Genomic DNA, 226,396 nt, shown 5'->3' on the forward strand with positions numbered 1-226,396 from the left:
GACGGTGATCGACAGCTCGGCCGGGTCCCGGCCGATCCGGGCACACTCGGCGTCGAGAGCGGCCCGGAACTCGGCGACCTGGGCCGGTGTCACACCGGTGGCGAGCCAGCCGTCGGCCCACGCGGCGATCCGGCGCGCGGCCACCGGCGTGGGCTGTGCTCCGACGATCACCGGGGGATGCGGCCGCTGCACCGGGCGGGGGTCGCAGATCATCTCCGGAAACCCGTCGTACGTCGTGCCGGTCCAGAGCGCCTTCATCGCCCCGACCGCCTCGATCGTGTAGCCCCAGGGTTTGGCCGCCGCGGCCGGGTTGTGCAGCTCGGTGACCTCACGGAGCCAGCCGGTGCCGACGCCGAACAGGAAGCGCCCGCCGCTGAACGCGTCCAGGGTCGAGACGGCCTTGGCGAGGGTGAGGGGCGGGTGCTCCGGCACCAGACAGACCCCGGTGGCGACCCGGAGGTCGCGGGTGACCGCGGCCATCATGCCGAGGACGACGAACGGGTCGGCCATCTGGTGGTAGACGTCGGGGATCGGGCCTCCGGTCATCGGGAACGCGATGCCGGGGTGCGCGGGCACGACCGTGTGCTCGGGGGCCCAGTACGACTCGAACCGCCGTGCCTCGAGCTCCCGGGCCAGGGTGACCGCGTCGATCGTGTACGTCGTGACCGCCAGCTGCGCGCCGATCTTCATCTGGACGACTCTCGGGCGCGGCCCGTTCGTCGGCCAGCGCACTGTTCAGCGGGCCGGAACGAAGTCGTGGGGCCCTCGCACCGCCCGGTGTTTGACTCCGGACGCCGCCCCTCTCGACGACCCTGGAGGACAGACCCGTGAAGGTCGGAGTTCACTTCAACTTTCAGAACTACCTCGATTGGGACCGCTTCCTCGCGAAGGCGCCCGGCCCTCCGAAGGTCTCCGACCAGCAGATCTACGACGAGGAGATCGCGCTGGCCGAACTCGTCGAACCGCTGGGCTTCGACTCGTACTGGGCGATCGACCACCATTTCACGCCGTACGTCATGACCGGCGGGGCCCTGCAGCACCTGACGTTCATGGCAGGGCGGACCAGCAGCATCGACTTCGGCACGATGATCGTCGTGCTGCCCTGGTACGACCCGCTGGTGGTCGCCGACCAGATCTCCGCGCTCGACAACCTGCTCCAGGGACGGCAGCTCACGCTGGGCATGGGCCGGGGCGCGGCGATCCGGGAGTTCGACGCGTTCCGGGTGCCGATGGCGGAGGCGCGCAGCCGGTTCAACGAGACCCTGGAGATCCTCCGCAAGGCGATGTCGCAGGAGTGGTTCTCGCACGAGGGCGAACACTTCACGATCCCGGAGACCACGATCCGGCCGTCCTACCGCAACCCGCAGCGGCTCATGGACCGGATGAGGATCGCCTGGACCAGCCCCGAGACGCTCCCGATCGCCGCCAACGCCGGGCTCGGGATGCTGATGACGAACCAGAAGAGCTGGGACGACTACGCGTCGGACGTCGCCGCGTTCAACAGCATCCGGGCCGGCAACGGGCTCGACCCCACTCAGCCGACCGTCGTCGTCCGCATGGTCTGTGCCTCGACCGAGGAAGAGGCGTGGGAAGCCATGAAGGTGCACTCGCTGGAAGCGGGTGAGAGCAGCAGGTTGCACTACCAGTTCGACGACCCGGAGCGGTTCCGCAACACCAAGGGTTACGAGCAGTACGCCCGGCTCAGCACGACGATCACCGACCAGGAGACGCTCGCCGACAAGAGCGCGCGCCCGCAGGCCTGGGGCACCCCGGACCAGGTTTTCGAGAAGCTCAAGGACATCCGGGCCAAGACTAGCGCGGACGAGTTCGTCCTCAACGTGCGGTTCGGGGCCATGCCGATCGAGCAGGCCGAGCGCTCCCTCCGGCTGTTCGCCAAGGAGGTGCTCCCGCGCCTGCACGAGCTGGAGGCGCCGCTGGCGGACTCGATGCGCGGAGCGGCCGAGGGCGCCGGTCACGTCGCGTTCGGCAGTTCCGAAGAGCCGACCCGGCTGGGGCTGTAGCCCATGGCCAGCGACTACTTCACGAGGCAGTACGAGCGCGCGGTGGCGGCCGGGGACAGCCTCGACGTGCTGTTCGACGAGCAGCGGATGCCGTTCGACTCGATCGAGAAGCGGGTGACCGACCTCCTCGACCTGAGCGGCCGGCGAGTGGTCATCACCGGCGGTGGCGGCGCGGGCCTCGGACAGGCCTGCGCGAACCGGTTCGCCGGCCTCGGCGCCGACGTCGCCCTGGTGGACATCAAGGTCGACGCCCCGGGCGCCACCGGCAGCCTGCCCCAGTACGCGGGACCGGATCCGCACGGCGTGGCCGAACGCGTCTCCGCGAAGTGGGGCACCCGCGCGTTCGGGATCCACGGCGACGCCTCCGACTGGGACGACATCCAGCGGTGGATGGCCGAATGCCACGACAAGCTCGGCGGCATCGACGTCCTCGTCAACAGCGCGGTCGACGTGGCCGTGGTCGACTTCTACACGTCGTCGCGCGACGACATCGACCGATCGCTGCGCGGCACCATGGCCGGACCGATGTACGCCAGCCGGGCCGTGCTCGACTACATGGTTCCCCAGGGCAGCGGGCACATCATCAACATCGGCAGCGCCTCGGCGAACACCCCGACCGCCCCGAGGAATCTGTTGTACGGCACCGGGAAGAGCTGGCTGGCGTCGTTCACGAAGTTCCTGGCCGCCGAGGTGATCTCCCAGGGCATCCGGGTCAACGGCGTCAACCCGGCGTCGATGGTTCGCACCAAGCAGAAGATCCCGGCGTTCAACGACATGTGGTTCTACGCGTTGATGCGCAACCAGCTCGGCCGCTACCTCCTCCACGAGGAGACCGCCAACGTCGTCGCTTTTCTGGCGTCGGACGCCGCCAGCGCGATGGTGGGCGAGGTCGTCGGGACGGACGGCGGTGCGTCGCTCTGAGCAGCGGGCGGGTCCCGGTCACGGTGACGTGACCGGGACCCGCCCGTTTCAGGAGTTCGTCCGGGGTAGCAGGTGCGTGCGGAGGTGCTCGTTGGTGAGGCGCTCGGTCTCGGGACCGTTCTCCGGGAGCGCCGCGCCGTGGGTCTGCGGCAGCCGGCGCATCGTCACCGTGACGCCGTCGTCGATCAGGCGACCGCCGTACGCGATGCCTTCGTCCCGCAGAACGTCGTAGTCGCCGAGGACGATCAGAGCCGGGGGCAGGCCGCGCAGATGGGACGCGTGCATCGGAGAGGCGTAGGGCTCGTACGCGTCGGCCGGTGCCGCCAGGTACATGTCCCACGTCTCCAGCGCGTTCTGGCGGGTCATCGTGTACCCCTCGGCGAAGAGGCGCATCGAACCGGTGTTGCAGCCACTGCTGGTGACCGGGATGTTGAGGACCTGCGCCGACAGGGCCGGGCCACCCCGGTCGCGGCACATCAGCGCCACCGCGGTGGCCAGGTTGCCGCCCGCGCTGCCGCCACCGACGGCGAGCCGGCCGGGGTCAGCCCCGAGCTGCTCGGCGTTGGCCGCGACCCAGGTCAGCGCCGCGAAGCAGTCCTCGACGGGGAGCGGAAACTTGTGCTCCGGCGCCATCCGGTAGTCGACGTCGACGACGACGACACCGAGTGTGCGAGCGCGGGCACCGTGCACGGCGGCGCCGGCCCGGAGGACGTCGAGCCCGCCACCGATCCAGAACCCGCCGCCGTGGAAGTTGAGGTAGGCGGGTGCGTTCTCGACGCCGTCCGGCCGGTAGACGATCGCGTTGATCGAACCGTCCGCGCAGTCGGCGCAGCCGGACCATCCACAGCTCCCGGTCACCGGGATCCGGACTTCGGTGACCGTGACTCCATCGAGGGCGGGCGGGGTGAACCCGGCGACCATCCGCGCCTGCTGTTCGGCGCGCAGCGACGTGACGTCGGCGAACCACTTGTCGCGCGCGGACTGCTCGGCCGGTGGCTGCCTCACCGTGGGGCACGGATTGCTCTCCACGTGCGGCCTGATCAGCTCGATGATCTCTCGGAGCTGCGGCTCCACCACTAATTCCATGACCAGGTCCGTCCAATCTTCTCGGAGTTCAGGACCACGCCGTGCCGAAGTGTCCGCGGTACATCGTGGGGACCACCGGATTGCGGGTGAGGGGTCCGTAGTGCCCGACGGGGTAGCCCATCGGGATCGTCGCGCCGATCTCGAACGTGGCCGGGATGCCGAAGTACGCCCGGACCGCCGGCTCGTTCTCGAGGTGGTTCGTCGTCATGGCGGCCCCGATACCGAGGCCCCGCGCGGCCAGGAGCAGGTTTTGGGTCGCGGCGTACACCGAGGACCAGCCGAACCGGACGTCGGGCTTCTCGGCGTTCGGGAAGACGTTCTCGATGAGCGGCAGCACGATGACGGGCGCCCGGTCGAACTCGAAGATGAACTCCCGATAGCGACGCTGCCCGTGCGCGGCCGGTGACGTGTCGGTCGCGGGCGGCTCCGGGAAGCGGTGGCCGACGGCCTCGACCAGCATGTCCCGGAACCACCGCCGGTCATGCGGCGCGGTGACCACGAGGAACTTCCACAGCTGCCGGTTGCCCGCGCTCGGGGCGCGCGTCGCGTAGTGGATCAGCCGCTCGAGCAGTTCGTCGGGAAGGGGATCGGGCCGGATGCGGCGGATCGATCGGCACGTCTCCATCGCCTCGAAAAGGTCGATCGTCTCGCTCATACGAAGTACGATATCTCATGTACCGTACGTTGCCCAGGCCCTGCTCAGCTGGGTGGCCGGGGGAGGCGCTCGGCCACCCAAGCGGCCACCTGGGCGCGGCTGCCGAACGCGAGTTTCTCCAGGATGTGGGTCACGTGGGCGTCGACGGTGCGGGGCGAGATCGCGAGCCGGCCCGCGATCTGCCGGTTCCCGAGACCGAGGGCGATCTGCTGCGCGACCTGCCACTCCCGTCCGGTCAGAGGGCGGAAGACATCGGCGGGCTGCTGGTCGGTGTGCCCCTGTTCGTGCTCACGGAGCGCGTAGGCCAGGGCCTGCCGCGGCGACAGCTCGGCGCCCGACGTCAGCAGCGCGGCGAGCACGCGGTCGGGGAGGCCGGTGCGCAACCGTTCGAGGGACGCGTCCCGGAGCTCGCGCATAGCGCTCACGGTCTCGATCGAGCCGCCGCTGCGCCGCCACGCGGTTTCGGCGCACCCGGCCAGGGTCGCGCTGCGCCGGGGGTCGTCGGCACCGCTGAACCAGGCCAGCGCGTCCAAGCACATCGCCTGGCCGACTTCCTCGTCGTCCTGCGCCTTGAGCTGGAACGCCTCGAGGACCATGGCCTCGGCGGCGGCGGAGTCGCCCGCGCCCCAGAGCACCATGCCCAGATGCATGAGTGCGCTGGAGTGCAGCGTTCTCTCGGCCCGCCGGCCGGTGACGACCAGGCATTCCTCGAGCAGCTCCTGGGCCGACGCGAGCTCGCCGCACAACCACTGGGCGACGCCGTAGCCGAGCAGGACATGCGCGCGTCCGACGACCTCGCCGCACGCGTCGAACAGCCGAAGGGCCTCGGCGAGCGGGGCCTGGGCCCCGTGCGGGTCGCTCTCCGCGAGTTGCGCCATGCCTTCGACGAATCGCAGGTAGCCCAGGTCGGCCGGCTCCGGTTCGGGCCCGAGCTCGGTCAGCGCGTCCGCGATGAGTCTCGGGACCACAGCGACATCGCGCAAGAAGAAGGAGAAGTTCGCGAGCCAGCACTGAGCGATGGCTCGGCCCGGGGTGCCCGGCTCGGACTCGTCGACCCCGCGCCGGAGCCAGTGGTGCCCCTCCGAGGTCAGGCCGGCCGTCGTCCAGTAGGAACTCAGTTCGCAGGCGATGCGCATCGCCCGGGCCGGCTCACGGTCGTCGAGCGCGAACTGCAGGGCCGACGCGATGTTCTGGTGTTCCAGGCGCAGCCGGCGAGCCCACTCCTGCTGTCCGGGCCCGAACCAGGCCTCGCGATAGTTGCCGGCCAACGTCGTGCACCACTCGACGAACCGCCGCCGAACCGCGCCGAGCCGGCCCGACTCGATGAGTCGCTCGGACCCGAACTCCCGGATGGCGCCGAGCATCCGGAAGCGCGCTTCGGGGCCCGGATCCTCCTCGCGGGTCAGGATCGATTTCTCGACGAGCTCGGTCAGCAGGTCGACGACGTCGTCGGCGGCCAGGTCGACGTCGGTGCAGACCGACTCCACCGCCGAGACGACAAAGCTGCTCGGGAAGACCGACAGGCGCGCCCACAGGAGCTGCTCCGGCCTCGAGCAGAGGTCGTAACTCCAGGTGATCGAGGCGAGGAGCGTTTGGTGGCGGCCCGGAGCGCTGCGGTCGCCCGTCGTCAGGAGCCGTAGCCGGGAGGTGAGCCGGGCGCTGATCTGTTCGACGGGCAGCGCCCGCACCCGGTCGGCCGCGAGCTCGATCGCCAGGGGGATCCCGTCGAGGCGCTGACAGATCTGGGCGACGTGGCGCGCGTTCGTGTCGGTCAGCACGAACCCCGGTACGCGCGCTCGGGCTCGGTCGAGGAACAGCTGGACGCCGTCGTACTGGGCCAGGTCGGTCGCCCGTGCGTCCCCGGTCGGGACCGGCAGCGGCCGGACGTCGTAGGTGTGCTCCCCACCGATCTTCATCGGTTCCCGGCTCGTCGTCAGAACGTGCACCTCCGGGGCACGGAGCAGGATCCGCCGCACCACCAGGGCGCAGGTGACGATCACCTGCTCGCAGTTGTCCAGAACGAGCAACAGGTGCTTGTCCGCCAGCCTCGCCGCGAGGGTCTCGGCGGTCCAGCCACTCGATTCGTTCCGGAATCCGAGCGCCTGCGCGATCGCGTGCGGCACCAGCTCGGCACTTCTGACCTCGTCCAGTTCGACGAGCACGACGCCGTCCGCGAACGCGCGCCGGGTGTGCCGGGCCAGTCGTAGTGCGAGCCGGGTCTTGCCCACTCCGCCGGGGCCGGTGAGGGTGACCAGCCGCGACAACGAGAGGAGTTCCTTCGCCTGTCCCAACTCATGCCTTCGGCCCACGAAGGTTGTGACCTCGGCGGGCAACGAATCACCGTCGGCGCGGTGGGCAGACCGACTCATCGAGCGGATCCTAGCGGGAAACCGCAGGTGGATCCGGTTCAGCGGTCGAGGCGGGCCCATGCCTCGAAGGTGAGGGGCTCGACCCCGAAGGACCGGAGTTGCGCCGGGGTCGCCGGTTGGCCGACGTCACGAATCCACTCGTTCGCCTGGACGATCGGCGCGGGCATGCCTTCGGCCAGCGCTTGCTCGGGTGTCATCGGCATCTCGGGCGGCAGAATCTGCTCGCCCCACGCGCGGGACAGCGCGTCGGCGATCCCCGCGAACGTGAGAACGTCGCCGGCCAGCTGCAGCTCGACCTGGTTGAACCGGTCGGGGTCCATGATCGCGGCAGCCGCAGCACGTCCGATATCTTCGACCGCAATGAGTGCGTAGGTCGTTTCCGGGTTGACGACCGCCACGAGGCGGTTGCCCGTTCGGTTCTCGAAGTACACCGTCGGGCGCCGGAACGTTTCCATGAACGTCGACGGATAGATGATGGTCCACGCAGGGAAGCCGGCCCCGCGGACCAGATCGTTTACCTCTTCCTTGCTGAGCCAGTAGTCACTGATCGGCGGCGCCTGGTCGCTGTACGAGCGGTGCCAGCGTCCCTCGTCCCACCCGGGCGCGTCCAGGTGCCGGCCGGCGCCGGACACCGAGGTCTGGACGAAATGGTGCACTCCGGCGGCGGCGGCCGCGGCGACCAGGTTGCGCGCGTGGACGCGCTCGGCGTCGGCCTCCGGGTTGGCGAAGTCCGGGCGCAGGACAGAGAAGACCGCGCGGACCCCGGTGCACGGCAGCACCAACGATTCCGCGTCGTAGAGGTCGCCCGGCACGAGGGTCGCGCCGAGATCGGTGAGTGCCTTCGCGCGCTCGGAACCAGGGTCACGCACGAGAGCGCGCACCGGCACCCCGGCGGCCAGCAGGGCTCGGGCGGTAGCGCCCCCTTGCTGGCCGGTTGCCCCGATCACCAGGACGGGCTCGTTGTCTCGTTGCTCGGTCAAGCGGATCTCCAGATTCGGGCGTTCGTCGCGGGCCGGATCGACCTTCGCGGCCTCCGTCCGCCTCGTCGAGGAACGCGTTCAGCGGACCGGACCAGCTTGATCAACCCGACGGCGCCGCCAGCGGTGCAGCACGACGTCGACGTAGCCCGACGGCAGCGTCGCGCCGGAGAACACCAGCTCGTGAACCGCGCGGAACGCCGCCTCGGTGAGATCCTCCGTACGCTGGGCCTGCAGGCAGGCTTCGACGTGTTCCCCGGTGACGACGCCGTGCAGGAGCCAGTTGGCGACGTACTGGGTCGAGATGCGACACGTCGCCCGGTCCTCCAACAGGTTGGTGCCGGTGATCGCCGGGACCTTCGCGCACCCGACCCCCGCATCCACCCACCGCGCCACGTACCCGAGGGCGCTCCGGAGGTTGTTCTCCACCTCGCGATCGATGTCCTCGGCGGTGAGTGACCCGGGGTCGTCGAGCGTGGGGATCGTCAGCAGGTCGCTGAGTTCGCCCGGCACTCGTAACCGCGGATCGGCGTGCCGGGCCCACACGTCGACCTGGTGGTAGTGCGTCGCGTGGAGGGTGGCGGCGGCCGGGGAGTGAACCCCGGCGCAGGTGGCGCCGTCCTCGAGTTCCCCGACCTTGTCGGCCAGCATCCACGCCATCCGGTCCGGCCTGTTCCACATCCCCTTCCCGATCTGCGCGCGGCCGGAGAATCCGCAGGCCAGGGCGATCGCGACGGCGTTCCGCTCGTACGCGCGGAACCACGGCTGCGCCCGCATCTGGTTCTTCCGAACCACCGGGCCCGCGTGCATCGACGTGTGGATCTCGTCGCCCGTGCGATCGGGGAATCCGGTGGTGACGAATGCAATCCGGTCGGCGGCGGCGAGAATGCAGGCCTTGAGATTGACGGAGGTACGACGCTCCTCGTCCAGCAGACCCAGCTTGATGGTGGCCGGCGCGAGGCCGACGAGACGTTCGACGTCCGCGAACTGGCGGCAGGTGAGCGCGACCTCGGCGGGTCCGTGCAGCTTGGGCTTCACGGCGTAGACCGAGCCCGTGCGCGAGTTGCCGAGACGGCTGTTCCGGCGCAGGTCGTGCAGGCTGCCGAGGGTTGTTACCAGTGCGTCGAGGAGCCCCTCCGGCACCGGGTCGCCATCCCGGTCGAGCACGGCGTCGGTCTGCCGGTGATGGCCGACGTGCCGGATGAACAGGAGCGCGCGCCCCGGAAGGACGACCGGGTCGTCGGCCGCATCCAGGTAGCGACGATCGGGGGCCAGCGACCGGGTGAACACCCGGCCGTCTTTCGTGACCTCGGCGGAGAGCCGCCCCTGCATGAGGAGCAGCCAGTTGCGATACGCGCGGACCTTGTCCTCGGCGTCCACCGTCACGACGGTGTCCTCGAGATCCATGATCGTCGTGACCGCTGATTCGAGGACGACGTCGCTGAGGCCGGCGCGGCCCGCGGTCGTGCGGTCGATCACCAACTCGATGTGCAGCCCGTGGTGCCGGAGAAGGTAGCGCCGCCGAGCCGGATCATCGGCCCGGCCGACGTATTGGGCCTCGTCGGCCAGCCTCGTCTCCCCGCCTGCGTACCGGGCGACCAGGCCCCGCCGGTCGGCGAGATACTCGTCCACCTCGCCGTGGGAGCACCCGGCCAGGGGTACGTGCGTGTCGAGAAACTCGCGGGCCCGGACGACGACCGCGGCCCGACGGTCGGTGCCTTCGACGGCGTCACTGCCGTAGAGGGCGTCGTAGAGCGACCCCCACCGCGCGTTGGCCGCGTTCGTCGCGAACCGCGCATCGAGGAGGGGCGCGGCGAGCTGGGGTCCCGCGACGAGGGAGACCTCCGGGTCGACGGCGCCGGTCGTGATCTCGAAGTCGTCGGGCACGTCGGCCAGGTAGCCGATGCGCCGCAGGAAGTCCTCGTACGGCTCGGTCGATCCGCTCCGGTGGTGGTCGTCGATCGCCGCCTGGAGCTCGTCGCGGCGGGCGAGCAGCGCGCGGGTCAGCGGCTTGTACGTCGCGAACAGCCGGGCGGCCCCGGGCCAGAAGATCTGCGGATCCACCCCCGAGCCGGGAAGGGCCTCCTCCTCGACGAAGCGGTACAGCTCGTCGGCGATCCGGAGGCCGCTCGGGTCGTTCCGGTAGGTGGAAACGGGCGTCGTCATGGCTCAGCGTACCTGATGTACGGTATCTCAGATCTCAATATCGGGACGTGGGGTGTGCGGGGTGGAAGACGTCGACCGGCGCGCCGGAATCATGGAGCGACTGACGCAACCGGACGGGCCGTTCCCGGTGGAGCGGGCCCGGATCCGCGGAGTTGATCTCCGCGTCTACGCGGAGACCCCCGGCAGCATCCGGGACGTGCTCGTCACCGGCCGGCAATGGGGCGAGCGACCCGCGCTGACCTTCGAGGACGAGCACTACACGTGGTCGGAGTACCTGCGACTGGTCGGTCGTTTCGCGAGCACCCTCGTCGAGGGCTACGGCATCCGGCCGGGCGACCGGGTCGCGATCGCGGCGCGCAACTATCCGGAATGGGCCGTCGCGTTCAGCGCCACGGTCAGCGTCGGCGCGGTGTGTGTTCCGCTCAACGCGTGGTGGACGGCGCCCGAGCTCGCCAACGCTCTGGCCGACTGCGCCGCCGCCGCCGTGGTCGCGGACGCCGAGCGCAGCGCATCCATCCAGCGCGAACGGCACCGCCTGCCCGCGCTGCGCCGTGTCGTCGAGGTCCGGCCGGCGCCCGAGCCGAGCGGCGACGACACCTGGGACGCGGTCCTGGACGCGCATCGCGAGGAGTTCGACCTGGCGGCGATCCCCATCGCGGCCGAGGACGACGCCACGATCATGTACACCTCGGGTACCACCGGTAAGCCGAAGGGCGCGGTCGCGAGCCACCGCGCGCACCTCACCACGATGATGAACATGCGGGTGCACGCCCGCGTCGAGTCCGAGCTCGCTCAGCTCCGTGGTGAACCCGTCCGGGTGCCGCCGGTCGTCCCCACCGCGCTCATCGTCGGACCGCTGTTCCACGTTGCGACGCTGCCCCGGATCATCTCGGCCGCGGCCTCCGGGGCCCACCTCGTGCTGATGTACAAGTGGGACGCCCGCCGTGCGGTGGAGTTGATCCGGCGCGAAGGGGTCGACCTGGTGCCCGGAGGCGTTCCGCCCGTCCTCTCCGCGCTCCTCACCGAGGTGGAGCGGACCGGCGCGGACCTGCCCTCGTTACGCAGCATCACGTCCGGCGGGGCACCGGCGACGTCCGTGCTCGTTGCTCGTATCGTCGAGACGTTCGATCACCGGGTGACGGTCGGGACGGGCTACGGCCTGACCGAGACCAGCGGCCCGATGGTCATGATCGGATCACACGACTTCGTCCAGCGGCCACTGTCGGTCGGGCGCGCCTTCCCGACGACCGACCTCCGCATCGTCGACGCCGACGGGAACGACGTCGAGACCGGGCAGGTGGGCGAGGCCTGGCTGCGCGGGCCGAATGCCGCCTACCGCTACTGGAACCACGAGACCGAAGCGCTCGACGCCGCCGGGTGGTTCCGCTCCGGGGATCTCGCCCGGGTCGACGAGCAGGGGTTCGTCTACCTGGTCGATCGCATCAAGGACGTCGTGCTCCGGTCCGGCGAGAACGTGTACTGCACCGAGGTCGAGGACGTGCTCAGCGTGCACCCCGACGTCGAGGACAGCGCGGTCTTCGGCCGTCCGCACGACGTCCTCGGAGAGGAGGTCGTCGCGGTCGTCCGCACCCGGCCGGGGTCGATCACGACGGCGGCGGACCTGCGGCGGCACGTCGGCCGGCAACTGGCCGCGTACAAGGTTCCGGCCGAGCTCTACCTGCAGACCGACGACTTCCCGCGCAACGCGGTCGGCAAGGTTCTCAAGCGGGAACTTCGCGCGCGACTCGCGCGCCGGGGGGAGGAGACGACATGGACTTCGCGCTGAGCCCCCGCGCACGGGAGCTGCACGGTCGGCTGCAGACGTTCATGGAGGAACGGGTCTACCCGGCCGAACGCCGCTACGAGGAGGAACTGGCCGCCGCCGGTCCGCACGCGCAGCCGCCGGTCATGGAGGAGCTCAAGCGAGCGGCGCGCGCGGCCGGGCTGTGGAACCTCTTCTTGCCGGAGGCAGGCCGGGTGGGCGGCCCGCCGCACGCGACCGAGTGGGGCGGGGGCTTGAGCAACCTCGACTACGCGCCGCTCGCAGAGCTGAGCGGCCGAAGCATGATCGGGCCCGAGGCCCTGAACTGCTCGCCCCCGGACACCGGGAACATGGAGCTGCTGGCCATGTTCGGCACCGAGGAACAACAGCATCGGTGGCTCGCCCCCATGCTGGAGGGCACCATCAGGTCGGCGTTTCTCATGACCGAGCCCGACGTCGCCGGCTCCGATGCGACCACCATTCGCTGCAGCATCGTGCGGGACGGCGACGACTACGTCATCAACGGCCGGAAATGGTGGATCTCCGGAGCCGCCGATCCGCGGTGCCGCATCGGCATCGTGATGGGCAAGACCGATCCCGAGGCGCCCGCATTCCGCCGGCAGAGCATGATCCTGGTGCCGTTCGACAGCCCGGGCCTCACCGTAGTGCGGGATCTGCTGGTGCTCGGCTACAACCACAAGGCCGGGCACTGCGAGGTCACGCTCGACGATGTCCGGGTGCCCGCGTCCAACCTGCTCGGAAGCGAAGGTAGCGGCTTCGAGATCGCTCAGGCGCGGCTCGGTCCGGGACGGATCCACCACTGCATGCGCTCGATCGGAGCCGCGGAACGGGCTCTCGAGCTGATGTGCCGCCGGGCCGTGAGCCGCATCGCGTTCGGCCGTCCGCTGGCCGACCAGGGCCTGGTGCAGAAGTACATCGCCGACAGCCGGATCGAGCTCGACCAGGCCCGGCTGCTGACGTATCACGCGGCCTGGCTCATGGACAAAGCCGGGAGCAAGGTCGCCCGGTCGGCCATCTCCGCCATCAAGGTGGCGGTCCCGGCCATGGCTAGCCGGGTCCTGGACCGGTCGATCCAGGTGCACGGGGGCGCGGGGCTGTCGCAGGACTTCCCGATGGCCGAGGCCTTCGCCCGGCAGCGGGCACTGCGCCTGCTGGACGGGCCGGACGAGGTGCACCTGCGCACGGTCGCCCGCAGCGAGCTGGCCCGGTACGCGAATGCGTGACGCCGAGCTGCTCCGGGCAACCCAGTGGCTCTCGGCGCAGGGAGTGCCCTTCCAGGGTCCGGCTCAGGCGACCCTGGTAGCGGGCGGCCGATCGAACCTGACCTATCGGATCGTCGATTCGGCCGGCCGGGCGTACGTGCTGCGCCGGCCGCCGGGCGGATCCGCGCTGCCCGAGGCGCACGACGTGGAACGTGAGTTCTCCGTTCTCTCCGGCCTGCAGGGCAGCCAGGTCCCGGTGCCGGAGCTGTGGGGGCTGTGCACCGATCGCTCGGTCATCGGCGTGCCCTTCGTCGTGATGTCGTTCGTCGAGGGTGTCGTGCTCACCACGGACGACGACGGTGCGGCCTACCCGGTCACCGCGCGGGCAGCCGCCGCCGAGAACCTCGTCGACTCGCTGGCCGCCATTCACGAGCTCGACGTCGACGCCATCGGCCTGGGCGGGCTCGGGCGGCGTGCGGACTACCTGCCCCGCCAGCTCGCCCGGTGGCACCGGCAGTTCCACTCGGTCAGCGACCGGTCGTTGCCGATCATCGACGAGGTCTGGGCCCGGCTGGGCGCGACCACCCCGCCGCAGCGCTACACGGGGCTCGTCCACGGCGACTACCGGTTCGGCAACCTCCTGATCGGGCCGGACGGCCGGACGCGCGCCGTGCTGGACTGGGAGCTGTGTGCCCTCGGCGACACTCTGGCCGACCTCGGATGGCTGACCGCGCTCTGGCGCGAAGCCGGGGAGCCCGAGGTCTCGCCGTCGCCGACCGGGCACCCGGGCTATCCGACTCGGGACGCGGTGATCGCCCGCTACCAGGCGCGCACCGGCCGGGACGTCTCGGATATCGGGTGGTACCAGGCGTTCGCTCTGTGGCGACTGGCCTGCATCGGCGAGGGGATCTACGTCCGCTACCGCGACGGAGCCATGGGCGACGCCGAGTTCGACGTGGCGGCGCAGCGGGAACACGTGGCCGAGCTCGCCGAGGCGGCCGCGCACGCGCTGCCGTGACCGTCGCCTACGCGTGACCGTCGCCTACGGCAGCGCGACCGCCGATGCGATCCGGAGCAGATCGGCGGCGTCCACCGCGCTCCGCGCCCGCACGGCGCCCACGATCGCCTCGTTGAGCGCGCCGAAGGCGGCGCCGGCCCTCAGCCGGCTCGCCGTTTTGCCGTTCCGGGGGTCGGCGAGTTCGACGACGTGCGCCAACTCGTCGACGTAGCCACGATGCCGTTTGCGTCGTTCGGACCGGTAGCGCTCGGACAGCGCATACGGCTCGATGTTCTGCACGACGACGAGTTCCGGGAAGTCGACGGCGAGCGACACATAGCCGGCGAGCATCTCCCGGGCGGCCTCATCCGCCGACGCCGACCGCCGCAGCGCGAGCGCGATCCCGGCGGAGATCTGCTCGCTGCCGCGCAGCAAGGCGGTGGCCAGCAGATCCTCTTTGCTGCCGAACTGCCGCGCGACGGCGGAGCCGGTGACGCCCAGCGGTGTCCCGATGTCGGCCAGCGATACAGCCGCGTAGCCCCGCTCGCAGAACAGCGGGATCGCCACGGCGAGGATGGCCTCCCGGCGATTGACGTGACGCAGCGGCGACTGTCCCTCCGGCTGGGCTCGTGCTGGCTGGAGGCGGATGGAGAGCAGGTCGTCGATGCACTGGCGGGCCACGGTGGCACGCTGGGCCCGCGAGCCCGAACGCGCCAGCGCCAGGTGGGTCAGCAGTCCGGCGATCGCCTGTCTCCGCAACTGATCGGTGCTTCCCTCGTCGAACGGCAGGAGGAGCGAATCCCAGGCGGACTCAAACCGCGCACGACGCTCGCGCACCTGGACGAGGGGATCACCCGCCAGCACCCCGGGATATCTCGCCATGACGTACATAGCGTCCGGTTCTTCCACAGCGGCAGCTACCAGCGCGGGAACCGGCTCGGCGTCGACCCGCGAATCGATCCGGTCGAGGTGGCCGATGATGATCTCGGCCAGCAGCGTCTGCTTGCTGTCGAAGTAGCGGTAGAGAGCGGGACCGCTCAGGCCGACCTCGGCGCCGATGTCGTCGATGCCGACCTGCGCGAAGCCGCGCCGGCGGAACAACCGCGCCGCGGCGGCCAGGATCTCCGTGCGGCGCTGCTGCGGTTCCGACGCCACCGTCCCACCTCCGATGAGTTAACGATCATTGCGTCTTGAACTGAGGCCGGGTTAGCATCGCTGTTACCCGCCATGCGTAGCCGGTTGGCTCTTGAGAAGCCTACACCGTTGCCTTTTGAGCATGGCTTCCCGTGTGAAACGACCAGCGGAGCTAACGCATGTCAACTTTTTTGGGACGCACAGTAATCGTCACCGGTGGCGGTCGCGGGCTCGGCCGCGAGCACGCGCTGCTGCTGGCCCGGTTGGGCGCGAACGTCGTGGTCAACGACAACGGATCGGGCTCGGACGGGTCCGCGGCGGAGCAGACTCCGGCTCACGACGTGGTCGCCGAGATCGAGGCGATCGGCGGCCGGGCCGTGGCGCACACCGGAAGCGTGTCCGATTGGGACAGCGCGGCGGCGATGGTCGATCTCGCCGTCCGGACGTTCGGCGGGCTCGACGTCCTGGTCAACAACGCCGGCATCCTGCGCGACCGGTTCACCGTGAACATGTCCGAGGCCGAGTGGGATTCGGTCATGGACGTGCACCTCAAGGGCCATTTCTGCCCGCTGCGGCACGCGTCGGCGTACTGGCGCGAGCAGGCGAAGCTCGGGAAACCGGTCAACGCCGCGGTGGTGAACACGTCGTCGCCGTCGGGCCTGCGGGGCAACCCGGGACAGCTGAACTACGCGGCGGCCAAGGCCGGGATCGCGGCCATGACCCAGGTCGCTTCCCGGGAACTCGAGCGATTCGGCGTGCGGGTGAACGCGATCGCGCCGGTGGCGCGCACCCGGCTGACGCTCGCGTCGCCCGAGTTCGCGAAGAACCTGGACGTCGCCGGCGACGCGTTCGACGAGTGGGACCCGGCCAACGTCTCGCCGCTGGTGGCGTGGCTGGCCGCGCCGGACTGCCGGCTGTCCGGCCAGGTGTTTGTCGTGGTCGGCGGCCACATCGGCTGGCAGCAGGGCTGGAGCGAGGCCCGGACGTTCGACAAGGCCGGCCGCTGGACGGTGGACGAACTCCGCGAGGCTCTCGGCGAGTTGCCCGCGGGCGCACCGGAGTTCGTCTCCTCGCTGCAGGCCAAGCAACGCCGGGACGAGGCGGCCCGATGACCCTGCGGGAGGCGCTCCTGGCCACCGAACTCACGCCGTTCTCGGTGGTCGTCGAACGCGGTCAGCTCCAATTCTTCGCCGAAGCGATCGGTGAGCGGGCCGCCGTCTACGTGGACATCGACGGCGCGCGCGCCGCGAACTACCCCGATCTGCTGGTGCCGCCGACGTTCTTCTTCAGCCTCGAACTGCAGCGCCCCGATCCGCACGCGGCGCTACGGGTGGCCGGCGCGCAGCAGTCGCAACTCCTGCACGCCGGGCAGAGCTTCGAGTACCACCGGCTGGCCTTCGCCGGCGACGAGCTGCAGTTCACCCCCCGAATCACCGACTACTACGAGAAGAAGGGCGGCGCATTGGCCTTCCTCACCCGGACCACTAGCGTGTCCCGCCAGGGCGAGCCGGTGGCCGAACTGGTCAACCAGGTGGCGATCCGGCGGCCGGCCGGATGAGTACCGAACCGACGGTCGGCGCGCGGATCGGTCCTCTGACGCTGCCGCCGATCAGCCGGACGACGCTGGCGCTGTTCGCCGGTGCGTCGCACGACCACAACCCGATCCACATCGACGTCGACGCGGCCCGGCTCGCGGGCTTCGACGACGTGATCGCCCACGGCATGCTCTCGATGGCGTACCTGGGCCGGGTGCTCACCGGCTGGCGCTCGCAGGCGCAGTTGCTGAGCTGGCGCGTGCGCTTCACCGCGATGACCCCGGTGCTGTCCGTGCCGATCTGCCAGGGGGTGATGACCGCGGTGTCCGGCGGGGTCGCCGAGCTCGACCTCGTCGTCCGGCTGGACGACGGAACCGTCACGCTGTCCGGCTCGGCGCGAGTGAGGGTCGAATGAAGCTCGGTCTGGGATTGGGGTACTGGGGTGCCGCGCAACCGCCCGGTCAGGCCCACCTCGTCGAGCTCGCCGAGGACCGGGGATACGACTCCCTGTGGACGGGGGAGGCCTGGGGCTCGGACGCGCTGACCCCGCTGGCGTGGCTCGGCAGCCGGACGCGACGACTGCGGCTGGGTACGGCGATCCTGCAGATGGCAGCGCGGACGCCGACGGCGACCGCGATGGCGGCGATGACACTCGACCATCTGAGTGACGGCCGATTCGTCCTCGGCCTGGGCGCCTCCGGCCCGGCGGTCGTGGAGGGCTGGTACGGCCGGCCCTACCAGCGCCCGCTCGAACGCACCCGGGAGTACGTCGCGATCGTCCGGCAGGCGCTGCGCCGCGAGGTCGTCCGGTTCACCGGACGGCATTACGAGCTGCCGACGGGGGCGGGGAAGTCGCTGCGGTCCACGATCCATCCCCGCCGGCCCGAGCTGCCGATCCTGCTGGCCGCGGAGGGGCCGAAGAACGTCGCGCTCGCCGCCGAGATCGCCGACGGCTGGCTCCCGCTGTTCTACTCGCCGTACGACGACGCCCAGCACCGGGCGAGCCTGGCCGCCGGGTTCGCCCGCCCGGACGCTCGGGCCACCGCCGAGACGTTCGAGGTCGTCTGCCCGGTCGACGTCGTCGTCGACGAGGACGTCGGCCGCGCGGCCGACGCCGTCCGGCCCCGGCTCGCGCTCTACATCGGTGGCATGGGCCCGAAGGAGCAGAACTTCCACTACGACGTCTTCGTGCGGCTCGGCTTCGAGGCCGACTGCGAGCGCATCCAAAATCTGTATCTGGACGGCCGGAAAGCCGAGGCCACGGCCGCCGTGCCCCTCGCGCTGGTCGAACGGGTCGCGCTGGTGGGCCCACCGGCGAAGATCCGCGAAGAGTCCGAGGCGTGGCGCGAGTCCCTCGTCACGACCCTGGTGGTGCGGGGCGACGAGACGGCTGTCACAGTCGCCGCCGATGTCTTCAACGAGCGTTAACAGAATGCCGTCCTTCTAGGCGGAACACGGCCGTTGGTGTCGGAATTCAGTTGACCTACGTTAACGAAAAGACGTTACCCAGGAGGTTCCATGGCCGACTCGATCGGCGTATCCGACTACGGCGTCTACATCCCGTACTGGCGGCTCGAGCACGCCGCCATCGGCGCCGCTACCGGCACCCGCGCGGGGAAGGGGACGCGTGCCGTGGCCGGCTACGACGAGGACACCACCACGCTCGCGGTCGAGGCGAGCCGGCGGGCGCTGCCGGGCACGACCCCGCTGACCGGCGTCGTGCTCGCGACGTCCACGCCGGTCTACGCCGACAAGACCAACGCAAGCGCGGTGCACGCGGCGCTCGGGCTCGATCAGGCCGTGCGCGTCGCCGACTCCTGCGGCGGCGTCCGGTCCGGAGTCGCCGCCCTGCTGGCGGCGATGTACCAGCCGGGCGCGACGCTCGTCGCGCTGTCCGATCTCCGCACCGGGCCGTCCGGAAGCGTCGACGAGGCCACCGGCGGCGACGCCGCGGCGGCCTTCGTTCTCGGTGGCCCGGACGTGCCGCTGGTGGCCGAACTGCTCGGAGCCGGATCCGCGAGCCGCGAGTTCCTCGATCGGTGGCGGGAGCCCGGCGCACCCTGGAGCTCGACCTGGGAAGAGCGTTTCGGTGAGGAGATCTATCTGGAGCTCGGGGCCGCGGCGTTCGGCGACGCGCTGAAGCAGGCCGGTGTCGCCGTCGGCGAGATCGCCCACAGCGCCGTCACCGGGCTGTCCGCGCGCGCCGCGAGCAAGCTGCCCGCCCGGCTCGGGATACCCGCCGACCGCCGGCACGACGACCTGGTGTCCACGATCGGCAACGCGGGTACCGCGCACTGCGGCGTCCTGCTCGCCGCGCTCTTCGACGACGCGAAGCCCGGTGACGTCGTCGTGCTCACCGTGCTGGCCGACGGAGCCGACACCCTGGTCTTCCGGATGACCGAGGCGCACCGTCCGTCCGTCGCGGTGGCCACCGAGATCGCCCGCGGCACCGGGCGGGTGGGCTACGTCGACTTCCTCAGCCGGCGCGGGCTGATCGAACGTCAGCAGCCACGCCGCCCCGACCCCGACCGCGCTGTGCCACCGGCGACGAACCGTCAGCTCGAATGGAAGTTCTCGTTCAGCGGCAGCGAGTGCGACGCCTGCTGCACCCGGCACCTGCCACCACAGCGGGTCTGCCTGCGATGCGCGACGCAGGACCGCATGACCCGGCGATCGCTGGCCGGCACGCGGGCCACGATCGCGACCTTCACCGTCGACCATCTCGCGTTCTCGCCCGCGCCGCCGCTCATCGCCGCCGCACTCGACTTCGACGGTGGAGGCCGGTACCTCTGCGAGCTCACCGACATCGAGGCGTCGACCGTCGCGGTCGGACGGCGGGTCGAGATGACGTTCCGCCGGATGTCGACCACCGCGGGGATCCACAACTACTTCTGGAAAGCCCGCCCCAGCTCGGAAGGAGCCGCCTCATGACCTCACACGGCATCAAGGATCGGGTCGCGATCGTCGGAATGGGCTGCACACGATTCGGCGAGCGGTGGGAATCGTCGACGGCCGACCTCGTGGTCGACGCGGCCACGGAGGCGTTCGAGACGTCCGGCGTGCACAAGGACGCCGTCGACGCGTACTGGCTCGGCACCATGAACGGCGGCTTCTCCGGCATGGTCCTGTCGAGCGCGTTGAAGACCGACTACAAGCCGGTCACCCGGGTCGAGAACTTCTGCGCGACCGGATCGGAGGCGTTCCGCAACGCGTGTTACGCGGTGGCGTCCGGTGCCTACGACGTCGTGATGGCGCTCGGCGTGGAGAAGCTGAAGGACTCGGGCTACTCCGGCCTCACCCGCGCGAACCCGCCGTCGGACGGCACGAGTACGACGGTGACCGCGCCGGCCCGCTTCTCGCTCCTGGCGCCCGCGTACTCGGCGAAGTACGGGGTCAGCCGCGACGACTTCAAGGCCGCGATGACGCACGTCGCGTGGAAGAACCACCGGAACGGCGCCCGGAACCCGCGGGCGCAGTTCCGGTCCGAGGTGCCGGAGTCGAAGATCGCGTCGGCTCCGCCGGTGGCCGGGGACCTCGGTGTCTTCGACTGTTCCGGCGTCAGCGACGGCGCTGCCGCCGCGCTGATCGTGCGGGCCGAGGACGCGCTGAACTACACCGACCAGCCCCTCTACGTGAAGGCGTTGTCGTTCGTCGCCGGTCCGGGGACCGGGCCGATCGACCCCGGCTACGACTACACGAGCTTCGAGGAGGTCGTGCGCTCGGCGGCCGAGGCGTATTCGCAAGCCGGCGTGACCGACCCGGCGGCCGAGCTGATGATGGCGGAGGTGCACGACTGTTTCACCCCCACGGAACTGGTTCTCATGGAGGATCTCGGGTTCTCGGGGCGGGGCGAGTCGTGGAAGGACGCGATGGCCGACCGGTTCGCGCTGGAGGGCGAGCTCCCCGTCAACCCGGACGGCGGCTTGAAGAGTTTCGGCCACCCGATCGGCGCCTCCGGGCTGCGCATGCTCTTCGAGTGCTGGCTCCAGCTGCGCGGGCAGGCTCCGTCCGACCGGCAGATCAAGCCCAAGGGCCGCCGCTACGGCCTCACCCACAACCTCGGCGGCGCGCCCGGTGACTGCGTGTCGTTCGTGGCGATCGTCGGAAGCGAGCTGGGCTGACGTGCGCCGGTTGATCTACGACGACGACCACGAGCAGTTCCGGCTGGTCGTCCGCCGCTTCATCGAGAACGAGGTCGTCCCTCAGTACGCCGACTGGGAGGCTGCCGGCGCACCACCACGATCGTTCTATCGGCGCCTGGGCGAGCTGGGCATCCTCGGTATGCGGGTTCCGGAGGCCTACGGCGGCGCGGGCGTGGAGGACCTCCGGTACAGCGCGGTCATCTCCGAGGAAGCCGGCCGGTTCGGCGTCACGCTGGGGGCGCTGCGCATCCACACCGATCTGGTGCTGCCGTACCTGCTGCAACTGGCGACCGACGAGCAGAAGGAGCGCTGGCTCCCGCGCTACACGACCGGCGAATGCATGGCCGCGATCGCCATCACCGAGCCCGGCGCCGGCTCGGACGTCGCTGCTCTCCGCACCACCGCACGGCTCGAGGGCGACCACTACGTCCTGAACGGCGCGAAGACCTTCATCACCGGCGGCTTCAACGCGGGCCTCGTGCTCGTCGTCTGCCGCACGTCCCCGGCGACCGGAGGTGACCGGCGCCGAGGCCTCTCGATCCTGCTCGTCGACGCTTCGTCGCCGGGGTTCGGCGTCGGACGCAGGATCGAGAAGATCGGTCTGCACGCGCAGGACACCGTCGAACTGAGTTTCACCGACGTCCGGGTGCCCCGCGCGGAGCTCCTCGGCGAGGAGGGCCTGGCGTGGGAGTATCTGACCCGCAACCTGGCCAAAGAGCGACTCTCGATCGCGCTGGGGAGTTATGCGGCCGCGGCGGGCGCGGTCGAGATGACCAAGGCGTACGTCGGCGAACGGGAGGTGTTCGGCCGGCAGTTGAGCAGCTTCCAGAACACGAAGTTCGTCCTGGCCGAGTGCTGGACGCAGGTGCTCGCCGCGCAAGCGCTGATCGACGCGTGTCTCGCCCTCGACGAGACGGACGAGCTGACGCCCGCGGACGCCGCGGCGGCCAAGCTGTTCTGCTCGGAGGTCCAGGGAACGGTCATCGACAAGTGCCTGCAACTGCACGGGGGATACGGGTACACGAGGGAGTACCCGATCTCCCGGCTGTACGCCGACGCTCGTGTCACCCGGATCTACGGCGGCACCAGCGAGGTCATGAAGTCGGTGATCAGCAAGGCGATGTGACCCACCCGTGGTCTCGTGGGAGGGACAGGACAGCGAACCGCGTCTCGCCGTCCGACGAGCTCTTGTGGCCCTGGCCCTCGTAGTCCTCGACCAGGCACAGGTCGCCCGCCCGCAGGGTCCGGCGCCCGCCCCTCCCGCCGACCTCCACCTCGAACCCGCCGGCCAGGACAACGAGCAGGCTCGTGCTGGCCTCGGTGTGCCAGTCGGAGGTCATCGACGGTGACAGGCAGACGAAACTCAGCGCGGTGACGTCCTGCGCCGGTGCGGGCGCGAACAGCTCGTCGAACGTCGCCAGATGGGCGACCTCGCCGTCGGAGAACATCCGGAGTAGTTGGGGCGCGGCCGCCGCCGACCGTCGGCCTTCCTCGAGCGCGGGAGGCACCGTGCCGACTGGTAGCCAGCCCGGATCGACCTCGACCTCGAGGTAGGAGCACGGCGTGGCCGCGCGGATCTCCGCCGGTGCGTCGAGGAACAGCACGTCTCCCGGGCCCAGCCGGGCATGCATGTGCGGGACGGTCACGTCCAGGACGCCCGCGATCACGAGAAACAGCCGGCGTTCACCGGCCGGTTCGGTCCGGCCCGCCGGGAGCGTCACCGCGCGCGCCTGGCGCACCGCGGTCGCCGTGCCCGGGTCGGGGGAGGCCTCGCGGTCCGCGGTGGTGGCGGTGGGCCCCGCCGAGGCGAACGGCAGGGACAGCGACTCGAGCCGGGGGTTTCCCGCCCCATCGGGCGCGACCCGGAGTGTCTTCATGGGTCCTCCACTCAGATCTAGTGCGGCGTACGATATCTCATGTACCGTACGGTGCCCAGTGCTGGTGAATCGAAAGGTGACACCGTGAGAACAAAGAGGTTCGCGGCGGGGATCGCCCTCGCGGGTCTGCTCGCTGTCAGCGCCGCGTGCGGAGGCGACTCCGCCGGCACGCCGACCGCGAGCACGGATCTGCCGTCCGGTACCGCCGCGGACAGCTCGAAGACCCCCGTCACGGTCGGGTTCCACAATCTCGAAGGCGGCTCGATCTCGCTCGCCGACGTCCGGCTCGGCTTCGAGGCGGGCGTGAAGTACGTCAACGAACGGCTGGGTGGCATCGACGGTCACCTGCTCAAGGCGATCTCCTGCAAGACCGACGGCACCCCCGAGGCGTCCGTGAACTGCGCCAACCAGTTCGTCGAGCAGAAGGCCGTGCTGGCCGTCCAGGGCGCCGATTTCGGCGCCGACGCCATGCTCCCGGTGCTCAAGTCGGCCGGCCTCGCCGAGTTCGGCAGCTTCCCGCTGACCCCGGGCGTGGACGCCGCCGTGGGCGACGCGTTCTTCATGCAGGGATCGGCGGAAGAGGGGTACGCCGCCAACCTCGTCCAGCTGAAGAACCTCAAGGCCTCGAAGGTCGCCGTCGTGATGGTGGACGCACCGGCGAGCCACGAGACCTACGACAAGCTCATCCAGCCGGCCGGGGTCAAGCTGGGGCTGCAGACCAAGGTGTTCTACGTGCCGGCGCAGGCCGACTGGACGGTCCAGTCCGCGACGATTCTCGCCTGGAAGCCGGACGCGATCAGCACGTTCGTCGCCGCCGACGCCCTGGCCGCGGTGCCGGCGTTCCGGTCGGCGGGATTCACCGGCTACGTGACCGCGGGGTCCAACACGGAGATCATTCCGCAGCTCGACCCGAGCGTGCTCGACAAGGTGCTGTTCATCTCGCCGTACTACCTGTCGGAGTTCTCCGACATTCCGGCCGCCGTCCGGCCGGACATCGATGCGTTCACCGCCTACACGGCCGACCTGCCGAAGGGCGGCAGCGTCAGCCAGCGCCAGACCGGCTTCTACACCGCCGTGATCGCCGCCGAGGTACTCCGCGACATCGGCGCCAAGACCGACCCGCTGACGGCCGCCGCCGTGCACACCGGCTTGGCCACGTCGAAGGGCGACCGGCAGCCGTTCCGGACCAACGGGTGGGACTGCACGAAGCCCTCCTGGCCCGGCACGACCGCGTGCGGCACCGGGAACATCTACGCCACCCCTGGCGCCGACCGCAAGCTCGCGCCGCTGCCCGACCAGCCGGTCGACATCGCCGCGGTCCTGCCGTGACCCAGTTCCTGCTCTTCCTCGTGCTCGGCCTGGGAGTCGGGGCGGTCTACGCCGCCCTGACCCTCGGGGTCGTCCTGACGTACCAGGGCACCGGCATGATCAACTTCGCCGCCGCGGCGATGGCCGCGGTGCCGATGTACGTCTACGAGGAACTGCGGCACGAACGTCTGACGCTGCCGATCCCGTGGCTTCCCTCGTTCGACGTCGGTGAGGTGCCCACCGCGCTGGCCGTCGCGATCGCGGTAGCCGTCGCCGGCCTCCTCGGGGCCCTGACGGAAGTCGCGATCTCCCGGCCGCTGCGCAAGGCGCCGCCGCTGGCCAAGGTCGTCGCGGCGGTCGGCATCCTGCTCACGCTCCAGGCCGTCGTCGGGCTCAAGTACGGCACGATCCCGCTGCTCCGGTCGGTGACGCTCCCGCAGGGCGTCGTCCGGCTCAGCGGCGTCAACGTCGCGAAGGACCGGCTCTGGCTGATCGCCATCACCGTGGTGCTGTCGGTCGCGCTCGCGGTGTGGTTCAAGAAGTCCCGGATGGGGCTCGCCATCCAGGCCTCCGCGGAGAACGAGCGCGCGGCCGGGTTCGCCCGCCTCTCACCCACGATGACCGGCCTGGTCACGTGGACGGTCGCGTCCATGTTCACCGCGCTGATCCTGGTGCTGGCCGGCCCGGCCACCGGCACGCTGTCGCCGTCGACCATGCCGCTGCTGGTGGTCCCCGCCCTCGCCGGCGCGCTCCTGGCCCGGTTGAGCTCGCTCGGCGTCGGCCTGATCGGCGCCCTGACGCTCGGCGTGGTCCAGTCCGAGCTGCAGTACCTGTCCCAGACCAAGGACTGGTGGCCGGACTGGGCGAAGCAGGGGCTGACCAACGTCGTGCCGTTCGTGGTGATCGTCGTGGCGCTCTTCGTGCTGGGGCGGGCGATCCCCACCCGGGGCGACGACGTGCGGTCCTCGCTCCCGGCCGTGCTGGTCCCGCGGAACCGCCCCCGGACGATCGTGCTCTGGTCGGTCCTCGGCCTCGCCGCTCTCGTCCTGACGTCGGGCACCTACCGGTTCGGCGTCATCACCAGCCTGGCCATCTCGCTGATCGCGCTGTCGCTGGTGCTGCTGACCGGGTTGCTCGGCCAGATCTCGCTGGCCCAGGCGGCGTTCGCGGGTGTCGCCGGCCTCGTGCTGTCCAAGCTCGGGAACGCGGTGCCGTTCCCGTTGTCGCTGCTCATCGCGGCGGCGCTGGCCGCGGTGGCGGGCGTCCTCGTCGGGATCCCGGCCCTGCGGATCCGGGGTGCCCAGCTCGCCGTCGTGACGCTGGCGGCCGCGCTCACGCTCCAGGACTTCGTGTTCGCAAACCCCAAGCTCGTTTCGGCCGCCGCGAACCTGATCCCCGACCCGTCGCTGTTCGGCCTGAATCTGTCCGTCCGCGGTGGTCAGGACATCGCGCGGCTGCCCTTCGGTGTGACCGTGCTCGTCATCGTCGTCGTGGCGTTCGTCTGTGTGGGAAACCTGATGCGGGCCGGCACCGGACGCACGATGCTGGCGATCCGCTCGAACGAGCGGGCGGCCGCGGCGATCGGCATCAACGTGCCGCGGGTGAAGCTCGCCGCGTTCGCGGCCTCCTCGTTCCTGGCCGGCCTCGGCGGCGGCCTCATCGGCTACAGCCGCGGCCAGCTGTCGGCGGAGTCGTTCGGGGTGTTCATCGGTCTGTCGTTCCTCGCCGTGTCCTACCTGTCCGGCATCACCAGCGTCAGCGGCGCGCTATTGGCCGGGCTGTCGGCGAGCCTCGGCGTCGTCTACGTGTTCATGGATCGCAACCTCCACCTGGGCAGCTACTACACGCTGCTCACCGGCCTCTCGCTGATCCTCACGGTCCTGTTCAACCCGATCGGGATCGCGGGCAAGACGCGGTCGGACTACGAGAAGCTCCGCGCGCGGTACGCGCCCCGGAAGATCCCGGCCCCCGCCGTCGCGCCCTCCGCCGCCGAGATCCCGGCCGCGAAGCCCATCGGTGACGTGCTGCTCTCTACCCGGGGCATCACGGTCCGGTACGGCGGTGTCGTAGCCGTGTCGAACGTCGGCCTCGAGGTGCGTGCGGGCGAGATCGTCGGGCTCATCGGTCCGAACGGGGCAGGCAAGACGAGCCTGGTGGACGCACTCACCGGGTTCACCCCCAGCTCCGGAGAGGTGGACCTGGCCGGTGACCGCCTCGACCGGCGGCCCGCACACGAGCGCGCACGACGAGGTCTGGTCCGGACCTGGCAGGCCGGCGAGCTCTTCGAGGACCTGACCGTGACCGACAACGTCCGGGTGGCCAGCGAGACCGGCAACGAAGCGACCGGGATGCTCCGGGACGTCGTGCGGCCCAGCACCCCGCCGTCGGCCGCGGTCGAACGGGCGCTGACGATCATGTCGCTGACCGACGTCGCCGGGCGCAAACCGTCGGAGCTGCCGCTCGGACGGCAGAAGGCGGTCGGCATGGCCCGCGCGCTGGCCATGGAGCCGCAGGTGCTGCTGCTGGACGAACCGGCCGCCGGGCTCGACAGCGGCGAGAGCCTCGCGTTCGGTGACCAGCTGCGCCGGATCGCCGGGACCGGCGTCGGCTGTCTGCTCATCGACCACGACATGCACCTGGTGATGAGCGTCTGCGACCGGGTCTACGTCATCGAGTTCGGCAAGCAGATCGCCGAGGGGACTCCCGAGGCGGTCCGCACCGACCCGCGCGTCCTCGAGTCCTACCTGGGCCGGCAGACGTTGGAAGGGGTGGAATCGTGACCGTCCTGATCGAGGCCAAGGGCCTCACCTGCGGCTACGGGAAACTCCCGGTTGTCCGCGACCTCGATCTGACCGTCTCGGCGGGCGAGGTGGTCTGCCTGCTCGGCGCCAACGGAGCCGGCAAGACCACCACGCTGCTGACGATCGCCGGCGCCCTGCCGCGGCTGGGTGGTTCGGTGCTCGTCGGCGGCAAACCGGCTCCGGCGGCCGCGCACGTGGTGGCCCGGCGCGGGCTCGCGCTCGTGCCCGAGGGACGCGGGCTCTTTTACCGGCTGACCGTCGCCGAGAACCTCCGGCTGCGACGGCACCGCCGTTCGCGTGTGTCGGTCGACGACGTCCTCGCGCACTTCCCGGTGCTCACCGGCCTGAGGGGACGGCGGGCCGGCCTCCTCTCCGGCGGCGAACAGCAGATGCTGGCCCTCGCCGGTGCGCTGGTGGCCGACCCGGACGTGATCCTGCTCGACGAGATGAGCCTCGGCCTGGCGCCGATCATCGTCGAACGGCTGCTGCCGATCGTCCGGACCATCGCCGACGAGCGGGGGATGGGCGTGCTCCTGGTCGAGCAGCACATCCTGGCCGCGCTCACAGTCGCCGATCGCGGCTACGTGATGGCCCACGGCTCGGTGGTCGCCGAGGGCACCGCGGCCGACCTCCGGCGCGACGCGGAGCTGCTCGAGGCGAGCTACCTGGGAGACAAAACCGCCGTTGCCGAGGGGCTGGTGTGAGGAAAACCCGGTACGTCAACGACACCCATCCGACGCCGGACGTGCTGCGCCGGACGTTCAGCACGTTCCCGTCCGGCGTCGTCGCGGTGTGCGGCACGACCCCGGACGGGGAGACGGTCGGGATGACGGTCAGCGCGTTCGTCCCGGTGTCGCTCGACCCGCCGCTGATCGGGGTGGCGATCCAGAGGAGCTCACGCACGTGGGCGGTGCTCCGCGAGCTCCCGTCGCTCGGCGTCAGCGTGCTCGCCGCCGACCAGCATCTCGAGGCCCGTCAGCTGGCCGCGCGGGAGGGGAACCGGTTCACCGGCATCGACCTCGGCAACCTCACCGAGGGCGGCGCGGTCTTCCTGACCAACTCGGTGTCGCGGTTCGACTGCGTCCCCGAGAGCGAGACACCGGCCGGAGACCACACGATGGTCTTGCTCCGGATCCGCGCGCTCAGCGTGTCGGCCGACGTCACGCCGCTGGTCTTCCACGACAGCGCGTTCGCCACCCTGAGCCCGCTCGGCGAGGCGGACATCACGTGAGCCCCGACGCAGCCAGGGAAGAAATTCTCTACGACGTGGCCGATCGGATCGCCACGATCACGCTGAACCGGCCGGAGCGGCGCAACGCGCTCACGTTCCGGATGCGCCGCGAGATCGTCGACGCGCTCCGGAGCGCCGAGAGCGACGACGACGTCACCGTCGTCCTGATCCGGGCCAACGGCCCGTCGTTCTCCGGGGGCTACGCCCTGTCCGGCCGAGGGTCGAAGTCCTATTGGGACGACGGGACCCGTCCGGATCGATGGGTCGATGCCGAGGAGTTCGACGGCTGGACCGACCAGTGGGCGCGTAGCTGCCTGCGGGACTGGATGAACGTCTGGGAGCTGCTGAAACCCGTGGTCGCGATGGTGCACGGCCACTGCCTGGCCGGTGGCTCCGAGCTGATGTCGCTGTGCGACATCGCGTTCGTCGCCGACGACGCCCAGATCGGCTACCCACCGATGCGCGGCATGACCTCGCCCGACATCCCGTACTTCCCCTGGAAGATGACGATGGCCCAGGCGAAGTACCTCCAGCTCACCGGCAACAGCGTGACCGGCGCCGAGGCGGCCGCGATGGGCTGGGTCGCGAAGTCGTTCCCGGCTGGCGAGCTCGAGGAGCAGACGATGCGCGAGCTGCGGGCGATGAGCCACATCGCGCCGTCACTGCTCGCCGCCAACAAGGAATCGGTCAACCAGGCCTACGAGATCATGGGGATGCGGACGCACTTCAACCAGGCCTGGGCCATGCACTCGCTCAGCGGAGCGCTGCGGCCAGGGGCCCGGGACTTCGCGCGGAAGCTCCGGGAGGGCGGGCTCAAGACCGCGCTGGAGTGGCGAGACGGTCCGGCGCGCGAAGAGGGGTTCCGCTGACCGGTCCGGTGTCCTGAGCGAAGGCCTGGAGCAACTGCTCCATGATCCGCAGGATGTGCCCGGAGAGCCGGTCGGCGGCGGCTGCCCCGTCGCCGGACTTGAGCGCTCGTGCGACGCTGACGTGCTCCTTGCCGTCCGGGCCGAAATCGCGCTCGACGTGGATGTCTCGCTGGCGGAGGACCTGGGTGAGCACGACCGCGTCCTCGACCGCCCGGTGCAGCATGACGTTGTCGGCGGCGGCCGCGATGGCCAGGTGGAACGCGGTGTCGGCCTCGCGGAACGCCTCGAAGTCGCCGGCCGCGGTGACCGACGCCTGCGCGAGTTCCAGCAGCTCGGCGGTCTGCTCACGGGTGGCGCGTTCGGCCGCGTAGCGCGCGGCCGCGGCCTCGAGCCCGGCGCGCATCTCGAACGCGTCCCGGATGATCCGCGCGGTCGGCACGACGACGCGGAGGCCGCGCCCGGTCGACTCCACCAGCCCGATCTGACGCAGTTGCAGCAGCGCCTCACGGACCGGGGTCTTGCTGACCTGCAGGTCCTTGGAGAGCATCGCTTCACTGACCGAGCTGCCCGGCGGCAGGCTCGCCTCGACGAGACGTCGGCGGATCGCCGCGAAGACGAGCTCGGTCAGGTTGTCCGGCCGCTCGATCATCGAACGCCTACCTCCCGCTGAATCCCCTTGTCTGATACAGCATATGTCAGATTCGTGGACGACGTTCCGTCGCCCGGGCCGCTACCTGAGCCCGGCTGCCGAACGCGAGCTTCTCCGGATGTGGGCCATGCGGGCGTCGGCGGTCCGAGCCGGCTCCCGGCGCCACGAGGTGCTCGCAGTTGTCCAGGATCAGCACAGCACGTCGGACCGGCCCCTCGTCGAGATGCTGGCCCGGCGCACCTAGGTAGGTGTGTAGGTAGATCGGCGAATGCCGCAGCGGTCCGGCCGGGTGAGGCTGACGAGAGCCGGGGGTGACGCCCGCCACGAAGTCAGGAGGCTGCTGCCATGACCGAGATCAGCGAGGAACGGCGGACCTCGGCGGAGCGCCGTTACGTACGGTTCGCCGTGATCGGTGACCGGGCGGGCGGTTGGCCGCGGACCCTCGCCGGCGTGCTGGCCGCGGCGCACGACGTCTCCTGGTACGACGCGTCGGCGGCCGGCGCCACGGCGTACGACGTGCGGCGGGTGCAATTGCGGGAGGCGGTCGCGCACCGGCCGCACCTGGTGGCGTTGAAAGCCGGCGTCTCCGGCCGGGACTGGGACGTGTCCGAGGTCCGCTCCCACCTGACCCACTGCGCGCGGGTGCTCACCCAGCGCGGCGCCGTTCTGCTGACGACGGGCGTCGGCCGCCAGGTGCGGTGGCACCGGCGCCGGGCCTCGGAACTCGACGGGATCTACGACGAACTGGCCCAGCGGTTCGGCTCGCTCCACCTCGACCACGCGTCGAGCGCCGCCGCGGTGGCGAACGGGTTCGCGGGCGCCCTCCACTTATAGGCCGAGCGCGACGGCCAGGCGCTCGGTGTGGTGCGCGGGCGAACCGAGCAGGATGCGGTCGGTCGTCGCCCGTTTGAAGTACAGGTGGGCGCTGTGCTCCCAGGTGAAGCCGATCCCTCCGTGCAGCTGGATCGCGGCCGCTGCCACGTCGTAGTAGGCCTCGGAGCACACGACCTTGGCCGCGCTCACCGCCGTGGCCAGATCCGGGGCGTCCTCCTCGACCGCCCGGACGGCGTCCTCCAGCGCCGCCCGGGCGAGCTCGGTGCGGATCAACATGTCGGCGAGCGTGTGCTTCACCGCCTGGAAGGAACCGATCGGGCGGCCGAACTGGTAACGGGTCAGCGCGTACTCCGTCGTGACCTCGAGCATTCGCCGCGCGCCGCCCACCTGATCGGCCGCCAGCCCGACCGAGGCGACCTCGGTGGCCCCGGCGATCAGCTCGGGCCCTGCCCCGGGCCGGCCGACCGGCGTGGCCGCGGTCGCCTCCAGGCCGACCCGGGCGAACCGTCTCGTCCGGTCCATCGCGGGAAGCGGCTCCGACCAGGCGGCCCGCGCGTCGACCAGGAAGATCGAGACCAGGCCGTCGTGGCGGGCCGGCACCAGGAGCAAGTCGGCGGCCTGGCCGTCGAGGACCTGGGGGACCGTCCCGGTCAACCGCCAGGCCTCACCGTCCGCCGCCGCGACCACTGTCGTCTCCGCCGGGGACCCGTGCCCAGGGAGAGCGACAGTGCACACCAGCGTCCCGCCGGCGATGCCCGGCAGAACCGCCCCCATCGCGCTCCGGTCCGCGGACCTGGCCAGGAGCGTGGCGCTCAGGAGGACGCTCGACAGGAACGGCCCCGGGAACAGGGTGCGGCCGAGCTCCTCACCCGCCACCACCAGCTCGCGCAGCCCGCCGCCGGCCCCGCCGTACTCCTCGGCGACGGCCAGCCCCTGGACGCCGATCTCGGTGGCCAGCCGCTGCCAGGCCGCGCGGTCGAATCCGTCGGTGGAATCCAGGTGCCGGCGCACGACCGGCTCGGGGGCCGTGCGCGTCAGCATCCGCCGCAGGGCCTCCCGGAAATCGCGGAGCTCGTCGGCGTCAGCCACGGCGGAGCGACGAGTAGGGAAGGTCCGTGTCGACCCGCGGCTCGGCCGGCAGCCCGAGCACGCGCTCGGCCAGGATGTTGCGCATGATCTCGGTCGTCCCGCCTTCGATGGAGTTCGCCCGGGAGCGGAGGAAGAGGCGGCGGGGATCCCGGGGCGCCGGGTCGTAGAGCAGCGCTTCGTCGCCGAGGAGATCGAGGCAGAGCTCGTAGCCGGCCTGGTTTAGCTCGGCGAAGCCGATCTTGCTCGCCGGCCCGGACGCTCCCTCGGTCCGCCCGGCGTAGAGGCGGAGGACGTGGCCACGCAACCAGAGCCGGACCAGGCGGGAGCGCAGTGCCGGATCGCGGCCGTCCCGCTCGCCGTAGAGGGCGAGCGCCAGCTCGACGGGGCCGCTCTCGGTCGCCTTCGTGCCGAACATGTCGCGCTCGCTGCTCAGCGTCGACATCGCGACCTTCCAGCCCGCGCCGACCGGGCCGAGCCGGTCGGCGTCGGGGATCCGGACGTCGGTGAGGTACACCTCGCTGAATTCGGCCTCGCCGGTGATCTGGCGCAGCGGCCGGATCTCGACGCCCGGGGTCGCCAGGTCGAGCACGAAGTAGGTGAGCCCGCGGTGCTTGGGCTGGTCCGGATCGGTGCGCGCCAGCAACATGCCCTTCCGGGACGAGGTGGCCATCGACGTCCACACTTTCTGGCCGGTCACCCGCCAGCCGTCCTCCTCGCGGACGGCCCGGGTGTCGATCGCGGCGAGGTCGGAGCCCGCCCCGGGCTCGGAGAACAGCTGGCACCAGCGTTCGCCGGTGGCGATCGCCCGGAGATAGCGATCCTGCTGCTCCGCCGTGCCCCACGCGAGCACGCTCGACGCGCCCATCGAGTACGCCGGCCGGCTCTCGACCTGGAGGTTCGGCGCCCCGGCCGCGGTGAGCAGCTCGAACACCGCGCGCTGGGCGTCCCGCTCGGCACCGATCCCGCCGCGGCCGACGGGGTGGTGCACCCAGGTCAGCCCGGCGTCGTACTGCGCGGCCAGGAACGCGGCCCGGCCGACGGACGCCGGGGGATGCTCCCGGAGGAGGCGCTGGGTCAGGGCCTCGGGGCTCATCGACTGACCCAGGCCTCGAGACTCGTCGGCAGCGCTCGTGCCGCGGCTCCGCCCTGCTTGCCGGTGGCCCCGATCACCAGGGCTTCGTTCATCTGCGTCTCCAGTCAGGACGTCGTGTAGCCGCCGTCGACGACCAACGTGTCGCCGGTGTGATAAGCCGAGGCGTCGGACGCGAGATAGACCGCGGGGCCGGCGAAGTCCTCGCCCGTACCCCAGCGCCGCAGCGGCACGCGCCGGAGGATCGCCTCCTGCACCTCCGGGCGGTCGAAGCTGCCCTCGGTCAGCCCGGTGCGGATCCAGCCGGGAATGATCGTGTTCGCCCGGATGCCGTGCCGCCCGAACTCGGCCGCGAGCCCCTTCGTGACCGAGACGAGTGCGCCCTTCGCGGCGGCGTACGACTGCAGGGTGGGTGCACCCCGGACCGCGGAGACGCTCGACGTGGTCACCAGCGAGCCTCCGGGATCGCCGGCCTCGGCCCGCGCGACCATGTGCCTCGCGGCCTCGCGCAGGGTCCACAGCGCGCCCTCGAGGTCGATCGCCAGCACCCGGCGCAGCTCGGCCGGGCCGAGGTCCAGGAACCGGGTCCGGCCTCCCACACCCGCGTTCGCGAACACCGCGTCGATCCGGCCGAGAGATCCGGCCGCGGCCTCGACGGCCGACGCCACCGCGTCGGGGTCGCTCACGTCGACCACGGCCGCCTGCACCCGGCCGCCGCACTCCGCCAGCCGGCCGGCGGCGCGGTCGAGCTTCTCGGCGTCCCGGCCCCAGATGACGACGGCGGCCCCGGCCCGCGCCAGACCCTCGGCCATGCCGAGACCGATCCCGCCGCTGCCGCCCGTGACCAGCGCGACCTTACCGGTCAGATCGAACGGGCCGGTCAGACCGAACGGGCCGCGCGTCGCTGTCATGGTGCCGAGGCTCGCCGGTTCCCCGGGCCCGGTCGAGCACGGCGTTCAGCAGAGCGGACCGACGCTCGTCGCGAGTCGCCCCGGCCGTGGCGCTCGGATCAGCCGGAGCCACCGAACACGTCAGGACGCCGCGTCGGCGGGCTCCTCGTGGACGGCGTTGAGCGTCGGCAGGCCGGTATCGGCGGCCGCGTGGACGTGATCGGAGCAACGGCGGGCGGCGAGCTCGGCGTCCCGCATCCGGATCGCGCGGGCCAGCGCCTTCAGCTCCTCGGCCGACTGCACCGGACGGCCGGGCTGGGAGAGCGACCGGGCCCGGAGCACCCTGACCCGCCCCTGCAGCCCGCTGAGCAGCTGCCACAGTGCCGGGCTGGCCGCGCCCCGGCCGAGCACGCCGTAGAAGACGTCCTTGGCCGTCAGCATTTCCGGCACCTCGTGGTCGTCGTCCGCGATCTCGGCGTAGGCGTCGACCGCGGCGACCAGCTCGTCGACGGTCTCGTCGTCGGCCCGCTCGACGAAGTGGCGGACGACCAGCGCCTCGATGGCCACCCGCGCGGCGTACAGGTCGGCCGCGTCGGCGGGAGTGATCGACGCGACCACCGCTCCACGCTGCGGGATCACCTCGACGAGCCCCTCGCTCTCGAGCTCGCGGAGTGCCTCCCGCACCGTGGTCCGGGAGACGCCCAGCCGCTCGATCAGCTCGCGCTCGACCAGCCGCTCGCCTTCGGGCAGAGCCAGGGAGAGGATCGCGTTCCGAAGGGCCTCCGCCGCTTGCGCCCGCAGAGGCGCGGCCGTGCGCTCGGCAACGGTCGGTACCGACCAGGTTGAGTTGTTCTTGCTCCGAGCCACCGGCCGATCATACCGTCCGTCAGGATTCGCCCCGGATGCTCGGCGGGGAGCCCCGCCTCGCCGGCGCTCCCCGCCCGGGCCCGGTTCACCCGAGGTAGGCATCGATCAACGCCCGTCCCTCGCCGCCCACCGACGCGGCCACGTCCTCCTCGACGATCCGCCCGCCGGACAGGACGTAGATCCGATCGCAGACCTGCAGCGCCAGGTCGACGCGTTGCTCGACGAGCAGGATCGAGCGGCCCGCCTCGCGCAGCGCGGCCAGCCCCGCCGCCATCGCGTCGATCGCCAGCGGCGCCAGTCCCAGCGACGGCTCGTCCAGCAGCATCACCGCCGGATCGCTCATCATCATCCGTCCGATCGCCACCATCTGCTGCTCGCCGCCGGACAGCGCCGACGCCGGCCGGGACCGGTACCGCTCGACCACCGGGAACAGCGCGAAAACCTCGTGCATCAGCGCGTCGACGCGACGCCGGTCGCGGCGCAGATGCAGCCCGCCCAGGCGGAGGTTGTCCTCCACGGTCTGGTCGAGGAAGAGTCGCCGTCCTTCCGGAACCAGCCCGATCAGGCCGCGCGCGATCCGGTGGGTGGGGTAGGAGGTGATGTCGGTTCCGTTCACCTCCACCGTTCCGCGCCGGTGCGAGACCAGGTTGAGCAGCGCGCGGAGCGCCGTCGTCTTCCCGGCGCCGTTCGGGCCCAGCAGGGCGACCGCCTCCCCGGGCTGCACCTCCAGGTCGATCCCGTGCAGGACGTCGAAGCGCCCGTACCCCCCGCTGAGGCCGGTGGTTCGCAGAGCCGGAGTGTTCATTGGCCTAGGTACACCTCTCGCACTCGGCTGTCGTTGCGGACCTCGGCGGCGCTGCCGGTCGTGATCAGCTGGCCGGCGGCCAGCACCGTCACTTCGTCGCACAGCCGGAAGATGAACTTGGTCTGGTGCTCGACGACGATCACCGTGACACCGGCGTCGCGGAGCCGGTCGAGGATCCCGGCCACGTGCTCGACCTCACCGGCCGAGAGACCGGCGAGCGGCTCGTCGAGCAGCAGGACGGAGGGCCGGGCGACGGTGGCCGCCGCGAACTGCGTCAGCATCTCGATGCCGTGCGGTGCGTCGGCGACCCGCGCCACCCCCCAGCGCGGGGCCAGCCCCAGCTCGCCGAGGGCCTGGTCGGCCTGCTCGTGGATCCGCCGATCGGTCCGGCGGGAGCCCGGCAGCACCGGCCAGAGCGGTGCCCGGCCGAGCAGCCGCGGGGTCGTGCTGTACGTCCCGATGCCGACGTTCTGCCGGGCGGCCAGCTCGCGCACCAGCACCGGGGTCTGGAACGTCCGGGACAGGCCGCGGCCGGCGCGGGCCGCGGCCGGACGGTCGTCGATCCGTTCGCCGACCGCGGAGATCGTGCCCGCGTCCGGTCGCAGCTGTCCGCTGATCAGGTTGACCAGCGTGCTCTTCCCCGACCCGTTCGGACCGATCAGGCCGTGGATGGTTCCCCGCCGTACGGTCATGTCGACGTCGTCCAGCGCCCGGACGCCCTTGGTGTAGCTGAACGTCACACCCCGGACGGCCAGCGCCGGCTCGTCGGACGCCGGGATCTCGCGTGGCCCCAGCACGGCCGGCGTGACGTCCGGCACCGCGACCGGCGGGCGGAAACGGCGGGCCAGCTGGCCCGACAATCCGACCACACCCTGCGGCAGGAACACGATGACCAGCAGGAAGACCAGGCCGAACAAGGCTTCCTGCTGGAACGGGTCGATCGCGACGACGACCGGGAACGCGCTGACGAAAACCGCTCCGAGAAGCGGGCCGATCCGCGTGTTGATCCCGCCCAGGATCACCATGACCAGAATGTTCACCGAGACGTTCCAGGTGAACTGGCCCGGCGAGACGAATCCGAGGAACGAGAACACCCAGCCCGCGACCCCGGCCAGCGCCGACGAGAGGCCGAACACCAGCACCTTGACCACTGACGTCCGCACTCCGGCGGCGGCCGCGAACGGTTCGGCGTCACGGATCGCGAGCAGCACCGGATACATCGGCGAGCTGCGGATGCTCCAGACGATCGCCACGGTGGCCAGCAGCGCGAGCCCGGCGGCCCAGGCCACGGACGAACCGAGGCCGGACAGCGACAGCGGGAAGTCCGGGAACGTCGGCCCGGGGAGGCCCTGCAGACCGCCGGTGAAGTCCAGGTCGCTCAGCAGGACGCCCACGACCAGCGTGAAGATGAACGTGGTGATCGCGAAGTAGAGGCCGCTGACGCGCAGCGAGAGCGAGCCGAGCAAGATACCGACCAGCCCGACCCCGACGATCACCAGCGGCAGCAGCAGGAAGACGTTCGTGCCGAAGTGGCTGTTCAGCAGCGTCGTCGTGTACGCACCGAGGGCGAACAGGCCGGCGTGGCCGAGCGAGTACAACCCGGTGACGCCGGCCGCGAGGTCGAGGCTGACCGCGAGGATGCAGAACACCGCGGCGGTGAGCGCCACGTTCTGCCAGTAGTAGGAGCCGCGCGCGACGCCGAGGATCGCGACCAGCGCCAGCACGAGCAGCACGGGTGACCGGAACCTCATGCCACCACCCGCTTCCCGGCCAGAGTCACGGTGAAGAGCCCGTTGGGCGCCACCAGCAGCACGAGGATCACGACGACGAACGGGAACCAGTCCGACGCCTGCGAGTTGATGTACGTGTTCGCCCCGACCGAGAGGACGCCCAGCAGCAGCCCGCCGCCCAGCGCCGCCGACGGCCGCTGGATCCCGCCCAGCATCAGCGCGACGAACCCGAAGATGCCGTACGTGCCGCCGAGATACGGGTTGGCGTAGGTGATCGGGCCGACCAGCACCCCGGCCACCCCGGCCAGCAGGCCGCCGAGCGCGAACGCCCCGACCGCGTACCCGGTCACCCGGGCACCGATCGCCCGGGCGGTGTCCGGGTCGCTGGAGATCGCCATCGCGACCTTGCCCAGGAGCGTGCGCCGCCGGACCAGTTCGAAACCGGCCACGGCGAGCACGGCGCAGCCGATCGCGATCAACTCCTGGCCGGAGATCGAGGCCCCCAGCAGGTGGACGACGTGGTGGTGCAGCAGCACCGGGAAACTGCGTGACGTCGGCCCCCAGATCATCGCGGCCACCGACTCCAGCACGATCGCCACGCCCAGCGTGCTCACCAGCCAGGCGAAACTGAACCGGTCGAAGCGCAGCACCGGCCGCACCGCCCCGAAGTACACGAGCACGCCCAGCCCGGTCGACGCCACGAGCCCGACGACGATCGCCAGCACCGACGGGAGCCCGGCCGAGGCCAGCGCCCCGGTCACCATGACCGCGGCCATGAGCAGCTGGCCGGTGGCGAAGTTGATCACCCGCGTCACCGAGAACACGAGCGCGAACCCCATCGCCACCAGGCCGTAGATCGCTCCGATGGCCAGGCCGCTGAAGAGGACCTGAATCATGCCGCCGGCACCCAGGCCTTCGACTTCGCGTCGAACTTCACCACGGTCAGCTGGTCGGCGTTGATCGTCGTGTGCTGCTTCTCGGTGAACGTCAGCTTGCCGGTCAGCCCGTCGAAGTCGGTGATCTTGTTCAGCTGGTCCCGGATCGCCTGCGGCTTGGTCGACTTCCCGGCCTCGATCGCCTGCTTCAGGATGTAGACCGCGTCGTAGCTGAGCTCGGCGAACGGCGTCGACGCGACCCCGTACTTCGCCTTGTAGTCGGCCTGGAACTTCGCGAGGCGGGGGCTCGGCGTGACGTCGGTGGTCAGCAGCGCGGAGACCATGCCGTCGCCCTGGGTCTTGGCCAGGTCGCCGAACGTCGCGTCGGCCGAGGTCTCGTCGTTGCCGAGCACGGTGAACTTGGCGCCGAGCGCGTTGGCCTCCTGCATGAACGAGGCCTGGTCCTGCGGGGTCAGCCAGACGTCGACGCAGTCGATGCCGGCCGAGCGGATCTTCTCGATCTCGGATTTCAGGCCGACGGTGGCGCCGGTGGACCAGTTCTCGGTCACGGCCGAGATCAGGTCGATCTTCTTGCCCTGCTTCTCGTACTCCTGCTCGAAGCCGGCCCGGCCGCCCTTCCCGTAGTCGCTCGGGTCGTGGACGATCGCCAGTTTCTGGCAGTTCTTGATCGCGTAGTCGGCCAGCGCGCCGCCCCAGGCGAACGTGTTGAGGCTGGTGCTGAACGCCCAGGCGTGCGGGTCCTTGTCGGGCCCGTCGGGGTAGATGGTGAGGCCGCCGTCGTCCACGGCGCCGAGCACCGGGATCTTCTTCTGGTCGGCCAGGCTCGCGGTGGTCGGGCCGGTGTCGGGCGAGCCGACGATCGCCACCGCGCCCTTGCTGAGCAACTTGTTGAAGAGCTGGCTGGACGTGGTCGCGCTGGCGCCGTCGTCGTACCCCTCGAAGACGACCTTCTTGCCGTCGATGCCGCCCTTGGCGTTGATCTCGGCGACCGCCATCTTGGTCGCGTTGAAGACCGCCTGGCCGGTGCTGCCGTAGGCGCCGGTCGTCCCGGCGATCGCTCCGAGCAGGATCGAATCCGAGCTCGAGCCGCTGCCGGAGCCGCAACCCGCCGCCGCCAGCACGGAACACAGGGCGGCTGCTAACACAGTGCGTTTCATGGAGGCACCCGTCCGGTGGAGGACGCCTTCGTCGCATCCACCTGTCAGTTCGTAAGACCGTATGACAATCTGGCCGGGACTATCGCCTCGATGTGAACAAGTTGTCAAGAGCCCCAGGTGAATCGCTGCGCCCTCTTGTTCACTTTGTATGACGGTCATATAGTCCAGCGACATTAGGCAGGTTCGGGCGCAAGGAGGCAACGGTGTCGAGCGTCAAATCGGTGTGGTCGGTCAAGTACGGCGGCCGGATCGTCCGCAAAGCGGACGTCTTCCACGACTACGCGCAGTACGGGCTGCCCGACGGCGACCTGGACATGCACTACAACTTCTGGGTGATCCGTACTAATGATGGCAAAATAATTCTGCAAGACACCGGTTACGACATTCCGAAGAAGGACTGGCTGGGCGAGATCAGCGAGACGCCGACGCCGGAGGGCCTGGCGCTGATCGGCGTCGACCCGGCCGAGGTCGCGATGGTGCTGTGCAGCCACTTCCACTACGACCACATCGGCTACCTGGGCCTGTTCACGAACGCTCAGGTCGTCGCCGGTCAGCGCGAGTGGGACTACTGGATCGGCAAGCTCGAGGCGAACCAGCTCGAGGGCGAGTTCTCCACCGCCGACGACCTGGCCGCGGTGATCGCGGCCAAAGAGGACGGCCGGCTCCGGCTCGTCGCCGAGGAGACCGAGGTCGCCCCGGGCATCACCGTCTACCCGATCGGTGGCCACTGCCCGGGTGAGCTGCTGACCCGCATCGAGACCGCATCGGGCGGGCTGATCCTCGCGATCGACGCGGCACACTTCTACGAGCAGGTCGAGCACGAGTGGCCGTTCTTCGCGTTCACCGACCTGCACGAGATGCAGGACGGCCTCGCGTTCATCAACCGGCTGGCCCGGGAGACCGGGGCCACGGTGATTCCCGGTCACGACGCCCGGACCCGGGACCGTTACCCGGCCGTCGAGGGCCCGGCCGGCGCGATCGCCACCGTCCTGGCGTGAGCGACGCGCTCTGGCAGGTGACGATCGCCAAGTACGGCCGGCGCGCCACGGTCCGCAGCGACGTCTACCTGAACCACCACCTGTACGGCGAGCCCGACGGTCCGATCGGCATGGACTACTTCGTCTGGGTGATCCGCAACGCGCGGCGGACGATCCTGGTCGACACCGGCTTCTCCGCGCACGGTGGTGCGGTCCGCGGGCGGGACACCGTGCAGACCCCGGACGAACTGTTCGAGCGTCTGGACGTGGGTGAGCAGCCCACCGTGCTGATCACCCACGCGCACTACGACCACATCGGAAACCTCGACCGGTTCCCCGGCGCGCCGGTGGTGCTGGCCCGCCGGGAGTTCGAGTTCTGGACGGGGCCGCTGCGGCGCAAACCGCTCTTCCACCACTCGGTGGAGGAGACCGAGCTCGATCACCTGGCCCGGGTGGTGGCCGACGGCCGGGCGACGCTGTTCGACGGCGCGTACCAGGTCGCGCCGGGCGTCGAACTGCTCGAAGTCGGCGGGCACACCCCGGGCCAGAGCGTGGTCACGGTCGCCACGAGCGCCGGGCCGGTGCTGCTGGCCAGCGACGCGGTGCACTACTACGAGGAATACGAGCGGGAGATGCCGTTCACGTCGGTGGCCGACCTGGTTGGCATGTACACCGCCTTCGGCCGGATCCGGTCGCTGGTGGACGCCGGGGAAGTGGAGCACGTCGTCGCCGGGCACGACCCGTCGACGCTCGCCCGCTTCGGCGCCGGGCCGGACGCGCTGACGGCGACGATCGGGGAGCTGCCATGAGGAAGGACGAACAGTGAAGATCGGTTTCATCGGCCTCGGGAACATGGGCGGCCGGATGACCGCCTGCCTGGTCCGGGCCGGCCGGGAGGTGGTCGGTTTCGACGTGCGCGACGGGCTGGCGCAGAGCGTCGGCGCGACTCCGGCCGCGTCGCCCGCCGGCGTGATGGACGGCGCCGACGTGGTGCTGCTGTCGCTGCCCGACAGCACGGTCGTCGAGAGCGTGGTGCTGGGGGAGTCCGGAATCCTGGCCCGGGCCCGGAAAGGCCAGGTCGTGGTCGACCTGAGCACGGCCGAACCCTCGTCGACCGAGCGCCTGGAGGAACTTTTCCGCGCGCAGGGCGTCGCCTATCTGGACGCCGGGATCTCGGGCGGTGCCGCAGCCGCGGACCAGGGCCGGCTGACGCTGATGGTGGGCGGGAGCGCGGAGGCGCTCGAGACCGTCCGCCCGGTGCTGGACGACTTCTCGGCCAAGGTCTTCCACATCGGATCCAGCGGCGCCGGGCACGCGACCAAGCTGCTGAACAACTTCCTCAACGCGGTTGCGCTCGCCGCCACCGCGGAAGTGATGGTGGCCGCGCGGAAGGCCGGCCTGGACCTGGAGACCGTGCTGGAGGTCTTCAACGCGAGCTCGGGCGTCAATTTCGCGACGCTCAACCGGTTCCCGAAGATCATCCACGGCGACTACCTCAAGGGCGGCCTGACCAACACGCTGATGATGAAGGACGTCACTCTCTACGCCGACTACGTCAGCCGGCTCGGCGTCGCCAGCCTGAACGTCGCCGGACCGCTGGCCAGCTTCGGCCTGGCCCGCCAGCTGGGGTACGCCGACGAGATCAGCAACACGGTCGTCGACGCGATCGGCGACATCTCCGGCGGCGTGCGGCTCTCCGATCCCGAGGGAACACAGTGATCATCGTTCCGCCGGCCGAACAGGCCGGCACCGCAGGCAAGCGCGGTTCGCAGTTCTCCGGCGACGCTTTTCCGTACCTGACGATGTCCGCGGACGGCGTCACGATCAACACGGTCAGCTTCACCCCGGGAGCCCGGACGTTCTGGCACTCGCACGAGTCCGGTCAGATCCTGCAGGTGCTGGCCGGACGAGGTCTGATCCAGGCCGACGGCGAGCCGATCCAGGTGATCAGGACCGGCGATGTGATCTGGACGCCGCCCGGCGAGACGCACTGGCACGGGGCCGCGCCGAACTCGTTCCTGACCCACGTGGCGATCTCGCTGGGCACGACCGCCTGGGCCGCCGCAGTTCCCGACGCGGAGTACCGCGACCCGACCGAGCAATAGGAGCACGTTGATGACCGAGACCCCGTTGAACAGCGAGACCTACGAGAAGGGGCTGGGCATCCGTCGTGCCGTGCTCGGCACCGAGCACGTGAACCGCTCGCTGGAGCAGGCGAGCGACTTCACCCGTCCGGTGCAGGACCTGGTGACCGAGTACTGCTGGGGCGCGGTCTGGGGCCGGCCGGGGCTGGAACGCAAGACACGCAGCCTGCTCAACCTGGCCATGCTCACCGCGCTCAACCGCAACCACGAACTGGCCGTGCACGTCCGGGGTGCGATCGGCAACGGCGCGACCGTCGAGGAGATCCAGGAGGTGTTGCTCCAGGCCGCGGTGTACGTCGGGGTACCGGCCGCGCTGGAGTCGTTCCGGGTCGCCGAGCGGGTGCTCGCCGAGATGGACGCGGCCGATGAGTGAGATCCGGACGGTCGGCTTCGTCGGGCTGGGGAACATGGGCCTGCCGATGGTGACCCGGCTGGTCTCGGCCGGCTTCGCCGTCCGGGCCTACGACCGCTCGGGGTCGGCGGTGGCCAGGGCCGAGGAAGCCGGTGCGACCGGGGTGGAGAGCGCCGCGGCGGCCGCCGACGGTGCGGAGGCCGTCGTGCTGATGCTCCCGGATTCAGCCGTCGTCTCCGCCGTCGTGCGGCTTCTGGCCGACGCTCTGCAGCCGGGCGCCCTCGTCGTCGATTGCAGTTCCAGCGAGCCGCTCGTGACCCGGGCGCTGGCGGAGGAATTGGCCAGCCACGGCGTCCGGATGATCGACGCCCCGGTGTCCGGCGGGGTCAAGGGCGCCGAGAAGGGCTCGCTCACCGTGATGGTCGGTGGCGCCGACGAGGACGTCGCCGCGGCCACCCCGGTGCTGACGGTCTTCGGCCGGGTCGTGCACGCGGGTCCGGTCGGTTCGGGTGACGCGGTCAAGGCGCTGAACAACCTGCTCTCGGCCACCCACCTGCTCGTCACCAGCGAAGCGATCCTGGCCGGGCAGCGGTTCGGGCTGAAGCCCGAGGTCATGCTGTCGGTGTTCAACGGTTCCAGCGGGCGCAGCGGATCCACCGAGAACAAGTGGCCGAACTTCATCCTCCCGGGCACCTACGACTCGGGCTTCGGCCTGCGGTTGATGCTCAAGGACATGCGGATCGCGGTGGGCCTGGCCGAGCAGACCGGCCGCCCGGCGCGGCTCGGCGCGGACGCGGTCGCGCTCTGGGCCGAAGCGGCCGACGCGTTGGAGGCGAGCGCGGACCACACCGAGATCGCCCGCTGGCTCGGGGAGGACTCGTGACGACCGGCCCGGAGTGGGACCGCGTCCGTCGTCTGGACCCGGAGTTCCACGACGCCTGCGTGCGGTTCGCCGACGTGCCGCGCAAGGGTGGGCATCTCGACCCCAAAGTGCGCGCGTTCGTCCACATCGTCGTCGATGCAGCGGTCACGCACCTGCACGAGCCGGGCGTGCGGCAGCACGTCGCTGCCGCGCTGGCCGCCGGAGCCTCGAAAGCCGAGGTCATGGAGGTGCTCGAATGCACCGCGACGCTCAGCATCCACGCGATGAACGTCGGCATCCCGGTCTTGCTGGAGGTACTCGAAGAGCGCGGTGAGCGGACCGGACCGGCGCCACTGGACGCACGGCAGGAGGCGCTCAAGGCCGACTTCACCGCCCGCCGCGGCTACTGGAACCCCACCTGGGACGAGATGCTCGAGGTGGCGCCGGACCTCTTCGAGGCGTACACCGACTTCTCGTCGGTGCCCTGGAACCACGGTCACCTCTCGCCGATGGTCAAGGAGCTGCTCTACATCGCGTTCGACACCTCGGCGACGCATCTCTATCGGGTCGGGCTGAAGCTGCACATCGAGAACGCGCTCGGCTACGGCGCCACCCCGCAGCAGATCATCGAGGTGATGGAGATCGCCACGCTGATCGGCATGCAGTCGGTGACGCTCGGAGCCGCCTTCCTGGACAGTTAGTTCCCGGGCCTGGAGGTCAGGTGCGCTTCGCCAGTTCCTCGGCGAGGACGGGTGCCGCGACGGCGACCGATTTGATGCCGATCAGGCTCGAGAGCTCCATGACCTCCAGGATCTCCCCGACGCTCGCGCCGTGGTTCAGCGCGTTCCGGATGTGCAGCTTGGTGCCCGGGACGTAGAGGTGCGTGGCGGCGATGTCGTAGGAGATGTAGATCAGTTCCTTCTCCGCAGGCGTGAGCGGACCGGTCTTCCACGGCGTGGTGGAGAACCGGGTGTAGGCCTCGAACATCTCCGGGTCGAGCTCGAGCATCTCGTTCCAGAAGTCGTGCCAGTACCCGCGCTCGCGGGTGAACCAGGCCTTGAGCTCCTCCTGGTGCTCGGTCAGCGGCGCCGGGCCGGTACGCCCCCGCTCCTCGAGCACCTCGACCAGCAGCGGGACGCCGATGTTCATCGCGTGGATCCCGACCGTGGCGGTCAGCTCCAGCACCTCGAGGACCTCGGCCGGAGTGGCCCCGAGGTCCAGGGCGCGGCGGACGTGCCCGGCCACGCCGCCGGCATCCAGATGGGTGGCGGCCGAGTCGACGGCGAGCCGGACGAGAGCCCGGAACTTCTCCGTGAGCAGGCCTTTGCGCACCGGAACCTCGGCCATGGCGGTGTAGGCGGCCACGAAGTCCGGATCGATCGCGAGCACGGTTTCCCAGTACTCCGGCCACTCCCCGTGCACAGCGGTGAACTGCGCTTTGATCTCGTCCTCGGTGGCCACGGCGCCGCCCTCCCGCTCACAGGGTTATTGTCATACCGTAATCCAAGAACCCGTTGAATGGTGGCCCGGCCCGGCGCGAGAGTTACCCTCCTGCTCGATGGACGTTCCCGAGGGCTTCAGCCCCACCTTCATCCTGGTCCTCAACCTGCTGGGGACGTTCGTGTTCGGCCTCAGCGGTGGGCTGGCGGCCGTGCGAGCGCGCCTCGACCTCGTCGGCGTGGTAGTGCTCGCGGCGGTCGTCGGGCTGGCCGGAGGCATCGCCAGGGACGTCCTGATCGGTGCGCCGCCGGCCACGTTCCGGGACTGGCGCTACCTCGCGGCCGCCGCGGCCGCCGGCGCGGTCTGCTTCTTCGCCGGACGGGTCCTCGAGCGCGTCGAACGCAGCGTGATGTTCTTCGACGCCCTGGGCCTCGGCCTGTTCGCGGTGACCGGCGCGACCAAGGCGCTGCGTTTCGGGCTGGGGCCGGTGCAGGCCATCCTGCTCGGCGCGATCACCGGGGTGGGCGGGGGAGTGCTCCGCGACGTCATGCTGCGGGAGGTCCCGACCGTGCTGCGCGAGGGCCTGTACGCGGTACCCGCGCTGATCGGGGCCACCGTCCTCGTCGTCACGCAGCGGGCCGGTGGCACGAGCCCGGTCTTCCCGGTGCTGGGTGCGCTGCTGTGCATCGCGGTGCGACTCGTGGGCGTGAAGTACCGGATCAACGCACCCCGGCCCCGCGACCCCACCGACCGGCCCGGGCCGGGCTGACCTCAGAGATTCAGGAACGAGTCGACGCCGATCGTCTTGAGCACCTCGGCCCGGGTCTCGGGGCACTCGGCCTTGGTGCCCGCCTCCATCGCGTCGCGGTCCGGGATTCCCGACTTCGAGTTCTTGTCGTACCAGTCGGCGATGTCGCTCGTCGCCTGGGCCAGTGCGCCGACTTCCGATCCGACGGCCTTCCACCCCGGTAGCGCGCCCTTCAGATACGCGCACAGCGCGGCCGGGTCGACGTCGCCGCCACTCCCGGAGGTGGCGGTGGCGGAGGCGGTGGTTCCGGTGGTGGTCGGGGCCACCGAGGGGGCCGGGTCGTCGGTGCTCCCGGTACTGCATCCGGCCAGCACCAACGCGGCCGCGACGGGTAGTAACAGGATTCTGATGCGCATGGCCGTCATCTGAACACGAATTACACGTCAGAAGGGTGGGGGTCGGCCGTACTCGGGGCGGATCAGGCCGCTCTCGTAGGCGGCGATCACCAACTGGGCCCGGTCGCGGGCCTCGAGTTTCGTGAGCAGGCGACTGACGTGCGTCTTGGCGGTCAGCGGGCTGATCGTCAGCGCCTCGGCGATCTCCTGATTGGTCAGCCCGCCGCCGACCAGCGTCAGTACCTCCTGCTCGCGGGCGGTGAGTCCGGCCAGGTCCTGGGGGCGGGCCACGCTCTCCGGCCGGGTCAGGAACCGCCGGACCAGCAGCGTCGTGGCGGACGGCGAGAGCAGCGACTCACCCGCCGCCACCGTCCGGATCCCGTCCAGCAGCACCGCCGGCTTGGTGTTCTTGGCGAGGAAGCCACTGGCTCCGGCGCGGAGCGCGGCGACCACGTTCTCGTCGTGCCCGAACGTGGTCAGCACCAGCACGCGGACGCCGGTCAGCTCCGGATCGGCCACGATGGCTCTGGTGGCCTCGATCCCGTCCTGGTCCGGCATCCGGATGTCCATCACGACGACGTCCGGCCGCTCGCGCCGGGCCAGCGCGACCGCCTCCCGGCCGGTGCCCGCCTCGCCGGCCACGGTCATGTCGGCGGCGGTGCCCACCAGCAGCGCGAACGCCCCGCGGACCAGGTCCTGGTCGTCGGCGAGCAGCACCCGGATCATGCGGGCACCGGCAGTACCGCTTCCACGGTGAACCCGTCCGGCCCGGCCGACGCCCGCAGCGTCCCGCCCACCGAATGCGCCCGTTCGGTCATCCCGACGATCCCGTGACCGGACCCGCCCGCGGTACCTCCGGAACCGTCGTCGCTGACCCGTACCCGCACCGCGTCCGGCGCGTACTCCACCACCACCCGCACCTGCCGGGCCCCGGCGTGACGCACCACGTTCGTCAGCGATTCCTGGACGATCCGGTACGCCGCGACCTCGTGCGCCGGCGGGAGCGCCACCGGCTCGCCGACGATCTCCAGCGTCGCCTCCGGCCCGGGCCCGCGTACCGCCTCGACCAGCGCCGAGATCCGGCTCACGGCGGGCACCCCGTCCACGAGCGCGGGATCGTCGCCGCGCAGCACGTCCAGGATCCCGGCCACCTCCGCCATCCCGGCCCCACCGGCCTCCGCGATGCCGTCCAGCGACGTCCGCACCGCCGCCAGCGTCGCCGCGTCCGGCTCCGGCGCGGCCGCGAGCAGATGCGCGGCCACGCCGGACTGGACGGTGATCTGGGCCAGGCTGTGCGCGAGGACGTCGTGCAGGTCGCGGGCGATCCGGACCCGTTCCTCGGCGGCTCGCCGCAGCATCGCCTGCTCCCGGGCGTACGCGGCCCGGGCGTCCCGCTCGGCGACCTCGGCCCGGTAGGCCCGGTGCACCCGCACCGCCTCGCCGAGCGTGAACGCCACCGCCACCCAGACCAGCGCGTCGACCAGCGCCGGGATCGGGCCCTCCGGCTCGGTGCCCACCACCACGAGCACGATCAGCACCCCGAGCCCGACGCCGGTCAGGACGCTGCGCCGGCGACTGCCGGTCACGGCGACCGAGTAGACCGCGACGAGGACGCCCAGCACCGGCGGCTGAACCGGGTAGTCGCGCAGCTGGAACGTGACGATTCCGACCACGTTGACCGCCAGCGCTGCCAGCGGCCACGGCCGCCGGATCAGCACCGCCGCGCTGGTCAGCACCACGATCGTGATCGCGACCGGGTCCGGGGACCAGTGCGACTTCTCGCTGAAGTACGCGGCCAGCGTCAGCCCGCACACCGCGAGCGCGAGCGCCACGTCCCGGACCATCCGCACCATCGGATTATCGTCGATCGTCCACGAGCGGAGCGGCGACGGCGACCCGCGCGGGCCACCAGATCCGCGGGCCCGCGAGCAACACCACCGCCGGCACCAGGACCGACCGCACCAGGAACGTGTCGAGCAGGACGCCGAACGCGACCAGCACGCCCAGCTCGACCATGAACACCAGCGGTAGCGTTCCGAGCACCGCGAACGTGGCCGCGAGCACCAGACCGGCCGACGTGATCACGCCTCCGGTGCCCGCCAGCGCGTGCTGGATGCCCAGCGGAGTTCCCCGCACCGCCGATTCCTCGCGGGCCCGCGTCATCAGGAAGATCGTGTAGTCGACGCCGAGCGCCACCAGGAACAGGAAACCGAGCAGCGGCACCGTCGCCTCGCGTCCGCCGAAGTGGAAGAAGTGAGCGAACGCGAACGAGGCCCCGCCCAGCGCGGCGGCGTACGACAGGACGACGCTCGCGACGAGCACCACCGGCGCGACCACCGCCCGCAGCAGCAGGCCGAGGATGACCAGCACCACCGCGAGCACGAGCGGGATCACCACCCGTTCGTCGCGGGCCGCGGCGTCGTCGGTGTCGCGGTCCTCGGCCGCGGCACCGCCGACGGCGGCGTGCGGATCCTGCCGGTGCACGACCGCGCGGACCCGCCCGACCGCGGCCGACTCGCCGTCCGACCCGGCCGCCGCGGACGGGAACGCCAGCACCTCGGCGCGCCCGCCCCCGGTCGCGCCGGGCACCACGCGGACGATCCCCGGTGTCGTCCGGAGCGCGGCGATGACCTCGGCGGCGGCGTCCGGCGTGGTCAGGACGGACAGCGGACGCCCGGCCCGGTCCGGGAAGTGCGCCGCGAGGAGCGCGTACCCGGACACCGACTCGGGCCGCTGCGTGAACCGGTCGGCCTCGGTCAGCGGACCGAGGCTCGTCACCAGTCCGGCCGCGAGCACGCCGAGCAGCACGGTCGAACCGACGGCGGCCGGCACCGGGCGGCGGGCCAGCCCGCGGCCGAGCGCGGTCCAGCGCCGCGCCTGCGGCACCGGCGTGCCGGGCGCCGGGATCCGCGGCCAGAACACCCGGCGGCCGAGCAGCACGAGCAGGGCGGGGAACAGCGTGGACATCGCCAGCAGCGCGCTCAGCACCCCGGCCACGCCGACCGGCCCCAGGCCCCGGGTGTTGTTGAGGTCGGCGGCCAGCAGGCAGAGCAGCCCGGCGGACACCGTGGCGGCCGACGCGATCACCGCAGGCAGCGTGCGCCGCAGCGCCGCGCCCATCGCCGCGGACACCCGCTCGTGCCGCCCGAGTTCCTCGCGGTACCGGGCGACCAGCAGCAACGCGTAGTCGGTGGCCACCCCGAACACCAGCACGGTGAGGATTCCCGCGCTCTGCTGGTTCACGGTCACGCCCGCGGTGCGCGCCAGCACGTCCACCACCGCACGGGAGAGCAGCGCCGCCGCGCCGACCGACACCAGCGGGACCAGCCAGAGCACCGGGCTGCGGTAGGTCAGGATCAGCAGGGCCGCCACCACCAGGCCGGTGATCAGCAGCAACGTCCCGTCGATCCCGTCGAACACCGCGTCCAGGTCGGCACCGAGCGCGGCCGGTCCGGTGACCGCCACGGTCAGGCCGGCCGGACGGTCGTCCACCGCGGCGCGGGCCGCCGCCACGACGCCGTCACCCTTCCGGTCGATCGGCACGGACAGCGCCATCGCGGTTCCGTCCTTCGAGATCTGGACGGTCGGGGGCGAGCCGGCCGCGCTCGAGAACTGGGCGGTGAGCGTCGCGAGGTGCCGCCCGGCGGCCGCCCGGTCGGCGGCGGTGACGCCACCGGACCGGTGGTAGACGACCTGGAGGTCCTCGTCCGGCGGATCCGGCAGGCTGTCCTTCCAGGCGGCGACCTCGGTCGACTCGGCGCTCGACGGCAGGTAGTCGGTCGCGCGGTCGACGGTCACCGTGCCGAGGTGCGACGCGAGCGGCCACACCGCGGCCAGCAGCGCGATCCAGAGCACCACGACGGCCCAGGGCCGGTAGCGGTCGGCGATTTTCACGGGTTCTCCCGGTCGGAACGGAAACGCGGACGCACCGAAGCGTCGCGTCCGGACCGGGGCCGGGTCGTCGGCGTGCAGTGGGCAGTCGGGCGTACTCCCGCCGGAGTACGCCCGACCGGCGTCAGCCCGGGAGACCACCCACCGCGGCGTGGGCGGGGAGGCGCGTGGTGACCGTCGTACCGGTCGGGGCCGACCGCACCTCGCACTCGCCGCCCAGCTCCGCGGCCCGCTCGGTCATCGAGGTCAGGCCGATCCCGGACCCGGTGCGGCGCGGATCGATGCCGGTGCCGTTGTCGGCGACGGTCAGGATCAGCTCGTCGACGTCGACGGTCAGCCTCAGCACCGCCCTGGTCGCGGCCGCGTGCCGGACGGTGTTGGCCAGTGCCTCGGCCGCGATCCGATAGATCGCCAGCTCCGCGAGCGGCGACAGCGGCCCCGATTCGTCCGGCAAATCGGCACGGACCCGCAGCGACGGGGTGGTGTACCGGTCCGCGAGGTCCGCGAGGGCCGCGCGCAGGCCGAGCCGGTCGAGAGCCGGCGGCCGCAGGTCGTCGGTGATCCGGCGCATCTCGGTCAGCACGTCGCGCAAGTCGTCCGAGGCACCGGCCAGCAGCGGCCGGACCGGGACCTCCGGGGGGAGCAACGCGACGGCGGCCTCGATCCGCAGCCGGACCGCGGCCAGCGCCGAGCCGATCCCGTCGTGCACGTCCCGGCGCAACCGGCTGCGCTCCTCCTCGCGCACGGTGACGAGCCGGGCCCGGCTGCTCGCGAGCTCCTCCTCCAGCAGCACCGCGGCCACCGCCGTGGCGGCCAGATCGGCCAGCGGCCGCAGCGCCGCGTGGTCGAGTTCGTCCAGGGTGGCCTGCCCGGAGCGGGGCATCACCAGCAGCACGCCGACCAGCCGTCCGTCGTGGCGCAGGTCGAGCGCCTCGGCCCGGCCGGGCGTGAGGTCGCCGACGGCGGCCAGCTCCCGGACGCCGTTCGCGACCGTGACGCGCAGCGCGGCACCGGGCAGCCGCAGGGCGTTCACGACGACCTGGCAGACGGCGTTCGGCACCTGGTTCGCGCTGGTGCCGTCGCGGACCCGCGCGGCCAGTTCCCGGGCGAGCTGGTAGGGCTCGGCCCGGTCGCCGTAGAGCATCCGGTCGACCCGGCGCAGCACCTGCCCGCTGACCGAGCGCAGCACCAGGCCGAGGGGTGCCGAGAGCACGGCCAGAGCGGCGAGCATCCGGGCACTGCGGCCGGGCAGCACCAGCGACATCGCGGCGGCGGCTCCGACGTAGAAGACGGCCAGCAACATCACCGGCACCGCGACGGCCAGCGTCCGCCGGGCGGCCCGGTCGAGGTCGTAGAGGCGGGTCTGCAGGACCGTGTAGCCCAGGGCCACCGGCCAGAGCGCCGCGGTCGCGACCTTCCCGGCCGCGATCCAGACCGACCAGTGGTCGTGCTGGCGAATCCCTTCCTCGAGCATCAGCAGGACGAAGGGCGGCAGGATCAGGACGATCCGGCGGCGCTGGAGACGGGTGGCGGTGCGCCACTGGGTCAGCGGGTACACGCAGATCACGGCGATCAGTCCCCAGCCGGTCACCAGCAGGAACGGCTGGATCGCCCGATCGATCGGTACCCAGCCCGGTGCGAACAGCGCGTTGCCGACCGTCGTCGTACCGGGGTGCCACGCAGGCAGGGCCAGCAGCCGGCTGATCTCCGTGGGCAGGATCACGACGGCCAGCCCGGCGGCGAGCAGCCGCGCCGGGCGACCGGCCAACCGGCCGGTGGCGAGGAACAGCGGCAGCAGCGGATAACCCCAGCGTGGCAGCTCCCACAGTGCGTACTCGGCGTAGAGCGCCACTTCGACGCCCGGCGTGACCGTGGTGACGAACCGCAGCCAGGTGTCGAGGCACGCGGCGGCGGCCAGCAGGGTCGCCGAGCACAGCAGCAACCAGCCCAGGCCCGGAGCCGTCCGGCGGGCGACGAGCAGGTAGCCGACCACGGCGACCGGTGCGCCGCCGGCCACCCACTGGACGAGCTCGATGGCGGCCACCGGGTTGCCGGGCCAGTGACCGAGGTAGACCGCGATCTCGGTCACGGTGCCCAGAACGCCGAGGGTCGCGAGGACGGACGCGATCCAGAGCCCGGGCCAGCGATTGCTCACAGTGGACACCGTAGTCAGGCGACAGAGCGTCGAATGTCGGGTTTGCGTCGGTCGGCGAGTGGGGTCGCCTGGTATGAAGGGCCCGTGCTGGAACTACGGCTGTTGGGTCCGATGGAGGCGCGCTGGCAGGGCGAACCGGTCGATCTCGGTTCGCGTAAGGCCCGTTTCGTGCTCGCGGTACTGGCGCTGGAGCCCAACCGGCAGGTCAGCGTCGATCGGCTGGTCGGTCTGTTGTGGCCGGTCCGGCCGCCGCGGACGGCCGAGCACGCGGTGCAGGTCGCGGTCTCGGCGGCCCGCGCCGCGCTGGGCCGGATCCCCAGCGGGGTGACGCTGACCCGGCAGGGCGCCGGCTACCTGCTGCGCTGCGATCCGCAGTGCGTCGACGTCCACCGGTTCCGGACGCTGCTGGCCGAAGCCCACGAGCAGAGCGACGGTCGGCGGCAGGTCGACCTGCTCGACGTGGCGCTGAGCCTGTGGCGCGGCGATCCGCTCGGCGACTGCGCGCCGGCGGAGATCCGCGGCACGCTGCTCGCGGGACTGGACGAATCCCGTCTCGCGGCGATCGAAGACCGCCTGGACGCCCGCTTGCGGCTCGGGCAGCACCGGGCGGTGCTCGACGAGCTGACCGCGCTGGTCACCCGGCACCCGCTGCGGGAACGGCTGGTCGGCCAGCTGATGCTGGCCCTCTACCGGGACGGCCGGGCCGGGCACGCGCTGGCCGCGTACCGGGAGGCCCGCGAGCGGTGGGCCGAGGAACTGGGCCTGGATCCCGGTGCGGAGCTGGCCGGCCTGCAGGCGGCGATCCTGCGTTCCGACCCGTCACTCGCCCTACCGGCCGTCGCGGCCCCACCGGCCGTGCCCCGGGTGCGGGTCCTCCTGGTCGACGACCATCCGGCCTTCCGGCTCGGCCTGCGCGCGGTCCTGGAGACCGATCCCGGCTTCGTCGTGGCCGGTGAGGCCGGCGATGTCGGCGAGGCGCTCGACCTGGCCGCCACGGCTGCGCCGGACGTCGTGGTGATGGACCTGCACCTGCCGGACCGCTCGGGTGCGGAGGCCACACGGTTGTTGCTCGCCGCGTATCCGAACCTCGCGGTCATCGTGCTGACCCTCTCCGGCTCGGACGCCGACATCGTCGCCGCGCTGCGCGCAGGCGCCCACGGTTACCTGCTCAAATCCGCCGGACGGGACGAGATCCTCAACGCGCTCCGGGGCGCCCTGCGCGGCACCGCGGTGTTCAGTGCCGAGGTCGCGGCGCGCCTCCGCGGCCTGGTCACACTCTGATCGGGTCACGCTCTGATCCGGACGCTCAGCACGGCGGCGCAGAACGCTCCGAAGCCCAGCACCGCGCACCCGACGCCGACCGGCGGCAGCAGCTCGCTGCGGTGCAGCACCGCGGCGGCCATCCAGACGCCGAGCCCGGCCACCGCGCCGAGCGCACCCGCGCCCACCGCGGCGACGACCATCGACTCGCCCCGCCGCACGCCGGCGGCGAGCGACTGCAGGTAGGCGAGAGCGAACAGGATCACCAGCACCGAGCCGCCGCCCATCAGGCTGGCGATCGGTGGCTGCACCGGCAGCAGCAGCACGTCGGTGCTGGCCGCCGGCTCGGTCCCGCCCGTCCGCACCAGGCTCAGCCGGCCGGTCAGCACGCCACCGGCGGCCCACCGCACCCACGACTCGAGCAGGACGCTGGTGTTCCACTCGCCCCGTCCGGTGGCCCGGTGCGGGTCGCTGGCCGCCCGGCCCAGGTGCCGGCCGAGCACGGAGACGTCGAGCTCGACGTGGTAGGTGCCGGGACCGGCGTCGTCCACGCGGATCGGGATCGGCTCGGAGAGGTCGACCCAGGCCGGGACGACCACGGTCGCGCCCGGCGTCAGGCTCACCGGCTGGCGGCTCGCGCGGTCGGCCGGGCGGCCCGCGCCCGGTGCCAGCACGGCCAGCGCGACCAGCAGCAGCGCGCACCCCACCGCGGCCGGCCCGGACAGGGTCCGCCGACCGAGCCGCCGCGCCGGTGCCCGCGGAACGTCCGGGGGGCGGCCGGGGACCGTGGCACTGGCCCGGGTCGGTGCCGACCGGCCCGGATCAGCCCGGTCCCAGGTCCCGGGCCTGTGCTGCGGCTGGGTCGGCCCCGCGACCGTGGGTCCTGCCGCCGTGGGGGCTGCTGCCGTGGGGGCTGCTGCCGTGGGGCCGGGCGACGTGATGCTCGCCCTCGTCCTGGCCCAGCCCGGCGGCGTCACCCGGACCGTCGGCAGCTCGGCCGGTCGCCGTGCGGTCCGGGTCATCGCCTCGGCGACCGGCTCGCCGAGCGTCACCAGCAGCCCGGAGCGGGGCAGCCATCCGCCGCCGTAGACCGTGGTGGCGGCCTCGGCCAGCGCGATACCGAACGCCTCCGCGGTCGGGTACCGGTCGGCCGGATCGGTCTCCAGTGCCCGGTACAGCACCGCGGCCAGCTCCGCGGGAACGTCCGGCCCGATCGGATCCGGTGGCCGGAGGAGCCGCTGCTCGGCCAGGAGCGTGAACTCGGCCGTCGGCCGGTGCGGAGCCCGGCCGGTCAGCAACTCGTAGAGGACGACGCCGGTCGTGTAGACGTCGGTCGACCGGCCCAGCCCCTCGCCGGTGAACTGCTCCGGGGACATGTACCGCGGAGTGCCGATGATCGTGTGCCCGTCGGTGCTGGTGACCGTACGGTCGCCGCCGAGGATCGCCGCGATTCCGAAGTCGACCACCTTCGGCCGCCCGGCCCGGTCGAACAGGATGTTGCCGGGCTTGATGTCGCGGTGCAGCACCCGTCGTCCGTGGGCGGCGTGCAGGGCGGCCAGCACGGCCAGCACGGTCCCGCAGGCTTCCGGCGCGGTCAGACCGCGCCGGTACCGCTCCTGCAGCCCGGAGTCGGAGAGACGCTCCATGACCAGCGCGCAGGCTCCGCTGGTGTGCCGGGCGTCGTAGACGCGGACGATGTGGTCGTGCTCGAGCATCGCCAGCAGCACGCCTTCGGCCGCGAACCGCGTCCGGGTGTCCGCGTCGGCGGCCCATTCCGCCGCGAGCTGCTTGATCGCCACCGGCCGGCGCAGCTCCCGGTGGACCCCGGCGTAGACGGTGCCGAACGCCCCCCGCCCGAGCTCGCCCTGGATGTCGTAGCCGGGTAGGAGCGCGGCGAGTTCGGCCCGGTCGGCCTCGTCGGCCCGGTCGGTGGGGTCTACCACCGCCGTTCCTGCGGCGGAACCCGCTCCGGGGCGCCGACGCCGGCGGGCTGCGTGCGCTCGGGGTCGGAAGCCGGTGCGGCCACGGCGGCCGGCGGCCGCGGCGGACCGGGCCGAGGGGTCGGCGTGAGGTAGCCGAGCACGAACGCGCCGGCCGCGAGCCCGATCAGATACCCGAATTCCGACGCCGTGGTCGGCGCCGTGATCCGCAGCACCGAGAGCCCGATCACCGTGGAGAGCCCGAGCCCGAATCCGGCCGGCACGAACCGCAGGCCGCGCATCGCGCGGTTGACCGGGAGCCGCCGGCGGGCCAGTGCGACCAGCACGGCCGCCCAGAGCAGGACGGTGACGACGAGCGTGCCCAGGCCGAACAGCCCGTAGGCCGAGATCACCGAGGCGTGCACGTCGGCGGTGCCCTCGACGGTGCCGATCGTGTCGCGGTCCTCGTCGACGAGCGTCAGCGAGAGGGGCAGCAGACCGGTGGCCTGGCCTTCCAGCGAGTCGACCTGGATCTCCATCGTCCACTGCCGGGTCTGCCCGGCCGGGATCGAGAGCCGGGTCGCCGCCTCGAACACGAAGAAGTCCAGGCCGAGCACGGCCCCGGACAGCCGCACCGAGCGGACGTGCAGCGTCTCGGGGGAGTCGTTGCGCACCGCGACCCGCACCGTGACGAGCCGGTCGGGGTGGATCGCGATCGGGTCGCGGAGCCGGGTGCCGTTGACGGTGGCGTCCAGCCGCACCTCGGACCGGGCCGACCGGGTGACCGTCGACCGGGCGACCGCGGCCGAGGGGACCGCACCGAGCAGCACGGCCACCGCTGCCAGGACCAGCAGGATCCGCCTGGTCATCGCTGTGCCTCCAGGTTTGCGCCGTACTGCAGGCGCACGAGCACGAATGCGGCCAGCGCGAAGAACAGCAGCAGTACGTAGGTCTGGGACGTCGAGCCGTCGGAGCTGACCTGGGCCATGCTGACGGTGGTGACGAGGATCGGGCCGCAGTCCGCGGTGACCTTGCGCTCGCCGATCCGGAAGCTGTCGAACTGCACGGTCGTGGTGAAGTTGCCCCGGGCGTCGGCGACCGTCCGTCCGATCTCGATGCCGTCGGCGGTCAGGATGACCGTGTGGCCGGGTGCGCACCCGGCGCCGCGGGCGATGACCGAGTCGCCGACCGTGACCAGGTCGGGCGCGACCAGCAGCTGACCGGCCTTCGGGGCGGGGGCCGGCGCCGACGTGTCGGCCGGATCGACGTCGGCCGGTAGCGCGACGCAGTCGCCCTGCGGCTGTTGCCGGGTGCCCGCGGGGCAGGCCGCGTACTGGCACCCGGCGCCCTGGCAGTCGGCTCCGGTGACCAGGGCACCCGGGTCGGTCGCCCCGCCGGGGGCTCCGGGCTGTACCGGCGTGACCGGCTTGCCCGGCGCGGCCGGCGCTCCGGGGCCGGCGGGCGTGCCGGGATCAGCGGGCGTGCCGGGATCAGCGGGTGCGCCGGGGTCGGCCGGTGTGCCCGGGTTTGCTGGCGTGCCCGGGTTTGCCGGTGTGCCGGGATCAGCGGGTGTGCCCGGGTCTGCCGGCGTGCCCGGGTCTGCGGGTGTGCCGGGGTCTGCGGGTGTGCCCGGGTTCGCCGGGGTTCCCGGGTCGGCGGGGGTCACGGGTGGGACCGGGACCTGCGGAGGCATGCAGCGCCCGGCCTCGTCCCGGACCGTTCCGGCCGGGCAGACCGCCGGCGCGGGCTCACACGTCCCGGCCCCGGTCAGCGTCGTGCCGTCCGGGCAGCTCGGGCCGGTCACGCAGTGACCGCCGCTCAGCACACCGCGCGTGCAGGTGGGCACCGGGGGGCCGACGCAGTTGTTCCCGACGAGCGTCGTACCGGCCGGGCAGGACACCTCGGGGTCGTGGAGGCACAGTTGCCCCTCGAGCCGATCGCCGGCCGCGCAGGTGAACGTGGGCGGCGCCACGCACCGGTTGCCGTCGGCGGTCGTGCCCTCGGGGCACGACGTCTCCCCGGGTTCCCGGCAGAAGGCGTTGCCGTCCTGCACCACCGGCGTCCCGGTCTCGCAGTTCGGCTCGCCACCCGATGCGACACAGGAGTTCTCGGACAGGTCGAAGCCGTCCGGGCAGGACTTCGTCCCGTCCACCACGCAGAGCGCGTTCAGCTCGTCCTGGGTGTCGGGGGTGCCGCTGCAGGTCTCGCCCAGCGGCTGCTCGCACCGCCCGTCGTGCGGAGAGAAACCGTCCGGGCAGGCCAGTTCGGCCGGCGTGATGCAGAGCCCGTCCCCGGGCACGCCGATGTCACAGCCGAAGTTCGTCGGGAACAGGCAGCCGCCGTCCGATTCGGTGACGCCCTCCGGGCACCCCGCGGTGGCCGGGATCGAGCAGGTATTCGCCCCGTCCGGTGTGGTCGGCGGGGGGCAGTTGAGCGTGGCCGGCTGCTCGCACACGCCGTTGCGCAGGGTCCCCACGGCGCACCGGGGCTGGGCCGGCGTCGAGCACTGGCCGTCCTGCTGTTTCGTGGTGCCGGAGGGGCAGGCCTGAACCGGCGGCTCCTCGCAGTGGTTGTTGACGAACGTCGCGCCGCTGGGGCAGGCCGACTCGGCCGCGAGGGCCCGATCGGGCCCACCGGACCAGCAGAGGAAGGCCAGGATGGCCAGCGCGACGGCCGCAAGACCCGCGCGGCGCCAAGGGGTGGGCCGCGCGAATGCGGTCCTCGAGATCGCGAACACCAGGCGCCCTTCTCCGCACGAGGCGGAACAGCTGCCTCATCGCAGCCCGTTGACACAAACCGAGCGGTGATGTTCCGACACTCCACTCACGATCGGCTCACGGTTCGCTCACGCACCACGGGCCGGGCAGCGGGCAGCCGGCCGAAATCTGACCATTCGCTAACGTCTGCGGCGCAGGCCGCCGCCGCGGGCCGGAAGCTACCTAGGGTCCTCTCATGCGGATTCTGATCACCGGCGGTGCCGGCTTCATCGGGTCACACGTGGTCGAAGCGATCGCGGCGGCCGGTCACGAACCCGTGGTCCTCGACCGGCTCGACCCCGACCTCCACCCGGGGGGTGCACCGGCGGAGATCGCCGGCTACGAGGTCGTCCGGGCGGACGTGCGGGACCGGGCCCGGGTGGCGGACGCGTTGCGCGGCGCCGTGGCGGTGATCCACCAGGCCGCTCGGGTCGGTCTCGGCGTCGGCGCGAGCGACCTGCCGCTCTATGTCGGCGACAACGACCTGGGTACCGCGGTCCTGCTGGCGGAGGCGGCGGACGCGGGCGTCCGGCGGCTGGTACTGGCCAGTTCCATGGTCGTGTACGGCGAGGGCGCCTACCGCTGCCAGGAGCACGGGGCGGTGGCTCCGTCGGCCCGCCACACGAGCGACCTGGAGAACGGCCGGTTCGAGCCGCCGTGCCCGGAGTGCGACCGCCCGCTCGAGCCCGGCCGGGTCGCCGAATCGGCCCGCCTCGACCCGCGCAGCACCTACGCGGCCACCAAGGTCGCCCAGGAGCACCTCGCGGCGGCCTGGGCCCGGGAGACCGGTGCCCAGGCGATCGCCCTGCGCTACCACAACGTCTACGGGCCCCTGATGCCCCGGGACACGCCCTACGCCGGCGTCGCCGCGCTGTTCCGCTCCGCGCTGGCCGCCGGAGAGGTACCCCGGGTGTTCGAGGACGGGGCCCAGTTGCGCGACTTCGTCCACGTCACGGACGTCGCTGCGGCGAACCTGGCCGCGTTCAACTCGCTGCCGTTCGCGACGCCGGGGACGCTCGAGGCCTACAACGTGGCCTCCGGCGATCCGCACACGGTCGGGGAGATGGCGTCGGTGCTGGCCGGGGCGTTCGGGGGTCCGGCGCCGGTGGTCACCGGCCAGTTCCGGCTCGGTGACGTCCGCCATGTCGTGGCCTCGCCCGAGCGGGCCGAGTTGCGACTGGGGTTCACCGCCAAGATGCCCTTCGTCCAGGGCGTCACCGAGTTCGCGTCCGCCCCGCTGCGGGGCTGAACGACGCTGCGAGGCGCTGCGGGCGGCCGGCGTGGCCGCCCGCAGGCGGGATCAGCGGTCCGCGGGCAGCCGGACCGTGAAGCGGCAGCCGTTGCCCGCGTTGACCACGTCGATCCGGCCGCCGTGCTGCTCGGCCAGGCCCTGGGCGATGGCCAGCCCGAGCCCACCGCCGGAGCGCAGGCGATCGTCGGCGGAGCTCGGCGTCCGCGCGGCCTCGCCCCGGAAGGCCAGGTCGAAGACGCGGGGGAGATCGCCCTCGGGGATCCCGCCGCACTCGTCGCTCACCGCGACCCAGCCCTGCCCGCCCGCGATCACCACCTGGCCGTCGAGCGGAGTGTGCCGCACCGCGTTGACCAGCAGGTTGGCCAGCACCCGGCTGAGGTCGGCCTCGTTGCCACGTACGACGCCGTACGGACCGCGGTAGGCCGTCAGCCGGACGCCCTTCGCCCGCGCGACCGGCGCCACCCCGGACACCGCGTCCGACACGACCTCGCCGAGCGACACGTCCGCGCTGCCCGGCCGTACCGCACCGGCGTTGATCCGGGAGAGCTCGAACAGGTCGTCGACGAGCTCGGCGAGCCGGTCGACCTCGAGCCGCATCCGCTTGTGGTAACCCGCCACCGACTCCGGTTCGTCGACGACCCCGTCCTCCAGGGCCTCGGCCATCGCCCGCAGGCCGGCCAGCGGCGTCCGCAGGTCGTGCGAGACCCAGGCGACGACCTCGCGGCGGCTGTGCTCCAGAGCACGTTCCCGGTCCCTGGCCTCCGCCGCCCAGACGCTGGCCCGGGCCAGCCGGGCTCCGGCGAGCACCGAGAGCGCGAGGCTGACCGTCGCGGCGATCGCCACCACGACCATCAGCACACCCAGGTCGTGACCACTCAGGAACATCGCCTGGGCCACCACGACGACGGCGGCGACCACCGCGGCCACGCTCACGGCCAGCAGCAGGCAGAGGTGGGCCGTGATCGACCGGCCGCGCAGGGCACGAAGCCCCAGCAGCCCGAGAGCACCGACGACGAGGGCGGAACCGCCGGCCAGGCCGGCGACCACGAACAGATCAGGCATCGGATTCGCTCCGGTGGTAGCGGTAGCCGACTCCCCAGACGGTCTGGATCCGGCTCGGACAGGTCGGATCGGGCTCGATCTTCTCCCGCAGGCGGCGGACGTGGACGGTCACCGTGGCCTGGTCGCCGACGTCCCAGCCCCAGACCTGCCGGAGCAGCTCGGCGCGGTTGAACGCCCGGCCGGGATGGCGCAGGAAGTGGGCGAGCAGGTCGAACTCCCGCAGCGTCAGCGGCACCGGCGACCCGTGCAGAGACACTTCCCGGGATCCCGGATCCAGCCGGAGACCGCCGTCGGAGAGCAGCGTCTGGGCTCCGTCGCCGCGGTTCACCCGGCGCAGGATCGACTGGGCCCGGAGCGTCAGCTCGCGCGGGGAGAACGGCTTGGTGACGTAGTCGTCGGCACCGATCTCGAACCCCACGACCCGGTCGGTCTCGTCGCCCAGCGCGGTGAGCATCACGATCGGCACGTCGGAGCCGGCCCGCAGGCGACGGCAGACCTCCAGGCCGGAGAGTCCGGGCAGCATCAGGTCCAGTACGACCAGGTCCGGCGGGTGCTTCGCGGCGGCGCGGAGCGCGCCGGGCCCGTCGGCGGCCTGGTCGACCACGAATCCGGCTCGACGCAGGTAGCGGCCGACCACCTCGCTCACCGTCGGGTCGTCGTCGACGACCAGGACACGCTGCGGCGCGGACTCGGTACTCACCACTTCAGCATCCACCCCAGCTGGATGCCGAGTGCGACGAGGAGTTGCACCGCCAGCCAGATTCGGGCCCGAGCGGCCGGCAGACCGGCCGCGGCGACGAGCAGCCAGATCGTGAACGGCAGGAAGATCCGTTCCACCTCGCCCTTGGCCAGGTTTGTGGCCACCGCGAGCACGATCGTGCCCGCGGCCGCGAGCGGCATCACCGCGGCCGCGATCACCGCGCGCCGCCGGGAACGGAGCGTCACCGCGAGACCGCCGAGCGCGGCCGGACCGGCGCAGAGCGCGACCGCGGCCAGGTCGGCGACGAGGAAGTACGCGGTCGGCCGCTCGATCCACGCCGGACCCTCGCGGACCCGCGCGGACGCCACGACGAAGCCGTCGTACCACCAGAAGCCACCGGCCGCGAACGCGGCGACCACGGCCAGCACCGCGAGCCCGCCGATCACCAGCGGGCGTACCCGGTGCTGCGCCACGACCGCGGTGACGGCCAGGACGCCGACCAGCGCGAGCCCGTACGAGAGGAACAGCAGGCCGCCGAGGAGCAGGCCGCCGGCCACGGCCAGGGCGTCCGCCCCGGGCCCGCGCCGGGAGGCGGCACCGGCCAGTGCGAAGACACCCCAGCAGGCGACGCCCGAGAACATCGCGTCGGCCGACGTCGCCACCCACAGCGCGGTCGGCGCGAGCACCAGGAACGGCGCGGCCCGGCGCGCGAGCGGTTCGCCGCCGAGGATGCGCGTCGTCCCCAGAACGGCAGGCACGGCGGACGCACCGGCCGCGATGCACAGCGCCGCGGCCCAGCCACCGCCGTGCAACCCGACCCGGTCGAGTGCGGCGAAGACCAGGAGCGCGCCCGGCGGGTGCCCGGAGACGTGGGTGACCCATTGGAACCCCGGCGAGCCGCCGAGGACGTGGTCGGTGAAACCGTGCAGGAACGGCCCCAGCGCGCCGACCCGCGGCACGTCGCGCAGGTACTCCCACTCCGTGGTCAGCGGTGCGGCCAGCGCTCCGGGCCCGTCCACCAGAGCCAGCGCCACCGCCCAGACCGCCGCCGCGACCCCGCTCCCGACCGCCAGGCGCCGCCACGGCCAGCGCGCGGCCGCCCACGGGGCGCCCGCGACCAGGGCGATTCCCACGGCCACGGGAAGCACGGTCAGGGCCGGAAGACGGGGGGCGAAGCGGCCGGTCAGCGGCTGCCCACCGGCGAGATGCAGATGGACGCCACGGGCCGAGAGCGCCGCTCCCCACGCGGCGACGCCGACGACCAGCAGCCCGGCGGCGAGACCCACGAGCGCCGGGAGCCGGTCGCCGGAACGGTCCGCCTCGAGTGAGGGTTCGGCCGGACGTCGAGTGAGCAGAGACACGAGCCGACGGTAGGCCCGCAGCCCGCCGCCGGGTGCGCCCCACCGCGAGCCGTTCGCGAACCGTAAGAACTCGGGCGGACGTTCGCGAACCGTAAGAATCAGCTGGTCGGAGCGGCCCTAGCGTCGGACGGCATGGACAACGTGGACGTGGTCTTCCCGTGTTTGAACGAGGTGCTCTCCCTGCCCTGGCTGCTGGGCCGGTTGCCGGTCGGCTACCGGGCGGTGGTGGCCGACAACGGCTCCACGGACGGCTCGGCGGCGCTGGCCGCCGAGCTGGGAGCGGTCGTCGTCCCGGTGCCGGTACGCGGCTACGGGGCCGCCGCGCACGCGGGGCTGGAGGCCGCGACCGCGGACATCGTCTGCTTCTGCGACGCGGACGGTTCGCTCGACCCCGCGCAGCTGCCGCTCGTCGTCGAGCCGGTGCGCGACGGCGCCGCCGATCTGGTCCTCGGGCGCCGCCGCCCGGTGTCCCGGTCGGCCTGGCCGGTCCACGCGCGCTGGGCGAACGCCGTGCTCGCCCGGCGTCTGCGCCGACGCCTCGGCGTGCGGCTGCACGACCTCGGGCCGATGCGCGCGGCCCGGCGCGCCGGGCTCCTGGAGCTCGGCCTGCAGGACCGGCGGTTCGGCTACCCGCTGGAAACCGTCACCGCCGCGACCGCCGCCGGGTGGCGCCTGGCCGAGGTGGACGTCCGGTACGGCCCGCGGACCGCAGGCAGCCACTCCAAGGTCACCGGCACCGCCGCCGGTACCGCCCGCGCCGTGCTCGACATGGGCCGGGTGCTGGCCCGATGACCGCCCGACCGGTGCCGTTCCAGGCGCTCGTACTGGCCAAGGCGCCCGTTCCCGGCCGGGTCAAGACCCGGCTCTGCCCGCCGTGCACGCCGGCGCAGGCGGCCGAGCTCGCACACGCCTCACTGCTCGACACGCTCGACGCCGTCCGCGGCAGCGCCGCCCGGCGACGTCTGCTGGTGCTCGACGCGCCCCGGTTCGCGGCCGGTCTCCCGCACGCCGGCTTCGGGGTCGTGCCGCAGCGTCCGGGCCCGCTCGGCGCGCGGCTGGCGGCCGCCTTCGCCGACACCGCCCACCCCGGGCTCGCGTCGGTCCTCGTCGGCATGGACACCCCGCAGGTGGACGCCGACCGGCTGGACGCGGTCGTCGCCGGTCTGGCCGACGCGGACGCGGTCCTGGGACCGGCGACCGACGGGGGCTGGTGGGTGCTGGCGCTCCGGGATGCCCGGCACGCCGAGGTCCTGGCGGCGGTCGCCACCTCGACCCCGACGACCGGAGCCGACACCCGGGCCGCACTGCGGTCGGCCGGACTGCGGGTCGCGGACGCGGCGCCCGCGACCGACGTCGACACCGCCGAGAGCGCGCGCGAGGTGGCCGCGCTGGCCCCGGACACGCGGTTCGCCGGTGCCTGGACCCGGATGGCCGAGTCGTTGACGGCCCTGGAGACCGCATGACGGCCACCACGGCCGCCCGGCTCTACGCCGAGGGAATCCGGGCGCTGGCCGCCGGCCGCCGGCCCTCCCTCCTCGTGCGGACCGAGGACGGCAGCACGACACCACTGGGCCTGGACGACTGGTACGCGACCGAGTGCCCGGGCGACCGCGGTCTGCTCGACCGCTGCGGCGGCCCCACCCTGGACGCCGGCTGCGGGCCCGGCCGGTTGGCGGCCGCGCTGGCCGCCCGGGGGCGACCGGTGCTGGCCGTCGACATCGTGCCGGCCGCCGTCGCGTCGGCGCGCCGCCGGGGGGCGGTCGCACTGCGCCGGTCGCTGTACGCGCGCCTGCCCGGCGAGGGACGCTGGCCGGTCGTGCTGCTGGCCGACGGCAACGTCGGCATCGGCGGCGACCCGGGACGCGTGCTGCGCCGGACCGCCGAGGTGATCGGCGCCGGGGGCCGGGTGCTCGTGGAATGGGCGGCCCCGGGCCGCAGCCGGCGGGGGCGGATCCGCCTGGAGTCCGGCGACCGGCACAGCGAATGGTTCCCGTGGGCCGAGGTCGGCGCGGACGCCGCCGCCCGGGTCGCCGCCCTCGCCGGGCTGCACACGGCCGACACCTGGGAGGAGAGCGGACGATGGTTCGCGGTTCTCACCCACGGCTGATCTGGCGCCGGCCGATCCCGCCGCCTCCGGCCCGCCTGCGCCGCGGACCGTTCGCACCCGGGGCGTTCCCGTCCCGGCTGCGGTCGGAGCGGCTCACCTCCTGGCTCGGGGTCTGGCTCGGCCTGGCTTTCGGAATCTGCCTGGTGACCGGTCTGATCAGCCACGAGCTGCAACATCCGGCGTCGTGGTTCGTCTGGCCCACCCGGCCGGTCTGGCTCTACCGGGTCACCCAGGGGCTCCACGTGGCGACCGGACTCGCGGCGGTGCCACTGCTGCTGGTCAAGCTCTGGTCGGTCTTCCCGGCGCTGTTCCGCTGGCCGCCGGTGCGCGACCCGGCCCACGCGCTCTCCCGGGCGGGCCTGCTCGTCCTGGTCGCCAGCGCGGTGTTCGAGCTGGCCAGCGGGGTGCTGAACACCGCCAGGTGGTACGTGCCCTTCGGTTTCGGCTTTCCCTCCGCGCACTACTGGACGGCGTGGCTGGCCGGCGGCGCCCTGCTCGTCCACATCGGCGCGCAGCTCCCCGTCGTCCGCCGTGCCCTCCGTTCGCCCGCGTCCGAGCCCGAGCCCGAGCCCGGGCCCGCGCCGGCGCAGACGCCCGTGCTGGCGCAGACGCCCGTGCCGGGGTCACCGGGGGAGGGCGGTGGCCTCACCCGGCGTGGCCTGCTGGCCTCGGTCGGCGCCACCGTCGGGATCCTCACGCTGGCGACCGCCGGGCAGACGATCGCGCCGCTGAGCCGGATCTCGCTGCTCGCGCCGCGCCGCCCGCACCTCGGCCCGCAAGGCCTGCCGGTCAATCGATCCGCGACCGCCGCCGGGGTGGGGCGGACCGCACTCGAACCCGGCTACCGGCTGGTCGTGACCGGCACCCGGCGGCTGGAACTCGCGCTGCCCGAGTTGCGGGCCCGTCCGCAGCACCACGTCGAGCTGCCGATCGCCTGCGTCGAGGGGTGGAGCGCGAGCGCGCACTGGACCGGCGTGCGCCTCGCCGACCTGCTCGACGACGCCGGTGCCGACGCGGACGCCGAGATCGTCGTGGAGTCACTGGAGCGCGCCGGGACCTACCGGAGCAGCGTCCTTCCGGCGGCCTTCGCGCGGGATCCGCTGACACTGCTGGCGTTGCGGCTGAACGGGGAACCGCTGGCCCTCGACCACGGCTACCCCTGCCGTCTGATCGCCCCGAACCGGCCCGGCGTGCTGCAGACCAAATGGGTGGGCGCGATCACCGCCCGGGCCCGGTGACGCCGATGAGAGCGATCCGCGCCGTCCTGGCCGTCCTGGGTCTGGCCGCGGCGAGCTACGGCGCCTACGGGATCCTGACCGGTCTCAGCGCCCGGGCGCTGCGCGGCTGGCTGCGGTTCTGGCTCGGCTCCGCGCTCGCCCACGACCTGGTGCTGGCGCCCCTCGTCGTGCTGGCGGGCTGGGCGCTCGCCCGGCTGGTGCCGCCGGTGGCCCGCGGACCGGTGCAGGCGGGCGCGCTCGTCACCGGCGTCCTCGTCCTGGTCGAGGCGCCGTTCATCACCGGCGCCGGACGTCGGCCCGACGTGCCGTCGGCGCTGCCGTTGAACTACGGTCTGGGCACTCTGCTGGTGGTCGCCGGCGTGTGGGCGGCCGTCGCCGTGGTGGTCGGGTACCGGCTCCACCGCCGGGCCCGGCGGCCCGGGTCCGCCACCAGGGCCGCGACGCCAGACCGGCCAGCACGGCGCCGGCGGTGTTGACCAGAACGTCGTCCACGGACGACACCCGGTCGAGCCGGAAGACGTACTGCGCGGTCTCCACCAGGATCGAGCAGGCCGCGCCGAGCGCCAGAATCCGCGGCACCGACGCCAGGGCCGCGAACCGCAGCGGGCCGAAGCATCCGAGTGCCGCGAAGACCAGCAGGTTCCCGACGATGCCCAGCACGCCCATCGTGGCCAGGTCGTGCAGCGGGACCAAGCTCACCCGGCCGGGGACGACGCCGGCCCCCGGCCCCGGCATCAGCGTCAGCCACAGCCACGGCACGGTCCCGTAGACGATCCCGACCTCGGCCAGTGGGTCCCGCCACCCCCGGCGACGAGCCAGGACCCACACCAGCAGAGCGGCCGGCGGCAGCCCGGCCAGCGTCATCAGGACCGTGCCGTTCTCGGTGCCGAGGCAGCCGCGCCACTGCAGGGCCAGACACTGCGAGGCAGGCATCCAGAGCATCCGTCGCAGCACGAACCCGCCGTACACCACGCCGAGCGCGGTCAGACCGAAGAGCGTGACCCGGTATTTCATCCCTCCTATTCCAGACCGGGGCCGGTTGCGGCGGCGTACGCGTTTTCCGATACGCCCGCGATAGATCTGGTCGGTCACCACCAGCCCGAGGGGCAAACCTGTCGTCCACGACGAACAGCGTGCCGCCGCGGATCCCTACCATCCCCTCGCATGGGCGATCTTGGTGACCTCCGGGCCTGGCTCGACGAGCAGCTTCCCCCGCTGCTGGAGAAGTACGACGTCCCCGCCGCGGGATGGGCCGTCGCACAGGGCGGCGAGGTGATCGACGGCGCCGCCGGGCTGCTCAGCAAAGAGACCCGGGTGGAGGCGACGCCCGACTCGGTCTTCCAGATCGGCTCGATCACCAAGCTCTGGACCAGCTCCCTGGTGCTGCAGCTGGTCGACGAGGGTCTGGTCGAACTCGACCGGCCGATCCGGGACTACCTGCCGGACTTCCGGATCGCCGACGAGCGGGCCGCCGCGCGGATCACGATCCGGCAGTTGCTCAACCACACCGCCGGGTTCGAGGGCGACATCTTCCTCGACACTGGTTTCGGCGACGACTGCCTCGAGAAGTACGTCGCTTCGCTGCAGGACGTGCCGCAACTGTTCCCGCCCGGTGAGCAGTTCTCCTACAACAACGCCGGCTACTGCGTGCTGGGACGGCTGGTCGAGGTCCTGCGCGGCCGCCACTACGACGCCTGCCTGCGGGAGTACCTGATCACCCCGCTCGGGCTCACCCACGCCGCGACCGACGCCTACGAGGCGATCAGGTTCCGTGCCGCGATGGGACACGTCGAGCTGGAACGGGGCGCGGGCTACGTCCCGGCGCCGGTCTGGGCGATGGCGCGCTCCAACGCGCCGGCCGGCGCGATGCTCTCCATGCGCCCGCGCGACCTGCTCACGTTCGCGCAGATGCATCTGGACGACGGACGAGCGGCCGGCGGCGCGCAGGTACTGGCGCCGGGCACGGCGGCGCGGATGCACGACTGGCAGGTCGACCTGCCCGAGCTCGGCCTGATGGGTTCGTCCTGGGGCCTCGGCTTCGAGCGGTTCGACCTCCCGGCCGGGACGCTGATCGGCCACGACGGCAACACGGTGGGGCAGGCCGCGTTCCTCCGGATGGTCCCGGGCGCCCGGGTGGCCGTCGTCCTGCTGACGAACGGCGGCGACGCGATGTCGCTCTACAAGGACGTGGTCGGGCGGGTACTCGGCCGCCTCGCCGGGGTCGAACTGCCCGCGGCGCCGACGCCGCCCGCGGAGCCGGGGCAGATCGACGCCGAGCGGTTCCTCGGGACGTACTCGGCGCAGGTCTTCGAGCTCACGGTCAGCCAGGACGAGGACCGGAGGATCTGGATCGAACAGGTCCCCAAGGGGTTCTTCGAGGAGATGGGCGGCCGCGCCGAACGGACCGAGCTCGTCCCGTACCGCGACGACATGCTGATCCCGGTCGAGCCGGACCGTGGCATGTACGTGCCGCACGCGTTCCTGGGCGACGACGGCACCGGCCACGCGCTCTACCTCCACCTCGGGCGCGCGATCCGCCGCGCCGGAACGGCCGTGCCGGCCGGAAAGACCGTGCTCTCCGGAAAGGAAGAAGCATGAGACTGACGACTGCGGCCGCCTACGGCCTGTGCCTGACGCTGGCGCTGGCCGGCTGCTCGGGCGGGTCCGGTACCGGCGGAACCGGGACGGCGCCGGTGATCGAGGGCGGCACGTTCACCCTCGGCCTGGCGCAGGATCCCGGTGCCCTGGACCCGCAGGGCGGCGCGGGCACGTCGCTGTTCACCGTGAGCCAGTTCGCCTACGACTCGCTGGTCAGCGTCGACGGCAAGACCGGGGAGGTCCAGTCCGCGCTGGCCAAGAGCTGGGACGCCAAGGGCACCGCGGTCACGCTGACGCTGAACGAGGGCATCACCTGCTCGGACGGCGCCGCGCTCACCGCGTCCGACGTGGCGGCCAACATCAACTACGTCGCGAACCCGAAGAACAGCAGCCCGTTCCTCGGGGTCTTCCTGCCGGCCGGATCCAAGGCCACCGGCGACGACGCGAGCCGGGTCGTGACGCTCACGCTGGCCCAGCCGTCGCCGTTCGTGCTGAACGGGCTGGCGAGCCTGCCGATCGTGTGCGCCGGTGGCATGAAGAACCGCGCCGCGCTGTCCAAGACGACGTCCGGCACCGGGCCGTTCACGCTGGTCGAGGTGGCACCCGGTGACCACTACACCTACCAGTTGCGCGACGGGTACACCTGGGGCCCGAACGGCGCGACGACCGCGACGAAGGGCATGCCCAAGACCGTCGTCGTCAAGATCGTGCAGAACGAGACGACCGCGGCGAACCTGCTGCTCTCCGGCGGCCTGAGCGCCTCGCAGATCCTCGGTCCCGACGCCGCCCGGCTGGAGAAGGCGGGCCTGTTCTCGGCCACCACCCCGGCACTGGTCGGGGAGCAGTGGTACAACCACGCCAAGGGGCGGGTCACCGAGGACCCGAAGGTCCGGCTGGCGCTCACCCAGGCCCTCGACCTCCCGCAGCTGCAGAAGGTGCTCACCTCGGGCAAGGGCACGGCGGCGACGACGCTGGCCGACAACGTGCCGATCGCCTGCCCCGGCGACTCGATCAAGTCGTCGTTGCCCGCCAGTGACCCCAAGGCGGCCGGCGCCCTGCTCGACCAGGCCGGCTGGACGCGGGGCGCCGACGGACGCCGGACCAAGGCCGGCAAACCGCTGACGCTGACGATGCTCTACCAGACCACCGGAAGCGGCAGCGACGCCGCGGCCGAGCTCACGGTCAAGCAGTGGAAAGCCGTCGGCGTCACCGCCACCGCGAAGGCCCAGAACGAGACGACGCTGACCGGCACGCTCTTCGGCGCCGGAGACTGGGACGTGGCCTGGGTGCCGCTGCACGTCAACACCCCGGACCAGCTCGTGCCGTTCCTCTCCGGCGCGGCCGCACCCAAGGGCACGAACTTCGCGGCGATCTCCGACCCCGTCTACGACCAGGCGGTCAAGGCCGCGATGGCGATCCCGGGCACCGACGGGTGCAAGGCCTGGCTCGACGCCGAGTCCGGCCTGATCGCCCGGGCGTCGATCGTCCCGTTCGCCAGCACGAACTTCCGGACGTTCGGCAAGGCGGCGAAGTTCGAGACGCCGGGTGGCCTGGTCCCGACGAGCATCCGGATGCTGGCGAAATAGCGTGTCGGCTGCCCTGACCGTCCGCAACCTGCCCACGGTGAGCCCGTGGGTGGGTTTCGGCGTGCGTCGTTTCGGCCGGCTGCTGGTCTCGCTGTGGGTCCTGCTGACGGCGTCGTTCGCGATGATCCACCTGATCCCGGGCGACCCGGTCCGCGGCGCGCTCGGCCCCACCGCACCGGCGGAACTGGTCGAAGCGCGCCGGGAGGCCCTGGGGCTGAACGACCCGCTCGCCGTCCAGTACCTGCACTACGTCAAGGGCCTGCTGACCGGCGACCTGGGCACGTCGCTGGCGTCCCGGCTGCCGGTCTCCGACGTGATCGCCCAGCGGCTGCCGGCGACGCTGACGCTGGCCGTGCTGGCGTTCCTCGCGGCCGTGCTGATCGCGATCCCGCTCGGCGTCACGATGGGGGTGCTGACCCGGCGCGGTCACGGATCCCGCACCGAGGTCGCGTTCACCACCAGCAGCACGGTCGTGGCGACGGTTCCGGACTTCCTGATCGGCGTCGCGCTGGTGTACGTGTTCGGGATCCTGCTCGGCTGGCTGCCGATCGCCGGTAACGACACCGCGGCGGCGTACCTACTGCCGGTGTTGTCGCTGGCGATCGGACCGGCCGCGATCCTGGCCCGGATCGTCCGGGTCGAGATGACGTCGGTCCTGGAGGCCGACTTCGTCCGCACGGCCCGGGCCAAGCGGCTGCCGGCCCGGTCGATCTACCTGCGCCACGCGCTGCCCAACGCGGTCACCGGCGCCCTGACCGTCGGCGGGCTCCTGCTCAGCGCGATGGTGGCCGGCACCGTGCTGGTCGAGAACGTGTTCGCCTGGCCCGGGCTCGGCAGCACGATCGTGAGCGCGATCCTGACCAAGGACTACCCGGTGGTGCAGGCGATCGTCCTCGTCTACGGCGTCGGGGTGCTGCTCACCAACCTCGTCGTGGACGTGTTCCTGGCGTTGCTCGATCCCCGCTCGACGATCCGGGAGGGCTGACGGATGCGCTGGTTACGGGTCGTCCGGACCCCGCTGGGCCTGACCGCGACCGTGCTGATGGCTGTCGTCCTGGTGGCCGCCGCGCTCGGGCCGGTGGTGTGGGGCACGGGTGCCGACGCGGTCGACACCGACCGGATCCTGGCGGCGCCGTCGGGCGCGCACTGGGCCGGGACCGACAGCCTGGGCCGGGACATCCTGCTGCGGGTGCTGGTCGCGTCCCGGCTCTCGATCGTGCTCGCGCTGCTGGCCACCGTCCTCGCGGTCGGCGCCGGGCTGGTGCTGGGCGCGTTGCCGTTCCTGCTCGGCCGGCGGTCCGGCCGGATCGTCACGGCGGCGGTCAACATCGCGGTCGCTTTCCCCGGCATCCTGCTGGCGTTGTTCTTCGCGGTCGTGTTCGGCGTCGGTGCGACCGGCGCGGTGCTCGCGATCGGACTCGCCGGTGCCCCGTCGTTCGCGCGCCTCACCCAGACGCTGGTCGCCGAGGTCGCGGCGCGGGACTACGTCTCGGCCGCACGGACGGTGGGCCTCGGCCGGGGCCGGATCCTCGTCCGGCACGTGCTGCCGAACGTCGCCGAGCCGCTGGTCGTCAACGCGACGATCGGGGCCGGCGGTGCGCTGCTCTCGTTCGCCGGGCTGTCGTTTCTCGGCCTGGGCGTCCAGCCGCCCGCCTACGACTGGGGCCGGTTGCTCTACGACGGCATCGGCACGATCTACGTGAACGCGGCGGCGGCGCTCGCCCCCGGGGCCGCGGTGGTGCTGGCCGGACTCGCGTTCAACTTCTTCGGCGAATCCGTCGCCAAGGGCCTGGGCGTCACCGTCGACGTCGGACTCCGGCCGGTCGTGCGGGCCCGCGTCCGCACGGAAGGACGACCGGCCGAGCCGGACGCGGACGTCGTGCTCGACGTCCGGGACCTCGAGGTCACCCTGGCCGGTCCGGCCGGGCCGATCCGGCCGGTCCGGGGCATCTCGTTCCAGGTCCGACGCGGTGAGGCCGTCGGCATCGTCGGGGAGTCCGGGTCCGGGAAGTCGATGACGGCACTGGCCGTCACCCGCCTGATCGCCGACCACGGCCAGGTGGACGCCACCCGGCTCACGCTGCTCGACCAGGACCTGCTCGCGCCGGACACCGCGGCCCGGCGCCGGACGCTGGGCACCCGGGTGGCGATGGTCTTCCAGGACCCGATGACCGCGTTCAACCCCACCAGGCGGATCGGTGCCCAGCTCGCGGAAGCGGCGACCCACCACCAGAAACTCAGCCGGAGGGAGGCGATGGCCCGGGCGGCGGACCGGCTGGACGCGGTCCGGATCCCGGACGCCCGGACCCGCGTGCGCCAGTACCCGCACGAGTTCTCCGGCGGCATGCGTCAGCGGGCGATGATCGGCATGGGGCTGATGAACACCCCGGCCCTGATCGTGGCCGACGAGCCGACCACGGCCCTCGACGTGACCGTGCAGCGGCAGGTGCTCGAACTGCTCGCGACGATCCGGCGCAGCGACCGCGCCGCGCTGGTGCTGATCAGCCACGACGTCGCGGTGATCGGGGACGTGTGCGATCGCGTGCTGGTGATGTACGCGGGCCGGATCGTCGAGGAGCTGCCGGCCGACGCCAAGCCCCTGCACCCGTACACGCGGGCGCTGATGGACGCGGTGCCCGACATGGCGACCGACCTCGACCGTCCGCTCGCGACGATCCCCGGCCGTCCGGTCGACCCGGCCGACGTGCCACCCGGCTGTGCCTACGCCGAGCGGTGCCCGCTCGCCGACGACCACTGCCGGGCCGAGGATCCACCCCTGGCCGCCGATTCGCCGGAGCACCGGGTCGCGTGCTGGCACGCGGGTGAGGAGCCCCGATGAGCGAGCTGAAGTTCGAGCACGTCACGGTCCGCTACGGGCGCGCCACCGCGGTGGACGACGTCAGCCTGACGGTGCCGGACGGCGCCGTGATCGGGCTCGTCGGGGAGTCCGGCTCGGGAAAGTCCACGCTGGCCCGCGCCGCCGTCGGTCTGGCTCCGCCGGTCGGCGGCCGGATCACGCTCGACGGCGCGCCGGTGCCGACCCGGGGGCGCCCCCGTCCACTGCAGATGGTGTTCCAGGACCCGTACTCCTCGCTCGACCCGCGGATGACGGTCGGCGCGACCATCGCCGAGGCGATGCCTCCGGGGCGGGCCCGGTCCGAGCGGCGGGCCGGCGTCACCCGCCTGCTCGAACAGGTCCACCTGGACCCCGGTACCGCCGGCACGCTCCCGTCCCGGCTCTCCGGCGGTCAGCGGCAGCGCGTCGCGCTGGCCCGCGCGCTGGCGGCCGACCCGAGCGTGATCATCGCCGACGAGATCACCTCCGCCCTGGACGTCTCGGTCCAGGGCGCGGTGCTCAACCTCGTCCGCGAACTCCAGCGCGAGCTGGGGCTGTCGATGCTGTTCATCTCCCACAACCTCGCCGTCGTCCGTTACGTCGCCTCGCACGTGGCGGTGATGCGACGCGGGCGGCTCGTCGAGCACGGGCCCACGTCGCAGGTGCTGGCCGAGCCCGCACACGAGTACACCCGCGAGTTGCTCGCCGCCGTACCCGGCCGAGCGCCCCGAAGGAGTAAGCCATGAACCTCGCCGACGTGGTGGTTCCGTCGCAGCCCGCGCTGTCGGCGGACGGGAGCCGGATCGTCTACGTGCTGCGGACCATCGACACCGGTCACGACCGGAACGTCGATCAGCTGTGGCTGGCCGGCGCCGACGGGGGCACGCTGCGGCGGCTCACCCACGGCGTCACCGACGCCGCCCCGGCCTGGTCTCCCGACGGCACCCGGATCGCGTTCCTCCGCGACGGTCAGGTCGCGATTCTCGACGTCGAGGGTGGCGAACCCGAGGCGGTCACCGACCTGCCGCTGGGCGCCGGCGCGCCGCGCTGGAGCCCGGACGGCTCGCGGCTCGCGTTCACCGCTCCGGTCGACCCGTCCGGCGGCGGCCGGGGTCCGATGGTCTCCGACGGCCTCGACTACCAGGCCGACGGCGCCGGCCTGTACGGCCCGGTCCGGCGGCAGGCCTTCGTTCTCGATCCGGACGCCCGGCCGGCGCGGCAGGTCACCGACGGTCCGTACGACGTCGGGGCGGTGGCCTGGTCGCCGGACGGCACGACGCTGGCGTTCACCCGGAAGGACGGTGCCGACAGCGACCTGAGCCACCGCACACCGGTGTTCCTGCTGGACATCGACGACCCGCACGCGCGTCCCCGGGCCGTGGCGTTCACCGGCGGGGTGGCGGCCACGGTGGGCTGGGTGACCGACGGCTCGGCGCTGCTCGTCGTCGGCTGGGCCGGTGACCCGACCGGACATGCCCGCCTGTATCGCGTCCGCACGGGGGACGGCGAGGTCACCGACCTCACCGGGTCGCTGGACCGCAACGTGATGCCGGGTGGGCCGGCGTACCCCGGCGGTCTGCCGGTCGAGGCCGGCGGCCGGGTGTACTTCTGCCTGCGCGAGCACGGATGCAGCCATCTGTGGTCGGTCGCGATCGACGGCGGGGACGCCCGGCCGGTCGTCGGCGGGCCGGGGCGCGTGGTGTCCGGGCTGTCGGTCGGCGGCGGGCGGGCCGCGATCACGGTGGCCACCGGGACGTCGTTCGGCGAGGTCGCGATCGTGGACCTGGCCGTCGGTACTACCGGCACGGTGGACACGCTGACCGTGCTGACCGGGCACGGAGCCCCGGAGCTGCACGCCCGCGAGGAGCGGTGGTTCACGATCTCCGACGGCACCCGGGTGCAGGCCTGGCTCCTGCGCGACCCGGCGCGGAGCGGGCCGCGGCCGCTGCTGCTCGACATCCACGGCGGTCCGCACAACGCCTGGAACGCGGCCGCGGACGAGATGCACCTCTACCACCAGGAGCTGGTCGACCGCGGCTGGGTCGTGCTGCTGGTCAACCCGCGCGGCAGCGACGGCTACGGCGAGGCGTTCTACGACGGCGCCCACGGCCGGTGGGGCGTCGCGGACGCGGCCGACTTCCTCGAGCCGCTCGACGAACTCGTCGCCGAGGGGCTCGCCGACCCGGACCGGCTCGCGGTCTCGGGCTACAGCTACGGCGGGTTCATGACCTGCTGGCTGACCGGCCACGACGACCGGTTCGCGGCAGCGGTGGCCGGCGGGACGGTGAGCGACCTGGTGAGCATCAGCGGCTCCAGCGACGACGCCCACTTCCTCAGTGCGTTCGAGCTCGGCGGCCTGCTCTGGGAGAAGCCGGCCGAGTACGCGGCGATGTCACCGCTGACCCACGTGGCCGACGTCCGCACGCCGACGCTGGTGCTGCACGGCGCCGAGGACCGGACCTGCCCGGTCGGCCAGGCCCAGCAGTGGCACACCGCGCTGCGGCAGCTGGGCGTGCCGACCCGGCTGGTCGTGTATCCGGAGGCCTCGCACGCGTTCATCCTGCTCGGGCCACCGTCGCAGCGGATCGATTACAACCGGCGGGTCGTCGACTGGCTCGAAGAGCACACCGGCCGGGCACGGATCGACGCGTCGCACTGGCAGGAGCGGCTGACCTCGCTGGCCGTCCGGCACAAGGTGCCGGGCGCGCAGCTCGGCCTCCTGCGGGCCGACGAACTGGTCGAGCTGGCCCACGGGGTGCTGCACACCGGGACCGGAGCGCCGGTCCGTACCGACTCGCTGTTCCAGATCGGCTCGATCACGAAGGTCTGGACCGCCACCGTCGCGATGATCCTGGTCGACGAGGGGCTGCTCACGCTCGACACCCCGGTCGCCGAGGTGCTGCCGGAGCTGCGGCTCGCCGACCCGGACGTGACCAAGGCGGTCACCGTGCGGCACCTGCTCACCCACACCAGCGGCATCGACGGCGACGTGTTCACCGACACCGGCCGTGGTGACGACTGCGTCGAGAAGTACGTCGAGGCCCTCGGCGAGGTCGGTCAGAACCATCCGCTGGGCGTCACGTTCTCGTACTGCAACGCCGGTTACACGCTGCTGGGCCGGGTGATCGAGAAGATCACCGGTCAGACGTGGGACCAGGCGTTGCGCTCACGCCTGTTCACGCCGCTCGGGCTCGCGAGCACCGGGACGCTGCCGGAGGAGGCGCTGCTCCACTCGACCGCGGTCGGTCACCAGGACGGCGAGCCGGTCGGGACCTGGATGCTGCCGCGCGCGCTCGGACCCGCGGGGCTGATCAACTCCACGGCCGCCGACGTGCTGGCCTTCGCCCGGGCGCACCTGACCGGCGGGCTGCTGACCGCACAGAGCGCGGCCGCGATGGCGGCGTTCCAGGCCGACCTGCCCGACAAGCAGGTGCTCGGTGACTCGTGGGGCCTCGGCTGGATCCGGTTCGACTGGGACTCCCACCGCCTGATCGGCCACGACGGCACCACGCTGGGTCAGGCCGCGTTCCTGCGGATCCTGCCCGAGCAGGGGCTGGCCGTCGTCCTGCTCACCAACGGCGGGAACGCCCGTGACCTCTACGAGGACCTGTTCCGGGAGATCTTCGCCGAGGTCGCCGGGGTGACGGTGCCGCGTCCGTTCGCACCGCCGCCGGAGCCGTACGACGGGGACGTGACGCCGTTCGCCGGTACCTACGAGCGGGCCGGCGTCCGGATGGAGGTGGCGAGCAACCCGCCCCGGCTGCGCACGACGATCACCGGGCCGCTCGCCGAGCTGGAGCCGGACACGGTGCACGAGTACGCGATGGTGCCGGCCGGGCCGGCGGTCTTCGCGGTGAAACCGCCGGAGGCGGAGAACTGGATCCCGGTGACGTTCTACGCGCTCCCGACCGGCGAGCCGTACCTGCACTTCGGGGTTCGAGCCACACCGAAGGTGGGCTGATGACCGACCTGCGGGACATGCTCGCGGACGCGCGGGCGCTGATCGAGTGCGAGTCGCCCTCCGGCGACCGGGCCGCGGTCGCCCGGTCGGCCGAGGTCGTCGCCGAGGTCGGTACCGGCATCCTGGGCGTCGCCCCGGAGCGGATCGACGGGGTCCATCTGCGGTGGCGGCTCGGCCCGGGCCCGTCGCGGGTGCTGCTGCTCGGTCACCACGACACGGTCTGGCCGCTCGGGACGCTCGACGACCGGCCGTACGCGGTGGACGGCGGGATCCTGCGTGGCCCGGGCTGTTTCGACATGAAGGTCGGGCTGGTGATGGCGTTGCACGCGGCTGCCGGGCTGGACGGCGTCACGCTGCTGGTCACCGGCGACGAGGAGCTCGGGTCGCCGGGCTCGCGCGAGCTGATCGAGCGGGAGGCCAGGGCGGCGGAGGCGGCGCTGGTGCTGGAGGCGTCCGCCGACGGTGGCGCGCTGAAGTGCGAGCGGAAGGGCACCTCGCTCTACGACGTGCGGGTGATCGGCCGGGCCGCGCACGCCGGGCTGGAGCCCGAGCGCGGAGTGAACGCGACGATCGAGCTCGCCCGCCAGGTGCTGGCGGTCAGCGCGCTGGGCGGCGCGGGGACCACGGTGACGCCGACTGTGGCGCGGGCAGGCGTCACGACGAACACCGTGCCGGCCGAGGGATCGTTCGCGGTGGACGTCCGGGTGGAGACCCGGGCGGAACAGGAGCGGGTCGACCGGGCCATGCGCGCGCTGGGCGCGGTCGACCCGGGTGCGCGCGTCGAGGTGACCGGAGGTCGGAACCGGCCGCCGCTCGACGCGTCGGCGTCGGACTCGCTCTATGCTCTGGCCTGCCGGATCGCCGTCGGGCAGGGGCTGGCCGAGCCGGGGCGCGCCGCGGTCGGTGGCGCGTCCGACGGGAACTTCACCGCCGGGGTCGGCACGCCGACGCTCGACGGTCTCGGCGCGGTCGGTGGTGGCGCGCACGCGGCCGACGAGCACGTCGTGGTGGAGCACATCGGGCCACGGACCGCGCTGCTGCGCGCGCTGGTCTCGCACCTGGGGGCGGGGGGCTCGTGATCGGCGTCGACAACGCGGCGGAAGCCGCGGCGCTGAAGGCCGGAGTCGTCGTGCGTGAGTTGACCGACATGGACCGGATCACCCGCGCGGTGGCGCTGCTCGCGGACATCTGGGGACGCTCGTCGAACCCGCCGGTGACCGCGGAGCTGCTGCGTGCCTTCTCGAAGGCGGGCAACTACGTGGCCGGTGCGTTCGAGGGAGAGCGGCTGGTCGGTGCGTGCGTGGCGTTCTTCCACGAGCCGGCGGGCAGCGCGCTGCACAGCCACATCGCCGGAGTGGCCGCCGACGCCGCCGGGCGCGGTGTCGGCTTCGCGCTGAAGTTGCACCAGCGGGCGTGGGCGCTGCAGCGCGACGTCGCCGACATCGTCTGGACGTTCGACCCGCTGGTGGCCCGCAACGCCTACTTCAACCTGGGGAAGCTGGGGGCGCGGCCGGCCGAGTACCTGCCGAACTTCTACGGGCCGATGTCGGACGCGTTCAACGGGAACGAGGAATCCGATCGGTTGCTGGTGCGGTGGAGGCTCCGGGAGTACGGGAACTCCACCGGCCCGGTGGCGGCCGGTGCGGTTCCGGTGCTGAGCGTCGGCGCCGACGCCGGTCCGGTGGCCGGCCGGCCCGAGGGCCCGATCGGCCTGGTCGCCGTGCCCCGGGACATCGGCGCGATGCGGGCGAGCGACCCCGCGCTGGCCCAGCGGTGGCGGGTCGCCGTGCGGGAGGCCCTCACCGGGGTCAGCATCGAAGGCTTCGACCCGTCCGGTTACTACGTGGTACGGAGGGAATCGTGAAATTCGCCGGGATCGTGTTGCGACGGATCGTGATGCCGCTGGTGGCGCCGTTCCGGACGTCGTTCGGCGTCGAGACGACCCGCGACGTCCTGCTCGTGGGCGCGGTGGCCGAGGACGCCGAGGGCTGGGGCGAATGCGTGGCGATGACGAGCCCGCGCTACTCGTCCGAGTACGTCGACGCGGCGGCGGACGTGCTGCGCCGGTTCTTCGTGCCCGCGGTGCTGTCCGGCCCGGTCTCGGCGGTCTCGGTGGCGGAGTCGCTCGCGCCGTTCAAGGGGCACCAGATGGCCAGGGCGGCGCTCGAGACGGCGATCCTGGACGCCGAGCTGCGTGCGTCGGGCCGGTCGTTCGGGCGGGAGCTCGGAGCGGTGCGCTCGCGGGTGCCGTGCGGGGTCTCGGTCGGCATCATGGACAGCATCCCGCAGCTGCTCGACGCCGTCGGCGGCTACCTCGACGAGGGTTACGTCCGCATCAAGCTCAAGATCGAACCGGGCTGGGACGTCGAGCCGGTCCGGGCCGTCCGGGAGCGCTACGGCGACGACGTGCTGCTCCAGGTGGACGCGAACACGGCCTACACGCTGGGCGACGCCAGGCACCTGGCCCGGCTCGACCCGTTCGACCTGCTGCTGATCGAGCAGCCGCTCGACGAGGACGACCTCCTCGGGCACGCGGCGCTGGCCCGGCAGATCCGCACCCCGGTGTGCCTGGACGAATCGATCACGTCGGCCAGGGCCGCCGCGGCCGCGATCCGCCTGGACGCCTGCCAGATCGTCAACATCAAGCCGGGACGGGTCGGCGGCTACCTCGAAGCGCGCCGGATCCACGACGTCTGCGTGGCGCACGGCGTCCCGGTCTGGTGCGGCGGGATGCTGGAAACCGGGCTCGGCCGGGCCGCCAACGTGGCGCTCGCGGCGCTGCCCGGGTTCACGCTGCCCGGCGACACCTCGGGATCGGGGCGTTACTACGCCGCCGACATCACCGAGCCGTTCGTCCTCCGCGACGGTCACCTCGACGTGCCGGTCGGGCCCGGACTAGGGGTGACGCCGATTCCGGACCGGCTCGACGAGGTGACGGTTTCGACCGAGTGGCTCCCGGCGTGACGTTACGGTGAGCCGGTGCGGGTGAGGCCTCGTGTGAACCTCGGGCGCGTCGTCGACGACCTCGGCGTGACGCTGCTCGAACACGCCCACGGGGACGTCGACCGGCCCGACGAGATCAGCGCGGTAGTTTTCCACGACCCGTCCGACCAGCCGGTGCTGCCCGCGCACGCGCTGGTGCTGGGCATCGGGGTGGACGACCCGGGTGCGCTGGCCGCGCTCCTCGTCGCGCTCGGGCAGCAGAACGCCGCCGCGCTCGTCGTCCGGGCGCCGGTGCCGCTCACCGACGAGGTGCGGGCCGCGGTCGACTCGGCCGGGGTCGCCGTGCTCGGGCTGCGCCGGGGCGCCACCTGGAACCACCTCAGCGACCTGCTGCGCTCGCTGCTCGCCCCGGGCGCCGATGCCGGACCGGCCGACGAGACGCTGCTCGGCGGGCTGCCCGCCGGTGACCTCTTCGCGGTCGCCAACGCGATCGCGTCGCTGCTGGACGCGCCGGTCACGATCGAGGACCGCAACTCCCGGGTGCTGGCCTTCTCCGGACGGCAGGACGAGGCCGATTCGTCCCGGGTCGACACGATCCTGGGCCGGCAGGTGCCCGAGAGCTACGCGCGAGTCCTGCACGAGCGGGGGGTGTTCCGGGAGCTGCTCCGCGGCGACCGGCCGATCTTCATCGAGCCGATCCCCGACCGGATCAACGGTTTCCTCAAGCCGCGCGTCGCGATCCGGGTGCGCGCGGGCGACGAGGTGCTCGGGTCGATCTGGGCCGCGGTGCCCGGGCCGCTGAGCGACGAGCGCAGCGCGGCGTTGGGCGAGGCGGCCAACCTGGTCGCCCTGCACATGCTGCGGGTCCGGGCCGGTGCCGACGTGCAGCGGCGGATGCGGGCCGATCTGCTGAACGCTGCGCTGGGGGGCGGCGCGGGCGCACACGAGGCCCTCGAGCGGCTCGGCCTGTCGAGCCAGCCGCTGCTGGTGCTCGGGGTCGCGCTCGACGAACGCGCCGATGCCGACAGTGCGAGCGTGATCCAGGACCGGCAGGGACTCAGCGACGCGTTCGCGCTGCACCTGCACGCGGTGCACCCGCGGGCCGTCGCCGCGGCGATCGGCGCGGTCACCTACGGCCTGCTGCCGCTGACCGGCACTCCCGACCGGGCGGTGCGGATCCTCCAGGGGTTCCAGGACCGGCTGGGTGGCCGGCTCCCGTCGATCGCCGCCGTGGGGCCGGTGGCGCGGGGGCTGTCGGACGTCGCCCGCAGCCGCACCAGCGTCGACCGGGTGCTGCGGGTGCTGCGCGACGGGCGTCCGCACCGGCGGATCGGCCGCTTCGACGAGCTCCAGGGCGAAGCACTGGTCTCCGAGCTGCGGGACCTCGCCGCGGCGCGCGGCGAGAAACCGGCCGGGGCGCTGGCCCGCCTGGTGGAGTACGACGTCCTGCACCGCGGCAACCTCGTGCAGACGCTGCGCGCCTGGCTGGACGCTTTCGGCGACGCGGTGCTGGCCGCCGAGTCGATCGGCGTCCACCAGAACACGTTCCGGTACCGGTTGCGACGCGTTTCCGACGTCGGGCAGTGCGATCTCGGCGACCCCGACCAGCGGTTCGGACTCATGGTGCAGCTGCGGGCGCTCCGCCCGGAGTAGCCGGCTCCTCACCCTCGGCAGGACCGTCCATACGCCGACGATAGGCACCTGCTCGTACGTTGGAGAGCATGCGTGTACTGGTCGTCGAGGACGAGCCCTACATGGCCGAGGCGATCCGGGACGGGCTGCGGCTCGAAGCGATCGCCGCCGACCTCGCCGGCGACGGCGACACCGCGCTCGAGTTGCTGGGCATCAACACGTACGACATCGCCGTCCTCGACCGGGACGTCCCCGGGCCGTCCGGCGACGAGATCGCCGCCCGCATCGTCGCGTCCGGCAGTGGCATGCCGATCCTGATGCTCACCGCCGCCGACCGGCTGGACGACAAGACCTCCGGCTTCGAGCTCGGCGCCGACGACTACCTCACCAAGCCGTTCGCGCTGCGGGAGCTCGTGCTCCGGCTCCGTGCGCTCGACCGCAGGCGCGCCCACAGCCGACCGCCGGTGCGCGAGATCGCCGGCCTGCGGCTGGACCCGTTCCGCCGCGAGGTCTATCGCGACGGCCGCTACGTCGCGCTCACCCGCAAGCAGTTCGCCGTGCTCGAGGTCCTCGTCGCGGCCGAGGGCGGGGTGATCAGCGCCGAGGAACTCCTGGAACGGGCCTGGGACGCCCACACCGACCCCTTCACCAACGCCGTCCGCATCACGGTCTCCGCCCTGCGCAAACGGCTCGGCGAGCCCGGGCTGATCGCCACCGTCCCCGGCGTCGGCTACCGCATCGAGGGTCAGCAGCGTGAGTAGACCGGCCGGGTTGAGCGTCCGGCTGCGGCTCACGCTCAGCTACGCCGGTTTCCTGATGCTGGCCGGCGTCCTGCTGCTCGCGGTCGTCTGGGTGTTCCTCCTGCGTTACGTCCCCGACCCGCCGCGCGACCTGCCGTTTCCCGGTATCCGCATCATCGGCCCCAGCCGTCACGACCTCCTGGTCGCGTTCGCTCCCCGGGCAGCCGAGATGCTGGCCTTCCTGCTGGTGTTCGGTCTGCTCGGAGGCTGGTTCCTGGCCGGCCGCATGCTCGCTCCGCTGTCCCGGATCACGGACGCGACGCACCGGGCCGCGACCGGATCCTTGTCGCACCGGATCGCGCTGGAAGGACGGCACGACGAGTTCCGCGAACTCGCCGACAACTTCGACGCGATGCTCGCCCGGCTCGAGGCCCACGTCGCCGGGCAGCAGCGGTTCGCGGCCAACGCGTCGCACGAGTTGCGTACTCCGCTGGCGATCACCCGGACGCTGCTCGACGTCGCCCGCGACGACCCCGGCCGCGACGACCACGAGCTCGACGACCGTCTCCGGGCCGTCAACGCCAGGGCGATCGAGCTCACCGAGGCGCTGCTCCTGCTCAGCCGGGCCGACCAGCGCTCGTTCGAACCCGAGCGGGTCGACCTGTCGCTGGTCGCGGAGGAAGCCACCGAGACGCTTCTTCCGCTGGCCGAGAAACACGGCGTCGCGATCGAGACCGGCGGGGACGTCACGCTCGCCGTCGGCTCGCACGCACTCCTCCTGCAGCTGACGACGAACCTCCTGCACAACGCGATCGTCCACAACCTGCCGGAGCACGGCACCGTGCGGGTCACCACCACGATCGGCCCGGACGCGGCCGTGCTCGCGGTCGAGAACACCGGCGAGACGCTCGATCCCGGGCTGATCCCGACGCTCACCGAGCCGTTCCAGCGCGGCACCCAGCGCGTCCGCAGCGACCAGGCCGGTGTCGGGCTCGGCCTGGCGATCGTCCGGAGCATCACCCAGGCCCACGACGGACTCCTCACGCTCACCCCGCGGACGGGCGGCGGACTCTGCGTCGAGGTGCGGCTGCCGGTCACCCCGCTGCACTGGCGCGACTACGTGATGGGGAAGTCGAAATAGGTGTGGGGATACGGTTCGTCCCTCAACGTGTAGTGCCACCACTCGCACGCGTAGGGGCTGAACCCGGCACGTTCCATGAACGAACACAGGTGATCGCGGTTGATCGCCGCCTCCGGAGCGATGCCCTCCGCCCCGTGATGCGAGACCGCGTCCATCAGGTCGTGGTCACCGCCCATCGGCGCGAGTTCGCCGGTCGCCAGGCAATAGAGCGTCAGGTCGACCGTGCTGCCCCGGCTGTGGCCGGACTTCGCGGCCACGTAACCCTGCGCGAACATCGCGGCGCGATCGATGTTCGGGTAGTGGCGGCGTTTCGTCCGGCCGTCCTCCGGCTGCTCCGCCCAGCGCCGGAAACCGTCGACGGCGCGCTGCGGGCGATAGCCGTCCCAGAGCAGCAGGCCGAAACCGGCGGACTCGGCCAGTTCGCGCGCCCGCTCCAGGGCCGCGCACAACGCCTGCGTGCCGACGATACGATTGGCCCGGTATCCCTCCAGCGGTTTGCCGGTGAAGTTGTCCCAGGTGGCGTATTTCGAATCCCAGCGGATTCCGCCGACGTGCTCGTCCACGAAGACGAAGCCGTCGTTCATCGGAGCTTCCCCGTCAGCGCCAGTGTCACCAGCAGATCGATCACCTCGGACAGGGGCAGCCCGGCCGCCGCCATCATCCGCGGATAGCGGCTGTACGAGGTCATCCCGGGTAACGTGTTGACCTCGTTGAGCATCACCGACCCGTCCTCGAGCAGGAACAGGTCCACCCGCGACAGTCCCCGGCATCCCAGCGCGCGATGGAGGGTCCGAGCGGTCTCCTGGACGAGCGAGCGCGCCTCGGAACCGATGTCGGCCGGCACGACGAACGTCGAGTTCTCGGACCCGGTTTCCGGCGAGCCCTCTTGATGGATCCGGAAGAAGCCGTGGGAGAGTGCGACGCGGTCGATCTCTCCGACGATCAGGTCCAGGTCGTTCCCCAGCACCGCGCAGCCGACCTCACTGCCGACGACGGCCTCCTCGATCAACACCTTCGTGTCGTACTGCCGTGCGGTTTCCACCGCCGTCGTCAGATCGTCCGTCCCGGTCACCTTGCTGACGCCGAACGAGGACCCGGACCGGGCCGGCTTCACGAACACCGGGTACGTGAACGACTCGGCGTCGACGCCGTCGGCCGCCGTCACGATCCGGAAGCCCGGCGTGGCGATTCCCGCGCTCCGGGCGACCAGGTAGGTCAGCGACTTGTCCATGCACAGCGCGGAACTCGGGACGTCGCAGCCGACGTAGGGGACGCCGGAGAGCTCGAACAGGCCCTGCATCGCCCCGTCCTCGCCGGACCGGCCGTGCAGGACGGGCAGCAGCACGTCGAGCCGAATCGTCTCGTACTTCCCCTGGTCCAGTACGAGCAGCCCGTGGACGCCCGGGTCGGGCGACAACATCGCCGGGCGGCCGGCCGACAGGTCGGGACCGTCGCAGAGTCTCCAGGCCCCGTCCGTCGTGATGCCGACGTAGAACGGCTCGTACTTCCCGGCGTCGAGGTGGCCGGCGATCTCGCGGGCCGACTTGATCGAGACGGGATGCTCCTCGGACGCGCCACCGAAGAAAATTCCGATCTTCACCCTATCCATGCCGTTTCCCGTTCTCGAATTCCACGCAGTTGAGGAGACTGTTCTCCACGGTGTCGCGCAGGCTGTGGTCGGTGTAATAGGCGGTGTGCGGAGTCACCACCACGTTCGGCATTTCCTGTAACCGCAGCAAAGGCTTGTTGTCGAGCGGCGTCGTGCGGCAGTCGGCGTAAAAGATTCCTTCCTCGCCTTCGACGACGTCCAGGGCCGCCCCGCTCAATCGGCCGCTGTCGAGTGCGGCCACCAGCGCCTCGGTGTCGACGAGCCCGCCGCGTCCGGTATTGACGAGAAACGCGCCGGGCTTCATCACGGCGACGCGCCGTCGGTTCAGCAGGTGGTGGGTTTCCGCGGTGAGCGGCAGATGGAGCGTGACGACGTCGCTGTGCCGGAGCAGTTCCGCCAGCGGGACCGGGTCCGCGGCCTCCTTGTCGTAGGTCAGGATCCGGCTCCCGAAGCCCCGCAACCGGTCGATCACCGCGCGGCCGATCCGCCCGGTGCCCACGACCCCGACGGTCAGGTCACGCAGCTCTTTCCCGCGTGTCTCGTTCAGCCGGTAGTCGTGCACCTCCGCGCGACGGACGAGGGAGCCGGCGCCCCGCAGAGCCATCAGCATCAGCATCAGCGTGTAGTCGGCCACGCTGTCCGGCGAATAGGCCACGGTGCCGACACGCATTCCGAGGCCGGCCGCGTAGGCCACGTCGAGGTGGTCGTCGCCGATGCTCCGGGTCGACACGTACTCCACACCGGCCCGGCCGAGCGCCCGCAGGGTGGCATTCGTGATCGGTGTCTTGTGGCCGACGCTGACGCATCGGCCTCCGGATGCCAGCTCGCTATTCGCGTCGGAAACCGGTGCCTCGACGATTGTCGCCGACACGTCGAAGCGGGGCGCCATTTCCCGGAACGCCGCTGCCTCGTCCGGCTCGCATCCGTAGATCGTTATCCGCATGCCCCCAGTCAAGGGTCCGCGGTGTTGTCAGCCCGTACGCAATTCTCGATACGCGAGCGATAGGCGCCCGCTAGCCCCGCAAGTAGCGGGTGATCATGGCGACCAATTCGTTCTCCACCGCCTCGATCGAGAGGTTCCGCGGATCGGCCATCAGTTTGTGGACGTTCAGCTCCACCGTGGTCAGGATCAGCTCGGCGGCGGTGTCGAGGTCGCGCACGCCGACGTCCGGATGCCGGGCGAGCAGGTCGCGCAGCTGAGCGACGCGTAGCTTTCCGTGCCGGTCGATCGTGTCGAGCAGCTCCTTCGAGAGCGGCGCCTCCTCGATCATGATCCGCAGCAGCTGGGGATCGTCCTGGTGGTTGTCGATCGCGTCGCGGATCAACGCCCGGGCCGTCGGTTCCAGGCTGCCGGGCGACAGGTCGAGCTGCGCGGCGCCCCGCCACGCGCCGCGGTCGATGTGCCGGATGAGCAGCTCCGCGAGCACCGCGTCCTTGTTCGGGAAGTACTGGTACAGCGAGCCGATCGAGATGCGGGCCCGCTCGGCGATGCGGTTGGTGGTGCCGGCGGCGTAGCCGTGCTCGACGAAAACGTGAGCAGCGGCGGCCAGGATCCGCTCGCGGGTGAGCTCCGCGCGCACCTGCTGAGGCCTGCGACGTGGCTGAAGTCGACGGTCGGCCGACGGCATCCTGTTCCTCCCCGGGGGCGTCAAAAGCGAGTAGTCGAGAGCTGAGCTATCGTTCACAATAGTGCTGTGAGCAGCGATAACAAGATATTTTCCCGACTGACGACAGTGGACGAGGTCGAAGCGGTCGTCGGTCGTCCGCTGCCGGTGATCACGCTCAAGCAGATCAGCGCGCTCGATGAGGGGTGCCGCACGGTCCTCGCCCGGTGCCCGGTCGCCGCGTTCGGCCACCGGGACGCCGGCGGCACCAGCCGGACCACGTTCGTCGGCGGCCGGCCGGGCTTCGCCCGCGTCCACTCACCGACGCGGATCTCGTTCCCGTGGCCCGGGCCCGGTGAGCCGCACGGCGGCGTCTCGCTGTTCTTCCTTCTGCCGGGCGTCGGAGAGGTACTGCGGATCAACGGCGTGGCGGCCGGCCGCGACCGCGGTGAGACGACCGTCGACGTCGTGGAGGCGTACGTGCACTGCGCCCAGGCGATTCTCCGGTCCCGCCTGTGGCAGCCGCCCGCCCCGGCCGGGCCGGGCGCGGACGTCCCCGGCGACGGCCCGCTGCGCGCTCCCGGGGTAGCCGATTTCCTCGCCTCCGCGCCGTTCCTCGCACTGTCGACCTGGGACGCGTCCGGCGGGAGCGACACGAGCCCGCGCGGCGACCGGCAGACCGTGGCACGGATCCTGGACGGCCGCACGCTCGTCCTGCCGGACCGCAAGGGCAACAAGCGCGCCGACACGCTCCACAACCTGCTGCGGGACGACCGGCTGTCGTTCGCCGCGCTCGTCCCCGGGCGCAGCGGTGTCCTGCACGTCCGCGGACGCGGCGCGATCACCGTCGATCCGGCGCTGCTGGACGCGATGGCACTGCACGGGAAGCCCCCGCACGCGGCCCTGCTCATCGACGTCGAGCACGCCGAGGTGGCGGCCAACGACGCGGTGGCGCGCTCGCGGCTGTGGACGCCCGGCGCGCACGTCGCGCGCGGCGCGGTGCCCGACCTGATGGCGCTGGGCGGCGAGCATCTCGCGGCCACGCTGGCCGAGACCAGGGGCGGCCCGTCCGCGTTCCTGCTCCGGGTCGTCGGGTCGATCCCCGGCCTGACCCGGTTGCTGCGGCTGGCGATGAACAGCGCCTACCGCTCCGGGCTGCACAAAGAGGGCTACGACGACGTCCGGACCGGCCGGCCGCGTGCGACCGGCGCGGCCACCGAACAGCACGCGGCCCGGGAGGTGCGTATCGCCGAGATCCGGCGGGAGACTCCCAGCACGGTCACGCTCGTCCTCGAGGACGCGGACCCGTTCGACTTCCGGCCCGGCCAGTTCTTCACGCTCGTGGCCGACATCGACGGCCGCCCGGTGCGACGGGCCTACTCGGCCGCGTCCGGGCCCGGGTCGTCCCGGCTGGAGCTCACGGTCAAGCACGTCGAGGGCGGCCGGTTCTCCGGGCACGTCCACCGGAACCTCCGCGTGGGCGACCGGCTCGGGGTGCGCGGCCCGTCCGGGTCGTTCCACACCGGAGACCGGGCTCCGGACGAGCTCGTGCTGATCGCCGCGGGCAGCGGCGTCACGCCGATGATGAGCATGATCCGCGCGGCGCTGTCCGCCTCGCCGGACGCGGGCCGGATCGCGCTGCTCTACAGCAGCCGCAGCGCAGAGGAGATCATCTTCGGCGGCGAGCTGACCCACCTGGCGGCGAACCACCCCGGCCGCCTGTCGGTGACCCACGTCCTCACCGGCGCCGAGGGCCGGCTCACCGCGGACGGCGTCCGCCGGTGGGTCACCGGCCTGTCCCCGTCCGCCGACGCCCACTACTACGTCTGCGGTCCCGACGGTCTGGGCGACGCCGTGCGCGGCGTCCTGAACGGGCTGGACGTCCCGGGCGAGCGGGTGCACAGCGAGCGTTACACCAGCGGGGCGGGCGCGACGGCCGCGACCACCGTGCCGCAGACGATGATCGTCGAGGACCACGGGCAGCCGGTCGGCACGGTGATCGTCGAACCGGGTCAGACGCTGCTCGACGCCGGCCTCGCGGCGGGACTGGACCTGCCGTTCTCCTGCACGGTCGGGAACTGCGGCGACTGCCTGGTGCGGCTGCGCAGCGGAACCGTCGCCCAGCACGAGCCGAACTGCCGCACCCCCCGGCAGCAGGCCGACGGCTACGTGCTGACCTGCGTGGGCTCCCCGCTGTCCGACGTCACGCTCGACGTCGGCGAGCCCTGAGCCGGGAAACAGACGCTGATCCGCAGGCCCCCGTCCGGCCGCGGCTGAGCGAGCAACCGGGCCTGCTGCGCCCGGGCGATCGCCGCGACGATGGCCAGGCCGAGCCCGTGCCCGGCGGTCTGGTCGGTGCGATCGGTGCCGAGCCGCTGGAACGGCTGGAACAGCCGGTCGATCTCCTCGGCCGGCACCGGGGCACCGGTGTTGCTCACGGTCAGGCACCCGCCGGGCGAGACCGCGATCTCGACGCTCCCGCCCGGGACGTTGTGACGCACCGCGTTGTCGAGCAGGTTCGTGACGAGGCTGGCGGTCAGGCGGTCGTCGCCGGTCACCGGCGCCGGGGCGAGCGCGGTGTGGACCCGGATGCTTCCGGTGTCGCGTCCGGAGATCGCCTTCCGGGTGACGTCGGCCAGATCGAACGGACGCCGGTGCTCGATGCCCTGCTGTCCTCCGGCGAGCGTGAGCAGCGCGTCCAGCAGCTGTTCCTGCTGTCGGCCGAGGGCCAGCACTTCCTCGCAGGTGGACCGGAGCGCGCCGGCGGACGCGTCCGGGTCGGCCAGCGTGAGCTGGAGGAGGGTCCGCTGAACGGTCAGCGGGGTGCGGAGCTCGTGCGAGGCGTTGGCGACGAACTGCCGCTGCGCGGTGAACGCGTCGTCGAGCCGGCGCAGCAGGCCGTCGAACGTCGCCGCGAGTTCGCTGAACTCGCGGTAGCCGGCCGGGATCCGTACGCGGTGGTGGAGGTCGCTCGCGGACATCGTGCGCGCGGCGGCGGTGAGCGCCCGCAGGGGGCGCAGCGCCCGCCCGGCGAGCATCCGGCCGACCGCGAGCGAGACCGCGGCCAGCACGACCAGCGCGACGGCGGAGTACCGCAGCACGTCGGCGAGGTTGTCGCCGGTGCCGGCCCGCGCCGGTTCGCCCGGGCCCGGCACGGTGTGGCCGCCGACGTAGAGCGGCAGGTCGGCCAGGACCAGCAACAGCACACCGCCGGCGAACGTGAACCCGGCGTGGACGAGCGCGAGCCGGGTCCGCAGGCTTCTCACGACCCACCGATCCGGTAACCGCCCTCGCGCACGGTGTGGATGGCCGGTGGCCGCCCGAGCTTCGCGCGCAGCCGTCCGATCGTGGTCTTCACCGTGGTCGTGAACGGGTCGGCGGCCTCGTCCCAGACCCGTTCGAGCAGTTCCTCGGCCGGCACCACCCGGCCCCCGGCGGCCAGCAGGTACTCCAGGACCGCGAATTCCTTCGGGCTGAGGTCGAGCCGCCGTCCGGCGCGCGAGGCCACCCGCCGGCCGGGGTCGAGCGACAGGTCGCCGTCGTCCAGCACCGGTGGCAGCGCGGACGCGGTGCGGCGCCCGAGAGCCCGGACCCGGGCCACCAGCTCGGCGAAGTCGAACGGCTTGGGCAGGTAGTCGTCGGCGCCGAGACCGAGGCCCTCGACGCGGTCGCGGACCTTGGCCGCCGCAGTCAGCATCAGGACCCGGGCGGCCGATCCGCCGGCCACGATCCGCCGGCACACCTCGTCGCCGTGCATCCCGGGCAGGTCACGGTCGAGGACGACGACGTCGTAGCGGGTATCGGCCAGCCGTTCGAGCGCGGCCGTCCCGTCGAGCGCGGCGTCCACCGCCATCGCCTCCCGGCGCAGACCGGCCGTGATCAGCGTGTTCAACCTGCGGTGATCCTCCACCACCAGCACCCTCATGGGTCCACGATGCCAGCCGGGTGGTGACAGCCGGGTCTCAACGCCGCGCACCGGGCTGTCACCGGCGTCCCGGTAGAACTCCGGGCCATGATCGAAGTCGAAGCACTGCGGAAGCGGTACGGGGCCACGACGGCGCTGGACGGGATGACGTTCACGGCCGCTCCCGGCCGGGTCACCGGGTTCGTCGGGCCGAACGGGGCCGGGAAGTCCACCACGATGCGGATCGTCCTCGGCCTGCACACCGCCGACGCCGGGGTCGCGCTCGTCGGTGGCCGGCCCTACCGGTCGCTGACCCGGCCACTGCGGCACCTCGGCGCACTCCTGGACGCGTCCGCGCTGCACCCGGCCCGGTCCGGACGCGACCACCTGCGGTGGCTGGCGCACTCGCAGGGCCTGCGCAGCGCCCGGGTCGACGAGGTCGTGACGCTGGTGGGCCTGGGACCGGCCGCGCGCAGGCGGGCCGGCGGGTACTCGCTGGGCATGCGGCAGCGCCTCGGCATCGCGGCCGCGCTGCTGGGCGATCCGCCGGCGATCATGCTCGACGAGCCGTTCAACGGGATGGATCCCGACGGCATCATCTGGATGCGCGGTTTCCTGCGTTCGCTGGCCGCGCAGGGGCGGGCCGTGCTGGTGTCGAGCCACCTGATGACCGAACTGCAGGGCACGGCCGATCACGTGGTCGTCGTCGGCCGGGGCCGGGTTCTCGCGGACGGCAGTGTGGCCGGCCTGATCGCGACCGCGTCCGGAGACCGGGTACGGGTGCGGACCAGCGCGCCGGAACCGGCGGCCGCGGCGCTCACCGCCGCGGGGGCGCAGGTGTCGGGCGAGGACGTGCTCTCCGTGCGGGGCCTCGCCGCCGAACGGGTCGCCGAGGTGCTCACCGCGAATCGGCTGCCGTTCTCCGAACTCGCGCCGCACCGGGCCACGCTCGAGGAGGTGTACCTGGAGCTGACCCGGGACGCCGTGGAGTACGGCGCGGTGGCGCCGTGATCCTGCGGTCGGAGTGGACCAAGTTCCGGTCGGTCCGGGGATGGGTGATCGGCACCGCGGTCGCGGCGCTGCTGATCCTGGTGTTCCCGGTGACCGGGCTCGGCGGCGCCGGGTCGGAGAAGCCGCGGCCGATCCCGCTCGGGCCGGGCGGGGAACCGGTCGTCGACGCGTACTACTTCGTGCCTCGCCCGCTGGCCGGCGACGGGCGGATCACGGTGGAGGTGACCGCACTCGAGAGCCGCGCGCCGTGGGCGAAGGCCGGTCTGCTCGTCCGCGCGGGGACGCGGTACGCCGCGATTCTGCGCACCGCCGGGCACGGCGTGCGGATGCAGTACGACTACACCGGCGACGTCGCCGGACCCGACCCGGCGGCCCGGTGGCTGCGGCTCACCCGGTCCGGCGACACGGTCATCGGGGAGGCGTCGGCCGACGGCACCCACTGGGATCGGGTCGGTGCGGTGCGACTGCCCGGCCCGCTGCGGGCCGGGCTGTTCGTGGCCTGCCCGCAGCACGTCCACGGTGTGGGGACGGAGCCGGACGCGGCCACCGCGACGTTCGCCGGTGCCGGATCCGGGCCCTGGACCGGTGGGCAGCACGGAGCAGGCACGGCCACGTTCGCCGGGTACCCGCTCGGTGTCTCGGGCGGCTTCAGCGCCTCGGCCGGCCGGGTCACGGTGACCGGCGCCGGAGACCTCGCCCCGGCCACCCGTACGGACGTCGTCCCGGCGGCGTCGATAAACGATCTGCTCTTCGGGACGCTGCCCGCGCTGATCGTGGTCGTGGTCATCGCGACGCTGATGGCCACGACCGAGTACCGGTACGGGCTGATCCGCAGCACGCTGAGCGCGACCACGCGGCGCGGGCGGGTGTTGCTGGCCCGGGCCGCCGTGGCCGGTGGAGTCACGTTCGTGGCCGGTCTGGTGGGCGCGGCGCTCGCGGTGGCCATCTGGCCCGGCCTGGTGCGTGGCCTCGGCGTCTTCCTCTTCCCGGCGTCGTCGGGCGCCGTCGTGCGGGTCGCGGCCGGGACGGCCGCCGTGCTCGCGCTCGCGGCCGTCTTCGCGCTCGGCGTCGGGACGCTGCTGCGACGCTCTGCCGCCGCGGTGACGACGGTCGTGACGCTGACCGTGCTGCCGTACCTGCTGGCGCTGGTGCCGTTCACGCCGTTGCCGATGGCCGAGTGGCTGACCAGGGTCACGCCGGCCGCCGCGCTGGCCGTGCAGCAGACCGTCGTCCGGTCTCCGCAGGTCGACGGGCTCTACAACCCGGCCAACGGCTACTACCCGCTGTCGCCGTGGGCGGGTCTGGCCGTGCTGGGCGGCTACGCCGGGCTCGCGCTCGCGCTGGCCGCCGTCGCGCAGCGCCGGAGGGACGTGTGAGGGACGCCCTGCGCGCGGAGTGGACGAAGCTGTGCACGACGTGGGCGCCGGCGGGGCTGCTCCTGGCCGCGGTGGTCGCCACGGTGGCGCTGGGCGTCGCCCTCCACGGCACCGAGGGGTTCTACCTGGGACAGGCTCCGATCGCAGTACTCGGCGTGCTGACGGTCAGCGGCGAGTACGGCACGGCGCTGATCGGCGTCACGCTGGCGGCCATGCCGGACCGGCGGCTCCCGCTGGCGGCCAAGGCGCTGACGCTCACCGGGCCGGTGGCAGTGGCCGGTCTGGTCGCCCGCGGTCCGGTCGTCTACCTCGTCCTGATCGCCTGGCTCAGCGTCGGGGTCGCCGCGATCGTCCGCGACTCCGGCGTCGCGATCGGCGTCGTTCTCGGGCTGCTGTACCTGCCCCCGATCGTCAGCGCGACGGTGGCCGACCCGCACGTCCACCGTCTGATCGACCGGACCGCGCCGATGACGGGCGGCCTCGGCGCACTCGCCGCCTGGGCCGCCGCGGCCCTGCTCGTCGGCACGCTCGTCCTCGGCCGCCGGGAGGTCTGCTAGCCGGTCGTCGGGGAGGGCGGCCGGGGCCGGGCGGCGGTAGCGGTCCGGAGCAACTGTCCGACCAGTCCCCGCAGCTCTCGCAACGCGGCCGGGTCGTACCGTCGCCCGGCGGTGTCGACCACCTCGGTCACCCCGGCGAGCAGCTCCGCGGCCGTGACCGCGTCTCCGAGCTGAGCCAGCGCCTGTGCGGCGAGCCAGTCGCAGTACGGCCCCGGCGCTCCCGCCGTCCGCAGCTGCTCGACGAGTACCAGGCACACCTCGTCCATGCCGCCGGCCAGCACCAGCCGGGCCAGGAAGTCGGTGCCCTCGATCCACTGCGGTGTGCCCGGGAACTCCTCGCGCAGCACCTCGAACGTGTCCACGGCGTCCTGGTTGCGCCCCGCTCCGACCAGGCTGCGTCCGAGATCGAGCAGCGTGGTGGCCAGCACGCCGCGGTCGGCGGCCGGCCCGGCGGACAACAGCTCGTCCAGAGCCCGGTGGGCCAGGCCGACGTTGCGCTCGGACTTGGCCCGGCGGAGCTCCGGCGACGCGTACCCCTCGTGGGTGAACCGGATCGCGGCGCGCGGCGCGGCCGCGAGCCGGGAGGACCCCACCAGCCGCTCGTGCACCCGCCCCTGCCAGGCCACCGTCCCGGCGCGGTAGAGGCGCCCCTCGGCGTGCGTGTACGGCGACTCGTCGTGCGCGTTGTCGATCTCCACCCGCAGCACGTCGGCGTCGGTGGCCCGCAACAGCGCGCGCAGGGCGTCCGGGTCGCCGGTGTAGCGCTGATCGGCGTCGATCGCGAGCACCCAGCCGGCCGTGCAGCCGCGGTGCGCGTCGTTGCGGGCCGCGGCGAAGTCGTCGTCCCAGAGGCCCCGGCTGACGCTCGCGCCGAGCTGTTCGGCCAGCACCGGCGTGCCGTCGACCGAGCCGGTGTCGTGCACGTGCACGGTGTCGGCCACCCCGTCGAGCGACGCCAGACAGCCGGGCAGCGTCTCCTTCTCGTTCCGCACGATCAGGACGGCCGTCAGCAAACCGGTCATCCCCTGCTGTTCGGCCGCGGGAGCGCGGACCTGAACACTCGTGCCAGACTGACCGCATGACCGGCGCCCTCGACCGTGGCCTCGGCATCCTGCAGCTGGTCGCGCGACACCGGCGGCTGCCGGTGGCCGCCATCGCCGACGCGCTCGGCCTGAGCCGCGCCACCGCCTACCGGCTGGTCGAGCGCTTGCGTGACGAGGGCTGGCTGATCAGCGAGGGCCACGGCGGCCCGGTGCGCCTCGGCCCGGCCGCCGCCCAGCTCGCCGCCGCCGCGATCGAGTCGGTCAACCTCCGTGACGTCGCGATCCCGGTGCTGCGTGAGCTCGTCGCCGAGACGGGGGAGACCGCGAACCTCGCCGTGCCGAACGGCACCGAGATGGTGTTCGTCGCCCGCGAACAGCCGCTGCGGACGGTGAGCGTGGCCGCGCACCCCGGCTCGACCCGCCCGTTCCACAACACGTCGCTCGGCCGCGCGTACCTGATGGCGCTGCGCCCGGCCCAGCTGGACGAGCTCCGGGTCGCCGCCGATCTCGCGGTCACTCCCGAGCTGGCCGCGAAACTCGAGGAGATGCGCGAACGGGGCTGGTCCGAGGACCGGCGGGAGTTCGACCCGTCGAGCTGCTGCTGCGGCGCCCCGATCCGCGATCACACCGGCGAGCCGGTCGCTGCGCTCAGCGTCGCCGGGGTCGCCGAGCGGATGGATCCGAGGATCGACGAGGTCGGGCCCCGCGTCCGGGACGCGGCCGCCCGCATCTCGGCCAGCCTGGGCTTCCTCCCGCCGGTTCCGTCCGGGCGCCGGCAGAGTTAGAGTTCTCGAAAGAATGAGATCCTGTCTCATTAAATGAGATTTTGACGAAGGGCTCCGCATGCGCCTCGCTCACGCCCGGACCGCCGACGGTGACGTCCCGGTCGTCCACCGGGACGGCCAGTGGTTCGACCTGCGTCCGTTGCACGCGGCCGTCACGCCCGCGGTGCTCGCTCCCGACGCGCTGGCCGCGATCCGGACCGCCGACCTTCCGGCGGTGGACGACCCGGCCGAGTTCGCGCCGCCGCTGACCGGCATCGGCAAGATCCTCTGCATCGGCCTCAACTACACCGACCACGCCGAAGAGACCGGTGCGACGCCGCCCGCCGAGCCGATCCTGTTCATGAAGGCTCCCGACACGGTGGTGGGCGCCGGCGACGACGTGCTGATCCCGCGGACGTCGGTGAAGACCGACTACGAGGTCGAGCTGGCGATCGTCATCGGCTCGACCGCGCGGTACCTCGACTCCGAGGAAGACGCCGTGAAGCACATCGCCGGCTACGCGATCAGCAACGACGTCAGCGAGCGCACGTTCCAGATCGAGCGCGGCGGCCAGTGGGACAAGGGCAAGAACTGCGAGACGTTCAACCCCTTCGGGCCCTGGATCGCGACCTCCGACGACGTCGCCGACCCCCAGGACCTCGAGCTGCGGCTCTGGGTCAACGGTGACCTGCGGCAGAACGGCAACACGAAGAACCAGATCTTCGGCGTCGCGCACGTCGTCCGGTACCTCAGCCAGTTCATGACGCTCTACCCCGGCGACGTCATCAACACCGGCACGCCCGCCGGGGTCGCGATGGGCCGCGCCGACGGGGCGTTCCTGCGCGACGGCGACGTCGTCGAGATCGAGATCACCGGCCTCGGCCGGCAGCGCCAGACGTTCCGGCAGGCCTGAGATGGCTGAGCTCTCGGGCCTGCGAGCCCTGGTGACCGGTGGTGCGTCCGGCATCGGCCTGGCGATCGTGACGGCCTTCCGGGCCGAAGGTGCTCAGGTCGCGGTCCTCGATCGGGCGGACACCGGCCCGGCCGACGTGGTCTACGTCCGTGCCGATCTGGCCGACGACGAGCAGGTACGTGCCGCCGTCGACACCGCCGTGGAGGCGCTCGGCGGGCTGGACGTGCTGGTGAACAACGCCGGCATCGGCGCCCAGGGCTCGGTCGAGCAGAGCACCGACGACGAGTGGCACCGGGTGCTCGACGTCAACGTGATCGGTACCGCGCGGGTGTCGCGGGCGGCCTGGCCGTACCTGCGGGAGTCCGCGCACCCGGCGGTCGTCAACACCTCGTCGATCGCGGCCACCGCGGGATTGCCCGCCCGAGCGGTGTACTCGGCCAGCAAGGGTGCGGTATCAGCACTGACCCGGGCCATGGCGGCCGACGGGATGCCGGACGGGATCCGCGTCAACGCGGTGAACCCCGGTACCGCCGACACGCCCTGGGTCGGGCGCCTGCTCGACAGCGCGCCGGACCCGGACGCCGAGCGGGCCGCGCTGGAGGCCAGGCAGCCTCACGGGCGCCTGGTCAGTGCGGACGAGATCGCCCAGGCCGCGGTGTACCTCGCGTCCCCCCGCGCCGGCTCCACCACCGGCACCGAGCTCGCCGTCGACGGTGGCATGCAGGCGCTCCGCCTGCGCCCCCGCCGCTGACCCGGTCCCGCCCGCCACGGCCTCGCCGAGCGCCGCCGGTCCGGGCGGGCTCCTCTATGGACGCCGGGCGCTCGGGACCGCCATGATGAGCGCGCGGTGGTTCCACAGAGGAGGGCCCGATGCGAAAGTCTTTCCTTCGACCCGTTGTCGCCTTCGTGATGCTCGTAGCGGTCGCAATTTTCTCCGCCCCTTCGGCTGCCGACGCGGCGGCATCCAGCACCATTTGGGGGCTCTATCAGATCATCGGCACGCAGTCGAACAAATGCATAGCTGACCCCAACGCGTCGCCCAACAACGGGGTGACGATGATCATCTGGCCCTGCCACGACCCGATGACCTCGGAACAGCAATTCTGGGCCGAAGACCACGGCGGCAACGACTGGGAACTCTGGAACAACGGAAACGGTAAGTGCCTCACCGTTCTGAATGCCTCGACGGAGAACAACGCCCCCGTCATTCAGTACGACTGCACGCTGGGCGCGAACGAAGTCTGGCGCATCAACGGCACCAACCACCGGATCGTCAACAAGAAGAGCGGCCTCTGCCTGACGGTCAAGAACGCCAGTACCGACAACGGAACGGCGCTGCTGCAATTCACCTGCAACGGCGGCGCCAATCAGGAGTGGACGTTCAGGTCAGCACCCTAGATGCGGTAGGTAGCGGCCGCGGTCCCGCCGAAGATCGCGGCTCGCTCCTCCGCGGAAAGGTCGCCGACCAGCGTTTCGGCGGCGTCCACGACGTCGTCGTAGGACGCGGCGAGCAGGCACACGGGCCAGTCGGAACCGAACATCAGCCGGTCCGGGCCGAACGCCTCCAGCGCCACTTCGACGGCGGGACGCAGGTCGGCGACCGTCCAGGTGTCCCAGCGCGCCTCGGTGACCAGGCCGGAGAGCTTCGCCACCACGTTGGGCTCGGCGGCCAGTTCGCGCAGAGCGGCGGCCCACGCGTCCAGCGAACCGGTGGCGAGCGGCGGCTTCGAGAGGTGATCGAGCACGAACCGCACGTCCGGAAGGGCGCGTACGAGTTCGGTTGCGGCCGGTAGCTGCGGCGGCAGCGTCAGCAGGTCGTAAACGAGCCCGCGCTCGCCGACCGCCCGCACGCCGCGGACGACGTCGCGGCGGAGCAACCAGCGCCGGTCCGGCTCGGCCTGCACCAGGTGCCGGACGCCGACCAGCCCCGCGGGCAGCGCGTCGAGCACGTCGCCCACGTCGGGCGAGGCCAGGTCGACCCAGCCGACCACCCCGGCGATCCGGTCGCTCGTGGCGGCCAGCGCGAGGAACTCGCGGGTCTCGTCGAGATCGGCCAGTACCTGGACGAGCACGGTCCGGTCGAAGCGCCTGGGCAGGTCCTGCGGCCAGAACGACCGGTTGATCGGGCCCAGCGTCGACAGCCACTCCTGCGGCCGCCGGGCCAGGTCCCACAGATGGTGGTGAGCGTCGATCGTCACCGCGGTACCGTGCACGCGTCTCTCCGCCCAGAGCTCGTCGGAAATCGGGACGGTCGGCCCGGCCGGCACGTCCCGACCGATCCCACCGCCGGGGAACGGTACGCGTCCGGGAGCACGGCCGCGAGCAACGGGACGCCGCGACCGTCCGGCCGACCCGCTGCTGCGCCGGGCCACCGCGGCCGCGGCGTCCGGCCGCGTTGCCCACTGTGGACGTGGTGGGCCATCCTGGTCCGGTACCTTTACGCCCCAACCGGAGGAAATTGAGTGACGGTCAGCGAGCTGGCGACGAGCTTCGATCCCTTAGGGGAGCACTACGACGACCCGTATTCGTTCTACGCCGAGGCACGGCGGGACGAACCGGTCTTCTACTCGCCGCGCCTCGACGCCTGGGTGGTGACGCGCTTCGCCGACATCGACGCGGTGATCAAGGACCCGGCGGTGTTCTCCTCGGTCAACAGCCTCCGGCCGATCCGGAGCCCGTACCCGGCGACGATCGCGGTGCTGATGAACGGGTACCCGCAGACGCCCGACCACGTCACGTCCGACGGCGAGGCGCACCGCCGGATGCGGGTGCCCTACTCCAAGTACCTGACCACGCCCGGCCGGGTGAAGGCGCGCGAGGTCGCGATCCGGAAGCGGGCCGAAGACCTCATCGACTCGTTCGCCGGTGACGGCACCACCGACCTGGTCGAGCGGTACGCGGGGCCGCTCCCGGCCGAGACCGCCGCCGAGCTGTTCGGCTTCGCGCCCGAAGACGTCCCGCTGGCCGACGCCGGCAGCCGGTCGATGTTCTCGCTCGGCAGCGTCGACCTGGACGAGGCGGAGGAGGAGCAGGTCGCCCACACGGTCCTCGCGTTCCAGAAGCTGCTGTCCGGCTACGCCCGCGACCGCCACGCCGAGCCGGCCGACGACCTGGTCAGCGCCGTCGTCACCGCGCTCGTACCGGGCCAGGAGCCGCTGACGTTCGAGCAGGAGTCCGAGCTGGTCGGCACGTTCGCCAGCACGTTCGGCGCCGCCCACATCACCACTGCCGACGGTATCGGCAGCGCACTCTGGCTGCTGCTCAGCGACCGCGAGCAGTGGGAGCTGCTGTGCCGGCAGCCCGAACTGGTGCCGTACGCGGTCGAGGAGGCCCTGCGCTTCGAGCCCCCGATCCCGGGCATGTTCCGCCGCACCACCCAGCCGGTCACGGTCGCGGGCGTCGACCTGCCGGAAGGCGCGGACGTCCTGCTCGCGTTCGCCTCGGCCAACCGCGACGAGGAGCGCTTCCCGGACGCCGACCGGTTCGACGTGACCCGCAAGCCGAGCCGCCACTTCGCGTTCGGCGCCGGTGTGCACACCTGCGTCGGTGCAGCGATGGCCCGCCTGCAGATGCGGATCGCGCTGCAGGCGCTGACCGAGCGCCTGCCCGGCGCGCGGATGGAAGCCGACCAGCACGTCGACGTGCGCAAGTCGATAAACATCCGCGGGCCGCTCGGCCTCCGGGCGAGCTGGTGAACGTGCATCTGCGCAGGACTCTGCGGTCGTAGACGTAGGTGTGGCAACCAGCCACGTGTCTACGGGAAGAAGTCAGCGATGAAGCTCGTCCGACTCGGTACCCGGGCGGTCGCGGTAGCGGCCGCCGCTCTGCTCGCCTGTGGCGTCGCCGCCGCACCCGCCGCAGCGACCGGGACGCCGAAGGGCACCAAGTCCTTGGCCGCCGTACTCACCAGCGACAAGAGCGGGTTCGATCACAACAGCAAGGACTTCGACATCGTCACCGCGGCCGTACTGGCCGTGCTCAAGGCCAAGCCGAAGAGCCCGGTCGGTGTGCTCACCGACGGCACGAAGCCGGTCACCGCGTTCGTTCCGACCGACGGTGCGTTCCAGCGTCTGGCCGCCGAGCTGACCGGCACGCACCGCTGGCCGAGCGAGAGCCAGGCCTTCAAGACGGTCGCCGGGCTGGGCATCAACACGGTGGAGGCCGTGCTGCTCTACCACGTCGTGCCCGGCGCGACGATCGACAAGGCGGCCGCGCTCAGGTCCGACGGTGCCAAGCTGAAGACCGCCACCGGCGCGAAGATCACCGTCGACGTCTACTGGCACCACCGCTGCGTCCGCCTGATCGACGCCGACCGCAACGACCGCGACCCGCGCATCGTCGCGTTCGACGTCAACAAGGGCAACAAGCAGATCGCGCACGCGATCGACCGGGTCCTCCGCCCGTCCGACCTCCCCTGACGCTCAGCGCCGCAACTCGCCACGCAGAACACTGGTAGCCGAGTGCGCGGGATCGCCGTCGAAGGCCTCGGCCGAGACGTCGATCCCGCGCCACCCGGCCGGATCCAGCCCGGCCGGCACCGGGAAGCGGGCCACCTCACCCGGACGGACCGTGCCCATCGCCTGCATCCGGGTCGTGCCCGGCACGAACATCCAGGCCTCGTAGTATCCGTTGGTCAGCGGCAGGTCCCGCACGTCGACCTCCAGCGCCAGCCGGCCTCCGGTGCGGACCAGCCGGGCGTCTCCCGTCCCGCCCGCGGATCCGATCGGCGCGAGGGTGGTCGAGGCCACCACGCTGCGCGTCGGTGCGTCCGGACGGCTGAGGTGCTGCCACCCGACCGTCCCGCCGATGCCCAGCGCCACGCCCAGGCCCAGTACCGCGCCGAGCGCACCCGCCGCCACGGCGACCGGCACCCGCCGTCGGGGTCCGGCCTTTTTCTCGACGCTGATCGGCGAACCGTCGGCGGTGGGGACCCGGGCCCGGATGGCGTCCCAGACCGCCGGAGGCGGAGCCGGCGGCCGCAGGTCGTCCTCCTCGGCTTCCCGGCCCAGCCCGATGACGTGCCGCAGCGCGGCGAGTTCCTGCCCGCACACCGGGCACTCGGCCAGGTGCGCGCGCTCCCACTCCCGGTCGACGCCGGGCGGCGGCACGTCGTCGTCGAGCGCCAGCAGGGTCAGTCGTTCAGGGTCGACGTGCCGCATCGTCCACCTCCTCCCAGGATCGGCGTAACCGGCTGACACCCCGGCGCAGGTGCGATTTCACCGTGCCGAGCGGTAAGCCGGTCAACGCGGCGATCTGCGTGTGCGTCAGGTCGTCGAAGAATGCCAGTTGCACGACCTGGCGCTGCTCCGGGCTCAGCTGGGCGAGGCGATCGGCGACGACCAGCCGGTCGAGCACCCGGTCCGGGTTCGGCTGCGCCGGTTCGGGGGGCCCGGCGGTCGCTTCCACGACCCGGGCCACCCGCTCCTCGCGCTGCAGCGCCCGCAGCCGGTCGATCAGCTGACGCTTCGCGATCCCGATCACCCACCCGGCCAGCCGCCCACGCTCCGGATCGAACGTGGTCCGGCCTCGCCAGGCGGCGACGAACGTCGCCTGGGTCAGGTCCTCGGCGTCGCTCGGGCTCGGCAGCGTCTGCCGTCCCAGGCGATACACCAGGCCACCCCACCGGTCGTACATCGCGCGCAGCGCGTGTTCGTCACCGGCCGCGAAACGCGCGGCGAGCAGCGCGTCCGGGTCGGGCGGCGGATCTCCGCCAGGTGTCATCGGCCGGCCTCCTCGACGGCGGTCATCCGTGTCTACGACCGGCCACCGCCGTTCGGATGCACCCGTCCGATTATGCGGACGCCGAGCCCGCCCGCACTTCGGCGCGGAGCCGTCCCGGCCGCCCCTCTCACCTTGCTGACGGTCGTCAGCGGAATGAGATAGCGTTCGGCCGTGGACAACGGCGAACGACCGCTCGAGACCGGGGTGCAGACCGATTTCCGGGACGCGATGAGCTACGGGGACTACCTCCGGCTGGATCTGGTCCTGGGGGCGCAGCAGCCGCTCAGCGCGCACCACGACGAGTTGCTGTTCATCGTCCAGCACCAGACGTCCGAGCTCTGGCTCAAGCTGATGCTGCACGAGCTGCGATCGGCCCGTGAACTGCTCACCGCCGATCAGCTGTCGTGGTCGCTCAAGCGGCTGGCCCGGGTCAAGCGGATCCTCGAGACGATGACCGAGCAGTGGGCCGTGCTGGCCACGATGACGCCGAGCGAGTACGGGGAGTTCCGCACGATCCTCGGGCCGTCGTCGGGGTTCCAGTCGTACCAGTACCGCGCGGTCGAGTTCCTGCTCGGCAACAAGAACGCGGACATGCTCGAGGTGTTCTCGTCGGATCCGGAGGCGCGGCAGACACTCTCGTCCCTGCTGGAGGAGCCCACGCTCTACGACGCGTTCCTGCGGCTGCTGTCCCGGCGCGGCTACCCGATCCCGGCCGGGGTGCTCGACCGGGACGTCCGGCGGGCCTGGGTCGAGATGCCGGAGCTGATCGGAGTCTTCGAGGGCGTCTACGACGACCCGGCCGCGGCCTGGGACGTCTACGAGGCCTGCGAAGACCTCGTCGACCTGGAGGACGCGTTCCAGTTCTGGCGGTTCCGGCACCTGCGCACGGTGCAGCGGATGATCGGCACCCAGCCCGGTACCGGCGGCTCGTCCGGGGTGCCGTTCCTGCGCCGCGCGCTCGACCTGACGTTCTTCCCGGAGCTCTACAGCGTCCGGGCGCGCCTCGGCGGCTGACCGTGATCCCCGACGACTTCCAGTCGGCGCCGGGCAGCACGACGTCCCTGCTCCGGACGATCGTCGGGACGTCGCTGCGGCGGATCGGCGGGTGGATCGCGGTGGCGCACCTGGTCGAACTGGCCGGCACCGTGGGGCTGCCGGAACCCCGGACCCGGACCGCGCTGGCGCGGATCAAGGCCAAAGGGCTGCTCTCGGCGCAGGTTCGCGACGGGATGCCGGGCTACGCGATCACCCCCGGCGCGGTGCCGATGCTGGAGCGCGGTGACCGGCGGATCTTCCACCCGCGGACGATGGCCCCCGGCGACCGGTGGTGCCTCGTCTCGTACTCGGTGCCGGAGTCCGACCGGGATCTGCGGCATCAGTTGCGACGGCGGCTGACCTGGATCGGGTGCGGGGTCGTGTCGCCGTCGCTGTGGATCTGCCCGGAGTACCTGACCGGCGACGTCGAGGAGATCCTGGCCGACCTGGGGCTCGCGGCCACGATCTTCCTGGCCGACTCGGTTCGCGGAGGTGCCCGGGTGGCCCAGTGGTGGGACCTGGGCGCGATCCGGGCGCGGCATTCGGCGTTCCTGGCCGGGGACTTCGGCGAACCGGGGATCGATCCCTACCGGGTGTGGATCCGGGCGCTGGACAGCTGGCGGATCATCCCGTACCTCGATCCGGGACTGCCGGCGTCGCTGCTCCCGCCCGACTGGCCCGGGCACCGCAGCGCGGAGCGGTTCCGGTCGCTGCGGGACCAGGTGCTGCCCCGGGCGCACGCCTACGTCGACGGGGTCGTCAGCTGAAGCGCGGATCGGCTTTCCGGGTGGTGCCGATTCCGGCGGCTTCGAGGGCCCGGTGCGCCTCCCGGACGGCGTCCGGGACGTCGACGTGCACGATGAAGCCGCGGCCGTTCGGGCCGTAGCCGGACTCGTCGTCGGTGAGGCGGGGGATCTCGCCCATCAGGAGTTCGATGTAGCGGCCGGTCGGCCAGAGGCCGCGGGGCGGGTCCACCGGGGCGAGGTGCCGGTCGAACGTGGTGCGGTGCGCGGCGAAGCCGACGATCTCGGTGTCCGGGGCGTGCAGGCGCAGGCAGGCGTGCATGCGCAGTTGCATCGAGGCGTCCTGGATGAGCACGACCCGGCGGCGGGGGATCCCGGCCTCGTCGAGGACCGCGAGCGCGTTCCGGATGTTGCTGCCGCAGTTGGTGGACGCGGTCTCGAGCAGGTCGGCGCGGGTGCCGTGGCGTTCGTGCAGGTAGCGGTCGAAGAGTTCGGCCTCGGTGCGGTTGTCGACGTCGTCCCAGCCGAGGTGGTCGCGCATCGCGTCGCGCAGGGCGTCGGTGGAGTGGCCCTCGCCGCCGACGATCAGGTACTTCCCGGCGACGCCGCGCCGGATCGCGGCCGCGAACACGTCGCCGCCGGCCAGGATGCTGCCGCCGAACAGGATCGCGACGTCGGCCGGCTCGGTCAGCCGATCGAGGGATTCGACGTCACGCCGGGCGCAGAAGTCGACGAGCGTGTTGAGGTGGTGGTGCACGGATCGATCATGCCCGGAGGCCGCGCAGCACGACGTCCAGGTAGTGGCGGGTGAGGGCGGGGCGTTCGTCCGCGGTGGCGTGGACGGTGGCGGCGTAGACGACGCCGCACATCAGGCGGGTGACGTCGGCGTGGGTGACGTCCGGGCGTACCGCCCCGGCGGCACGGGCGCGGTCGAGCAGTTCCGAGGCCAGCGCGTGCAGGCGGGTGACCAGCCCGGTCGTCTCCGGGAGCACGTGCGCGGAGGCCGCGAACACCGGCTGGACGGACGCGTCGCCGAGCTGGGCGTCGATGCCGGCGACGAAGAACCCGCGGAACGCGTCCCAGGCGTCGTCGGAGCCGAGCGCACGCTCGGCGTGCGCGGTCATCTCCTCCAGATGCGGCCGGGCCAGCGTCTCCAGCAGCGCCTCCGGCGTGGGGAAATGCCGGTAGACGGTGGCCACGCCGACCGAGGCGGCCCGGGCCACCTCGTTGAGACGCAGTGGCGGGGTGCACTGCCGTGCCGCGTCCACGATCTGCTGCCAGTTCTGGGCGGCGTCTTTGCGCAGGCGAGGGCTGGTCACGTGACGAGCATAACCGGATGAGTTATCCGGATGAGTGTTAGGTTGAAACGGATAGGTCATCCGAATCAATGCGAGGAGCCGGCCGTGCCGACGATCGACGTGGGTGGGCGCACCCGGACCTACACGGTGGCGACGAGCGGCGCTGACAAGCGTCTCCTGCTGGTGTTCCACGGTTCGAAGCAGGACGGCGCGGCGTTCCGGCGCTTCACCGGCAACGCGTTCGACGAGCTGCCCGGCACGGCCGTGGTCTACCTCGACAGTTACCGCAAGAACTGGAACGACGCCCGCGCGGCCAGCGCGTTCCCGGCCCGCCGGGAGAACGTCGACGACGTGGCGTTCGCGGAGGCGGTCGCCGGGCGGCTCGCGGACGGGCGGCCGGTGTACGCGGCGGGCTTTTCCAACGGTGGTGGCATGGTGATCCGGCTGCTGCACGAGCGGCCCGGCCTGCTGGCCGGAGCAGCGGTCATCGCGGCCCAGCAGCCCGCGCCCGGCAACTTCCTGCTCCCCGGCCTGCCGGTCGTGCCGAAGCCGGTACTGCTGTTCCACGGCACGAAGGACCGGATCGTGCGGTACGACGGCGGGTCGATGGCGGCCTGGGCCCGGTTCGCGTTCAAGACCGGCGGCGCCATGCTCTCGGCGCCCGCGACCGCGGCCTACTTCGCGGCCCGCAACGGCATCACGGCCCCGCCGGTGACCGTCGATCTGCCGGGCTCCGTCGGCCGGGCGGGGTCCGTCGGCCGGGCGGGGTCCGGGAAGACGTCGATGAGCCGGACCGACTACCGGGAGGACGGGCGGGCGCCGGTCACGCTCTACACCGTGCACGGCGGCGGGCACACGATCCCGGGCCGGAAGCCGTCGCCCGCCGTGATGGGCCGCACCGGGAACGCGGTGTATGCCACCGACTCGATCGTGGACTTCTTCGGATTCTGATTGACTAGAACAGGTTTCAGTCTTGGGCTCGGGGAGTGGTGCGCGTGGAACCGGTGCGGGCGGTCGCGGCCGACGACGTGACCGAGTGGTCCGACGACGTCGACGTGCTGGTGATCGGCGCGGGCATGGCCGGCGTGAGCGCGGCGATCGAGGCGGCCACCGCCGGGGCCCGCGTGCTCGTCATCGACCGTGGCGGCCGGCTGACCTGCACCAGCGCGATGGCCGGCGGCCACTTCTACCTCGGCGGCGGCACCGCGGTCCAGCAGGCGACCGGCTGGGACGACAGCCCGGCCGAGATGGCCGCCTACCTGACCGAGATGTCCCCGCAGTGCGACCCGGAGAAGATCCGCCTCTACGCCGGGGAGAGCGTCGCCCACTTCGACTGGCTGGAGTCGCTGGGCTTCGAGTTCGAGCGGTCGTTCTACCCGCACAAGGCGGTCGTGCAGCCGCAGACGCAGGGCCTGATGTTCACCGGCAACGAGCTGACCTGGCCGGTGAACACGATCGCCCGGCCGGCGCCGCGCGGCCACAAGCCGCCGTTCCCCGGCGACACCGGGGGCGGCGGCTTCGTCGTCGAGCTGGCGCTGAAGCGGCTGGACGAGCTCGGGGCCGAGGTGCGATACGACACCGGGGCCTTCGCACTGGTGCGCGCGGGGGACGCGGTCGTGGGTGCGGCCTGGCGGCGGTTCTCCGAGACCGGGTTCGTCCGGGCCCGGGGCACCGTGCTCGCGGCCGGCGGCTTCGTGCTCAACCCGGAGATGGTCGAGGACTGCGCGCCGCAGCTCGGCGCGTTGTTCACCCGCGGCATGGCGCTGGGGAACACCTACGACGACGGGCTCGGCATCCGCCTGGGCGAATCCGTCGGCGGGGTCGCCGACCACCTGGAGAGCGCGTTCTTCACGTCCCCGTTCTATCCGCCCGAGGGCAACGTGCGCGGGATCGTCGTCAACAAGCTCGGCTGCCGCTTCGTCAACGAGGACGCCTACCACTCGCGGGTCGCGGCCTACGTCTTCGACCAGCCCGATCAGGCCGCCTACCTGATCCTCGACGCCGAGACGATGGCCCGGCCCAGCTACGGCTTCCAGCCGTTCGTCGACGGGTGGGAGACCGTCACGGAGATGGAGGCGGGTCTCCGGATGCCGGCCGGAGCGCTGGAGGCCACGCTGCGGGAGTACAACGACCACGCGGCCACCGGCGAGGATCCGGCCTTCCACAAGGCCGCCAAGTACGTGGTTCCGCTCGACCACGGGCCGTGGGGCGCGTACGACCTGACGCCAGGTGCCGCGTTCTACTCCGGGTTCAGCTGCGGCGGCCTGCGCGTCGACCCCGACGGACGGCTGCTCACCGCGGCCGGGGCGGTGGTGCCCGGCGCGTACGCGGCCGGCGCGTGCGCGTCGAACATCGCGGTGGACGGGCGCGGGTACGCGTCCGGAACCCAGTTGGGCGAGGCGTCGTACTTCGGCCGGCGGAGCGGACGCCACGCCGCCCGCTGAGGCTGCCGGCACACTCTGAGGAGGCTCTTAAGTTCGCCTGCCTACGGTCGGCGGCATGAACCGGGGGCGCCACCGACATCTGCTCGCCACGCTGCTGCTGTGCGGCGCGCTCGCCGGCGTCATCGTGGCCGCGGCCGCGTTCCCGGCGGCCGGGTTCGCCGGGCTCACCGCGAAATCGGCCTCGGACGACTTCAGCGATCTTCCGACCAACCTCGAATTCCCGCCCGCTCCGCAGGCCTCGACCCTCTACGCGTCGGACGGGAAGACGCAGATCGCCGAGTTCTACGACGAGAACCGGAAGAACGTCTCGCTCGGCCAGGTCGCGCCAGTGATGCGGCAGGCGATCGTCGCGGCCGAAGACAACCGGTTCTACGACCACCAGGGCGTCGACCTCAAGGGTGTGGTCCGGGCGTTCGTGAACAACGAGGTCGAGGGCGGTGCCACCCAGGGTGCCTCCACGCTCACCCAGCAGTACGTGCGGGCGAGTCTGAAGTACGCGGCGACCAACTCCGAGGAGGCGAAGCTCGCCACCGAGGACACGGCCGGACGCAAGCTGCGCGAGATCCGGTACGCGATCGCGCTGGAACACGAGCTCTCCAAGGACCAGATCCTCGAGAACTACCTGAACATCACGTACTTCGGGAACAACGGCTACGGCATCTACGCCGCCTCGGAGGCGTACTTCAGCAAGCCGCCGTCCGAACTGACGCTGGCCGAGGCCGCGATGATCGCCGGGATGGCGCAGAACCCGACCCAGTACAACCCGGTCGCGAACGACCAGCAGGCGGCACTCGACCGGCGCTCGTACGTCCTCAACCAGATGGTGAAACTGAAGTACGTCACCGCGGCCGAGGCGACCGCGGCCAAGGCCGCGGGCCTCGGCCTGAAACCGAAGCAGTCGGCCCAGTCGTGCGAGAACGGCAACACCGCCTACGGCTTCTTCTGCGGCTGGTTCCTCGACTGGTGGAAGGCCGATCCGGCGTTCGGCTCCACGGCCGCCGAGCGCGAGGACAACCTGCGCAAGGGCGGGTACACGATCGTCTCGTCGCTCGACGTCGGCATGCAGAAGGCCGCGCAGCGGCAGGTGGACGCCGCATTGGACTCGGGGAGCCGGTTCGCGACCGGCGTCGTGCTGGTCGAGCCGGGCACCGGGCGGGTCAAGGCGATGGCGGTCAACCGCAAGTACGGCCTGAGCGGCGGCGGCACGGTCAACCCGCTGCTGTCCGGTTCGGCGGTCTCGCCGGGCTACCAGGCCGGGTCGACGTTCAAGATGTTCACCGCGCTCGCCGCGCTGCAGCAGGGCATCCCGCTCAACCACACCCTCTATGCACCGGAGCGGTACACGTCCCAGTACCCGGGCGACTGCGCGACCGGCGGCGACCGGTACTGCCCGAAGAACGCGTCGCCGGCGATGACCGGTGATCAGACGATGTCGAGCGCGTTCGGCGAATCCGCCAACACCTACTTCGTCCAGCTCGAGGAGCAGGTCACGGTGAAGTCGGCGATCGCGGCCGCGGAGTCGGCCGGGGTCGTGCTCCGCGGCCGCGGAGACCAAAACCTGGCCGCGCAGGCCAAGACCGACGACGACGCCTGGGGCTCGTTCACGCTGGGGACCGCGCAGGTCTCGCCGCTGGACATGGCGAACGCGTACGCGACCGTGGCCGCGCGAGGCGAGTACTGCACGGCGCTGCCGCTGACGTCGATCACCGACCAGGGTGGCGCACAGGTCGCGAGCGTCGCCGACCCGACCTGCCGGCAGGCGTTCAGCCCCGAGGTGGCGGACGCGGCGGCCGACATGGCCCGGTGCCCGGTAGGGAACGAGTCGCTGGTGGCGATCGCCTGCGAGCACCCCGGCGGCGGCGTGACGGCGGCCAGCGTCGGAGCGGCGATCGACCGCCCGGTGGCGGGCAAGACCGGCACGACCGACGACAACAACGCCGCCTGGTTCATCGGGTTCACGCCGAACCTCGCCGCGGCATCGTTCCTTGCCAACCCCGACAAATATGACGACGAGGTCCCCAACACCCGGATCCCGATCACCATCGCGCGGGACACCCTCTCCGAGGCCCTCACCACCCTCCCGGTCCGGAACTTCACCGCCCCCACGAACCAACTGGCGTTCGGCACCCCCTGAGGAGGGCCGGCGCGGGTGGTCCCGACGCCTGATAGACACGAGGTCATGACTGACCTGCACGTCGCACTCGACGGGTGGCACCCGGCGCCGGTCGGGGCCGAGGGACGCCTGACGGTCTGGCCGGCGACGGCCTTGGCCGCGCTGCTCGGCCGGCCGGCGGAGTTCGCCGACGGGTCACCCCTCCCGCCGTTGTGGCACTACCTGTACCTGCTCGAGACGCCCGCCCCCGACTCGCTCGGCGAGGACGGCCACCCGAGGGAGGGCCACCACCTGCCGCCGATCCCGGATCGGCGGAGGATGTTCGCCGGTGCGCGCGTCCGGTGGCACCGTCCCCTCGTTCTGGGGGACGTGATGGAGAAGCGGTCGGAGGTCGCGTCCGTACGGGTCAAGGACGGACGCTCGGGTCAGCTGGCGTTCGTGACCGTGCGGACGGAGTACCGCGTCCGCGGCGACGTGGCGGTGACCGAGGAGCAAGACCTCGTCTACCGCTCGCAGCCCGGCGGAGCCCCGCACGCGGTCGCGGCTCCGGAGGCGGAGGACTCGCCGGACGCGGACTTCGCGTTCCATGTCGGGAGCGCCGAGCTGTTCCAGTTCAGCGCGCTCACCTACAACGCCCACCGGATCCACTACGACCTCGGCTACGCCCGGAACGTCGAGGGCTACCCGGGGCTGGTCGTCCACGGCCCGCTGCAGGCGATCGCGCTGCTGGAGCCGCTGCGGCGGGCGGGCCGGGCGGTGGCCGAACTGACGTACCGGCTCGACCGACCGGCATTCGCCGGATCGGCGTTCCAGGTGGTCGTCGACGGCGAGAGCCTGACCGGCGGGACTTCGATCGGCACGCCGTCGATCACCGGGACCGCCCGATGAACGACCTCAGCGAGGAGGAACAGCTCGTCCTGGCGACCGTGCGCGAGTTCGTCGACCGCGAGGTGAAGCCGGTCGTCCGGGAGCTGGAACACGCGAACATCTACCCGGAGAGCCTCATCGAGCAGATGAAGCAGCTCGGGATCTTCGGCCTCGTGGTCCCGTCGCCGTGGGGCGAGGCTCCCGTGTCGATGCCCTGCTACGCGCTGGTCACGGCCGAGCTCGCCCGCGGCTGGATGAGCCTGGCCGGTGCGATGGGCGGGCACACCGTCGTCTGCACGCTGCTGTTGGCGTTCGGGACGCGCGCGCAGCAGGACCGGTACCTGCCCCGGCTCGCCACCGGAGAGCTACGGGCGACGATGGCGCTGACCGAGCCGGGCGGCGGCTCCGACCTGCAGGCGATGACGACGTCCGCCCGCCGCGACGGGGACGGGTACGTGATCGACGGGGCGAAGACGTGGATCACGAACTCGCGCCGCTCCGGGCTGATCGCGTTGCTGTGCAAAACCGATCCGGCCGCGCGACCGGGGCATCGCGGGATGTCGATCCTGCTGGTGGAGCACGGTCCGGGGCTCACGGTCTCGCGCGATCTTCCGAAGCTCGGGTACAAGGGCGTGGAGAGCTGTGAGCTGGTTTTCGACGGTTACCGGACGCCGGAATCGTCGTTGCTGGGTGGCTCCGAGGGGCGTGGATTCGCGCAGATGATGAAGGGGCTGGAGACGGGGCGGATCCAGGTCGCGTCCCGTGCTCTCGGCGTCGGGAAGGCCGCTCTGGAGGACGCGCTGCGCTACGCGCAGGAGCGGGAGAGCTTCGGGAAGCCGATCTGGAAGCACCAGTCGATCGGGAACTACCTGGCCGACATGGCGACGAAGCTGAGCGCGGCCGAACAGCTGATCCTGTATGCGGCGCGCCGGTACGAGACCGGGGAGCGGTGCGACCTGGAGGCCGGGATGGCCAAGCTGTTCGCGTCCGAGACCGCGATGGAGGTCGCGCTCGACGCGGTGCGCATCCACGGCGGGTACGGGTACTCGACCGAGTTCGACGTCGAACGCTACTTCCGCGACGCGCCGCTGATGATCGTCGGCGAGGGGACGAACGAGATCCAGCGCAACGTGATCGCCGCCCAGCTGGTCGCCCGCGGCGGGCTGTCGTAGCCGGCCCGTACCGGGGCGGCGGTGGAGGCCGGGGTCAACCACGTCGACACCGCGGACTTCTACGGCCCGCACGTGACGAACGAGATCATTCGCGAGGCGCTGGCTCCCTACGGTGACGGCCTGCACGTCGTCACGAAGGTCGGGTCGGTGCGGGGACCCGGCGGCGAATGGCTGCACGCGCGGTCGCCGCGGGAGCTGCGGGAGCAGTCCGGGACGCTGGACGCGGTGGCCGCGCGCCTGGAGGTGTCGCCGAAAGTGGTGGCGCTGGCGTGGCTGCTGCAGCGGTCGCCGAACATCCTGCTGATCCCGGGAACGTCGTCGGTGGCGCACCTGCGCGAGAACCTGTCGGCCGCGACGCTCGAGCTTCCGGCCGATGCCCTGACAGACCTGGACGCCATCGGGTAGAACAGGTTCTATTCTGCCGAAGGAGCCGGGATGACGACCTACGACGTCGCGGGACGACCGGTGACGATGCCGGTGCAGGTCAGGGATGCGTCCGCGGGGACGGTCCTGTTCGACGTGAACGCCGCCGCGGCGGCCGCGCTGATACCGCCCGAATTCGAGATCGTCGAGAGCGCGCCGGGCCGGGGCCAGCTCGCGGTGGCGCTCGTGGACTACCGCGACAACGACCTCGGCGCCTACCACGAGGTCGGGCTGATGTTCTTCGTGCGGCCGCGGTCGGGCGGCGAGGACGGCACGTTCATCACGCGCCTGCCGGTGGACCAGTCGTTCACCTGCGAGGCCGGCCGGAAGATCTGGGGCTTCCCGAAGTCCGTCGAACGGATCGACGTCGAGAACACCGAGACGTCGAGCAGCTGGACGCTGTACCTGGACGGGGAGTTCGCGGTGCGGGTGCGGGTGCCGCGCGGCGGCAGCGACGAGATGCCGCCGTCGCCGATGACGGCGTACTCGCTCATCGGCGGCGTGCCGCACCGCACGACGTTCACCCAGGGCGGTGCCGGGTCGCAGGTCGTCCTCGGCGGCGAGGGCGTCGAAGTGACACTCGGCTCGCACGTGGTGAGCGCCGAACTCGCGGCCCTCGGGCTACCGGGCGCGCCGGTCGTGCTCAGCTCCTGGATCGAGCGGATGCGGGCCACCTTCGACGACGCTCGGTCGTTGAAGGACGGGGCGTGACGGAGCAGGCGACGAGCGGGTGCGTTCTCGTCACCGGCGGCACCGGATTCGTCGCCGGGCACGTCGTCGAGCAGTTGCTGGCCCGGGGCTACGACGTCCGGGCCAGCGTCCGGAGCGGGGCCGGTCCGGCGAAGAGGGCCGGGCTGCGCGCGTTGAGTGCTGAATACCCGGGCCGGCTCGAAGTGTTCGAGGCCGATCTGCTGGTGCCGGGGGCCTTCGACGCCGCCGCGGACGGGTGCCGGTACGTCTTCCACGTCGCCAGCCCGTTCCTGATGCCGGAACAGATCCGGGACCCGACGCGTGACGTGCTCGATCCGGCCGTGATCGGGACGCGCAACGTGCTGGCGGCGGTCTCGCGGAGCCCGACCGTGACCCGGGTCGTGCTGACCTCGACCGTCGGTGCGATCTTCGGCGACTACGTCGACGTGGACGGCGTGCTGTCGGAGCGGTCGTTCAACACGACCAGCACGCTGGAGAACAATCCGTACCACTACGCCAAGACCGTGGCCGAGCGGCTGGCCTGGGACGCGGTCCGGGCGCAGGACCGGTGGAGCCTGGTCACGATCAACCCCGGGCTGATACTCGGGCCGTCGCACACGTCGGCGTCGGACTCGGGCAGCGTGTTCCTGATGCGCGAGCTGATGAGCGGGTACTTCTTTTACGGCGCGCCGGGCTTCAGCTTCACGTTCGTCGACGTCCGGGACGTCGCGACCGCCCACGTCCGCGCGGCCGAGAACGCCTCGGCGTCCGGGCGGTACATCCTCGCGCGCGAGGAGATGGTGTCGTTCCTGGAGATGGCGCGGGCGATCCGGGAGCGCTACCCGTGGCGGCTGCACCTGCCGCGTCACCCGGTGCCGGACGTCGCGGTACGCGTTCTCGGGCCGCGGTTCGGGCTGACCCAGGACTACATCTCGAAGCACCTCGGCATCCGTTTCACGGTCGACAACCGGCGGAGTGTGCGCGAGCTCGGCATCGAGTACCGCCCGGTCGCCGAGACCGTGCTCGACCACTACGAGTCCTGGCGCCACCACCGCGAAGAGCACCCGGCTCGCTGACGCGCAGCGCCGGCAAGCTCGTCGGTCCGCGAGGCCCCAGCACCCCCGACCCCAGCACCCCCGACCCCGGCCGCCCCCGATCCCGGCCGCCCCCGATCCCGGCCGCCCCCGATCCCGGCTCCTGTGCCCCCGGCGGCCTCCGCGCCCCCCGGTGGCCCCGTGCCCAGTCCGGTGGCGCCGCGTCCTGCCCGGTGGTGCCGCGCCTCGGTGGTGCCGCGCCCAGTCCGGTGCCCCCCGCGCGCAGGCCCGCTGCGGCCCACGCCGAGCGTTCACGCAGAGACGCGGCCTGCCGCCACCGCCCTACGTCGGACGGAGGACCCGCACCCGTTTGCCGGCCGGCAGAACCACCGCGTCTCCGACGCAGCCGGCCGCGCAGCCACCCACGCGCCCGCGCCCAGGAACCTCGTCCCAGAACCCCGCCCGAGAACGCCGCCCAACCCGCGCGGCAGGCGGTCAAGAGATCGACGAACCGACCGCGCGCACCGGCCCGCCACCGAGATCGACAACGACCGGAGCGAGGCGCCCCCGCCACGACCGGACGCCCATGGCATGATCCAAATGGCCTAGTACAACCGTGCCTCCGCTAGGACAGAAAGGAGTCCGATGATCGCCACCCTCACCGTCAGCCGGCACTCCGACGTGCCCGTGTACCGGCAGATCGTGTCGCAGGTGACGCTCATGATCGAGATGGGCCTGCTGACCGACGGCGAGCGGCTACCGGGCTCCCGGCTGCTCGCGAGCAACCTCGGCATCAACCGCAACACGGTCGCCCACGCCTACGGTGAGCTGCGCGAACTCGGCCTGATCGAGCCGCGGGGACGCAACGGCATGGTGGTCGTCGGCGGCCGGGACGCCCGGACGTCGTCCGAGGCGCGCAACCGGGCCCGGGAGATCCTGGCGACGGCCACCCGCGAGTGCCTGCGGCTCGGGCTGACCGCGAGCGAGATCCGCGACCTGGTCGGCGGCCTGGCCGCCTGGGAGGCCGAGCAGGCGCTCGACGTGGTGTTCGTCGAGTGCAACGCCGAGCGCGCGGAGTACTTCGCGGCCGAGCTCACGACGCGGCTCGGCGTGCCGGTACAGCCGCTGTTGCTGGGCGCGGCGGCACCGGCCGAGCCCCCCGACCTGGTGCTGACGACGTTCTTCCACCTGGCCGAGGTGCGCGGGCGGCTGCGGGGCCCGTCGACCGACGTGGTGGCGATCGTGGCGGCGCCGCACCTCCAGACGCTGGTGCAGATCGCCCAGGTGCCGAAGGACCGTACGGTCGGCGTCCTGTACTCGACGACGGATCAGGCCACCGCGATCCGGGACTCGCTCGCCCAGGCCGGGGTCACGAACATCGAGGTGCTGTCCGGCGCCGACGACCTCCGTGGCGCCGACCTGGTGGTGGTGCCCAGCGAGATGCCGGAGCTGGCGCGGAGCCTGGAAGGGCGGGTCCGGGTCATCGAGTTCGGCAACGTCCTGGACGCCGCGTCGGTCCGGATGGCCGCCGAAGTGATACGCGACCTCCAACTGGCCAAGGCTGTGGCATAGTTCTCCGGCATGAGTGGCACACCTGGCTATGACGAAATCGCCGGACGTCTGATCCGCTACAGCCCGGGTTTCGCGCCGCGGGTGATCACCCGGGCCGCGGGCTCGTTCGTCTACGACCGGGACGGCACGGCGATCCTCGACTTCACGTCCGGGCAGATGAGTGCCGTACTGGGCCACTCGCACCCCGACATCGTCGCGGCGGTGACGTCGTCGATCTCGAACCTCGACCACCTGTTCAGCGGCATGCTCAGCGAGCCGCTGGGCGAGTTCGCGGCCCGGCTGACCGGGACGCTGCCCGCGTCGCTCTCGAAGGTGCTGCTGCTCACGACCGGGGCCGAGTCGAACGAGGCCGCGCTGAAGATGGCCAAGGTCTTCACCGGGCGCTACGAGGTCGTGTCGTTCGACCGCTCGTGGCACGGCATGACGGCGGGCGCCGCGTCGGTGACGTTCTCGGCCGGGCGTCGCAGCCTGGGGCCGGCCATGCCGGGCAGCCTGGTGCTCCCGACGCCGGATGCCGCCCGTTCGCCGTTCCGGCACCCCGACGGGTCGCACGACTGGCAGACCGAGCTCGAGTTCGGCTTCCAGCTGATCGACCGGCAGTCGTCCGGGAGCCTCGCGGCCTGCCTGATCGAGCCGATCCTGTCGTCCGGCGGCCTGATCGACCTGCCGGTCGGGTACCTCGCACGGCTCACCGAGCTGTGCCACGAGCGAGGCATGCTGGTGATCCTCGACGAGGCGCAGACCGGCCTCGGCCGCACCGGCACGATGTACGCGTTCGAACGTGACGGGGTCGCGCCCGACCTGCTGACGCTCTCGAAGACGCTGGGCGCGGGGCTGCCGGTCGCGGCCGTCGTGACGTCCGCGGAGATCGAGCAGGTCTGCCACGAGCGCGGTTTCCTGTTCTTCACCACGCACGTCTCCGACCCACTCGCCGCGTCGGTCGGTCTCGCGGTGCTCGACGTCATCGAACGCGACGGTCTGGTGGCCCGCGCCGCGTCGCTGGGGGCGCGGCTGCGTCAGCGCCTGCTCGACCTCGGCGAGAAGGACGACACGGTTTTCGACGTCCGGGGGCGCGGGTTGTTGCAGGGCGTCGAGCTCGCCGGGGAGTCGGCGGAAGCCCTGGCCGCGGCCGTGACCGAGGAGTGCCTCCGGCGCGGGCTGCACGTCAACATCGTCCAGCTGCCGGGCATGGGCGGGGTGATCCGGATCGCGCCGCCGCTCACGATCAGCGACGACGAACTCGACCAGGGCGTGGACATCCTGGGCGCGGCGATCTCCGCGGTCGGCGGCCGCTAGGCGGAGTTGCCGGGTCTGGCATTGTGGGGCGCGTTCTCACCGGCGCCCGGACAGGACCATGGACCCGCTTCTTCCCGACGACCCCGACGCCCTCGGCCCCCACCAGCTCCTCGCGCGCCTCGGCGCCGGCGGGACGGGCCAGGTCTACCTGGCCCGGACGTGCGGCGGGCGGGCGGTCGCGGTCACGGTGATCCACGAGAACCTCGCCGCCGACCCCGGGTTCCGGGCCCGGTTCGGACGTGAGGTCGCGGCCGCGCGGCGGGTGGACGGCGCGTACACCGCGCCGGTGCTGGACGCCGATCCGGAGGCGTCGGTGCCGTGGCTGGCCACCGCGTACCTGCCGGGACTCTCGCTGCTGGACGCGGTCTCCCGGCACGGGCCGTTACCGGTCGCCACAATGCGGGCGCTGGGGGCGGCGCTGGCCGAGGCGCTCGGGGCGATCCACCGGGCCGGGGTCGTGCACCGGGACCTGAAGCCGCCGAACGTGCTGCTGACCTCGGCCGGCCCGCGGGTGATCGGGGTCGGGATCGCCCGTGCGGGCGACTTCGCGACGCTGACCGGAACCGGAGTGATCATCGGGACACCCGGCTACCTGGCACCGGAACAGATCACCGGCGGGGACGTCGGACCGGCGGCCGACGTGTTCGCGCTCGGTGCGCTGCTGGTGTACGCGCTGAGCGGCACCGGGCCGTACGGACGGGGATCCAGTCACGACCTGCTGCTGCGCACCGTGAACACCGCGCCCTACCTCGACGCGGTCGGTGATCCGATGCTGCGGGCCCAGCTCGGGGCGTGCCTGGCGCCGAGACCGGAGGCGCGTCCGTCGCCGGAGCAGCTGCTCGGGGCCTGGAGCACCGAAGGCGTCGTGCTCGACGGCACCGGCTGGCTCCCGATGCTGGTCGCGTCCGACATCGACCGGATCGCCGCAGCCCTGCCCCGGCTGACGACCGTCCCCTGGCGTCAGCCCGCCGCGCCCCCGATGCCCGCCGCGCCCCCGATGCCCGCCGCGCCCCCGATGCCCGCCGCGCCCCCGAGGCCCGCCCCGCCCCCGACGCCCGCACCCCCGATGCACCCGCCCGCACCGTCCCCCGACCCGCGTCGGCCGGGGATCTCCCGGCGGAAACTGCTGATCGGGGTGGGCGGCGGCGTCGCCGGCGGGCTGGCGGCGCTCGGTCTCGGCACCGCGGGCGTGGGATCGCTGGTCCTGTTCCTGCGCAGCGTCCGCGGTGACGACCCGGTCAAGTGGCGCCTCGACGGCGACCGCGACCCCACCACCGACGGACCGTGGCTCGTGCGCGGCACGCTGCTCGCCTCCGACGGCGACGGGTATCTCCAGGGCCGCGACCCGGCCACCGGCCGCAAGACCTGGTCCTCGACCGGGATCAAGGCCCGCACCGGTTTCGCGGTGAACGACGCCGACGGCGTCGGCCTCGCGCTCCCCGGTTTCGGCGCCGGCGTCGTCGGATTCGACCTCGCCCGCGGCAAGCAGCTCTGGCAGGCCCCGATCGAGCCGATCGGGGCGTTCCCGTCCGCCCCGACCGCCGGCACCGGCCAGGCGCTGATCGTCGGGCGCAGGCAGGACGACAGCGAGTGCTCGGTCGTCGCGCTCGAACCCCACCGCGGAACCGAGCTCTGGCACGTCCCGCTCGGCCAGAGCCAGTCCGCCGGTGTCGCGCTCGTCGGCGACCGGGCCTACGCCACCGACTACTCGGGCTACGCCTACGGCATCGACGCCACCCGGGGCGTCACCACGTGGCGGGTGCGGCTCACCGAGACGCTCGGCGGCCTGACGTCCGAACCGGTCGCGGCGGGCGGCCGCGTGTTCGTCGCCGACCGGGAGGACTTCCTCTACGCGCTGGACCCCGCGAGCGGAGACCGCCTGTGGAGGCAGCCGATCGGCGGCGGCGGACTCGGTGAGGGCGGGTCGCCGCTGATCGTCGGCGACCGGCTCTACCTCTCCACCGTCGATGGCGTGCTCTACGCGCTGAACGCCGCCACCGGGACGACCGAGTGGGACGCCAGGGCCGGCACCGGACGCCCGGTCCTCGCCGGGAAGATCGCCTGCGTGCACGCCCCGAAGCAGTCCGGCGCGGGCGAGTTGTTCGGGATCGACACCGCCACCGGCACGACGGTCTGGCAGCGCACGGTGAAGGCCGACTACTCGTCGCGGGCGGTACTCGCGGACGGGATGGTGCACTTCGGCCACGACGGCGGCCTGATGTCGCTCGATCCGGCCACCGGCGACGTTCTGCGCGAGGTCGGCGACGACGAGGGAATCGGCCTGGTCCGGCACCTGCAGACCGACGGGTCCACGCTCTACTTCCAGGTCTTCGCCGGTTACACCTCGCTGTGCGCGCTCAACCTCCCGAAACCCCGGCGCTGACGAACCGGGAGACCTCGGCGACGTGGTCGACGTGCGCCTTCGGGACCACCCCGGAGTACATCGCGGTCAGGCAGCCGGGACAGGAGAGCTGCCGGAAGACGATCTCGTCGTCGACGTAGTCGGCCGGGTCCGACACGATCTGCGGACCCGCGTCGGTGACCGGACCGTCGTAGCGCAGCAGCGCGAGCGTCGAATCCGTGCCCGTGTCGGCGAGTTGCTGCCCGCAGTGCGCGCAGCCGACGATCGACCCCGACACCACCAGGTTGTCGTCGATCCGCCGGGCGGTCGCGAGGTCCACCTGCGCGGACACCGCCGTGACCGGCTCGGATCGGTCCCGCCGCCGGGCCGTCAGCGAGCGCCGCCGCTCCACGGTGGCGCCGTCGTCGACGTCCCCCTCGCGGAGCACGACGCCGTAGACGTCCGACGCGGCCTCGGCCGTCACCTTGAACTCGCGCACGTCGTGCGCGACCGCCTCTGGATCCCGCCGCAGCGGGTCACCGTAGCCGCCCCCGCCCTGCCAGTTCATGTACAGGACCTCGCCCGGGGCCAGGTAGGACTGCGCGTAGCAGGGTGCGATCTCGGCCTCCCCGCCGAAGTCCTCCACCGACTGCGGAATCCGTCCGCTCGCGAGTGCACCGTGGACGTCCGCTCCGCGGACGAGGACCTCCAGCCCGGTGTTGCCCGGGTAGCCCCCGGCCAGCCCGCCGTTCTGCGACACCGCTTTTCCGGCGGACGCGAAGACGAGACCGGCCGGCACCTCCGAGCCGTACAACGCGACCGCGAGCGACGCGCTGACCCCACCCCGCTGGCGGCCCGGACCGCCGGAATCCGGTTCCTCCCGCCGCCACAGCGTCAGCAGCGGGTAGAGGAACTCCGTCATCTCGACGTCCGGGATGCGGCCCATCGGGATGCAGAACAGCCCGCCGGTGTCCATGCCGTCGAACGTGGGCCGGGCACCGTACCCGCCCGCCATCGGCTCCATCATGATGTTGAGGAACGGCACCGGGACGTCGCCGCGCTGGTCGAGCCCGGCGACGACGGCCGTGTCCCAGGTGCCGCAGCAGGCCGCCTGGACGCTCTTGCCGAGGTCGGGGGAGCAGTCGAGCATCTGCGACAGACACTCGGCGACCAGCGTCCCGGTGAGCCAGGCCGGGCCGATCGGCCCTCGTCCCACCGCGGCCGGATAGGTCGCGTTGTTGATCGTGCCTTCCTCGGAGATCAGGTCGAAGCACCGCATCAGGCCACCGGCCGACCAGGGGATGTCTTGGGCGAGCATCGGCAGCAGCGCCAGCATCACGCCGCCGCGCATGCCCGCGTACGTGCAGTTGATGACGCCGGCCTGCGGGTCGGTGCCGGTGAAGTCGAACGTCAGCCGGTCGTCGGACTTGGTCATCGCGACCGCGATCCGGTGGACGCCCCGGTCGCCCTCGTGCGACTGGTCCTGGTAGCCGGTGGCCTTCCAGGTGCCGTCGGGCAGCGTGCGCAGCTTGTCGCGCAGGCGGCTCTCGGCGTCGGACATCATGCGCTTCATCACGGCCTTGACCGTGTCGGCACCGTACTGCTCGATGACCTCGTGCAGCCGCTTGCGGCCGACGGTGTTCGCACCGACCTTGGCCCGCAGGTCGAGGCTGACCAGCATCGGCACCCGGGATCGGCGGACCCAGAGGTCGGCCACGTCGTCCTGGAGCCGGAAGTCGCGGACGACCTTCACCGGCGGGGTCGGCAGGGCCTCGGAGAACACGTCCTGCGCGGCCGGGCTGAACGACCCGAGGCCGACGCCGCCCAGGTCGGGCTCGTGGCAGATCGCGCTGGTCCAGGCGAAGAGTTTGCCGTCGTGGAAGACCGGCTGGAACACGATGACGTCGTTCTGGTGCAGTCCGCCGCCGACCCAGGGGTCGTTGCAGAGGAACATGTCGCCCTCGCGGATGCCGGGGTTCTGCGCGCGATTCCTCAGCGTCCAGTAGATCGCCAGGTCGACGGCGCCGACCAGCATCGTGTTGTAGAGGCCGACCTGGACCTCCTGCCCGACCTCGTCGCAGATCGCGAAGTCGAAGTCGTTCGCGTCGGTGACGATCGGGGAGCCGGACATGCGCTGCAGCGCCTCGCCCATCTCCTCGGTGACCGACCAGAGCCGGTGCCGGATGACCTCGTAGGTCAGCGGGTCGAGCCCGTCGATCTGCTCCTGCGTCACCTCGTGGAGCGGGAGGGATTCCGGGAGGGCCGCGGCGAGTTCCTCCGGGTCGACGGGACGGCTCGCAAAACGCTCGGAACCGGGGATCGGCATCGTCATGAGGGGGTCTCCGTGGTGATCGTCAGGTTGCCGAGGTGGTCGACCGTGCCGCTCGTGCCCGGCGGGACGACGACCGTCGTCGTCGGGACCTCGATGACGGCCGGTCCGGTGATCACGTGGCCGTGGCGGAGCTCGCGGTAGTCGTAGACCGGGGTGTCGGTGTAGCCGGCACGCGGGTCGAGGCAGACCCGGCGGGTCGTGTGCAGCGCCGCTCCCGGATCCGGGTGGCCGGCGTCGGCGAGCTTCGGGAGCTGCGGGTTGAACGGCAGGATGCCGGTCGCCCTGACCCGGAACGTGATCGCCTGGATGCCGGCCGCCCCGAAGCCGGTGCCCTCGCCGAACAGCTCGGCGTAGCGGTGTTCGAAGTCGGTGGCGGCCTGCTTCATCGCCGTGTCGCCGAGCTCGCCCGCGGGCACGGTGACCGACACCTCGGCCAGCTGGGAGGTGTAGCGCAGGTCGATCGAGCGGACGTACTCGACGCGGTTGTACTGCAGGCCCTGGCGTTCGAGGTCGGCGGCGAGGGCCGATTCCAGCTCGTCGAAATGGCGCTGGGCGGTTTCGGCCGGCACCGGCATCTGACCGGGGTCGGAGATCTCGCGGGCCAGCACGATGTCGGACGAGGCGAGGCCGTAGGCCGAGAACGCGGACGCGACCGGCCCGAGCGGCACCACGACCTCGCGGACGCCGACCTCGGCGGCGTAGGACGCGCAGTAGGCCGGACCGGCGCCGCCGAACGCGTAGAGCACGAACTCGCGCGGGTCGTGGCCGGCCTCGACCACCGTCTTGCGCAGCAGGTCACCGGTCTGGGCGTTCTGGATCGCGTAGATCGCGGCCGCGGCTTGTTCCACGGAGAGCCCGAGCGGCTCGGCGATGTTCGTCCGGATGGCTTCTTCCGCGGCGCGTTTGTCGAGGGCCTTGCGTCCGCCGAGCAGGCCGGACTCGGGCAGGATGCCGAGCACCAGGTTCGCGTCGGTGTTCGTCGGCTCGGTGCCCCCGGTGCCGTAGCAGGCCGGGCCCGGCACCGACTGGGCGCTGCGCGGCCCGACCCGCAGGTTGCCACCGGCGTCGAGCCAGGCGATCGCGCCGCCGCCCGCGCCGATCGCGTGCACCTCGAGCGTGGGGACGTTGATCGGGTGGTGGTTGATCACCGTGGTGCTGGTTCGCACCGGCTCGCCGTCGACGACCAGGCCGACGAGGAACGTCGTGCCGCCGACGTCGGTCGAGATGATGTTGCGGTGGCCGAGCTGCTGGCCGAGCGAGACCGCGCCGACGACCCCGCCGGTGAGCACCGATCCGACCGTGCTGATCGCGGTGCGGGGCGCTTCGCCGGCCGCGATCGCGCCGCCGTTGCTCTGCATGACCAGCAGCGGCCCGGTGAGGCCCTGTGCGTGGAGCCGGCCCTCCAGCGTGCCCAGGTAGCTGCGCAGGCCCGGACCGATCTGCGCGCTCATGATCGTCGTCGAGCTGCGGGAGAACTCCCGGATGCGGGGGCTGACCTCACTGGAGAGGGCGACGAACACGTCGGGGTCGAGTTCGTGGATCAGCTCGCGGACCCGCTGTTCGTGCGCGGGGTTCTTGAACGACCACAGCAGCGAGACCGCGATCGAGCGGATGCCCTGGTCGAGGAGGGTCCGCACGGTGGTGCGGACGTCGTTCTCGTCGAGCGGGACCACGACGCGGCCGTCGCGGTCGAGCCGTTCGACGACCTCGACCGCGTGCCGCTTCGGGATCAGCGCGTGGCCCTTCGTCTGCCCGAGCACGTTCTGCAACTGGTCGGGGGAGGAGCCGAGATAGCGGCCCTCGACGTTCATGATGAAGATCGAGTCGCGGTGGCCCTGCGTGGTGACGAAGCCGACCGGCGGCACGTTGCCCGTGACCAGCGCGTTGAGCGAGGACGTGGTGCCGTGCGCGATGTGGTGGGTCTTCGCGAGCATCTGCTCGATCGGCTCGCCGAGCGTCTCGGCCAGGACCGCGAGGACGTCCATCACGCCCTGGGAGTAGTCCGGCGGCGTCGACGGTGCCTTGGCCGCGACCAGGTGCCCCGAGTCGTCGTCGAGTACCGCGTCCGTGAAGGTCCCGCCGACATCCACACCGATGACGTAAGCCATGTCAGTCCGCCTTGCAGTCTGTGTCTGGGCTCACACAACATAGGCAAGCGCTGACGTCGACGTCAATAGGTCGACGCATGTGTAAACATCCCTGCGCAGGCTGCCTTTCGGCCGGCGCCTTCCGTCCGCGATCCTGGGCCGGACGCGGCCACGCCCGCAGTCGTGGGCCGCCCGGCGCGCCGGGTGCCGGTGGGGCGGTAGTCGCGGGGGGCTACCGGTGCGACGACGAGAAGCCCGAGCGCTCCCGTGGCGCGCGCAGCGCGCTCGCCGATGCTCCTGGACGGAGCGCGGCCGCACGGCCGGGCCGTCGCACGGCGGGGCCGTCGCACGGCGGGGCCGTCGCACGGCGGGGCCGTCGCACGGCGGGGCCGTCGCACGGCCGGGCCACTGGGCCGCTGGGCGGGCGGCCCTGCGTGCGGGCGGCCCGGCGTGGCGAGTCGGCGCACCCGCGGCAGGGGCGGTCGCGCCTCGGCGGGCTCCCTTGAGCCACCGTCCGTTCACGAGCCCGCCGGGAGACGCCCGCGGAGAGGCGGGAGGCCACCCGCGGAGAGGCGGCCGGGGTGCGCCTCGGCGCGGCGCTCGCCCCGGGAACCGACGAGCCCGACCGCGCGCCGGGCGACTCCTACGGCGCGACCGGCGACGCGTTCACCGGGCCGCGCGGACGAGGGGTCAGTGCTCGCCCTTGATGACGAAGTACGAGCCGCGGATGGTGCCGGCCAGCTTCGACTTCTGCCGGGCGAACTTGAACGACGAGAGCTCGTCCGGAACGTCCATCCCGTCGGAGAGCTTGAACCCGACCGCCCGCTTCCCGCCGTCGTCGACGGTGTACATCACGTTGATCGACAGTCCGCTCTCGTAGAACACGTACGCCATCTTGATGTTCTCGACCTGGAAAGCGGTCGCCTCCAGCGGCCGCGAGCCGATCATGATCCCGCGTTCCTCCTCGAGGATCCGGCTCACCCAGCCGATCGTCGACTCGGCGTCCGCCGCGGGCTCCACCGTGAAAACGTGGTCGTACTTGTTCTTGAAGTACCGGGCCTCGTTCGCCCGCAGCCCGGCGAGCGCAGGCGCCACCGGCGACGACTCCAGGCCGACGGTCGAGACAGTGCTGAAATCCACGGCGTAGGACATGTCGCTCAGCGTATGCGCCGATGCCCCGCCGTCTCCGCCCGCGCCGCGCTAAAGCAGGCGCTCCAGACGATCCAGGTCCTCGCGGACCACCGCGAGCGCGTCCGCCGGCGTCTGCGGCACCGATGCTCCGTCCCGGCCACGCAGGCCCGCGACCGCCATCTCGGCCAGTTCGTCGCACACCGCGGTCAGGTCGTCCCGACCGCCCGGCCGGTACCACCAGGCCACCCAGTTCACCATCCCCAGCACGCCGAGCGCCGCCACCCGCGAATCGACCGGACGGAACACCCCCGAACGCACGCCCTCCTCGATCACGCCCGCGATCGACTTGAGAACCGCGCGACGACCGGCCTCGTGCGTGGCCGCGATCTCCTCCGGCAGGTCGGCCTCGGAGCGCACCAGCAGCCGGAACCGGTCCGCGTGCTCACCCTGGCGCCGGGCCGTACCCGCGACGATCGAGCGCAGCTTCTGCGCCGGATCCAGGTCGGCCCGCGCCGCTTCCGAGGCGATGTCGTCGGCGGCGTCCTGGGTGATCTCGGCGACCAGCTTCGCGAGCAGCTCGTCCTTGCTGCTGACGTAGTGGTACAGCGCGGGGCGGGTCAGGCCGACGGCGTCGGCGATGTCCTGGAAGTTCGTGCCGGCGAAGCCCCGCTCGGCGAACAGCCTGGTCGCCTGGACGTAGATCTCCTGCTCGATCAGGCCCCGGCGCGTCTTGGTGCGCTCGCCCTGACTACTGCTGCTCATGGACGGCTACGTTATCGAATGACGCTCGCGTTGACTTTTCGCCACATGCGTTGAACCATGGGATTCATGAAGCACGTACGCGTGGGGCTCGTCGTCCCCAGCTCGAACGTCACCGTCGAGACCGAGATGCCGGCGCTGCTGAGCCGCCACCCGGAGGCGACGTTCTCCTTCCACGCCAGCCGGATGCGGATGGCCAAGGTCTCGCCCGAGGGGCTCGCGGCGATGAACGCCCAGCGTGAGCGGTGCGTCCTGGAGCTCGGTGACGCCGGCCCCGACGTGCTGCTCTACGCCTGCCTGGTGGCGCTGATGGCGGCCGGCCCGGGCGAACACCAGCGGGTCGAAGCCGAGATCGCCGGGCAGTTGGCGTCGACGGCGATCCGGTCCAGTGCCGGCGCGCTCACCGAAGGGCTCCACGCTCTCGACGCCACCACGATCGCGCTGGTCACCCCCTACATGCGTCCCCTCGCCGAGAAGGTCGTCGCCTACCTGGAGGCCGAGGGTTTCCGGGTCGCCGACTGGCGTGCGCTCGAGGTCGAGGACAACACCGAGGTCGGCTGCATCCCCGGCGACCGCGTGCTGGCGGCCGCCCGCTCACTCGACCTCACCGGCGTCGACGCGCTGGTGATCTCCGCGTGCGTCCAGATGCCGTCGCTGGACCTCGTCGAGGCGGCCGAGACCGAGTTCGGCCTCCCGGTGCTCTCCGCGGCGACCGCGGGCGCCTACAGCATCCTGCGCGCGGGCGGCCTCCCGATCGCGATTCCCGGCGCCGGCTCACTACTCCGCGCCCCCTCGTCCGTGACTGCCTGAGGAGCGACCATGGAGCACTTGATCCGCGGCGTCGACCACGCCGCGTTCCCCACGTTCGACCCGGCCGCAACCGTGAAGTTCTACCGGGACACGCTCGGCTTCCCGGTCGTGCACTCGATCTGCGCCGCGGGCTGGGGCCCGGAGGCCCACCCCGACTTCATCCACTTCTTCTTCGACATCGGCGGCGGCGACCGGCTCGCGTTCTTCTACTACTTCGGACTTCCGGCTCCGGACGTCACGAAGGGTGACGTCTACGCCCGGTTCGACGACGAGACCCCCGACTGGTTCGTCCGGTCGCGGCACCTCGCACTGCACGTCGACTCCGAGGACCACCTGCTCGAATACCGCCGCCGCCTGGACGCCAGCGCCTGGCCGGTCGAGATGCAGATCCAGCACGAGACGATCGAGTCGATCTACACCCACGACCCGAACGGATACATGGTCGAGATCACCCGCGCGATGCGTCCGGTGACCCCGCAGGAGGATCTCGACGCGAACCTGACCATCGACGCGCTCGTCGAGATCGTCGCCGCCCCCGGGCACACCATGGACGACCTGCTCGTCCGTAAGGCCGAGCTGATCGTGGAGCGGGCGCCGCACTGGCAGGGAGCCCGATGAGGCTTTTCCTGCTCGACGTCCCCGAGAACGAGCCGATCGCCGGCATCGCCCGCGATCTGCCGGACGTGGAGGTCGGCCGGATCGGGCCGTACTTCGTGATCGAGTCCGACGCTCCGATCTCGATCGACCGCAGGGCGACCGGCGCCCGGCACGCGGTCTGGTACAGCTGCGTCGCCGGTCTGGACGGCTGGCGCATCGCCCAGTGGGACAAGAACGCCCTGCGCACCGAGGCCCGATGAGCCGCCTCGGTGCCGGGCGTCACGCGGAGGACGCCGGCCCGGCCGTCCCGGACGGTCTCCGCACGTCCGTCCACGAGCTGACCACGGCGGACGGCGCGGCGGTCACCGGGGTGCTGCGCGTACCGGCCGGCGCCCGCACGGTGGTGACACTGATGCACCCGCGTCAGGACGTCACCCACCACGCGCTCGTGCCCTACCTGCTCGCGGCGGGCCACGCGGTCTGGACCCAGGGTTCCCGGTCGCCCAACAACGATCTCAACCTCCTGCACGAGCAGGCGCTCCTCGACTTCGCCGCCGGACACGTGTTCCTGCGCGACTCCGGGTTCGGGCACGTCGTCACGCTCGGCCACTCCGGCGGCGCGACGCTCGCCGCGTTCTACTGCCAGCAGGCCGCGCTCGCCCCCGGCGACCGGCTGGCGACCGCCCCGTCCGGGCGTCCGGTCGCGCTCCGTGACGCGACGATGCCGGAGCCCGACGGCGCGGTCTTCCTGGCCCCGCACCCCGGCCAGGGTGCGCTGCTGCAACGCGTGATCGACCCGTCGGTCACCGACGAGAACGATCCGCTCGCCGCCGACCCGGGCCTCGACCCGTTCGATCCCGCGAACGGTTTCCGCGAGGCCCCGGCTCCGGCCGCTTACGACGCCGACTTCGTCGCCCGCTACCGCGCCGCCCAGGCCGACCGCATCCGCCGGATCGACGCCACCGCCGCGGCCCTGGTGGCCGAGGCACGGTCGGCCAACCGTTCCTTCACCGCCCATCCGGACGCCTACCAGCGGCGCCGTGCGCTGGCTCCGCGTCTGATCACGGTGTACCGGACCGACGCCGATCTGCGTAACGTCGACCTCTCAATCGATCCGAACGCCCGGCCGTACGGGTCGCTGTTCGGCCGTCGTCCCGATCTGACGAACTACGGGCTGGTGGGGTTCGGGCGGCTCTCGACCGCCGCGGCGTGGATGTCGACCTGGAGTGCGAACACGACGAACGCCGACTTCCGGCGGTGTGCGCCCGGCGTCCGGGTGCCGACGCTGCTGCTGGAGTTCACTGGCGACCAGGCGTCGTTCCCGAGCGACATCGCCGAGTTCACGCAGGCACTGGGAGCCACCGACCTGACCGTCGACGCCGTCCCCGGCACCCACTTCGGCCGTCCGATCGCCGAAGGGGCCCCGTCGGGCAACGAGCTGGCCGCTGCCGTCGTCGAGAAGTGGCTCGCCGCCCGCGTCAGCTGAATCGCCCCGCCGAACGGCGGAGGTACATCTCGAAGACGGCCTCGAGGACGGGGCGGTCTTGCGGCGTGCGCAGCGCGCCGCGCACGGTCACCAGGGCGCGTTCCGGGCCTCGAGGTTCGACCGACTCGACGGTGAGGCTGCCGAGCAGCGTGGTGCCGCCGGTGACCGGGGCGGTCAGCTCGATTCCGCGGATGCGGCGGCCGGCGATGACGTCCCAGTGCTCGTAGACGCCGAGCACCGCGAGCCGCTGCAGGACCCCGAGCGTGTGCAGCCCGCTGGCGATCACCTCGCCGAAGTAGCTGCCGGCGGCCGCCTCCGGGTCGACGTGGAACGACTGCGGGTCCCACTGCCGGCCGAACGCGATGATCTCGTCGGAGGCGACCGTGTACTGCCCGAGGGGAATCTCGACCCCGATCGTGAGGTCTTCGGCCCGGAGCAGCGCCACCGTGCCGTCCCCTCTCAGCCGGTCAGCTCCACGAAGTCGATGCGCCCGCTGGCCAGCGCCGAGGCCGCGAACTCGGCCCACCGCCGGTCGACCCGGGCGATCACGACGCTAGCAGCCTCCCGGCGGAGCCTTTCCCCGACGTCGAACAGCGTGAGGACCTGCTCCCGGGCGTCCGCCGAAGTGAGTAGTACCGGTGAGTGGCCCCGCAGGCGCGCGACCAGCGCATCGGCGGGCGCCCCCCACGCGTCCGGAAGATCGACGGAGACCGGAAGACGGCCGGACGCGTCGACGGTGCGGCCCGCGAGCACCCAGGCGGCGCGGTCGAGGCCGGGGACCTCGGCCGGTGCGCAGCCCGCGTACTGGGCCAGGCCGGTCCGCACGACCTCCGGGGCGAGGGCCGCGAAGCGGTCGAGCGTGACCTTGCCCGCGCGGGTCATGTACGAGATCAGCAACTGCTCCACCGGGAGGTCGAGACGGCCGGGGAAGGACTCCCACCAGAGCATGCTGCGGTGGGCGGTCTCCTGCAGGTGCTCGACGGCGGGCCGGCGTTCCCCCTGGTAGCGGCGGAGCGCCGCCGGCAGGTCGGCGGCTTCGCGGATCGCCCGGACGAGCGCGATGCCGTCCTCCATCGCGAGCTTCGTGCCCGAGCCGATCGAGTAGTGCGCGGTGTGCACGGCGTCGCCGAGCAGGACGACGTTTCCGTCGTACCAGCGGTCGCAGGTCACCGTGCGGAAGCGCAGCCAGCGGGTCCGGTTGCCGATCAGCGGGTGGCCCCGCAACTCGTCGTGGAACGCCTTCGCGAGGTAACCGAGCGAGTGCTCGTCGCTCGCGTCGGCCGGAGTGGCCTCGGTGGTGGCCTCGAAGCCGGCGCGGCGCCAGGTGTCTTCGTCGGTTTCGATCAGAAACGTGCTGCGGTCGGCGCGGTAGGGGTAGGCGTGCGCGACGAACGGGCCGAACTCGGTCGTGACCGGCCGGAACACCGCGCTCGGGAGCGCGAAGTCGGTGCCGGCCCACAGGTAGAGGCCGTGGTGGGTCGTGACGCGGGCGTCGAAGGGGCCGGATTCGCGGGTCGCGCTGTTGACGCCGTCGGAGGCGATGACCAGGTCGGCCCCGAGGTCTGCGGCGGTGACGCGGCGGCCGTAGTGCACGACGACGCCCGCGGCCTCGGCGTGGCGGCGGAGGATCTCGAGCAGCGTGGAGCGACCGATCGCGATCAGGTTGCTGGTCGGCAGCCGCACGCTGGAGTCACCGACGGTCATCGCCATGTCGTGCGGGTGCGAGGCGTCGACGATGTCGGCCAGGCTGGCCGGATCGGCGGCGGCGAGGTTGCGCTGGGTCGTCGTGGCGAGCCCGACGCCGAAGCCGAACGTCTGCTCGGGCGGGCTCTGCTCGTAGACGTCGACCTGACAGCCGGGGTGGCTCAGCTTCACCAGCCGGGCGACGTACAGACCGCCGGGGCCTCCGCCGAGAACGGCGACCGATCGCAGGTTCATGCGACTCACCGTAGATCGGTGTCGACGGAAACGTCAATCTTTTGACAGCTGTGTTCGGTCAGGTTAGATTTCCAGCATGACCTGGACCGATGGGCTGATCCGGTATCCCGAGGACGTCGTCGCGCGCTACCGGGCGGCCGGAGCCTGGGGCACGTCGCCGATCGCGGCGGAGTTCCGGGCGGTCGCGGAGCGGGTGCCGGAACGGGACGCGGTGGTGGCCCCGGACGGCCGGTTGACCTATCGCGAGCTGGACTCGATGGCGGACCGGGTCGCGCTCGGCCTGGTCGAGCAGGGGCTGTTGCCGGGGGACCGGGTCCTCCTGCAGATCGGCAACCGGTTGATGACGGTCGTGGCCTGGTACGGGCTGCTGAAGGCCGGTCTGGTGCCGGTGTGCACGTTGACCGCCCACCGGGAGTACGAGATCGGGGCCATCGCGCGGAAAGTGGCGGCGTCGGCCCACCTCGTCGAGCCGGGGGGCCGCTTCGACCTGGTGTCGTTCGCCCGCGGCCTCGGGATCGGGACGCTCCTGACGCTGGACGGCCTGGAGGACTCGATCGGGCGCGCCGGCGCGGACGTCGCCCGGAAAGTCGTCGACGGCATCCAGGCCGGGCTCGATCCCGACGGGGTGGCGGCGTTCCAGCTGTCCGGGGGCACGACCGGGGTGCCGAAGGTGATTCCGCGGCTGCACGCCGAGTACTGGTACAACGCGCGGGCGTACGCGGAGGCGTCGGGCTGGGACGAGACGACGCGCAACGGGCACCTGATCCCGATCGTCCACAATGCGGGGATCGTGTGCGGTCTGCACGCGCCGCACAGCGTGGGTGGATGCCTGTTGCTGGCACCGCCCGACCTGGATTCCGCGTTGCCTCTGCTCGCCTCCGAGCGGGTGACCGACGTGCTGCTGGGGCACGGGCACTACGGAGCGGTGGCGCATCCGGGGTTCGCCGCGCTGGTGCCGTCGTTGCGGCGGGTCGTGCTGTCCGGCGCGAAGGTGCCGTTGCCGCTGTTCACGGCGCTGGAGCAGAGCGGCCTCTGGGTCGGGCAGCTGTTCGGGATGGGGGAGGGGTTCTTCGCGCTGAGTTCGCCGGACTCCCCGCGGGAGGCACGGCTGACCACCGTGGGGACGGCGCTCTCGCCGCTGGACGAGTTCCGGGTGCTCGACCCGTCCTCGGAGGCGGTCGTTCCGGACGGCGACGTCGGCGAACTGGCCTGCCGCGGCCCCTACACGCTGCGCGGCTACTACGACGCGCCCGACGTCGACGCGGTGGCGTTCACGTCCGACGGGTTCTACCGCACCGGCGACCTGGTCGCGGTCCGGACGTTCGGCGACGAGCGCGCACTGTCGGTCGAGGGCCGGCTCAAAGACATCATCAACCGGGGTGGCGAGAAGATCAGCGCCGAAGAGGTCGAGGTCCTGCTGCTGCGCCACGCGGGGATCCGGGAGGCGGCGATCGTCGCGATGCCCGACGAGCGGCTGGGCGAGCGGTCGTGCGCGTACCTGGTGGGTACGCCGCTGTCGCTGGGCGAGGTGCAGGAGCACCTGGCCGGGCTGGGCGTGGCGAAGTTCAAGTGGCCCGAGCGGTTGGAGTGGGTGCCGGCCCTGCCGAAGACGGCGGTCGGGAAGCTGGACAAGAAGGCCCTCGGCCGCCGGATCACCGAGACGCTGCAGGTCGAGCACGGGATGCCGGCCGTCCGAGAGACCGGCCCCACCCCCGGCCGGGCGGCTGATCCACAGTGACCGCTTCGCGGACGACGTCGTGTCGGCGGGTGCTCGTAGTATCGCGGCGTGGACGGGGCTCTGGGTGTGCTGCGGCGGGTGTTCGGCTATGACGCCTTCCGGGGCGAGCAGGAAGAGATCATCGAGCAGGTCATCGGTGGTGGCGACGCGCTGGTTCTGATGCCGACCGGTGGCGGCAAGTCGCTGTGCTACCAGATCCCCGCGCTGGTGCGCGACGGCGTCGGCGTGGTGATCTCGCCGTTGATCGCGCTGATGCAAGACCAGGTCGACGCGCTGACGGCGCTCGGCGTCCGGGCCGGGTTCCTGAACTCGAGCCAGCAGCTCGAAGACCGCCGGGCCGTCGAGAAGGCGTTCCTGGCCGGCGAGCTCGATCTGCTCTACCTGGCGCCCGAGTCGCTCGGCGGTGGGTCGTCGCCCACGATGCGCCTGCTGGAGCGGGGCAAGATCGCGTTGTTCGCGATCGACGAGGCGCACTGCGTCGCGCAGTGGGGGCACGACTTCCGGCCCGACTACCTCGCGCTCTCGATGCTGCACGAACGCTGGCCCGACGTGCCCCGCATCGCGCTGACCGCCACCGCCACGTCCCGCACCCACGCCGAGATCGCGACCAGGCTGAAGCTCGACGAAGCCCGGCACTTCGTCGCGAGCTTCGACCGGCCGAACATCCGGTACCGCATCGCGCCCAAGGCCGAGCCCCGCAAGCAGCTGCTCGAGCTGTTGCGCACCGAGCACCAGGGCGACGCGGGCATCGTCTACTGCCTGTCCCGCGCCTCGGTCGAGAAGACCGCCGACTTCCTCGTCGCCCAGGGCATTCCGGCGCTGCCGTACCACGCCGGCCTCGACTCGCGGACCCGTGCCACCAACCAGTCCCGCTTCCTGCGCGAAGACGGTCTGATCATGGTCGCGACGATCGCGTTCGGCATGGGCATCGACAAGCCCGACGTGCGGTTCGTCGCCCACCTCGACCTGCCGAAGTCCGTCGAGGGTTACTACCAGGAGACCGGTCGCGCCGGTCGCGACGGCCTCCCGTCGACGGCCTGGCTCGCCTACGGCCTGCAAGACGTCGTCCAGCAGCGCAAGATGATCGACGGCTCCGAGGGCGACCTGGCCCACCGTCGCATGCTCGCCCATCATCTGGACGCGATGCTCGCGCTCTGCGAAACCGTCGACTGCCGACGCGCCCGGCTGCTGGCGTACTTCGGGCAGGAGGGCGCCGGCAAGTGCGGCAACTGCGATACGTGCCTGGAGCCGCCGGAATCGTGGGACGGCACGGTACCGGCGCAGAAGCTCCTCTCCACGGTGCTGCGGCTCCAGCGCGAGCGGGGCCAGAAGTTCGGGGCCGGGCAGTCGATCGACATCCTGCTCGGGCGGCGCACCGAGAAGGTCACGCAGCACCGGCACGACGAGCTCACGGTGTTCGGCATCGGGTCCGACCTGAGCGATCCGCAGTGGCGGGGCGTCGTGCGCCAGCTGCTGGCGCAGGGGTTGCTCGCGGTCGAGGGCGAGTACGGCGTCCTGGTGCTGACCGACGGCAGCGGCCCGGTGCTCGGCGGGCAGCGCACGGTGATGATGCGGCGCGAGCCCGAACGTCCGGCCCGGTCGTCGTCGTCCGGACGGGCGTCCAAGAAGGAGCCGGTGGCCGACCTCGCACCTGAGGCGCAGGAGATCTTCGAGCGGCTGCGGGCCTGGCGCTCGGCGACGGCCAAGGAGCAGAACGTGCCGCCGTACGTGATCTTCCACGACAAGACGCTGCGCCAGATCGCGACCGACACCCCGGCGACGCTGGAGGCGCTGAGCCAGGTCAGCGGCGTCGGCGACTCGAAGCGCACCAAGTTCGGCGACCAGATACTGAAGGTCCTGGCCGGCTGAGCTCCGGTCCCGGGCGCCCGGAGCTCACCTCGGCGGCCCGGCGCCGGTGCGGGCCGTCAGCGAGGGGGAGCCGGCACCGCAGTGGGTTCCTGGGCCGGGGAGCGGGCCAGCACCAGGGCGGCTCCGATCGCCAGGGCGAAGCCGGCCGCGGCGGCGGGGGCCCAGCCGGGGCGCACGGTGTCACCCAGCCAGGCGAATCCGGCGATCGAGGGCACGATGACCTCGACGGTCCACAGCACGGCGGTGACGCGGGCGACGTCGCCGTGCTCGAGCGCGACGGCGTAGAGCAGCGCGCCGGCGACGCCGAACACCACCAGCGCCCAGAGGGCCGGCTCGGCCGGCCAGTTCCCCTCGAACCGGAGGCCACGTACCGCGATCGCCGCGCCGCCGAACCCCGCCCCGGCCAACGCCGCACACGTCGCCGCCGCGCCACCGGCCCCGGCCGTTACTTCGCCGTCGGCGCCGGCTGATCGGGGCCGGGCGGCACCGTCGGCGGGTCCGGGCCGGGCGGCGGTGGCCGGTCGGGGCCGGGCGGCGACGGCCGGTCGGGGGCGGGCCGCCGCGGCGGCGGCGGCCCAGCCGGCGAGGGCGAGAACCACCGAGGCGGCGGCGAGGGCGAACGCCGCCGGGCGCGAGAACGTGTCTCCCGACTGGGTACCCGACGTGGCGGCCAGGAGCCCCAGCGCAGCCACCGTCACCGCGATCGCGCCCACGTCCACCCGGCGCAGACGCGCCCCGAGCACCATCCGAGCGCCCACCGCAGTCACCGCCAGCGATCCGGCCAGCACCGTCTGCACCAGGTAGATCGGCAGCGTCCGCAACGCGACGAGCGACATCAGCCACGCGATCGCGTCCAGTCCCAGGCCGGCCAGGTACGCCGGCTCCCGCCACACCACCAGCGCACTCCGCGCCCGCCGCGCCCCCACCGCCTGCAGCAGCGACGCCGCGCCGTACGCCACCGCCGCCGCTACCGCGAGCCCCAATGCCAAGATCCGCACACCCCATCATCGACCGCGGTGGCCTGAAGGAACGCTGAGCGACACGTCCTCCGGCGTCCTCCGGATGGAGGACCCCCGGCTCCACCCGCCGGCGACCGGCTGACGCATGCCCGCCGGTCCGGAAAACCCCGAAGCTCAGTGCATGCCAGCAATCACCGCACGCAGCGTCCGCAAGAGCTACTCCGGCCGGACCGTCGTCGACGACATCGACCTCGACGTCGAGGAGGGCGAGATCTTCGCCTTGCTCGGCCCGAACGGCGCAGGCAAGACCACCACCGTCGAGATGCTCACCGGCGTGCGCCACCGCGACGCCGGCGAGATCACCGTCCTCGGCCTCGACCCCGACCGCGACGGCGAGGAACTCGCCCACCTGGTCGGCGTCCAGCTGCAGGACTCGCAGCTGCCCGACAAGCTCCGGGTGGACGAGGCGATCCGGCTGTTCTCGTCCTTCTACCGCGACCCGCTCGACGGCGACACGCTCCTCGAGCGCCTGCACCTGGCCGAGCACCGCCGGCGGCCGTTCGCGAAGCTGTCGGGCGGCCAGAAGCAGCGTCTCGCGATCGCGCTCGCGCTGGTCGGACGCCCCCGGGTGGCGGTGCTCGACGAGCTGACCACCGGCCTCGACCCGAAAGCCCGCCGGGAGACCTGGGGCCTGATCTCCGGCCTGCGCGACGACGGCGTCACGGTCGTCCTCGTCACGCACTTCATGGAGGAGGCCGAGTTCCTCGCCGACCGGCTCGCGCTGTTCGAGAACGGCCGGATCGTCGCCGTCGACACCCCGGCCGGCCTGATCGCCGAGCGCACCGCCGGGCGTCAGGAGATCCGGTTCCGCCTCGACGGGGACGCGGCCGGTGAGCTCGAGAACCTGCGCCGGCTGCCCGGCGTCCAGACCGTCGCGCTGCAGGGTCCGACGGTCGTCATCACCGGCACCGGCGACGTCGTGCTCGCCGTCACCGCCCACATCGCCCGCGCCGGGCTGACCGCCCGCGACCTGCGCATCCACCAAGCCACCCTCGACGACGCCGTGCTGACCTCCGGGAGCGACCTGTGACCACCGCCCTTGCCCCGACGAAGAACAACGCGCCGCTCAAGACCCTCTTCGCGACGGAGACGCGGCTCTTCTTCCGCGAACCCGCGACCCTGATCTGGGGATTCGCGCTACCGGTCAGCGCGTTCGTCATCCTCGCGGTCGTCCCCGGCACCAGCCGGCCCACCGACGACCTGGGCGGCCTGAGCTACGCGCAGGTCTATCTCGGCATCATCGCGCTGATCTCGCTGGCGATGGTCGGGTCGATGAGCCTTCCCCAGGTGCTCGGCACCTACCGCGAACGGGGCATCCTGCGCCGGCTCTCGGTGACCCCGATGCGGCCCTGGCGGCTGCTGGCCACCCAGATCGGCATCCACCTGGCGATCAACCTGGGCACGGTTCTCACCCTCCTGCTGGTGGCGACGCTGACGTTCGACGGCGGGTTCCCCGGCAGCGTCCTGGGCTGGCTGGTCACGATGCTCCTGTCGTCGGCCGCGATGCTCGGGCTCGCGTCGCTGATCTCGGCGCTCGCACCGAGTGCGAAGATCGCGAACGCGATCGCCACCGGCCTGTTCTTCCCGCTGATGTTCTTCGCCGGCCTCTGGCTGCCGCAGCAGGTCATGCCGCACTGGCTGGCCACGGTCTCGCACTACACGCCGCTCGGTGCGGCGAGCCAGGCACTGACCTCGTCGGTCGCCGACCACTTCCCGCCGACTACGTCACTCGTCGTACTCGCCGCCTACGCCGTTGTCTTCATCGGCGCAGCCGTTCGCACGTTCCGCTGGGCCTGAGTACCTCGCCATGATGAGTACGACCGGAAAGGAGGCGGCTGTGCACCCCATGCCGAGGGACCTGGTGTCGGAGGCGAACCTCCGGCGCTGGATGCCGCTGACGCTGCTGGCCGCCTCCTTCGTGGTCTCGATGACCGACACGGTCCTGAGCCACCGCGGCACCGAGCGCATCCCGATCCTGATCGCGCTCACGCTGCTCGCCGCGGTGTGGACGTGGTTCTGCCATCCGTCGGTGCGCAACGTCCCGGTCCTCTACCTGGCGGTCCGGCTGGTGCTCACCGCGGTGCTGGTCGGCCTGAATCCCTGGTACGGCATCTACACCTGGTACGGGTACGTCGAAGCACCGAACTACCTGCCCCAGCGGCTGGTCTACCCGGCCCTCGGTGGTGTCGCGCTGATCGCGTCGGCCAGCTACATCGGCGGCTTCCCGACGTCCCCGGTGCTGGTCGTCGTCTGGCTCCTGCTGACCGCCGGGAGTTTCGCGCTGGTCCGGTTCATCAACGGCGTCGTGGAGAAGGCCCGCGAGCAGGAGGTCGAGCGAGACCGGATGCTGGCCGAACTGACCGTGACGAACCAGCGGCTCGAGGAGACGCTGGCCGAGAACCGCGGGCTGCAGAGTCAGCTGCTCACCGGGGCACGCGAGGCCGGGGCGCTCGACGAGCGGGCCCGCCTGGCCGGCGAGATCCACGACACGCTCGCCCAGGCCCTGACCGGCATCATCCGCCAGCTCGAGGCCGCCGATCGCACCGGCGAGCTCGCCGGCGCCACGCGTCCGCACGTCGATCAGGCCGCGCAACTCGCGCGGGAGGGTCTCTCCGAGGCCCGCCGGTCCCTCAGTGCGCTGCGGCCCGGGCAGCTGGAGGGCTCTACGCTGCCGACGGCGATCAAGGGTGTCGCGGCCGGCGCCGACCTGCCGGTCGACGTCGACGTGACCGGAGGAGTGCGGGTGCTCCCGACCGACCAGGAGGTGGTCCTGCTGCGGGTCGTGCAGGAGGCGCTGACCAACGTGACGAAACACGCGGCGGCCACTCGCGTCGGCGTCACGCTGACGTATCTGGAAGACGCGGTGATGCTCGACGTCCGCGACGACGGCGTCGGCTTCGACCCGGATTCGGTGGGCATGCGGGCCGACGGCACCGGGATGGGCCTGGCCGCGATGCGCGACCGGCTGGCCCGCGTCGACGGCACGCTGATCGTCGAGAGCACGCCCGGCGAAGGCACCGCGCTGGTGGCCACGCTGCCGTGCGGTGCTCCGGTGCCGACGTCATGATCCGGCTGCTCCTGGTCGACGACCACCCCGTCGTCCGCGACGGCTTGCGCGGGATGTTCGACAGCGTCGGCGACATCGAGGTCGTCGGCGAGGCGTCCGACGGCGAGCAGGCGGTCAGCCGCGCCGTCGCCGAGCAGCCCGACGTCGTGGTGATGGACCTGCGGATGCCCGGCACCGGCGGCGTAGAGGCCATCCGTGAGCTCCGTCGCCGCGGCGTCGCCGCGCGCGTCCTGGTGCTGACGACGTTCGACGCGGACGCCGACGTGCTGGACGCGGTGGCCGCGGGTGCCACCGGCTACCTCCTCAAGGACGCGCCCGGCGACGAACTGGTGCGTGCCGTGCGCAGCGCCTACAAGGGCGACGCGGTGCTCTCCCCGGCGGTGGCGAGCCGGCTGATGAGCCGGGCCGCCACCCCGCCGGCCGCGGCGAACCCGGGCCTGAGCAAGCGCGAGCTCGAGGTGCTGCGGCTGGTCGCCGCCGGGGCCACCAACCGCGAGGCGGCCCGGACGCTGTTCATCTCCGAGACGACGGTCAAGACCCACCTGCTGCACCTGTTCGAGAAGCTCGGCGTCCGCGACCGGGCGTCAGCCGTGGACGCCGCCCACCGCGCCGGCCTCCTCTAGCGCGCCGCCCAGCCCGGCGCGCTGGGCAGCGTCCTAGGCACAGCTCGGCCGGTGCGGGTGCCGGTGCGGTGGCCGGTGCCGGTGCGGGTCCGGGTGCCGGTGCCGGTGCGGGGCCGGGGGAGGGGTCGGCTCTGGTCACGGCCCCCGGCCTTTGGCGCTGGTCACGGCCCCGGTCCCGCTCCGGACCTCGCCCCGTCTCCGCTCCGAGCCCCGGCCGCGCTCCGGCCCCCGCCCCGATCCTCGGCCCCAGCCCCGAACCTGGCCCTGGCCCTGGCCCTGGACTCCGGCTCTGGTCACGGCCCCCGCTCCCGCTCCGGACCTCGCCCGGCCCCCGCTCCGAGCCTCCGGCCGCGTTCCGGTCCCGCCCTCGCCCCGAGCCTCGGCCTCAGCCGCGCTCCGGCCCCGACCCTCGGCCTCAGCCCAGCTCCCGAACCCGACCCCGGCCCAGGCCCCGGTCACGGCCCCCGGCTCTGGTCACGGCCCCGCTCCCAGCCGCAGCTCCGGACCGAGCCCCAGTCCCCAGCCCAGCCCGGCCCGGCCCGGCTGCCCCAGTGAGGCTGCCCCAGTGAGGCCGTCCCAGTGAGGCCGCCTCAGGCCAGCCCCGGGCCTCAGCCCAGCCCAGCCCAGGGCCCGGGCCCGGGCCCGGGCCCGGGCCCAGCTCGGCCCGGGCCCAGTTCGGCCCCGGGCCTCAGCCCAGCCCCGGGCCTCAGCCCAGCCCAGCCCAGGGCCCGAGCCCGGGCCCAGCTCGGCCCGGGCCCAGCTCGGCCCGCTCCCAGCTCGGCCCGGCCCGAGCCCCGCCCCGGGCCGGCCCGGCCCGGCCCGGCCCGGCCCAGCCCCGAGCCCTCCGGCTCCGGGAGCTGGGTCCGGGGTCCGGGAGCTGGGTCCGGGCAGGGGTGCGTGAGCTGGTGCGGGGAGCGGGCCCGGGGCCGAGGTCCGGCGTCCGGAGGAGCGGCTAGTACAGCAATGGCAGTTGGCCACGGCCCGATGCTCCGGTCCAGCGGAAATGGTTATCGATGGAGAGTTGCTGGTGCTATTGCGGGGGTGATGTTCCATCGATCTCGGCGTTCCCCTCGAATGGTTCTGCCCATGACCAGCCAAATCGCCCAGACTTGTTGCGGGAATCAGACGGGTCGTCCAGTCAACGAGACGGAGTCCAGATCACGGGACCCCGCCGTGCGACCCGGACGCCGGATCGGGCCAGTTCCGTGCCGAATGCCATTGCGGTACTAGCGCGGGTCCATGGACGGTCGGCGGTCGAACGCGAATCGACGGGAGATCGTCGCTTCGCCGGCCCGGGAGCCGACGACTTCCCGTCACTCTGGGACCTCGTCCGCTGTCGTGAGAGCGCCCGCCCCGCCGTGCACCGGCCTCGCGCTCGAACCGGTGGACATTCATGGACACCGCACATGCGAGGGCCGGGGAGCGGCGACAGCGGCGAGGCCGGTCAGGCGGCAGCGCGCGCTGACCGGGTCGCCGCCCGGACGGTGTCCGCATCGGCGGCGGCGCCCGAGACCCTGGTCAACAGGGCCACGAAGCTCGGTACCGGCAGCCCTGCGGCCCTGCGGCCCGTCGGCGTTAGTTGATCCGCCGGTCGTGGCCCGACCAGGCCTTGTCGCGCAGCACGTACTTCTGCACCTTGCCGGTGGACGTCTTCGGCAGCTCGCCGAACGTCACCGACTTCGGGGCCTTGAAGCGGGCCAGCCGCTCCCGGACGTGCGCGATGATCTCGTCCGCGGTCGCCGACGCGCCCTCGTGCAGGGTCACGTAGGCCGCGGGCACCTCGCCCCACCGCGGGTCCGGCACCGCGATCACGGCGGCCTCCCGCACCGCGGGGTGGTCCATGATCGCCTGCTCCACCTCGACCGACGCGATGTTCTCGCCGCCGGAGATGATCACGTCCTTCGTGCGATCCCGCAGCTCCACGTACCCGTCCGGGTGGAGGACCCCGAGGTCACCGGTCCGGAACCACCCGTCGGGCGCCGCCGCGAGGGTCGCCTCGGGGTCGTCCAGATACCCCAGCATCACGTTGTTGCCCCGCAGCGCGATCTGCCCGGTCGTCGTCCCGTCGGCGGGGACGTCGGTGCCGGAATCGGACACCACCCGTACCGCGCACGAGACCATGTTCCCCACGCCTTGGCGCGCCTTGAGCGTCGCCTGCGCGTCGGCGTCCAGAGCAGACCATTCCGGACGCCAGTCGCAGATCATCGCCGGACCGTAGGTCTCGGTGAGGCCGTAGAGATGGGTGACGTCGAAGCCGAGTTCACCCATCCGGCGCAGGATCGCCGGCGACGGCGGCGCGCCACCGACCGCGACCCGCACCGTGTGCCGCTCCGGCAGCGGACCGGCTCCGGCCGCGTAGGCGATCATCGACAGCACGGTCGGCGCGCCGTTGAGATGGGTGACCGACTCCGACCGGATCAACCGCCAGACCTCGGCCGGCTCCAGCTTCGGCAGGCACACGTGCGTGGCCGCGGCCGCGGTCACCGCCCACGGGAAGCACCAGCCGTTGCAGTGGAACATCGGCAGCGTCCACAGGTGCACCGCGCTCGGCGACAGCCCGGTGTGCCCGACCATCGACACCGACTGCAGGTACGCGCCGCGATGGGAGTACATCACGCCCTTCGGGCGCCCGGTGGTGCCGGAGGTGTAGTTGATCGAGAGCAGGGCCTGCTCGTCGTCCGGCGTGCGGTGCAACGGCGCCGCCCGCGCCAGCAACCCTTCGTACTCACCGCCCAGGCGGACGCGACGCGGCGGCGCGCCCGACCCGGCGAGGACCGTGTCGACGAGCCCGTCGAACTGCGGGTGGTGGATCAGCACCGCGGCTTTCGAGTGTTCGAGGATGTAGCCGACCTCGCTCGCCGACAGCCGGGTGTTGATCGCGACCAGCGGCGAGCCCGCCCACGGAACTCCGAAGTTCGCCTCGAGCAACTCGTGCACGTTCGGGGCGAGCACCGCCACCGGGCGGCCGTCCGCGAGCGGCGCGAGTGCACCGGCCAGCCGGGTGCAGCGTTCGTGCAGCTGGGCGTAGGTCCAGCGGTGCTCGCCGTCGACCACGCCGATCCGGTCGCCGTGCGCGGCGGCGGCCCGATCGAGGTAGGAGGTGGGGGTCAGCGGCTCGTACGACAAGGAAGCGGCCACGCTGCCCAGCCTTCCCGCCGGCACCCGCCTCCGCAACGGGGGAACGGAGTTCACGGCGGGTGGTGCCGTCGTGTTGGCGACAACTCCATTGCGCACTGTGGATAGACGCGGCAGTAGTACCGGTCATGGCACGGACGCCTGGAGAGTCGTATATCTACGATCAGCAGTGGGAACAGGAGCGCGCCAGACTTGCCGGTCTCGCGGCGATTTTCGACGCCACCACGATCCGCCACCTCACGGCCGCCGGCGTGGCCGAGGGCCGGCACTGCTGGGAGGTGGGCGCGGGTACCGGCTCGATCGCGAGCTGGCTCGCGTCCGCCGTCGGTCCCGGCGGCCGGGTACTCGCCACCGACCTCGACACCACGTTCCTGCAGGGTCTCGACACGGCTCCGGTCGAGGTCAGACGTCACGACGTGACCGTCGACCCGATCGAGGAGAGAGCGTTCGACCTGGTGCACGTCCGAGCGGTCGTGATGCACGTGACCGACCGCGCGCAGGTCGTGAAGCGGCTGGCGCGTGCGCTGCGACCCGGTGGCGTGCTGGTGATCGAGGACGCCGTGTTCGGCGGCCCGTCGACGCACCTCTGGGAGAGAGTCACCTCGCCGCCGGCCGCGAGCGGTCCACTGAACCGGGTCATGGATGCGGTGGCCGGTGGCTTCCGGGCGATCGGGGCCGACCCGGAGTACGGCTACGACCTGCCCGCGGACGTGTGGGCGGCGGGCCTCACCGACGTGGAAGCCGAGGTCACGCACCGGTTGCTGCACGGCGGGAGCCCGGAGTCCGCGTTCTACGAATTGTCGCTCCGTCAGCTCGGGGGCCGCCTGATCGAGGCGGGCCTGCTCACCCAGGACGACGCGGAGGCGGTCACCGCGGTGGCGACCGATCCGGGTGCGCACTGGTTGTCGGTCGGTCTGGTCAGCGTCACCGGGAGGACACCGTGAACTTGCCCCCGCAAGCTCTCTACGCCGCCGGACAGGCCGGGCTCGGACGTCCCGGCACGGTGTTCCGGTCGCGGCGGCGATACCCGGTGAAGACGGCGGCGTTCGTCGTCGCCGGTGGCTGCGTGGCCGCGATCGTCCTGGCGCTGGCCGGGGTGCCGTTCGTCGGGCTCGTGGTGCTGATCCTCGCGCTCGCCTCGCTGAGCCTCTGGTTCCTGCTGGCCCCGGCCTCGGGTAACCGCTGGTTGGCGGCGCACGAGAACGGCTTCGTCGACGTCTTCGAGCCGCCGGCCGGTGCACCGGTCGTGCAGACCGTCCGGTGGAACGAGGTGACCGCGGTCGAGCTGGGGCGCTATCCCGCCGACGCGTTCAACCTGATGCTGCAGCCGCCGCGCGTGCTGCCGCTGGCCGGGCTGGCTCCGCGCGGGCGGCTGATCGACACGGTCGAGCGCCACTTACCGGGTTCGATCGACCCGGCCGCCCGGTCGAGCTGGTCGCGGCACCACCAGCAGAACCTCGGCGCCGCGGGCGGGCTCGGCGCGCTGGTGCTGGTGTCGCTGTTCCTGCTCGTGCTGTTGCCGAGCGCCGGCGAGGCCGAATCCGCGTCGGTCGCCGGGTCGTTCGCTCCGCAGGGCTCGCCCCGCGCCTACTCGACGATCGTCGACTCGCCGCTCCCGCCGGTCTACACCGAGCCGTCCCCGACGCCGTCGTACCCCCTCGACGACGGCACCACGTCCGGTATTCCGGCGTCGACGTACGACTACGCCAAAGTCTGCACCGGTTCGGTGTTCCCGGACGCACCGGCGTTCACCGGGCCGCCGCGGCACCACGTGCACATCGACGTCAAAGCGGCCGGCCACCAGGCGGAGTACTACCTCGGTGACCTCAGCGCGTGGGAGTCGGACACCCCCAGCGAGATCCAGCTCGTCGCCTGCGTCAAATACACGCTGGGTAGCGTGATCACGAGCTGCGCGTACCGCGGCGACAAGGGTCCGGTGCTGACGCAGACCCTGCGCAACGCGACGTACGAGGTGACCGTCCGGGCCTCGCGGACCGGCAAGCTCGTGGGCCACAGCATGTTCCGCGGCAACGTCCGGACCTGCGAGAGCACGATCATCACGTTCCGCGGGAAGGCGGATGCGATCCAGATCGCCCGGCCGAGCCTGGCCCAGCTGCGCAGTTCGATCGGCCGGTACGTCACTGGTTAGGTATCCCTGTCCTACCTTCCACTATAGGTAGGCTAACCTAACCCCCGTGAAAGCCCGGGTGCTCGGCCGACAGCTGACGATCTTCGCGTCCGCGGCGGCGGCTCTCGTCGGTGTCGTCGTGCTGAGCCTCATGGTGGGGCGCCAGTCGATCTCGCCCGAGGCCGCCGTCCGCGCGCTGCTGCCGGATGCCCACGGAGACGCCGCCGACATCGTGCGCGGGCTCCGGCTCGAGCGCACGGTCGTCGCGGTGGTCGTCGGCCTCGCGCTCGGCGCCGCCGGTGCGCTCATGCAGGCGCTGACGCGCAACCCGCTGGCGGACCCCGGCCTGCTGGGCGTCAACGCGGGCGCGGCTGCGGCGGTCGTCACCGGGTTCAGCTTCTTCGGTATCTCGAGCGGGTTCCCGCAGGTGTGGCTCGCGCTCCTGGGCGCCGCGTTCGGGTCGGTCGTCGTCTACCTGCTCGGGGGCGGGGGACGGGCGGCGACCACGCCGGCCCGGCTCGCGCTCGCGGGCGCCGCGCTCACCGCGGTGCTGTTCGCGTACATGAACGCGCTGGCCATGCGCGACCAGAACACGTTCGACGAGATGCGGTTCTGGGTGGTCGGGTCCGTCGTCAACCGTGGGTACGACGGACTGCTCGCCGCGTTACCGTTCATCGCGGTCGGCGCCCTGGCGGCGCTGGTCGTCACGCCCGCGCTCAACGCGCTGGCGCTGGGTGACGACACGTCCCGGGCGCTCGGGCTCGGGATCGGCCGGGTGCGGGCCGCGACCGGGGTCGCGATCACGTTGCTGTGCGGCGGCGCGACCGCGGTGGCCGGCCCGATCGTGTTCGTCGGGCTGACCGTGCCGCACGTGGCGAGATGGCTGGTCGGGCCGGATCAGCGGCGCGCGGTGCCACTCTCGATGCTGCTCGCGGCGCTGTTCCTGGTGCTGTGCGACACGCTCGGGCGGATCGTGTCGGGCGGCGCGGAGATCGAGGCCGGCCTGGTCGCGTCGATCCTCGGCGATCCGCTGTTCATCGCGCTCGTCCGCCGCCGGATGCTGGCCGCCGCATGACCGCCCGCTCCGCGGCCGCGGTGGGCGGTGATGCGGTGGGCCCGGTGGGCCCGGTGGGCTCGGTTGCGGTGCTCGCGGCGGGCGGGTACTCGGTGCGGCTGCACCGGCGGTCGCTGGCGGTGTGCGCGGCGCTCGCGCTCGCGCTGGTGGCAGCAGTCCTCGTCTCGCTCTCGGCCGGGGTCAACTCGTTCCCGGTGTCCCGGGTCCTCGCGACGATCGCCGGCCACGGCACCCCGGTCGAGCAGCTGATCCTCGGCGAACTGCGCCTGCCCCGCGCGCTCACCGCGGCCCTCGTCGGCGCGGCGCTCGGCATCTCCGGCGGGATCTTCCAGTCGCTCACCCGCAACCCGCTCGGCAGCCCCGACGTCGTCGGCTTCACCCAGGGCGCCACGACCGGGGCGCTGGTCGTGCTGCTGCTCCTGCAGGGCGGAGGGATCGGCACCTCCGCCGGTGCGGTGGCCGGCGGTGTGGTCACGGCGGCGCTGGTGTTCGGGCTCTCCGCGCACCGCGGCGTCGCTCCGTTGCGCCTGGTGCTCGTCGGCCTCGGCGCGGCGCTGCTGCTGAACTCGATCAACTCGCTGCTCATCGTCCGTTCGCAGCTGTACGACGCCCAGAGCGCCTCGGTGTGGATCGTCGGCAACCTGGCCGGTCGCGAATGGACCGAGGTGCGGCTGATGAGCGGCGTCCTCGTCGTCGGCCTGGTGCTGTGCGCGGTGCTGGCGCGGCCGCTGAGCCTGAGCGAGTTCTCCGACGAGCGCTCGACGAGCCTCGGCCTGCACGTCGGGCGCGCCCGCATCGGAGCGGTCGCCGTCGGCGTGCTGCTCGCGTCGGCCGCCGTGTCGGTGGGCGGTCCGATCCAGTTCGTCGCGCTCCCGGCGCCCCAGATCGCCCGTCGCCTCACCCGGGCGGCCGGGCCGAATCTGGTGGCCTCCGGCCTGGTCGGCGGCGTGCTGCTGGTGCTGGCCGACTTCGCCGCCCGGGAAGCGTTCCAGCCCCGGCAACTGCCGGTCGGCGTCGTCACGGGGGTCGTCGGTGGGCTCTATCTGGCCTGGCTGCTCAGCCGCGAACGAAAGAGGGGCCGCGCATGACCCGGTTGCACGCCGACGGCGTCGCGCTCGGCTACGACGGCCGTCCGATCGTCCGCAATCTCACGCTCAGCGTTCCGGACGGGTCGTTCACCGCGATCGTCGGCGCGAACGGCAGCGGGAAATCGACGCTCCTGCGCGGGCTCGCCCGGCTGCTCAAGCCGGGGAGCGGATCGATCGTGCTCGACGGCAAGGCGATCGGCGGGTACTCGTCGAAGGAGGTCGCCCGGCGCCTCGGGCTGCTCCCGCAGTCCCAGACCGCACCGGACGCGATCAGCGTCTTCGATCTGGTGGCCCGCGGCCGGTACCCGCACCAGTCGCTGCTGCGTCAGTGGTCCCCGGCCGACCAGGCCGCGGTGGACTCCGCGCTCGCACTCACCGACACCGCCGAGCTCGCGCCCCGGCTCTTCGACGAGCTCTCCGGCGGCCAGCGCCAGCGGGTCTGGCTGGCCCTCGCGCTGGCCCAGGAAACCGACATCCTGCTGCTCGACGAACCGACCACCTACCTCGACATCGCGCACCAGATCGACGTCCTCGACCTCTGCGCGCGCCTGCGCCGCGAGCGCGGATCGACGCTGGTGGCGGTGTTGCACGACCTGAACCTCGCCGCCCGCTACGCCACGCATCTGGTGGCGATGAAGGACGGCGCGATCGTGGCCGAAGGCCGGCCCGGAGAGGTCCTCACCCCCGACCTCATCGAGGACGTCTTCGGCCTTCCGTGCCGGGTCATCGACGACCCGGAATCCGGCACACCGCTCGTGATCCCGCGAGTGACCTCGCACCTCGCCGTGGGAAAGGAATCCCCGTGAAACTCCGTGTTGCCGGTGTCACGATCGCCGTCGCCGCGTCGCTCGTCCTCGCCGCCTGCGGCGGCTCGGATGCCGGGACGTCGTCGTCCGCCGGCTCCGCGCCGGCCGGGCCGTTCGAGTTCGAGGACGCCCGCACGGGCCACCAGGCCGTCTCGATCGGGACCGCCCCGAAAACGGTGGTCGCGCAGAGCAGCGTCGCGGCCGCGCTCTGGGACGCGGGCTACCAGGTCGCCGGTGCCTACGGCGAGCTGGCGCCGGGCGCCGACGGCAGGCTCAGCTTCCAGGCGGGCTCCGTCGACCTGAAGAAGATCCAGGTCATCGGCAAGACGTACGGCGAGTTCGACACCGAGAAGTACGCGTTGATGAACCCGAACCTGCTGATCGACTACACGTTCGACGACAAGGCGCTCTGGTACGTGCCCCAGGCCCAGGCCGATCGCGTCGAGAAGCTGGCACCGACCCTCGCGGTGCCGGGCAACTACCGGACCACCGACGAGGCCATCCAGACGTTCGTCGACCTGGCCGGCAAGCTCGGCGCCGACACCGGAAGCGACGCGCTCAAGACCGCGAAAGCCGACTACGACGCCGCGCTGAAGCAGATCAGCGAGGTCGCGAAGTCCTCCGGCCTCAAGGTCGCGATGATGTCGCCCGGCAAGGACGCCCTGTACGCGGCCAAGCCCACGAAGCTGCCCGAGGGCACGACCCTCAAGAACCAGGGGCTCGACCTGATGGAGCCGACCGGGAAGTCGAAGGACACCGACGTCTTCGCCCAGCAGAGCTGGGAGGAGGCACCCACGTATCAGGACGCCGACGTGATCCTGGTCGACGCCCGCACCTACGAGGGCTCGAAAGCCGACCTGGCGAAGATCGCGACCTGGGCGAACCTGCCCGCGGTGAAGGCCGGTCAGGTCTACCCGTGGTACGCGGCGGCACCGTACTCCTACCGGTCGTACGCGAAGATCTACGCCGAGCTGGCCGCCGACCTCACGAAGGCCTCGAAGCTCTGAGCACCCATCCGCTCGGCGAATCCGGGTACGCCGAGGTCGACGGCCGCCGCCTGCACCTGCGCCGAGCCGGTGCGGGCGAGACGACCGTCGTCTTCGAAGCCGGCCTCGGCCTGTCGGGGGTGTGCTGGGGGCTGGTCGCTCCCGCGGTCGCGGCGAAGGCCCGCACGGTCGTGTACGACCGGGCGGGTTTCGCCACCAGCACACCCGACCGTGAGCCGCGCACCCTGCACCGGCTCGCTGCCCCCCCGGCCTGTACGCGCAGCTCCGCGACGAGTGCTTCAGCCGTCGGGCGGCGCGGGCCTTCGCCGCCGAGGTGCGCCACTACCGGCCCGGCCTGGCGGCACTGCGCGCGGCTCCACCGGACCTCGGTGACCTGCCGGTCACGACCCTCTCCGCCGGTGGGGGCATCTCCGCCGGCAAGGGCATCTCCGCCGGTGCGGCACGCCGGTCGCGGCCAACCGCGCACCCGGCGACCGCCGGGCGGCTCGTCGTGGCCGAGGGCGCGGGTCACAACCTGATGTTCGAACGGCCGGGCCTGGTGGTCGACGAAATCCTGCGTCGCCTCTGACGGCCGTCGGGCTCCCGGCACCGAGGTGCGGGTCGGCCGGCGGTCACCACGGCGGCCGGGCCGCCGGAGCGGCCGGAGGCTTACGGCGGGGCCGGAGGCTTACGGCGGGGCGGCACCGCCCGGTCGGAGGGGCCGGGCGGTGCCGGACCGATCAGGCGCGGGCGCCCTCGGCCTCGACGTCGATGGCGTCGACGCGGCCGTCCCAGAACGCGACGTGGCCCTTGATCGCGGCGACGGCGTCGTGCGGAGCCTGGTACTCCCAGACCGCGTCGGTCGAGTTCTCGCCGCCGAGCGGGATCGAGTAGTAGCTCGCATCGCCCTTGAACGGGCAGTACGTCTCGGTGGTGGTGCGCTCGAGCAGTGACTGGTCCACGTCGGCGAGCGGGATGTACTGCACCGGCGGGTACGTCGATTCCTGCAGCGTCAGGGCGTTGCGGGTGTCTGCGACGACCTTGCCGGCGACCGTGACGATGACGCGGTTGTGGTTCGGCGTGACCGTGATCGGGTGGTCCGGACCGGGCTCGATTACGGGCTTCTCAGCCATGCCGCCTTCTTCCGTCGAGAATCGTGTGCTGTCGGGTACAAGTTCCCCGGTACGGAGATATTCCGATCCCGCGGCGCGGAAACGCCGTCACGACCGGGTCGGCGTGGTGGTGGTGGTGTCGACCGGGACTTTCAGGGAGACGGTGTATCCCTTCGTCGCGTCGCCCGTCACGGTGCCCAGCTGGTGGGCTCCGGAATCGTCCCCGAAGACGTTGTCGTTCGACAGCGACACCCGGGCCAGGTTCGCGACCGACTTCTGGTAGCCGGACACCTGGTACGCGGTCGTACACACGTCCTTCGGCAGCGCGACCTGCGAGGTCGCGATCGCCGTGGTCGAGTCGGCGAGGCCGGCCCGGTCGGGGTACACCTCGAAGTGGACGTGCGGCCACCGCCCGCTGTAGCAGGCCGGAAAAACGCTGGTGAAACGGACGACGCCGGAGGCATCGGCGACCTGGACGCCACGGAGGTAGTTCTGGTCGGTGACGCCGTCGGAGTACAGCGAATACCGGCCCTCGCGGTCGCAGTGCCAGACGTAGACGGCCACGCCCGCGAACGGCTCGTCGCCGTTCGCCAGGTCGACGATCGAGAGTTCGAGCGTCATCGGGATGCCCTCGGCGGTGCCGGTCGACGTGCCGAAACTCGACCGGATGTCGCTGCGGACGATCCCGCTCTGCTCGAGCACGTCCGGGCCGTTCGAGCCGTCGCCCGGATAGGGCCCGGCGGTCTCGTCCGGGATCTCGGTCAGCTCGCTCGCACCGGCCGGTGACGCGTCCGAACCGCACGCCGCGGCGCCGGCCGCGACCGCACCGAGCCCCAGCACCGCGAGAGCCGAGCGCCGGCTGAACAGGGTGCCCAGGTCGAAGTCGAGGCCCTGGTCGACGAGTTCCTCGTCCGGCCGGGCGAGCGGTCTGCCGTGGTAAGTGCGTCGGGAAGCCATGGACCCAGCATCGGGCCGGTTCCTGGGCGACGGCTGAGGGTTCACCCAGAAACGCCGGAGCGCCGGGCCGGGCCCGAGCCGGTGGCGCCTCAGCGCGGGGAGGCGGCGACGCGGGCCCGGGTGGTGGCGCCGTCCGAGAGGAACCCGGCGACGGCGCGGGCCTCTTCGGTGAGCGCCGTACGGTCGGCGCGGGTCAGCGCGCGCAGGGGCGTGACCTGCACGACGTCGTCCTGGACGGTCCAGGTGCCGGCGACTCGTCCGTCGACGAGGACGACGCGGACGCCGGCCACCGACAACCCCTTGTGCTCGTCGTCGATGATCCGGGAGCGGTCGTCGTAGCCCAGGATCGCGTTGTCGAATGCCGGCAGGAACCTGACCGGTGCCGGTGTGTCCTCGTCCGGGCGCGGCGCATCCGGCAGATCGAGCAGCTCACGACCCCGTTCGTCGCGGAACGAGACCAGCTCCGGCCGCACCTCGGCGACGGCTTTCGGCAGCCCGGCGAGCCCGCACCACGCCCGCAGATCCGCCGTCGCGGCGGGTCCGAACGCGGCCAGATAGCGCCGGACGAGTGCGACGCCGACCGGGTCGGTGCCGTCCGGGGCCGGCGGGTCGACGTCGGTGCCGAGCCACCTCTCGATCGGCAGGGTCTTCACCCCGGCGTTCGTGCGCCAGAGCCCGCGCGGCGGCAACTGCACGGTCGGCACGAGCGCGGCGACCACGGCCTCGCCGAGGATCCGCGCCCCGGGGGCCGGCCAGCGCTCCGCCAGCGCGCGGCCGACCTCACCCATCGACCTCGGTACGTCGTCGGCGAACAGCGCGGCCCCCGCGGCTCGCAGTTCGTTCAGGTCGAGGCAAGCGAGGTCGGCCCGGTAGACGCCGAGCATCCGCTGCCGCAGCATCGCGTCGTGCCGGGACCGCCAGGCCAGCGCGTCCGTGGCGGTGACCAGGTGGACGGTCCGGCGCATGAGGTGCGTGCGTACCACTCGCTTCTCCCGCAGCAGGCCCGACAGCGACGCCGGGTCGAACGTCCGCAGCCGGGACCAGAGCCCGACGAACGGTTCCTGCGGCTCCTGGGCCTGGAGGCCGCCGAGGTGCGCCACCGCGCTCCCGACCTCGAGGTCGGCGCGCTCGAGGAGGAGCTGGCGGGCCAGCGTCGCGCGGTTGAGTGCGCGGGTGCTCAGCATCATGGTCGCAGTCTTCCGGCAATAGAGGTCAGCTTCGGGCCGCTATCGGAGGCATCATCGGTCTCATGCTTCCTCCCTCGGCGCGGTTGCTCTCGCTGCTCTCGCTCCTGCAGGCGCGGCGGGACTGGCCCGGGCAGTTGCTGGCCGAGCGTCTGGACGTGAGTCCGCGGACCGTGCGGCGGGACGTGGACCGGTTGCGTGAGCTGGGGTACCCGATCGCCGCGGTCAAGGGCCCGGACGGCGGTTACCGGCTGGACGCCGGGTCGCAGCTGCCGCCGCTGCTGTTCGACGACGAGCAGGCGGTCGCGCTGGCGGTGGCGCTGCGGCTGGCGGTGACGTCCGGGGCGGGGATCGAGGAGGCCGCCGCCCGGGCGCTCGCCACCGTGCGGCAGGTCATGCCGTCCCGGTTGCGGCACCGGATCGACGCGTTCGAGGTCACCGCGGTGGCGCCGGCCGCGCCGCCGCAGGCCGACACGGGGGTGCTGCTCGCGATCGGCGACGCGATCCGGGCGCGCGAGGTGTTGCGGTTCGACCACGCGGGAGCGTCGGCTTCGGGCGGCGGCGTCGTAGGCGGGTTCGTGCCGCCCCGGCGGGTGGAGCCGTACCACCTGGTGACGTGGGGCCGGCGGTGGTACCTGGTGGCCTGGGATCTCGATCGCGCCGACTGGCGGACGTTCCGCGCCGACCGGATGACCCCGCGCACGCCCACGGGACCGCGCTTCGCCGCGCGCGACGTCCCGGGCGGGGACGTCGCCGCGTTCGTGACCCGCCGCTTCCGCGGTGGCGACGCGTCCGACGCCGGATCGGGCCGGAGCAGCGCCGCCGCGCGCGGGCGCGGTGGGCGGGAGAACGGCTTCGGAGGGTGGCCGCTGCGGGGGGAAGTCGTTCTGGGCCGGCCGGCGGCGCTGGTCTCGACCTATGCCGGGGACGCGCTCGTCGAGGCGGTCGGTCCCGACCGGTGCCGGGTCACGCTCGGCGGCTGGTCCTGGACGAGCCTCGCCGCGTCGCTGGGACGCTTCGACGCCGACATCGAGGTGGTCGGCCCGCCCGAGCTGCGCCGCGCGTTCGCTGACCTAGCCCGGCGGTTCGCCGCGGCGGCGGGCTAGCAGGGAGAACGTGTTCGGGAGCCGGCCGCCCCAGGCCGCGCAGTCCCTCTCGGCGTAGCGCCAGAACGGTTCGGGGTGCTCGGCCAGGTGCACGATCTCCAGCCCGGCGCGAGCCACGGCGGTGACGATCTGCCCGATCGTCCACTGGAATTCGACCGCACCGTAGCCCGGGAACGTGTCGTCGCCCACGTAGCTGCGCGCGAAGTAGCTGCGGTCGGGACGGACGCGCGGATAGTCCTCGTCCGTCGTCCAGATCGAGAAGGCCGGGTGGCCGTCGTACACGAACAGGTGCCCGGACGGCCGGAGCAGGCGGGCGATGTCCGCCGCCCAGGCGTCCAGATCAGGCATCCAGATGAGCGCGCCCTTGCCGGTGTAGACCAGGTCGGCGCAGCCGGCCGCCAGCGGCGCACCCGGCAGCACGCCGACGACGTAGCGGCAGGGGAGGCCGAGCTCGACGGCGCGGCGCTGGACGGTAGGCACCGCGACCTCGCTGTAGTCGACCCCGACGACCGACGCGGCCCCGGCCCGGACGAGCGAGGCGTCGTCGACGCCGTCGCCGCTCTGCAGGTGGACGACGTCGGGCGCGCGCCGCAGCACGTCGGCGAGGACCTCGCGCTCGATGTCGGTGAGCGATTCCCCGGCCCGGGCGATCGTGAGCAGCTCGTCGTACTCGCGGAGGTACTTCTCGCCGGCGTTGTGCCAGGCCGTCCGGTTCGCGCGCGTGATTTCGTCCACACGGGAATCGTCGCGCGCCGGTCAATTCGGATACCGGCGTCCAGAACCCTCTCCGGTCACGAGAGCCGGCGCAGGACGCTCACCACGCGGCCGAGGATCTCGGCGTCGTCGGCGGGGATCGGTTCGTAGTGCTCGTTGCGGGGCAGGAGCCGCACGTGTCCGGACGCGAGCTCGAGCTCCTTCACGGTCGCCTCGCCGTCGAGCATCGCGGCGACGATCTCGCCGCTCTCGGCCGTCGCCTGGCGCCGCACGACGACGATGTCGCCGTGGCAGATCGCGGCCTCGATCATCGAGTCGCCCCGGACGCGCAGCGCGAACAGCTCACCGTGCCCGACCAGGCTGGTCGGCAGCGTGAAGTTCTCCTCGAAGTCCTCGTGAGCCGGAATCGGCGCCCCGGCCGCGATGGCTCCCAGCAGCGGCACCAGAACGATCCCGCCGCCCTCGGCCACGTCCCCACCACCGGCCCGCCCTCCGCGCGCATCCAGGGCGCGGGCCGACCGGGTGCTCCGGCTCACCAGCCCGAGACCCTCCAGGATCCCCAACTGCCGCGCCACCGACGACGTGGACGTCAGCCCCACCTCGCTACAGATCTCCCGGATGGACGGCGGATACCCGCGCTCATCCGTCGACCGCCGGACCACGCGAAGGATCTGCCGCTGCCGCGGACTGAGCTCGGTCGCCATATCACGACTGTACGACATTTCTTCGATCACCTGTACGACAACCTGGTCGCCCGGCCACCGTCCACCCGCGAGCGCGAACGCCCTACCATCGGTGGCTCCCTCAGCGCTCCGGGGTGGCGATGAAGAAGCTCGTCCGCGTCGGCCGATCGATCCTGACCGGCACCACGCTCCTCCAGCTCGCCGCGGTCCTCCTGGCTGTCGTCATCCTGCTGAGAACCCTCTCCGGCGGCACCGCCGGCCTGTGGGCGATCCTGCTCGTCCTCGGCGCCACCGCCGGGCTCTACGCCGCGATCGCCCTGTTCAACGCGCTGCGCCGCCCGCGTCCCGACCGTCACGCGCCGGAATGGCTCACGCGCTACCTGCCCGCGACCCGGTCACGCCTCGCCGCGGTCCTCGCGCTGCTGATCCTGATGGTGAACGCCGCGATCACCGGTTACGTCGGCATCGGGACGATCCTGATCGCGGTCCTCCTGGGCGCGATCGCCACGCTGCTCAGCCCCAACCTGCGGCTCGTCGCGCTGATCGGCGCGATGGCGATCATCTTCGCGACCGTCACGGTGTTCGCGGCGACCGCGTTCCGGGGCAGCACCGAGGCCCGCGCGCTCGCCGTCTCGGTCGCCGCGGTGGTGTTCCCGGTGCTGGTCTCCGACAAGCTCGTCCGGCTGGTCCGCCAGCCCGCGCTCACCACGTCCCACCACGTCATCCTGGCCGTCCTCACGCTGACACTCGCGTTCCTGGGCTGGACCAGGGAAGACTGGCTGCCCGGCGTCCGGCAGGGCTGCTACACGCTGCCGACGTCGAGCGGAATCACGGTCCTGCGCTCCACCGCCGACGGCGACCGCTGCTACGGGCTACTCGACACGGCCGACGCCGGGGTCTTCGGCCGGTCCGCGTTCGGCGCCGACCCGGTCACCATCGGTCTGCAGCGCCGGATCCTGGCCCAGAACCAGCCGCTGGACGACGGTGACCTCACCGTCGTCTGGTTCGGCGCCCTCTCCTGCGATCCTGCTCCGGCGGACGCGACCCGCTGCGCGGACGGCCGCGACTATCCGTCCGAGCGCGACCAGCTCCGCGCCCTGCTGTTCGCCCAGACCCACGTCGACGCCGGCACCGGCCACCACGTCCACGTCGTCATCGCCGACGCCACCCAGGACGTCCGGCACGCCGACGACGTCGCGAAGCTGATCGTGGAGCGCAAGGAGGCGCTCGGCGAGCGGGTCGTGGTCATCGGCGGCGGCGACAGCCGCGACACCACCCAGAGCGCGATCAACCGGCTGCTCACCGCAGGCATCCCGTTCGTCGCGCCGAACCTGCTGGCCGACCTCGGTGCACCCGGCCGCCCGTTCGTCGACCGCCCGGGCTACTTCCAGCTCGCGCCGTCGAACCTGGACTACGCCCGGGACACGGTCGCCCGGGTCGCCCGCCGCTTCCCGCAGGGCTTCCGGATGGACATCTACCAGCACCAGGACCCGACCGACAAGTACACGACGTCGCTGGTCAACGACTTGCTGTCGGCGGTGAAGGGAGCCCGGGGCGCGACCGCGCGGCGCGTCACCGAGCTCGGACGCCTCGACGAGACCGGCTGCGACTCGACCACCCAGGGCCCGCCGACCGTCCTGTTCTTCGCCGACCGCTGGACCCGCTTCGCCGGCTTCGTGCAGCGGATCGAGGTGCTCTGCGGCCACTCCCGCCCGCGGATGGTGCTCGCCGACAGCTCGGTCAGCCGCTTCATGGCCGACTACCGCCTGCGTGCGGTCAGCACCGCCGACTGGCCGGTCGACTACTACGTCGGTGGCCCCGCGTGCGCGGACCTCACCCCGTCCACGTTCACCACGCTCCACGACCAGATGCAGGTGGACGCCAATCGCGAGCTGCTGGGGCTCCCGGAAGGACAGCCCTTCGAGTGTGCCGACCGGGGCGCCACCGCCCGCGACGGGCAGCTGCTGCACGCCTGCACGCTGGACGCCGCCGTCAAGCTGACCAGCCAGCCCTGCCGCGCGAACGACCTGGGCGCGTTCCTCGTCCCGGCCTGGGACGCCGTGCTGCTCGCCGACGCGCTGCTCCCGGACCGGCGGCCGGCGAACACGAACTACCTGACCAGCCTCAACGCGAGTGGTGTGCCGCTGGCGACCGGCAACACCGCGACCGTGCGGGGCGGCCGGCTCGTCACGCCGACGATCCCGGTCCTGCTGTGGCACGTCGACGCGCTGAACGACCCGACCCGCATCTGGGAGCGCCCGAGCGCGGATCTGTCCCCGTGATCGGATTGGTATCACACGGGCCCGGAACCGGGTCGATAGTGGAGTTATGGGCCGTCGTTTCGGAGCAGTGCTGCTCACCGGGGTGATTCTGACCGTCGCCGCCTGCTCGGGGAACTCCTCCCCGCAGCCGGCGCCGTCCTCGGCGGCATCGCCCCCGGCCTCCCCGTCGGCCTCGGGGTCACCGACGCCGCGGCTCTCGCCGGTCCCGGCCCTGCGCCTCCCGACGGTCGCCAAGGGCGCTCCCTGCCCGATGACCGCCGAGCACGCCCTGCGGAGCTCACTCACGAACGACGACGGGGTGGGCGTCCTCGGTCGTGGGCCGGTGGCCCCGGTCGCCTACTACTTCACCGGGAAGGGCGCCACGCTCGAGTTGCGTCCGGACGACAAGAACCCGGACGGTACCTACGGCAAGAAGGTCCGCTGGATCGGCGCCGGCTACGCCGGGCCGGTACTGATCCGCGCCGCCCGGATCGACGGCACCGGCACCGCCTTCGCCAGGCTCTCCGAATGGGCCGAGAAGGTGGACGGCGGCTACAGCATCGTGCTGACCGAGAAGGACAACGACATGCCGGCGACGACGACGGTCAGCGGGCCGGGGTGCTTCGCCTACCAGGTCGACGGCACGAACTTCCGCGACGTGATCGTGTTCCGGGCCGTCACCGCCGGCTGAGCGCGGCCGGCCGCAGGGGAAGCTCGGGCCCGCGCCGGCTCTCCGTCGCTGCCGCTCCGGTGAGGCGCTGAACTATATAAAGTATCCACCATGAAGCTCGACGTCATGCTGGCGGATTCGGTCACGAGCGCAGCCGGGCGCGCGCGAGCGCTCGAGGCGGTGGGTGTCGACGGGGTGTTCACGTTCGAGAACGCCCACGACGTGTTCTTCCCGCTGGTGGCGGCCGCGCCGGTGTGTTCGCTCGACCTGATGACGAACGTGGCGATCGCGTTCCCGCGCAGCCCGATGCACCTGGCGCACGCGGCCTACGACCTGCAGTTGCTCTCGCGGGGCCGGTTCCGGCTGGGGCTCGGTTCGCAGATCCGGACGCACGTCGAGAAGCGGTACGGGGCGCAGTGGGGCAAACCGGTCGCACAGATGCGGGAGTGGGTGCTCGCCACCAAGGCGATCCTGAACAGCTGGCAGGACGGCACCCGGCTGGACTTCCGCGGCGAGTACACCGCCCACACGCTGATGACGCCGGCGTTCGACCCGGGGCCGAACCCGTACGGGGTGCCGAAGGTGCTGGTCGGCGCACTCGGGCCGAAGATGACGCAAATGGCGGCGGAGGTGGCCGACGGCCTCCTGGTGATGCCGTTCAACTCCGCCAGGCACATGCGCGAGCGCACCTGGCCCGCGATCCGGGCCGGGCTGGGGGAGCGGACGGGCTTCGAGGTGACCGCGGAGGTCATCGTCGGCGTCGGGCGGACGGCCGAGGAGCTCGAGGCGGCCCGGGCCGTCAGGTGGCTGCTCGCGTTCTACGGCTCGACGCCGTCGTACCGCCCGGTGCTGGACGTCGAAGGCTGGGGAGACCTGCAGCCGGAGCTGAACGCGCGGTCGAAGCGGGGCGAGTGGAACGCGATGACCGGCCTGATCACCGACGAGATGGTCGACACGCTCGCGGTCTGCGGCACCCCGGACGAGGTGGCCGCGGAGATCGTCCGCCGGTTCGGCGACTGCGACCGGATCTGCGCCTACTTCCCCGGTTACCCGGCCCCGGACGACCTCGTCGGAGACTTCGCGTCCGCGCTGAAGGCCGCCCACCGGGCCCCTCCCGGCTGAGCCGGAGCGGCTGGGGCGGAGCGGCTGGGGCGGAGCGGCGGCCGGGTGGGCCGCCGCTCCGCCGGAGCGGACGTGCACCTGGTCTAGGCGTCGATCTGCCTCGGGGCGGTGTCGGCGTGCGCGATCGCGATCTTGCGCGGCTTCGCCTGCTCGCGGACCGGGATGCGCAGCGTCAGCACGCCGTTGTCGCAGGACGCGTGGATGCGTTCGGCGTCCAGGGTGTCGCCGAGGAAGAGCTGCCGGGTGAACACGCCCAGCGGGCGTTCCCGGACCTGCATCTCGGCCGGCTGCTCGGCCTTCGGCCGGCGCTCGGCGCGGACCGTGAGTACGTTGCGCTCGACGTCGAGTTCGACGGCGTCGGGCGTGACGCCCGGAAGATCGAAGTCGACGACGAATTCGTCGCCCACCCGGTAGGCGTCCATCGGAATCACCGCGGGCTTCGACCAGGTGCCGGACCCGTCGCCGAAGAGCTGCTGCGTGAGCTGGTCGAGCTGCCGGAACGGGTCGGTGCGCATCAACATGGCGTCCTCCTCGAGTCCTGTATCGGTGGTCAACGCGCAGGTCTTTTCTAACTCGTCATCGGAACGATGACAAGTCCCCTGTCGTCGAAAAGACGACAAATTTCAGTCCCGGCTGCCGTGCCGCTGCCGACGGGTGTCGCCCCGGAGCGCCTCCGTGCGCTCGATGACGTCGTCGATCGACTTCGCGAGCGCGGGATGGCTCGCACCGAGCGAATCCCGGGCCGCCCGGAGCGGGGCGATCAACGCGGACGTGTCGTCGGCACCGAGCGTCTCGTGCACCCGGCCGACGCTGTGGCGTGCTGGTTCGTCGAGCTCCGGCAGGCCGTGGAGGTCCGCGACCCGCGCGGCGATCTGTCGCAGCGTGGCGGCGTGGCGGCGGGCCCACTCCACGACCGCGCGATCCTCCGCCCGCCGGTCGCGCTCGTTGCGGACGCGTTCGTCCCGGGTCGTGCCCGGCTCGTCGTCCCGGGCCGCGCGGGACCGCAGATAGCGGCGTTCGGCGGCCTGCCTGCTGGCGACCCCGAGCGCGGGCGCCAGATCGTGCCAGCTCACGCCGAGCCGTCGCGCCGCGTCCACGAGCCGCGGCTCCCAGCGGGTCAGCTCGGCCTGGACCTCGCGCAGAGTCGCCAGTGCCGACAGTACGGTCGCCGCGTCCGGCGGGAGCTCGGCCGGTTCCGGCGACAGCACGCCGTTCACCAGGCGGACGAGGTCCGCAGCGGCGGACTCCGGGGCACCGCCCTCGGCGAAGTATTCGTGCAGCGGGCCTTGGGCCGGCCCCGGGTCCGTCACCATTCCTCCTTCGTCGTCGTTGTGACGACAAGCACGCTCCCAGCCTAGTGACGACGGGTGCGGAACCCTCCGCTCGGAGACGGAACGGTCGATGGGACACGTATGACGCCCGACGTGCTCGCGGCACTGCGCGGGGGGCTCCGGCTGCGCGGTTTCCGGTTGTGCGGGCTCCGGTTGCGCGGGTTCCGACGGCCGGTGATCGCGACCGGCCGCGCGATGGCCGCCATCGCCGGAGCGTCGTACCTGGTCGGCGGTGCGATCGGCCTGGCGTGCGCGCTGCTGGCGGGGGAACGGGGTCGCACTCCGGTCCTCGCGCTGGCGGTCCTCGCGATCCTGCTCGGCTGCGGGCTGGGCGTCGTCGCGGTCCGGGGCATCCGGATGAGCCCGGCGGTGTACTACGCGCTGGCCGTCGTCGCGATCGGGGCGATCGGGATCGGTGTGCGGGTCGAGCGCGGCCAGATCCTGGCGATGGCGCTCGCCGCCCAGCTGACGCTCGTCACGATCTTCGCGTTCGCGTTCTTCACCTGGCCGGCCGCCTGGGTGCTCCAGTTCCTCAGCGTCGTGACGCTGCTCGTCGCGAAGCTGCAGTGGGACGCCGTGCCCTGGGCGGCGGTCATCGCGATGTCCGGCCAGAACGTCATCCTCGGGGTCATCCTCGGCTGGCTGGTGCGAGCGGCCGCGCGCGCGGAGACCGACGACCTCACCGGTCTGCCCGACCGGCGCGGGTTCGACCGGGCCCTGGACGCGGCGACCGCCCGCGCGGCCCGGTCCGACCGTCCGCTGAGCATCGCGTTCCTCGACCTGGACGACTTCGGCGCGTACAACGCCCAGCAGGGCGTGCCGGCCGGCGACCGCCTGCTCCAGGCGGTCGGCCACGATCTGGTGGCGGTCGTGGCAGACGACACCGTCGTCGCCCGCTCCGGTAGCGACCGGTTCGCGCTGATCGTCCCGGCGGCCGGGGCGGACACGATCGCGACGCTCGAGCGTTTCCGGGCCGACGACCGGACGCGGTTCTCCGCCGGGGTGGCCGGATGGCGTCCCGGCGACACCCCGGCCACGCTGGCCGGCCGGGCCGACACCGCCCTCGACGAGGCTCGCCGCGCCGGTGGAAGCCGGATCTTCTGCAGCGCCGACACCGCCGCCGACAGCTGGGCCGAGATGGCCTCGGCGCTGACGGCCGGTGAGTTCACGGTCGCCTACCAGCCGATCACCGATCTGAAGTCGGGCGCGGTCACCGGCGCCGAAGCGCTGCTGCGCTGGACCCGCCCGGGCCGCGGCCCGGTCTCGCCGGTCGACTTCATCCCGCAAGCCGAGCGCAGCGGTTTCGTCGCCGAACTCGGCCGGTTCGTGCTCGAGTCGGCCTGCCGGGAGGCCGCGACCTGGACGCGGGCCGTCCCGGCCAAGGTCGCGGTCAACGTCTCGGGCCGTGAGTTGCACCAGCACGACTACTACGAGCAGGTCGCGGAGGTGCTGATCGCGTCCGGGCTGCCGCCGGAGCGCCTGGTGCTGGAGGTGACCGAGAGCACGCTCGAAGCCGACTCCCCGATCGCGCTCACGACCCTGCGCCGGCTCCGGGCGCTCGGCATCCGGGTGGCGATCGACGACTTCGGCACCGGCTGGTCGTCGCTGAGCCGGCTCAGCCACCTGCCCGCCGACATCCTGAAGATCGACCGGTCGTTCGTCGCCGCGATCCCGCCCGAGGCGACCTCGGCTCCGCTGATCACGGCGATCACCGCGCTCGCGTCGGCGATGGGGCTGCGTACGGTCGCCGAGGGGGTCGAGGAGGTGCACCAGGCCGCGCTGCTCGCCCGCCACGGGTGCGACGAGGGCCAGGGCTGGCTGCACGGACGCCCGGGCGACGGCGCCGTGATCCGCGAAGCCCTGCGCACCCGCGGCGACGCCCTCCCGGCCCCCGACGCCACTCAGCGGACAGTGCGGAACACCCCGGCCTGAGGGGATGGCCCGCCACCGCTCAGCGGCGCAGGACGAAGAACGTGACCACCGCGGCCACCACGAGCAGCCCGGCCAGCACCGCCAGCGCGATCTTCAGCTTGCTGAACGGCCGGTCGCCCGCCACCTCGGCGGTGCGTCCGTTGATCAGCACCTGGTAGGTCGTGCCCGCGTACAGGTACGCGCAGATCCACACCGGTAGCAGCATCAGCTTGAACATCACCCGCGAGTAGCTGGTGTTCACCGAGTGCACGCGCTGCTCGTCACCGCCGATGTCCTGCCGGCAGTCCGACTCGATGACCGACGCCATCCGGTTGCGGGCGACGCCCATGCCCTCCTCGGGCTCGACGTCGTACCGCAGCGTCTGGTGACCGGCCAGGAAGTTCGGGTCGTAGGGCTTGGACTCGGTCAGCGGCCACGGTTCGAGCGCGTCCAGGCGCTCCGGCGGCACCTTGCCGGTGCCGCGCACCAGGATGTCGTCGAAGTCCCGCCACACCGAGCCGCTCGCCGGCCACCAGCGGGTGTGCCGGACCTGGCGGGTCTCGGTGCGTTCCTGGCCGTTGTCGTCCCGCACCGTGTACGTCTCGGTCACGTAGTAGTACTCGCCGCGCTCACCGGTATACGACGACTGCGTGCTGGCGTCGTACGTCCAGTGCGGGAGGTACGTGCTGCGGACGGTCTCCGCGGTCGTGACCTTCTTCAGCTGGTTCGGCGCGAACCAGCGGCTCGCCACCCATTTCTGCAGCGCGTCCCGCACGCCGGCCCGGTCGACCGTGAACGGCAGCACGGCCTCCGGGACGACCATCTCCCCGGTGTCGACGTTGGCCACCACCGGCGCGCCGCAGAACTGACATCGGTCGGAGATCGCGTCCGACTCCGTGACCGCGCCGCAGCCGGGGCAGGTGAAGACGTAGTTGGCCAGCGTCGCGACCGGCTTGCGGGGCAGCCGGACGAACTCGTCCCAGGAGTGTTCGCGCACGGCCCGGTCGGCGGCCACCTGGATGTGCTGCCGGCTGCCGCAGTAGGGGCACTGCAACGCGTCGGTGCCGGGCGCGAACTCCAGGTTCGCGCCGCAGTTCGTGCAGGGGAAGACCCGCTGCGTCTGCGGTGCGCTCACTGCGGTGGCAGGGGAGGCGGAACGGCGCCGAGCACGCCGGCCAGTTCCGACACCTGCTCGGCGGGCAGCCACTGGGCCATGCCCTGCTTCCACACCAGCGTGGAACGGGTCAGCGCCCCGCTGCGTGCCTGCGCGGCCAGCCCGGCGTCGTCGAACGGACCGGCCTGCTGACCGCCGGTGCCGATGTACCACTCGGTCGTCGGCAGTGGTGGCGGTCCGGCGGCCGGAGCGGCCTGGTTCATCGACTGCGCCATCCGCTGACCGGCGGCCATCCCGAGCCCCAGCCCGAAGCCCTCGCCGGCACCCCCACCGGGGTTGTTCGCGGCGTCCTCGATCGCGTTCGCGGTCTGGAACTTCGTGTACTGGTCGAGGTTGCCGAGCACCCCCATCTGGGTGCGCTTGTCCAGCGCCTGCTCGACCTCCGGCGGCACCGAGATGTTCTCGATGATGAACCGGGGGATCACGATGCCGATCCCGGACAGGTCTTCGCTCAGCACCGCGGCGAGTTTCTGCCCGATCTCCTGCTGGTGAGCGGCCAGGTCGATCATCGGCACCTGGGCGGTCGCGAGCGCGCTGCCGAGGTGGCTCACGGTCAGCTGCCGGAGATATTCGGCGACCTCTTCGGTGCGGAACTGCGGGTCGGTGCCGACCAGTTCGGTGAGCAGCTTCTTCGGGTCCGACACCCGGACCGCGTACGCACCGAACGCGCGCAGGCGCACCACGCCGAACTCCGGGTCGCGGACCGTGACCGGGTTCTGCGTGCCCCACTTCATGTCGGTGAAGACCCGGGTGTTGACGAAGTACACCTCGGCCTTCCACGGCGAGTTGAACCCGTACTTCCACCCCTTGAGCGTCGAGAGGATCGGCAGGTTCTGGGTCTCGAGCGTGTACGTGCCGGGCCCGAACGCGTCCGCGATCTGGCCCTCGTTGACGAACACCGCGACCTGCGACTCGCGCACGATGAGCTTGGCGCCCATCTTGATCTCGTTCTGGTAGCGCGGGAACCGCCAGACGATCGTGTCGCGGCTGTCATCGAGCCACTCGATGATGTCGATGAACTCGCCGCGGATCTTGTCCATCAGGCCCATCGGTTTTCTCCCCACTCGGATACGCCACACCTGTGTAGCAGGCAACGACGAGAGGTCCCCACGCGGCCAGGCGATTCCACCCGGTTTAGGACGCTCAACAGTCAGCTATCCATCAGGACCGCTCGTCCCGGTCCCGGCTGGCAGGATCGACACCATGACCCGGCCCCTGCACCAGCTCAAAGCGGAATTCTTCAAGACGCTGGGGCATCCGGCGCGCATCCGGGTCCTGGAGTTGCTCAGCCGGCGTGAGCACGCGGTGTCGGAGATGGTGCCAGAGGTCGGCGTCGAGGCCGCCAACCTGTCGCAGCACCTCGCCGTCCTGCGCCGGACCGGCCTGGTCACCACCCGCAAGGAAGGCTCCACCGTCTACTACTCGCTGACCAGCCCGCACGTCGCCGAGTTGCTGGCGGTCGCGCGCGAGATCCTGACCGGAGTCCTGTCCGGGCAGATGGAACTCCTGGAAGACCTCCGCGCCCCCACCGGCTAGCCGCTCGCCGCCGTCGTGGTTGCTCTGCTTCTTCCCTACGCCTGCCCGGCGAGGCCCCGCCCCTCCGCGTCCGCCGCCCAGTCGGCCCGGCCGTAACGCCCCGCCCCGCCGTCCCTGCTTGCCCGCCCACCCTCAGGTGGCCGGGGGTGTGCACAGCTCCCCGACCCCGACCCCGGTTCCGGCCTCAGTCGCGGTTCCGGCCTCAGTCCCGGTTCCGGCTCGGGTCCCGGCCCCGGCCCCGGCCCCGGCCCCGGCCCCGGCCCCGGCCTCAGCCCCGGCCCCGGCCCCGGCCTCAGCCCCGGCCCGGCCCCGGTTTCGGCCACCGCGACCGCAGCCGACGTAGTCGTCGCCGCGACCGTGGCGGCAGCCGCGTCTGTAGCCGCAGCCGCGCTCACAGCCGTAGCTGTAACCGCGTCCGCAGCGGGGGATCGCATTCGCAGGAGGGAGTGCAGCCGCAGCCCCAACCCCGGGCGCTGCAGCCGTCGCCGCGACCGCGCCTGTAGTCGGGACCGTGCCCGACGCCGTGCCCGCGCCCCGCGCCCGGGGTCGTGCTAGCACCCGCGCCCGCACCCGCGCCCGGGGTCGTGCTAGCGCCCGGGGTCGCGACGGCAGCTACACCCGGGCCCGCGTCCTGGGGTCGCGCTCGCGTCCGGGCCGCAACTGGGCGGGGTCTGCGAAAGCGACGGCAGCCGTGTCCGAGACCGCTCCTGCGTTGGGGCGCGCTCGCGACCGAGCACCGCGCTCGCGCGACAGCGGCTACGCCGATGCCGCGCCTGGACCCGGGCCGGGGCCGGGGTTCCGACCGTGCCCGACGCCGAGCCCGTGACCGTTCCCGTGCCCGGGGGTCGTGCCCGCGCCCGACGCCGTGCCCGTGCCCGACGCCGTTCCCGTGCCCGGGGGTCGTGCCCGCGCCCGACGCCGTGCCCGGGCCCGTGCCCGGCCCCGGGCCCGCGCCCTTGCCCGTGCCGCGACCTGCGGCGACAGCTGCGACCGCGACGGACGGTCGGGCCGCGACTGGAGTCCAGCCCACGACAGCGGGCGCCCGCAGCCGGGTCGCGACCTTCAGCTCGGCCGGCAAGCGTGGGGTTTGCGGCGCGACGGCAGCGAAGAGCCCTGCGTGATCGGGCGCCCGCAACCAGTCCGCCGGCGCGCGCGGCAGGCGGCGCGGGCGGCAGGCGGCGCGCGGCGTTCGGTGGGCGGCTTCCGGGGAGCGCGGGCCGAGCTCGTGACGGGCTTCAGCCGCCCCAGCGGCCGGGAGACCTTGCACACCCCCGCCCGCCGGAGGGTGGGTGAGCCACCACGCACGGGCCGGCGGGGCGTGACGGCCGGGCCGACCGCGCGTCGGAGGCGGAGGGCGGCGAGCGCAACCGGGCCGGCGTAAGGAAGAAGGTGAAGTCCACTTGCGAATAGTCGCAACTGCTAATCTGCGGTCATCTTCAGTCTGTGGGGGCGCGACCCGACAGCGAGGAGAAGAACGTGGCCAGTCCGGACGTCGCCCTGAAGGACGCGATGCAGATCGAGGGATCGATCGGTGTCGCACTCGTCGACTACAGCAGCGGGATGGCGCTCGCCACGCTGGGCGGCACCAAGGAATTCGACCTGAACGTCGCCGCGGCGGGCAACACCGACGTCGTGCGCGCGAAGATGCGGGCGATGGAGATGCTCAACCTCGGTGATCACATCGAGGACGTTCTCATCACGCTGCGGCACCAGTACCACCTGATCCGGCCGTTGCAGGGCCGCAGCAGCAAGGGGCTGTTCCTCTACCTGGCGCTCGACCGTCAGCGCGCGAACCTGGCGATGGCCAGGCACCAACTCTCGCGCGTCGAGAGCCAGTTGGAGATGTGAGCCGGCCGCGGCCCGGGGCCCGGGCCGCGGCCGTTGAGCAGCGCGCAGGTCCCTGATCGGGCCGGCGTCCACACCCCCTCGAGACCGGCGGCCCGTCAGAGCTGCCCTCCGGCGTCGACGACCATCGTGGTGCCGGTGACGTAGCGCCCGGCGTCGCTGACCAGGTAGAGGATCGCGTTGCTGATGTCGGCCGGGTCGAGCGCGACGACCGGGAGCTTGTTCAGCTGCTTCGCCGCCTCGGCGAAGTCTTCCTCGGTCGGGTTCTCCAGGTCCGGGCGGAAGAGCCGGTAGGTCGGGTCGTTGAGGATCATGCCGGTGGCCACGGTCGTGGGGTGCACGGTGTTGACCCGGATGCTCTCCGGCGCCAGCTCCTTCGCCATCACCTTCATGAGCATGACCAGACCGGCCTTGGCCGCGGAGTAGTGCGCGGTGTTGGCGTTGGCCCAGATCGCGGCGAGCGAGCTGGTGATCACGACCGAACCGCCCCGTCCACCGGCCTGGAGGTGCGGTACGGACGCCTTCAGGGTCTTCCACTGACCGGTCAGGTTGATCTCGATCATCTCGTCCCAGACCGACTCGTCCATGTCGAGGGTCGGGGCCGGGGTCGAGATGCCGGCGTTGGCCAGCACGATGTCGAGGCGGCCGAGCTCGGCCACGCCGGCGTCGACGGCTGCCTTCAGCGCGGCGTAGTCGCGGATGTCCACCTGCGACGCGATGATGCGCCGATCGAGGGCCTCGACCTGGGTGACGGTCTCGGCCAGGTCTTCCGGCGTGGCCATCGGGTAGGGGACGGTCTCGGCCTGCTTGCACAGGTCGACGGCGATGATGTCGGCGCCTTCGCGGGCCAGGGTCAGCGCATGGCTGCGTCCCTGACCGCGGGCGGCACCGGTGATGAAGGCGACTTTGCCCTCGAGCTGTCCCATGAGGGGTCCTCTCAGGTGTTGATCCAGGCCGGGAGGCACTGCACGAGTGCGCCGACCAGGTCGTCCAGCGAGTGCTGGGGCTCTGGGGTGGCCAGCCAGGTTCCGAGAACGCCGAGGACGCCGCCGGCCAGGAAGTGGGCGGTGACGACCGGGTCGGCGTCGGCCGGCCGGTTGGGGTGGCGGGACAGCGCCCGGACGGCGCGATCCACGTAGGCGGCGGCGATCGCCTGCTTGACCCCGGGTGCGGCCCCGGGACCCAGCAGGTTGACGTACGAGGCGCGGCGCTCGTGCACGAACCGGACGACGTCGGTCAGCGCCCGGCGGCTGGCCTCGGCCGGGCTGACCGACCGATCGGCTCGCAGCACGATGTCGGAGTTCGCCACCACGTCGAAGAGTTCGCCCAGAGCGTGCACGGCGAGGTCTTCCGGGGACTCGAAGTGCGTGTAGAAGCTCGTCCGGTTGACTCCGGCCGCCCGGGTGAGCGAGGCCACGGTCATCGTCGCCGGGTCCTGCGTCCGCACCGCCTCGCGGAACGCGGCCACGAGCCTCTCCCGGGTGCGCACCGCGCGCGGGTCGGTGTTGTCGACCATGGACCGTTTCCCGCTCACGCTTCGGACGTTAGCTCTAACAGACACCTGTCGTCTAGATGCTTCCGAGCTGCGGTGACGTTTTTGGCACTCGGTGGCGGAAAGTCGGGCGGCGGTCTCGCCGCGATCGGCGCCGCTCGCCCCGGGGGTGATTCGCTAACTGCTGTGGCACAGATCTTCTGCTCCGCATATCATTTGCGCCATGACCGACTACGGGCACGAGTTGCTCTTCGGAACGTTCCTCACGCCGACGGCGGAGGCGCCGGAGCGCGTGGTGGCACTGGCCCAGCTCACCGAGCAGGTCGGGCTCGACCTGGCCACGTTCCAGGACCACCCGTATCAGGCCCGGTTCCTCGACACCTGGACGCTGCTCTCGGTCGTCGCGGCGCGCACGAGCACGTTGCGGGTCGTGCCGAACGTGCTCAACCTGCCGCTCCGGCCGCCGGCCGTGCTGGCCAAGAGCGTGGCGTCGCTGGACCTGCTGACCGGAGGGCGGATCGAGCTCGGGCTCGGCTCCGGCGCGTTCCCGGACGGCGTCGCGGCGCTGGGCGGGCGCACGCTCACGCCGGGGCAGGGCGTCGACGCGCTCGCGGAGGCGATCGGAGTGATCCGGGCGCTCTGGGCGCCGGGCGGGCCGGTGCGGCTCGACGGCGAGTACTACCCGGTCCGGGGCGCGCACGCCGGTCCGGCGCCCGCGCACGACGTGGGGATCTGGCTCGGTGCCTACAAGAAGCGGATGCTCGCGCTGACCGGGCGCGCGGCCGACGGCTGGCTGCCCAGCGCCCCGTACGCGGGGCCGGACGCGCTGCCCGCGATGAACGCGGTGATCGACGCGGCGGCGGAGGAGGCCGGGCGCGATCCCGCGGCGATCCGCCGCCTGTACAACATCAGCCCCGACTTCGAGGCCGAGCAACTGGCCGAGCTGACGCTCGAGCTGGGGTTCAGCGGCTTCGTCACGATGGGCGACGACCCGGACGTCGTGCGCCGCTTCGCCGCGGAGATCGCTCCCGGCGTCCGCGAACTGGTCGACGCCGAACGAGCCCGCCGCGCCGCCACCCCGCCGCCCGCCGGCCACCCCACAAGCCCCACCGCCGCCGCCGCGCCCGCCGTCGCCGCGCCCGCCGTCGCGGCGCCCACCGGCACCGCGGCGCCCGCCGTCGCGGTCCGCGTGCCGGCGGCGCTGGGGGTCACGCCCACTCCGGACGACGGTGTGCGGCGCTCCGGCGTCCAGCTGTGGGACGAAACGAAGCGGCCCACCGGGCCGGCGCCCGACCCGCGCCTCACCTACTCCCGGGCGCAGCGCGCCGCCGGCCAGCACTTGATCGACGTGCACGACCACCTGCGCCAGGAGCTCGCGACCGTCCGCGACCTGGTCGAGCAGGTCGCCGCGGGCCTCACCGACGCCGGCGCCGCGCGGTCGGCGATCAACGAGATGACGATGCGGCAGAACAACTGGACGCTCGGCACGTACTGCGAGTCGTACTGCCGGGTCGTCACCACCCACCACACGCTCGAAGACATCGCGCTGTTCCCGCGCCTCAAGCGGGCCGACGCCGCGTTGGTGCCGGTCGTCGATCGGCTGGCCGACGAGCACCTGGTGATCCACGAGGTGCTCGAACGCGTCGACCGGGCCCTGGTCGGCCTGGTCACCGACGAGCCGGGCTCCGCACCGGGGCGAATCGACGACGTCCGGGACGCGGTGGACCTGCTGACCGACACGCTGCTCTCGCACCTCTCGTACGAAGAACGCGAACTCGTCGAGCCGCTGGCGCGGCACGGCGTGATGTGACCCCGCGGACCTCCGTACCTACTCCGCGAGCAGGTGGGTGAGGCCGCTGATCGTGAGCACCCGGCGCACGAACTGCGACGGGCGGGTGAGTGCGAGCTCGGTGCCGTGACGGCCGGCCGCGCGGTGGGCCGCCTCGAGACACTTCACCCCGGCCGCGCCGCAGTAGTCGACCCGGATGAGGTCGATTATCACCAGGTCGACCTGCGAACGGCGCGCGCTCTCCATCAGCTGCTCCAGCAGGCGCGGCGCGACGGTCTCGTCGATGTCCCCGGTGAGGACGAACAGCGCGCAACGCTCGTCGTCCTCGACGACGCGCTCGACCTCGAGGGCACCCCGGCTCGAAAGTGCGTCCACCACAATTCCCCTAAGTCCGGGTGAAGCGGACTAAAGGCTAGCACCGTGTGCGAGACGGGCGGCGGCCCGTACGGCGTCGTGTGGAAGGGCCGGAACGTGGTACCCGTGACGGCCGGTCATGTCGTCGTTGGCGACCAGAACGTTGAGAACGGCCTCTTCCACGGCCTGGACGACCGCCTCGTGAAACCGGTCGATCCGGCCCCACGGCACGAACCGCAGGGTTTCGTATCCAGGCTGGTCGGCGGTGGGAAACGTGCTGGTCAGCGCACCGGCATTGGACGTCGAGAAGGCGAGGAACAGGTCGCCGGAGAAGTGGCTGCCGCTGGTGCCGGACCGGCCGACACCGAGCGTCGCCCGGCGGGCCAGCGCGGTGCACTGGTGGGGGAGCAGCGGGGCGTCGGTGGCGAGGACGACGATGATCGAGCCGGCACCCGGAGGAGCCGGACGCGGGCCCGCGACCAGGTCGGGCCTCTGGTCGGCGAGCAGCTCGCCGATCCGGACGCCCGCGACCGTCAGCTCGCGCCGCCCGCCGTAGTTGGCCTGCACGAACGCGGCGACCGTGTACCGGTCGGGGCCGTACTCGACGAGCCGGCTCGCGGTGCCCGAACCGCCCTTGAAGCCGTGACAGATCATGCCGGTGCCGCCGCCGACGCTGCCCTCGTCGACCGGGCCGATCCGAGCCGCGTCGAGTGCCGCGACCGCGTGCTCGGGGCGGACGTGGCCGCCGTTGATGTCGTTGAGGTCTCCGTCGTAGGTCTCGGCGACGACCGGGAGCAGCCACTGGTCGGCGACCCGCGGGTGGTTGGTGCTGATCCAGTCGAGGACGCCCTGGTGGACCGCACCGACCGCGTGGGTGTTCGTGATCGCGATCGGGCCGGTGAGTGCGCCGCTCTCGCTGATCCAGGCGGTGCCGGTCATCTCGCCGTTGCCGTTGAACGAGAACCACCCGGCCACGCAGGGGACGCCGGTGCCGTCGCGTCCGCGCGGGTGGATCGCGGTGACGCCGGTCCGGACGTCGTCGCCCTGGACGAGCGTCGTGTAGCCGACCTCGATCCCGGCCACGTCGGTGAGTGCGTTCCAGCGTCCGGGGGTGCCGGCCAGCGGGACGTCGAGAGCCCGCGCGCGGAGCCGGCCGGAGGGGGTGCGATCCATGCCCCCGATCATCGCGCGAGCTCGTTGACGACGGCGCGGAAGACCCGGGGGAGACGCGCGGCGGCCGGCACGATCGCCCGGGCGATCAGCGGCTGGTTCCTGGCCGCCAGGAGGCCGCCGGTCAGGAGGCGGTAGCGGCGGGACGCCCGTCGCCAGCGGCGCTCGTAGGCGTCCGGGGTGTCGCGGGCGACGCAGTCGACGAGCTCGGCCGCGGACGCCCAGGCCACCGCCAGCCCCTCGCCGGTGAGCGCGTCGATGTACCCGGCCGCGTCGCCGACGAGCAGGACCCGCCCGGCGACCCGGGCCGCGACCCGCTGGTGCAGCGGCCCGGCGCCCCGCACCGAGCCCACCGGCGCCGCCAGCCGCGCCGCCAGTGCCGGAAAACGCGTCAGCTGGTCGTCGTACGGGCCCTTGTCGGCGGTGAGGATCGCGACGCCGACCAGGTCGTCGGCGACCGGTGTGACGTAGGCTTCGGCGCCGCGCGTCCAGTGCACCTCGACGAGGTCGGTCCAGGGCGCGACCCGGTAGTGCCGCCGGAGGCCGTGCCGGGCCGGGCCCCGGGCCGGGCGCTGCAGGCCGAGCCGACGCCGGATCGGCGAGTGCAGGCCGTCGGCGGCGGCCAGGTACCGCGCCCGGATCCCGCCCGCGGTCACGGACTCCGCGTCCTGGGTGACCTCGCCCGCCGTCCCGGCGACCACCTCGATGCCGGCGACGGCCACCGCGTCGGACAGCGCGTCGTGCAGTGCGGTACGGCGTACGCCCCGCCCCGGACCGGTGCGGAACAACGCGTCGACGTGGTGCGTCGCGTCCGCGTAGTGGATTCCGCGGAAGGGCAGGCCGGGAACCTCGACGCCGAGCCCGGCCAGCAGCCCGGCCGCACCCGGCATCAGACCCTCGCCGCAGGCCTTGTCGATCGGCCCCGCCCGGGGCTCCAGCACCGTGACGCCGAGGCCGCGCCGCGCGGCGAGCAGGGCGGTGACCAGCCCGGCCGGGCCGCCACCGACGACGAGCAGGTCTTTCACGCCGCGGCGATCCGCAGGGCCGCGTTCTCGGCCCGGATTCTCACCGTGAGCAGGGCGGCGTTCAGCACCGTGAAGGTCAGCGCGGTGATCCAGGCGGTGTGCACGAGCGGGAGGGCGAAGCCCTCGACGACGACCGCGACGTAGTTCGGGTGCGCGAACCAGCGGTACGGACCGCCGCTGACCAGCGGCAACCCCGGTACCACGATGATCCGCGTGTTCCACTGCGGGCCCAGCGTGCGGATGCACCACCACCGCAGCCCCTGCGCGGCCACCGCCAGCACGAGCATCGGCCAGCCGAGCCAGGGGAGGAACGGCCGGTGCCACGCCTCGGCGAGACACCCCGCCAGCAGCGCGGTGTGCAGCACCACCATCACCGGGTAATGGCCCCGGCCGAACTCGCGCCCACCGCGCGCGAAGCTCCAGCGCGCGTTCCGCAACGCCACGACCAGCTCGGCGACCCGCTCGAGGCCGACCGCCAGGACGAGGATCGTGTAGCTCACCACTGCAGCAACACCAACTCGGACGAGAACCCGGGACCCATCGCCAACAGCATGCCGGGTGTGCCGCGCTGGGGGGTGCGATCGCGCAGGGTGTCTTCGAGGATGTGCAGAACCGACGCGGACGAGACGTTGCCGATCCGGCGGAGCGAGTTCCAGCTGGCCCCGAGCGCACCCTCCGGCAGCTCCAAACCGGACTCGATCGCCTCCAGCACTTTCGGGCCGCCGGGGTGCGAGACCCAGGTCGTGATGTCTCTCCGGGACAGTCCGTGCTCGGCCAGGAATGTGTCGACGTTGCGTCTGAGGTGGCGTTCGGCCAGCTCGGGGACCTCGGTGCCGAGCACGACCTTGAGCCCGCTGGCGCCCACGTCGAAGCCCATCGTGCGGAGGGTGCCGGGATACAGCGCGCTCCGGGTGGCTTTCACCGTCGGGCCCCTGCCGGAGCCGTCGGCCCGGCCGGCGCCGGTCGCGACCACCGCGGCGGCGCCGTCGCCGAACAGGCCGCTCGCGACGAGGTTGGTGGCCGAGCGGTCGTCGTACTGGACGGTCAGCGAGCAGAGCTCGATCACGACCAGCACCGCGACCTGGTCGGGCCAGGCCCGGACGTAGTCGTGCAGCCGGGAGATGCCGACCGCTCCGGCGGCGCAGCCCAGGCCCACGATCGGGGTCCGTTTGACGTCTTCGCGCAGGCCGAGGCGCCCGGCGATGTGCGCGTCCAGCGACGGGATCGCCAGGCCGGTGGTGGTGACCGCGATGATCGCGTCGACGTCGTCGGCGGCCAGCCCGGCGTCGGTGAGCGCGGCGTCGATCGCCCGGCAGCCCAGGTCGACGGCGCCGGTGAGGAACGCGTCGTTGGCGGCGTCGAACGTCTTCAGCGTGCGGTACTCGTCGATCGGGAGCACCAGGTGTCGAGTCTGGACGCCCGCGCCGGCGTGCACGCGCTCGAGGAACCGCCGCTGGGTGTCGTCCAGGCGGCAGACTTCGGCGAACAGATCGGTGAGCTCGGCTTGCGGGTATCGGTGGTCGGGAAGGACGCCGTGAACCGCGGCCAGCTGCGTCATTCTTCGACGGTAGGCCGTGTTCCGCCCTCGCGCCCGTCGGGGCGCGAGGGCGTGTGACCTACTCGACCACCAGCTCCACCGGGATGTTGCCGCGGGTGGCGTTGGAGTACGGGCACACCTGGTGAGCGGCCTCGACGAGTTCGCGGCCGGCGTCGTTCTGCAGCGCCTCGGGCAGCTCGACGCGGAGCGTCACCGAGAGGCCGAAGCCCCCGTTGTCGGTCGGGTTGAGGCCGACCTCGGCGGTGACCGAGTGGTCGGTGACGTCGAGCTTCTTCTGCCCGGCGATCAGCCCGAGCGCGCTGGAGAAGCAGGCGGCGTAGCCGGCGGCGAACAGCTGCTCGGGGTTGCTGCCCGCGCCGCTGCCACCCAGCTCCTTCGGGAACGCGAGTTGGACGTCGAGCTGCCCGTCGTTGGTGCGCGTCCGCCCGTTGCGGCCGTTGCCGTCGGCGGTGGCGATCGCGGTGTAGAGGGCTGACATGTGCGTGTCCCTTCGCTCGGGTTGCTAGACAGAACTGTCTGTCTCGTGCTGAGAGTAGACAGGTCTGTCTGGTAATTTCAAGGGGTGCCGACCATGCCGCCGCTGGAGATTCCCGGGCTCGCGCTGCTTCCCGAGCGCCCGGCGGGTGCTCGCGGGCGCATCCTGGACACCGCGACCGCGCTCTTCTACACGGTCGGCATCCGCAGCGTCGGCATCGATCGGATCATCGCCGAGGCGGGGGTCGCGAAGGCGACGTTCTACCACCATTTCCCGACGAAGGACGCGCTGGTCTGCGCGTACCTGAGCGACCTGCACGATCTGCAGGCGGCGGCGCTGGCGTCGGTCTCGGCCGACGCCGAGCCGATCGACCTGGTGCTGCGGATCTTCGACGCGATCGGTGAGTTCGCGTGCGGCCCGGGGTTCCGCGGGTGTGCGTTCGTGAACGCGGCGGTGGAGTATCCGGATCCGACGAGCCCGGTTCGGGCCGTGGTGGCCAACCATCGGCGCTGGTATGCGGCCGCGATGCGCGATCAGCTCGCCGCGGCGGGACACGAGTCGCCCGAGCTGACCGCGCGGATGCTGGTGACGCTGCGGGACGGGATCGTCGTCGGGGCCCAGCTCGACGACCCGGCCGAGGTGCGGGCCACGTTGCGCGCGGCGGTGGTGGCCCTGATCGGCCGCGGTTGAGGGTGCCCGTCCCCGGCCGGGCACGGGCACCCTTCCGGCGGATCGTCAGCTGCCGGCCGGGACCGTCGGCTGGGCCGAGATGACCGACGGGTCGGTGCTGGTGTCGGTGGTCGTGGTGGTCGTCGTCGTGGTGGTCTCGGTGACCGTCGTCGACTGGACCGGGTCCGGGGTGCCGTCGATCGCGCTGGACGTGTCGACCGTGCCGTCACCGTCGGTGTCCGAGTACACGGTGTCGAACTCGCCGTCGTCGTTCGTGTCCACGACGACCGCGTCGACCTCGCCGTCGTAGTCGCTGTCGACCTCGACGGCGTCGAAGTCGCCGTCGTTGTCGGTGTCGGCCACGGTCGCGTCGATCACGCCGTCGCCGTTCGTGTCGACCGCGGCGTAGTCGAAGTCGCCGTCGCCGTCGCGGTCGTAGAGCGCGGTATCGGCGACGTGGTCGCCGTCGGTGTCGACGACCGCGTAGTCCACGTTGCCGTCACCGTCGGTGTCGGTCGCGACGACGTCGACGTAACCGTCGCCGTCGGTGTCCGCGGCCACCGTGTCGGAGACGCCGTCGTGGTCGGTGTCGAGGATCGCGTAGGCGGTGCCGTCGGCGTCCTGGTGCAGGTATCCGTCGACGGTGCCGTCGTTGTCGTAGTCCAGCGGCACGTCGTTTTCGGCGATCGTGCTGGTGGGGGCGTCAGCGCCGGAGTCGATCGTGTCGCCGGAGTCGCTCATCGTGGTTCCTGTTCCGTGAGAGGTGTTCGTTCACTTGGCGAGGACACTACGGACGGCGATGCGCCCGGGGATCCCAGTTTCGTGCCACCCGGGCCCGGACGGACGGCCACCCGACAGTTCGCGCCACCGCGAGGCCCGCGTCAACCGGTTCGGGGCCGGAAGGGCTTCCGGACTAGCATCGTGACCAGGCCGCGTTTCCACGTTCAGGCCGCCGGCGGCCAGCCGGCACCCGCACTCACCGGAGGAGATCCACCGTGTCCGCAACCCCTTCCGCGCCCGTGACCGCCGCCGTCGTGGTGCCGGCCGGGACGACGGCCGCGGACGCGCTGAGTGCGGCGGGGGTACCCCTCGAGGGCGGCCAGGCGGCCGTCGTCGTCCGCGACGCCGAGGGCGTGCTGCGCGACCTGGAGTGGGCTCCGGAGGCCGATGCCCAGGTCGAGCCGGTGTTCATGAGCGAACCCGACGGCCTGAACGTGCTCCGCCACTCCACCGCCCACGTCCTCGCCCAGGCCGTGCAGGACGTCTTCCCCGGCACCCTGCTGGGCATCGGCCCGCCGATCGAGAACGGCTTCTACTACGACTTCCTGCCCGAGAAGCCGTTCACCCCGGACGACCTGAAGCGCATCGAGAAGCGCATGCAGGAGATCGTCAAGGCGAACCAGCGCTTCCACCGGCGCCCGATCAGCGACGACGAGGCCCGCCACGAGCTGGCGCACGAGCGCTTCAAGCTGGAACTGATCGACCTCAAGGGCAACAACGACGCCGAGGGCGCGGACGTCGAGGTCGGCGAAGGCGCGCTGACCATGTACGACAACCTCGACCGCAAGACCGGCGATCGGGTCTGGACCGACCTGTGCCGCGGCCCGCACGTGCCCACCACCCGCAACATCCCGGCGTTCAGCCTGCAGCGCTCGGCCGCCGCCTACTGGCGGGGGAGCGAGAAGAACCCCCAGCTCCAGCGCATCTACGGCACCGCCTGGCCGTCCCGCGACGCGCTCAAGGAGTACCAGCACCGCCTCGAGGAGGCCGCCAAGCGCGACCACCGCAAGCTCGGCGCCGAGCTCGACCTGTTCAGCTTCCCGGACGAACTCGGCTCGGGCCTGCCGGTGTTCCACCCCAAGGGCGGCATCATCCGCCGCGAGATGGAGAACTACTCCCGGCAGCGCCACGAGGAGGCGGGGTACTCGTTCGTCAACACCCCGCACATCACCAAGGGTCATCTCTACCAGGTCAGCGGCCACCTCGACTGGTACGCCGACGGCATGTTCCCTCCCATGGAGCTCGAGGGCGCGAGCTACTACCTCAAGCCGATGAACTGCCCGATGCACGACCTGATCTACCGGTCGCGCGGGCGGTCCTACCGTGAGCTGCCGCTGCGGATGTTCGAGTTCGGCACCGTGTACCGGTACGAGAAGTCCGGCGTCATCCACGGGCTGACCCGCGTCCGCGGCCTGACCATGGACGACGCGCACATCTTCTGCGCCCAGGACCAGATCGAGGGTGAGCTGACCTCGCTGCTCCAGTTCGTGCTGGACCTGCTCAAGGACTACGGGCTCGAGGACTTCTACCTGGAGCTCTCGACCAAGAACCCGGAGAAGTACATCGGGGACGACGACGTCTGGGAGGTCGCGACCGAGACCCTCCGCCGGGTCGCCACCGAGTCCGGCCTCGACCTGGTGCCCGACCCGGGCGGCGCGGCGTTCTACGGCCCGAAGATCTCGGTGCAGGCCCGGGACGCGATCGGCCGCACCTGGCAGATGTCGACGATCCAGCTCGACTTCATGCTGCCCGAGCGGTTCGAGCTCGAGTACCAGGCCGCCGACGGCTCGCGCCAGCGTCCGGTGATGATCCACCGCGCGCTGTTCGGCTCGATCGAGCGGTTCTTCGGGGTGCTGACCGAGCACTACGCCGGGGCGTTCCCGGCCTGGCTCGCGCCGGTGCAGGCGGTGGGGATCCCGATCGGTGACAACCACGTCGAGTACCTGGACGAGTTCGCGGCCCGGCTCAAGCAGCAGGGCATCCGCGTCGAGGTCGACTCCGCGTCCGACCGGATGCAGAAGAAGATCCGGAACGCCCAGAAGCAGAAGGTGCCGTTCATGGTGATCGCGGGTGACGACGACGTCGCCGCCGGCACGGTGTCGTTCCGCTACCGCGACGGCTCCCAGCGCAACGGCGTCCCGCTGGAGGCCGCGATCACGCACATCGTGGAGGTCGTCCGCTCCCGCACGAACGAAGGCCCGTCCGCGCCTCCGGAGACCACCGTCGCCGACGGCATCCTCTCCGAGGCCTGAGGGCGGCCCGGCCACCCTGGCCGGGCTCCGGGTCAGCGCGAAGGAACCGGCTACGGGCGGGCGGTTTCGGCTACGTCAGCCCATGCGGCGGCGAGCAGCGCGCGGGTCTCGCCCAGCAGTTCGGGCAGCACCTTGGTCTGGCCCACCACCGGCATGAAGTTCGTGTCGCCGCCCCACCTCGGCACCACGTGCTGGTGCAGGTGGGCGGCGATGCCCGCGCCGGCCACCGACCCCTGGTTCATCCCGACGTTGAACCCGTGCGCACCCGAAGCCTTCCGCACCGCGCGCATCGCGTCCTGCGTGAACGCGCCCAGTTCGGCCACTTCGGTGGCGTCCAGATCGGGGTAGTCGGCGACGTGCCGGTAGGGCACGACCATCAGGTGCCCGGAGTTGTAGGGGTACAGGTTCAGCAGCGCGTACACCGCGGAGCCCCGGGCGAGGATCAGGCCCTGCTCGTCGGGCAGCGACGGCATCACGCAGAACGGGCACCCGTCGGCGTCGTCACCGGCGGGCTTGTTCTCACCCTTGATGTACGCCATCCGGTGCGGCGTCCACAGCCGCTGGAAGGCGTCGGGGTCGCCTGCTCCCCGCTGGGATTCGATCTGCGGACCCGTCATGCCTGCGATCCTAGGACTGCGCGGACAGCGCCTTCGTGACCAGGCTCGGCGGCATCGGCTCATAGCGGGCGAATGTCCGGGTGAACGTCGCCGTCCCCGACGTCAGCGAGCGGACCTCGGGGGAGTAGCGCACCAGCTCGGCCGCGGGCACCTCGGCGTGGATGATCGTCCGCTCGTGCTCGTCGGGCTCGGTGCCCAGCACGCGGCCGCGGCGCCCGGACAGGTCGCTCATCACGGCGCCGACGTGGGTGTCGGGCACCGTGATGTCGACCTCGTCGACCGGCTCCAGCAGGCTGACCGCCCCGGCCGACGCGGCCTCGCGCAGCGCCAGCGCACCGGCCAGCTGGAACGCCGCGTCGGAGGAGTCGACGCTGTGGGCCTTGCCGTCGACGAGCGTCACCCGGATGTCGACGACCGGGAAGCCGGACGCGAGCCCCCGCTCCATCTGCTGCCGGACGCCCTTCTGCACCGACGGGATGTACTGGTGCGGCACCGCGCCACCGACCACCCGGTCGACGAACTCGAACCCGCCGCCGGTCGCCAGCGGCTCGATCTCGAGGTCGCAGATCGCGTACTGCCCGTGGCCGCCGGACTGCTTCACGTGCCGCCCGTGGCCCTTGGCCGGGCCGGCGAACGTCTCCCGCAGCGACACCCGCACCGGCTCGGTGCCCAGCTCGACGCCGCCCGCCCGCAACCGGTCGAGGACGACGTCCGCGTGCGCTTCGCCCATCGTCCAGAGCACCAGCTGGCCGGTCTCGGGGTTGCGTTCCATCCGCAGCGTGGCGTCACCGGCCACCAGGCGGGACAGGTTCTTGGCCAGGGCGTCCTCGTCGGAGCGGGTCTTCGCCACGACCGCGACCGGCAGCAGCGGTTCCGGCAGCTCCCACGGCGCGACCAGCAGCGGCCGGTCCTTCGACGAGATCGTGTCGCCGGTCTCCGCGCTGCCGACCTTGGTGAGCGCGCAGAGATCACCGGCGACCGCGTACGGCACCTCCCGCAGCGACGTCCCCAGCGGCGAGTACAGGTGCGCGGCCCGCTCGTCGGCGTCGTGGTCGGCCTCGGCCACCGGGCGGACGCCGTGGCCGGAGACGTGCACGGTGTCTTCCGCGCGCAGCGTCCCGGAGAAGAGCCGGACCAGCGAGACGCGTCCGACGTACGGGTCGACGGTCGTCTTCACGACCTCGGCGACCAGCGGACCGGCCGGGTCGGCGGTGAGCGGGTCGATCGGGTCACCGTCGATCGTGGTCACGGCCGGGGCCGGACGCTCGTCCGGCGGCGGGCAGGCGCGGACGATGCCGTCGAGCAGCTCGGCCAGGCCGACGCCGGTGCTCGGGTCGGCCGGCAGCACCGGGTAGAACGAGCCGCGGGACACCGCGGTCTCCAGGTCGGAGATCAGCACCAGCGGGTCGATGTCTTCGCCGGCCAGGTACCGGTCCATCAGGGTCTCGTCTTCGCTCTCGGCGATGATTCCCTCGATCAGCGTGTTGCGGGCCTCCTCGATCAGCTCCAGGTGCTCGGGGTCGGCCGCGCGGATCACCGGCTCGGTGCCGCCGCCGCTGTAGTCGTAGATCGACTGGGTGATCAGCCCGATCAGCCCGACCGTGCGGGTCCGCTCGGTCGCGCCGTCGATGCCGCCGAGGAAGTCCGCGAGGGACTGTTTGCCCTCGGCCGGGGGCGCGTTCTCGTCGACCTCGTGCACCGGCAGGTAGAGTGGCAGCACACCCTCCCCGAAGACCCGCTGGCAGATCGCCACCGCCTCGTCGAAGTCCGCGCGCGGATGGTCGAGTCGCGTGACGACCACCGCGCGGGGCATGCCCACCCGGGCGCACTCCTCCCAGAGCGCGATCGTGCTGGCGTCCACCCCGTCGACGGCGGAGATCACGAACAGCGCCGCGTCGGCGGCGCGCAGCCCGGCCCGGAGCTCACCGACGAAGTCGGCGTAGCCGGGGGTGTCGAGCAGGTTGATCTTCACGCCGCGGTAGAGCACCGGTGCGAGCTGCAGCGTCACCGACCGCTGCTGCCGGACCGCGGCCGGGTCGCTGTCGCACACCGTCGTGCCGTCGACGACCGACCCGGCCCGCGCGATCGTGCCGGTGGCGACCAGCAGCGCCTCGACCAGCGTCGTTTTCCCCGCGCCGGAGTGCCCGACCAGCACCACGTTGCGGAGCTGCCGCGGATCGTCCACGACCGGGCCGGTGGTATGAGCCCGGTCGGGGCTGTTCGTCACTTTTTGCGCCATCGGGTGCCTCCTCGCGCTCGCTGGGACGCCCCGAGGGCGGCCAGAGCGCGCGTCCGGCCGCGCCGCCGGAGAAAGGTCGATGTGACCGATCCCACACCGCAGCCCCCGTTCGGGGCAAGCCCGGCGGGGGCGCCGGATCGATTCTGTCGGGCCGGGCCCGCGCGCGCCGGGTAAGGTCACCCTTCCTTCGGCGGGGCCGAGGGGCGCGACCTGGTAGCGGATATCGTGAGCGGGCCCCCGTTTCCCTTCGAGAACGGATCCGCATGTCCAACGTCCTGTCGCGCTCCCGGATCCAGCGGGTGACCGGCCCGGTCGGTGCCGCACTGGTGCGCACCGGTCTGACCCCGGACGCGATGACGCTCATCGGGACGACCGGCGTCGTGCTGTCGTCGATCTTCCTGGTCGTTCCGGGGCACGTGCTCGCCGGTGGCCTCGCGATCACGTTCTTCGCGCTGACCGACATGCTCGACGGTGCGATGGCCCGCGCCCGCGGCTGGTCCAGCCGATGGGGCGCGTTCCTCGACTCGACCTGCGACCGCCTGGCCGACGCGTCGATCTTCGCCGGAGCCGCGTACTGGCTGTTCCGCGAGGGACGCGACTCGGCCGGCATCGCCGCGCTGCTCTGCCTGATCACCGGCGTCCTGGTCTCGTACGCGAAGGCCAGGGCCGAGGGCCTGGGCCTCACCGCCAACGTCGGCATCGCCGAGCGCACCGAGCGGCTGGTGCTGGTCGGGGTCGGTGGCGTGCTCGAGGTGCTCGGGGTACCGGGCGGTATCGAGTGGATCCTGTGGCTGCTCACCGCGCTCGCGGCGTTCACGGTTGGGCAGCGCGTGAAAGCGGTCTGGGACCAGACCAAGGACGACAGGGTGCGCCCGGCCCGCCCGCTCGACACCGGCCCGCTGCCACCGCCGGGGTCGGAGACCCGGGCCGACCAAACCCCGGCCGCGCAAACTCCGGCCGCGCAAACTCCGGCAGCGGAGACCCCGGCAGCGGAGACCCCGGCGACCGGAGAGCACGCGTGAACGAGCGCATCACCGGCGCTGCCTACGCGGCCGGGTGGAAGCTGGTGCGCGTGCTGCCGGGGAAACCGGTACTCGCGCTGTTCCGGACCGGTGCCGGGTGGTTCGCCGGGCGTGGTGGCGCGGGCCCGCGGCGGCTGTCCGCGAACCTGCGCCGAGTCGTCCCGGACGCCTCCGAGGCCGAGCTCGCCGACCTCACGAAACGCGGTCTGCAATCGTACGCCCGGTACTGGCACGAGGCGTTCCGGCTGCCGGACTGGTCGCACGAGGAGATCCAGCGCCGGTTCGTGCTGGAGAACGCCTCGCTGCTGGACGACGCGGTCGCGCGGGGCCACGGCGCGCTCGTCGCTCTCCCGCACGCGGCGAACTGGGACCTGGCCGGCGCCTGGGCCACGATCCACGGCATCCCGGTCACGACCGTCGCCGAGCGGCTCAAGCCCGAGGACCTCTACCAGCGGTTCCTGTCCTTCCGGCGGGCTCTCGGCATGGAGATCCTGCCGCTCACCGGCGGTGGCCGGCCCCCGTTGGACGTGCTCACCGAACGGGTCCGCGAGGGCCGCGTGGTCGTGCTGCTGGCCGACCGCGACCTGTCCGCCCGGGGCGTCGAGGTCGACTTCTTCGGCGAACGCACCAAGATGCCGGCCGGTCCCGCGGTGCTGGCGCTGCGCACGGGTGCACCGCTGTTCGGCCTCGCGCTCTGGAACGACGGCCCGATCACCCGGGCCCGGCTGATCCCCGTCCCGGTCGAGGCGGATCCGACCGACGAACACCATCGGGACCCCGAGCGGGTCGCCGCCGTGACCCAGCTGGTCGCCGACGCGCTCGCCTCCGGGATCGCCGAGCATCCCGTCGACTGGCACATGCTCCAACCACTCTGGCTGGCCGACCTCCCACCCCGGCGCCGCCGGACCGCGGCTGTCGCTGACTGACCGCACGGAAGCGGACCCCATGAGAGTCGGAATCGTCTGCCCCTACTCCTTCGACGTGCCGGGCGGCGTGCAGGCACACGTCCGGGACCTGGCCGAGGCGCTGATCGGCCTCGGCCACGAGGTGTCGGTGCTGGCACCGGCGCTCGAGCCCGAGAACGGCCCGGCGCTGCCCGACTTCGTGGTGCCGGCCGGGCGTGCGGTGCCGGTGCCGTTCAACGGGTCGGTCGCGCGGCTGGCGTTCGGCCCGCTCGCGCTGACCCGGGTCCGGCGCTGGCTGCGCGACGGGCGGTTCGACGTCCTGCACGTCCACGAGCCGATCGCGCCCTCGCTCTCGCTGCTGGCCTGCGTCGTCGCGACCGGCCCCATCGTCGCCACGTTCCACACCGCGACCCAGCGGTCGCGCACCCTGGCCGCGGTGCACAGCGCACTGCAACCGGTGCTGGAGAAGATCACCGCCCGGATCGCGGTCTCGGCGCTGGCCCGCCGGGTCCAGGTCGAACACCTCGACGGGGGAGCGGTCGAGATCCCGAACGGCGTCGCGGTCGGCAAGTTCGCCGGTGCGGTGCCGCTGCCGGGCTGGCCCGGTGAGGGCGGAGCGCTGGGCTTCCTCGGCCGGTTCGGCGAGCCGCGCAAGGGCTTCGCGGTCCTCGCCGACGCGTTCGCGCTGCTGGCCCCCCAACGGCCGGGGCTCCGGCTGCTGGTGGCCGGCCCCGGCGACGCCGACGACGCCCTGGACGCCGTCCCTCGTGCCCTGCGGCCCCGGGTGACGCTGCTCGGCACGGTCTCTGAGACCGACAAGGCCCGCATGCTGCGCAGCGTCGACGTGTACGTGGCGCCCAACACCGGCGGCGAGTCGTTCGGAATCATCCTCACCGAGGCGATGGCGGCCGGTGCCACGATCGCCGCCAGCGACCTGGACGCGTTCCGCCGGGTCCTCGACGACGGCCGCGCGGGCGCGCTGTTCCCCACCGGGCAGCCCGCCGCGCTGGCCGAGTGCCTGAACCGCCTGCTCGACGACCCGGCGCAGCGCCGGGCCCTGGCCGCCACCGGCCAGGCGACCGTCGCCGCGTTCGACTGGCCGGTCGTCGCCGCCCGGGTGGTCGACGTGTACCAGAGCGCGATCGCGGCGTACCCGAGCGAGCCGACGGTGACCGACGCGGACGAGGTCTCCACCCACCGGCTGCCGCAGTACCTCCGCGAACGCTTGCGGTGATTACCTACTGTTCGCTGTCGTGACCATCACTGTGTAACAACTCTGATGCACAGCTGGGCTACAGTCGCCACGTGGACTGGCCCGTTGTCGTCGCGCTGGCGCTCGTGCTCGTGCTCGTCTACGTCTGGTGGCTGTCCCGGCGCATCACCCGGCTGACCGCCCGCACCGCCGCCGCCCTCGGTGCGCTCGACGAGCAGCTCGTCCGGCGCGCGAACGCCGCCGCCGAACTTCCCGCCGCCCACGAGGTCGCGGCCGTCGCGATCGGCAGCGGCCGCCCCGATTCCGACGCCCGCCAGGGCGCCGAGAACGACCTCGTCCGCGAGCTGCGCCACCTGGGCGCCGACGCACTGGCCGCGCCGGCCCTGCCGGCCGAGAACCGCCGTCTGGTCGTCGCCAGGCAGGTCTACAACGACGCCGTGCGAGACACCCGGTCGCTGCGCACCGCCCGGATCCCGCGGGCGTTCCGGCTCGGCACCGGTGCGCTGCCCCTGTACTTCGACGTCGACGAGGTCGATCTCGACCAGGTGGCCCACCAGCAGCAGACCGCCGAAGCCGCGACCCAGCCGGACCAATGAGGGCTCAGTTGGCCCGCTGACCTGTCAAAGGGCAGCGGTAGAGTGGGTTCTGATCCCCCACTCTTATCGAAAGGCGTCGCACCGTGTCCGCCGTCGACAGCTCGAACTCCACTGGTACCGCCCGGGTCAAGCGCGGCATGGCCGAAATGCTCAAGGGCGGCGTGATCATGGACGTCGTCACCCCCGAGCAGGCGAAGATCGCCGAAGACGCCGGTGCGGTGGCGGTGATGGCGCTCGAGCGCGTTCCGGCCGACATCCGGGCGCAGGGCGGCCTGGCCCGGATGAGTGACCCCGACATGATCGAGGGCATCGTCAACACGGTGTCGATCCCGGTGATGGCGAAGGCCCGCATCGGGCACTTCGTCGAGGCCCAGGTGCTGCAGGCGCTCGGCGTCGACTACGTGGACGAGTCCGAGGTGCTGACGCCGGCCGACGAGGAGCACCACATCGACAAGTGGGCGTTCACCGTGCCGTTCGTCTGCGGCGCCACCAACCTGGGCGAAGCACTGCGGCGGATCGCCGAGGGCGCGGCGATGATCCGCTCCAAGGGCGAGGCCGGCACCGGCAACGTCGTCGAGGCCACCCGGCACATGCGGTCGATCCGGTCGGGGATCAAGCGGCTGACGACGCTCGACGAGACCGAGCTGTTCGTCGCGGCGAAGAACCTGCAGGCGCCGTACGAGCTGGTCAAGGAAGTCGCGCAGCTGGGCAAGCTGCCGGTCGTGCTGTTCACCGCAGGCGGCATCGCGACCCCGGCCGACGCCGCGATGATGATGCAGCTCGGCGCCGAAGGGGTGTTCGTCGGCTCCGGCATCTTCAAGTCCGGCGACCCGGCCAAGCGCGCCGAGGCGATCGTCAAGGCCACCACGTTCCACGACGACCCCGACGTGATCGCCAAGGTCTCCCGCGGGCTGGGCGAGGCGATGGTCGGGCTGAACGTCGACACGCTGCCGGTCGACCAGAAGTACGCGAACCGCGGCTGGTGATCGGGGTCCTCGCCCTGCAGGGCGACGTTCGTGAGCACCTGCACGCCCTGAACGCGGCCGGCGCGTCCGCGATACCCGTACGCAGGCCCGCCGAGCTGGCCGCGGTCGAGGGACTGGTCGTGCCCGGCGGCGAGTCGACCACGATGAGCCGGCTCGCCGGGGTGTTCGGCCTGCTCGAGCCGGTGCGGGCGCGCATCGCCGGTGGTCTGCCGGTGTACGGCTCGTGCGCCGGGATGATCATGCTGGCCCGCACCGTGCTCGACGGCCGGGACGACCAGCAGAGCTTCGGCGGGATCGACATGGTCGTGCGGCGCAACGCGTTCGGGCGGCAGGTCGATTCGTTCGAAACCGACCTGGCGTTCACCGGAGTGGACGGCGATCCGATGCACGCGGTCTTCATCCGCGCGCCGTGGGTCGAGCAGGTCGGTCCCGGCGTCGAGGTGCTTGCCCGGGTCGACGGCGGTGTTGCGGACGGTAGGGTGGTCGCGGTCCGGCAGGGCAACCTGCTGGCGACTTCCTTCCACCCGGAGTTGACGGGTGACCTCCGCGTGCACGAATTGTTCGTTCGAATGGTTCGGGAGGCGGCGGCGGGGCCGACCAAGGACGTGCAAGAAAAAGAGGAGGCAGTACGGTGAGCGGCCACTCCAAATGGGCTACCACGAAGCACAAAAAGGCCGTCATCGACGCCAAGCGCGGCAAGATGTTCGCCAAGCTGATCAAGAACGTCGAGGTGGCGGCCCGCACCGGCGGCGGCGACCCGGCCGGTAACCCGACGCTGTACGACGCCATCCAGAAGGCCAAGAAGAGCTCGGTCCCCAACGACAACATCGACCGCGCGGTCAAGCGGGGTTCCGGTGCCGAGGGCGGCGGGGCCGATTACCAGAACATCACGTACGAGGGCTACGGGCCCAACGGCGTCGCGGTGCTGATCGAGTGTCTCACCGACAACCGCAACCGGGCGGCGTCCGAGGTGCGGATCGCGATGACCCGCAACGGCGGCGCGATGGCCGACCCGGGCAGCGTCGCGTACCTGTTCCACCGCAAGGGCGTCGTCATCGTCCCGAAGGCCGAGCTGACCGAGGACGACGTGCTGGTCGCGGTGCTCGAGGCCGGCGCCGAGGAGGTCAACGACCTCGGCGAGGAGTTCGAGGTCGTGAGCGAACCGACCGATCTGGTCGCGGTGCGTACCGCGCTGCAGGACGCCGGCATCGACTACGACTCGGCCGAGTCGAGCTTCGTGCCGAGCATGCAGATCCCGCTCGACGTCGAGGGCGCGCGCAAGGTGTTCAAGCTGATCGACGCGCTCGAAGACAGCGACGACGTGCAGAACGTCTACGCGAACTTCGACGTCTCCGACGAGGTCATGGCCGAAGTCGACTGACGCCTGTGGTTTGATCCGTTCCGTACCGAACAGCTGTACGGAGGTGGACGGACGTGCGCGTGCTCGGAGTCGATCCGGGTCTTACCCGTTGCGGGGTCGGTGTCGTCGACGGCGCGCCCGGCCGGCGCTGCGGCCTCGTCCACGTGGACGTGATCCGCACCCCGGCCGACGCCGAACTCGGTGACCGGCTGGTCGCGATCGCCGACGGTCTGGCCGCGGCGATCGCGGTGCACCGGCCCGAGGCGGTCGCGGTCGAGCGGGTGTTCAGCCAGCACAACGTCCGGACGGTGATGGGCACCGCGCAGGCCGCCGCGATGGCGATCGTCGCGGCGACCCGGGCCGGAATCCCGGTCGCGCTGCACACGCCGTCCGAGGTGAAGGCGGCCGTGACCGGGTCCGGCACCGCCGACAAGGCCCAGGTCGGCCTGATGGTGACCCGGATTCTCGGCCTCACGGGGACCCCGAAGCCGGCCGACGCGGCGGACGCGCTCGCGCTGGCCATCTGCCACCTCTGGCGAGCGCCCGCGCAGGCGCGCCTGGCGGAGGCGCTGGCCCGCAGCGCGTCACCTGCCCGCGGCGCCGGCCACCGCGACCGGGCGGTGGGTGAATGATCGCCTCAGTGCGCGGCGAGGTCACGACGGTCGGGCCGGACGGTGTCGTGGTCGAGGTCGGGGGCGTGGGCATCGCGGTGCACTGCACCCCGGCGACGCTCGGCGGGCTGCGGGTCGGCTCGCCGGCCCGCCTCGCGACCAGCCTCGTCGTCCGCGAAGACTCCCTGACGCTCTACGGCTTCGCCTCCGACGACGAGCGCACGCTCTTCGAGCTGCTCCAGACCGCGAGCGGTGTCGGACCGCGTCTCGCCCTGGCCGTACTGGCCGTGCACTCCCCGGACGCCATCCGGCTGGCCATCGCCGGTGCCGACCACGCCGCACTCACCCGGGTGCCCGGCATCGGCAAGAAGGGCGCGGAACGGCTGGTACTGGAACTTCGCGACCGCATCGGCTCGGTGGACCCGATCGCGGTGCCGAACCTCGCCGCCCCCGGCGCAGGCTGGCAACCGGCCGTCCGGGAGGGCCTCACCGGCCTCGGCTGGGCGCCCAAGGAGGCCGAAGACGCGGTCGCCGTGATCGCGGCCGACGCCGAGGGCAAGCCGATCGAGGTCGCCGTGGCCCTCCGGCGCGCCATCCAGCTGCTGGGACGCAACCGATGACCGCCGACGACGACGTCGTCTCGGCGTACGCCGCGCCCGAGGAGCGCGACGTCGAATCGAGCCTGCGGCCGCGACAGCTCGACGACTTCATCGGCCAGCACCGCGTCCGCGAACAGCTCGAGGTATTGCTGCACAGCGCTCAGCGCCGCAACCGCCCGCCCGACCACATCCTGCTCTCCGGCCCGCCCGGCCTCGGCAAGACGAGCCTCGCGATGATCGTCGCGGCCGAGCTCGGCAGCGCGATCCGGGTGACGAGCGGCCCGGCGATCGAACGCTCCGGCGACCTCGCTGCGGTGCTCACGACGCTGGCCCAGGGCGACGTCCTGTTCATCGACGAGATCCACCGCATCGCCCGCCCCGCCGAGGAACTGCTGTACTCGGCGATGGAAGACTTCCGGGTCGACGTCGTGGTCGGCAAGGGGCCCGGCGCGACCGCGATCCCGCTCGACGTCGAGCCGTTCACGCTGGTCGGCGCCACCACCCGTTCCGGCCTGCTGACCGGCCCGCTCCGCGACCGGTTCGGCTTCGTCGCGCACCTGGACTTCTACGACGCGTCCGACCTGGAGAAAGTGCTCGCCCGGTCGGCGTCCATCCTCGGCGTCCGCATCGACCCGGCCGGAGCGGCGGAGATCGCGGGCCGGTCGCGGGGGACACCGCGGATCGCGAACCGCCTGCTGCGGCGGGTGCGCGACTACGCGGAGGTCCGGGCCGACGGTCAGGTGACGCTCGACGTCGCCCGCGCCGCGCTCAAGGTGTACGAGGTCGACCGGGTCGGTCTCGACCGTCTCGACCGCGCGGTGCTGGATGCGCTCGTCATGTCGTTCGGCGGTGGACCGGTCGGGTTGTCGACGCTGGCGGTGGCGGTCGGGGAGGAGCCCGGCACGGTCGAGGAGGTCGCCGAGCCGTTCCTGGTCCGGGCCGGCCTGCTGGCCCGGACTCCGCGCGGCCGGGTGGCGACCCCGGCGGCCTGGGCCCATCTGGGCAAGACCCCGCCGCCCGGACTCGTGCCATCAACCGGGCCGACACCCGCGGCCGACCTCTTCGGAGGAACTTTCCGCTCGGGGTCGTAACGTCACGGAACGTTGATACGACCTCGGTCGTTGTGACCGCGTGGCAGCGGCCCGAGCAGCTGCTACTAGACTTCCGCAGTCGCACCCCCGCAATACCCCGCTGACGAACGTTCGAAAGGGCCCTCCGTGGTAGACGAAGCCGCACAACAGAGCTCTGGCGGTGGGAGCATCCTGCCTCTGCTGCTGCTGGTCGGCGTGTTCGCGCTGATGTACTTCCTGGTCATCCGACCCCAGTCGCAGCGCCGCAAGCAGATGACCAGCATGCAGAACAAGGTCGAAGAGGGCGCGCCGGTCATGACGCTGGGCGGTCTCTACGGCACGGTCGTGTCCACGGAGGGTGACTCGGTTCTGCTCGAGGTCTCGCCGGGCGTGACGAACCGTTACGCGCGCGCCGCGATCGCGAAGGTGCTGTCCGACGAGGAGGCCACGAAGGCCGGCATGGCGGCCAACGAGGACGCCGTGGACGAGGACGACGTGCCGCTCACCGACGCGGTCCTGGTCGAGGAGCCGGTGGTGGCGACGACCACCACCACGACGACCGCGCCGGAGCCGCCCGCGGCCCCCGAGGTCGTGTCCGACCCCACGGCCGACCCGCGCCCGGTCTCGGCCGAGGCCGACTCGACGGCCGACACGGCCGACTCGGCCAAGGGCACCGACCGCCGCTGAATCGAGCACGGGTGGCGCGGTTCGACCGGCCGCGCCACCTGTGTAACCAGTAAGGGGGCCTGCACGTGAAGGTCCGACCGGATAGCGTCACCAATCGGACGTACCGCCGTCGCCTCTGGCGTACGTAGCGCGGACTCACGGGGCCGCACCACCGCCGCCCCAGCACTGAAGGAGACCTTTCAGCCGTGGCACCACCTCGCGGACAGCTGCGTGCCGGGCGATACCTCGCCTTTCTCGCGGTCATCGTGATCGCGCTCTACGCGTTCGTGTTCCTGACCGGCAGTGGGTCGGTGAAGGACAAGCTCACTCCACGGCTCGGCCTCGACCTGCAGGGCGGCACGACCGTGACGCTCCACGCGGCTCAGGCCGGTGGGAAGGCTCCCGACGCCGAGCAACTCGAACAGGCGCGGCAGATCATCGAGAACCGGGTCAACGGCACCGGTGTCGCTGAGGCCGAAGTGGTCACCGAGGGCGATTCCAACATCGTCATCAACGCGCCCGGCCAGAACAACGACGCGATCAAGCAGGTCGGCGAGCCGGCCCAGCTGCGATTCCGCGCGGTGCTCGAGCAGGCGCAGGACATCGACGCGATCAAGGCGGCGGCCGCGGCCGCCTCGCCCACCCCGTCGGCGTCGGGCACGCCCTCCCCGAGCCCGACGACGTCCGGCTCGGCGTCACCCGGCCCGTCGCCCTCGACGTCGGCCAAGACGCAGGCGAGCCCGTCCGCCTCCGGCGGCGGAGGGGGCGGCAGCGCCCCCCAGGCGGTTCCGGCCGCCGACACCCCGACTCCGACGACCTCCGCGTCGCCGTCGGCGAAGGCCAGCCAATCGGCCGGGGCCACGCCGTCGACCAGCGCGAGCCCGTCGGCGTCCCCGGCCGCGACCCCGACGTCGCCGAGCCAGGCGGCGCTGCAGAAGTCCGCGCTCGCGAAGTTCCCCAAGGAAGCCGCGACCTACGTGGCCCAGGGGTCGGCAGAAGACTTCGCCGGTGCCGCCACGAACCCGCAGCTCGCCGCGATCTTCGAGCCCGGGGCCAAGAAGCTGACCGAGGCCGAGGTCGCCGCGCTGCCGATCGACTGGCAGTTCAAGGTGCCGTGGATCAGCTGCAAGATGCTGAACAACCGGCCGGCCGGTTCGATCGACGCGGTCGGCCAGCAGGTCGTCGCCTGCCAAGACACCGCGAAGTACAAGCTGGAGAAGGCCGGTGTCGTCGGCACCGACATCAAGACCGCGAGCTTCACGTTCAACGCGCAGCAGGGCGGCTGGGTCGTCAACCTGAAGTTCACCAGCAAGGGGCAAGACAAGTGGACCGCGCTGACCAAGGCCACGCTGCAGAAGCAGGTCGCGGTCGTGCTGGACAACGACGTGATCTCGGCGCCGACGACCAACGAGGTCATCACCGGTGACACCCAGATCAGCGGTCAGTTCACCAAGGTCGAGGCGCAGGACCTCGCGGCCAAGCTGAAGTTCGGCGCGCTGCCGCTCTCGTTCACGGTCGAGACCGCCGAGTCGATCAGCCCGACGCTCGGCATCGAGCAGCTCGAAGCCGGTCTGCTCGCGGGCGGTATCGGCCTGGCGCTGGTCATCGTCTACTCGCTGATCTACTACCGGGCGCTGGGCCTGGTCACGATCGCCAGCCTGGTGGTGTCCGGCGCGATCATCTACGCGTCGATCCTCCTGCTCGGGCGTCAGATCGGACTGACTCTGACGCTCGCGGGCGTCGCCGGCTTCATCGTCGCGGTCGGTATCACCGCCGACTCGTTCGTCGTCTTCTTCGAACGCTTGAAGGACGAGGTGCGCGACGGCCGGAGCGTCCGCTCGGCGGTGCCGAGGGCCTGGGCCCGGGCGCGGCGCACGATCCTCTCCGCGGACGCGGTCTCGTTCCTCGCCGCCGCGGTGCTCTACGTGCTGGCCGTCGGCGCGGTGAAGGGCTTCGCGTTCACGCTGGGCCTGTCCACGCTGGTCGACATCATCATCGTCTTCCTCTTCACTCACCCGCTGGTCGCCATCCTCGCCCGCTCGCGCCGCTTTACCTCGCCCCGGTTCTCCGGCCTGGGTACGCTGCGTAAAGCTGCTGACGCGCCTGGCGCCGGAGCAGGCGGACGGTCCGCGACCGCCCGTCGTGTCAGCCCGAAGGAGTCCTGAGATGGGACTGGCCGGTCGCCTCTATCGGGGCGAGACGAACTTCGACTTCATCGGTTCCCGGAAGCGGTGGTACATCGCGTCCGTCGTGATCGGGCTGATCTGCGTCGGCGCGATCCTGTTCCGGGGCTTCAACTGGGGCATCGAGTTCTCCGGTGGCACCTCGTTCGTGTTCAAGCCGCCGAGCGGCGTCACGCTGGAGCAGGTCACCAAGACCGTCGATGACGCCGGCGTCGAGGTGCAGACCGCGCAGAAGGCCGGACGCGGCAGTGACGTGAAGTACGTCCTCAAGACCGAGTCGCTGAGCATCGCGCAGACCACCGAGGTCAAGACCGCGCTCACCGGGACGTACAAGATCGCGTCGAACGAGATCACCGACAACCAGGTCAGTTCGTCTTGGGGCGGGCAGGTCACCGACAAGGCGCTGATCGCGCTGCTGGTGTTCCTGGTGCTGGTGGCCGCGTATCTGGCGATCCGGTTCGAGGCCAGGATGGCGATCGCGGCGCTGCTCGCGCTGCTGCACGACCTGCTGCTCACCGCGGGGGTCTACTCGATCGTCGGGTTCGAGGTCACGCCCTCGACGATCGTCGGTCTGCTCACGATCCTCGGTTTCTCGCTGTACGACACGGTCGTCGTGTTCGACAAGGTCGCCGAAGACACCCGGGGCATCCTGGGCGGCTCGCGGATCAGCTACGCCGAGGCCGCGAACAACGCCGTGAACGAGACGCTGATGCGCTCGATCAACACGTCGCTGATCTCGCTGCTGCCCGTCGGTGGCCTGCTGTTCGTCGGTGCGGGCCTGCTCGGCGTCGGCACGCTGAAGGACCTCGCGCTGGTCCTGTTCGTCGGTCTGGCCGCCGGTGCGTACTCGTCGCTCTTCCTGGCCACGCCGTGGCTGGTCGACATGAAGGAGCGCGAGCCCCGCTACCGCGCCCTCCGCGACCGGGTGGCCGCCCGCCGGGTCGCGGCGGCCAAGACCGCGTCCCAGCCGGTCGAGGCCTCGTCCGACGACGAGGTCTCCTCCGCCGAGGCCGACGAGGTGGACGCCGACGGCGACGAGCAGACCGATCGTGAGCCGGCGACCGCCGGCGCGGGTTCGTCGTCGCGGCCAGCCCGCCCGGCGGCCAACCGGTCGCAGCAGGCGCGGCGCCGGTCCGGCAACCGTCCGGGTCGCCCGGGCGGAAACCGCAAGAAGCGATGAGCGTGTCCCCGACCGGGCGGATCGGCAGCGGGCCGGTGACGCCGGCCGCGGTGAGCGACCTGATCGCCGCGCACGTGGTCGACGTGCCCGACTTCCCGAAGCCGGGCGTCGGTTTCAAGGACCTGACCCCGCTGTTCGCCGACGGTCCGGTGTTCGCCCAGGTGATCGACGCGATCGCGACCGAGTACGGCGGCGCGTTCGACGTCGTGGCCGGTATCGAGGCCCGGGGGTTCGTGCTCGCGGCCGCGGTCGCGTACGCGAGCGGCGCGGGGCTGGTGCCGATCCGGAAGGCCGGGAAGCTCCCGCGCCGGACGATCTCCGCGTCCTACGCGCTGGAGTACGGCGAAGCCGTCCTCGAGGTGCACGCGGACGCGTTCGATCCGGGCGCCCGGGTGCTCCTGCTCGACGACGTGCTGGCCACCGGCGGCACCGCGGCGGCCGCGATCTCGCTGGTCGAGCAGGCCGGTGGCGCGGTCGTGGGGTTCTCGGTGCTGCTGGAGCTGGGCTTCCTCGAGGGGCGCGCGCGGCTCCCGGAGCGGGAAGTACACGCGCTGCTGACGGTGTGAGGCTCATTCGGGATACTGCCTCGATGAGGGCATCAACCGTTAAGCCATGCTGTTGTGACTAGTCGGGTACCAGTCGCTGACCCGTGCTCCTGTGGAAGGCCGCGCGGGTGGCGAGGCGGTCCCGCGTAGCATGGAGAGAGCTTCGTGCGGTCCAGCAGAGGGAGCGGCCTGTGTCAGACGTCGCGCCGACGGTCGCCGGTGGGCAGCGTGATCAGACGCCCGTAGGTGACCTGGAGCAGGCCTTGCCGGTGGTGGCTCGAGCCGCCACCGAGGGCACGGCCGATGGTGCGCTGCCGCACGCCGACACGTCAGCCGGCCCGCTGGCCGGCAACGGGGGCACCGAGGCGGCCGGCATCGGTGCGCCGACGGGTCGCCGGGTCCGGGCCGCGCTGGCCCGGTTCGGTGCTCCGGCCTGGCAGGGTTCGGTGAACGTCGTTCTCGAGCCGCTGGTCGCCACCCACCGCTCCGCGCACCCCAAGGCCGACGTCCGGCTGCTGCAGAAGGCGTACGACGTCGCCGAGCAGTTCCACCGCGGGCAGCTGCGCAAGTCCGGCGACCCGTACATCACCCACCCGCTCGCGGTCGCGACGATCCTCGCCGAGCTGGGGATGGACACCACGACGCTGGTGGCCGCTCTGCTGCACGACACCGTCGAAGACACCGGCTACACGCTCGAGCAGCTGCACGCCGACTTCGGGGGCGAGGTCGCCCACCTGGTCGACGGCGTCACCAAGCTCGACAAGGTGCAGTTCGGCGACGCGGCCGAGGCCGAGACGATCCGCAAGATGGTCGTCGCGATGGCCCGCGATCCGCGCGTGCTGGTGATCAAGCTGGCCGACCGGCTGCACAACATGCGGACGCTGCGTTTCCTCCCGCGCCCGAAGCAAGAGAAGAAGGCCCGCGAGACGCTCGACGTGCTGGCCCCGCTGGCCCACCGGCTGGGTATGAACACGGTCAAGTGGGAGCTGGAAGACCTCGCGTTCATGACGCTGTACCCGAAGCGGTACGAGGAGATCGCGCGGCTGGTGCAGGAGCACTCCCCGGCGCGCGACCGCGGGCTGGCCGAGGTCACCAACCAGGTGCAGAACGACCTCAAGAACGCGAAGATCCGGGCGACGGTCGTCGGCCGGCCGAAGCACTACTACTCGATCTACCAGAAGATGATCGTGCGGGGCCGCGACTTCGCCGACATCTACGACCTGGTCGGCGTCCGCGTGCTCGTCGACTCGGTGCGCGACTCGTACGCCGCGCTCGGCGTCATCCATGCGTCCTGGCAGCCGGTTCCCGGCCGTTTCAAGGACTACATCGCGATGCCGAAGTTCAACATGTACCAGTCGCTGCACACGACGGTGATCGGGCCCGAGGGCAAGCCGATCGAGCTGCAGATCCGCACGCTGGCCATGCACCGCACGGCCGAGTACGGCATCGCCGCGCACTGGAAGTACAAGGAGACCAAGGGCGCCGACGTGGCCGGTCCGCCGGCGACCGTCGACGACATGGCCTGGCTGCGGCAGCTGCTCGACTGGCAGCGCGAGGCCAGCGACCCGGGCGAGTTCCTCGAGGCGCTGCGGTTCGACCTGGGCGGCCAGGAGGTCTACGTCTTCACGCCCAAGGGCGACGTGGTCGCGCTCCCGAAAGACTCGACGCCGGTCGACTTCGCGTACGCCGTGCACACCGAGGTCGGGCACCGCTGCATCGGCGCCCGGGTCAACGGCAAGCTGGTGCCGCTGGAGAGCACGCTCAACAATGGCGACACCGTCGACATCTTCACGTCGAAGTCCGAGAACGCCGGTCCGAGCCAAGACTGGCTGAGTTTCGTCCGCAGCCCCCGGGCCCGGACGAAGATCCGCCAGTATTTCGCGAAGGAGCGGCGCGAAGACGCGATCGAGGCCGGCAAGGAGGCGCTCCAGCGGGTCATGCGCAAGCAGGGCCTCCCGCTGCAGCGGCTGCTGGGCGGCGACGCGCTGCTGACGATCGCGCGAGACCTGCACCTCTCCGACATCAGCGCGCTCTACGCCGCGGTGGGCGAGAACCAGGTCTCCGCGCAGGCGGTCGTGCAGCGGGTGGTGGCGTCGCTGGGCGGGGCCGAGGGGGCGACCGAAGATCTCGCCGAGACCGCGCGTCCGGCCCGGCACCGTTCACGTCCGGCCGGTCCTGGTGACCCGGGTGTCATCGTCAGCAACGCCGGCGACGACGTCTGGGTCAAGCTCGCGAAGTGTTGTACGCCGGTGCCGGGCGACTCGATCCTCGGGTTCATCACGCGCAGCGGCATGATCAGCGTCCACCGGGAAGACTGCACGAACGCGTCCGACCTGAAGGAGCGGCAGGCCGAGCGCCTGGTCGAGGTGTCGTGGGCACCGACGGCCGGCTCGACGTTCCTGGTCGCGATCCAGGTCGAGGCGCTCGACCGGCACCGGCTGCTCTCGGACGTCACGAAGGTGCTCTCCGACGAGAAGGTCAACATCCTCTCGGCGACCGTGAGCACCACGCGCGACCGGGTGGCGGTCTCGAAGTTCACGTTCGAGATGGCCGACCCGAAGCACCTGGGGCACCTGCTCCGCGTGGTGCGCCGGGTCGAAGGTGTGTACGACGCGTACCGGGTCACGTCAGGCTAGGAGGGTCTCGGATGGGGATCGAACGTAAGTTGCCCGACCGGCCGGCCGGATCGTCGGAGCCCGGGAAGGTGCGGGCGAAGATCGTCGGCCTGGAGTCGTTCCGGGAGACCGGTTCCCTCCAGGCGACCACCGCCCCGCCGCCGGAGCCGCCCCCGGACTTCGGCAACGCCGAATCCGCCGAGGCCCGCTGACCCACTGGGCGCTCGCACCGCGAGCTGCACCGCAACGCCACCGCGAGCTGCACCGCAACGCCACCGCGAGGTGCACCGCAACGCCATCGCGAGGTGCACCGCAAAGCCACCGCGAGCTGCACCGCAACGCGTCCGCGGCGCTGCGGATCGAACGCACCTGCCGCGAGGCTCGCCGCCGGCGGGGGCAGTGCACCTCGCGGTTCACCGGCTCGACGGTGGGGATCTCGATCGCCCGCCGAGGCCGACGACCGGGCCGTGCCCGGCCGCTGGGACGGCGATCTGATCGTCGGAACCCGCTCGGAATCCGGGAGCGTCACGCTCGCCGAGCGTTCCACCGCTGCGTCCTGGCCGGGCACCTGCCCCGCAGCCACACCGCCGAGGACGTCCGCGTCCGCGGCCTCGGCGTCCGCGTCCGCGGCGTCCGCGGCCTCGGCGGCCGCGACATCCGCGGCCTCGGCGTCCTCGCCTCGCCTCGCCGACCGGGATGCTCCCCGCCGGGTCTCGCTGACGCGGGACCGCCGCGGCGAAATGGCTACCCACGAACACGGCATTTCTGCGACTCACACGCACCCTGGCCACGGCGCTCGGCCGAGAGCACCAGCGGCCTGCTCGGTCCGGAAACCCCGGGCCCTTCCTGTGCGGGCGCCCGGTGGCGTTGCGGTGCAACCGGCGGTGGCGTTGCGGTGCAGGCCGCGGTGGGTTTGCGGTGCAACCGGCGGTGGCGTTGCCGGTGCAGCCGGCAGTGGCGTTGCGGTGCAGGCCGCGGTGGGTTTGCGGCGCAGCTGGCGGTGCCGCCCGCCGCTGGCCTGGACATGGATCGCGTGGGAGATTGTCTCCACGCTCACCCGCGTGGTCTCCGGCACGAAGCCGGCCTGTCCGCGACGCACGACCGCAACGGGCCGCCCCCGGCGAGCTTCGAGTGCCTCGGCCGGGCACGGAGGCAGCCCGGGCCCGCTGCGCATGGTGCGGGCCGCTTGATACTGCGCTCGTCGAGTTCGCGTTTGACGGGCAGCCCAGCGCCCACCCGATCGCCGCGCTCCGGTGGCCCCCAGCCGCCGAAACGCTGCCGCCCTCACGCCCAGAGCCTCGGAGAACTCCGCCCTCGACCCCGCAAAACCCGAGGTCCCCGCAACTCCCTCGAATCAGGGTGTTGCGGGGACCAGGAGAACCCCGTGCGGGCCGGACTAGCTCGCGGCCGGTGACACCGTCAGCGACGAGATGTCGACGGCCTGCTTGGGCTTGCCGTCGGCCGGGTTGCTGGCGTCCGCCGGGGTCACGCCCTTCTCGGCGGCCTTGACGACCAGGTCGAGGCCCTTGGTCACCTTGCCGACGACCGTGTAGTCGGCGGTCAGCGCACCCTCTTCGATGTCCTTGTAGACGATGAAGAACTGCGAACCGACCGAAATCTCCGCCTGGCTCTTCGCCATCGCGATCGTGCCGGCCGGGTACGGCGGGTGCTGGTTCGTCGGCAGGTTCTCGGTGCCGAAGCGGTACGCCGGGCCGCCGGTGCCGTCGGCGAACGGGTCGCCGCACTGCAGGACGAAGATGCCGGTCGTGACCAGCCGGTGGCACGAGGTCTTGTCGTAGAACTTCTTGCCGGCCAGGTACGCGAAGCTGTTGCTCGTGCACGGCGCGGCGGCCTGGTCGAGCGTGAACTCGATCGCGCCGATGTTCGTCGTCATCGTCACCGTGCGGGTACCGGTGTCGGGAATGTTCGAGGTCGGCGGCAGCCCGACGTCCTTCACCTTGCCGGTGCTGGCGTCGGCCTTCTGGTACGTGCACTTCGGGCCGGAAGCGGCCTCGGTGGTCTTCGTGTCCTTGTGGTCGTCGTCGCCCAGGTTGGCGACGAGGAAGCCCACACCGACCACCACGAGCAGTAGCGCGATACCGGCGCCCACGGCGGCCTGGGTCTGTCGCCGGCGCTTCGCCTGAGCGGCCCGCCGGGCCATCTGACGTTCCAGCTTCGCGCGGGCCAGCTGTCGCTGGCGATCCTTCGTCGGCACTCCGTGCACTCCGTTCGGGCTGTCGAGAGGCGGACCAGGGCCCGCGCGTGCGGCCGAGTGTACGGCGCCCCCCTAGGGGAGACCCTGCTACCCCGCTACACCACGCTGTTCCGTTACCGGGAGCGGGCGCACAGAAAGGCAGTCGGAGCCGACCGGCGTCTATCGGTAGGCTGGTGGGAACGACGTCCGAGAAGAGAGGACAGCTGTGCTCATCGCCGGATTCCCGGCCCCCGCGTTCGGCACGAACTGCTGGGTCGTCGCCCCTGCGGCCGGCGAGCAGTGCGTGATCATCGACCCGGGGATCGGCGTGGTCGACCAACTCGACGACCTCCTGGCGAAGCACCGGCTGCATCCGGCCGCTGTGATCCTCACCCACGGTCACATCGACCACACGTTCTCGGTCGCACCGGTGTGCGGGGCGAAAGACATCCCCGCCTACATCCACCCGGCCGACGCCGACCAGCTCGCCGACCCGTGGTCCTACATCGGTGCGGCCCGGGGCACCCCGATGTTCGGGCTCGAATACACCGAACCCAGCGACGTCAAGGCACTCGCCGACGGCGAGGTCCTCGAACTGGCCGGAATCACGGTCACGACGACGCTCGCTCCCGGGCACACCCCCGGCTCGCTGGTCTTCGGCGTCCAGACCCCGGACGCGCCGGTGCTCTTCTCCGGCGACCTGCTGTTCGCCGGGTCGATCGGCCGGGTCGACCTGCCCGGCGGCAGCACCCAGGACATGCTCCGGTCACTGGCCCGGGTCGTGCTGCCGATGGACGACGCCACGGTGGTGAAGCCCGGTCACGGGCCCGACACCACGATCGCGCGTGAGCGCGCCACCAACCCGTATCTGCGGCAAGTCGCCGAGAGCTTCCCGAGGACCGGCCTGTGACCACCTTCACCGCTCCGAAGGGGACGTTCGACACGCTCCCGCCCGAGTCGGCGACGTTTCTGGCGGTCCGCGACGCGCTGACCGCCCCGCTCCGCGCCGCCGGCTACGGCTACGTCGAGACGCCGGTCTTCGAAGACACCGCGCTGTTCGCCCGGGGCGTCGGCGAGTCGACGGACGTCGTCAGCAAGGAGATGTACACGTTCGACGACCGGGGCGGCCGGTCGCTGACGCTGCGGCCGGAGCTGACGGCCGGCGTCATGCGCGCGTTCATCGAGCACAAGCTCTACGCCGGGCAGCTGCCGGTGAAGCTGTACGCGGTCGGCTCGAACTTCCGGTATGAGCGGCCGCAGGCCGGTCGCTACCGGCACTTCACCCAGGTCGACATGGAGGCGCTCGGCGTCGACGACCCGGCCTTGGACGCCGAAGTCGTCCAGCTCGCCGCGGCCGGGTTCCGCGCGCTGAAGCTCCAGAACTTCGAGTTGCAGCTCACGAGCCTCGGCGACGCGAACTGCCGCCCCCAGTACCGGGAGAAGCTCCAGAACTTCCTCGCCGGCCTCGACCTCGACGAGGACACCCGCCGCCGCGCCACGATCAACCCGCTGCGCGTCCTCGACGACAAGCGCCCCGACGTGGCGAAGCAACTCACCGACGCGCCGCTGATGGTCGACCACCTCTGCGACGACTGCCGGCGGCACTACGACCAGGTCCGCGAGTACCTCACCGACCTCGGCGTGCAGTGGATCGAAGCCCCGAGGCTGGTCCGCGGTCTCGACTACTACACCAAGACCACGTTCGAGTTCGTCCACAACGGCCTGGGCGCGCAGTCCGCGATCGGCGGCGGCGGCCGGTACGACGGGCTCTCCAAGGAGCTGGGCGGGCCGGACGTCTCCGGCATCGGCTACGCGGTCGGCGTCGACCGGACGCTGCTCGCGCTGCGCGCCGAGGGCTTGATCGGTGAGCCCCCGGCCCGGGTGCAGGCGTTCGTGGTGCCGCTCGGCGACGAGGCCCGCCGCCGCGGCCTGCGGATCCTCGCCGAGCTGCGGAACGAGGGCATTCCGGCCGACTTCGCGTTCGGCGGCCGGGGTCTCAAGGGCGCGATGAAGTCGGCCGACCGCTCGGGAGCGAGGTTCGCCGTCGTGCTGGGCGACCGGGATCTCGCCGACGGCACCGCGCAACTGAAGGATCTGACCACGTCCGATCAGCGGGCCGTCCCCCTGACCGACCTCGCCCGCACCGTCAAGGAGCTTCTCTCGTGACCGGCAGCACCACCTATCGGACCCACCAGGCCGGCACGCTGCGTGCCGGGCACGCGGGGCAGACCGTCACGCTGGCCGGCTGGGTGGCCCGCCGTCGTGACCACGGCGGCGTCATCTTCGTCGACCTGCGCGACGCGTCCGGGTACGTGCAGGTCGTCCTCCGGGAGGAGGAGGGCCACGCGCTGCGGGCCGAGTACTGCATCCGGGTCACCGGCGAGGTACGCGCGCGCCCCGAGGGCAACGAGAACCCCGACCTGCCGACCGGCGCCGTCGAAGTGGTCGCGACCGGGATGACCGTCCTCAGCGAGGCCGCTCCGCTGCCGTTCCCGATCGACGGCCAGGCCGCCGGCGAGGTCGGCGAGGAAGCCCGGCTCAAGTACCGCTACCTCGACCTGCGCCGGTCGCAGCAGGCCGCGGCGCTGCGGCTGCGCAGCCGGGTCAGCGCGATCGCCCGCCGCGAACTCGGCGAGCGGGAGTTCGTCGAGATCGAGACGCCGACGCTGACCCGCTCGACGCCCGAGGGCGCGCGCGACTTCCTGGTGCCCGCGCGCCTGCAGCCGGGCTCCTGGTACGCGCTGCCCCAGTCGCCGCAGCTGTTCAAGCAGCTGCTGATGGTGGCCGGGATGGAGCGGTACTACCAGATCGCCCGCTGCTACCGGGACGAAGACTTCCGGGCCGACCGGCAGCCGGAGTTCACCCAGCTCGACGTCGAGATGTCGTTCGTGACCCAGGACGACGTCATCGAGGTCGGCGAGGCGGTCGTGTCCGCGATCTGGCGCGAGCTGGCCGGGTACGAGATCCCGCTGCCGCTGCCGCGCCTCACCTACGCGGACGCGATGACCCGCTACGGCTCCGACAAGCCCGACGTCCGCTTCGGCAACGAGCTCGTCGACCTCACGGCGTATTTCCAGGGCACCGGCTTCCGGGTGTTCCAGGCCGCGCACGTCGGCGCCGTGGTCATGCCCGGCGGGGCCGCGCAGACCCGCAAGGATCTCGACGGCTGGCAGGAGTGGGCCCGTTCGCGCGGCGCCAAGGGCCTCGCGTACGTGCTGTTCGACGCCGAGACCGGGGAGCCCCGCGGTCCGGTGGCCAAGAACCTCTCCGAGGAGCACCTGGCCGGTCTGGCCGACGCGGTCGGCGCGAAGCCGGGCGACGCGGTGTTCTTCGGCGCCGGTGAGCGGCACGGAACGCTGGAGCTGCTCGGCGCGGCCCGGCTGGAGATCGGCCGCCGCTGCGGGCTGATCGACGAGTCCCGGTGGGAGTTCCTCTGGGTCGTCGACGCGCCGATGTTCGAGCCGGCCGGCGGCGGTGAGATCGGCGTCGAGGGTGCTCAGGGCAACTGGACCGCCGTGCACCACCCGTTCACGTCGCCCAACGCCGACTGGATCGACACGTTCGACCAGAACCCCGGCGAGGCGCTGGCCTGGGCTTACGACATCGTGCTCAACGGCAACGAGATCGGCGGCGGCTCGATCCGTATCCACGACCGGAAGGTCCAGGAGCGCGTCTTCCAGGTGCTCGGCCTGTCCGAGGAAGACCAGCAGGGCAAGTTCGGCTTCCTGCTGGAGGCGTTCAAGTACGGCGCGCCGCCGCACGGCGGCATCGCGCTCGGCTGGGACCGCCTCTGCGCGCTGCTGGCCGGCGTGGATTCGATCCGCGACGTCATCGCGTTCCCGAAGCTCGGCTCCGGCGGTGACCCGCTGACCGGCGCGCCCGCGCCGATCTCTCCCCGTCAGCGCAAAGAAGCCGGTGTGGACGCCAAGCCGAAGGAATAGTCGTCGGAGGTGCCGCCGGGCGAACCGGCCGGCGGCGCCTCGCGGATTCCGTACCGGTCGGGCAGGCGCCCCGGCGACCGCGGCGGCCCGGGCTCAGTAGGGTCGATGCCGTGGAGACCGAAAGTCTGTTCGACGGCCCCGCCGACGATCCGGCATCGGCGCGGTCCGGGCCGACGGCGCCGGTGGCCCGCGACGATGCCGACGAACGGGTCGATCCGTACGCGCCGCTGGCGGTGCGGATGCGGCCGCGGACGCTCGACGAGCTCGTCGGGCAGCGGCACCTGCTCGGGCCGGGGTCGCCGTTGCGGCGGCTGGTCGAGGGGGACGCTCCGCTCTCGGTGATCCTGTGGGGGCCGCCGGGGTCCGGGAAGACCACGATCGCCCACTTGGTGTCGCGCGCCACGAGCAGGCGTTTCGTCGCGCTGTCGGCCTTGTCGGCCGGGGTCAAGGACGTCCGGGCGGTCATCGAGCAGGCCCGGCTCGAGCGGCGCCGGGGCGTCTACACCGTGCTGTTCGTCGACGAGGTGCACCGGTTCTCGAAGACCCAGCAGGATTCGCTGCTGGCCGCGGTGGAAGACCGGACCGTGACGCTGGTCGCCGCGACGACCGAGAACCCGTCGTTCTCGGTCGTGTCCCCGCTGCTCTCGCGCTCGCTGCTGCTGACGCTCCAGCCCCTGGACGGCGAGGACATCCGCGCGCTGCTGCGCCGTGCGGTCGCCGACGACCGCGGTCTGCGCGGCCGGGTGGCCCTGTCGCCGGAGGCCGAGGAGCACCTGGTCCGCCTGGCGGCGGGGGATGCCCGGCGCTCCCTGACCGCGCTGGAAGCCGCCGCCGACGCGGCCCTCGCCGCGAAGACCCCCCCGAACGCGACGGCCGGGAACCCGTCCGCCGCCGAGGCCGGGGCGGGTCCTGCACTCGCCGCTGGAGGGGGCGGCTCAGCGTCGGCAGAAGAACGGACGGTGGAGATCGACCTGCAGACGGCTGAGGCCGCGGTCGACACGGCGGCGGTCCGGTACGACCGGGACGGGGACGCGCACTACGACGTGACCAGCGCGTTCATCAAAAGCATGCGCGGGTCCGACGTCGACGCGGCGCTGCACTGGCTGGCCCGCATGCTCACCGCGGGTGAGGACCCACGGTTCATCGCGCGCCGCCTCGTGATCTTCGCCAGCGAAGACGTCGGGATGGCCGATCCGACCGCGCTGCTGACCGCGGTCGCGGCGGCGCAGACGATCCAGCTCATCGGCCTGCCCGAAGGGCAGCTGACGCTGGCCCACGCGGTCGTGCACCTGGCCACGGCCCCGAAGTCCAATGCGGTGACCAGCGCGATCGGTGCCGCGCTCGGCGACATCGCCGCCGGTAAGGCCGGGGGAGTGCCGACCGCGCTCCGCGACGCGCACTACCCGGGGGCGAAGACGCTCGGCCACGGTGCCGGCTACCGGTACCCGCACGACGATCCGGCCGGCGTGGTCGCGCAACAGTACGCACCGGACGAGCTCGTCGGCCGCGACTACTACCGCCCGACCCGCCGCGGCGCCGAACGCGCGGTCGCCGAACGCCTCGACCGCATACGCGGGGTCATCCGGGGTAAGTGACTCGCCAGGCTGTCCCTGTGCCGGGCGTGATCGTCGCAGGCGGTAGGGTCGAGCCACTTCAGAGCCCACTCACCCAAGGAGACTCGCCGGTGTCTCTCGGCGGAATCGCGGCCATCATCGCCGCCGTTGCGTTCGTGCTTCTGGTCGGTGCGCTCGCCGTGCCGTTGATCAAGCTCGGCCGCACGGTCGACGCGGCCACCAAGGCCATCACCGACATCACCGAGCAGGCGGTGCCGATCCTGGCCAGCGCCCACGTGACGGTCGACGGTGTCAACCAGACGCTGGGCGGTGTCAACCTCCAGCTCGACAAGGTCGACACGCTCACCGATCACGTCTCCGCCGTGACCGGCAGCATCGCCCAGGTGACGACGCTGTTCGGCGCCACCGTGTCCGGTCCGCTGGTGAAGGCCGCGGCGTTCAGTTACGGCATCCGGTCCGCGGTCCGGGCCCGGCGGGCGACCGAGGTCGAGCGCGAGGTCCGGGACGAGCTCAAGAAGCGGCGGAAGGGCGCCTGATGCGACGCCTGTTCTGGATCGGCGTCGGTGCGGCGGTCGGTGTCCTGATCGTCCGGAAGATCTCCAAGACCGCGGAGGCGTACAGCCCGCGTGGCCTGGCCGACTCGGCCCGCGGCTCGGCCGTGGGGCTGCTCGACTCGGTCCGGGCGTTCGTCGAGGACGCGCGGGTCGCGATGGCCGAGCAGGAAGTCGCGCTGACGCGCGCGCTCGAGCAGCAGCAGGCCGGTAACTACGACGCCGACGATGCCCGCGGGGCCCACCGAGCGCCCTAAATATTGGGCAGCGCGGTCGTACGTCCACGCGAGATAGTGTCGTTTGACCCATTCGAACCGACGGATTACTGGCGATGAAGACCTCTGAGATCCGGCAACGCTTCCTCGATCACTTCGCGAACCGCGGTCACACCGTGGTCCCCAGCGCGGGGCTGATCGCCGACGACCCCAACCTGCTGTTCGTCAACGCGGGCATGGTGCCGTTCAAGCCGTACTTCCTCGGCCAGGTGACGCCGCCCTATCCGCGAGCGACGAGCGTCCAGAAATGCGTCCGGACCCTCGACATCGACGAGGTCGGCAAGACGACCCGGCACGGGTCGTTCTTCCAGATGAACGGCAACTTCTCGTTCGGCGACTACTTCAAGGACGGAGCGATCCGCTACGCCTGGGAGCTGGTCACCAACTCGATCGCGGACGGCGGCTACGGCTTCGACGAGTCGAAGCTCTGGGTCTCGGTGTACGAGGAGGACGACGAGGCCTACCGGCTCTGGAACCGTGAGGTCGGGGTGCCCGAGTCGCGGATCATCCGGCTCGGCAAGGGGCCGAACTTCTGGTCGATGGGCGTGCCCGGGCCGTGCGGCCCGTGCTCGGAGATCCTGATCGACCGCGGTCCCGAGTACGGCCCCGAGTACGTGAACACCCCGGGTGTGGAGCCGGACGGCGACCGCTACCTGGAGTTCTGGAACCTCGTTTTCATGCAGTACGAGCGGGGTCCGGGGTCGGGCAAGACCGACTACGAGATCCTCGGCGACCTGCCGGCGCAGAACATCGACACCGGCATGGGCATGGAGCGGGTCGCGTTCCTGCTGCAGGGCGTCGACAACTTCTACGAGGTCGACGAGGTCCGTCCGATCCTCGACCGGGCGGCGGCGCTGGCCGGCAAGCGGTACCCGGCGCACGAGCAGCATGACGGTCACCCCAACGCCGATGACGTCCGGCTGCGGGTGGTGGCCGACCACGTGCGCACCGCGCTGATGCTGATCGGCGACGGCGTGACGCCCGGCAACGAGGGCCGCGGCTACGTGCTGCGCCGGATCCTGCGCCGCGCGGTGCGCTCGATGCGTCTGCTCGGCTACGAGGACCCGTCGTTCCCGGAGCTCTTCCCGGTGGCGCGCGACGCGATGAGCGGGTCCTATCCGGAGGTGTCGTCGGACTACGCGCGGATCGCGGGTTACGCGTACGCCGAAGAAGACGCGTTCCGCGCGACGCTGCGGTCCGGAACGACCCATCTCGACACCGCGGTCGCGGCGACGAAGTCCTCCGGTGGCCAGCAGCTCTCCGGCGCGTCGGCGTTCCAGCTGCACGACACGTACGGCTTCCCGATCGACCTGACGCTGGAGATGGCGGCCGAGCAGGGCCTCACCGTCGACGAAGAGGGCTTCCGCAGGCTCATGTCCGAGCAGCGGCGACGGGCCAAGGCCGACGCGCAGGCCCGCAAGACCGGGCACGCCGACACGTCCGTGCTGCGCTCGGTGCTCGACCGGACCGGGCCGACGAACTTCACCGGTTATCTCGAGGTGGAGCGCGAGGCGCGGGTCGGCGGCATCATCGGGCGCGACGGCGCGATCCGGTCCGGGGCGGCCCAGGGCGAGGAGGTCGAGGTCGTGCTCGACTCGACCCCGTTCTACGCCGAGGGCGGTGGCCAGCAGCCCGACCAGGGCGTGATCGTGACTCCGGCCGGCCGGTTCGAGGTCTACGACGTCCAGCAGCCGCTGCCGGGGCTGATCGTGCACCGCGGCCAGGTCGTCGACGGCGAGATCAAGGTCGACGACCCGGTGCTGGCCACGATCGACGTCGACCGCCGCCGGGCGATCTCCCGCGCGCACACCGCGACCCACCTGATCCACACCGCGATCCGGAGCTCGCTCGGCCAGTCGGCGACCCAGGCCGGTTCGCTGAACGCGCCCGGGCGGCTGCGGTTCGACTTCAACACGCCCGGTGCGGTGCCGCAGTCGGTGCTCTCCGACGTCGAGGACGAGGTCAACGCGGTTCTGCTCGACGACCTCGAGGTGCGGGCGTTCATCACCTCGCAGGACGAGGCGCGGCGGATCGGCGCGATGGCGCTGTTCGGCGAGAAGTACGGCGACGAGGTCCGGGTCGTCGAGGTCGGCGAGTACGCCCGCGAGCTCTGCGGCGGCACCCACGCGGCGCGCTCCGGGCAGCTGGGCGTCGTCAAGCTGCTCTCGGAGGCGTCGATCGGGTCCGGCGTGCGCCGGGTCGAAGCGCTGGTCGGTCTGGACGCGTTCCGGTTCCTGGCCAAGGAACACCTGCTGGTGTCGAAGCTGGCCGAGCAGTTCAAGGCGAAGCCGGAGGAGCTGCCCGACCGGGTCTCGGCCGTGGTGGCCCAGCTCCGGGACGCCGAGCGGGAGCTGGAGAAGCTGCGGGCGGCCGCTGTTCTGAGCGGGGCCGGCGACATCGCGTCGCGGGCGACCGACGTCGGCGGGGTCGCCGTGGCCGCGATCGAGGCGCCGGAGGGCACCGCGGGCAACGACGTGCGGTCGCTGGCGCAGGAGATCCGGGGCCGGCTGTCGGCCGATCGGCCCGGCGTGGTCGCCGTCGCGGCCCGGGCCAACGGCAAAGCGTCGCTGGTCGTCGCCGTGAACCAGGCTGCGCGCGGCCGCGGCATCTCGGCGTCGGCGCTGGTGAAGGGCGCATTGTCCGGACGTGGTGGCGGCAGCGACGACCTCGCGCAGGGAGGTGGCGTGGCGGCTGACGCGGCGCCCTCGGTGCTGGCGTCGATCTCCGACCTGGTTGCCGGCGCTGTCTGAGATTCCGGTCCCGGTCTGCCGAGCAGACCGGGACCGGCCTCTGTATACGGCACAATCCTTCGCATGGCCCTGCTTCCTTCCTCTGGGCTTCCGTCCGCTGGCTTTCCGGCCTCTGGGCTTCCGTTCTCTGGGCTTCCGTCCGTGAAGCGGGGGGTTCGCCTGGGCGTGGACGTCGGATCCGTACGGGTCGGCGTCGCCGCCAGCGACCCCTCGGGGTTCCTGGCGTCCCCGGTGGAGACCGTGCGACGTGACGTACGTCACGAGACCGATCTGGACCGTCTCGTGGCGCTCGTCCTCGAGTACGAGGCGATTCTCGTCGTGGTCGGTTTGCCCCGTTCGCTCTCGGGAGCGGAGGGTCCGGCGGCGGTTGCCGTGCGCGCGTACGCTGCCCTATTGGCCGAACGGCTAGGTGTTCTCCCTCACCCGGTGCCGGTCGAGTTGTCCGATGAACGGCTGACGACCGTCATCGCGGGACGTACTCTTTCCCAGAGGGGCGTACGCGGGAAGAAACACCGCGCTGTGGTGGACCAGGCCGCCGCGGTGCTGATCCTTCAGGCCTGGTTGGACGCGGAACGGAGAGCGGATCACCCGTGAACGACCTCGATCTCGTGCCGTTCACGGAGGAGTCCGGCGGCGACGGCAACCCCGGCCCCGGCACTCCCGGTAAGCATCGGCGCAAAAAGGGCGATCGCAGCAGCGGTAGAACATTAGTTGCTTTGCTCGTCGTGGTGGCGGTGCTCGGTGGCCTCGCGTTCGGGGGCTGGTACGGCGTCACGAAGGTCAAGGACTTCTTCACCGCGGACGACTACGACGGTCCGGGCAGCGGGTCGGTCGTCGTGCAGATCGACGACAACCAGACCGTCACGGACATCGCGAACACGCTGTTCAAAGACGACGTCGTGGCCAGCGCGAAGGCGTTCGTGAACGCGGCCGCCGACAACCCGGACTCGACGCGGGGCCTGCAGCCGGGTAGCTACAAGCTCAAGAAGCAGATGAAGGCGTCGGACGCGCTCGACATGCTGCTCGACCGGGCGAACCGGGTCGACGGGCCGTCGGTGATCATTCCCGAGGGCCTCACGGTCAAGGAGATCTTGCCGAGGCTGGCCGAGAAATCCGGCATTCCGCTCGCCGAGTTCCAGAAGGCCGCCAAGGACCCGGCGGCGCTCGGTGTGCCCGAGTGGGGCGGCCCGAGCCCCGACAGGCGCGTGCTCGAGGGCTTCCTCTACCCGTCGAAGTACGAGCTCAACGACCAGACCACCGCCGAGGGCCTGCTCAAGCAGATGGTCGCGCTGTCGGTGCAGGCGGCGACGAAGGACGACCTCTCGGCGAAGGCGCAGGAACTGGGCGTCAGCGAGTGGGATCTGATGATCATCGCGTCGCTGATCGAGCAGGAGGGCATCGAGGCCGACTTCGGGAAGATCTCCCGGGTCATCTACAACCGGCTGAACTCGACCGGTGCGCTGTCGTACCTGCAGTTCGACTCGACGACCCAGTACTGGCTGATCCAGACCGGCAAGGGCCGGAAGGCGATCGTCACCGACGCCGAGTTGAAGAACCCGGACAACAACTACAGCACCGACGTCGACCGGCATCAGGGCCTGCCGCCGACGCCGATCGGCAACCCGGGCGACGCGTCGCTGAAGGCGGCGGCGAACCCGACGCCGGGCCCGTGGACGTACTTCGTGGTCGTGACGAAGGACCGGCACTCGGCCTTCACCGACGACTACAACGTGCACCAGGACAACATCCTCAAGTGCAAGCGGGTCGGCTTCTGCTGAGCCCCTGTGGACGGCTCCGGCGCCGGTGGCGCCGGAGCGCCTAGGGTGATCGCCGTGTCTTCGTTCTCCGTTCATTCCGTGGCGGACGCCCGGCAGGCCGGCACCGTACGTCGGGCCGCCGTGCTCGGGTCACCGATCGCGCATTCGCTCTCGCCGGTGTTGCACTCGGCCGCGTACGCCTCGCTGGGGTTGGCGGGGTGGTCCTACACCCGGGTCGAGTGCGCCGAAGACGGGCTGGCCGGGTTCGTCGAGGGGCTCGGGCCGGAGTGGGCCGGGTTGTCGCTGACGATGCCGCTCAAGCGGGTGGCGCTCTCGGTGGCCACCGAGGTGAGCACCGAGGCGGCGGCGATCGGGGCCGCGAACACGCTGGTACTGACGCCGGGTGGGCGGCGGGCCGAGAACACCGACGCGCCGGGCATGGCCGACGCGCTGCGCGAGGCCGGGCTGGTGTCGGCGTCCGCGCCGCTGATCCTCGGCGCGGGAGGCACGGCCCAGGCCGCGCTGGCGGCATTGGCCCCGGCAAGCCTCGCGGCGCCGGGGACGGCGCCGGGGACGGCGGTGACGGTGCTGGTGCGGGCTCCCCGGCGGGTGGGGGAGTTGCGCACGACCGCGGAGCGGCTGGGCCTGACGCTCGACGTGCGCCCGCTGGACGACGCTCCGGCGCTCCTGGCCGACGCCGACCTGGTGATCTCGACGCTGCCCAAAGGTGCGGCCGATCCGCTGGCGCACGCGGTGCTGCGTCCGTCCGCGGTGGTGTTCGACGTGGTGTACGACCCGTGGCCGACCGCGCTGGCGACCGCGGCCGCGGCGGCCGGCTGCCGGGTGGTCTCCGGGCTCGATCTGCTACTGCACCAGGCCGGGCACCAGGTGCGGCTGATGACCGGCAGGCAGGCCCCGATCGAGGCCATGCGGGCGGCCCTGGCACTGGCGCGCTGAGGCTCCGGTGAGCTGGGTCGCGGCGCTCGTGGTCGCGGCGGCGGCGCTGGGGGCGGCGCGGTGGCTCGCCGAGACCGTCGAGCGGGTCGCGGCGGAGGCGTCGTTCCGGGTCGGCGGCGCTGCGGTGGCTCGTCCGGCGGCGGGGGCGGTGGGGGTCGGGGTGGCCGCGGCCGGGCTCGGCGGGGTGGTGGCGTGGGCCGGGTACGGGTGGGCGCTGCCCGCGCTGGTGTTCACGGCCGGGGTCGGATTCGTGCTGGCCCCGGTGGACGTGCGGGCGCACCGGTTGCCCGACGTGATCGTGCTGCCCAGTTACCCGGCGCTGGCGGTGCTGCTGGCGTTGGGCGGGGTCTCGTCGTGGGTCCGGGCGATCGAGGGTGGTGCGGTCGCGTTCGGGGTGCTCTATCTGCTGGCCGTGGTGGCTCCGGCGGGCTTCGGGTTCGGTGACGTCAAGCTGACCGGGCTGCTGGGCGGTGCGCTGGCCTGGTTCGGATGGCAGCCGATGTTCACCGGACTGGTCTACGGATTCGTGTACGGCGGCCTGTGCGCGGCGGTTCTGCTCGCGACGCGCAGGTTGTCGCGCACCGACCGCCTGGCCTTCGGCCCTTTCCTGCTGGCCGGTGCCCTGACCGCGTTGTGCGCGGCCCGCTGAGGACGACGCCGGCAGGCGAGCGGCATGCCCAGGGTCGCGGCGTCGGCCCGCTCGACCGCCGGCGCCGTCCTCAGCGGGCTCCAGATCAGCGCGCGTGCCTGCGGCGACTCCGGGCTTTCCGGCCGTGAAAGACTGCACGTATGTTGCGCTGGATGACTGCTGGCGAGTCTCACGGGCCCGCCCTCGTCGCGATGTTGGAGGGGCTTCCCGCCGGTATCGCGGTGACCACGACCGAGATCTCCGACCAGCTCGCCCGTCGCCGCCTGGGCTACGGCCGCGGCGCCCGGATGAAGTTCGAGCAAGACGAGGTCGAGATCCTCGGCGGCGTCCGCCACGGCCGGACGCTCGGCAGCCCGGTCGCGATCCGGGTCGGCAACACCGAGTGGCCCAAGTGGGAAGAAGTGATGTCGGCCGACCCGGTGGACGAGGAGATCCTCGCCAGCCTGGCCCGCAACGCCCCGCTGACCCGCCCGCGTCCCGGCCACGCCGACCTCGCCGGCATGCAGAAGTACGGCTTCAACGACGCCCGCCCGATCCTCGAGCGCGCCAGCGCCCGGGAGACCGCGGCCCGCGTCGCACTCGGCACCGTCGCCCAGTCCCTGCTCCGCCAGGCACTCGGCGTCGAGATCGTCTCGCACGTGGTGGAATTGGGATCGGTGGCCGTCAAGGACGGCGTCGACCTGCCGACCCCCGACGATCGCGAGCGCATCGACGCCGACCCGCTGCGCTGCGCCGACGCCGACGCGTCGGCCCGGATGGTCGCCGAGGTGGACGCGGCCAAGGCCGATGCCGACACGCTCGGCGGCATCGTCGAGGTGCTCGCCTACGGCCTGCCCCCGGGCCTCGGCAGCCACGTCCAGTGGGACCGCAAGCTCGACTCCCGGCTGGCCGCCGCGCTGGTGAGCATCCAGGCGTTCAAGGGCGTCGAGATCGGTGACGCGTTCACCCAGGCTCGCTCGCGCGGCTCGGCCGCCCACGACGAGATCGTCAACACACCGGACGGCGTGCGCCGGCTGACCGGCCACGCCGGCGGCATCGAGGGTGGCATGACGACCGGCGAGGTGCTGCGCATCCGCGGCGCGATGAAGCCGATCGCGACGATCTCCCGCGCGCTGCAGACCGTCGACGTGACCACCGGCGAGGCCGCCAAGGCGATCGCCCAGCGCAGCGACGTGTGCGCGGTGCCGGCCGCGGCGATCGTGGCCGAGGCGATGGTCGCGCTGACGCTCGCCGATGCCGCGACGGAGAAGTTCGGCGGCGACTCGGTGGACGAGATCCGCCGCAACCTGGCCGGTTACCGGGCCGCGCTGGTGATCGAGTGAGCCGGCCGGTCGCGGTACTCGTCGGGCCGCCCGGCGCGGGCAAGACGACGCTCGGCGTGCTGCTGGCCGTGCACCTCGGCGTCGCGTTCCGCGACGTCGACCACGACATCGAGGCGAGCGTGGGCAAGCCGATCAGCGACATCTTCGTCGACGACGGCGAAGCGGCGTTCCGTTCGCTGGAGGTCGCCGCGGTAGCCGAAGCGTTGCGGACCCACGACGGGGTGCTGGCGCTGGGCGGCGGCGCCGTCCTCGCGGAGGCCACCCGGGAAGCACTGAAATCCCACCGGGTCGTGTTCCTCGACGTCGGTCTGAGCGACGCGGCCGAGCGGGTCGGGCTCAATGCCGCCCGCCCGCTGCTGGCGCTCAATCCCCGGGCCACGCTGCGGACGCTGCTGGCCGAGCGCGCGCCGATCTACGCCGGGGTCGCCACGATCACCGTCCCCACCGACGGCCGCACCCCCGAGGAGATCCTCGCCGACGTCGTCCAGCAACTGGACGAGGTGCCGGCATGAGCACCCCACCCGTCCCGGCTCCGGCGGGGGTCACTCGCGTCACGGTGACCGGTGAGTCGTCGTACGACGTGCTCATCGGACGCGGCCTGCTCGGCGAGCTGCCGCCGCTGCTCGGGGGCGCTCAGCGGGTCGCGGTCATCCACCCGGGTACCCTGCGCACCACGGGCGAGGCCGTCCGCGACGACCTGCGCGCACAGGGCTTCGAGGCGCACTCGCTCGAGATCCCGGACGCCGAAGACGGCAAGACGCTCGAGGTCGCCGGCTTCTGCTGGGACGTCCTGGGCCAGGCCGGCTTCACCCGCACCGACGCGATCGTCGGGCTCGGCGGCGGCGCGGTCACCGACCTCGCCGGGTTCGTCGCGGCCTGCTGGTTGCGCGGGGTCCGTGTGGTGCAGGTCCCGACGACGCTGCTGGGCATGGTCGACGCCGCGGTCGGGGGCAAGACCGGCATCAACACCGCGGCCGGCAAGAACCTGGTCGGGGCGTTCCACCCGCCGGCCGGGGTTCTCGTCGACCTGGCCACGCTGGAGACGCTCCCGAAGCACGAACTGGTCGCCGGGATGGCCGAGATCGTCAAGGCGGGCTTCATCGCCGACCCGCGGATCCTGGAACTGATCGAGGCCGGCCCGGCGGCGGCGACCGACCCGGCGTCGGAGGTGCTCAGGGAGCTGGTCGAGCGGTCGATCACCGTCAAGGCGAACGTCGTTTCGGCCGACCTGCGCGAATCCGGGCTGCGCGAGACGCTGAACTACGGGCACACGCTGGGCCACGCGATCGAGAAGAACGAGCGGTACCGGTGGCGGCACGGTGCGGCGGTGAGCGTCGGGCTGGTGTTCGCGGCCGAGCTCGGGCGGCTCGCCGGGCGTCTCGACGACGCCACGGCCGACCGGCACCGGGACGTGCTGGACCTGCTCGGGCTGCCGCTGACGTATTCGGCCGCGGCCTGGCCGCAATTGCTCGACTCGATGCGCGTCGACAAGAAATCGCGCGGGAACCGGCTGCGGTTCATCGTGCTCGACGGGCTCGCGAAGCCGACCGTGCTGGAAGATCCCGATCCCGGGCTGCTGGTCGCGGCCTACTCGGCCGTCGGTACCGAGAGCGCACCGGCCCGCGCGGTGCAGCTGTGACCCGCGTGTACGTGCTGAACGGGCCGAACATCGGACGGCTCGGTACCCGGGAGCCGGAGATCTACGGCTCGGACTCCTACGCCGACCTCGAAACGTCGTGCCGGGCGACCGGCGAGGAACTCGGCCTCGACGTGGTCGTGCGCCAGACCGACGCCGAGCACGAGATGCTCGGGTGGCTGCACGCGGCCGCGGACGAGCGCGCCCCGGTCGTGCTGAACCCGGGCGCGTGGACGCACTACAACATCGCGGTCCGCGACGCCTGCGCGATGTTGCGGGCGCCGCTCATCGAGGTGCACATCTCGAACGTCCACACCCGCGAAGAGTTCCGCCACCACTCGGTCGTCAGCGCCGTCGCCACCGGGGTCATCATCGGCCTCGGCCTCGGCGGCTACCGCCTCGCCCTGCACCACCTGACGACGCTCTGACCGGTTGATTCCGCCCCGGCCGGCTGGGGCGGAATCGGGTAACCGCAGCGGCTACAGACGGGCCTGCAGGGTGACGGCGAGCAACGCGGTGGCGGTGAAGTCGATCGCCGGCTCGACGCTCGAGTAGGCCTGGGGCTGGTCGACGAACCGGGCATCGGTGCGGTCGTAGCGGCTCACGTCGACCCCGGTGCACTTGGTCGCGCTCGTCGACGGTGTCAGCGACGTGAACGCCTGGGCCGCGTTCGGCCCGTTCACGACCGCCCCGGTGGCGATCTTCCCCTTCCCGTTCAGCGACCCGGACAGGTTCGCGATCTGGTGGTGGATGCACTTCGGATACGTGCTCCCGACGCCCACCACCAGCGACAACCCCCATCCGTTCGTCCCCAGCGCCACGTTGCGCTGCGCGGTGCCGAACGCGTCGTACGAGTCGTCGCCGGCCGCCCGGTGATAAATCGCCGCGACCGCGCTCCAGCCGAACGTCTTCGACGTGAAGTCGGCCTGGGTCAGCGGCGACGCGGCCCCGATCGGGCTCGAATCCGCCACCGTCACGCCGGCGTCCAGACGCGCCTTCAGGTCCGCGACCAGCGCGGCCTTGTCGACCTCGAGCCCGGACGCCCCCGTCTCGTCCAGCAGCCCCGACAACTCGCCGTCCGCCAGCGGCCCGACGTCGTAGAGGTTCAGCGGCTGCCGGTTACCGGTGCCGACCGCGAGCTTCGCCCAGTGCGCGGCCTGGCTCATCCACGCGGTCGACCGGGTGTCACCGAGCACCCACCCGGCCCGCGCGAGCTCGGTCGCGCCGAGTGCCATGTCGTCGCTCCACGAGCTCTCCGCGTAGTAGCCGCGGGGGTACGTCGTCATCAACGTCCCGTAGTCGTCGGTGTTCGCGAGGTCGAGGATCGTCGCGGCGGCGTTCAAGTGGGCCCGGGCCCGGGTCGGCTGGTCACCGGCCTCGACCTGGGCCGCCAGCGCGAACGCGGCCGCGACCCGGCCGGCGACGTTCGGGCTGATCGCACCGCCCGGGGTGTTCGCCCGGAACACCGGCCGGTCGCGCAGGAACCGCTTGGAGTCGCCGGTCGCGCTGTCGTCGGCCTCCGGCAGCCGCCAGGTGTCGTGGTCGCCGACCAGGTTGTCGACCCCGCCGCTGCCCAGGCCGACCTGTAGATAGAGCGTCTGCGTCGTTTCGTCCCACATCTTGTCGAGCCAGCCGACGCCGTGCGCGGCCTCGTCGGCGAGGCCGTCGATCGCCTTGCCGTTGCCGATGCTGGCGTCGCCGCCGCGCTGCGCGAGCAGCATCAACGTGACCGCGTACGCGGTCGTGTGGGTGAACTTGAGGTAGTCGCCGGCGTCGAACCAGCCGCCGGTCACGTCGAGCGACGCGGGACCGTCCCCGGACTCGGTCAGCCCGGCCGCGAGGTCGTCGCCGTCGGAGAAGTCCGGTGCGTCGTAGACGGTCGCGTGCGCGTCGTTGAGGTGCGACGGTTTCCGCGGGATCGGCTCGGACACCAGGTCGGACCCGTCGCGCTGCAGGCCGAAGAACTTGACCGTGTCGGCCGCGACCTCGCCGAACAGCTCCTTGCTCGCGCCCACCAGGAACACCGGGGAGACGGCGGTCGCACCGCCGGTCACCCGGATGCGGTAGGCGCCCGCGGTTCGTAAAGCGGAGATGTCGATCGGATAGCTGGCCGGATAGCGGTCGCTCCAGGGCCCGCGATCCGCGCCGACCGAGCCCTTCAGCGCGATCGACCCGTCCTGCCGCTCGACGGCGAACGAGGCCCCGTCGGCCTTGCGCGGAGCGAGCAGCACGGCGACCTTGGTTTCACCGTTCCCGTAGCCGACCTGGTCGATCCGGACGACGGCGTCGGTCGGGCCCACGGGGGTCCACGTACCCGAAGGGGCGTCCCGCTCGGAATCGTCGTCCGGGTTCCCACCGCCGGTGCAGCCGGCGAGCAGCGCCAGCGCGGTCAGCGTCGCGACGGCCGTGGAGAGAAGCCGGGGGAAGGCCGCAGGGCGGCGGTAGCGCACGAGAACCCTCTCTGTCGTGGAGCCGGAGTCCGCCGTCCACGGTCGGGCGGACACGAAGCATCGGGCCGGCTAGCCCTACGGGTAGTATCGGGTGACCTGCCAAGCGGGTGGTGTCCCACCGCCCAGCCTCTCAGGAGATCCCTACGACTTGCGCACCGGCCTCACGTGCACCACGCGGCTGAGACCGGCCGACCAGGAGACGAAGAGCTTCCGCATGGCCACCACGAACGACCTGAAAAACGGCATCACGCTGAACCTGGACGGTCAGCTCTGGAACGTCGTCGAGTTCCAGCACGTCAAGCCCGGCAAGGGCGGCGCGTTCGTGCGGACGACGCTGAAGAACGTCCTGACCGGCAAGGTCGTCGACAAGACGTTCAACGCCGGCGTGAAGGTCGAGACCGCCAACGTCGACAAGCGGGCGATGTCGTACCTGTACAAGGACGCCGGCGACTTCGTGTTCATGGACTCGGAGACCTACGACCAGATCACGGTCCCGGCCGGCACGGTGGGCGGCAACGCCGACTACCTGCTGGAGAACGCCGAGGTCACGATCGCGCTGCACGACTCGACGCCGCTCTACGTCGAGCTGCCGGCCTCGGTCGAGCTCGTCGTCCAGCACACCGACCCGGGCCTGCAGGGCGACCGGTCGACCGGCGGCACCAAGCCGGCCGAGCTCGAGACCGGCGCGACGATCCAGGTCCCGCTGTTCATCAACACCGGCGACAAGCTGAAGGTCGACACCCGCGACGGCAGGTACATCGGCCGGGTCACGGGGTGACCAGTCCTCGACCGAACCCGCGCCGCGACAACGACCCCGATCGGCGTTCGGCGCGTCGCAAGGCGCGGAAGCGCGCACTCGACATCCTGTTCGAGGCCGACCTCCGCGGTACCGAACCCCTCGCGACCGCTCGCGACCGGCTCGCGCAGTCCGACCCGCCGGTTCCGGACTACGCGATCACGCTGGTCGAGGGTGTGACCGACAAGCGGGCCCGGCTCGACGAGCTCATCTCGACGTACGCCGAGGGCTGGACCCTCGACCGGATGCCTGCCGTCGACCGCAATCTGTTGCGCCTGGGCGTCTACGAACTGCTGTTCCGTGACGACATTCCCGACGCGGTAGCGATCGACGAGGCGGTCGACCTCGCCCGGGAGCTCTCGACGGACGAGTCCCCGCGGTTCGTCAACGGCCTGCTGGGCCGTCTGCAGCTGGTCAAGGCCGAGCTCTAGATTTATTACGCCTGCAGTGTGCGCGCCGGTTGCTCCCGCGACCGGCGCGCAGTCGTTCCCGGCCGGGTCGGCCCGCTCCGCCGCAGGCGGTTGCGCACCCACCCTCCGGTGGCGGGGGGTATGCAGGGTCGCCGCCCTGCTGCGGGGGAGGCGGCCCAGTGCGGGCGCGGTCGTGCCCCCGCGCACGCGGCGCGGATGCCGGTGGCGGGGCCGGTGACGGCGACGGAGCCGGTGGCGGTGGCGGCACCTGGGCTGGTGGCGGCACCTGGGCTGGTGGCGGGGCGGGTGGCGGTGGCAGGGCCGGTGGCGGGGCCGGGGCCGGGGGCGGTCCGGCCCGATGGTCCGCGTACTCGGGACTGACGAGGTTGCCGACGACTTTCCGGTCCTACGACCGGCGTCTTCACAACGAAAAGTCGCCGCACGCCAGCGTCGGAGTGGGCGGGAGCCCGGCCGGGTTCCGCGTGCCGGTCGCGCGCCGGAACGAAGCCCCCGCGCCGACGGCGCCGGGACGACGAAGCCGCCGCGCCGAGGCGCCGGGACGACGAAGCCCCCCGCGCCGACGGCGCGGGGGGCTTCGTCGATGTTCCAGCCGACACCCCCGGCTGGAACCAGGGGTGTTACGGGCGAATCGGAGTAGCGACGAGCACGTTCCACTCGGTGAGCTTCTCGATCAGCCCGGCCGGGGAGAGGTCGTACACGATCGCGAGAGTGCGCAGGTCATCGGCGCGGATGGACAGCACCCGGCCGTTGTAGTCGCCGCGCTGCTGCTGGATGCTGCGGGCGAACCGCTGCACCGCACCCAGGTCTTCACCGGGCAGCTGCTCGAGGCGCTCGAGGTCGATGACGACCTTGCTGGCGCCCTCGTGACGGCCGGGACCGTCACCGGGGAGGAGCTCCGCGATCGGGACCCGGTAGAACTCGGCGAGCTCGTTCAGGCGGGCGACGGTGACAGCCCGGTCGCCGCGCTCGTACGAACCGACGACGACCGCCTTCCAGCGACCGCCGGACTTCTCCTCCACCCCCTGTAGCGAGAGGCCCTGCTGCTGCCGGATGGCTCGCAGCCGGGCACCGAGGGCCTTGGCGTAATCGGACATTAGTTCTCCGAGGGGTATTGCGCATGCCCGGGGAAAGCATGCGGGCGGACGGGCAGCGACACCCGAGCCACGTCTCCGCGCCCGGTCGCTACGCAGAGTGACCGTAGGGCCAGCGGGGCAATCCGGTCAAGAGGAATGACGAAACCGTAGCCGCCCGGCGTTGTGACGTTGAACGCCTCGGTCGATTCCACGCGGTAAGCACCTATGCCCGTTGTCGCTGCAGGGTGTGACGGTCACAGTTCATCATCCTGTCGTCACATGGTTCACATCGGTACCGGAAGTCGGGCCCTGCTCGGTACGAAACGGCACAGTTTTTCGCGCCCGCACAATGCGCCAAGCGCGGTGACAGCCGTTGTGACCTGCGTCGCCCGTGACTGCCGGGACCTGCGCAACGAACGGTCGCGGACGGTCAAGTCGCTGATAACGTTGCCAACGCAATGCCAATCCTTTAACGACCCGTCCGGTGAGGCGGGGAAGGAGGTGGCCGGCGGTGACGCCTGCCCTGGAACGACTGGAAGAGCCCCCCGACCGCGAGATTCTCGACGAGGCGGCGGTCGGGCGCACGATCGACCGGATCGCGCACCAGATCCTCGAGAAGACCGACGGCGGCACCGGCACGGTGCTGATGGGCATCCCCACCCGCGGTGCCCCGCTCGCCCGGCGGCTGGCCGGCCGCATCGAGACGTTCACCGGCGTGACCCTCCCGGTCGGCGCCCTGGACGTCACGCTCTACCGCGACGACCTGCGCCTGCGGGGCCCGCGCGCGCTGGAACGCACCGATCTGCCCAGCGAGGGCATCGACGGGGGCCGGGTGATCCTGGTGGACGACGTCCTGTTCTCCGGGCGCACGATCCGCGCCGCGCTCGACGCCCTCTCCGATCTCGGCCGCCCGCGTAGCGTCCAACTGGCGGTTCTCGTCGACCGGGGCCACCGGGAACTACCGATCCGGGCCGATTACGTCGGCAAGAACCTGCCGACCTCGCGCAGCGAGAACGTGCGGGTCCACCTGCAGGAGACCGACGGACGCGACGCGGTGGTGATCGCCGGATGATCACCCACCTGCTCTCCGCCGGCGACCTGGACGCCGAGACCGCGACCCTCATCCTCGACACCGCGACCGAACTGGCCGCCGCGAGCGGGCGGAGCGTCCGGAAGTTTCCGACGCTGCGCGGACGCACGGTCGTGAACCTCTTCTACGAGGACTCGACCCGCACCCGGATCTCGTTCGAGGCCGCGGCCAAGCGACTGTCCGCCGACGTCATCAATTTCTCGGCCAAGGGGTCGAGCGTCAGCAAGGGCGAATCGCTCAAGGACACCGCGCTGACACTGCAGGCGATGGGCGCGGACGCCGTGGTGATCCGTCACCAGGCCAGCGGTGCGCCGCACACGCTGGCCAAATGGGTCGACGGGGCGGTCGTGAACGCCGGCGACGGCACTCACGAGCACCCGACTCAAGCCCTGCTCGACGCCTACACGATGCGCAGCCGCCTCGGGCGCCTCGACGGCCTGCGGGTCGGGATCGTCGGCGACGTGCTGCACAGCCGGGTCGCCCGGTCGAACGTGCTGCTGCTGGCGACGCTCGGCGCCGAGGTCACGCTGGTCGCGCCGCCGACACTGGTGCCGGTCGGGGTCGGCTCCTGGCCGGCCGACGTCTCCTACGACCTGGACGCCGTGCTGCCGAAGCTCGACGTCGTGATGGCGCTGCGGGTGCAGCGGGAGCGGATGAACACGTCGTACTTCCCGACCGAGCGCGAGTACGCCCGCCGCTACGGCCTGGACGCCCGCCGGGTGGCCGCGCTGCCCGAGCACGCGATCGTGATGCACCCGGGGCCGATGAACCGGGGCATGGAGATCACGCCCGAGGTCGCGGATTCACCCCGCAGCACGATCGTCGAACAGGTCACCAACGGCGTGAACGTCCGGATGGCCGTCCTCTACCTGCTCCTCGGAGGGGCCTCATGAGCAGTTACCTGATCCGCGGCGCGACGTTCCCCGACGGGACCGTCAAGGACCTGGCGGTCGACAACGGCCTGATCGCCGAGAACGCCGACGACGCCGAGGTCATCGACGCTTCCGGCCTCCACGTCCTCCCGGGCCTCGTCGACCTGCACACCCACCTGCGCCAGCCCGGCCGGGAGGACGCCGAGACGATCGAGACCGGCAGCCGCGCGGCCGCGCTCGGTGGCTACACCGCGGTCTGCGCGATGGCGAACACCGACCCGGTCGCCGACGCGGCCGGCATCGTCGAGCAGGTCTGGCGGCTCGGCCGCGAGGTCGGGCTGGTCGACGTCCAGCCGATCGGCGCCGTCACGCTGGGCCTCAAGGGCGAGCGGCTGGCCGAGCTCGGCGCGATGGCCGACTCGGCCGCCCGGGTCCGGGTGTTCTCCGACGACGGTCACTGCGTGCACGACGCCGCGGTGATGCGCCGGGCGCTGGAGTACGTCAAGGCGTTCGACGGGGTCATCGCGCAGCACGCCGAGGACCCGAAGCTCACGGTCGGCGCGCAGATGAACGAGGGCGAGCAGTCGGCGCAGCTCGGGCTGACCGGCTGGCCCGCGGTCGCCGAGGAGGCGATCATCGCCCGCGACGCGCTGCTGGCCGCTCACGTCGGCTCGCGGCTGCACGTCTGCCACGTCTCGACCGCGGGCTCGGTCGAGGTGCTGCGCTGGGCCAAGGGCCGCGGGATCCGGGTGACCGCCGAGGTCACCCCGCACCACCTGCTGCTCACCGACGAACTGGCCGCGACCTACGACCCGGTCTACAAGGTCAACCCGCCGCTGCGGACGTCGGAGGACGTCACCGCGCTGCGCGAGGCCCTGGCCGACGGGACGATCGACGCGGTCGCCACCGACCACGCCCCGCACGCCCGCGAGGACAAGGAGTGCGAGTGGGCGGCGGCCCGGCCCGGCATGCTGGGCCTGGAGACCGCGCTCCCGATCGTGATCAAGACGATGGTGCGGACCGGCCTGCTCGACTGGGCCGGGGTCGCCGACCGGATGAGCCACACGCCGGCCCGGATCGCGGGTCTGACCGGCGCCGGCGGGGCGGGCGGGGCCGGTGCCCACGGACGTCCGCTCGCCGTCGGTGAGCCGGCCAACCTCGTGCTCGTCGACCCCGCCGCCGAGAAGACCGTCGTCCCGAGTGAGCTGGCCAGCATCAGCCGCAACACCCCGTACGCGGGTCTCACGCTGCCGGGCGCGATCACGGCCACGTTCCTGCGCGGGCGGGCCACCGTCCTCGACCGGAAGGCCCAGGCATGATCGCTGCCGCCTACCAGCGCGGGCCCGACCACTGGACCGCCCGGATCCTGGTCACCGCGGCCGTGCTGGTCGTGTTCGCGCTGATCGTGCTGGCCGCCCGTCGGGCCTGGAAACGCCGGGTCGCGGCCCATGCCGGCCTGCTGCCGCTGCCGCTGCCGAGCGGCACGGTCACCGACGGCGTGCCGGAAAGCAACGGCCTCTACGTCGGCACCACGCAGGCCGGTCAGTGGCAGGCCCGCGTCTACGCGGGTGACCTCGCCAACCGGGCCGCCGCCACCCTGCACACCGGCCCCGAAGGCGTGCTGATCGAACGCGACGGAGCGGAACCGATTTTCCTTCCGGCCGCAGCCATCACCGGAGCAAGGCTGGACGCCGGCCTCGCGAACAAGGTCGTCGGCGGTGCCGGGCTGCTGGTGATCACCTGGGACCAGCACGGCTACGGACTCGACACCGGATTCCGAGCCGACCACCGCATCGACAACGCGACCCATCTGCGCGCGATCGAGAACGTCATCCTGGAGAAGACCGCATGAGTACGAAACCCCCTGCTCTCCTCGTGCTGGAAGACGGCCGCACGTTCCGCGGCGAGGCCTTCGGCGCGACCGGCGAGACGTTCGGCGAGGCCGTGTTCACCACCGGCATGACCGGTTACCAGGAGACGCTCACCGACCCGTCCTACCACCGGCAGATCGTCACGATGACCGCGCCGCACGTCGGCAACACCGGCGTGAACCTCGAGGACGACGAGTCGGCGAAGATCTGGGTCGCCGGGTACGTCGTCCGTGACCCGGCCCGGATCTCGTCCAACTGGCGCGCGACCGGCTCGCTGGACGACCGGCTCCGGGCCGAGGGCATCGTCGGGATCGCCGGCGTCGACACCCGGGCGCTCACCCGTCACCTGCGCGAGCGCGGTGCGATGCGGGCGGCGGTGTCCAGCGACGGTTCGAGCCCCGAGGAGGTGCTCGCACGCGTCCTGAGCAGCCCGGCCATGGCCGGCGCCGACCTGGTCGGCGACGTCACCACGGCCGAGCCGTACGTGATCGACGCGGAGGGGCCGGCCCGCTTCACGGTCGCCGCGATCGACCTCGGCATCAAGCGCAACACCCCGCGCCGGATGGCCGCCCGCGGCATCGAGGTGCACGTCCTGCCCGCGACCACGACGCCCGGCGACCTGCTGGCGCTCGGGCCCGACGGGGTGTTCTTCTCGAACGGCCCCGGCGACCCGGCCACCGCGGACGGGCCGGTGGCGCTGGCCCAGGCCGCGCTGGGCGCCCGGATACCTACCTTCGGCATCTGTTTCGGCAACCAGGTGCTGGGCCGCGCCCTCGGCTTCGGCACCTACAAGCTCGTCTACGGGCACCGGGGCATCAACCAGCCGGTGCTGGACAAGAAGACCGGCAAGGTCGAGATCACCGCCCACAACCACGGCTTCGCCGTCGACGCCCCTCGGGACGGTGCCGGGGAGACGCCGTTCGGCCGGGCCGAGGTCAGCCACGTCTGCCTCAACGACGACGTGGTGGAGGGCCTGAACTGCCTCGACACCCCGGCGTTCAGCGTCCAGTACCACCCCGAGGCCGCTGCCGGTCCGCACGACGCGGACTACCTGTTCGACCGGTTCGTGAACCTGATGGAGGGCAACGCCTGATGCCGAAACGCGACGACATCCGGCACGTGCTGGTCATCGGCTCCGGGCCGATCCTGATCGGCCAGGCCGCCGAGTTCGACTACTCCGGCACCCAGGCCTGCCGCGTCCTGCGCGAGGAGGGCCTGCGGGTCAGCCTCGTCAACTCCAACCCGGCGACGATCATGACCGACCCGGAGTTCGCCGACTCGACCTACATCGAGCCGATCACCCCGGAGTACGTCGAGCAGATCATCGCGCGGGAGCGTCCGGACGCCCTGCTGGCGACCCTGGGCGGGCAGACCGCGCTGAACACCGCGGTCGCGCTGCACGAGCGTGGCGTCCTCGACAAGTACAACGTCGAGCTGATCGGCGCCGACATCGACGCGATCCAGCGCGGCGAGGACCGGCAGCGGTTCAAGGACATCTGCGCCTCGGTCGGCGCCGAGACCCCCCGCTCCGCGGTCTGCCACTCGATGGAGGAGGTCCGCGCGACCGTCGCCGACCTGGGCCTCCCAGTGGTGATCCGTCCGTCGTTCACGATGGGCGGCCTCGGCTCCGGCATGGCCCACACCGACGCCGACCTGGAGCGGATCGCCAAGACCGGCCTCGACGCCAGCCCCACCACCGAGGTCCTGATCGAGGAGAGCGTCCTCGGCTGGAAGGAGTACGAACTCGAGCTCATGCGCGACCGCAACGACAACGTCGTGGTCGTCTGCTCGATCGAGAACGTGGACGCGATGGGCGTGCACACCGGCGACTCGGTGACGGTCGCCCCGGCGATGACGCTCACCGACCGCGAGTACCAGCGGCTGCGTGACGTCGGCATCGACGTGCTGCGCGCGGTCGGCGTCGACACCGGCGGTTGCAACATCCAGTTCGCGATCAACCCGGAGAACGGCCGGCTGGTCGTCATCGAGATGAACCCGCGGGTCTCGCGCTCGTCGGCGCTGGCGTCGAAGGCGACCGGCTTCCCGATCGCGAAGATCGCCGCGAAGCTGGCCGTCGGCTACACGCTGGACGAGATCCGCAACGACATCACCGAGAAGACGCCGGCCAGCTTCGAGCCGAGCCTGGACTACGTCGTCGTCAAGGTGCCGCGGTTCGCGTTCGAGAAGTTCCCCGGCGCCGACCCGGAGCTCACCACGACGATGAAGTCGGTCGGCGAGGCGATGGCGCTGGGCCGGTCGTTCCCGGAGGCGCTGAACAAGGCGCTGCGGTCGGCCGAGACCGAGGCGGCGGGTTTCTGGACGGCGGCGGACCCCGGCAACGACCCGATCGAGGCGCTGAAGACGCCCCACGACGGGCGGCTCTACGACGCCGAGCGAGCGCTCCGCCTCGGGCACTCGGTCGCCGAGGTCTCGACGGCGAGCGGCTACGACCCCTGGTTCGTCGACCAGATCGCGTCGCTGGTCGAGTTGCGGGCCGAGATCGTCGACGCCGCCGTGCTCGACGCGGCGCTGCTGGGCAAGGCCAAGCGCGCCGGCCTCTCCGACCGGCAGGTCGCCGCTCTGCGTCCGGAGTTCGCCGGTGAGGACGGTGTCCGGACGCTGCGCCAGCGGCTGGGCGTGCGGCCGGTCTACAAGACCGTCGACACCTGCGCGGCCGAGTTCGCCGCGTCGACCCCGTACCACTACAGCGCCTACGAGACCGATCCCGAGGCCGAGACCGAGGTCCTCCCGAGCACGGGGGCCAAGGTGATGATCCTGGGCTCCGGCCCGAACCGGATCGGCCAGGGCATCGAGTTCGACTACTCGTGCGTGCACGCCGCGATGTCCCTGCGCGACGCCGGCTACGAGACCGTGATGGTCAACTGCAACCCGGAGACGGTCTCGACCGACTACGACACGTCCGACCGGCTCTACTTCGAGCCGCTGACGTTCGAGGACGTCCTCGAGGTCTGGCACGCCGAGGACTCCTCGGGCAAAGCGGCCGGTGGGCCCGGCGTCGTCGGGGTGATCGTCCAGCTCGGCGGGCAGACGCCGCTCGGCCTGGCCCGGCGGCTGGCCGCGGCCGGGGTCCCGGTCGTCGGCACGCCGCCGGAGAGCATTCACCTGGCCGAGGAGCGCGGTGCGTTCGGCCGGGTGCTGGATTCCGCGGGCCTTCCGGCGCCCAAGCACGGCCTGGCGACGTCCTACGCCGAGGCCAAGAAGATCGCCGAGGCGATCGGCTACCCGGTGCTCGTGCGTCCGTCCTACGTGCTCGGCGGCCGCGGCATGGAGATCGTCTACGACGACGCCACGCTGGAGTCCTACATCGCCCGGGCCACGCAGGTCAGTCCGGAGCATCCGGTCCTGGTGGACCGGTTCCTCGACGACGCGATCGAGATCGACGTGGACGCGCTGGCCGACGGCACCGGCGACGTCTACCTCGGTGGCGTGATGGAGCACATCGAGGAGGCCGGGATCCACTCCGGCGACTCGGCCTGTGCGCTCCCGCCGATCACGCTCGGATCGTCCGACATCGAGAACGTGCGCCGGTCGACGGCGGCCATCGCGGCCGGAGTGGGCGTGAAAGGCCTCCTGAACGTCCAGTACGCGCTGAAGGACGACACGCTCTACGTGCTCGAGGCCAACCCCCGGGCGTCGCGGACCGTGCCGTTCGTCTCGAAGGCCACCGCGGTTCCGCTGGCCAAGGCCGCGGCCCGGATCATGCTCGGGGCCACGATCGCTTCGCTGCGCGAAGAAGGTCTGTTGCCGGCCCTGGGCGACGGCGGGTCGCTCGCGCTGGAGCAGACGCCGATCGCGGTCAAGGAGGCCGTGCTGCCGTTCAAGCGGTTCCGCACGACCGCTGGCGCCGGGGTCGACAGCCTGCTCGGGCCGGAGATGAAATCCACCGGTGAGGTCATGGGCATCGACACCGCGTTCGGCGCGGCGTTCGCGAAGAGCCAGGCCGGTGCGTACGGGTCGCTGCCCGCGTCGGGACGGGTGTTCGTGTCGGTCGCGAACAAGGACAAGCGCTCGATCGTCTTCCCGGTCAAACGCCTGGTCGACCTGGGCTTCGAGGTGATCGCGACGCACGGCACCGCCGAGGTGCTCATGCGCCACGGCATCCCGGCCCGCGTCGTGCGCAAGCACTTCGAGCCGGCCGGCGGCGAGGACGATCACGACGTGGTCACGTTGATCAGGGCCGGAGAGGTTCAACTGGTCGTCAACACGCCCTACGGGAACTCCGGCCCGCGCGTCGACGGCTACGAGATCCGGTCGGCCGCGGTGGCGGCCGACGTCCCGTGCATCACGACCGTCCAGGCGGCGGCCGCGGCGGTGCTCGGCATCGAGGCGCAGCTGCGCGGAGAGCTGTTCGTGCGTCCGCTGCAGGAGCTGCACCGGGCGCTGCGTTCATGAGCGTCTACGGGTTCCTGCGCGATCGGACGCTCTTCCGGCTGGGCGGCGGCGACGCCGAGACCGCGCACGAGCGGACGCTGGCCGCGCTGACCCGGTTCGGCAACGTCCCGGCGGCGGTGGCCGGCGGGCGTCGCTGGGCCCTGGGCGACGCCCCGGGCCTGGCCCGGACGCTGTTCGGCGTGCCGTTCCCGGGCCCGGTCGGGCTGGCCGCGGGCATGGACAAGAACGGGGTCGCGCTGCCGGCCTGGGCCGGGCTCGGCTTCGGGTTCGTCGAGGTGGGCACCGTGACCGCGTACGCCCAGCCGGGCAATCCGCGGCCCCGGCTGTTCCGGCTGCCCGCCGACGAGGCGATCGTCAACCGGATGGGGTTCAACAACCGGGGCGCGGCCGCGCTGGCCGCCCGCCTGGCCGACCTGTCGGCCGGAGGGAAGCCCCCGCTGCCGGTCCCGGTCGGGGTGAGCCTGGGCAAGTCGAAGGTCACGCCGCTGGACGCCGCGGTCGAGGACTACCTGACGTCGCTCCGGCTGGTGCACCGCTACGCCGACTACGTCGCGGTGAACGTGAGCTCGCCGAACACGCCGGGCCTGCGGGCTCTGCAGGACCGGGCCGCGCTCGACTCCCTGGTGGCCGCGCTGGCCGCGGAGGCTTCGTCACTCGCCGGCACCCCGGGACCCCGCCGCCCCGCCGGGAGGCCGGTCCCGCTCGTCGTCAAGATCGCGCCGGATCTGACCGACGGCGCGGTCGGCGAGGTGCTCGAGGTCTGCGCGGCGCACGGCGTCGCCGGCGTGATCGTGTCCAACACGACGCTCGGCCGCGAGGGCGTCGCGACCGCGGAAGCCGGTGGGCTGTCCGGCGCGCCGCTGACCCGCCGCGCCC

At 72.1% G+C, this 226,396-nt stretch carries 205 protein-coding genes and 3 pseudogenes (2 of these 208 cut by a window edge); 135 read left to right on the top strand and 73 right to left on the bottom strand.

Annotated features, from left to right (window positions below; genetic code table 11):
- Positions 1-690, bottom strand: the 5' portion of a protein-coding gene (locus ACIBZJ_RS09045) for a TIGR03619 family F420-dependent LLM class oxidoreductase (RefSeq protein WP_395927238.1). It extends 210 nt beyond the left edge of the window; 690 of the gene's 900 nt are visible here — the first part of the coding sequence; its start codon is at positions 688-690; the stop codon falls past the left edge of the window.
- A 137-nt stretch (positions 691-827) separates the two neighbouring features.
- On the opposite strand from ACIBZJ_RS09045, the gene ACIBZJ_RS09050 reads away from it, so the two are divergent.
- Positions 828-2,021 (top strand): LLM class flavin-dependent oxidoreductase, encoded by a 1,194-nt coding sequence (locus tag ACIBZJ_RS09050; protein WP_395927240.1) that lies wholly within the window; start codon positions 828-830, stop codon positions 2,019-2,021.
- 3 nt (positions 2,022-2,024) lie between these two features.
- A complete protein-coding gene (locus ACIBZJ_RS09055) occupies positions 2,025-2,942 on the top strand; it encodes an SDR family NAD(P)-dependent oxidoreductase (protein ID WP_395927242.1) in 918 nt (305 codons plus the stop codon).
- 48 nt (positions 2,943-2,990) lie between these two features.
- Here ACIBZJ_RS09055 and ACIBZJ_RS09060 read toward each other — a convergent pair whose 3' ends face one another.
- The 5 genes from ACIBZJ_RS09060 to ACIBZJ_RS09080 form a co-directional block, all read right to left on the bottom strand.
- On the bottom strand, positions 2,991-4,028 hold the full coding sequence (locus ACIBZJ_RS09060) for an alpha/beta hydrolase (protein WP_395927244.1): 1,038 nt from the start codon (positions 4,026-4,028) through the stop codon (positions 2,991-2,993).
- 28 nt (positions 4,029-4,056) lie between these two features.
- Positions 4,057-4,683, bottom strand: a complete 627-nt coding sequence (locus ACIBZJ_RS09065) for a nitroreductase family protein (protein ID WP_395927246.1) — start codon at positions 4,681-4,683, stop codon at positions 4,057-4,059.
- A gap of 44 nt (positions 4,684-4,727) precedes the next feature.
- Entirely contained in the window at positions 4,728-7,052 is a 2,325-nt protein-coding gene (locus tag ACIBZJ_RS09070; RefSeq protein WP_395927248.1) for an ATP-binding protein, read from the bottom strand.
- Positions 7,053-7,090: 38 nt separating this feature from the next.
- On the bottom strand, positions 7,091-8,032 hold the full coding sequence (locus ACIBZJ_RS09075) for an NmrA family NAD(P)-binding protein (RefSeq protein ID WP_395927250.1): 942 nt from the start codon (positions 8,030-8,032) through the stop codon (positions 7,091-7,093).
- Between the two features lie 78 nt (positions 8,033-8,110).
- Complete coding sequence (locus tag ACIBZJ_RS09080; protein ID WP_395927252.1) at positions 8,111-10,195, bottom strand: malate synthase G; 2,085 nt, start codon at positions 10,193-10,195, stop codon at positions 8,111-8,113.
- A gap of 61 nt (positions 10,196-10,256) precedes the next feature.
- On the opposite strand from ACIBZJ_RS09080, the gene ACIBZJ_RS09085 reads away from it, so the two are divergent.
- From ACIBZJ_RS09085 to ACIBZJ_RS09095, 3 genes are read left to right on the top strand one after another with little or no spacing between them, the layout of a single operon-like run.
- Positions 10,257-11,981 carry a class I adenylate-forming enzyme family protein gene (locus ACIBZJ_RS09085; RefSeq protein WP_395927254.1) on the top strand — a complete coding sequence of 575 codons (1,725 nt, stop codon included), beginning with the start codon at positions 10,257-10,259 and terminating at the stop codon, positions 11,979-11,981.
- Entirely contained in the window at positions 11,966-13,201 is a 1,236-nt protein-coding gene (locus ACIBZJ_RS09090) for an acyl-CoA dehydrogenase family protein (RefSeq protein ID WP_395927256.1), read from the top strand. The genes ACIBZJ_RS09085 and ACIBZJ_RS09090 overlap by 16 nt, the downstream gene beginning before the upstream one ends.
- A complete protein-coding gene (locus ACIBZJ_RS09095) occupies positions 13,194-14,198 on the top strand; it encodes a phosphotransferase family protein (RefSeq protein ID WP_395927258.1) in 1,005 nt (334 codons plus the stop codon). Before ACIBZJ_RS09090 ends, ACIBZJ_RS09095 begins: the two co-directional genes overlap by 8 nt.
- Positions 14,199-14,222: 24 nt before the next feature.
- On the opposite strand, the gene ACIBZJ_RS09100 is transcribed toward ACIBZJ_RS09095, so the two are convergent.
- Entirely contained in the window at positions 14,223-15,332 is a 1,110-nt protein-coding gene (locus ACIBZJ_RS09100) for a TetR/AcrR family transcriptional regulator (RefSeq protein WP_395927260.1), read from the bottom strand.
- A 158-nt stretch (positions 15,333-15,490) separates the two neighbouring features.
- On the opposite strand from ACIBZJ_RS09100, the gene ACIBZJ_RS09105 reads away from it, so the two are divergent.
- From ACIBZJ_RS09105 to ACIBZJ_RS09135, 7 genes are all read left to right on the top strand, one after another.
- Entirely contained in the window at positions 15,491-16,423 is a 933-nt protein-coding gene (locus ACIBZJ_RS09105) for an SDR family oxidoreductase (RefSeq protein ID WP_395927262.1), read from the top strand.
- Positions 16,420-16,869: a MaoC family dehydratase N-terminal domain-containing protein gene (locus ACIBZJ_RS09110; RefSeq protein WP_395927264.1), complete on the top strand. Its 450-nt coding sequence runs from the start codon at positions 16,420-16,422 to the stop codon at positions 16,867-16,869. The genes ACIBZJ_RS09105 and ACIBZJ_RS09110 overlap by 4 nt, the downstream gene beginning before the upstream one ends.
- Positions 16,866-17,261, top strand: coding sequence for a MaoC/PaaZ C-terminal domain-containing protein (locus ACIBZJ_RS09115; protein ID WP_395927266.1), 396 nt, complete (start codon positions 16,866-16,868; stop codon positions 17,259-17,261). Before ACIBZJ_RS09110 ends, ACIBZJ_RS09115 begins: the two co-directional genes overlap by 4 nt.
- Positions 17,258-18,274 (top strand): LLM class F420-dependent oxidoreductase, encoded by a 1,017-nt coding sequence (locus ACIBZJ_RS09120; protein WP_395927268.1) that lies wholly within the window; start codon positions 17,258-17,260, stop codon positions 18,272-18,274. Before ACIBZJ_RS09115 ends, ACIBZJ_RS09120 begins: the two co-directional genes overlap by 4 nt.
- 90 nt (positions 18,275-18,364) lie before the next feature.
- Positions 18,365-19,777, top strand: coding sequence for an OB-fold domain-containing protein (locus ACIBZJ_RS09125; RefSeq protein ID WP_395927270.1), 1,413 nt, complete (start codon positions 18,365-18,367; stop codon positions 19,775-19,777).
- A complete protein-coding gene (locus tag ACIBZJ_RS09130; RefSeq protein WP_395927272.1) occupies positions 19,774-20,967 on the top strand; it encodes an acetyl-CoA acetyltransferase in 1,194 nt (397 codons plus the stop codon). The genes ACIBZJ_RS09125 and ACIBZJ_RS09130 overlap by 4 nt, the downstream gene beginning before the upstream one ends.
- 1 nt (position 20,968) lies before the next feature.
- Positions 20,969-22,114, top strand: a complete 1,146-nt coding sequence (locus ACIBZJ_RS09135; protein WP_395927274.1) for an acyl-CoA dehydrogenase family protein — start codon at positions 20,969-20,971, stop codon at positions 22,112-22,114.
- On the opposite strand, the gene ACIBZJ_RS09140 is transcribed toward ACIBZJ_RS09135, so the two are convergent.
- Positions 22,098-22,865, bottom strand: coding sequence for a hypothetical protein (locus ACIBZJ_RS09140; protein WP_395927276.1), 768 nt, complete (start codon positions 22,863-22,865; stop codon positions 22,098-22,100). The genes ACIBZJ_RS09135 and ACIBZJ_RS09140 overlap by 17 nt on opposite strands.
- An 84-nt stretch (positions 22,866-22,949) precedes the next feature.
- Here ACIBZJ_RS09140 and ACIBZJ_RS09145 point away from each other — a divergent pair, with 84 nt between their 5' ends.
- From ACIBZJ_RS09145 to ACIBZJ_RS09165, 5 genes are read left to right on the top strand one after another with little or no spacing between them, the layout of a single operon-like run.
- The gene (locus ACIBZJ_RS09145; RefSeq protein WP_395927278.1) at positions 22,950-24,194 is read left to right on the top strand and encodes an ABC transporter substrate-binding protein; all 1,245 of its coding nucleotides are present in this window, start codon (positions 22,950-22,952) and stop codon (positions 24,192-24,194) included.
- The gene (locus ACIBZJ_RS09150) at positions 24,191-26,953 is read left to right on the top strand and encodes an ATP-binding cassette domain-containing protein (protein ID WP_395927280.1); all 2,763 of its coding nucleotides are present in this window, start codon (positions 24,191-24,193) and stop codon (positions 26,951-26,953) included. The genes ACIBZJ_RS09145 and ACIBZJ_RS09150 overlap by 4 nt, the downstream gene beginning before the upstream one ends.
- A complete protein-coding gene (locus ACIBZJ_RS09155) occupies positions 26,950-27,678 on the top strand; it encodes an ABC transporter ATP-binding protein (protein WP_395927283.1) in 729 nt (242 codons plus the stop codon). The genes ACIBZJ_RS09150 and ACIBZJ_RS09155 overlap by 4 nt, the downstream gene beginning before the upstream one ends.
- Positions 27,675-28,205, top strand: a complete 531-nt coding sequence (locus ACIBZJ_RS09160; RefSeq protein ID WP_395927285.1) for a flavin reductase family protein — start codon at positions 27,675-27,677, stop codon at positions 28,203-28,205. Before ACIBZJ_RS09155 ends, ACIBZJ_RS09160 begins: the two co-directional genes overlap by 4 nt.
- Positions 28,202-29,074, top strand: a complete 873-nt coding sequence (locus ACIBZJ_RS09165) for an enoyl-CoA hydratase-related protein (protein WP_395927287.1) — start codon at positions 28,202-28,204, stop codon at positions 29,072-29,074. Before ACIBZJ_RS09160 ends, ACIBZJ_RS09165 begins: the two co-directional genes overlap by 4 nt.
- On the opposite strand, the gene ACIBZJ_RS09170 is transcribed toward ACIBZJ_RS09165, so the two are convergent.
- Entirely contained in the window at positions 29,019-29,723 is a 705-nt protein-coding gene (locus ACIBZJ_RS09170) for a GntR family transcriptional regulator (RefSeq protein ID WP_395927289.1), read from the bottom strand. The genes ACIBZJ_RS09165 and ACIBZJ_RS09170 overlap by 56 nt on opposite strands.
- Before the next feature lie 43 nt (positions 29,724-29,766).
- Here ACIBZJ_RS09170 and ACIBZJ_RS09175 point away from each other — a divergent pair, with 43 nt between their 5' ends.
- Complete coding sequence (locus ACIBZJ_RS09175; protein WP_395927291.1) at positions 29,767-29,967, top strand: hypothetical protein; 201 nt, start codon at positions 29,767-29,769, stop codon at positions 29,965-29,967.
- Between the two features lie 101 nt (positions 29,968-30,068).
- A complete protein-coding gene (locus ACIBZJ_RS09180; protein WP_395927293.1) occupies positions 30,069-30,557 on the top strand; it encodes a hypothetical protein in 489 nt (162 codons plus the stop codon).
- Here the strand turns inward: ACIBZJ_RS09180 and ACIBZJ_RS09185 are convergent.
- The 8 genes from ACIBZJ_RS09185 to ACIBZJ_RS09220 form a co-directional block, all read right to left on the bottom strand.
- Complete coding sequence (locus tag ACIBZJ_RS09185) at positions 30,552-31,646, bottom strand: acyl-CoA dehydrogenase family protein (protein ID WP_395927295.1); 1,095 nt, start codon at positions 31,644-31,646, stop codon at positions 30,552-30,554. The two genes, ACIBZJ_RS09180 and ACIBZJ_RS09185, sit on opposite strands and share 6 nt — an antisense overlap.
- Positions 31,639-32,739 (bottom strand): acyl-CoA dehydrogenase family protein, encoded by a 1,101-nt coding sequence (locus tag ACIBZJ_RS09190; protein WP_395927297.1) that lies wholly within the window; start codon positions 32,737-32,739, stop codon positions 31,639-31,641. Before ACIBZJ_RS09190 ends, ACIBZJ_RS09185 begins: the two co-directional genes overlap by 8 nt.
- A 104-nt stretch (positions 32,740-32,843) precedes the next feature.
- Positions 32,844-33,647: an SDR family NAD(P)-dependent oxidoreductase gene (locus ACIBZJ_RS09195; RefSeq protein WP_395927299.1), complete on the bottom strand. Its 804-nt coding sequence runs from the start codon at positions 33,645-33,647 to the stop codon at positions 32,844-32,846.
- Between the two features lie 120 nt (positions 33,648-33,767).
- Entirely contained in the window at positions 33,768-34,493 is a 726-nt protein-coding gene (locus ACIBZJ_RS09200) for a GntR family transcriptional regulator (RefSeq protein ID WP_395927301.1), read from the bottom strand.
- Positions 34,494-34,578: 85 nt separating this feature from the next.
- The gene (locus tag ACIBZJ_RS09205) at positions 34,579-35,298 is read right to left on the bottom strand and encodes an ABC transporter ATP-binding protein (protein ID WP_395927303.1); all 720 of its coding nucleotides are present in this window, start codon (positions 35,296-35,298) and stop codon (positions 34,579-34,581) included.
- Entirely contained in the window at positions 35,295-37,049 is a 1,755-nt protein-coding gene (locus ACIBZJ_RS09210; protein WP_395927305.1) for an ATP-binding cassette domain-containing protein, read from the bottom strand. Before ACIBZJ_RS09210 ends, ACIBZJ_RS09205 begins: the two co-directional genes overlap by 4 nt.
- Positions 37,046-37,924, bottom strand: a complete 879-nt coding sequence (locus ACIBZJ_RS09215; protein ID WP_395927307.1) for a branched-chain amino acid ABC transporter permease — start codon at positions 37,922-37,924, stop codon at positions 37,046-37,048. Before ACIBZJ_RS09215 ends, ACIBZJ_RS09210 begins: the two co-directional genes overlap by 4 nt.
- On the bottom strand, positions 37,921-39,081 hold the full coding sequence (locus tag ACIBZJ_RS09220) for an ABC transporter substrate-binding protein (protein ID WP_395927309.1): 1,161 nt from the start codon (positions 39,079-39,081) through the stop codon (positions 37,921-37,923). Before ACIBZJ_RS09220 ends, ACIBZJ_RS09215 begins: the two co-directional genes overlap by 4 nt.
- 203 nt (positions 39,082-39,284) lie before the next feature.
- Between ACIBZJ_RS09220 and ACIBZJ_RS09225 the strand changes: the two genes are divergently transcribed.
- Genes ACIBZJ_RS09225 through ACIBZJ_RS09255 form a run of 7 tightly spaced genes read left to right on the top strand, consistent with a single transcriptional unit; the run spans position 39,285 to position 44,117 of the window.
- Positions 39,285-40,079, top strand: coding sequence for an N-acyl homoserine lactonase family protein (locus ACIBZJ_RS09225; protein ID WP_395927311.1), 795 nt, complete (start codon positions 39,285-39,287; stop codon positions 40,077-40,079).
- Positions 40,076-40,867, top strand: a complete 792-nt coding sequence (locus ACIBZJ_RS09230; RefSeq protein WP_395927313.1) for an N-acyl homoserine lactonase family protein — start codon at positions 40,076-40,078, stop codon at positions 40,865-40,867. Before ACIBZJ_RS09225 ends, ACIBZJ_RS09230 begins: the two co-directional genes overlap by 4 nt.
- Before the next feature lie 13 nt (positions 40,868-40,880).
- Positions 40,881-41,777, top strand: a complete 897-nt coding sequence (locus ACIBZJ_RS09235) for an NAD(P)-dependent oxidoreductase (protein ID WP_395927315.1) — start codon at positions 40,881-40,883, stop codon at positions 41,775-41,777.
- Positions 41,774-42,163 carry a cupin domain-containing protein gene (locus ACIBZJ_RS09240; protein WP_395927317.1) on the top strand — a complete coding sequence of 130 codons (390 nt, stop codon included), beginning with the start codon at positions 41,774-41,776 and terminating at the stop codon, positions 42,161-42,163. The genes ACIBZJ_RS09235 and ACIBZJ_RS09240 overlap by 4 nt, the downstream gene beginning before the upstream one ends.
- 10 nt (positions 42,164-42,173) lie before the next feature.
- The gene (gene pcaC / locus ACIBZJ_RS09245; RefSeq protein ID WP_395927319.1) at positions 42,174-42,575 is read left to right on the top strand and encodes a 4-carboxymuconolactone decarboxylase; all 402 of its coding nucleotides are present in this window, start codon (positions 42,174-42,176) and stop codon (positions 42,573-42,575) included.
- A complete protein-coding gene (locus tag ACIBZJ_RS09250) occupies positions 42,568-43,437 on the top strand; it encodes an NAD(P)-dependent oxidoreductase (RefSeq protein ID WP_395927321.1) in 870 nt (289 codons plus the stop codon). Before pcaC ends, ACIBZJ_RS09250 begins: the two co-directional genes overlap by 8 nt.
- On the top strand, positions 43,434-44,117 hold the full coding sequence (locus ACIBZJ_RS09255) for a carboxymuconolactone decarboxylase family protein (protein WP_395927323.1): 684 nt from the start codon (positions 43,434-43,436) through the stop codon (positions 44,115-44,117). Before ACIBZJ_RS09250 ends, ACIBZJ_RS09255 begins: the two co-directional genes overlap by 4 nt.
- Positions 44,118-44,133: 16 nt before the next feature.
- On the opposite strand, the gene ACIBZJ_RS09260 is transcribed toward ACIBZJ_RS09255, so the two are convergent.
- A complete protein-coding gene (locus tag ACIBZJ_RS09260; RefSeq protein ID WP_395927325.1) occupies positions 44,134-44,877 on the bottom strand; it encodes a carboxymuconolactone decarboxylase family protein in 744 nt (247 codons plus the stop codon).
- A gap of 97 nt (positions 44,878-44,974) precedes the next feature.
- Between ACIBZJ_RS09260 and ACIBZJ_RS09265 the strand changes: the two genes are divergently transcribed.
- A complete protein-coding gene (locus tag ACIBZJ_RS09265; RefSeq protein ID WP_395927327.1) occupies positions 44,975-45,625 on the top strand; it encodes a trimeric intracellular cation channel family protein in 651 nt (216 codons plus the stop codon).
- Positions 45,626-45,627: 2 nt separating this feature from the next.
- Here the strand turns inward: ACIBZJ_RS09265 and ACIBZJ_RS09270 are convergent, their stop codons facing one another.
- The 5 genes from ACIBZJ_RS09270 to ACIBZJ_RS09290 all read right to left on the bottom strand — a co-directional run bounded on the left by ACIBZJ_RS09270 (position 45,628) and on the right by ACIBZJ_RS09290 (position 52,045).
- Positions 45,628-46,020, bottom strand: a complete 393-nt coding sequence (locus ACIBZJ_RS09270) for a hypothetical protein (RefSeq protein WP_395927329.1) — start codon at positions 46,018-46,020, stop codon at positions 45,628-45,630.
- Between the two features lie 27 nt (positions 46,021-46,047).
- Positions 46,048-46,725, bottom strand: coding sequence for a response regulator (locus tag ACIBZJ_RS09275; RefSeq protein ID WP_395927331.1), 678 nt, complete (start codon positions 46,723-46,725; stop codon positions 46,048-46,050).
- The gene (locus ACIBZJ_RS09280) at positions 46,722-47,852 is read right to left on the bottom strand and encodes a sensor histidine kinase (protein ID WP_395927333.1); all 1,131 of its coding nucleotides are present in this window, start codon (positions 47,850-47,852) and stop codon (positions 46,722-46,724) included. Before ACIBZJ_RS09280 ends, ACIBZJ_RS09275 begins: the two co-directional genes overlap by 4 nt.
- 4 nt (positions 47,853-47,856) lie before the next feature.
- The gene (locus ACIBZJ_RS09285) at positions 47,857-49,893 is read right to left on the bottom strand and encodes an MMPL family transporter (RefSeq protein WP_395927335.1); all 2,037 of its coding nucleotides are present in this window, start codon (positions 49,891-49,893) and stop codon (positions 47,857-47,859) included.
- A 121-nt stretch (positions 49,894-50,014) separates the two neighbouring features.
- Positions 50,015-52,045, bottom strand: a complete 2,031-nt coding sequence (locus ACIBZJ_RS09290; protein ID WP_395927337.1) for an ATP-binding protein — start codon at positions 52,043-52,045, stop codon at positions 50,015-50,017.
- 84 nt (positions 52,046-52,129) lie between these two features.
- Between ACIBZJ_RS09290 and ACIBZJ_RS09295 the strand changes: the two genes are divergently transcribed.
- The gene (locus tag ACIBZJ_RS09295) at positions 52,130-53,326 is read left to right on the top strand and encodes a BTAD domain-containing putative transcriptional regulator (RefSeq protein ID WP_395927339.1); all 1,197 of its coding nucleotides are present in this window, start codon (positions 52,130-52,132) and stop codon (positions 53,324-53,326) included.
- Positions 53,327-53,331: 5 nt separating this feature from the next.
- Here ACIBZJ_RS09295 and ACIBZJ_RS09300 read toward each other — a convergent pair whose 3' ends face one another.
- The 3 genes from ACIBZJ_RS09300 to ACIBZJ_RS09310 are packed head-to-tail and all read right to left on the bottom strand — an operon-like array spanning position 53,332 to position 57,961.
- On the bottom strand, positions 53,332-55,248 hold the full coding sequence (locus ACIBZJ_RS09300; RefSeq protein WP_395927341.1) for a protein kinase: 1,917 nt from the start codon (positions 55,246-55,248) through the stop codon (positions 53,332-53,334).
- Positions 55,242-56,093 carry a hypothetical protein gene (locus tag ACIBZJ_RS09305; protein ID WP_395927343.1) on the bottom strand — a complete coding sequence of 284 codons (852 nt, stop codon included), beginning with the start codon at positions 56,091-56,093 and terminating at the stop codon, positions 55,242-55,244. Before ACIBZJ_RS09305 ends, ACIBZJ_RS09300 begins: the two co-directional genes overlap by 7 nt.
- The gene (locus tag ACIBZJ_RS09310) at positions 56,090-57,961 is read right to left on the bottom strand and encodes a hypothetical protein (protein ID WP_395927345.1); all 1,872 of its coding nucleotides are present in this window, start codon (positions 57,959-57,961) and stop codon (positions 56,090-56,092) included. Before ACIBZJ_RS09310 ends, ACIBZJ_RS09305 begins: the two co-directional genes overlap by 4 nt.
- Positions 57,962-58,176: 215 nt before the next feature.
- On the opposite strand from ACIBZJ_RS09310, the gene ACIBZJ_RS09315 reads away from it, so the two are divergent.
- Positions 58,177-59,229: an NAD-dependent epimerase/dehydratase family protein gene (locus tag ACIBZJ_RS09315; RefSeq protein ID WP_395927347.1), complete on the top strand. Its 1,053-nt coding sequence runs from the start codon at positions 58,177-58,179 to the stop codon at positions 59,227-59,229.
- A gap of 51 nt (positions 59,230-59,280) precedes the next feature.
- Here the strand turns inward: ACIBZJ_RS09315 and ACIBZJ_RS09320 are convergent, their stop codons facing one another.
- Genes ACIBZJ_RS09320 through ACIBZJ_RS09330 form a run of 3 tightly spaced genes read right to left on the bottom strand, consistent with a single transcriptional unit; the run spans position 59,281 to position 62,355 of the window.
- Positions 59,281-60,294: a sensor histidine kinase gene (locus ACIBZJ_RS09320; protein WP_395927349.1), complete on the bottom strand. Its 1,014-nt coding sequence runs from the start codon at positions 60,292-60,294 to the stop codon at positions 59,281-59,283.
- Positions 60,287-60,994, bottom strand: coding sequence for a response regulator transcription factor (locus tag ACIBZJ_RS09325; protein ID WP_395927351.1), 708 nt, complete (start codon positions 60,992-60,994; stop codon positions 60,287-60,289). Before ACIBZJ_RS09325 ends, ACIBZJ_RS09320 begins: the two co-directional genes overlap by 8 nt.
- Positions 60,991-62,355: a hypothetical protein gene (locus ACIBZJ_RS09330; protein ID WP_395927353.1), complete on the bottom strand. Its 1,365-nt coding sequence runs from the start codon at positions 62,353-62,355 to the stop codon at positions 60,991-60,993. Before ACIBZJ_RS09330 ends, ACIBZJ_RS09325 begins: the two co-directional genes overlap by 4 nt.
- A 132-nt stretch (positions 62,356-62,487) precedes the next feature.
- Between ACIBZJ_RS09330 and ACIBZJ_RS09335 the strand changes: the two genes are divergently transcribed.
- From ACIBZJ_RS09335 to ACIBZJ_RS09350, 4 genes are read left to right on the top strand one after another with little or no spacing between them, the layout of a single operon-like run.
- A complete protein-coding gene (locus ACIBZJ_RS09335) occupies positions 62,488-63,147 on the top strand; it encodes a glycosyltransferase family 2 protein (protein ID WP_395927355.1) in 660 nt (219 codons plus the stop codon).
- The gene (locus ACIBZJ_RS09340) at positions 63,144-63,818 is read left to right on the top strand and encodes a DUF2064 domain-containing protein (RefSeq protein WP_395927357.1); all 675 of its coding nucleotides are present in this window, start codon (positions 63,144-63,146) and stop codon (positions 63,816-63,818) included. The genes ACIBZJ_RS09335 and ACIBZJ_RS09340 overlap by 4 nt, the downstream gene beginning before the upstream one ends.
- Positions 63,815-64,462, top strand: coding sequence for a methyltransferase domain-containing protein (locus tag ACIBZJ_RS09345; RefSeq protein ID WP_395927359.1), 648 nt, complete (start codon positions 63,815-63,817; stop codon positions 64,460-64,462). The genes ACIBZJ_RS09340 and ACIBZJ_RS09345 overlap by 4 nt, the downstream gene beginning before the upstream one ends.
- Entirely contained in the window at positions 64,435-65,700 is a 1,266-nt protein-coding gene (locus ACIBZJ_RS09350; protein ID WP_395927361.1) for a molybdopterin-dependent oxidoreductase, read from the top strand. Before ACIBZJ_RS09345 ends, ACIBZJ_RS09350 begins: the two co-directional genes overlap by 28 nt.
- Before the next feature lie 276 nt (positions 65,701-65,976).
- On the opposite strand, the gene ACIBZJ_RS09355 is transcribed toward ACIBZJ_RS09350, so the two are convergent.
- Positions 65,977-66,714, bottom strand: coding sequence for a VanZ family protein (locus tag ACIBZJ_RS09355; RefSeq protein WP_395927363.1), 738 nt, complete (start codon positions 66,712-66,714; stop codon positions 65,977-65,979).
- Between the two features lie 150 nt (positions 66,715-66,864).
- On the opposite strand from ACIBZJ_RS09355, the gene ACIBZJ_RS09360 reads away from it, so the two are divergent.
- From ACIBZJ_RS09360 to ACIBZJ_RS09415, 12 genes and pseudogenes are all read left to right on the top strand, one after another.
- Entirely contained in the window at positions 66,865-68,298 is a 1,434-nt protein-coding gene (locus ACIBZJ_RS09360) for a serine hydrolase domain-containing protein (protein ID WP_395927365.1), read from the top strand.
- A complete protein-coding gene (locus tag ACIBZJ_RS09365; RefSeq protein ID WP_395927367.1) occupies positions 68,295-69,884 on the top strand; it encodes an ABC transporter substrate-binding protein in 1,590 nt (529 codons plus the stop codon). The genes ACIBZJ_RS09360 and ACIBZJ_RS09365 overlap by 4 nt, the downstream gene beginning before the upstream one ends.
- 1 nt (position 69,885) lies before the next feature.
- Positions 69,886-70,869, top strand: a complete 984-nt coding sequence (locus ACIBZJ_RS09370; RefSeq protein ID WP_395927369.1) for an ABC transporter permease — start codon at positions 69,886-69,888, stop codon at positions 70,867-70,869.
- Positions 70,870-70,872: 3 nt separating this feature from the next.
- Entirely contained in the window at positions 70,873-72,723 is a 1,851-nt protein-coding gene (locus ACIBZJ_RS09375) for a dipeptide/oligopeptide/nickel ABC transporter permease/ATP-binding protein (protein ID WP_395927371.1), read from the top strand.
- Positions 72,720-73,436 (top strand): annotated as a pseudogene (locus ACIBZJ_RS09380) (ABC transporter ATP-binding protein); the annotation flags it as partial. The gene ACIBZJ_RS09375 and the pseudogene ACIBZJ_RS09380, both read left to right, overlap by 4 nt.
- Positions 73,437-73,462: 26 nt before the next feature.
- Entirely contained in the window at positions 73,463-76,681 is a 3,219-nt protein-coding gene (locus ACIBZJ_RS09385) for a serine hydrolase (protein ID WP_395927373.1), read from the top strand.
- Positions 76,681-77,760: a M20/M25/M40 family metallo-hydrolase gene (locus tag ACIBZJ_RS09390; RefSeq protein ID WP_395927375.1), complete on the top strand. Its 1,080-nt coding sequence runs from the start codon at positions 76,681-76,683 to the stop codon at positions 77,758-77,760. The genes ACIBZJ_RS09385 and ACIBZJ_RS09390 overlap by 1 nt, the downstream gene beginning before the upstream one ends.
- Positions 77,757-78,545 carry a GNAT family N-acetyltransferase gene (locus tag ACIBZJ_RS09395; RefSeq protein WP_395927377.1) on the top strand — a complete coding sequence of 263 codons (789 nt, stop codon included), beginning with the start codon at positions 77,757-77,759 and terminating at the stop codon, positions 78,543-78,545. Before ACIBZJ_RS09390 ends, ACIBZJ_RS09395 begins: the two co-directional genes overlap by 4 nt.
- A 32-nt stretch (positions 78,546-78,577) precedes the next feature.
- A complete protein-coding gene (gene menC, locus ACIBZJ_RS09400; protein ID WP_395927771.1) occupies positions 78,578-79,645 on the top strand; it encodes an o-succinylbenzoate synthase in 1,068 nt (355 codons plus the stop codon).
- Between the two features lie 21 nt (positions 79,646-79,666).
- The gene (locus ACIBZJ_RS09405; RefSeq protein ID WP_395927379.1) at positions 79,667-81,277 is read left to right on the top strand and encodes a PucR family transcriptional regulator; all 1,611 of its coding nucleotides are present in this window, start codon (positions 79,667-79,669) and stop codon (positions 81,275-81,277) included.
- Between the two features lie 68 nt (positions 81,278-81,345).
- Positions 81,346-82,017, top strand: coding sequence for a response regulator transcription factor (locus tag ACIBZJ_RS09410; RefSeq protein ID WP_395927381.1), 672 nt, complete (start codon positions 81,346-81,348; stop codon positions 82,015-82,017).
- Complete coding sequence (locus ACIBZJ_RS09415; protein WP_395927383.1) at positions 82,010-83,137, top strand: sensor histidine kinase; 1,128 nt, start codon at positions 82,010-82,012, stop codon at positions 83,135-83,137. Before ACIBZJ_RS09410 ends, ACIBZJ_RS09415 begins: the two co-directional genes overlap by 8 nt.
- On the opposite strand, the gene vanX is transcribed toward ACIBZJ_RS09415, so the two are convergent.
- From vanX to ACIBZJ_RS09435, 4 genes are all read right to left on the bottom strand, one after another.
- Positions 83,113-83,721, bottom strand: a complete 609-nt coding sequence (gene vanX / locus ACIBZJ_RS09420) for a D-Ala-D-Ala dipeptidase VanX (protein ID WP_395927385.1) — start codon at positions 83,719-83,721, stop codon at positions 83,113-83,115. The two genes, ACIBZJ_RS09415 and vanX, sit on opposite strands and share 25 nt — an antisense overlap.
- On the bottom strand, positions 83,718-84,746 hold the full coding sequence (vanA, locus tag ACIBZJ_RS09425) for a D-alanine--(R)-lactate ligase (RefSeq protein ID WP_395927387.1): 1,029 nt from the start codon (positions 84,744-84,746) through the stop codon (positions 83,718-83,720). Before vanA ends, vanX begins: the two co-directional genes overlap by 4 nt.
- Positions 84,739-85,689 carry a D-isomer specific 2-hydroxyacid dehydrogenase family protein gene (locus ACIBZJ_RS09430; protein WP_395927389.1) on the bottom strand — a complete coding sequence of 317 codons (951 nt, stop codon included), beginning with the start codon at positions 85,687-85,689 and terminating at the stop codon, positions 84,739-84,741. The genes vanA and ACIBZJ_RS09430 overlap by 8 nt, the downstream gene beginning before the upstream one ends.
- A 70-nt stretch (positions 85,690-85,759) precedes the next feature.
- On the bottom strand, positions 85,760-86,374 hold the full coding sequence (locus tag ACIBZJ_RS09435) for a TetR/AcrR family transcriptional regulator (RefSeq protein WP_395927391.1): 615 nt from the start codon (positions 86,372-86,374) through the stop codon (positions 85,760-85,762).
- A 105-nt stretch (positions 86,375-86,479) separates the two neighbouring features.
- Here ACIBZJ_RS09435 and ACIBZJ_RS09440 point away from each other — a divergent pair, with 105 nt between their 5' ends.
- Positions 86,480-88,579, top strand: coding sequence for a 2Fe-2S iron-sulfur cluster-binding protein (locus ACIBZJ_RS09440; protein WP_395927393.1), 2,100 nt, complete (start codon positions 86,480-86,482; stop codon positions 88,577-88,579).
- Here the strand turns inward: ACIBZJ_RS09440 and ACIBZJ_RS09445 are convergent.
- Both ACIBZJ_RS09445 and ACIBZJ_RS09450 read right to left on the bottom strand, forming a co-directional pair.
- Entirely contained in the window at positions 88,516-89,616 is a 1,101-nt protein-coding gene (locus ACIBZJ_RS09445) for a sensor histidine kinase (protein ID WP_395927395.1), read from the bottom strand. The genes ACIBZJ_RS09440 and ACIBZJ_RS09445 overlap by 64 nt on opposite strands.
- The gene (locus tag ACIBZJ_RS09450) at positions 89,613-90,275 is read right to left on the bottom strand and encodes a response regulator transcription factor (RefSeq protein WP_395927397.1); all 663 of its coding nucleotides are present in this window, start codon (positions 90,273-90,275) and stop codon (positions 89,613-89,615) included. Before ACIBZJ_RS09450 ends, ACIBZJ_RS09445 begins: the two co-directional genes overlap by 4 nt.
- Before the next feature lie 87 nt (positions 90,276-90,362).
- Between ACIBZJ_RS09450 and ACIBZJ_RS09455 the strand changes: the two genes are divergently transcribed.
- The 3 genes from ACIBZJ_RS09455 to ACIBZJ_RS09465 are packed head-to-tail and all read left to right on the top strand — an operon-like array spanning position 90,363 to position 93,198.
- Entirely contained in the window at positions 90,363-91,265 is a 903-nt protein-coding gene (locus ACIBZJ_RS09455; RefSeq protein ID WP_395927399.1) for an ATP-binding cassette domain-containing protein, read from the top strand.
- Positions 91,262-92,641, top strand: a complete 1,380-nt coding sequence (locus ACIBZJ_RS09460; protein WP_395927401.1) for a hypothetical protein — start codon at positions 91,262-91,264, stop codon at positions 92,639-92,641. The genes ACIBZJ_RS09455 and ACIBZJ_RS09460 overlap by 4 nt, the downstream gene beginning before the upstream one ends.
- On the top strand, positions 92,638-93,198 hold the full coding sequence (locus tag ACIBZJ_RS09465; RefSeq protein WP_395927403.1) for an ABC transporter permease: 561 nt from the start codon (positions 92,638-92,640) through the stop codon (positions 93,196-93,198). The genes ACIBZJ_RS09460 and ACIBZJ_RS09465 overlap by 4 nt, the downstream gene beginning before the upstream one ends.
- Here ACIBZJ_RS09465 and ACIBZJ_RS09470 read toward each other — a convergent pair.
- On the bottom strand, positions 93,195-94,220 hold the full coding sequence (locus ACIBZJ_RS09470; RefSeq protein WP_395927405.1) for a glycosyltransferase: 1,026 nt from the start codon (positions 94,218-94,220) through the stop codon (positions 93,195-93,197). The genes ACIBZJ_RS09465 and ACIBZJ_RS09470 overlap by 4 nt on opposite strands.
- A gap of 56 nt (positions 94,221-94,276) precedes the next feature.
- Here ACIBZJ_RS09470 and ACIBZJ_RS09475 point away from each other — a divergent pair, with 56 nt between their 5' ends.
- From ACIBZJ_RS09475 to ACIBZJ_RS09490, 4 genes are all read left to right on the top strand, one after another.
- A complete protein-coding gene (locus tag ACIBZJ_RS09475) occupies positions 94,277-95,026 on the top strand; it encodes an IclR family transcriptional regulator (protein WP_395927407.1) in 750 nt (249 codons plus the stop codon).
- Positions 95,027-95,084: 58 nt separating this feature from the next.
- Positions 95,085-95,918, top strand: a complete 834-nt coding sequence (locus ACIBZJ_RS09480; RefSeq protein ID WP_395927409.1) for a fumarylacetoacetate hydrolase family protein — start codon at positions 95,085-95,087, stop codon at positions 95,916-95,918.
- A gap of 1 nt (position 95,919) precedes the next feature.
- Positions 95,920-96,669 carry an SDR family NAD(P)-dependent oxidoreductase gene (locus tag ACIBZJ_RS09485; protein WP_395927411.1) on the top strand — a complete coding sequence of 250 codons (750 nt, stop codon included), beginning with the start codon at positions 95,920-95,922 and terminating at the stop codon, positions 96,667-96,669.
- 119 nt (positions 96,670-96,788) lie between these two features.
- Complete coding sequence (locus ACIBZJ_RS09490) at positions 96,789-97,316, top strand: RICIN domain-containing protein (protein WP_395927413.1); 528 nt, start codon at positions 96,789-96,791, stop codon at positions 97,314-97,316.
- Here ACIBZJ_RS09490 and ACIBZJ_RS09495 read toward each other — a convergent pair.
- Positions 97,313-98,116, bottom strand: coding sequence for an amidohydrolase family protein (locus ACIBZJ_RS09495; RefSeq protein ID WP_395927415.1), 804 nt, complete (start codon positions 98,114-98,116; stop codon positions 97,313-97,315). The two genes, ACIBZJ_RS09490 and ACIBZJ_RS09495, sit on opposite strands and share 4 nt — an antisense overlap.
- A 264-nt stretch (positions 98,117-98,380) precedes the next feature.
- Here ACIBZJ_RS09495 and ACIBZJ_RS09500 point away from each other — a divergent pair, with 264 nt between their 5' ends.
- Together ACIBZJ_RS09500 and ACIBZJ_RS09505 are read left to right on the top strand one after the other, a co-directional pair.
- The gene (locus tag ACIBZJ_RS09500) at positions 98,381-99,613 is read left to right on the top strand and encodes a cytochrome P450 (protein ID WP_395927417.1); all 1,233 of its coding nucleotides are present in this window, start codon (positions 98,381-98,383) and stop codon (positions 99,611-99,613) included.
- Between the two features lie 78 nt (positions 99,614-99,691).
- The gene (locus tag ACIBZJ_RS09505; RefSeq protein WP_395927419.1) at positions 99,692-100,336 is read left to right on the top strand and encodes a fasciclin domain-containing protein; all 645 of its coding nucleotides are present in this window, start codon (positions 99,692-99,694) and stop codon (positions 100,334-100,336) included.
- A gap of 3 nt (positions 100,337-100,339) precedes the next feature.
- Here ACIBZJ_RS09505 and ACIBZJ_RS09510 read toward each other — a convergent pair whose 3' ends face one another.
- Positions 100,340-101,077: an anti-sigma factor domain-containing protein gene (locus ACIBZJ_RS09510; protein WP_395927421.1), complete on the bottom strand. Its 738-nt coding sequence runs from the start codon at positions 101,075-101,077 to the stop codon at positions 100,340-100,342.
- Positions 101,058-101,639, bottom strand: a complete 582-nt coding sequence (locus tag ACIBZJ_RS09515) for an RNA polymerase sigma factor (protein WP_395927423.1) — start codon at positions 101,637-101,639, stop codon at positions 101,058-101,060. The genes ACIBZJ_RS09510 and ACIBZJ_RS09515 overlap by 20 nt, the downstream gene beginning before the upstream one ends.
- 228 nt (positions 101,640-101,867) lie before the next feature.
- On the opposite strand from ACIBZJ_RS09515, the gene ACIBZJ_RS09520 reads away from it, so the two are divergent.
- Complete coding sequence (locus ACIBZJ_RS09520; RefSeq protein ID WP_395927773.1) at positions 101,868-102,653, top strand: tryptophan 2,3-dioxygenase; 786 nt, start codon at positions 101,868-101,870, stop codon at positions 102,651-102,653.
- Between the two features lie 2 nt (positions 102,654-102,655).
- The gene (locus ACIBZJ_RS09525; protein WP_395927425.1) at positions 102,656-103,441 is read left to right on the top strand and encodes a PaaX family transcriptional regulator C-terminal domain-containing protein; all 786 of its coding nucleotides are present in this window, start codon (positions 102,656-102,658) and stop codon (positions 103,439-103,441) included.
- Here the strand turns inward: ACIBZJ_RS09525 and ACIBZJ_RS09530 are convergent.
- Together ACIBZJ_RS09530 and ACIBZJ_RS09535 are read right to left on the bottom strand one after the other, a co-directional pair.
- Positions 103,434-104,174, bottom strand: a complete 741-nt coding sequence (locus ACIBZJ_RS09530; protein ID WP_395927427.1) for a YdcF family protein — start codon at positions 104,172-104,174, stop codon at positions 103,434-103,436. The two genes, ACIBZJ_RS09525 and ACIBZJ_RS09530, sit on opposite strands and share 8 nt — an antisense overlap.
- A gap of 7 nt (positions 104,175-104,181) precedes the next feature.
- Positions 104,182-104,736, bottom strand: coding sequence for a TetR/AcrR family transcriptional regulator (locus ACIBZJ_RS09535; protein WP_395927429.1), 555 nt, complete (start codon positions 104,734-104,736; stop codon positions 104,182-104,184).
- Positions 104,737-104,820: 84 nt separating this feature from the next.
- Between ACIBZJ_RS09535 and ACIBZJ_RS09540 the strand changes: the two genes are divergently transcribed.
- The 11 genes and pseudogenes from ACIBZJ_RS09540 (at position 104,821) to ACIBZJ_RS09590 (ending at position 118,709) form a co-directional block, all read left to right on the top strand.
- Complete coding sequence (locus ACIBZJ_RS09540) at positions 104,821-105,666, top strand: alpha/beta hydrolase family esterase (RefSeq protein WP_395927805.1); 846 nt, start codon at positions 104,821-104,823, stop codon at positions 105,664-105,666.
- Positions 105,667-105,704: 38 nt separating this feature from the next.
- The gene (locus ACIBZJ_RS09545) at positions 105,705-107,159 is read left to right on the top strand and encodes an FAD-binding protein (RefSeq protein ID WP_395927431.1); all 1,455 of its coding nucleotides are present in this window, start codon (positions 105,705-105,707) and stop codon (positions 107,157-107,159) included.
- A 55-nt stretch (positions 107,160-107,214) separates the two neighbouring features.
- Positions 107,215-109,293 carry a transglycosylase domain-containing protein gene (locus ACIBZJ_RS09550; protein WP_395927433.1) on the top strand — a complete coding sequence of 693 codons (2,079 nt, stop codon included), beginning with the start codon at positions 107,215-107,217 and terminating at the stop codon, positions 109,291-109,293.
- 45 nt (positions 109,294-109,338) lie between these two features.
- On the top strand, positions 109,339-110,160 hold the full coding sequence (locus ACIBZJ_RS09555) for a MaoC family dehydratase N-terminal domain-containing protein (RefSeq protein WP_395927435.1): 822 nt from the start codon (positions 109,339-109,341) through the stop codon (positions 110,158-110,160).
- On the top strand, positions 110,157-111,311 hold the full coding sequence (locus ACIBZJ_RS09560; protein WP_395927437.1) for an acyl-CoA dehydrogenase family protein: 1,155 nt from the start codon (positions 110,157-110,159) through the stop codon (positions 111,309-111,311). The genes ACIBZJ_RS09555 and ACIBZJ_RS09560 overlap by 4 nt, the downstream gene beginning before the upstream one ends.
- A gap of 18 nt (positions 111,312-111,329) precedes the next feature.
- Positions 111,330-111,716, top strand: a pseudogene (locus ACIBZJ_RS09565) (aldo/keto reductase); the annotation flags it as partial.
- Positions 111,717-111,746: 30 nt separating this feature from the next.
- Positions 111,747-112,445, top strand: a complete 699-nt coding sequence (locus tag ACIBZJ_RS09570; RefSeq protein ID WP_395927439.1) for an acetoacetate decarboxylase family protein — start codon at positions 111,747-111,749, stop codon at positions 112,443-112,445.
- Positions 112,442-113,500: an SDR family oxidoreductase gene (locus ACIBZJ_RS09575; protein ID WP_395927441.1), complete on the top strand. Its 1,059-nt coding sequence runs from the start codon at positions 112,442-112,444 to the stop codon at positions 113,498-113,500. The genes ACIBZJ_RS09570 and ACIBZJ_RS09575 overlap by 4 nt, the downstream gene beginning before the upstream one ends.
- A gap of 603 nt (positions 113,501-114,103) precedes the next feature.
- Complete coding sequence (locus ACIBZJ_RS09580; RefSeq protein WP_395927443.1) at positions 114,104-115,030, top strand: GntR family transcriptional regulator; 927 nt, start codon at positions 114,104-114,106, stop codon at positions 115,028-115,030.
- Positions 115,031-115,039: 9 nt separating this feature from the next.
- Complete coding sequence (locus tag ACIBZJ_RS09585; RefSeq protein WP_395927445.1) at positions 115,040-116,326, top strand: aspartate aminotransferase family protein; 1,287 nt, start codon at positions 115,040-115,042, stop codon at positions 116,324-116,326.
- A gap of 58 nt (positions 116,327-116,384) precedes the next feature.
- A complete protein-coding gene (locus tag ACIBZJ_RS09590) occupies positions 116,385-118,709 on the top strand; it encodes a PQQ-binding-like beta-propeller repeat protein (RefSeq protein ID WP_395927447.1) in 2,325 nt (774 codons plus the stop codon).
- On the opposite strand, the gene ACIBZJ_RS09595 is transcribed toward ACIBZJ_RS09590, so the two are convergent.
- The 4 genes from ACIBZJ_RS09595 to ACIBZJ_RS09610 form a co-directional block, all read right to left on the bottom strand.
- Positions 118,684-120,999, bottom strand: a complete 2,316-nt coding sequence (locus ACIBZJ_RS09595) for a hydantoinase B/oxoprolinase family protein (protein WP_395927449.1) — start codon at positions 120,997-120,999, stop codon at positions 118,684-118,686. The genes ACIBZJ_RS09590 and ACIBZJ_RS09595 overlap by 26 nt on opposite strands.
- Positions 120,996-123,107, bottom strand: coding sequence for a hydantoinase/oxoprolinase family protein (locus ACIBZJ_RS09600; RefSeq protein ID WP_395927451.1), 2,112 nt, complete (start codon positions 123,105-123,107; stop codon positions 120,996-120,998). The genes ACIBZJ_RS09595 and ACIBZJ_RS09600 overlap by 4 nt, the downstream gene beginning before the upstream one ends.
- Positions 123,108-123,776: 669 nt before the next feature.
- Complete coding sequence (locus ACIBZJ_RS09605; protein ID WP_395927453.1) at positions 123,777-124,238, bottom strand: phage tail protein; 462 nt, start codon at positions 124,236-124,238, stop codon at positions 123,777-123,779.
- Between the two features lie 48 nt (positions 124,239-124,286).
- Positions 124,287-124,979, bottom strand: coding sequence for a TetR family transcriptional regulator (locus ACIBZJ_RS09610; protein WP_395927455.1), 693 nt, complete (start codon positions 124,977-124,979; stop codon positions 124,287-124,289).
- A gap of 66 nt (positions 124,980-125,045) precedes the next feature.
- Here ACIBZJ_RS09610 and ACIBZJ_RS09615 point away from each other — a divergent pair, with 66 nt between their 5' ends.
- The 4 genes from ACIBZJ_RS09615 to ACIBZJ_RS09630 are packed head-to-tail and all read left to right on the top strand — an operon-like array spanning position 125,046 to position 127,869.
- Positions 125,046-125,786 carry a maleate cis-trans isomerase gene (locus ACIBZJ_RS09615; protein WP_395927457.1) on the top strand — a complete coding sequence of 247 codons (741 nt, stop codon included), beginning with the start codon at positions 125,046-125,048 and terminating at the stop codon, positions 125,784-125,786.
- 9 nt (positions 125,787-125,795) lie between these two features.
- Complete coding sequence (locus ACIBZJ_RS09620; RefSeq protein ID WP_395927459.1) at positions 125,796-126,404, top strand: VOC family protein; 609 nt, start codon at positions 125,796-125,798, stop codon at positions 126,402-126,404.
- Positions 126,401-126,643 carry a hypothetical protein gene (locus ACIBZJ_RS09625; RefSeq protein ID WP_395927461.1) on the top strand — a complete coding sequence of 81 codons (243 nt, stop codon included), beginning with the start codon at positions 126,401-126,403 and terminating at the stop codon, positions 126,641-126,643. The genes ACIBZJ_RS09620 and ACIBZJ_RS09625 overlap by 4 nt, the downstream gene beginning before the upstream one ends.
- Entirely contained in the window at positions 126,640-127,869 is a 1,230-nt protein-coding gene (locus ACIBZJ_RS09630) for an alpha/beta hydrolase (protein WP_395927463.1), read from the top strand. Before ACIBZJ_RS09625 ends, ACIBZJ_RS09630 begins: the two co-directional genes overlap by 4 nt.
- Here the strand turns inward: ACIBZJ_RS09630 and ACIBZJ_RS09635 are convergent.
- Together ACIBZJ_RS09635 and ACIBZJ_RS09640 are read right to left on the bottom strand one after the other, a co-directional pair.
- Complete coding sequence (locus tag ACIBZJ_RS09635; RefSeq protein WP_395927465.1) at positions 127,862-128,314, bottom strand: MaoC/PaaZ C-terminal domain-containing protein; 453 nt, start codon at positions 128,312-128,314, stop codon at positions 127,862-127,864. The genes ACIBZJ_RS09630 and ACIBZJ_RS09635 overlap by 8 nt on opposite strands.
- 14 nt (positions 128,315-128,328) lie before the next feature.
- Entirely contained in the window at positions 128,329-129,807 is a 1,479-nt protein-coding gene (locus ACIBZJ_RS09640) for an FAD-dependent monooxygenase (protein ID WP_395927467.1), read from the bottom strand.
- Between the two features lie 76 nt (positions 129,808-129,883).
- On the opposite strand from ACIBZJ_RS09640, the gene ACIBZJ_RS09645 reads away from it, so the two are divergent.
- Positions 129,884-131,545: a (2,3-dihydroxybenzoyl)adenylate synthase gene (locus ACIBZJ_RS09645; RefSeq protein WP_395927469.1), complete on the top strand. Its 1,662-nt coding sequence runs from the start codon at positions 129,884-129,886 to the stop codon at positions 131,543-131,545.
- Positions 131,546-131,593: 48 nt separating this feature from the next.
- Complete coding sequence (recQ, locus tag ACIBZJ_RS09650) at positions 131,594-133,414, top strand: DNA helicase RecQ (protein WP_395927471.1); 1,821 nt, start codon at positions 131,594-131,596, stop codon at positions 133,412-133,414.
- A gap of 56 nt (positions 133,415-133,470) precedes the next feature.
- On the opposite strand, the gene ACIBZJ_RS09655 is transcribed toward recQ, so the two are convergent.
- Entirely contained in the window at positions 133,471-134,412 is a 942-nt protein-coding gene (locus ACIBZJ_RS09655; protein ID WP_395927473.1) for a hypothetical protein, read from the bottom strand.
- Between the two features lie 142 nt (positions 134,413-134,554).
- On the opposite strand from ACIBZJ_RS09655, the gene ACIBZJ_RS09660 reads away from it, so the two are divergent.
- From ACIBZJ_RS09660 to ACIBZJ_RS09675, 4 genes are read left to right on the top strand one after another with little or no spacing between them, the layout of a single operon-like run.
- Positions 134,555-135,463, top strand: a complete 909-nt coding sequence (locus ACIBZJ_RS09660; RefSeq protein ID WP_395927475.1) for an ABC transporter ATP-binding protein — start codon at positions 134,555-134,557, stop codon at positions 135,461-135,463.
- On the top strand, positions 135,460-136,230 hold the full coding sequence (locus ACIBZJ_RS09665; RefSeq protein WP_395927477.1) for an ABC transporter permease: 771 nt from the start codon (positions 135,460-135,462) through the stop codon (positions 136,228-136,230). The genes ACIBZJ_RS09660 and ACIBZJ_RS09665 overlap by 4 nt, the downstream gene beginning before the upstream one ends.
- Positions 136,231-136,279: 49 nt before the next feature.
- On the top strand, positions 136,280-137,500 hold the full coding sequence (locus ACIBZJ_RS09670) for a sensor histidine kinase (protein ID WP_395927775.1): 1,221 nt from the start codon (positions 136,280-136,282) through the stop codon (positions 137,498-137,500).
- On the top strand, positions 137,497-138,123 hold the full coding sequence (locus ACIBZJ_RS09675; RefSeq protein WP_395927479.1) for a response regulator: 627 nt from the start codon (positions 137,497-137,499) through the stop codon (positions 138,121-138,123). Before ACIBZJ_RS09670 ends, ACIBZJ_RS09675 begins: the two co-directional genes overlap by 4 nt.
- Positions 138,124-139,698: 1,575 nt before the next feature.
- Here the strand turns inward: ACIBZJ_RS09675 and ACIBZJ_RS09680 are convergent.
- Positions 139,699-141,261, bottom strand: a complete 1,563-nt coding sequence (locus ACIBZJ_RS09680) for an AMP-binding protein (protein WP_395927481.1) — start codon at positions 141,259-141,261, stop codon at positions 139,699-139,701.
- Positions 141,262-141,386: 125 nt separating this feature from the next.
- On the opposite strand from ACIBZJ_RS09680, the gene ACIBZJ_RS09685 reads away from it, so the two are divergent.
- The 7 genes from ACIBZJ_RS09685 (at position 141,387) to ACIBZJ_RS09715 (ending at position 147,930) form a co-directional block, all read left to right on the top strand.
- Positions 141,387-142,202 (top strand): class I SAM-dependent methyltransferase, encoded by an 816-nt coding sequence (locus tag ACIBZJ_RS09685; RefSeq protein ID WP_395927483.1) that lies wholly within the window; start codon positions 141,387-141,389, stop codon positions 142,200-142,202.
- A complete protein-coding gene (locus ACIBZJ_RS09690; RefSeq protein ID WP_395927485.1) occupies positions 142,199-143,407 on the top strand; it encodes a hypothetical protein in 1,209 nt (402 codons plus the stop codon). Before ACIBZJ_RS09685 ends, ACIBZJ_RS09690 begins: the two co-directional genes overlap by 4 nt.
- A gap of 46 nt (positions 143,408-143,453) precedes the next feature.
- Entirely contained in the window at positions 143,454-144,461 is a 1,008-nt protein-coding gene (locus ACIBZJ_RS09695; protein ID WP_395927487.1) for a FecCD family ABC transporter permease, read from the top strand.
- On the top strand, positions 144,458-145,549 hold the full coding sequence (locus ACIBZJ_RS09700; protein ID WP_395927489.1) for a FecCD family ABC transporter permease: 1,092 nt from the start codon (positions 144,458-144,460) through the stop codon (positions 145,547-145,549). Before ACIBZJ_RS09695 ends, ACIBZJ_RS09700 begins: the two co-directional genes overlap by 4 nt.
- On the top strand, positions 145,546-146,355 hold the full coding sequence (locus ACIBZJ_RS09705; protein ID WP_395927491.1) for an ABC transporter ATP-binding protein: 810 nt from the start codon (positions 145,546-145,548) through the stop codon (positions 146,353-146,355). Before ACIBZJ_RS09700 ends, ACIBZJ_RS09705 begins: the two co-directional genes overlap by 4 nt.
- The gene (locus ACIBZJ_RS09710) at positions 146,352-147,362 is read left to right on the top strand and encodes an ABC transporter substrate-binding protein (RefSeq protein WP_395927493.1); all 1,011 of its coding nucleotides are present in this window, start codon (positions 146,352-146,354) and stop codon (positions 147,360-147,362) included. Before ACIBZJ_RS09705 ends, ACIBZJ_RS09710 begins: the two co-directional genes overlap by 4 nt.
- Positions 147,363-147,675: 313 nt before the next feature.
- Positions 147,676-147,930, top strand: coding sequence for a hypothetical protein (locus ACIBZJ_RS09715; RefSeq protein WP_395927495.1), 255 nt, complete (start codon positions 147,676-147,678; stop codon positions 147,928-147,930).
- Positions 147,931-148,081: 151 nt separating this feature from the next.
- On the opposite strand, the gene ACIBZJ_RS09720 is transcribed toward ACIBZJ_RS09715, so the two are convergent.
- The 3 genes from ACIBZJ_RS09720 to ACIBZJ_RS09730 all read right to left on the bottom strand — a co-directional run bounded on the left by ACIBZJ_RS09720 (position 148,082) and on the right by ACIBZJ_RS09730 (position 150,597).
- Positions 148,082-148,474 carry a DUF427 domain-containing protein gene (locus ACIBZJ_RS09720; RefSeq protein WP_395927497.1) on the bottom strand — a complete coding sequence of 131 codons (393 nt, stop codon included), beginning with the start codon at positions 148,472-148,474 and terminating at the stop codon, positions 148,082-148,084.
- A gap of 87 nt (positions 148,475-148,561) precedes the next feature.
- Positions 148,562-149,410 (bottom strand): intradiol ring-cleavage dioxygenase, encoded by an 849-nt coding sequence (locus ACIBZJ_RS09725; protein WP_395927499.1) that lies wholly within the window; start codon positions 149,408-149,410, stop codon positions 148,562-148,564.
- An 89-nt stretch (positions 149,411-149,499) separates the two neighbouring features.
- Positions 149,500-150,597, bottom strand: a complete 1,098-nt coding sequence (locus ACIBZJ_RS09730) for a winged helix DNA-binding domain-containing protein (protein ID WP_395927501.1) — start codon at positions 150,595-150,597, stop codon at positions 149,500-149,502.
- A gap of 62 nt (positions 150,598-150,659) precedes the next feature.
- On the opposite strand from ACIBZJ_RS09730, the gene ACIBZJ_RS09735 reads away from it, so the two are divergent.
- The gene (locus ACIBZJ_RS09735) at positions 150,660-151,700 is read left to right on the top strand and encodes a helix-turn-helix transcriptional regulator (RefSeq protein ID WP_395927503.1); all 1,041 of its coding nucleotides are present in this window, start codon (positions 150,660-150,662) and stop codon (positions 151,698-151,700) included.
- Here ACIBZJ_RS09735 and ACIBZJ_RS09740 read toward each other — a convergent pair.
- Together ACIBZJ_RS09740 and lexA are read right to left on the bottom strand one after the other, a co-directional pair.
- The gene (locus ACIBZJ_RS09740; RefSeq protein WP_395927505.1) at positions 151,668-152,435 is read right to left on the bottom strand and encodes a class I SAM-dependent methyltransferase; all 768 of its coding nucleotides are present in this window, start codon (positions 152,433-152,435) and stop codon (positions 151,668-151,670) included. The two genes, ACIBZJ_RS09735 and ACIBZJ_RS09740, sit on opposite strands and share 33 nt — an antisense overlap.
- 56 nt (positions 152,436-152,491) lie before the next feature.
- On the bottom strand, positions 152,492-153,118 hold the full coding sequence (lexA, locus tag ACIBZJ_RS09745; protein WP_395927507.1) for a transcriptional repressor LexA: 627 nt from the start codon (positions 153,116-153,118) through the stop codon (positions 152,492-152,494).
- Between the two features lie 119 nt (positions 153,119-153,237).
- On the opposite strand from lexA, the gene ACIBZJ_RS09750 reads away from it, so the two are divergent.
- From ACIBZJ_RS09750 to ACIBZJ_RS09760, 3 genes are all read left to right on the top strand, one after another.
- The gene (locus tag ACIBZJ_RS09750; protein ID WP_395927509.1) at positions 153,238-155,379 is read left to right on the top strand and encodes a hypothetical protein; all 2,142 of its coding nucleotides are present in this window, start codon (positions 153,238-153,240) and stop codon (positions 155,377-155,379) included.
- A gap of 46 nt (positions 155,380-155,425) precedes the next feature.
- A complete protein-coding gene (locus ACIBZJ_RS09755) occupies positions 155,426-156,049 on the top strand; it encodes a hypothetical protein (protein WP_395927511.1) in 624 nt (207 codons plus the stop codon).
- Positions 156,050-156,139: 90 nt separating this feature from the next.
- Positions 156,140-157,150 carry a TIGR03617 family F420-dependent LLM class oxidoreductase gene (locus ACIBZJ_RS09760; protein ID WP_395927513.1) on the top strand — a complete coding sequence of 337 codons (1,011 nt, stop codon included), beginning with the start codon at positions 156,140-156,142 and terminating at the stop codon, positions 157,148-157,150.
- Positions 157,151-157,233: 83 nt separating this feature from the next.
- On the opposite strand, the gene ACIBZJ_RS09765 is transcribed toward ACIBZJ_RS09760, so the two are convergent.
- Positions 157,234-157,671 (bottom strand): Hsp20/alpha crystallin family protein, encoded by a 438-nt coding sequence (locus ACIBZJ_RS09765; protein ID WP_395927515.1) that lies wholly within the window; start codon positions 157,669-157,671, stop codon positions 157,234-157,236.
- Positions 157,672-157,773: 102 nt separating this feature from the next.
- Entirely contained in the window at positions 157,774-158,463 is a 690-nt protein-coding gene (locus ACIBZJ_RS09770) for a hypothetical protein (protein ID WP_395927517.1), read from the bottom strand.
- 99 nt (positions 158,464-158,562) lie between these two features.
- Between ACIBZJ_RS09770 and ACIBZJ_RS09775 the strand changes: the two genes are divergently transcribed.
- Positions 158,563-160,413 carry a putative bifunctional diguanylate cyclase/phosphodiesterase gene (locus ACIBZJ_RS09775; RefSeq protein ID WP_395927519.1) on the top strand — a complete coding sequence of 617 codons (1,851 nt, stop codon included), beginning with the start codon at positions 158,563-158,565 and terminating at the stop codon, positions 160,411-160,413.
- A 19-nt stretch (positions 160,414-160,432) separates the two neighbouring features.
- On the opposite strand, the gene ACIBZJ_RS09780 is transcribed toward ACIBZJ_RS09775, so the two are convergent.
- Both ACIBZJ_RS09780 and ACIBZJ_RS09785 read right to left on the bottom strand, forming a co-directional pair.
- Positions 160,433-161,527, bottom strand: coding sequence for a hypothetical protein (locus ACIBZJ_RS09780; protein ID WP_395927521.1), 1,095 nt, complete (start codon positions 161,525-161,527; stop codon positions 160,433-160,435).
- On the bottom strand, positions 161,524-162,615 hold the full coding sequence (locus ACIBZJ_RS09785) for an SPFH domain-containing protein (protein WP_395927523.1): 1,092 nt from the start codon (positions 162,613-162,615) through the stop codon (positions 161,524-161,526). The genes ACIBZJ_RS09780 and ACIBZJ_RS09785 overlap by 4 nt, the downstream gene beginning before the upstream one ends.
- A gap of 154 nt (positions 162,616-162,769) precedes the next feature.
- Between ACIBZJ_RS09785 and ACIBZJ_RS09790 the strand changes: the two genes are divergently transcribed.
- Both ACIBZJ_RS09790 and ACIBZJ_RS09795 read left to right on the top strand, forming a co-directional pair.
- A complete protein-coding gene (locus ACIBZJ_RS09790; RefSeq protein ID WP_395927525.1) occupies positions 162,770-163,102 on the top strand; it encodes an ArsR/SmtB family transcription factor in 333 nt (110 codons plus the stop codon).
- 1,509 nt (positions 163,103-164,611) lie between these two features.
- Positions 164,612-164,950, top strand: coding sequence for a hypothetical protein (locus ACIBZJ_RS09795; protein WP_395927777.1), 339 nt, complete (start codon positions 164,612-164,614; stop codon positions 164,948-164,950).
- A 95-nt stretch (positions 164,951-165,045) separates the two neighbouring features.
- Here the strand turns inward: ACIBZJ_RS09795 and ACIBZJ_RS09800 are convergent, their stop codons facing one another.
- Positions 165,046-165,873 (bottom strand): mycofactocin-coupled SDR family oxidoreductase, encoded by an 828-nt coding sequence (locus ACIBZJ_RS09800; protein ID WP_395927527.1) that lies wholly within the window; start codon positions 165,871-165,873, stop codon positions 165,046-165,048.
- 11 nt (positions 165,874-165,884) lie between these two features.
- Positions 165,885-166,481 (bottom strand): TetR/AcrR family transcriptional regulator, encoded by a 597-nt coding sequence (locus ACIBZJ_RS09805; RefSeq protein ID WP_395927529.1) that lies wholly within the window; start codon positions 166,479-166,481, stop codon positions 165,885-165,887.
- A gap of 181 nt (positions 166,482-166,662) precedes the next feature.
- On the opposite strand from ACIBZJ_RS09805, the gene ACIBZJ_RS09810 reads away from it, so the two are divergent.
- Complete coding sequence (locus ACIBZJ_RS09810; RefSeq protein ID WP_395927531.1) at positions 166,663-168,249, top strand: LLM class flavin-dependent oxidoreductase; 1,587 nt, start codon at positions 166,663-166,665, stop codon at positions 168,247-168,249.
- A gap of 18 nt (positions 168,250-168,267) precedes the next feature.
- Here ACIBZJ_RS09810 and ACIBZJ_RS09815 read toward each other — a convergent pair whose 3' ends face one another.
- From ACIBZJ_RS09815 to ACIBZJ_RS09840, 6 genes are read right to left on the bottom strand one after another with little or no spacing between them, the layout of a single operon-like run.
- Positions 168,268-168,603, bottom strand: coding sequence for an STAS domain-containing protein (locus tag ACIBZJ_RS09815; RefSeq protein ID WP_395927533.1), 336 nt, complete (start codon positions 168,601-168,603; stop codon positions 168,268-168,270).
- Positions 168,604-168,633: 30 nt separating this feature from the next.
- The gene (locus tag ACIBZJ_RS09820; RefSeq protein WP_395927535.1) at positions 168,634-169,755 is read right to left on the bottom strand and encodes a P1 family peptidase; all 1,122 of its coding nucleotides are present in this window, start codon (positions 169,753-169,755) and stop codon (positions 168,634-168,636) included.
- Positions 169,756-169,763: 8 nt separating this feature from the next.
- Positions 169,764-170,777, bottom strand: a complete 1,014-nt coding sequence (locus ACIBZJ_RS09825) for an NAD(P)/FAD-dependent oxidoreductase (RefSeq protein WP_395927537.1) — start codon at positions 170,775-170,777, stop codon at positions 169,764-169,766.
- Positions 170,774-171,280, bottom strand: coding sequence for an isoprenylcysteine carboxyl methyltransferase family protein (locus ACIBZJ_RS09830; RefSeq protein ID WP_395927539.1), 507 nt, complete (start codon positions 171,278-171,280; stop codon positions 170,774-170,776). The genes ACIBZJ_RS09825 and ACIBZJ_RS09830 overlap by 4 nt, the downstream gene beginning before the upstream one ends.
- The gene (locus ACIBZJ_RS09835) at positions 171,274-172,335 is read right to left on the bottom strand and encodes a type III polyketide synthase (protein ID WP_395927541.1); all 1,062 of its coding nucleotides are present in this window, start codon (positions 172,333-172,335) and stop codon (positions 171,274-171,276) included. Before ACIBZJ_RS09835 ends, ACIBZJ_RS09830 begins: the two co-directional genes overlap by 7 nt.
- Before the next feature lie 58 nt (positions 172,336-172,393).
- On the bottom strand, positions 172,394-172,813 hold the full coding sequence (locus tag ACIBZJ_RS09840; protein WP_395927543.1) for an organic hydroperoxide resistance protein: 420 nt from the start codon (positions 172,811-172,813) through the stop codon (positions 172,394-172,396).
- Positions 172,814-172,906: 93 nt separating this feature from the next.
- Between ACIBZJ_RS09840 and ACIBZJ_RS09845 the strand changes: the two genes are divergently transcribed.
- Complete coding sequence (locus tag ACIBZJ_RS09845; RefSeq protein ID WP_395927779.1) at positions 172,907-173,500, top strand: TetR/AcrR family transcriptional regulator; 594 nt, start codon at positions 172,907-172,909, stop codon at positions 173,498-173,500.
- A gap of 45 nt (positions 173,501-173,545) precedes the next feature.
- Here the strand turns inward: ACIBZJ_RS09845 and ACIBZJ_RS09850 are convergent, their stop codons facing one another.
- On the bottom strand, positions 173,546-174,220 hold the full coding sequence (locus ACIBZJ_RS09850) for a hypothetical protein (protein ID WP_395927545.1): 675 nt from the start codon (positions 174,218-174,220) through the stop codon (positions 173,546-173,548).
- Between the two features lie 254 nt (positions 174,221-174,474).
- Between ACIBZJ_RS09850 and thrS the strand changes: the two genes are divergently transcribed.
- Positions 174,475-176,511: a threonine--tRNA ligase gene (thrS, locus tag ACIBZJ_RS09855; RefSeq protein WP_395927547.1), complete on the top strand. Its 2,037-nt coding sequence runs from the start codon at positions 174,475-174,477 to the stop codon at positions 176,509-176,511.
- A gap of 50 nt (positions 176,512-176,561) precedes the next feature.
- Here thrS and ACIBZJ_RS09860 read toward each other — a convergent pair whose 3' ends face one another.
- Together ACIBZJ_RS09860 and ACIBZJ_RS09865 are read right to left on the bottom strand one after the other, a co-directional pair.
- Complete coding sequence (locus ACIBZJ_RS09860; RefSeq protein ID WP_395927549.1) at positions 176,562-177,128, bottom strand: HIT family protein; 567 nt, start codon at positions 177,126-177,128, stop codon at positions 176,562-176,564.
- Between the two features lie 10 nt (positions 177,129-177,138).
- Complete coding sequence (locus ACIBZJ_RS09865; RefSeq protein ID WP_395927551.1) at positions 177,139-179,367, bottom strand: elongation factor G-like protein EF-G2; 2,229 nt, start codon at positions 179,365-179,367, stop codon at positions 177,139-177,141.
- A 263-nt stretch (positions 179,368-179,630) separates the two neighbouring features.
- Here ACIBZJ_RS09865 and pgsA point away from each other — a divergent pair, with 263 nt between their 5' ends.
- The 16 genes from pgsA to ACIBZJ_RS09945 all read left to right on the top strand — a co-directional run bounded on the left by pgsA (position 179,631) and on the right by ACIBZJ_RS09945 (position 195,130).
- On the top strand, positions 179,631-180,389 hold the full coding sequence (gene pgsA / locus ACIBZJ_RS09870; protein WP_395927553.1) for a phosphatidylinositol phosphate synthase: 759 nt from the start codon (positions 179,631-179,633) through the stop codon (positions 180,387-180,389).
- Complete coding sequence (locus ACIBZJ_RS09875; RefSeq protein WP_395927555.1) at positions 180,386-181,315, top strand: phosphatidylinositol mannoside acyltransferase; 930 nt, start codon at positions 180,386-180,388, stop codon at positions 181,313-181,315. The genes pgsA and ACIBZJ_RS09875 overlap by 4 nt, the downstream gene beginning before the upstream one ends.
- Positions 181,316-181,334: 19 nt before the next feature.
- Entirely contained in the window at positions 181,335-182,528 is a 1,194-nt protein-coding gene (locus ACIBZJ_RS09880; RefSeq protein WP_395927557.1) for a glycosyltransferase family 4 protein, read from the top strand.
- 71 nt (positions 182,529-182,599) lie between these two features.
- Positions 182,600-183,103, top strand: a complete 504-nt coding sequence (locus ACIBZJ_RS09885) for a hypothetical protein (protein WP_395927559.1) — start codon at positions 182,600-182,602, stop codon at positions 183,101-183,103.
- 83 nt (positions 183,104-183,186) lie between these two features.
- On the top strand, positions 183,187-184,089 hold the full coding sequence (gene pdxS, locus ACIBZJ_RS09890; RefSeq protein ID WP_395927561.1) for a pyridoxal 5'-phosphate synthase lyase subunit PdxS: 903 nt from the start codon (positions 183,187-183,189) through the stop codon (positions 184,087-184,089).
- A complete protein-coding gene (gene pdxT, locus ACIBZJ_RS09895) occupies positions 184,083-184,724 on the top strand; it encodes a pyridoxal 5'-phosphate synthase glutaminase subunit PdxT (RefSeq protein ID WP_395927781.1) in 642 nt (213 codons plus the stop codon). The genes pdxS and pdxT overlap by 7 nt, the downstream gene beginning before the upstream one ends.
- Entirely contained in the window at positions 184,721-185,470 is a 750-nt protein-coding gene (locus ACIBZJ_RS09900; protein ID WP_395927563.1) for a YebC/PmpR family DNA-binding transcriptional regulator, read from the top strand. Before pdxT ends, ACIBZJ_RS09900 begins: the two co-directional genes overlap by 4 nt.
- Before the next feature lie 53 nt (positions 185,471-185,523).
- Positions 185,524-186,081 carry a crossover junction endodeoxyribonuclease RuvC gene (gene ruvC / locus ACIBZJ_RS09905; protein WP_395927564.1) on the top strand — a complete coding sequence of 186 codons (558 nt, stop codon included), beginning with the start codon at positions 185,524-185,526 and terminating at the stop codon, positions 186,079-186,081.
- Positions 186,078-186,680, top strand: coding sequence for a Holliday junction branch migration protein RuvA (gene ruvA, locus ACIBZJ_RS09910; protein ID WP_395927566.1), 603 nt, complete (start codon positions 186,078-186,080; stop codon positions 186,678-186,680). Before ruvC ends, ruvA begins: the two co-directional genes overlap by 4 nt.
- A complete protein-coding gene (gene ruvB, locus ACIBZJ_RS09915; RefSeq protein WP_395927568.1) occupies positions 186,677-187,750 on the top strand; it encodes a Holliday junction branch migration DNA helicase RuvB in 1,074 nt (357 codons plus the stop codon). The genes ruvA and ruvB overlap by 4 nt, the downstream gene beginning before the upstream one ends.
- A 126-nt stretch (positions 187,751-187,876) precedes the next feature.
- Complete coding sequence (gene yajC / locus ACIBZJ_RS09920) at positions 187,877-188,416, top strand: preprotein translocase subunit YajC (protein WP_395927570.1); 540 nt, start codon at positions 187,877-187,879, stop codon at positions 188,414-188,416.
- A gap of 185 nt (positions 188,417-188,601) precedes the next feature.
- A complete protein-coding gene (secD, locus tag ACIBZJ_RS09925) occupies positions 188,602-190,560 on the top strand; it encodes a protein translocase subunit SecD (RefSeq protein ID WP_395927572.1) in 1,959 nt (652 codons plus the stop codon).
- 1 nt (position 190,561) lies between these two features.
- On the top strand, positions 190,562-191,758 hold the full coding sequence (secF, locus tag ACIBZJ_RS09930; RefSeq protein WP_395927574.1) for a protein translocase subunit SecF: 1,197 nt from the start codon (positions 190,562-190,564) through the stop codon (positions 191,756-191,758).
- Entirely contained in the window at positions 191,755-192,324 is a 570-nt protein-coding gene (locus ACIBZJ_RS09935) for an adenine phosphoribosyltransferase (RefSeq protein WP_395927576.1), read from the top strand. Before secF ends, ACIBZJ_RS09935 begins: the two co-directional genes overlap by 4 nt.
- A 320-nt stretch (positions 192,325-192,644) precedes the next feature.
- On the top strand, positions 192,645-194,939 hold the full coding sequence (locus ACIBZJ_RS09940; RefSeq protein ID WP_395927783.1) for a RelA/SpoT family protein: 2,295 nt from the start codon (positions 192,645-192,647) through the stop codon (positions 194,937-194,939).
- Between the two features lie 11 nt (positions 194,940-194,950).
- Positions 194,951-195,130: a hypothetical protein gene (locus tag ACIBZJ_RS09945; protein ID WP_395927578.1), complete on the top strand. Its 180-nt coding sequence runs from the start codon at positions 194,951-194,953 to the stop codon at positions 195,128-195,130.
- Positions 195,131-196,314: 1,184 nt separating this feature from the next.
- On the opposite strand, the gene ACIBZJ_RS09950 is transcribed toward ACIBZJ_RS09945, so the two are convergent.
- The gene (locus tag ACIBZJ_RS09950) at positions 196,315-197,079 is read right to left on the bottom strand and encodes a peptidylprolyl isomerase (RefSeq protein WP_395927785.1); all 765 of its coding nucleotides are present in this window, start codon (positions 197,077-197,079) and stop codon (positions 196,315-196,317) included.
- A gap of 259 nt (positions 197,080-197,338) precedes the next feature.
- Here ACIBZJ_RS09950 and ACIBZJ_RS09955 point away from each other — a divergent pair, with 259 nt between their 5' ends.
- From ACIBZJ_RS09955 to aroQ, 15 genes are all read left to right on the top strand, one after another.
- Complete coding sequence (locus ACIBZJ_RS09955) at positions 197,339-198,022, top strand: MBL fold metallo-hydrolase (RefSeq protein WP_395927580.1); 684 nt, start codon at positions 197,339-197,341, stop codon at positions 198,020-198,022.
- The gene (gene hisS, locus ACIBZJ_RS09960; RefSeq protein WP_395927582.1) at positions 198,019-199,278 is read left to right on the top strand and encodes a histidine--tRNA ligase; all 1,260 of its coding nucleotides are present in this window, start codon (positions 198,019-198,021) and stop codon (positions 199,276-199,278) included. The genes ACIBZJ_RS09955 and hisS overlap by 4 nt, the downstream gene beginning before the upstream one ends.
- The gene (aspS, locus tag ACIBZJ_RS09965; RefSeq protein ID WP_395927584.1) at positions 199,275-201,053 is read left to right on the top strand and encodes an aspartate--tRNA ligase; all 1,779 of its coding nucleotides are present in this window, start codon (positions 199,275-199,277) and stop codon (positions 201,051-201,053) included. The genes hisS and aspS overlap by 4 nt, the downstream gene beginning before the upstream one ends.
- A 110-nt stretch (positions 201,054-201,163) precedes the next feature.
- On the top strand, positions 201,164-202,648 hold the full coding sequence (locus ACIBZJ_RS09970; RefSeq protein ID WP_395927586.1) for a replication-associated recombination protein A: 1,485 nt from the start codon (positions 201,164-201,166) through the stop codon (positions 202,646-202,648).
- An 89-nt stretch (positions 202,649-202,737) separates the two neighbouring features.
- Positions 202,738-203,163, top strand: coding sequence for a DUF948 domain-containing protein (locus ACIBZJ_RS09975; protein ID WP_395927588.1), 426 nt, complete (start codon positions 202,738-202,740; stop codon positions 203,161-203,163).
- Complete coding sequence (locus ACIBZJ_RS09980; RefSeq protein WP_395927590.1) at positions 203,163-203,435, top strand: hypothetical protein; 273 nt, start codon at positions 203,163-203,165, stop codon at positions 203,433-203,435. Before ACIBZJ_RS09975 ends, ACIBZJ_RS09980 begins: the two co-directional genes overlap by 1 nt.
- A 74-nt stretch (positions 203,436-203,509) precedes the next feature.
- Positions 203,510-206,203, top strand: coding sequence for an alanine--tRNA ligase (gene alaS / locus ACIBZJ_RS09985; RefSeq protein WP_395927592.1), 2,694 nt, complete (start codon positions 203,510-203,512; stop codon positions 206,201-206,203).
- A 141-nt stretch (positions 206,204-206,344) separates the two neighbouring features.
- Entirely contained in the window at positions 206,345-206,797 is a 453-nt protein-coding gene (gene ruvX / locus ACIBZJ_RS09990) for a Holliday junction resolvase RuvX (protein ID WP_395927594.1), read from the top strand.
- Positions 206,794-207,981 carry an endolytic transglycosylase MltG gene (mltG, locus tag ACIBZJ_RS09995; RefSeq protein ID WP_395927596.1) on the top strand — a complete coding sequence of 396 codons (1,188 nt, stop codon included), beginning with the start codon at positions 206,794-206,796 and terminating at the stop codon, positions 207,979-207,981. The genes ruvX and mltG overlap by 4 nt, the downstream gene beginning before the upstream one ends.
- A 54-nt stretch (positions 207,982-208,035) precedes the next feature.
- Entirely contained in the window at positions 208,036-208,917 is an 882-nt protein-coding gene (locus ACIBZJ_RS10000; RefSeq protein WP_395927598.1) for a shikimate dehydrogenase, read from the top strand.
- Between the two features lie 7 nt (positions 208,918-208,924).
- Positions 208,925-209,566 carry a prepilin peptidase gene (locus ACIBZJ_RS10005; RefSeq protein ID WP_395927600.1) on the top strand — a complete coding sequence of 214 codons (642 nt, stop codon included), beginning with the start codon at positions 208,925-208,927 and terminating at the stop codon, positions 209,564-209,566.
- A gap of 140 nt (positions 209,567-209,706) precedes the next feature.
- Complete coding sequence (gene aroC / locus ACIBZJ_RS10010) at positions 209,707-210,888, top strand: chorismate synthase (protein WP_395927602.1); 1,182 nt, start codon at positions 209,707-209,709, stop codon at positions 210,886-210,888.
- Complete coding sequence (locus ACIBZJ_RS10015; protein WP_395927604.1) at positions 210,885-211,400, top strand: shikimate kinase; 516 nt, start codon at positions 210,885-210,887, stop codon at positions 211,398-211,400. The genes aroC and ACIBZJ_RS10015 overlap by 4 nt, the downstream gene beginning before the upstream one ends.
- Complete coding sequence (aroB, locus tag ACIBZJ_RS10020; protein WP_395927606.1) at positions 211,397-212,527, top strand: 3-dehydroquinate synthase; 1,131 nt, start codon at positions 211,397-211,399, stop codon at positions 212,525-212,527. Before ACIBZJ_RS10015 ends, aroB begins: the two co-directional genes overlap by 4 nt.
- Positions 212,524-212,952 (top strand): type II 3-dehydroquinate dehydratase, encoded by a 429-nt coding sequence (gene aroQ, locus ACIBZJ_RS10025; protein WP_395927608.1) that lies wholly within the window; start codon positions 212,524-212,526, stop codon positions 212,950-212,952. The genes aroB and aroQ overlap by 4 nt, the downstream gene beginning before the upstream one ends.
- 51 nt (positions 212,953-213,003) lie before the next feature.
- Here the strand turns inward: aroQ and ACIBZJ_RS10030 are convergent, their stop codons facing one another.
- Positions 213,004-214,974 carry a glycoside hydrolase family 9 protein gene (locus ACIBZJ_RS10030; protein WP_395927610.1) on the bottom strand — a complete coding sequence of 657 codons (1,971 nt, stop codon included), beginning with the start codon at positions 214,972-214,974 and terminating at the stop codon, positions 213,004-213,006.
- Between the two features lie 214 nt (positions 214,975-215,188).
- Between ACIBZJ_RS10030 and efp the strand changes: the two genes are divergently transcribed.
- Positions 215,189-215,752 carry an elongation factor P gene (efp, locus tag ACIBZJ_RS10035; RefSeq protein ID WP_395927612.1) on the top strand — a complete coding sequence of 188 codons (564 nt, stop codon included), beginning with the start codon at positions 215,189-215,191 and terminating at the stop codon, positions 215,750-215,752.
- Positions 215,749-216,201: a transcription antitermination factor NusB gene (gene nusB, locus ACIBZJ_RS10040; protein WP_395927614.1), complete on the top strand. Its 453-nt coding sequence runs from the start codon at positions 215,749-215,751 to the stop codon at positions 216,199-216,201. The genes efp and nusB overlap by 4 nt, the downstream gene beginning before the upstream one ends.
- Positions 216,202-216,818: 617 nt before the next feature.
- Here the strand turns inward: nusB and ACIBZJ_RS10045 are convergent.
- A complete protein-coding gene (locus ACIBZJ_RS10045) occupies positions 216,819-217,295 on the bottom strand; it encodes a transcriptional regulator (protein WP_395927616.1) in 477 nt (158 codons plus the stop codon).
- Between the two features lie 511 nt (positions 217,296-217,806).
- On the opposite strand from ACIBZJ_RS10045, the gene pyrR reads away from it, so the two are divergent.
- The 7 genes and pseudogenes from pyrR to ACIBZJ_RS10080 form a co-directional block, all read left to right on the top strand.
- Positions 217,807-218,346 (top strand): bifunctional pyr operon transcriptional regulator/uracil phosphoribosyltransferase PyrR, encoded by a 540-nt coding sequence (gene pyrR / locus ACIBZJ_RS10050; protein ID WP_395927787.1) that lies wholly within the window; start codon positions 217,807-217,809, stop codon positions 218,344-218,346.
- Complete coding sequence (locus tag ACIBZJ_RS10055) at positions 218,343-219,257, top strand: aspartate carbamoyltransferase catalytic subunit (RefSeq protein ID WP_395927618.1); 915 nt, start codon at positions 218,343-218,345, stop codon at positions 219,255-219,257. Before pyrR ends, ACIBZJ_RS10055 begins: the two co-directional genes overlap by 4 nt.
- On the top strand, positions 219,254-220,555 hold the full coding sequence (locus ACIBZJ_RS10060) for a dihydroorotase (protein WP_395927620.1): 1,302 nt from the start codon (positions 219,254-219,256) through the stop codon (positions 220,553-220,555). The genes ACIBZJ_RS10055 and ACIBZJ_RS10060 overlap by 4 nt, the downstream gene beginning before the upstream one ends.
- The gene (locus ACIBZJ_RS10065; protein ID WP_395927622.1) at positions 220,552-221,088 is read left to right on the top strand and encodes a transporter; all 537 of its coding nucleotides are present in this window, start codon (positions 220,552-220,554) and stop codon (positions 221,086-221,088) included. Before ACIBZJ_RS10060 ends, ACIBZJ_RS10065 begins: the two co-directional genes overlap by 4 nt.
- The gene (gene carA / locus ACIBZJ_RS10070; protein ID WP_395927624.1) at positions 221,085-222,200 is read left to right on the top strand and encodes a glutamine-hydrolyzing carbamoyl-phosphate synthase small subunit; all 1,116 of its coding nucleotides are present in this window, start codon (positions 221,085-221,087) and stop codon (positions 222,198-222,200) included. The genes ACIBZJ_RS10065 and carA overlap by 4 nt, the downstream gene beginning before the upstream one ends.
- Positions 222,200-225,520: a carbamoyl-phosphate synthase large subunit gene (carB, locus tag ACIBZJ_RS10075; RefSeq protein ID WP_395927626.1), complete on the top strand. Its 3,321-nt coding sequence runs from the start codon at positions 222,200-222,202 to the stop codon at positions 225,518-225,520. The genes carA and carB overlap by 1 nt, the downstream gene beginning before the upstream one ends.
- A pseudogene (locus ACIBZJ_RS10080) lies at positions 225,517-226,396 on the top strand (quinone-dependent dihydroorotate dehydrogenase) (its annotated part continues 167 nt past the right edge of the window); the annotation flags it as partial. The gene carB and the pseudogene ACIBZJ_RS10080, both read left to right, overlap by 4 nt.

The sequence above is a fragment of the Cryptosporangium sp. NPDC051539 genome (assembly GCF_044454545.1).
Lineage (GTDB): Bacteria > Actinomycetota > Actinomycetes > Mycobacteriales > Cryptosporangiaceae > Cryptosporangium.

What these genes read in the sequence shown, in the direction of transcription:
- ACIBZJ_RS09600 (WP_395927451.1), bottom strand. Translation starts at nt 123,107, where the DNA reads ATGGCTTACGTCATCGGTGTGGATGTCGGCGGGACCTTCACGGACGCG.
- ACIBZJ_RS09280 (WP_395927333.1), bottom strand. Translation starts at nt 47,852, where the DNA reads ATGGTGCGGATGGTCCGGGACGTGGCGCTCGCGCTCGCGGTGTGCGGG.
- ACIBZJ_RS10065 (WP_395927622.1), top strand. Translation starts at nt 220,552, where the DNA reads ATGATCGCTGCCGCCTACCAGCGCGGGCCCGACCACTGGACCGCCCGG.
- ACIBZJ_RS09880 (WP_395927557.1), top strand. Translation starts at nt 181,335, where the DNA reads ATGAGAGTCGGAATCGTCTGCCCCTACTCCTTCGACGTGCCGGGCGGC.
- ACIBZJ_RS09630 (WP_395927463.1), top strand. Translation starts at nt 126,640, where the DNA reads ATGAGCCGCCTCGGTGCCGGGCGTCACGCGGAGGACGCCGGCCCGGCC.
- ACIBZJ_RS09580 (WP_395927443.1), top strand. Translation starts at nt 114,104, where the DNA reads ATGATCGCCACCCTCACCGTCAGCCGGCACTCCGACGTGCCCGTGTAC.
- ACIBZJ_RS09095 (WP_395927258.1), top strand. Translation starts at nt 13,194, where the DNA reads ATGCGTGACGCCGAGCTGCTCCGGGCAACCCAGTGGCTCTCGGCGCAG.
- aroC (WP_395927602.1), top strand. Translation starts at nt 209,707, where the DNA reads ATGTTGCGCTGGATGACTGCTGGCGAGTCTCACGGGCCCGCCCTCGTC.
- ACIBZJ_RS09360 (WP_395927365.1), top strand. Translation starts at nt 66,865, where the DNA reads ATGGGCGATCTTGGTGACCTCCGGGCCTGGCTCGACGAGCAGCTTCCC.
- ACIBZJ_RS09060 (WP_395927244.1), bottom strand. Translation starts at nt 4,028, where the DNA reads ATGGAATTAGTGGTGGAGCCGCAGCTCCGAGAGATCATCGAGCTGATC.
- ruvB (WP_395927568.1), top strand. Translation starts at nt 186,677, where the DNA reads ATGACCGCCGACGACGACGTCGTCTCGGCGTACGCCGCGCCCGAGGAG.
- ACIBZJ_RS09105 (WP_395927262.1), top strand. Translation starts at nt 15,491, where the DNA reads ATGTCAACTTTTTTGGGACGCACAGTAATCGTCACCGGTGGCGGTCGC.
- ACIBZJ_RS09315 (WP_395927347.1), top strand. Translation starts at nt 58,177, where the DNA reads ATGCGGATTCTGATCACCGGCGGTGCCGGCTTCATCGGGTCACACGTG.
- ACIBZJ_RS09810 (WP_395927531.1), top strand. Translation starts at nt 166,663, where the DNA reads ATGACCGACTACGGGCACGAGTTGCTCTTCGGAACGTTCCTCACGCCG.
- ACIBZJ_RS09570 (WP_395927439.1), top strand. Translation starts at nt 111,747, where the DNA reads ATGACGACCTACGACGTCGCGGGACGACCGGTGACGATGCCGGTGCAG.
- ACIBZJ_RS10045 (WP_395927616.1), bottom strand. Translation starts at nt 217,295, where the DNA reads ATGTCCGATTACGCCAAGGCCCTCGGTGCCCGGCTGCGAGCCATCCGG.
- ACIBZJ_RS09515 (WP_395927423.1), bottom strand. Translation starts at nt 101,639, where the DNA reads ATGACACCTGGCGGAGATCCGCCGCCCGACCCGGACGCGCTGCTCGCC.
- ACIBZJ_RS09205 (WP_395927303.1), bottom strand. Translation starts at nt 35,298, where the DNA reads ATGAACACTCCGGCTCTGCGAACCACCGGCCTCAGCGGGGGGTACGGG.
- vanX (WP_395927385.1), bottom strand. Translation starts at nt 83,721, where the DNA reads ATGAACGACGGCTTCGTCTTCGTGGACGAGCACGTCGGCGGAATCCGC.
- ACIBZJ_RS09450 (WP_395927397.1), bottom strand. Translation starts at nt 90,275, where the DNA reads ATGAGGGTGCTGGTGGTGGAGGATCACCGCAGGTTGAACACGCTGATC.
- ACIBZJ_RS09840 (WP_395927543.1), bottom strand. Translation starts at nt 172,813, where the DNA reads ATGTCAGCCCTCTACACCGCGATCGCCACCGCCGACGGCAACGGCCGC.
- pgsA (WP_395927553.1), top strand. Translation starts at nt 179,631, where the DNA reads ATGTCCAACGTCCTGTCGCGCTCCCGGATCCAGCGGGTGACCGGCCCG.
- ACIBZJ_RS09950 (WP_395927785.1), bottom strand. Translation starts at nt 197,079, where the DNA reads ATGGCCCGGCGGGCCGCTCAGGCGAAGCGCCGGCGACAGACCCAGGCC.
- ACIBZJ_RS09755 (WP_395927511.1), top strand. Translation starts at nt 155,426, where the DNA reads ATGGGCCGTCGTTTCGGAGCAGTGCTGCTCACCGGGGTGATTCTGACC.
- pcaC (WP_395927319.1), top strand. Translation starts at nt 42,174, where the DNA reads ATGACCGAGACCCCGTTGAACAGCGAGACCTACGAGAAGGGGCTGGGC.
- ACIBZJ_RS09070 (WP_395927248.1), bottom strand. Translation starts at nt 7,052, where the DNA reads ATGAGTCGGTCTGCCCACCGCGCCGACGGTGATTCGTTGCCCGCCGAG.
- ACIBZJ_RS09485 (WP_395927411.1), top strand. Translation starts at nt 95,920, where the DNA reads ATGGCTGAGCTCTCGGGCCTGCGAGCCCTGGTGACCGGTGGTGCGTCC.
- carB (WP_395927626.1), top strand. Translation starts at nt 222,200, where the DNA reads ATGCCGAAACGCGACGACATCCGGCACGTGCTGGTCATCGGCTCCGGG.
- secF (WP_395927574.1), top strand. Translation starts at nt 190,562, where the DNA reads ATGGGACTGGCCGGTCGCCTCTATCGGGGCGAGACGAACTTCGACTTC.
- ACIBZJ_RS09170 (WP_395927289.1), bottom strand. Translation starts at nt 29,723, where the DNA reads ATGATCGAGCGGCCGGACAACCTGACCGAGCTCGTCTTCGCGGCGATC.
- ACIBZJ_RS09860 (WP_395927549.1), bottom strand. Translation starts at nt 177,128, where the DNA reads ATGACGGGTCCGCAGATCGAATCCCAGCGGGGAGCAGGCGACCCCGAC.
- menC (WP_395927771.1), top strand. Translation starts at nt 78,578, where the DNA reads ATGCCGCTGGTGGCGCCGTTCCGGACGTCGTTCGGCGTCGAGACGACC.
- ACIBZJ_RS09065 (WP_395927246.1), bottom strand. Translation starts at nt 4,683, where the DNA reads ATGAGCGAGACGATCGACCTTTTCGAGGCGATGGAGACGTGCCGATCG.
- ACIBZJ_RS09430 (WP_395927389.1), bottom strand. Translation starts at nt 85,689, where the DNA reads ATGCGGATAACGATCTACGGATGCGAGCCGGACGAGGCAGCGGCGTTC.
- ACIBZJ_RS09720 (WP_395927497.1), bottom strand. Translation starts at nt 148,474, where the DNA reads ATGGCTGAGAAGCCCGTAATCGAGCCCGGTCCGGACCACCCGATCACG.
- ACIBZJ_RS09455 (WP_395927399.1), top strand. Translation starts at nt 90,363, where the DNA reads ATGATCGAAGTCGAAGCACTGCGGAAGCGGTACGGGGCCACGACGGCG.
- ACIBZJ_RS09795 (WP_395927777.1), top strand. Translation starts at nt 164,612, where the DNA reads ATGCAGATCGAGGGATCGATCGGTGTCGCACTCGTCGACTACAGCAGC.
- ACIBZJ_RS09080 (WP_395927252.1), bottom strand. Translation starts at nt 10,195, where the DNA reads ATGACGACGCCCGTTTCCACCTACCGGAACGACCCGAGCGGCCTCCGG.
- ACIBZJ_RS09305 (WP_395927343.1), bottom strand. Translation starts at nt 56,093, where the DNA reads ATGACCAGGCGGATCCTGCTGGTCCTGGCAGCGGTGGCCGTGCTGCTC.
- ACIBZJ_RS09125 (WP_395927270.1), top strand. Translation starts at nt 18,365, where the DNA reads ATGGCCGACTCGATCGGCGTATCCGACTACGGCGTCTACATCCCGTAC.
- ACIBZJ_RS09130 (WP_395927272.1), top strand. Translation starts at nt 19,774, where the DNA reads ATGACCTCACACGGCATCAAGGATCGGGTCGCGATCGTCGGAATGGGC.
- ACIBZJ_RS09110 (WP_395927264.1), top strand. Translation starts at nt 16,420, where the DNA reads ATGACCCTGCGGGAGGCGCTCCTGGCCACCGAACTCACGCCGTTCTCG.
- ACIBZJ_RS09705 (WP_395927491.1), top strand. Translation starts at nt 145,546, where the DNA reads ATGACCCGGTTGCACGCCGACGGCGTCGCGCTCGGCTACGACGGCCGT.
- ACIBZJ_RS09220 (WP_395927309.1), bottom strand. Translation starts at nt 39,081, where the DNA reads ATGAAACGCACTGTGTTAGCAGCCGCCCTGTGTTCCGTGCTGGCGGCG.
- ACIBZJ_RS09140 (WP_395927276.1), bottom strand. Translation starts at nt 22,865, where the DNA reads ATGAAGACACTCCGGGTCGCGCCCGATGGGGCGGGAAACCCCCGGCTC.
- ACIBZJ_RS09345 (WP_395927359.1), top strand. Translation starts at nt 63,815, where the DNA reads ATGACGGCCACCACGGCCGCCCGGCTCTACGCCGAGGGAATCCGGGCG.
- ACIBZJ_RS09670 (WP_395927775.1), top strand. Translation starts at nt 136,280, where the DNA reads ATGCCGAGGGACCTGGTGTCGGAGGCGAACCTCCGGCGCTGGATGCCG.
- ACIBZJ_RS09935 (WP_395927576.1), top strand. Translation starts at nt 191,755, where the DNA reads ATGAGCGTGTCCCCGACCGGGCGGATCGGCAGCGGGCCGGTGACGCCG.
- ACIBZJ_RS09760 (WP_395927513.1), top strand. Translation starts at nt 156,140, where the DNA reads ATGAAGCTCGACGTCATGCTGGCGGATTCGGTCACGAGCGCAGCCGGG.
- ACIBZJ_RS09785 (WP_395927523.1), bottom strand. Translation starts at nt 162,615, where the DNA reads ATGGGCCTGATGGACAAGATCCGCGGCGAGTTCATCGACATCATCGAG.
- ACIBZJ_RS09365 (WP_395927367.1), top strand. Translation starts at nt 68,295, where the DNA reads ATGAGACTGACGACTGCGGCCGCCTACGGCCTGTGCCTGACGCTGGCG.
- ACIBZJ_RS09625 (WP_395927461.1), top strand. Translation starts at nt 126,401, where the DNA reads ATGAGGCTTTTCCTGCTCGACGTCCCCGAGAACGAGCCGATCGCCGGC.
- vanA (WP_395927387.1), bottom strand. Translation starts at nt 84,746, where the DNA reads ATGGATAGGGTGAAGATCGGAATTTTCTTCGGTGGCGCGTCCGAGGAG.
- efp (WP_395927612.1), top strand. Translation starts at nt 215,189, where the DNA reads ATGGCCACCACGAACGACCTGAAAAACGGCATCACGCTGAACCTGGAC.
- ACIBZJ_RS09700 (WP_395927489.1), top strand. Translation starts at nt 144,458, where the DNA reads ATGACCGCCCGCTCCGCGGCCGCGGTGGGCGGTGATGCGGTGGGCCCG.
- ACIBZJ_RS09750 (WP_395927509.1), top strand. Translation starts at nt 153,238, where the DNA reads ATGAAGAAGCTCGTCCGCGTCGGCCGATCGATCCTGACCGGCACCACG.
- ACIBZJ_RS09640 (WP_395927467.1), bottom strand. Translation starts at nt 129,807, where the DNA reads ATGAACCTGCGATCGGTCGCCGTTCTCGGCGGAGGCCCCGGCGGTCTG.
- ACIBZJ_RS09865 (WP_395927551.1), bottom strand. Translation starts at nt 179,367, where the DNA reads ATGGCGCAAAAAGTGACGAACAGCCCCGACCGGGCTCATACCACCGGC.
- ACIBZJ_RS09490 (WP_395927413.1), top strand. Translation starts at nt 96,789, where the DNA reads ATGCGAAAGTCTTTCCTTCGACCCGTTGTCGCCTTCGTGATGCTCGTA.
- ACIBZJ_RS09590 (WP_395927447.1), top strand. Translation starts at nt 116,385, where the DNA reads ATGGACCCGCTTCTTCCCGACGACCCCGACGCCCTCGGCCCCCACCAG.
- ACIBZJ_RS09790 (WP_395927525.1), top strand. Translation starts at nt 162,770, where the DNA reads ATGACCCGGCCCCTGCACCAGCTCAAAGCGGAATTCTTCAAGACGCTG.
- ACIBZJ_RS09610 (WP_395927455.1), bottom strand. Translation starts at nt 124,979, where the DNA reads ATGAGCAGCAGTAGTCAGGGCGAGCGCACCAAGACGCGCCGGGGCCTG.
- ACIBZJ_RS09585 (WP_395927445.1), top strand. Translation starts at nt 115,040, where the DNA reads ATGAGTGGCACACCTGGCTATGACGAAATCGCCGGACGTCTGATCCGC.
- ACIBZJ_RS09675 (WP_395927479.1), top strand. Translation starts at nt 137,497, where the DNA reads ATGATCCGGCTGCTCCTGGTCGACGACCACCCCGTCGTCCGCGACGGC.
- ACIBZJ_RS09320 (WP_395927349.1), bottom strand. Translation starts at nt 60,294, where the DNA reads ATGCCTGATCTGTTCGTGGTCGCCGGCCTGGCCGGCGGTTCCGCCCTC.
- ACIBZJ_RS09845 (WP_395927779.1), top strand. Translation starts at nt 172,907, where the DNA reads ATGCCGCCGCTGGAGATTCCCGGGCTCGCGCTGCTTCCCGAGCGCCCG.
- alaS (WP_395927592.1), top strand. Translation starts at nt 203,510, where the DNA reads ATGAAGACCTCTGAGATCCGGCAACGCTTCCTCGATCACTTCGCGAAC.
- ACIBZJ_RS09735 (WP_395927503.1), top strand. Translation starts at nt 150,660, where the DNA reads ATGCTTCCTCCCTCGGCGCGGTTGCTCTCGCTGCTCTCGCTCCTGCAG.
- ACIBZJ_RS09090 (WP_395927256.1), top strand. Translation starts at nt 11,966, where the DNA reads ATGGACTTCGCGCTGAGCCCCCGCGCACGGGAGCTGCACGGTCGGCTG.
- ACIBZJ_RS09550 (WP_395927433.1), top strand. Translation starts at nt 107,215, where the DNA reads ATGAACCGGGGGCGCCACCGACATCTGCTCGCCACGCTGCTGCTGTGC.
- ACIBZJ_RS09210 (WP_395927305.1), bottom strand. Translation starts at nt 37,049, where the DNA reads ATGAGGTTCCGGTCACCCGTGCTGCTCGTGCTGGCGCTGGTCGCGATC.
- ACIBZJ_RS09175 (WP_395927291.1), top strand. Translation starts at nt 29,767, where the DNA reads ATGTCAGATTCGTGGACGACGTTCCGTCGCCCGGGCCGCTACCTGAGC.
- ACIBZJ_RS09480 (WP_395927409.1), top strand. Translation starts at nt 95,085, where the DNA reads ATGCGCCTCGCTCACGCCCGGACCGCCGACGGTGACGTCCCGGTCGTC.
- ACIBZJ_RS09355 (WP_395927363.1), bottom strand. Translation starts at nt 66,714, where the DNA reads ATGAAATACCGGGTCACGCTCTTCGGTCTGACCGCGCTCGGCGTGGTG.
- ACIBZJ_RS09340 (WP_395927357.1), top strand. Translation starts at nt 63,144, where the DNA reads ATGACCGCCCGACCGGTGCCGTTCCAGGCGCTCGTACTGGCCAAGGCG.
- ACIBZJ_RS09335 (WP_395927355.1), top strand. Translation starts at nt 62,488, where the DNA reads ATGGACAACGTGGACGTGGTCTTCCCGTGTTTGAACGAGGTGCTCTCC.
- ACIBZJ_RS09215 (WP_395927307.1), bottom strand. Translation starts at nt 37,924, where the DNA reads ATGATTCAGGTCCTCTTCAGCGGCCTGGCCATCGGAGCGATCTACGGC.
- ACIBZJ_RS09730 (WP_395927501.1), bottom strand. Translation starts at nt 150,597, where the DNA reads ATGATGCTGAGCACCCGCGCACTCAACCGCGCGACGCTGGCCCGCCAG.
- ACIBZJ_RS09775 (WP_395927519.1), top strand. Translation starts at nt 158,563, where the DNA reads ATGACGCCCGACGTGCTCGCGGCACTGCGCGGGGGGCTCCGGCTGCGC.
- ACIBZJ_RS09620 (WP_395927459.1), top strand. Translation starts at nt 125,796, where the DNA reads ATGGAGCACTTGATCCGCGGCGTCGACCACGCCGCGTTCCCCACGTTC.
- ACIBZJ_RS09595 (WP_395927449.1), bottom strand. Translation starts at nt 120,999, where the DNA reads ATGACGATGCCGATCCCCGGTTCCGAGCGTTTTGCGAGCCGTCCCGTC.
- ACIBZJ_RS09120 (WP_395927268.1), top strand. Translation starts at nt 17,258, where the DNA reads ATGAAGCTCGGTCTGGGATTGGGGTACTGGGGTGCCGCGCAACCGCCC.
- lexA (WP_395927507.1), bottom strand. Translation starts at nt 153,118, where the DNA reads ATGGCGACCGAGCTCAGTCCGCGGCAGCGGCAGATCCTTCGCGTGGTC.
- ACIBZJ_RS09435 (WP_395927391.1), bottom strand. Translation starts at nt 86,374, where the DNA reads ATGCCGTCGGCCGACCGTCGACTTCAGCCACGTCGCAGGCCTCAGCAG.
- ACIBZJ_RS09615 (WP_395927457.1), top strand. Translation starts at nt 125,046, where the DNA reads ATGAAGCACGTACGCGTGGGGCTCGTCGTCCCCAGCTCGAACGTCACC.
- ACIBZJ_RS09475 (WP_395927407.1), top strand. Translation starts at nt 94,277, where the DNA reads ATGACCGGCGCCCTCGACCGTGGCCTCGGCATCCTGCAGCTGGTCGCG.
- ACIBZJ_RS10060 (WP_395927620.1), top strand. Translation starts at nt 219,254, where the DNA reads ATGAGCAGTTACCTGATCCGCGGCGCGACGTTCCCCGACGGGACCGTC.
- ACIBZJ_RS09800 (WP_395927527.1), bottom strand. Translation starts at nt 165,873, where the DNA reads ATGGGACAGCTCGAGGGCAAAGTCGCCTTCATCACCGGTGCCGCCCGC.
- ACIBZJ_RS09645 (WP_395927469.1), top strand. Translation starts at nt 129,884, where the DNA reads ATGACCTGGACCGATGGGCTGATCCGGTATCCCGAGGACGTCGTCGCG.
- ACIBZJ_RS09725 (WP_395927499.1), bottom strand. Translation starts at nt 149,410, where the DNA reads ATGGCTTCCCGACGCACTTACCACGGCAGACCGCTCGCCCGGCCGGAC.
- ACIBZJ_RS10055 (WP_395927618.1), top strand. Translation starts at nt 218,343, where the DNA reads ATGATCACCCACCTGCTCTCCGCCGGCGACCTGGACGCCGAGACCGCG.
- ACIBZJ_RS09520 (WP_395927773.1), top strand. Translation starts at nt 101,868, where the DNA reads ATGAGCTACGGGGACTACCTCCGGCTGGATCTGGTCCTGGGGGCGCAG.
- ACIBZJ_RS09765 (WP_395927515.1), bottom strand. Translation starts at nt 157,671, where the DNA reads ATGTTGATGCGCACCGACCCGTTCCGGCAGCTCGACCAGCTCACGCAG.
- ACIBZJ_RS09980 (WP_395927590.1), top strand. Translation starts at nt 203,163, where the DNA reads ATGCGACGCCTGTTCTGGATCGGCGTCGGTGCGGCGGTCGGTGTCCTG.
- aroB (WP_395927606.1), top strand. Translation starts at nt 211,397, where the DNA reads ATGAGCACCCCACCCGTCCCGGCTCCGGCGGGGGTCACTCGCGTCACG.
- ACIBZJ_RS09945 (WP_395927578.1), top strand. Translation starts at nt 194,951, where the DNA reads ATGGGGATCGAACGTAAGTTGCCCGACCGGCCGGCCGGATCGTCGGAG.
- ACIBZJ_RS09820 (WP_395927535.1), bottom strand. Translation starts at nt 169,755, where the DNA reads ATGGATCGCACCCCCTCCGGCCGGCTCCGCGCGCGGGCTCTCGACGTC.
- ACIBZJ_RS09180 (WP_395927293.1), top strand. Translation starts at nt 30,069, where the DNA reads ATGACCGAGATCAGCGAGGAACGGCGGACCTCGGCGGAGCGCCGTTAC.
- ACIBZJ_RS09555 (WP_395927435.1), top strand. Translation starts at nt 109,339, where the DNA reads ATGACTGACCTGCACGTCGCACTCGACGGGTGGCACCCGGCGCCGGTC.
- ACIBZJ_RS09410 (WP_395927381.1), top strand. Translation starts at nt 81,346, where the DNA reads ATGCGTGTACTGGTCGTCGAGGACGAGCCCTACATGGCCGAGGCGATC.
- ACIBZJ_RS09375 (WP_395927371.1), top strand. Translation starts at nt 70,873, where the DNA reads ATGCGCTGGTTACGGGTCGTCCGGACCCCGCTGGGCCTGACCGCGACC.
- ACIBZJ_RS09385 (WP_395927373.1), top strand. Translation starts at nt 73,463, where the DNA reads ATGAACCTCGCCGACGTGGTGGTTCCGTCGCAGCCCGCGCTGTCGGCG.
- ACIBZJ_RS09265 (WP_395927327.1), top strand. Translation starts at nt 44,975, where the DNA reads ATGGACGTTCCCGAGGGCTTCAGCCCCACCTTCATCCTGGTCCTCAAC.
- ACIBZJ_RS09770 (WP_395927517.1), bottom strand. Translation starts at nt 158,463, where the DNA reads ATGGTGACGGACCCGGGGCCGGCCCAAGGCCCGCTGCACGAATACTTC.
- ACIBZJ_RS09835 (WP_395927541.1), bottom strand. Translation starts at nt 172,335, where the DNA reads ATGACGCAGCTGGCCGCGGTTCACGGCGTCCTTCCCGACCACCGATAC.
- ACIBZJ_RS09510 (WP_395927421.1), bottom strand. Translation starts at nt 101,077, where the DNA reads ATGCGGCACGTCGACCCTGAACGACTGACCCTGCTGGCGCTCGACGAC.
- ACIBZJ_RS09055 (WP_395927242.1), top strand. Translation starts at nt 2,025, where the DNA reads ATGGCCAGCGACTACTTCACGAGGCAGTACGAGCGCGCGGTGGCGGCC.
- ACIBZJ_RS09275 (WP_395927331.1), bottom strand. Translation starts at nt 46,725, where the DNA reads ATGATCCGGGTGCTGCTCGCCGACGACCAGGACCTGGTCCGCGGGGCG.
- ACIBZJ_RS09660 (WP_395927475.1), top strand. Translation starts at nt 134,555, where the DNA reads ATGCCAGCAATCACCGCACGCAGCGTCCGCAAGAGCTACTCCGGCCGG.
- ACIBZJ_RS09685 (WP_395927483.1), top strand. Translation starts at nt 141,387, where the DNA reads ATGGCACGGACGCCTGGAGAGTCGTATATCTACGATCAGCAGTGGGAA.
- carA (WP_395927624.1), top strand. Translation starts at nt 221,085, where the DNA reads ATGAGTACGAAACCCCCTGCTCTCCTCGTGCTGGAAGACGGCCGCACG.
- ACIBZJ_RS09850 (WP_395927545.1), bottom strand. Translation starts at nt 174,220, where the DNA reads ATGAGCGACTCCGGCGACACGATCGACTCCGGCGCTGACGCCCCCACC.
- ACIBZJ_RS09350 (WP_395927361.1), top strand. Translation starts at nt 64,435, where the DNA reads ATGGTTCGCGGTTCTCACCCACGGCTGATCTGGCGCCGGCCGATCCCG.
- ACIBZJ_RS09195 (WP_395927299.1), bottom strand. Translation starts at nt 33,647, where the DNA reads ATGACAGCGACGCGCGGCCCGTTCGGTCTGACCGGCCCGTTCGATCTG.
- ACIBZJ_RS09190 (WP_395927297.1), bottom strand. Translation starts at nt 32,739, where the DNA reads ATGAGCCCCGAGGCCCTGACCCAGCGCCTCCTCCGGGAGCATCCCCCG.
- ACIBZJ_RS09505 (WP_395927419.1), top strand. Translation starts at nt 99,692, where the DNA reads ATGAAGCTCGTCCGACTCGGTACCCGGGCGGTCGCGGTAGCGGCCGCC.
- ACIBZJ_RS09270 (WP_395927329.1), bottom strand. Translation starts at nt 46,020, where the DNA reads ATGCGCATCAGAATCCTGTTACTACCCGTCGCGGCCGCGTTGGTGCTG.
- ACIBZJ_RS09390 (WP_395927375.1), top strand. Translation starts at nt 76,681, where the DNA reads ATGACCGACCTGCGGGACATGCTCGCGGACGCGCGGGCGCTGATCGAG.
- ACIBZJ_RS09250 (WP_395927321.1), top strand. Translation starts at nt 42,568, where the DNA reads ATGAGTGAGATCCGGACGGTCGGCTTCGTCGGGCTGGGGAACATGGGC.
- ACIBZJ_RS09115 (WP_395927266.1), top strand. Translation starts at nt 16,866, where the DNA reads ATGAGTACCGAACCGACGGTCGGCGCGCGGATCGGTCCTCTGACGCTG.
- ACIBZJ_RS09605 (WP_395927453.1), bottom strand. Translation starts at nt 124,238, where the DNA reads ATGTCCTACGCCGTGGATTTCAGCACTGTCTCGACCGTCGGCCTGGAG.
- ACIBZJ_RS09560 (WP_395927437.1), top strand. Translation starts at nt 110,157, where the DNA reads ATGAACGACCTCAGCGAGGAGGAACAGCTCGTCCTGGCGACCGTGCGC.
- ACIBZJ_RS09470 (WP_395927405.1), bottom strand. Translation starts at nt 94,220, where the DNA reads ATGACCGGTTTGCTGACGGCCGTCCTGATCGTGCGGAACGAGAAGGAG.
- ruvA (WP_395927566.1), top strand. Translation starts at nt 186,078, where the DNA reads ATGATCGCCTCAGTGCGCGGCGAGGTCACGACGGTCGGGCCGGACGGT.